This is a genomic window from Solimicrobium silvestre, from assembly GCF_002976435.1.
Lineage (GTDB): Bacteria > Pseudomonadota > Gammaproteobacteria > Burkholderiales > Burkholderiaceae_D > Solimicrobium > Solimicrobium silvestre.
On sequence record NZ_PUGF01000011.1, the window covers coordinates 1 to 168,120 of the forward strand.

Genomic DNA, 168,120 nt, shown 5'->3' on the forward strand with positions numbered 1-168,120 from the left:
CCTTTAATCGGATCTGTATCATTTGATTTGTTATTAACTTTTGTTTTTGTGATGGTTAAAAATTTTAATCAACAAATTAAAATGAATATTTTGGTTTAAGGCTAATACTGACATCAGTATTATTTGTTAATTTTATAAGTAAAGAAGTTATTTATGCCGATTCTATCTATTGTGGTGGCAACACATAATCGCAGTAATTATGCGATTTTTGCCGCCAAAAGCGTGTTGAGCATTGAGTCAGAGTTAATAGAATTAATTATTCACGATACGAGCACTGATGGAAGACTAGTAATTGACATTGAAGAGATTACAAAAGATAGTCGCCTTCACTATCATTATTGCAATGTTCGTTTATCAATGACAGAAAACCATAATCGTGCATTGTCCTTGGCGACAGGAGAATATGTTTGCCTTATAGGAGATGACGATACTGTGACCTCTGAAATTCTTGATGCTGTTCAATGGGCAATTGAAAATAATGTTGATGCTATTTCACCTAGAGTTGTTGCGAATTACGCATGGCCTGATTTTTTATCTAAAACGTTTGGATCTGGTCATTCTAGTCGAATTTATATAGATAGTTTTTCCTCGGATATATCACAAATGCAAAGTGCATCAGGTTTGAATAATTCGCTGAGAGCCGCATGTCAGGGTACCGATGGTTTGCCGAAAATTTATCACGGTATTGTTAAGCGATCCGTAATGGAAAAAGTGAAAGAAAAAACCGGAAATTATTTTCATGGTGTTAGTCCTGACGTTTCTGGTGCACTTGGAATCGCATCAATGATCGACTCTTTTGTATTGATTGATTATCCATTGACTATTCCTGGGGCTGCGGGGAATAGCAATACTGGGCGCAGTGCTATGAATGCACATCGAGGGAGATTGGAAGATGATCCACATATTAAGCCTTATAAAGATTTAATATGGCCACCGTTGATTCCAAGGTTCTTTAGCGTAGAGACGGTATGGAGCCAAGCTGCATATGAAACACTGAGCAGGTTATATGATGGAAAATTGAATGAATTTAATTATATTCACCTTTATTCAATTTGTTTGGTAAATCATCCAGATTATTTTAATGAAATTTTTAATGCGATAGTTGTTTATAAGAATCAATTTAAATTAAATATTATCATAGTGCTTTTGAAAATATTTTTTAATGCGATGAGTATCAGCATTCGGAAAATTATTAGGCTCTCTAAGCGAGCACTGAAGCCGACAGCCGCAGGCGGTAGATTTTTTATACCGGATGTGAAAAATATTTTTGAGGCCAGTCAAATCCTGAAGAATTATTTGAATAGCAAATCAATGTCATTTAAAAATCGAGGTAAGAATGTTTAGGGATGAGTTGGTTGATTTAATAGTTACGCGTTTGCAGGAAGATAAAACTACTGCACGTGAATTTTTTATGCAAAGCAAGAAGGATGTTGGTGTTAGATATTGTTATATTGAAAATCTCCTTCCGGAAGATATTGCAAAGAAAATATATAGTGTATTTCCAAGCCTGGGACAGATGCGATTAATGTCTAGCTTTAGGGAAAGAAAATATACCTCAAAACATTTTGATCAATTTAATTCAATACTTAAAGATATAACTTTTGCTATGCAAGATGTAGCAGTGGTAAAGGTGATTGAGGAAATTACCGGAATAACTCAACAAATTCCGGACCCTACATTGTATGCAGGTGGGCTCAGCATGATGGGAGAAGGACATTTTCTAAATCCCCACATTGATAATTCCCACGAGGTTTCACGTCGATACTATCGCACATTGAATTTGCTGTATTACGTCACTCCGGACTGGGAAATACAAAATGGGGGTAATCTTGAATTGTGGGAAAAGTCTGTTCGTGAAAACGTAGTGATTCATAGCAAATTTAATCGCTTGGTTCTTATGGAAACAACGCCAACCTCTTGGCATTCAGTAAGCCCAATTATTGTTCCTAAATTACGTTGTTGTGTTTCAAATTATTACTTTTCACCAGTTTCTCCAATTAAACAAGATTATTTCAATGTGACATCGTTTAGTGCGCGCCCAGAGCAAACTTTCCGCAGAACTGCTGCGTGGATAGACAATGGATTAAGGCAAGCGGTACGCGCCATATTTCCGGATGGAGTTGGTGCAAAAGATTTATATAAAGGAGACAAGTAGTGGGGCGTTTGTTACTACATGCACCTAATGTACATGTAGGAGGTGGGCTTGTTTTATTAAAAGAATTACTTCTTGCCCTAACCTTCGAGGAAGGGTGGGCCAATCTAGATAAACGTGCATTTGAGCTTCTCTGTTTGCCACCCAAAATGGATTGTAATTTTGTTAGCCCGTCATTGATGGGGCGTCTTCAGGCAGAATTTAGATTGAGGCATGTTGCTAGGCATGATGACTTGATTTTGTGCTTTCACGGTATGCCCCCATTATTGCGAGTAGCCGGTAGGGTTGTCGTTTTTCAACAAAACAGAAACTATTTGGGGCTGAGTCCTTTGTCGTCTTTTTTAGGTAGAACCAAAGTACGTGTAGCTTTAGAGCGGTTTATATGCCGTTCGTTTAAAAATCATGTGAATGAATATATTGTACAAACGTCCTCTATGCAATCGGCCGTAAAAGCGTGGCATGGGGGAAATCCTATCGTGCGGGTTATTCCATTTATGGATATCTTAGTCGTGGAGTCAGTTTCTTGTGCTGACGCTCGAAAGTACGATTTCATTTATGTGGCGGATGGTGAGGCGCATAAGAATCATCGAAATCTTTTGGCTGCTTGGATATTGTTGGCTAAAGAAGGAATTTTCCCTTCATTGGCACTAACGTTAGGGGATAGTTATAATTCGCTCCGACGTGAAATAGATAATGCAAATTCTACTCATAATTTGAATATTACAAATTTAGGCTTGTTGCCACATAAGAAGGTTCTTGATTTATATCATTCAGGAAAAGCATTAATATTTCCTTCAACAGCAGAATCCTTTGGTTTGCCATTATTAGAGGCATCTCATACAGGAATGCCTATTGTTGCATCGGAGTTGGATTTTGTTCGCGATGTGTGTCAACCGACTCAAACTTTCGATCCTAATTCACCGGTGTCGATTGCTAGAGCTGTTAAGCGATTATGGAATATTCCAACAGAGCCTATTGAGATTGGTTCTGCGCATGATTTTCTTGAGGTGCTTCTGAAGTGAATGTACTGAGCTAACTGAGACAATTATGAACGTTGTTGGGGTTCTGAAGACTAGTTAAGTTTCGTTCTTTTGATAGAAGGTGGCTGTCAAACTGATTAAGCCTAAGAGCAGATTGATAGGATAGCTACGGTGGAAAATATCAGATTGAGACTTTATTGTAGAGTTGAAAATTGGATATGTCTTTTACTAAGCTGTACGAGGCAGAACTACTACGTAAAATGTTTAAAATCAATTACTTACAAAGTATGATAGTAAACAATGGGGGGATGCGGTTTGCTTTCTTCTTTTTATTGCGTTGAAAAATAGTGTCAACATCAGAAAGGAATTGTTTTGAATAAAGTTTTAGTCTTAGGTATTTCCGGGATGCTGGGAAATGCAGTATTTCGTCTGCTTTCCAGTAATTCTGATTTGATGGTCCATGGAACGTCTCGCACTTCGGCAGTGGTGAAATATTTTTCTGACGGCGTGAAAGAAAAAATTATTTGTGGAGTCGATGTCGAAAGTAGTGATGGATTAGTGAAGTTGTTTGCCTCAGTTAAGCCCGATGTCGTTATTAACTGTATCGGTCTAGTGAAGCAGTTAGCTGAAGCCAAGGACGTGTTGTCCGCAATTCCGATCAATACATTGTTGCCACATCGCTTGGCGCATCTGTGTGCAGTAGCGCAAGCGCGATTAGTTCACATTAGCACTGATTGTGTATTTGACGGACAACGCGGTAATTATGTTGAGCAGGATAAGTCAGATGCTGAGGATTTGTACGGGAAAAGTAAATTTCTCGGTGAAGTCGATTACCCGCACGCGATTACGTTAAGAACTTCCATTATCGGGCATGAACTGAATGGAGCGCATAGCCTGGTAAATTGGTTTTTAAAGCAAGAGGGTGGCATAAAGGGATACACGCGTGCCATATTTTCAGGTTTGCCAACCGTTGAGTTAGCCAGAGTAATTAATGATTTTGTTTTACCAAACCCGCAATTATCGGGTTTGTATCACGTATCGGCGGAGCCGATTTCCAAATACGATTTGTTAAAATTAATTTCTGCTGAATACGGTAAGCAGATTGATATTGCGGCAGACGATCAACTGGTTTTAGATCGCTCGCTGGATTCCTCCCGATTCAAAACTGCAACAGGCTATGTTCCTCCAACATGGAGTGAGTTGGTTGCGCGTATGCGCGAATTTAATTAGTTGTAGTTAAATATATTTTTTAGGAAGTTATTATGTTTAAAGATAAGATTTTACTTATCACCGGTGGTACCGGTTCATTTGGCAATGCCGTTCTGCAGCGGTTTTTGGATTCAGATTTAGCTGAAATTCGTATTTTTAGCCGAGATGAAAAGAAGCAAGAAGATATGCGTATAGCCTTGAAGAGTGACAAGGTCAAATTTTATATCGGTGACGTACGTGAGCGTAGCAGTATTAATGATGCCATGCGTGGTGTTAATTATGTGTTTCATGCTGCAGCATTAAAACAGGTCCCATCCTGCGAATTTTATCCGATGGAAGCGGTGCGAACCAACGTACTCGGTGCGGAAAATGTCATGCAATCGGCGATTGAGCATGGGGTAGAACGTTGTGTTGTGCTAAGTACCGATAAAGCTGTTTATCCGATTAATGCGATGGGCATTTCAAAAGCCATGATGGAAAAAGTCATGGTTGCAAAATCACGCTTATGTGATCCTGCCAAAACTGTTTTGTCTGCAACCCGTTATGGCAACGTGATGGCATCCCGCGGTTCAGTTATTCCGTTATTCCTGAGTCAGTTAATGGCCGGTAAGTCGTTGACGATTACCGATCCGAACATGACGCGGTTTTTAATGTCGTTGGAGGAATCAGTTGATCTGGTTATGTACGCATTTGAACATGCTCGTCCTGGCGATATTTTTGTTCAGAAAGCACCGGCTTCAACCGTCGGTGATTTGGCGCAAGCGTTGAATGAGCTGTTGAAACGTGAAAATTTAACCAAAGTAATTGGTACGCGCCACGGTGAAAAATTATATGAGTCGTTAGTGTCACGGGAAGAAATGGCGCGTTCTGAGGATCTGGGCGAGTACTACCGGATACCGGCAGATACGCGTGACCTGAATTACGATAAATATTTTATTGAAGGTCAGACGGAAATCGCCGATATTGATGATTACACTTCGCACAATACAAAACGTTTAACTGTTGAAGGAGTTAAAGAAGTTTTGATGCAACTGGACATCGTGCGCGAGTCTATCAATGCTTAAGGTAATGACTATTGTTGGAACTCGTCCCGAGATTATCCGACTTTCACGAGTTATTGCTCTTCTGGATCAATATTGTGAACATACGCTAGTTCACACTGGTCAAAATTATGACTATGAACTGAACCAGGTTTTTTTTGACGATCTGGGCATTCGTAAGCCGGATTGCTTTATGGAAGCCGCGGGTGAAACTGCTGCTGAAACAATTGGCAAAGTCATCGCTGCAACCGATAAAGTGATCGACGCTTATCAGCCGGAAGCTATATTGATTTTGGGTGATACGAACAGTGCGCTGGCAGCTATTACTGCCAAGCGCAAAAAAGTACCGATTTTTCATATGGAAGCTGGAAATCGTTCTTTTGATTTTAGGGTTCCTGAAGAAATTAATCGCCGTATTGTTGATCACACGTCGGATATTAATCTTCCGTATAGTGCTATTGCGCGTGATTATCTGTTGCGTGAAGGTTTGGCACCAGACCGTATTATTAAAACCGGTAGCCCGATGTATGAAGTATTGACGCATTATCGCACCGGCATTGATGCTTCCGATGTGGTGCAGCGCTTGAACTTGGAGCAGGGTAAATTTTTCGTTGTTAGTGCACACCGCGAAGAAAATGTCGATTCGCCACAGAACTTGGTAAAACTGGCTGGTATCTTGAATCAGTTAGCGGAAACTTATCAAGAGCCGGTGATTGTTTCTACCCATCCACGTACGCAAAAGCGTATCGATGCAGCTGGTTTGATCTTTCATCCACTGGTACGGTTAATGAAACCGTTAGGTTTTAATGATTACGTCAAGCTGCAAATGTGCTCACACGCGGTGTTGTCTGATAGCGGGACGATCACCGAAGAATCTTCGATTTTGAATTTTCCGGCGTTGAATATTCGTGAAGCACATGAACGGCCGGAGGGTTTTGAAGAGGCCGCAGTGATGATGACCGGCTTGGAGCTGAAACGCGTATTTCAGGCCCTGAAAATATTGGAGTCACAACCAAAGGGTGAGCAGCGTGCCTTGCGTCTGGTTGAAGATTATTCCATGCCGAATGTATCGGAAAAAGTGCTGCGTATCATTCTGAGCTACACGGATTATGTTAATCGTGTGGTATGGAAGAAGACAGTTTGATGAGGAAATATACCGAGTTGGTGAGTGCTAGATAATGAGGATATTAATTGTTACTCAGTATTTTTGGCCCGAAAATTTTCGTATCAATGATTTGGCAAGTGATTTCGCCAATAAGGGGCATGAGGTTACAGTATTGACAGGTTCGCCGAATTATCCTGAAGGTGATTTGTATCCTGAGTTTGCAGCTGATCCCGGTCGCTTTTCTAAATATCAGTCGGTTAAAATACTGCGTATTGCCCACGTGTTACGTGGGCAAAGTAAAGTGCGGCTGATGTTGAATTACCTCACTTTTTTTATAAATGCCTCATTAACAGGAGCTTGGAAATTACGCCGCTCTGAGTTTGATGTTATTTTCGTTTTTGCTGTTTCGCCGATCACCATGGCGATTCCGGCGATTGTGCTGGGTCGTTTAAAGCACATTCCAATTTTCTTATGGGTGCAGGATTTATGGCCTGAAACATTATCGGCGGTCGGCGTTGTTCGTTCGCCGTTTTTGTTGAAAATGGTCGGAAAGATGGTCAGTTGGATTTATGCTAAATGCGATCATATTCTGATTCAGTCGCGTGCGTTTACCGCGTCTGTTCAGCAATATTGCGACCAGGCGCATCTTCCTGGCAAAGTTTTGTATTTTCCTAATTGGGCAGAGCAGGTATTTAGTCAAACCAGCTATCATAAGCAGGATGTACTCAAGCGCGACGACGAATTGTTCACCATTTTATTTGCTGGAAATATTGGCGATGCGCAGGATTTTCCGGCTATTCTGAATGCGGCAGAGTTGCTCAAATCAAATGAGCGGATTAGATGGGTTATTGTTGGTGATGGCCGTGCACGGGATTGGGTTGCCGATGAAGTAGTTCGTCGTGGCCTGCAAAGCTGTGTTCATTTGGTTGGGCGGTTTTCGCTTGAAACAATGCCTAGCTTTTTTCAAGTTGCAGATGCTTTACTTGTCGCATTAAAGTCCGATGATATTTTTTCACATACTGTGCCAGGCAAGGTGCAATCTTATTTAGCTGCTGGCAAAGCAATTCTTGGTATGATCGATGGCGAGGCTCGGTTAGTCATTGATGAATCGGGAGGTGGACGCTCATGTGCTTCGGGTGCATCTGCTGAGTTGGCTCAACTTGTAATGGAAATGTCCGCGACGTCTAAAGAAGATCTGGCTCAAATGGGTGAACGCGGCAGACAATATTATCAACGACATTTTGATCGCGAGACCTTGTTGAAAAAATTGGAAATGTATTTTCAAGCTGCCAAGGCGGGACAAATTCCTTTAGATAACACAGTGCTTTATCCTCATGAATAAACATATTTTATTAACTGGTGCTAGCGGCTTTGTGGGCGGCCCTTTGGCGCAACATTTAATTGCGCAAGGTGCGCAGATGACTTGTGTCGTCAGAACGCCGTTTCAATTGAGCGGTGCTCAAATGGTAACAGTGGATGGTATTGATGACAGCACGGACTGGACGGCTAGTTTAAAAGGGATTGATACGGTCATTCATTGTGCCGCACGTGTGCATATCATGAATGATACGTCGCCCGATCCGTTAGCTGATTTTCGTCGTATCAATGTAGCCGGAACCTTGAATTTGGCTAGGCAAGCGCTTGCTGCCGGTGTGAATCGTTTCATTTATTTGAGTTCAATTAAGGTAAATGGCGAACATACCGATTTAGGCAAGGCATTTAATGAGCTTGACAAGCCTGACCCACAAGATTCCTATGGCGTCTCTAAATTTGAAGCCGAACAAGCACTGCTTGAGTTGTCATCCATAACTGGTTTGGAAGTCGTGATCATACGGCCCCCCTTAGTTTATGGTCCGGGCGTAAAGGCTAATTTCCTTAATATGCTCAAATTGGTACGCAGTGGTATTCCCTTGCCATTTGGTGCGATTAATAATAAGCGCAGTTTTGTTTATGTTGAAAATTTGATCAGCTTGATTACCCTGTGCATAGATCATCCTAACGCCGCAAATCAAGTATTTTTAGTCTCGGATGGATGTGATTTATCTACCACTGAATTGTTACGACAATTTGCTGGGGGATTGGGTGTAAAGCAATGGTTGCTTCCTGTGCCGGAAAGCTGGTTGACGATTGCAGCAATGTTGCTGGGAAAAAAAGCCGTTGCTCAGCGCCTTTGCGGTTCTTTACAGGTGGATACCAGTAAAGCAAGGCAGCTGTTGGGTTGGGAGCCGCCTATGTCGGTTGAACAGGGTATGAAGCTTACCGCTAAGAGTTTGAATTAACCGGAATGTGTACATGAAGCGTATTTTTGATTTATTTTTGACTGTAATTGCCGGCTTGATTTTGTTGATTCCGATTGTGTTGGTTTCTTTATTTGTGAAGCTCACTTCCACTGGCCCGATTGTGTATTGGTCGGATCGGGTTGGCCGTAATAATAAAATTTTCCGCATGCCGAAGTTCAGAACCATGCAGATTAATACTCCTGCTGTGGCGACCCATTTACTCAGTGACCCAAAACAATACCTGACACCGATCGGTTCATTTTTGCGTAAATCCAGCTTGGACGAATTGCCGCAGTTGTGGAGTATTTTGTGTGGTGATATGAGTTTTGTCGGGCCGCGTCCGGCTTTGTTTAATCAGGATGATTTGATCAGTTTGCGTACGAGTCAGCAAGTACATACCTTGTTGCCGGGCTTAACAGGCTGGGCGCAAATTAATGGCCGTGATGAATTGCCGATTCCACAAAAGGTAACGTTGGATGTGTATTACCTGGAGCACCGTAGTTTTTTTTTGGATTTTAAAATTTTGTTTTTAACTTTTTTAAAAGTAGTTAAGCGCGATGGTGTTTCACATTAACTAGTCGTAAGAAATCGGGCTAATTTGAGTTTCAATCATGGAGCAATCAGATGGAAAAGCGTCAATTTTTATCAAGCGGGCTAGTTCTTGGTACTCTCTTAATACCAACATTGAAGGAAGCTAGCGCGACAATTCAGAATGCTTCTGCTCAAATTATCTTAACCATTACTGGCGATATTAAACACGTTAACCGTGATAAATCCGATGTAGTGAAAGATCAGCTTATGCATAAGCAAGGCGTTCATTTTGAACGTGCTTATACATTTGCATTGAGTGATCTTGAAAATCTGCGAGCTAAAACAATTAGCCCAACCTTGGAATACGATGCCCGCATACACCAATTAAGCGGCCCACGTTTGATGGATGTGCTTGAACTTGTTGGTGTCAACAAAACCAAGCACAGCAGCATTATATTTCACGGAATTGATGGCTACTCACCAGAAATCAGCCTCGCTTTAGCAGAAAAATACGATTACATTTTAGCGACCAAATTGGATGGGCAACTGCTTTCAGTCGGAGGATTTGGGCCGCTGTTTGCGATCTATGATGCTGATCGACTCACCGAGATTGCGCAAAAACCACTCAATCAACGGTTTGATAAATGCCCTTGGGGTTTGTATTGCATTGAGGTGGTTGCTTAAGCACTGATCTGGCTAATTTAATTCACTGCGCATTAATTCTGCATCTCCAATTGCCGACGAACCCGATCTTCTTCCTCTAAACGTGCCGATTCGATTTCATTAATAACAGACTCTACATCCACCGGTTCCGTTGGCGCAGGTACTTTGCCGGTTAGCGCAAAATCAGGGGTTAATAATCCCGCTTCGTACAAATTCCAGATTTCTTTGCCATATTGGCTGCCAATTAATTCCGGTGCAAACGTGCCGAAAAAATTGGCCAGATTGGTCACATCACGCTCAAGCATGCTAGATGCAACACTGCTGCCAGCAGCATCAATGGCTTGTGGCAAGTCAATGATGACCGGTCCTTGCTCATCAACCAGAATATTGTATTCAGATAAGTCGCCGTGAATCACGCCGGCGCAAAGCATTAGTACTACTTCGCGCAAAAGCATTGTGTGGAATTTCAATGCTTTGTCATGATCGAATTCCACGTCATTTAAACGCGGAGCCACGTTGCCATTGGCATCCGTTACCAAATCCATTAACAACACGCCCTCAAAACATATATACGGCGTTGGCACACGAACGCCAGCGGCGGCTAAGCGATATAAAGCATCCACTTCGGCGTTTTGCCAAACTTCTTCCGCCATTTTTCGACCGTATTTGCTGCCTTTTTCCATGGCGCGTGCTTGACGGCTATTTTTTACGCGCCGACCTTCCTGATACGCCACAGCTTGATGAAAGCTGCGTTGGTTAGCTTCTTTGTAGACCTTGGCACATCGAATTTCATCGCCACAGCGCACCACAAAAACAGTGGCTTCCTTGCCGCTCATTAGTTGTCGCACGACTTCGTCGATTAATCCTTCTTCAACTAAAGGGAGGATTCTTTTGGGAGTTTTCATTGTGATGAATAAAGTGGGATTTATTTTTGAATTTTTAAAGTAGTGAGTATAGCTGCGTTACACTTGGAGCTTAAATTTTAATCTTGCAGAATGTTTCATGCCGATAACTTATCTTGCACATTTAACCTCCCCGCAACGCACCGCAAAATCAAATTTACACCTTGGCGTTACCTTGGCTTTTGTGGCGGGGGCTTTAAATGCAGGCGGTTTTTTAGCGATTGGACAATATACATCGCATATGTCGGGGATAGTTTCTTCTGCGGCAGATAACTTGGCTTTGGGAAATATTGTATTGACGCTGTCGGCTTTATTTTCTTTATTTGCTTTTATTTGTGGTTCGGCAAGCACAGCATTGTTGGTGAATTACGCTAAGCGGCATTCGGTGATTTATATTTATACCCCGACATTAATTTTAGAGGCACTGTTGTTATTGGTATTTGGCTTGATAGGTAAAAAGCTACAGCAACATGAATTGGTGCAAGTTTCATTAACGGCCATTTTGTTGTGCTATGTGATGGGTTTGCAAAACGCCTTGATTACTAAAATATCCAATGCTGAAATACGCACCACCCACATTACTGGTTTAGTCACCGATATCGGGATTGAACTTGGAAAATTAATCTACTGGAACCGTGATCAACAACAACCTGTTCATGGTGAAGTTTTGGCAAATAGAGACAAGCTGAAAATATACTGCTCATTGGTGCTTTTTTTCTTTTGCGGTGGCGTATTTGGAGCTTTGGGATTTAAAAATCTGGGATTCATTTCTACAGTTCCTTTGGCAATTGTCTTGATTGCTTTGTCGGTTGCTCCTGCTTTTACCCACAAGGAATGAGTGGATAAGGATTAGTTCCTGCACGGGAATGACGTTAATGGCGGCATAGGGTTATATAAGCATTTGAACATCTCTAACTTTACCTGCCAAATTCCTTAAGCCTTTCTTCAATCGTCTTCCCTGAAATTCCCGGCAGAGTATCGAACTGCTGCCCCATCAACTGATCAAGTTGCGTGAGCCGGTCGGCGGGCAGTGGGTGGGTTTTGAATAGCAGTGTGAAATTATTATCCTGCGAACTTTGTTTTTGCAAGGTTTGTAATACTGACGGTAAGCCGTAGGCATCGTACCCCGCACGAGCTGCAATAACGACGCCAATACGGTCGGCTTCGTATTCGTCATCTTTGTCTAATCCTTTGACCAGCATGTTACGGATCGCACCCGATACGGCGGATTTAACTTGCGCGTTGCCACCGGTGCTAGAGGTGAAATAATCTCCTGCGGCTGAAAAGGCCGAGTTTTTTTGCACGGCATGTAAGTGGTGCTTGCGTAATACGTGTCCGATTTCGTGAGATAACACGCCCGCCAGCTCTGCTTCGTTATGCATGCGCTCAAGCAGGCCGCGTGTAACGAAGATGTAGCCGCCAGGTGTTGCGAAGGCGTTGAAGCTGGGATCGTCCAGCACCGCAAAAGTCCACGGCAGATCGGGGCGTTCAGTTTGTAGTGCGAGCCAGCGGCCGAGGGCGTTGACGTAACGTTGCTTACGTTGGTCTGGTTCTAGTGGTTTTGCACCAAGCAGAATGGACGCGAATTCCTGACCAATGCGAATTTCCTCAGGCTCATCAACCTCTTTGAAAGTCTTGGTTGTGGTATCGAGCAGTTTCCCGATGTTGCCGAGGCCGGGAATTTGTAAATTGAATTGTGCGCTGGCGCTACTGTAAAAAATGCTTAACAGGGCTGCCGCGCTGATGTATTTACTTAGGCGATAAAGAGTGTTCATCTTAATTCCCTCCCGAGCGTGAATTGTCGGCGTGCTTGGTATCGGTTGACAGATACGCGACATGGTTCGGAGTTAGTTTTGAGCGTTGGGCGAAATCTTTGGCGGTTTTTTTGTCTACAGCTAACTTCTGCATTTTGTGCATTTCCCCAGGATTTTCTTGGGCATTTTTTAAATCCTCTTCACCCAGTCCTTTCACCCCGGTCGTTACTGTGCCGGTATTCGATGTTCTTCCGGTACTAAACAGGCTAGTCAACGCGCTGAGTGGATTGCTGGACGATCCTGTATCTGCTGCCGACCCGCTGGTATCGAAGCGCAAACTCAACATTCGTACCCAGCCGGTTTGGCCCGCGTTGGTTTTGACCTGGCTCCAGGCACCGCGCCGCAGCAACACGTCCAGACGTGTATTGATGGGCAGAGCGGCGAGTACCTGCGCGTCGGATTGCGACTGAGCTTGTAAGTCTGTGTTACGCACGGTTTGGGCTGGCTCCGCGTGCAGCAAACTGGCGACTAATAAGCATAGAAGAGCACAGCTAAGCGAACCGAACATGTTCGGGTAATTTTTTGATGATATGTTCATTTAATCTTCCTCGACGGTGCATAGAGTTCAACTTGAGCGTAACGACCTTTTACTGCATACGTGCCACAGAGCGTAAATTCATGTACAGCGGCGCAGGCATCTTTGACCTCGCGTGTTACGAGGATGCGTGAGACGCCTTTGGTCAATCCTTCGACGCGGCTGGCGAGGTTGACTGTGTCGCCGATTGCCGTGTAGTCCAGCTTACGTTGCGCGCCGATAAAACCGATAACTGCTGGTCCGAAATGGAGGCCGATGCCGATATCGAAATTGGCTGCGTTCGGGTTTTCAGCCTTAAGTTCCTGATTAAATTCGAGTAAGGCATCTTGCATGTCTAGCGCCGCCGCAACCGCGTTCTGCGCCTGTTGCGGGTCGTCAAAAGGCGCACCCCAAAATGCCATAATGCAATCGCCAATAAATTTATCCAGCGTGCCACGATGCTTGAAAATGATTTCTACCTGACGTTCAAAATAGCGGTTCAGCAGAGCCACCACTTGTTGCGGCGGAGACGATTCCGATAGCGTGGTGAAATCGCGGATGTCGGAAAACAGCACAGTCACATTACGCATCTGGCCAGAGAGACTTTCCACGGTTTCGCCTTGCTCAACAATCTTGCGTACCACACCCGGATTAAGGAAACGGCGAAACAAGGCCACCGCCTGATCGCGCGTGCGTCGTTCACGTAAATAGCCCACCAGCGCAGCGCCCAGATACCAGATCCAGACAAATATGAACGGGGTGATTATTGGCATGATCAGATCGCGGTGCAGTGCCATATCGGCCAGCCACACGCCACCTAAGGTGGTAACAACTAACGCCGCGCCGATTATCAGTGGATGCACGCGCTGCTGAAACGCCAACACTTGTGCCAGTAACAAACCAAGACCGCATAGAAATATCCAGTGCGGTGCCGACTGGCGCATGACTCGGCCATTTTTCAGATTATCGAGAGCCACCGCTAAAACGTCGACGCCAACATAACCGGAGCCGAGTGGCGATAAATGATGATCGAACGAAGAGGATGCCGATGCGCCGATAAAGATTATCTTGTCGCGAAATTCGTGAGCCAGACGCAACACTTCGGCTGGTTTTAAATCCGGTCTGTGCTCGGTGAGTAGTTTGTACAACTCGCTATAGCGATAACGTTTGTGACCTAAATCGGGCCAGCGCAGTGTGAAGTCACTGCCTACCGGAACCGCGAAGCCCAAGTCGGATGCCACGCGCGCGGGAAGCGATGGAATGCGCCAGCCTGCCACGTCGTTGTAGAGGCGGTAACGTCGTAATACGCCGTCTGCATCGTCGAGATTATTGATTAAACCTAAGCGCCAGGCGGCCGGTTGTACGGCCTGCGGCAGTTGTAGAGTGGCTGCCGTAGTGGATACGTGGCTTCCGTGCATGGCGAATGCTTGCGCCACGCTTTGCAGCGCAACGGGCGGCGCATCTCCGCGCTCGTTGAGCAGGGTTGCTGGAAGATAGATCGAGTGAGTGGGCGAGGCTGCGACTTGTTCCGATAGGCGCGCATCGCTTTTGGGACGTTTCATATCGCGCTCAGAAAAGGCGATGTCGAACACGATCGCGCGCGGTGCGAATTCGGACAAGCCTTCCAACAAGTCCGCATGAATTTCACGCGGCCAAGCCCACAGTCCGGCAATTGCCTCCATCTCAGTCATGCTGGCATTATCGATATCAACTACCACGATGTCAGGGTCAGGAATGTATTCGGCAGCGTGACGGCGCATGAACGCGTCGGTCAAGCGCGCTTCAGTGGTTTGTAGGCGGTGTAACCAAAATAGTTCGAGCGCAAACGCCGAGGCAAACAACAAGCACGCCAGAACCTGCCATTGGAGCAGCATGCCTAGTCCAAATTTCGCGGTTGAATTCGACATGCTTAGAGCCCCTTCGAATCGTAGGATGGGCACGAATTGTGCCCGCTCTACAAAACCATATACCCCGGAATTTTATTTTCATCTACCTCATCTAATTGCTCTGGATCCATAAAACGTTTAGCGTAATCCAGATACACTTTACGACGCACGAACACGTCAAAAATCGCCGGATCAATATGTCCGTTCAAACAAAATCTACCTAAAATATCCAGTGATTCGGTGAGCATTTTGCCAGTTTTATACGGGCGGTCTTTGGCTGTGAGCGCTTCAAAAATATCGGCAATCGCCATCAAGCGTGCCTGCACTGACATTTGCTCGCCACGTAGTCCGCGTGGATAGCCTTTGCCGTCCATGCGCTCATGATGTCCGCCTGCATATTCCGGTACGTTTTGTAAATGACGCGGCCACGGCAAGGCTTCCAGCATTTTGATTGTGAGCACAATATGGTTGTTGATGATGCTGCGTTCCTGTGGATTCAGCGTGCCAGCGCGGATGGTCAGGTTGTCGACTTCTTCCTGATCCAAAAAATTACCCATGACATTATCGGCTCCACACCACTGGTAATTAGCAATCTGTTTCACGCGCTCCTGGTCTTCCATGCTCATGCGCTCGCCACCGATATTGGCGTGCCGTAAAAAGTCACGATCTTGCTCAAGTTGAATCAATTCCTGTTGTAAGGCTTGATCCAGCTGTTGCTGAACAGTGAGGTCAGCGTTAGCCAGTTTTTGTTTGAGGATGCAAATTTCAGCATCGCGTTTGAGCACTTCAAAACGGCAGTCTATGGCATGAATACGGTCGTAAATCATTTCCAGTTTGGTGGATTTTTCAACCACATGAGTCGGTGTCGTAATTTTTCCGCAATCGTGCAACAAGCCGGCCATCCACAGTTCTTTCCGGTCGCGTACACTCATTTTGAAATCAGCTAACGGCCCGCTATCTGTAAGGTGTACCGCGTCCGCAAGCATCATCGTCAGCTCCGGTACATGCATGCAATGCTTGCCGGTATGCGGCGATTTTTCATCAATGCCAATGTTGATCAGTTTAATTAACGACTCAAACAAATTTTCCAATTGCGAGATTAATAATTGGTTGGTCAACGCAATGGCCGCTTGCGAAGCCAGTGCTTCAATAAAGCGCTGATCGGTATCGCTGAAGGTGGAAATTATTTTGGTTTGTGGATTAATGGCGTTGATCAGTTGCAGTACACCGATCAATTCATTTTCATGATCCAGCATCGGCACAGTGAGCAGTGAAACAGTGCGGTACTTCTGTTGCTGGTCAAACTGAAGCATGCCGGTAAAACTAAAACCGTCCGCCTGATAAATGTCGGGAATATTGACAGAGCAACGCATATTCGCCGCGTAAGCTGCGACCGTGTTCAGATTGGCTTGACCATTTATATCCAATAACGGCAGGTCCGCCATTTCAATGGCTTGTCCGCGCACGCCGCCTTGATACATGCCCAGACTGTCATTAATTGAAATATTAAAGTGTAGATTTTTACCGTCTTTACTAACTCGGTACAAGGTGCCACCATCCGCGTTACTCATGCGTTGGGCGACCCGCAAAATATGCTCGGTTAGTAACGGCGTATCGTGGTTGCTGCTTAACTCAACGCATAGTTCCGTGAGCTGCTCTAAGCGCTGCTCAATGCTGGGCGTTTGATAGTCGTTAGATTCGTGCGTCATATAAATTGAACTAATAAGTAAACTGCGCACCACTGTAAAGCGCATTGAATTGACGTTCGGAATTGCTGCGTAATTCGGACAAAATCAAATTTTCCTGACCCGGTTTTAAATGCGTAACTGAAAACTCAATTGACTTGGGCATCGCCCTTATATCGCTCTGTAAACTTTTTGGGCAATAGTGTTTAGATTCGTGCGCCAGTTCTGCTGCGCTATTTGGGAAGGAGCAATCAACAATCACATGCCGCAGTTTTTCTTCGTTGGCAAAACACGCCCATAAATCGGGCGAGTGCGACAAATCACCGGTAAACAAAAATCCATTCATGCGGTTATGGACCCAATAAGCCACCGCATCCACTGTATGGTTTACTGGCTTTGATTGAATGTGTTTATCATTAATTTGAAGCGTGCTACCGGGCTCCATTACCTCCCAGCGCAAAATGCCATTGGTCGGGCTGGGAATCACCGTAAAATCCGGCCAGAGTTGCCAGTTAAATAAATGGGTTTTAAGTGTGTGTATGACTGTGGCACTAGCATGTACTGTAATTGGCGTATGGCGCTTGCCTAAAACACTATCCAGTAAAAAGGCCAGACCAGCCACGTGGTCAAGATGGCTATGCGTTAAAAATACATGGTCAATAGTACATAGTTGATGCAGTGATAATGTGGACAAGCCAGTGCCCGCATCTAGCAGCACATCATGGTCCAGCCACAGGCAGGTGGTGAGCTGCTCGCGTCCGCCAATACCACCAGCACAGCCCAATACTTGTAGTTTCATACTCAGCTCACTTGAGAGTTTTAGTCAAGAGTCTGAATCATTATAGGCAGGAAAAATTGGGTATATAAGGTGAATTTGGGCAAGTTTTATCGATAAGATAGCCATTAAACAGGTTAAATTTAATGAAAAATATCGTTAGTATATTTATTCCGTGATTTTTGGTAAAAATGGCATTAATGTTTTTGATTTAATGGTCAAATTTTGTTACGCAAGGCTATTGTTCACCCTTGTTCGATTCGCCAAAAAGCGTCGCATAATTCCACACGAATAATGACTCGCTACACCGACTAAAAACTGATTGAAATCAATATGCGCTTCTGAGTCAGCGCGATCTGAGATGGTACGTAAAATAGCGCAAGGCACAGCATGTTCATGACATATTTGCGCGACCGCCGCACCTTCCATTTCGACTGCGAGTGCAGTCGGTAAAGTTTTACGCAAGCGCGCTACTTCAGTTTCTGAACCAATAAATTGGTCACCACTGGCAATCATGCCAACGTGTAAATCTGGTTTAGTTAATCCAAACTGCGCCAACTTTTCAGCAGAAATTTTTTTGGCAAGATCATGTTTAAAAAAGCCACGCGTAGCGGTTTGTAATTCTTCACGCAGTGATTGGCTCACTACAAATTCAGTGACACCTAATAGCGGTATTTCGTGCTGTGGAAAAAACGGGCGTGCATCCATGTCATGCTGAATTAAACGATCTGCCACAACGACATCACCGACTTGAACATGCTCTGCCAAGCCACCCGCCAAGCCGGAAAATAAAATTTCGCTTACGCCAAACTCTCGGATCAGGCTAACTGCGGTAGCCGACGCGGCAACTTTACCCATACGCGCCAGCACCAACACACAAGCTTGGCCTTCAAGTTCGCCAACATAATAGTCGCGCATGCCGATGTGATGGGTTTGCGATTTATCTTGTTGAGTGATTGCCTCAATTAATTCAGCGATCTCGTCGTGTATCGCGGCCATTATTCCGATTGTCATAGCTTGTTTATTCGTATATTAAAAAATAGTTTATTTAATTTAATAATGTTATCTGTATAGACGTCGATTCAATAAGCCTATATGGTTTGTGCCAGTAATTAAATATTGATGAGTTTAACAATAAAGGAGTTGGTATGGATCAAGTGACGACTGGAATTGCGGCGATAGTTATTTTTCTTGTGATAACGATAGGTATTTTCGTGATTTGCAGAGAACTTGTCTGTTGGTATTGGAAGATAAATAAATCAATCGAGCTTCAGCAGGAAATAGCACAATCATTAAAGGAAATCGCTGCAACGTTAAAAGCACAGCGTCAAACTTGAGTTAATGCAGGGAATAACTCGACGAATGGAAAGGTCCTAGGTATTCAGAGCTTTAGTGAGTCGGTTTTTTCCTTAACTATTTTTGGGATTTTTGAGTCTATTCTGTTTTTGTTATTGGTCAACTAGATTAAATAATGGACTATTAAACCATGGCTGTTAACGGACATACCCAGACGGTACGGGCGTAAAAAAGCCCCTAAGCTTTTGATTTCTTAGGGGCTTCTTGGCAAACTTGGAATAGTTCGCAGCATCTTTGGCGGAGAAACGGGGATTCGAACCCCGGGTAGGCTATGAACCTACACACGCTTTCCAGGCATGTAAATGTTGATGATATAACTTATTGATTGACAACGGTTTATGTGGATTTTAAGATGGTGAGAATTAATTATCGCCACATTTTTGCCACAATGACTGAGGATTAATCGAATGCCTACCATCAGAAAGCGCGGAGAGTACCAGTGGGAAGTGCAGGTTCGTAGAAAGGGCTACCCACCTCAATCCAAAACCTTTACGTCACGGGCAGATGCCGAGCTTTGGGGAGCCACGGTTGAGTCCGAAATTGGCCGGGGTGTTTTTATCGATAGAAGTGACGCTGAACGACACACGGTTGGAGATGCCATCGATCGTTTCAAATCTGAATTCGCCCCTTTTCACTACAAGGCGAGGGACGACAAGAAAGAGGCATGGCGTTTCCAATGTGAACATTTAAAGCGGGACTTGGGTAAATATTCCTTGGCGGCGCTTGATCCTAAAATGGTCGCTCACTATAGGGACAAAAGACTTGCAACGGTTGGCGAAAGCACGGTCAGAAAAGAGCTGTTCATGCTTTCCAAGATTTTGAAATTTGTAGAGATGGAGTGTGGTATCACCCTTCCAAGAGGTAACCCTGTTGGAAAAATTCGAAAACCTTCGGAGCGAAAGCATCGAGACAGGCGATTGACAGATGATGAATGGCTTCGACTGAATTTGGAATGCAAGCGTAGTCAGAATAAGTTTCTATGTCCCGCCATGGAATTTGCATTGGAAACAGGTATGCGCCAGGGCGAACTGCTGGCGCTGAGCTGGCAGGATTTGGATCGAAAAAGATCAATCGTGCTATTGAAGGATACAAAGAATGGAGAAGAGCGAGCGGTGCCATTGTCGCCTGATGCGCTGAAGGTTTTGGATAATTTGATAGTCTCAATTCGGGGGAAGATTTTCCCGTTGCAGAGGGTGACGCTTTTCGGGGCATTCAAAGCTGCATGCGTTCGTGCGGAGGTCAAAGATTTCAAATGGCATGATCTACGACATGAAGGACTGTCGAGGCTTGCAGAGCGGGGTGACTTGAATGTGCTTGAAATAGCGGCTGTGTCCGGCCATAAGACCCTTTCGATGCTAAAGAGGTATACACATCTTCAGGCAGAGAAGCTGGCCGTAAAGTTGGCTGCTACAGCTAGCAGATCGCATTGAATAAAAATAGTTGTGACTTAATAGAGCGAATGTTGTCAGATTGAATTACAACTGTTGACTTGTAGACAAGAATTAATGTTTAATCCATGAGGAGGTTCGAACAGACCCGTTGGAAGCTCTGGCAGAAGGCTGTGTCAACGACTTGCCGCATAAAAAATAATATAAATTTGCATTAAGTAGAAAATGAAAACTCCTTCATACACATGGATTTGCCATAAATGTAGTGCTGCCAATCCGCCGAACTCTGCGACATGTGAATGCTGCGGATTTCCAGCGATGGCTACGGGAAAGCAAATCCAAGCAGAAAAGCCAAATCTAGGTAACGATCGTCCGGCAGTGCATATGTTTACAAGTTCCGATATTTTTTTGTTTTTTCCTGAAATCATTCCAGCAGCTATTCTTGCTGTGTGGAGTCCTTTTTGGGCAATTCAGTTATTGTTGGAAAGTCATTTTCTGGCAGCACTTACTTTGCTTTGTGGCGTAGGGGCAAGTGGCTATGCTTTCTATTCAGGTGTTCGCAGTAAACAAAAGTATTTAGCTTATATCGGCGTGCTAGGCATGCTTTTGTCTGCTGGCCTAGCGCTTCAATTAAGCCAGCATGTTGTTGCAACTTAATTGTCAATGCGTATCGATTGGCATAAAACAGTTTTTGAGGATTTGAATGATAAGTCGAAAAACATTTATCTTGCTTTTTTTATCTACTTTGCTTTTGCAGGGCTGTTCACCCAACAGTTTTTTTATTAATTTGTTTTCAGATGGATCGAAATTAGAACTCGTTTCGATTGATCACGATTCCGATTCTTCTTTAACCCAGGACTCGGTTGTTACGGCTAATCTAAAATACGAAATACCGCACTTCGAAAGCAATAAATATTTTGTTATAGCCCAGTTTTCAACAACCAATTCGTCGTCCACTACTGACGGAAACTTTCCTGCGAATCGCTATCCAATTATTGTTACTCCCAGCGGCAGTATTCAAATCAATTTTCCACTAATGTACGTTTTGAATTCGCCAAACATTAAGCGACCTTTAACCATGTATTTTTTTCTAAACGAGAAAGTTGGGCAAAATTCTGGACACGTTGTGGCAATGGTGGGTCCAATTGAACTGAAATGACGATCAAAATATAAGGACAGAATGGGATATTTAAAATTAAGGCTTGAGGACGAGGGAGACGGCTCTGGTGAATTGTTTGTTCAATTCGAGCAGAATGGGTTTTCAGGACATGGGAGCGCTTGGTTTAATCTCAAATTATTGGGCGAAAAGGCAATGGAGTTTAAGAAATACCCTTTACAAAATGACCGAAGCGCGTACATAAGTGGCGGTTTTTGGGAAGAAAGTTATCCTGCAAAACTTAAGGAGGAGCTTTTGCATATCTCCGCTTACCCGATTAATCAACGCGGCGGCGTAGCAATTTATGTGAAGGTTGCAAATAGGCCTTTCGGCTCTGAACGTGAGAGCGAACCGTTGTCAATAGCGGCAGCTGAAATAGTGACTTCTTATCCACGTCTCGAAGTCTTTTCTAATGATTTGAAAAACCTGTTAGATGGGATCTTGGATGAAGTCGTACTTTCAACAGGGCGAGAGTAGAATTTTTAGATGCAACTTAAATTACATGGCGTGGATTAATCTCGGAGCATCGCAAAATCAATGATCATACTTTTCTATTTGGTTCTCAAATTTGCAGTGTATTCGGTTTTGTGTGGGTATTTTTATCGTTTCTATGGGGCAAGCGGGCCGGTCAAAAATGCTTATGATTTTGGTTTAATGTGGGGAGGCATCAGATTTTTAATTGGTCTGATTTTTGCGGTTCCTTTTGGCCTGGCGCTTGGATACTTGAATCTGTTGATAAGGAGAGAAATTGTCGAATCCTTGCTGCCATTTACTTTGGCCTATTTAGTTTGCTTTTTTATTTTTCGCTTTATTGAATGGCGACTACTCTTTTTCGCTATGCATAAAAAATACCCAAAAAAGTCGATTCAACCAGTTTTTAAAATGGTTGCAATGGGAATGGTAGCAACGCTTTTTACAGACTTGGTCGTAATGGTAACCGTGAATTATATTCCGAAATTTTTTTGTTAATGGAAATTATTAATGTATTGGGGACATAGTTGATCGATGGTTTTGTCAATAGGCGAAGGAGGCATGGTGATCGACGAATCAGAAAATATTCTTGACGATTTTTCGCAAGCATTTGCGGACCGCTTGTTCTCATTATTTCCGGAATGGAGAATGCTACAGAAAATTGAACGTGCTAGCGACGGTTCCAATTATCTGTCTCTAGAAATAGCTGCGCCAGCTGAGGCAAATGCCGTTTGTGGATTAACTGTCACAACCGAAAATAATGAGGTGACTATCGGATTTGACTACTATCACGGTCATTTTTTTGACCAAGTCGGAAATGGAACTTATTTGGGTGCTGATTACGCACTTTATTTTTTGTCCCAGATTTTGAATGAAGAAATTTTCTTTACCTCGTGGTGGATTGGAGATCAGTTGCTCGCCTTCAGCACGATTGAGAACGGTAAGGTATTGATGGACGATGCCCTAGTCGGGGAATATGGCAGAGTGCGCATACGATCGTGGAACGGTTCGCGCAATTCAGACATTAACGCCACCGTCTAATTGGTTATTGATCTTTGTGGGTCCGTATTTTTTCAATTGGTATTGAACGGGACTTTTCTGACAGATTACTTATTACTTAAATTAAAGAAGGGTAATCATTGAAATCGTTGGCCTTATCCAAAATATTATCAAAAGTTAATCCAGTTCACTGGACTAGAAAAATTCTCTTAACGCTTCTAACGAGCGTGGCGCTTTGGGTTATAGGAATCTCAATTTCAGCAATTCCAAACTGGGAACCAACTCGTTTCGCCATTGATTCAAATTCAAATGTTTTTCGATCCCCTGAATTTAGTGTGGATCTGAACGATCTCTACAAAATTGGCATTGAATTTAATCTATCAAACGGTGACAAAGTTGACTGTTTTCTTGAAGACGGCATTGAATCTGAAAACTGCCACTTGAATCATCATCTTAATGCTGAATGGATTTTATATTCAGACGGATACGAAATAAACCATGGATTCTCGCGGGACAAGGTAAAACTAGGCGGAAATACGATGGGTCAAGGAGGATGGTCTGGTCGTAATCTTGAATTTCGGAATATCGGCGAGTTTCGCGGAGCTCGAAACAATAAGTACATTTTAGAGGTTCGATTCTTGGACAACATTGCCGAGATAATGCCAACAAAGCCAAAGGTCGTTGTGGCAATGAACTACTGGTCCAGAATTGGGTATATGGATTTGGCTGGCATATTTGAGTTATTAAGTTTTATCATGTTCGCGGTGACCATTTTCTTAATAATAAATCGAGTTTGGCACAACCGAGGCGAACTTAAAAAGGTAGACTCAATAGCGGGAAAGCAAGCCCATTAACTGTCCGCTTGATAAAAGCCTATCCATCTCTTGATGGCGCGAATTCTATAACTTTTAGTGATTTCGTTTTTTGAATTAGTGACTATTTTAGTGAGGTCCAATGAGCTGTATCTTTCGAGTATCTGGTGATGGTTTGGATGTGGACGCGTTGATTTTACGGAACAAGCTAGCCGCAAATCGAATATGGCGAAGAGGCGAGCCTCGTTTACTGAAAGGAAGAATTCATTCGAATGCTGGCGCAAACTATATTGCAAGCCAGGCGGACTTAGATCAGTTTGAAATTCAAATTCAAGAAACCATCGTCTTCTTGGAGAAAAACCTTTCTGAAATATTGGCGATAGCTTGCTTTCCTGGTGTCGATGACGCCCGGCTAGACTTCGGAGTTGTGTATCAAGAGAATTTTGTTGAAAGTACATATTTGTCGCCAAAATTATTAAAACTTATTGCCCAAGCCGGGATTGGAGTGGAAATTTCTCGATACGCAAGCAGGACCGACGATCAGAGTTGATATTTGTTTTTGGTCGGCAGACAGAACAAAGTAGGCATTAATTAAACTGAATAGGCGCGATCGCCTTTTGCATGAAAATAACAAGGGCCAATCGGGAATAACGGATGCCAGAATTTAAAAAAACACTTACGGCGAAATGGCTGAAATTGAGCAAAATTACCGCGATGCTGGTAATTATGCTTTTGCCGTTTTCTGCGCATGCAGATTCCCCGACTATCACAAGCATAAAATCATTTGGAGAGTCCACAAGAATCATCGACGGAACCGCAAGAGACAACCTGATTGACTGGGGAGATACACAATTAAAATCCTCTTCGGAAATTCAGATTAAGTCGATCGGCTTTTCAGTCTATCCACATTTTAATTTTGTCGGAGGCACGTTAAGGTGGCAGCTTGCAGGTACATTCAGACCCGACACCAAGATTTCAAAGGTGTCGATTGATTTGGTTAGCGCGGATCAAATGGTTTACCACCTGGTGGCTGACATTTCACCTGAAGTGAATCCAACAGGGTGGTTTTTATCTACGCCGGATAGTTTGATAGGACCAAAATCCCTTCCCTGGCTTTTCAAGACAGGTGCCGCAAAGTTGCATTTTGTTTTTACATTTAAAGTCGCAGGAAAATCAGACTTGAAGTTCGACGAACCGGCAATTTTGCCCAATCGCACACGACTGTGGATTTTGGAACAAGGGGATATTGAGTTCTCTAGTGCCCAAAAAACCGATTCGGCCAAACCTTTTTCTGTTCCAGCGTGTGACGGAAAGAAACTGGCAGCTTATCGCCCATCTGACGAAGAGGTGGCACTACATCGAAATGGCATGGCTCCATTTTCTGAATATACCTTTGACACTCGCCCGCCTGGTAGCTGGAATTTTCATCTAGCAACAATGGTAGACGAGAAAGGAAATGTTGTTTGTTATGTGAGTACGATCGCGGCTGGCGAAGATACTGTGTTAGATGACAATCGCAAACAATTGATTACTTCAATCGCACGAAACGGCTACAAACCATTTTTGATGGGCGGAAAGCCAGTACCCGCGATGGTGGCTGAGCAGGTCCTAGAGCAAGAACGGCCTGAGCGACACATTCCCTTGCCAGATGTGCCTTTGAATAGAATTCAGATCACTTTGGATCGTGCGGGATGCATGAATTCCTGTCCCTCTTATAGGGTCGAAATATTTGGAACGGGACTGGTAATCTTTCGGAATCGTGCAGGTTCCAATGCCTCAAAGATTCATCGGTACCACATTCCCCTCTCCGAGGTAAAAAAATTGGTCTCGGAAATGAAAGCTACCGAGATCTGGTCATTGCGATCAAAATTCCGTGATCAAAGCTTCGATGGTCCTACCTATCGTTTGAAAATCGATTTCGGGGGTGAAATTCATACGATAGAGAGTTACGAGGGGGAACGGGATGGTATGCCGGGCTATGTTACTGATTTTGAAAATATGATCGATCGCATTGGCTTGTCATTTAAGCGGTTATAATTTTTTATTTAATACAGCAAATATCGATATTGCCTTGAAATCCAACGTATTCGGATTAAATGGCAATTCGTGCATTGGTCAAGCAATCTTGCGATTTCCGAGATTGGCGGAACTTCATGTTTTTTTAAGGGACATTATCAAATGGAACTCGCGATAAATGAAATGCTTTGAATTGAATTGGCACTAGCCATTAAACTGTATTTGATTGATACGGAGATCGATAAATGAGTCATCTTCTTTTATTAGGTGCAGGTTTCAGCAGAAACTGGGGAGGGTGGTTGGCTGGCGAAGCTTTTGAATATTTGCTTGGCTGTCCCGAAGTTGCCTGCAATTCTCATTTACAGCAACTATTATGGCGCAATCAGCCCGCTGGTGGCTTTGAAAATGCTCTCGCCGAGGTTCAAGCTAATTTCATCAAATCTCCACAAGAACACACAAAAAATTTGCAAGACATTCAGAATGCAGTCACCAGGATGTTTGAAGATATGAATCGTGGTTTCCTTGAACACCCTGACTTTGAATTCCAGCAGGCTCGCGAACGCATGGTTGGGACTTTTCTAACGCGATTCAATGCCATCTTTACGTTGAATCAGGATTTGCTCCTTGAGCATTACTACATCGACCAAAACATAACATTGTTGTCGAATGGAAGATGGACCGGATCTGATTTGCCAGGTATGCGGCCTGCTCCAAGTGGTGGCACTGCGATTCCAAATTCGTGGGCGGAAAGATCCTGGACGCCGTCGAGCGAAGATTTCAATCTCGCCGAGAGAATGCAACCCTACTTCAAGCTTCACGGCTCATCAAATTGGAAAGAAAAACATGGGGCACCTATGCTTATCATGGGTGGTAACAAGATTCGCGAAATAGGATTATCGCCCGTTCTTCTCTGGTATCACCAAAAATTCGAAGAGTGTTTGAATAAGCCGAACGCAAAATTATTTGTAATTGGCTACGGTTTTCGCGACAAACATATTAACGAAGTAATCATTCGCGCGATTAACGAAAATGGATTGAAGATGTTTGTCATCGCTCCTGAAGGTGGCGATCTTGCGCGCATCGCCAATCCAACTCATACCGCTTCGATTCGTGTTGAGACCAGCCTTGAGGTTGCCTTTGAACATGGGCTCATTGGCGCATCGAGGCGGCAATTAAGTGACATTTTTGGAGGCGACACAATCGAATTTAATAAAGTGATGCGATTTTTCGGAACTTGACTGCCGCTAGTTATCCTGAGCTTATCAATGAAATAGGAAATGAGCCGCGAAATTCAATCGCGACGCTAAAAAGATACACATTTCTAAAATTAAATAAAATGCCAACATGGCAGAGAAAACCAAACCTAGTTATTTCCTGTTATCTCCAGTTACCTTGAATAGTCGCCTGATATCGTTAACGGGGCAGATAAATTTCGCTGACATGATAATTCAGAAATGAAAAAAATAAATAAGCGTTGACAAACCTAATCTACTGCAGAAAAATGGTCACAACTTGAAGCACAAATTGACAGCCAAATTTTAAACCGACATTTATGCTGGATTACTTAAAGCGGACATATGAAAGTTGCCTTCGCATTGACTCTGAAGGGCGTCAAGGCGGGTGGGCAACTCTGTTCCGTTTCTCCAAGTACTTTGCGGCTTTAAGACGTACCATGTTTCGCTCAGCAATCGTGCTGTTATCAGTAATGTTTGCCTACTGGGGCTTGTTGAAAATTGATTTGATTCCACAACATTATTCTGCAATCCTTTGCCAATCGGCGCTTCTTGCTGGATTCATGTGGGTGGCATTTGCTGGCATGACGCAATCATTCCATGATGAATGCTCCAGATACACTAAGCGTGTTGAAAAAGATGTTTGCGAACAAGTTGAACGTCTGTTCGGTTCGTTCATTTTCTGTTACGTAGTTAAGCTCCCAAGCGACGACGAGTCTTTCAAAAGTCGTTGCCTTCCTGCCCCTTTTATACCTCCTCGCGTAGCATCCGCCTGAGTTTTTTCCAAATAATTGGATTTTGAATTCGGGCTGGGTGCGCGCGCCATCTTGCTCTGTTTAGTCGTCGCACCTTGCCTTAACCCGCAAGGAGTATCAGATGCAAATTTTAGAATACATTGACGCGATTATTCGCGATCGTCTCTCCTGTTGTCCGGCAGTACTTAAGATCAGTGATCTCGAACCAATTTTCGGGGATGAGGTGCCAACAATCCGCGCTCGTATTAGACGTGGAAGTTTTCCAGTCACTGTACGTCAGGAAGACGGAGGTCGACAATATGTTTTGCTTGCCGATGTGATTCGGTTTTTGGCTACCGGGGAGCGACAGCCGCAGGTCATCCCTGGCATGAGAACCACGGCGACCTCAGCGCCGAAAGCTGGACGCCGTGGCCGACCAACGAAGGCCGAACAGGTTGCAGGTGTAAGGAGGGCCAAATCATGAATAAAGCCCTTCTTTCTATGATTTTGGTTCTTCGATTGAACCATGCCGCCAAATTTGTTTTATTGGCGCTCGCGATGTTGGCTGATGAGGCTGGCAAAAACATCTGGATTTCGATCGATAAATTATCCTTTTTCGTATCGATGCATCGTCGAACTGTCGTGCGTACTTTGCGCGTGCTGGAACAGTCACTAATTTTACAAACCGTTAAAAACGAGCATGGTGGGGCACCAGGTGCAAGTTGCCATCGTCAAATTGACATTGCGCGCATCGAAGAAATTCTGTGCAAACAGCGTTTGGCGGAATGTGAAAATGGAGGGGGCATCGATTTTTCGGTGATGAAGGAAATCGCTCTTTGCACCGGAGGCGCTCTGCCATCCAAAGTAGTGGTTGTTGATTTTAAAGATACCACTACTACGCTTAATTCTGAGGCCCCCGCTCAAGACCTCAGTACATATGATTGGCCAGAGTCATTGCGACCCGATGACCGTGCTGCGATTTTGGATATTTTCAATGCGTCTTCACAAGAGACGAAGGCAAATCAATACATACTCGATGAATTGCGGGCAGCAATGGCCCATCGCGAGATTCGCCTGAAGGTCGCTTGGGTCAAGGGAGTTCTGCTAAGAGGGATCGAGCGAACTGACACTGGTCGGGCATATGAGAAAGCGCGTTTGCACCGGAAAGTCGTTGGGCCAGTTTCAAGTAAAGCAGACCTGGTTCCAAAGACTAGCCTGGAAAAACAGGTAATTCATGAACGCATCAAGAAGTTAAAGGAGGCGTTCAAAAATGGGCCCAAGTAAAACTAAATTCACTCCTCCACCCAGAATGAGCTTTTTGGAAAAGCAGGCCATAGCAGATGCGAAGGTTTCTTTGATACTTGAATTTCTCTCAGACGGGGAGATTTACACCGACGTCGCCGTCACATCATGTCTGCTTGGATCTTCACTTAGCTCTGCCCGGCGGACATTAAAGCGGATGGTGAAAGAGTATTCACTCAAAACAGAAACTCACCTGGTCAGATCAAGGGCTTGCCAAATTTACGGTATATCGACCCAGGGCGTGGCACTAAGTGGAAACTTTGATTGCAGGCCATTTGAGCTGGGAAAAACCAACCCTTCATTTATAACGCACCATCTGAAAACTCAAAAGGCTAGATTGGCCGCAATAGATCATGGTTGGACGGACTGGGTGCCGGAAAGATCGATTCACGGCAAAGGGTATCTCAAAGTTCCCGACGCATTGGTGACGAACTCTGAAGGATTCAGAGTCGCCGTTGAGATCGAATTGAATATCAAAACCACGAAGCGATATTCAGAAATCTGTTCTGCTCACCTGCAATCGATAGCTAAAGGGCATTGGCATGAAGTTCATTATCTTTGCCCTGAAAAACTCCTAGCTGGTGTTGAGCGAATCTTTGCTGGAATTGAATTTGTTTCGGTCAAAGGGGACCGGGTTTCAATTCAACAAAAACATCGCCAGAGGTTCAAATTTTTCTGCCTCGATGCATGGCCGATTGCACTTCAAAAGGACACTCTATGAAAAGCACACTGGACAAACTTCAAGAAAAGCGGTCCAAACTTGAAAGCCAAATTCTCGCTGCGAAAGAGGCAGAAAGGCGGAAGGCAAAAGCAATCAATTTCCTCAGTTTGCTAATCGACAGATTCCCAGAATCTGTTCAGAAAAATGAGAAATTGTTCCACGAAAAATTGGAGCATCTAATGACCGATCTCGCTTCTGATGTTCAACGAGGCGGCCAATGATTACGCTAATTTTCGAAGGTATAGCGAACCTGAGTAGCGTTCGTAGTAGCGAATCGATCGTTTCGCTTCTTCGCATCGCTTCTGGTTTTCGCTCGAATGCAAGAGCAGTTCAAAAGCAATCGCCACACTGGATGACGCATTCCTCACGCTACGCGTGCCGACTAGGGTCGTACGGAAGCTTTCCGCTAGTGCGGAACTTTTCCAGTGCGTCTCATGGCGTCCCCGGCGCGCTCCGCGCTTGGGCACCCCCTTTGGAGGGCTCGCGAGCTGTGCTCACTCGTCGTGCCTTACGGACACGATTGGTGCTGGACGCACCACCTCCACAACCCGGAAATCGCTCCGCGATTTTCGGGTTGTTGACCGCGTCCTTCGGCGCGGCTCAAAGGGGGTGCCCAAGCGCGAAACGCGCTGGGACGCGGGGCTGTGCCCCCCGCACGAAAACCGCGGCCTGGGGGCCGCTAATTTGGCTGGGGCCAAATTTTTTCGGCGGCTCCCCCCGTGCCCGGTCTGCATCGCTTGGGCGATCTTGTCCGGCCTTCCTTCGGCAAGACGGTTGGCATAAGCAGCCAACCTTTGCCTTGTCCCTCTCCGAAATTTTTCGGTTTTGGTGCGACGCACCCCTGAAAAATTTGGGCGGCTTTTAAAGCATATCAATCAATCCTAAACGAGGCTAACTATGTTTGAAACACTACAATCAGATCTTACCCGGATCGCATTAGACCGATATATCCAGCACTTCGAAGTCTTGCAATACCTTGGCATCTTGTCCTTTTCATTGGTTTTGATGTTCTATACCAAAATTGGAAGCATTTCATTTAAAGCACTATTTTTTATTCTATTTTTGTCCGTTTTAGATCCGATATATTGGGGGATACTGAATGCACTATTGGAACAGTCTGGGCGTCGGCAAATGCCGTATGGGGTGCTTTTCGGTTGGGGCGGATTCTGGGTACTTGGGATCGCGTTACTAATACTATTTTCGCGCTATGTCATACCGATGCTTTCAATTGGGCTGTCGAGGATTAGTCGATCTTCGTCGATGGAACGGAACAAACGAACTGACGTACGCAACATTCAAGAATTTTTGCCGAAATCAATCGATTTCGATCCAGCTCGTTACATCAATCTTAAAAAAGGAATTTTTCTGGGATTGAATGAAAATCGCAAACCACATTTTCTCAATATACCGATGGAAACGAACGCTCCCCATTTGCAAGTGATCGGCACAACCGGTGCATACAAAGGCGTTGCACTTGGTTTGATGGGAGCGCAATTTCTTGAGCGCGGCGAGGCAGTCTTTTTCTTTGATCCGAAAAACGATGAATGGGCACCGCATGTTCTCTCATCCGCGGCGAAACGTTGCGGAAAGCAGTTTTATTTTATCAATCTGAACGCCCCGAATGGTGCGTAATTTAATCCATTTTTTGGTGCAAACGAAGAGGAAATATTCGAATCCTTGCAGGTAGGATTTTCACTAACGGAAAAGGGGGAGGCTGCTGATTTCTTCGGCATCGCTGACCGACGAGAAGCTCGACAAACGGCGCGGATGATGGCGAAAGATGACCTGAATTTGGCGGATGTATTTGAAAGACGCCAGGGCACAATGACTGACGCCGAAAAATTCGAAGGCAAGTTACGTGAGTTGGCGGAACTGCCTAGCATCAACGCACAAAATGGTCATGGAATCTCTCTTCAAAAAATCATTGAAGAAGGCGGTTGCCTTTATATAGTTGGTTCAATGCGGAATGATATAGTCAAAACGGTCCAACGTATTTTGTTGATCCGATTGATTCAGATCGCCGAGCGTAGAGACAGAATCTCCGGGGCCCCAAGACCGGTCTGCATTATTTTGGATGAGGTTAAATACCATCTATCACGCCCCGCCCTAGAAGCGTTAGGAACTGCCCGTGATAAAGGCGTACATATGGTACTAGCGCATCAGTCGATTGGTGATCTGCGGGACTGCACTAAAGATTTGAATCCTGACGCTGTTGTCGATGCCATTGTAGAGAACTGTCGCGTAAAAATCTGTTATAGAGTTCAAAACCCTGAAACTGCGCAATGGTTGTCTGATATGACCGGCAATATTTTGGTCGATGACGAGACACGATACATTGAACGTAATCTTGGGCAGGCTGACATCGTAAGAGGCGAACGTAGCATTCGCCAAGCCGAACGGAACTTGGTGGACGTAAACATGTTTCTTAATTTGCCCAAAGGGTCCGCTGTTGTTCTGGGTGATGGTTCAACAAAGTTTGTGTCAGTTAGGCCAATAAAAACTCAGAAAGATGCCTCCTCAATTAGATTTCGAGAAGTGCAGGGAACTAAATTGCATTGCGCAGAAGCTAAAATCGATCTATGAAAAATAGCTATTGACGAGATGCACAAATGGATACAACTATGGGCTCGTTCGAGGCGTACTTCATTGATGCAGTTCGCGCACTGGAATACGAGCCCTATAACAATCGAAGCGCGTAAATTTCTGTTTTATTTCCCTCTCTCAAATAGTCCCGCTTATCCAAAATTGTTAGATTGGCGACCATGTAACTTGAGCCATCCAAGTCCTGTGTAAGCTGATCAAAAACCTTCCTCGGAGTTTCAAGATAAGTTCCCAAAGCTGGGCCTATATCTTTAGGAAAGACGGGGTACCAACTATCAGCCCAATATTTCCATTTGGCGCAGCACTTGTCGTCTGAAATATAACTAAGCGAATCATTTTCGCTAATAATTGTACGAGAACCGTTTCCAATCGAAAACTCAGGCTGAAAAAGTCCTCTTAGTAGAAAATCAATTTCAAATCGGCCTAGGTAATTGGGAAATGCGTTTGTTGCCAATGGATATACGCTGATTTCATCAGATTTGATCGCCCCACTTGCTGATAAATACAAACGTTTGGGGTCGTCGAAGTATTCATTTTCGACAAACACGGTGTAAATTGATAAATCACAATTTACGCCAGAAATCTCCCGTGACACCGGTCCATTTGCACAAAGGATAACCATATCTGTAGAAGACAATCTGTATAACATATCATCTAAATCTTCCTTCGAAGGTAATGCTTCATTTTTTTCGAAAGTGTCGAATTTAGGCCAATTCTTAGGCTTTGAGGCCGGAAGAAGCTTGCCAAGCAAATTGCTGAACGGGAGTAAATTCGCGGCATACAGAGCAATCTGTTCGGTTGAAAGTTCATACGCATCCGACGCAAACGCTAGTGTTCTGAGACTGGCCGAAGTTAATAGTGTTTCTGCATTTGTTGAAAAACTACAGGCAATTGGATCTTGGCGATAGAAGTAATCGCCAGAAAAATCGTATGGGCTAAAAAACAAAAATGGCTGCCTGGCCGAAATCAAATTCCATTCGGCGGTCAGATGCTTTTCGAGCGGATAATTTAGCTTTCGTCCAAGTCCATTAATTGTAGAAAAATAGACTGGTGCAATTCCGTCTCGTGATCGCGTGATTAGACTTGAATCCGAGTAATCGGCAGCCGTAAGTGCAGAAAAATATTTGCTCGTGCTTTCATTTTGGCTCTTGTATCCAAGTTCTCGCAAAATTTGACGAGAAAGAATAGATGGAAATTTTATCGCAGTCGATAGTTCCTCCCCGGAAAATAGGTTCTGATCCGTTAGCGTCAATATAGATAAAAGATCAGAAATATCAGTTTCATACTTTTGAGCCGATAAATGTTCCAAATATAGAGGTCTGAAATCCATATCATTATTCAATAGCTCCGCGATCTGCATTGATGTCCTCCGGCGAACGTAGCGATCCGGCCATTTGTAGTAGAGCAGCAGAAGTCTCGCACTGATTTGCTCTATTGGGACGGGTACTTTTTGCCAATGAAGAGGAGATATTGGAAGATGACTGATCTCATCTTCCAAGCTCGAAACCATGATCTCCGTAATTTGACATGCCAAGTCTGATTGTTCTGCTTCGAGTAAATAGGAAATTAACTGACAAGAAGGTACGATGATCCATCCATTTTCCCTTACTCCAATTTGCTCGCCAACGGTAGTGTCTGTCAGCAGCGTTTGCCATTCCGCAGAGTAAATTCGCCCATATTTGTTAAGACTTTCTTCAGCAAGTCTTCCCGACCATCGAGCCCAATGGTTGTTTGCCCGAATATCTCTGACTGCCCATTTGTAAGCTTTTCTTGCGCCCTGTAGTTTATGGCTTAGAGAAAAAATCCTTCCTAGTGCTCGGCGCATTAAATATGGAAATTCCGTGTGACGGTCCCAGAAACGCTCAAATGCCGAAACTAATTCAACGCCGCAGCCAGCATCGTTCCAGTATGAAATCCATGAGTTTATGAACTCATCTGCATCATAGACTTTAAGCTCGTCTTTGAGCTCAATATAAAGTTCATTTAAATTATCTGGTTGAAATTTTGAGTATTCAATTTCAATTGGTTTTCGTTCAGTTGGCGTAGACGATTCATCTCTGGGGGCCATCGGTTCGCCACCAAAATACATTTTTTGCTCTTCAAGCAGTCGAGTAAAGCGAGTATCGGTTTCTGAACGTTTTGCAATAGCTTCGATACATTCATGTGATGCCAGACATTTTAGAAAAAAGGTATCGGCCACAGAATTAAGATCAGATTGCACTACAAAGTTTTCAAGTATATTGGGCAATATCCCCCAATTTTGCTGCTTCATATGATATTCAAATTCATCGACAATTCGTTCGGGAACATGTTTTGCAAGCAGTTTCACGTACCAACCGGGTATATGTCGTATTTCCCTCTCGCTAAAATCAAATACGTCGTCCACAAAAGGCGCGACACGTCTTAACCAATCTGCAATATTTCCTACACCATGACCCGAACAAAATTGAATAGCATCAAACAGTTCGCTGAATGTAGTATCTTTCCGCCAGCCATATCCAAGAGTGTGTCTTGCGGCCAGGACAAGACATTCACGACCGATTGCCTCGCGTTTCAATGCGAGGGCCAGGCGCGCCAACTCCAGGCTGTTGTTTGCAAGCGTCGACGTGTTGCTGCGTTCAACCCTCAGTGTTTTAATACAGCTTGCAATGATTTGGTCGGACATGGTGGCCGGTATTATGTTTGGAGTCCAGGCGGAGACAAATTTAAGCCAACTCTGCGGATTCCACCATGGATTGATAGATAGATTTTCTAGCGAACTTGAATTGATTGGTTCAATCCGGGATTCGCCAAGCAGTATGTGAAGGTGTACGAATATTCTGCCGAGGGCGTGTTCAAAGGCAAACTCGGTCGTTTTTAGTTCATGATCATAGCTCCGAGTTCTAGGAATTTCAGATTGCAACGCAATTTTGTAAATTTCAAATGAATCTAATCTTATTCCTGCTTTAAGGTCGGACGCAATTTGGAATGCCGCGTACTCCAGAACTTTCACTGAACTAGAAAAAAATTCATCTGCATTATTTATCTGATTTCCGGTGGATAAAATTACAGTACTTATTTTTTGCAATTGTTGCGCGAGTAATGCGAAAAATATGTCGTGGAATGTTTCATCTCCGACGGATTTAGCCGAACTAGGAATGACAGGCAACGGGGGGGGGATTTGGCGGACCGTCAGGTTCTATAAGCGCAAGGACAATATTTCCAAACACGCTTGACGCTATTGAGGAACGCTCCGGCCTTTCGATAATAGATACGTTTTCGATTTTGCACGCAAGGACAAAATAATTCCAAAACAAATCAACAACTTCACTTGGCAACTTTGAAACAGAGAAGTCCAATATAACGTGCCAATTTCCTGTCTCAATGAGGCGATCGAATACGCGCGGATAAAGTGGTATTTTTTCGGTTATGCGACCTAGAAAAGCTAATATTTCGTCAGCGCTAGGATTTTTGCGATCGCATAGTACGTCAATCGCTGCATTGATTAGCAGGTCGATTTTTTGATTTTCGGATCCACCACCTATTTTTGCGTAGAACTCCAGTCTACGGATGATTTCTTTAAAACAGTCAATACAAACGGCATCATCGACTTCTCTAAACAGGGAGCTTATGACGGATATCTCTTTATCATCTAGGGTTCTCAGATTGTCCGCACCCCACAACATCCCATATTTTTCTTCGTTCCAGCTTAGCGCGCAATTCATAAATTGCGGATATTCTTGAATTTGGAATTCGGGCCCATTAATAAGTCGAATTTTTAACAGCCGCAAACGTACCAATTCAGGATAATTTTTGTTCTCCGACGAAATCTGTTCCGCCACGGAAAAAATGTGTTCAATATGTTGTAGCGGGTATCCGTTGCAAAATGAATCCACTAACCATTCGCGATTGATACCCGTTGTCAGGAATTCTGTATTGCCAAGATGTGCCTCTACTATCCATTTCCAACCCCATTGCCAATATTTCGGGGCATCTTTTTCCAACCATGTTTTGGCTTTTCGAAGCAATTCAGTATATAGATCTTTGAAACCCTGTTGCTCTCTCAAGAAAACCATAATACTGCTGTGGAATGGAAATACTCCTGAACGACGTTTTTCAACTAAATGCTGAATTTTGGAATAGCTTTCTAAAAATTCCAGGCTATTTTCAAAGCATGACCCAATGCTTTTTTTGTCTGGCCATGGGAAATCGACACAGGCAATCAGCAATAGAATGGTTCTGGCGGCCTCGGATAAGTTGGACCATAGAGCATCGTAATAAAGGCGAATATCGCCTGCTGGGCATGGTGGTAGTTTCCCTATTTCATATTTATTAATGGTTTTACCAAGAAGAGTTAGACTCTGTAAAGAGTAAGTCATATGCAATGGATATCCGCCAGATGCCATAAGCAGAGCTTCTGAAGCTTCAACAAGCCCTCCAGACTTATCCCCGCCGTAGTTGTTCAAAGCGATTCGATTACTATCGGATAGGGCCTCTAGCCAGCATTTTATGGAACTCAAGTCCATGGCAGGAAGATTAAGCCAGCGATCGTTTTTGGGTATTTCAGCAATCAGGCGGGACGGTAAATCTGTGTCCCGAATCGGTTGCGTTCCAAAAATCAAACACAGCCTGTCCTTAAATGGTAACAGTCGATTTATGAGGTGTTCAAGCTGACTGATTTCCTTTCTCTCTCGTGAAACATGATCCAACCCGTCAATTATTAATACAAGGTTTATACCGATTGAATGTGAGTAGTCTGCCGCCGTTCGTAACCAGTCTTCCAGTTTGTTGCCATCAAGTTCTCGCGCGAAAAAAAGTTTTGGGTAGTGCAACTGCAGTTGGTGTTGGAGTGATCTTGCAACGTTGAAGTAGTTCGTTCTATCAACGAAATCTTGTGTGGAAATGGAATAGTGATGCCGAATTACTGGAATTTTCTGAATCGTTAGCTGAGTAGTTAAATAGGATAGGTAGGTGCTTTTTCCCATTCCAGGCAATCCTGAGATTACCCAGCCTCCTGTCAACTTAGTCCGTTGAAGCATCCCGGCGTGAAATTGTCCGGTCGGAGGAGAATATCCTGGAGGAACTTCAAAAAATTGGGGAAGTGACTCTCTGATACCTGAATTCAAAATTTCATAAATATGGCTTAACGTGATTTGTCCATCCGGCGAAGGCTCGTTTTTATGAGTTGCCCAGCATTCAACTGCTTCTAATAATCTATACCAACCCTCTGGCGTAGCATGATCTGGAACGATTTGGTTGTACAGATGGTTGTGGAGATCACGTATTTCCTGTTGGCTGTGATCGAACGTGAATTCCAAAAAGAAACTCTTCGCATTTTCGTAACTGCCAATTTGCTCGATGATTTTTTCCAACCATTCGGCTGGGATTTTGTCAATGTTGATCTTTCCATATTCAAGGCACTTTTCAAATTCGTCGCCAGGAATTCTGTTTGTCTTTAGAGCAGCAAACGCGATGCGTCCTGCGTCACTGTATTTCTTTACGTCACGTGACCATTTCTGCAGCAACGAGGTACCAGCAGGCCGATGATTCAGCAACCAATCAAAATCAAGCTTTAGATCATTCCGCTCCGAATCAATTGTGAACTTCACTTGAAGGAGCGTATATTTCCCGTTTTTATCAAGAGCGACGACATCATCAATGGCCCATAAACCATCCTCGGTACTCGCTCCCTCAATAGAGACCCAATGGTATTTTTCAGGATTGTGAAACCACTCAATCAGTAGTTTTAAACATACGTAATCTTGGTAAGTGTACCCAACTCGGGTTAACTGCGTGGGTTTGATAGTGGGGGTCATAATTCAATTTCACGCCTAAATGTTTAACTTCGGTTGCCAACATGGTCAGCGGCTAGGCTTACTGCCGAGCATAAGATATGAAATATTATTCATCAGAGAATTTATCAATGAGCTATGTTGCCCTATTTATGTGGGTTTAAGATCGCAAGGAAATTGGCTTGCTTTTTCGAATTCAACTTGATTTGCTGTATCAAGCTCGGTTTTGTGTTGATACCACGCCCGATTCAAGTGGGAATAAATATGTCCCAGGTCAACACGAAGAGCCGATTCGTCATATTCTGGATCGTTGTTTATATCTGAAATCAAATTGCTCAAGTGTTCTTTGGCGTCTTCCAGTTCATACATGAACATTGCCCATTGAACTGGAGTGGTTTCTTTTGTAATCATTTTAAAAGTTAGCTTTAGTTTAAATTCAGGTTTTAGAAATTGGACATTCGATTTAAGGTACGCCGAGGCGCAAAATGCGAATCGATGCCCCAACTAGTCACGATCTTTTGTAATATGCCATGCTATGCATTTGGCCAACTTTGTGGGAATGCCTTTGCTATCCCCATTTATTAAATGATCGTAGACGGATTGTTCCTCATTCGCAGCATATGCACCTGCCAAGCTATCCAGATATTTCCCTTTGAGTGGTGAATCATGGTAGATCAGGAATACCTCATCTGAAACCTGTGTATTTACATAAACGACGCTCCAGTCTTTGTATGCAAAGTACTGGAGAATCTGAACCGATGCAACGTCCGGTATTTGAGCTTTTAATTGTTTAGTGATTGTCTCAGCGAAAAACCGTTTGTTCTGTAAGTTAATGCTCCGATTGATGCCGTCACAGGGGCTGGCAATTGCGGAAGCGGTAGCAAGCGTGCTGAGAAAAATGCCAGTTATCTTTTGAAGAATCATGTTTTTCATGTTGTTGATTTCGTTTTGTCGGTTCAAATCTGAATTCGGTTATTTGCTAAAGAGAGTAACTCAATACAAATGTTCAACATCAACAATAAACGGCAACGCTTCCAACTTTAAATGTTCAATTCTCGAAATGGAATCTATCCATTTGCCAAGCTTGTCATCGATTAGAATTTCTCGAATGACGCTTTTAAACGCTGAACTATTCATATTCGAAATAAATGGTTTAAGCGGGATCGATCCATCATAGATCCCGGTGAAATTTCCCTTTAAGCACCACGACCAATTCCAACCGATGCTTGGCACATGTTCATGAAGATCGAATGGTTGCTTTAGCTCGTCCTTTAGAATGTCAGCGCTTCCAACTAGCCAAATTAGAATTTGCGCTCTCCAATGTGGATCATCAATTTCAAGGATTGAGGTTGTCCATTCATGAATCTCCGAAGTTTCCAAGTATTTTAAGCACAAAAACAAAGTTGAAGATAAGTCGCCGCTTGCGTTCCACCATCCCCATCCTTTGCACATGTCATACGGTTTCTGGATTAGCATTCGCTCCAACGCAATTTCATTGCCTTTCCACTTTGACTTGCTCATTAGGACCTGTCCTAATGTTTGCAGTACGTCTTCCCGGTATCCTGGATACGGCCTAGCAGAGATTCCTTCTGGATGCTGGGTCATTAGCGCTGTAATCAATAACTCGTGTAGGCTTGTGTCATTGAGATTGGCTGCTACTGGAATCAAATTCGGCAAGAGATATTCAAACCAATTTTCCCATTCAGCCATTGGTCCAAAACTCGATGTGCCAGATGCTATATCTTCCAATGGCCTTTCTATTTCAAAGACACTCATCGATCCTAATGGTTTGTTGATCAATGCATCATGCATTTCGCGCTCATCGCCCATAAACCAAGATTCACCCATAGGCTCTTTAGGTTTTTTGACACTTGATAACATTCGTTTCAAAGAGTCTTGGTTTACGCCGACGCCCGGCGTCCATTTAAAGTTGAGTGGCATATTTCAAATTAGGTCTATTTTCCGTTATTAATTTGCGTTTTGAATTTCTGTCAGAAAACTTCGAATTTCGTTCGCGGCTACTATTGGGTTTGCCTGAAGTAAAAAATGTGGGCCTTCAATGTCGGCAATGCGAACTTTCGAATTTCGTCTTGTTAAATCAATCGAAATTCGATTTGGGACAAACCAATCGTGTGTCGCTCTAAGATACAAAATTGGAACGGTGACCTTTTCGAATTCGTCTGAGACATTTACTGACATAACTGCTGATATTCTTGATCTGATGATATTTACAGGTATTGATTGGATTGCGTTCTGGATTGATTTGCAAAGAGTGAGGTTCGAAAATTTTCCCAATACTGCGCTAATCATTATTTTTGTTGACGCCAACTTAATTGGAACAATAGGCAGGAATGGTTCAAATGGGTTCATTTCCGACCTCGGATTGGAAATAAATGAACAGCAAAGTATCAGTCCCTTAAGCTTAGGATTATTTTCTGCCGCCAATCTAACTGAAATTGGACCAGCAAATGATTCACCGAGAAGCACGTAGTCATTTTCAAATGGAAGATCCATCCTGACAAAGTCTGTTAACTTTGCATATCCGGCCAAGGTTGCCGGATAGCGAATAACTTGAACGTCGACTTGCTCACGAAGTTCCTTTAGCAATGGGTCAAATAATTCTCCTGTTCCATCCATGCCAGGAAGTAGCACCAATGTAAGCATAAATAGTGTTCGCAATCTGTAATGAATTCGTGTCGAGTCAAACCTATAAATAATTTAAATTACCGCTTAACTAATATCCAAGGCAACTTTGCCGTCCCTGCTCCATGTAAATTGCCTTTGATGAGAGTTGTTCCGTATAGCGGCTTCTTTCAGGAACTGGAGTACGCGTGTAAACAAATGCTCTGCGATCTTTCCCTGATACCATCGGTATGTGATTATCCCAACACCATTCCAGTACTTCCTGTGACTGAGTAACTGCTATCTCAGTCGCTGGATTGTCGATCAGAATATCCGCACTCCATGTATTGTCCCCGGAGCAGGTTCTGCTACACGCTGCGATTCTATTCATTGGGACCACGATTTTCTTATTGCTAATTGAACTTGGAAAGGTCGGATCTAGTTCCATTGCGTCCGCAGATAATCGAATGTCCATGGTTCCTTTATATTTGGAATACTTCCTATCTGGGCTAGTGAAGCCGACCGACGTAGGCGAGATGGCCTTAGTTTGAAGATAATTGGTCGATTTAAAGGCTGTTTCAAGATCACCGTATGGGTCCTGTTTAGCACCGATGAAATGGATCGCAAGAACAAATGATGCAATTCCAATTCCAACGACAGCTCCGGCGGGAATATTTGCAAGACGAAATGATCTGGATTGAACATGATCCGATGCATTTAGGTTGAAATTTGCATTTGATTGATCCTGATTTTGAGAGGAAGATTCGCGCCAGATTATTGCTGCGGTGTTTGCGATTTGGGAATAGCGAATCGCCTGAATCAAATAAATAACCGAAAGTATCAGTAACGCCATAAATCCAAAGCTTAGATCAACATGATCGGATAAATTAAAAAATGCAAATACTATGAATGCCAATGTAGTCCAATTTAAGCGGCCGGTTACGACCACATATCCCGATTCGGTATCCAGTCTTAGTACGCCGTGCATTATCGGCGTATATGTCATCATGCTTTTGAAAACTCGTTCACGAAACGCAAATTGAATCGGGTCAATCTCTTTTAATAAAAAATCGGGCCATATAGAACTCGGAATCCGTACCTCTATTTGTGCAATGGACGGAATAGGGGTTTCACGTTGATCGCACTTAATTTTTCTACGAAATACAACTATTCCATGCTGGAAATAGAAGGGCACAAGCATAAAGTTCAGTGCTAAATCGGTGAGTACAACGCAAATCAGAAGAAGAGTAGTTGGTGTCATGTATGTCTATTTTTGAATTTCAATTGCGTTAAATGATAGGTCGCGCCTCGCTTGAGTACGAGTTTTGGGCCGACACGGCTCTTTATGTACAAAACAGTAAGTTAGAAATTGAAAAATAGCAACTAAATCGCCTGATAATAGCGATAGGTACGTCGGGTTACCACTGTTTAAATATGGGGAATTTTTGCCACAGCCTTGCCACAATGAGTTGTGGCAAATGTGTTATTTGGAAGAGCTTACGGTAGCCTCTGGCTACCGTAAGTTATTGTTCTGGCGGAGAAACGGGGATTCGAACCCCGGGTAGGCTATGAACCTACACACGCTTTCCAGGCGTGCGACTTAAACCACTCATCCATCTCTCCTATCTCGCTACAGGCACCAAATTCTGTACCACTCGCGAAGCCAGCGATTATAGCAAAAAAACTTCGGTTGTTCACGATTTATTTCATTATGTTTTATGTCTCTAGCGCTGCTGGTTAAAGTTTTGGCGCAATTTGCCGATATATAGGAACGACGTAATGGAGAATTATCATGGACTTAGCTGCAGTTGCGAATGGGACATCAAACAATATTTCGGATGCTGGGGTTAGTCAGACTGTGGCACTTGATGTCCTAAAACAAGCGCTTAATATAGATCAGGAAAGTGCTACGGCATTAATTCAAGCAATCCCTCAAAGCCCGACAGTGCCGAATTTGCCTGCAAATTTGGGTAATCATGTCAACACGACGGCTTGACGGTGGATTGGAATCTTTAGTCCTCTATTGTTTAATCGCGTAACAATAAACCCGCACCAAAAAAGCGCAGCGTTGCACTATAACAGCGCTGCTTTGTTTTTATCCGTTAATTTGGACAAGCTGCAAGCTGGCGATTGTCCTGCTGTCTGGTAAGTATTTCCTCCCTCAGTTCTGCGTTTAATCGTATCTGCTCTGGCATGTGTTTTGCTCATGTACTTTAACGTGGCGCAATTATTATGTTATCTGTGCGGGGGGGTGTTTCTATGGCTATTATTCGTCAAGTTAATCAAGGATCAGTGCAATTATTAAGCGGATTGGTAGGCTTATTGCAAGACGTTGTGCATCATGGCGCATCGGTGGGTTTTCTTGCTCCGCTTGAGCAGGCCGAGGCGAATCGATATTGGCAAGGAGTCTTGGCTGATCTGGGTAGGGGTTTGGTGCTTTGGGTGGCTGAGCAAGATGGGATTGTGGTGGGCGCTATCCAGCTGGCGTTGTGCGGGCGCGCGAATGGCATGCATCGGGCCGATGTGCAAAAGTTATTTGTACATTCATTAAGCCGTGGCATAGGTATTTCATCGCAACTTTTGTATGCGTTGGAAGCTTTTGCTAAACAACAACGGCGTTCGTTGCTAGTGCTGGATACCGAGGCCGGTTCGCTGGCTGAAAAAATATATCAACATTGGAATTGGCAACGTGTTGGTGAAATTCCTGGTTATGCTGCTAGCCCTGACGGGAAGCTTATTTCAACCTGTTATTACTATAAGCAAGTGGCATTGGAGGATGATTAATGTACCTGTTTTTGAGTTGCTAGATTTGAAAATAATGCTTAGGCGTGTTGAATTGAAAAAACCGACTTTATTTAGCGCGATGTGTTGCGCTACTTCAGTCGGTTTTTCTAATGATTTAATTAAGCAGTGTTACTCGCGCACTTCTAAAGCCCGGTTTAAGCTCAGCGCAGCCAATGTGCAAACAGCGCCTGATAATAAATACAGGCTGACATAAGCTAGACCAAAATGCGCTGCCAGCCCAAGTGCTACTAAAGGTGCAAAGCCAGCACCCACTAACCACGAAATGTCGGAAGTTAATGCCGCACCGGTGTAGCGATATTTCAATGCAAAGTTAGCGGTTACTGCGCCGGCTGCCTGTCCGTAGGACAAACCAAGTAAGCCGAAGCCCAGCAAAATAAAGGCGTTTTGTTGAAATTCGCTGCCATCCATCAGCGTTGGGACAAAGCCACTTAATATCGCAATCAGCATTGCAAACGCGGCCAATGTGGTACGTCTTCCGAAGCGGTCAGAAATAATGCCGGACGCAACGATGCCGATTACCATGAAGCCTGCGCCGATGACTTGAACTTCCAGCACGTCGCTAATTGAGCGTGTCGAATATAAAGAAATCCAAGACAAAGGAAATACCGTAACCAAGTGGAATAATGCGTAGCTTGCGAGCGCAGCGAGTGCGCCGATCAGAATATTGCGACGTTGTGAGCGGCCCATTTCAATGACATTGGCTGGTTCTAGCTCGCGCTGTTCTAGCAAACGCGTGAATGCATCGGAAGAGACTAACTGGATGCGGGCAAAAACCGCGACTACGTTAATCGCAAACGCGACATAAAAAGGATAGCGCCAGCCCCATTCTAAAAAGTCTTGATTGGATAAGGTGGAGACTAAATAGGCAAATAAACTACCCGCCAACATAAACCCGACCGGCGCACCTAGTTGTCCCAGCATCGCGTACCAGCCGCGGCGGTGCGCTGGTGCATTTAAGGCTAGCAATGACGGTAATCCATCCCAAGAGCCGCCGATTGCAATACCCTGCCCGATGCGGAACAGGGCGAGCAACACAATAGCGTGGGCGCCGAGATCGGCGTAAGTGGGAAGAAATGCGATGCCGGCGGTTGATATGCCGAGTAAAAACAGGGCGATGGTGAGCTTGGCGACGCGACCAAAGCGTTGCTGGATCGCCATAAAAATGATGGTACCGAAAGGTCGTGCGATAAAGGCGAATGAAAAAATCACAAACGCATATAGCGCGCCTTCCAGTTTTGCTTCAAAGGGGAAGAAAACCGAGGGGAAAACTAAGACAGAGGCGAGGGCGTAGACAAAAAAATCAAAGTATTCAGAGGCACGACCAATAATAACGCCGATGGCGATCTCGCTTGGGGTGATGTCTGAATGGGCTTCGTGCTGCGATTTGTTATTAATTGCTGCGTTATTGCTGATAATTCCGGACATTTGTCATCTCCCATATTTTTTTAATCAATGGTTGCGTTGGCCCTTTCTTATCCAGCTAGCAAGGGTAGGACAATATGTCCAATCGCCAGCGCACCTTCGTCGTTGTACATTAGCACGTTTTGAATTGTTGGGATGGATTTTCCTGCATGAAACTCTTAAATGCTCGTCGCGGATTGTTGCTAGCCGCTGCCCTGTTATCTGGATGTAATACTGTTGTATTAAATCCTTCAGGTGACATGGCTGCACAACAAGGCCATTTGCTCATCGTAGCAACGCTATTAATGCTGTTAATTATCGTTCCGGTAATTGCATTAACTATTTTCTACGCATGGCATTATCGTAAAAATAATACTGCCGCCAAATATGAACCCGATTGGGATCACTCAACCAGGCTTGAGTTGATTATTTGGGGTGCGCCATTGCTGATCATTATCGCGCTCGGCACGATAACCTGGATTGGAACCCACACGCTCGATCCTTACCGAAAATTGTCGCGTCTGGATGCGCAGCGCCCAATTCCGGCTAACACTGAAACACTCACAGTAGAAGTGGTGGCTCTGGATTGGAAGTGGTTATTTATTTATCCGCAATTAGGTATTGCCACGGTTAATGAAATAGCTGCACCGGTGGATGTGCCAATCGAATTCAAAATTACGGCTTCTTCCATCATGAATTCGTTCTTTATTCCAGCTCTGGCCGGGCAGATTTATGCGATGCCGGGTATGCAAACGAGGCTGAATGCTGTGATTAATCAGCCAGGCGAATTTGACGGATTTTCAGCCAACTATAGCGGCGCTGGCTTTTCCGATATGAAGTTCAAATTTCATGGCATGACACACGCGGATTTTGATCTGTGGGTGCAAAAAATTAAGGCTGGTACTGAGACAGCTGGTGTGAAGGTCGATAGTAAATTAGATCGCAGCGTTTATGCGCAACTTGAACAGCCGAGCACACGCGATCCGATACGTCATTTTTCCTCTGTTGATGCAGATTTGTACCACGGTATTTTGAATCGTTGCCTTGCCGAAGGTTCGATTTGCATGGATGAAATGATGACAATGCATCACAAAATGAGCAGCACCAAAGGCCCTGATGCCATGAAGTTAGCACTGCTTCGTAAGAACGGTTTTGTTAATGAGATTTGCACTACCGCACCAATTGCTTCGGAAGGTAATAATGTTAGATCAAACTAATTGGCTGAAGCTGATCTTCGGTCGGCTCACATGGGATGCGATTCCCTTTCATGAACCCATTCTGGTTGTAACCTTTGCGATGATTGCGCTTGGTGGCTTGGCTGTTTTGGCTGCGATGACGTATTTCCGTTTATGGACACCATTATGGCGCGACTGGATTACCAGTATTGACCATAAACGGATCGGTATTATGTATATCGTCTTGGGTATCGTCATGCTGTTCCGCGGTTTTGCCGATGCATTGATGATGCGACTGCAACAGGCGCTTGCTTTTGGTGATGCGGCGGGTTACTTGCCACCGCACCACTACGATCAAATCTTTACTGCGCACGGCGTTATTATGATTTTCTTCGTCGCCATGCCATTAGTTACTGGCTTGATGAACTATGTCGTACCACTGCAAATTGGTGCACGCGATGTGGCATTCCCCTTCTTGAATAACTTCAGCTTCTGGATGACGACGTTCGGTAGCATGTTAGTCATGGTTTCCATGTTCGTTGGTGAGTTTGCCCGCACTGGCTGGCTCGCTTATCCGCCGTTGTCAGGCATATTAGCTAGTCCGGATGTGGGGGTTGATTACTATATCTGGTCATTGCAAATTGCCGGGGTCGGGACGTTGTTGTCAGGGGTTAACTTAATCGCGACCATCGTTAAAATGCGCGCACCTGGCATGACATTAATGAAAATGCCGGTATTCGTTTGGACTTCTTTGTGTACCAACGTGTTAATCGTGGCTGCTTTCCCAGTGTTGACTGCCGTGTTAGCAATGTTGTCGTTAGACCGTATGGTTGGAACTAACTTCTTCACTAACGACATGGGCGGCAACGCCATGATGTACGTGAACTTGATCTGGATCTGGGGGCACCCTGAAGTTTATATTCTGATTCTGCCGGCCTTTGGTGTGTTCTCCGAAGTGGTTCCTACTTTCTGTAGCAAAAAGCTGTTTGGTTACACTTCCATGGTTTACGCCAGCGTGGTGATTACTATTTTGTCTTACCTGGTTTGGTTGCATCACTTCTTTACCATGGGCTCCGGCGCTAGCGTGAACTCGTTCTTTGGTATCACCACCATGATTATTTCGATTCCAACCGGCGCAAAAATATTCAACTGGTTATTTACCATGTATCGCGGCCGGATTCGTTTTGAATTACCGATGATGTGGACAATTTCTTTCATGATTACCTTCGTCATTGGCGGTATGACTGGCGTATTGTTGGCAGTTCCACCAGCTGACTTTATGGTGCATAACAGCCTGTTCCTGATCGCGCATTTCCATAACGTGATTATCGGTGGCGTTGTGTTCGGTATGTTTGCCGGTATTAACTACTGGTTCCCGAAAGCGTTCGGCTACAAGCTCGATACGTACTGGGGTAAATGGTCATTCTGGTTGTGGACGATTGGTTTCTACGTTGCCTTTATGCCGTTGTATGTACTCGGTTTAATGGGTGTGACACGTCGTTTGAGTCACTTTGATGATCCGTCATTCCAGATATGGTTCCAGATCGCCGCAGTCGGCGCCGTAATGATCTTGTTCGGTATTCTGTGTTTTGTTGTGCAATTAGTGGTCAGTTATATCCGTCGTGAATCACTGCGTGATGTGACAGGTGACCCGTGGGGCGGCCGCAGCCTTGAATGGTCTACTTCGTCACCACCACCATCGTACAACTTTGCATTCACGCCTTTTGTGCATGCAAAAGATGCGTGGCACGATATGAAAAGCGCAGATTATGTGCGCCCATTAACTGGCTTCACATCCATTCATATGCCGAAAAATACTGCTGCCGGTTTTATTATTGCTGGACTCAGTGCAGTGGTTGGTTTTGGTTTGATCTGGCAAATGTGGCTGGTGGCGGGCTTCGGCTTTGCTGCGATGCTGGCAGCTATCATCATCCATACCTTTAATTACAAACGCGATTACTACATCTCGGCCGACGAAGTTATTCGTGTCGAAGGTGAACGCACTCAACTATTGAATAGCCATGTCTGAGATAACTCCTTCATTTGCTGGCGCGAGTTCTGGCGCCAACCCAAGTTCGCGCTTCTATGTGCTAGAGCATCATCCTGAAAACGGTACGCTGCTCGGCTTCTGGCTCTATTTAATGAGCGATTGCCTGGTGTTTGCCTGCCTGTTTGCAACCTATGCGGTATTAGGCCGCAACTATGCGGGCGGCCCAACCGGCGCGGAATTATTTGATTTGCCGCTTGTGGCATTAAATACGGCGTTCTTGTTAGTGTCGTCTATTACTTACGGTTTTGCGATGCTGGAAATGCAGCGTAAAAAAATGCGTACTACTTTAATCTGGTTGGCCATTACCGGAATTCTCGGTGCTTGCTTCCTCAGCTTGGAATTATATGAATTCGTGCACTTAATTCATGAAGGTGCCGGACCACAGCGCAGCGGATTTTTGACTTCATTTTTCGCCTTGGTAGCAACCCACGGTTTGCACGTTACTTTCGGTATTATCTGGTTAATTACCTTGATGTTTCAGGTTGGACGTCATGGTTTTACGACAGAAAATAACCGTCGTTTGATGTGCTTGTCCATGTTCTGGCACTTTTTGGATGTCGTCTGGATTGGCGTCTTTACCTTTGTCTACCTGATGGGAGTATTGCCATGAGCGCACACAGCCACGACCAACATCATCAGCATCACGATAGCCACGAACTTCACGCCGACCACGGCAGCCTTAAAAGCTATGCAACCGGCTTTATTTTGGCGGTGATATTAACCGCTATTCCATTCTGGTTAGTGATGGGTAACGTATTTGAAAAATCAAGCACAACCGGGTTCGTCATTTTGGGTTTTGCCGCAGTACAAATTGTGGTTCATATGATTTATTTCCTTCATATGAATACCAAATCCGAAGGCGGTTGGTCTATGCTGGCGCTGATTTTTACTGGTATTTTGGTGATTATTATGATGAGTGGTTCGCTGTGGGTGATGTACCACCTTAACCATAATATGATGCCGGGCATGATGACAGAAACAAGAACTGAAACTGTGCCGGAGTCGATTGCAAAGCCGGCGGGGTTACCAATCACCTTGCCAACCGCATTACCAACTGCAGCGCCAACCCCGGCAGAGCCGGCTAGTACCGCGCAGTAGTGCCATGACATTGCAAAAAAACGGCACGCCAGGAGCAGCTACTTTGCCTGAACCTGGCGTGACCGGGCAAGACGATATTACGCGCTCACGCTCTATGCTACGGATAGTTTCCGTAACCGTGTGCGCAACACTCATTTTTGCCTGTTTTACATCGCTGGGAATCTGGCAAATCCAACGTCTATTTTGGAAGCGCGCTTTAATTGAGCGAGTTGAACAACGGGTGCACGCGCCAGCTGTTGCTGCACCAACTCCAGATAACTGGTCTGAAATTAAAGCAACAAAAGATGAATACCGGCATGTGAGTTTGAGTGGTATTTTTCTGCATAAATTCACTACACCGGTTAAAGCTGTAACCGGTTTGGGTGATGGCTTTTGGCTATTAACGCCACTACTCTGCGCTGATGGCAGCGTCGTCATTATCAATCGTGGCTTTATTCCGACCAAGGAATTTAACTCGACAGCCACAAACTCCCTTCCCAATTCTGATCCACTTCTGGTATCCGGTTTATTGCGTATGAACGAACCTGGCGGTGCATTTTTGCGCCACAACAATCCGGCTGAAAATCGCTGGTTTTCCCGCGATGTTGTGGCGATCGCGGCCGTACATCATTTATCGCCAGTTGCACCTTATTTTGTTGATGAAGGTGCGCTAGCTGGTCATGCTCAGCAATCAAGCCCTGCTGCATATCCAATCGGCGGCTTAACGATGATTTCCTTTAGTAATAATCACTTGGTTTATACTCTTACCTGGTTTGCGCTGGCATGTATGGTTGCTGGCGCTGGCTTTTGGGTCGTGTGCGGAGAATTGCGCCTGCGGTAGGCTGCCCCAAAGTCATCTCAACTTCTACAACCCGAATGATTGAACGTGACCAACAGAGTGAAAATAAACCGGCTGATTGATATTTTTGCAAGCGCAGAAAAGCGCTGGAAAATTGCCATCAACTACGTCAACAATGTTGGTCACAACAACATGTTGCGGCTGATTCAATTGCGCTGGCTAGCGGTGATTGGGCAAATCAGCACCATCATCATCGCCAAATTCGTCCTGCATATCCACCTCCCAACACCGGACATGTTGACAATCATTGCCTGCCTGATTGCCTTTAATATCGGCAGCACACTACGTTGGCAAGAATCGGTTACGGTGACGAATGGTGAGTTATTTTTTGCGCTATTCGTGGACGTAATTATGTTGACGGGGCAGCTGTATCTGAGCGGCGGAACTAATAACCCCTTTATATTTTTATATTTATTGCAGGTGATTATTAGCGCCATGTTGCTGGAGTCATGGTCAACCTGGTTCATCATCGCAATTACCAGTGTGTGCATAGCCGGTTTGTCGGAGTTTTACGTTCCCGTCGAATTCCCGTACGGGGATGAGGGTATATACAATTTGTACGTGCAGGGTTTGATCATTTGTTTTGTACTGGATGCCGCCTTACTGACATTTTTCATTAATCGCATTAGCGCGAATCTGCGCGCAGGTGAAGCACAGCTAGCCGATCTTCGGCAACGGGCCGCCGAGGAAGATCATATTGTGAGGATGGGTTTGTTGGCATCTGGCGCGGCGCATGAACTCGGGACTCCATTAGCGACACTTTCGGTGATTTTGGGTGATTGGCAGCACATGCCGCAATTTACTTCGAACGAGGAATTGCGGCAAGAAATCGACGTGATGCAAGCGCAGTTGTTTCGCTGTAAAAATATCATTAGTGACATTCTTCTTTCAACCGGCGAAGTGCGCGGCGATTCTTCTGCAAAGACGACACTTAACACCTTTCTAAATACTCTGGCTGAAGAATGGGGCAATACACGGCCAGCTAATTCGTTTGTATTTGAAAATCATATTGGTGAAGATATTCCCGTGGTCTTTGATTCGTCCTTGAAGCAAATGATTTATAACGTGCTCGATAACGCTGCAGAAGCTTCGCCTGCTTGGGTGAAACTGCAAGCGAGCTATGAAGTGGATATCTTGACGTTGGTGGTAACCGATATCGGCCCCGGTTTTTTACCGGAGATGTTGACGCAATTCGGCAAGCCTTATCAGTCCAGCAAAGATCGTCCTGGCCGAGGATTAGGTTTGTTCTTTGCTGTGAATGTGGCGCGAAAATTAGGCGGCAAGGTGGATGTGAGTAATTATAAAAATAAAGATGGAAACGTGGGTGGCGCTTCTGTGCAGATGACTTTACCGCTTTCTGCAATCCATCTGAAAACTAGTGTGAATGAAGGAAATAAGCAATATGACGTCTAATCGCTTATTGCTGATTATTGAAGATGACGCGGCATTCTCGCGCACTTTGGCTCGCTCATTTGAGCGACGTGGCTACACAGTTATTTGCGCGGCTAATTTAGAACAGGCCAAGGCTTTGCTGCAAGAACATACACCCAACTACGCGGTGGTTGACTTGCAGTTGCATGGACATACTTCGGGTTTATCCTGCGTTCAAATGTTGCATAACCATGATGCAGCGATGCTAATCGTGGTGCTGACCGGCTTTGCCAGTATCGGCACTGCGGTTGAAGCCATTAAGCTGGGTGCTTGTCAGTATTTGGCTAAACCGTCCAATACCGATGACATTGAAGCGGCCTTCGGACATGTGGCTGGCAGCGCCGAAATTGAACTGACAAATCGGGTCAGCTCAATTAAAACGCTGGAGTGGGAGCGGATTCACGAAGTACTTACCGAAACTAACTTCAATATTTCTGAAGCGGCGCGCCGTTTGGGAATGCATCGTCGCACCTTGGCACGTAAACTGGAAAAACAGCGGGTTAAATAAGTTGGCGTGAGCTGTAGATCTAGCGAGTGAAATTCATGATTTAAGGTTGGTCGGGTCGAGTAAGTCGGCCATGTGCCATATGTTATACTGCGTGCCCGAATGTGAGCATATTTCCGCGTAAAAACCTCTTGGAAAGCGCTTTTCAATACAAACTTCCATTATTCAATCAGCTGCTCATGCCATCTCAGTCCGTTGTGTACCATCCATCTGTCGTTATTTTAGAATACCAAGGCGTGCGTTCGCTTTGCTTTGAGCGGGATGGCGATGGTGTTATGGCATTGCAAGGCGCAATGCGGATGGCGATGCCGGATCAAATTGAGCTGGAATATGTACAGCAAATGATGATGTGGATGCTATTCAACGATGCTCCAAAACATATCGTGCAGCTTGGATTGGGCTCGGCCGCGTTGACTAAATTTTGTTATCGGCGTTTTCCTGCGGCGCAGATTAGTGCCGTTGAGCTGAACCCTAAAGTGATTGCTGCTTGCCATGAGCATTTTAAATTGCCACCGAATGATGCGCGTTTAAATGTAATGGCAATGAACGCGCTGGAGTTTGTTTTGAATCCAGCTAATCACGCCAGCCGGGATATTTTGCAGGTCGATTTATATGACGCCCAAGCGCTAGAGCCGGCACTGGGAAGTGTGGAGTTTTATCAGTCCTGCGCTAATTGCCTGTCTGAAAACGGCATGATAACGGTGAATTTATTTTGTGATGGCGATACAGAAAACAGTGCCTACGCAGACAATTTGCAAGCGATTCAAGCGGCCTTTGATGCAGTAGTCTGGTTGCCCGAAGTGCATGATGCCAACGTGGTAGCACTAGCCTTTAAGCGCGCTCCGGCAATTGATTTTTCAGTGCTCTATGAACGTGCGGTAGATATTCGATCTAACATGAAACTACCTGCACCAGTTTGGGTGAATGGCTTGAAAGAATGGATGGGTGCGGAGGAGTAACTGGAAGTTGCTTGCGTCATTGCGACTAGAATCAATCGCAATGACGCCATATAGAATTAGTTAGTGATCGCGTGACGATAAGTTACCATTGTCAACCCGCACCAAATCACCACTACGCCAGCGCTGTGTGCTCAATATGAAACGCTGTTTAGTGCCATCTTCCATACGCACGATAACTTCATAAGTCGTGGTTGTATGGGTATTTTTTTCAACCGCATTGCCAGCCAAACCGCCGCCAATAGCGCCCGCAACAGTTGCCAAAGTACGGCCGTTACCGCCACCAACTTGATGTCCAAGTACGCCACCTAGCAATGCGCCAACTCCAGCACCTATGCCGCTAGCGGGGGCTTGTTGTTGAATGGTGCGAGTTGTTTCCACCACGCCACAATTAGGGCAAGGCGGTGGTGCTGGCGGTGCGATCGGTTCAGGGTTTGCATTAGCCTGACTGACTTGATTGTCGGCGTATATTGGAGCATTGGAACCGGATGTATAGGTAGGTTTTGCTGTTGGTTTTTTAGCCGCAGTTTTAGTTGTTGATGCAGGTGTTTCTGCAGCCGTTGAAGCACTGGCGGAATCCGTTACAGGAGCAGAAGTTGCAGTTTCAGCAGCCGCAGTTGTAGTAGCTTCCGGCGTTGCACTTTTGCTGAAGTTAGGAAGTACCCCCGTCATTGCAGCAACCCCGGTTAAGCTGACCAAAATTACAGCCGCCGCCGCAGCGATTGCTAGTGGGTGAAGTTTTGAGGCTTTGTTATCGACGTCCATGCTGCATCCTAATAAAAATGATGATTAAAGTATCGGCATTATCGCCGTAAAACGAAATTGGAATAATGTTTCAGCTGTAAGATAGTGTAATTAGAATGAACTTAAATGCTGTTCCAATAATATTTTGCTTATAAATCACCCGATGAGCCTTATTCAACACTCTTTTTTGTAGAGTTTCAATCAATGACAACACTCTTCCCAACTGCACATTTCATCAAGGAAATAGGTCGCGGCGTCAAAGGCGCGCGTAGCCTGTCGCAAGCGGATGCAGGTGAATTATTTAATGCTATGTTGCATGGGCAAGTCAGTGATTTGGAGCTTGGTGCAATTTTATTGGCGATGCGGATTAAGGGTGAATCCGTTGCCGAAATTGCCGGTTTTTTAGAGTCGGCAGAAAAATCTTTTCAACTGCTTCAGGCGCCAAATTCTGCAGATTGTGAATACGCGCCGATTGTTATTCCCAGTTATAACGGAGCACGCCGCGTGGCGAATTTAACGCCATTACTAGCCATGTTATTGGCACGCGCTGGCGCACCCGTATTGGTGCATGGCGTGCAAAAAGACGCTGGACGAGTAACTAGTGCGGAAATTTTTCAGGAGCTGGGCATAGCAGCAAGTTCCAGTCTTGAGCAAGCAGAGCAGCAATTAAATCAACCCCAGCCTGTATTCATGCCGATTGAAATTTTAGCGCCACGCTTAGCCCAGATGCTGGCATTGCGACGTATTTTAGGTGTGCGAAATTCAACACATACGCTGGTTAAGATCATGCAGCCATTTGTGCAGCCGGCATTGCGCTTAACGTCGTATACGCACCCTGAATATCTGAGTATGTTGAGCGACTATTTTGCCAATGCCGCTGATCCAGCTCGCGGCGATGTGTTTTTAATGCGTGGCACAGAAGGTGAAACGGTCGCGAATACGAAAAAAGTGCAACAAATTGCATGGTTTCATGCGGGACAAAAAAACACCTTAATCGAAGCAGAGCATGGCACGGATTTGGCGTTGACGGTTCCTGTTGACGCAACAGTAACAGCGCTCTGGATAAAAGAGGTATTGGCAGGAAGAGAGTCGGTGCCGGAAAACATTGCTGAGCAAGTCCGGCATTGCTTAAGTGTTGCAAAACGCCTGAAGGCCTTAGTTTAAGTAGTAAAATCGCGCAATAATTTTTGAATTAAAGGTAATAGTTAGTGGTTAAGCAAATAGATGTAGTAGTAATTGGCGCTGGTGCAGCCGGTTTAATGTGTGCGGCAGTAGCAGGGCAGCGCGGTCGTCGTGTTGTGCTAATCGACCATGCGAGCGTACTCGCGGAAAAAATTCGCATCTCAGGTGGTGGGCGCTGCAATTTCACTAACTTGTATGCCGGCCCGCAAAATTTCTTATCTGAAAATCCGCATTTCTGTAAAAGTGCCTTGGCGCGTTACACCCCGCAAGATTTTATAAGTTTGATGAAACGCTATGGCATTGCTTACCATGAGAAGCATAAAGGCCAATTGTTTTGCGACGGTTCTGCTGAGCAAATTATTAGTATGTTAAAAGCGGAATGTCTGGCTGGCGGCGTTGAAATGTTGATGCCGTGCAAAGTGCAGCAGTTATCCCATGACGGGGCGCAATTTAAACTCCAAACCGATCACGGCGAAATGCAGGCTGCCAGCGTAGTGATTGCTACTGGCGGTTTATCGATCCCGAAAATCGGCGCAACCGACTTTGCTTACCGCATTGCCAAGCAATTTGATTTGCCAATCATTGCACCTGTTCCGGCTTTAGTGCCGCTGACCTTTGATGCGGAAAGTTGGCAGGCATTTGTGCCGCTGGCTGGAATTGCCCTGGAAGTCGAGATTGAAACCGGGGTTAAAAAGCAGCGCGGTCACTTCCGTGAAGATCTGTTGTTTACGCACCGCGGTTTATCGGGACCAGCAGTGCTGCAAATTTCGAGCTACTGGAAAGAGAATACTGAAATACGTATTAATTTATTGCCGGAAGTTGAACTAGCCGATCAGTTAATCCATGAAAAATCAACCAGCCGTAAAAATCTGGGTAATGTATTAGCGCAATACTTACCAAGCAGATTGGCGGAAGGCTGGTTGCAAGTGGGTGCTTACCAATCCGACCAACGCGTAGCTGATATGCAAGATAAAACCTTACGCGCCTTGGGTGACTCCATTAATAACTGGAAAATTACCCCTAACGGTTCTGAGGGCTATAGAAAAGCCGAAGTAACGCGTGGCGGAATAGATACCCGCGCCTTGGCTCAGCAAACCATGATGGTAAATAAAGTACCCGGCTTATATTTTATTGGCGAAGCTGTTGATGTGACGGGCTGGTTGGGCGGTTATAACTTCCAATGGGCGTGGGCTTCAGGGGTGGCAGCGGGGCAGGCTGCATAGTGCTTGCTTATATTTCTTGCATGCATTGTTATTTGGGTTGTGGGGTTTCTGCACAATATTCATGCAAAGTTCTTCCATTGTTGAAGTTAGTCTGATAGAATCTCGTTCTTCCTATAAATTCTTGGCTTGAGCTTACATGACCACCATTCGCCTTAAAGAAAACGAACCGTTTGAAGTCGCAATGCGTCGCTTCAAGCGCACTATTGAAAAAACAGGTCTTTTGACTGAATTGCGCGCTCGCGAATTTTACGAAAAGCCAACGGCTGAACGTAAACGCAAATTAGCCGCCGCGGTTAAGCGTCATTACAAACGTATTCGTAGTCAGCAATTGCCTAAAAAAATGTACTAAGAGATGTCTGCAATACATGTCGATTTTTCGGCATGGCATCATCAGTATAAATTAGTAGTAAATTGTAGCTAACATGCCCGCTCCGGTTTTTCCGCGGCGGGTTTTGTCATTTATTTTATTGTCGTTCAATTGGAGTAGCTCATGAGTTTAAAAGAACAAATCACCGAAGACATGAAGAATGCAATGCGCGCCAAAGAAACTGCAAAGTTAGGCACGATTCGTTTGATCACTGCCGCAATGAAGCAAAAAGAAGTGGATGAGCGGATTGAATTGAATGACACGATGGTGCTGGCGATTATTGAAAAAATGATCAAACAGCGCAAAGATTCTATTTCCCAGTTTGAAGCCGGTGCGCGTCAAGATTTGGCTGATATTGAAAAAGCCGAATTGGTAATTTTGTCCGCTTATATGCCTGCTGCAATGTCTGATGCTGAAATCGCACTAGAAGTTGCTGCTGCCGTTGCAGAAGTTAATCCAACTGGCCCGCAAGACATGGGTAAAGTGATGGCAATAGTTAAAGCCAAATTGGCTGGTCGTGCTGACATGACTGTGGTTTCTGGTTTGGTCAAAGCGGCGCTAACCAAATAATCCCCTGTAATTTGTGAATAAGCCGTAAATACACTGTGATACCACAATCCTTTATTGCCGATTTAATCGCCCGCGTCGACATTGTCGAGGTGGTGGGTCGCTACGTGCAACTCAAAAAAGGTGGTGCGAATTTCATGGGCTTATGCCCTTTCCATAACGAAAAATCCCCTAGTTTTACGGTGAGCCCAACCAAACAGTTTTATCACTGTTTTGGTTGCGGCGCGCATGGTACGGCGATTGGTTTTTTGATGGAGTATTCCGGTCAGGGCTTCGTCGAAGCAATTAAAGATTTAGCGCAAAGCCACGGCATGGTGGTACCTGAAAATGATCAGATGCCACCGTTGCAACGCGCCGAAATACAGGCTAAAAGCCTTGCTTTAAGCGAAGCAATGACGCGCGCAAGTGATTATTATCGTCGTCAATTAAAAGTAGCCCCAACCGCCATTGCTTATTTGCAGGGACGCGGTTTAAGTGGCGAAATCGCAGCCAAATTCAGCCTGGGCTATGCGCCTGAAGGTTGGGATAATTTGCGCCAGGAATTCAATGATTATGACGAGCCAGCATTGGCGGAATCCGGCATGGTCATCGATAAAGAAGGTGAAGATGGCGGCAGACATAAGCGCTACGATCGCTTCCGTGACCGGGTCATGTTCCCAATCAAAAACACCAAAGGCCAAGTGATTGGATTCGGTGGTCGCGTGATGGGTAGTGGCGAGCCTAAATACTTGAATTCACCGGAAACGCCCTTATTTCAAAAGGGCTACGAATTGTACGGTTTGTTTGAAGCCCGACAAGCGATTCGTGATGCTGGTTATGTATTGGTAACAGAAGGTTATATGGACGTGGTTGCTCTTGCGCAAATGGGTTTCCCGCAAGCGGTGGCAACGTTAGGAACTGCTTGCACTCCTATGCATGTGCAAAAATTATTACGCCAGACCGACCAGGTGATTTTTAGTTTTGACGGTGATTCGGCCGGGAGGCGCGCAGCGCGACGCGCCTTGGATGCCTGTATGCCGCTGGTGAATGACAGTAAGACGATTAAGTTTTTATTCTTGCCAACTGAGCATGATCCGGATAGTTATATTCGTGAGTATGGTGCTGAAGTATTTCACCAAATAGTGCAAGATGCGATGCCGCTTTCCCAATTTTTGTTGAATCTGGTCAGTCAGGACAATGATTTAACTACTTTGGAAGGAAGGGCTCATACCCAGTTTGAAGCCAAACCGGCTTTGCAGGCAATGGTGCCTTCCAGTTTGCGTTTGCAAATTGTGCGTGGTTTAGCGCAGCTAACGCAAACGACGCCGATGGAAATTGAAACCATGTTTGAGCTGGAGCAGCCGGTAGCAAGAGTTAGAGTCGCGCCGCCGAGAGTTAAGCGCAATGCGCCGATGGGCTTAGAGCGGCAGATGATGCGCATTATTTTGGCGCACCCGCCATTGGCAGCGTTAATGGATGCAAATGCACTCCTGGCTGCGGCTGAATTGGCGCCGGACGGTGCGCAAATGTTGAATCAATTGGTGAGTGCTGCTCAAGCTATGGGCAAGCAAGCCCAATTTGCCGCTTTATCTGATCATTTGCGAAATATTAATGCAGACTTTGATGAGTTGATTATGGAAATTGCCAAGCAAAGCGAAACCGATGCAGAGCTGTGTGGTCTTGAGCTGACTTGGGCAATCCGGAATATGAAAATGCAGCAAATCAAGGCCGAGCAAGTTCAATTGACTAATCGCGGCTTGCAGGGCGAATCAGACAAGCTGCGTTTTTACGAATTAAAAAGGCAGTTAGATGAGATAAATCGTCAAAATAGTGACGAAATAGCTTTACGTTAATGGTGGAATCTGTTCCTAGAGAAAAACCACTTTTAGTGCTATAATAATAGGCTTACGTTTTTAGGCGTAGGTGTTACTTTTGCGGATTGGTAGTGGGAAATTGCATGTAAATTAAGTGGTTGATAGTGATTTTGGTGTTGATTCGTTGTTTTGTTATTCAGTAGTTGAAGGTAGTTGAAGGTAATTGAGTAGGTTGTTAAATTCAGTGAGCGTTATGCTCTTTCGAGTAACCCTTGATTTTGATTCAATGGCTAAAGCATGAAGAAACCCGCAAAACCCCAAGTAGATTTCAAAGCAAAAAAATCCAGTGCAACAGAAAAAAAAGCTGCTAATCTGAATTTAGGATCTGCCTTAAAAAAGACTGCAAATAAGGCTCCAACTAAGCCAATAAGTAAGGCTGTAAATAGGTCTGTAATTCAGCCTGCAAGCAAGGCTGCAACTAAGGTAGTTGCACCTCAGAAAACTGCAAAAGCGATTACAGCTACCAAGGTTGTAACTAAAGCAGTAACTAAAGCAGTAACTAAGAAAGTAACTCCGGCAGTTACTGCTAAACCGGAAGTAAAAAAAGCCGTTAATAAAGCAACTGCGAAACCAACTGCTCCAGCGGTTAAAAAGACTAATCCTGTTGGTCAGCATGCGACAAAAATAACAGTTAATAAGGCGTCATTAAATAAATTAAGCACCGCGGTTGTCGTTAAAAAGCCCGGTAATGTAGTAAAAAAAGCGGAACCAGCAGTGGTAACGGCGACCGCCAAAAAAACCACTTCAAGTTCTAAGCAGAACGCACCGGCAGTTTCTAGCGTGCAAGTTAAAGCATCAGCGTTAAAAAGTGATTTAAAGACAGTGATTAAGCCTATCAAGACTTCAGCAAAAGCTGAAAAAGCGCAAGAGACTCCGGAAACGCGTATTACTTCTAACGCGCCGGTCGTCAACCAAACTACAGACGCTGCCCTGTTAGCGGCAATTGATACGTCTGGTTATATTCTGCCTGGCGTAAAAGTGCCTGGGCGTCGTGGCCGCAAGCCAAAAGAATATCAGCCCGAAAATGAAGAGATGGCAGCCTTAAATGCTGTTGAACGTGCTGAGTTAAAAGCCGTCGACAAAGCTAAGGCAAAAGATCGCAAAGCAAAAGAAAAAGCATTATTAAAAGATGCATTTTCTGCTGACACAGAAGCGACTGAAGAAGAGTTGGAACGTCGCCGTCAGAAGCTTAAAGCCCTGATTAAAATGGGTAAAGATCGCGGCTATTTAACGTATGCCGAGATCAACGATCACCTTCCTGAAAACATTGTCGATCCTGAAGCGATCGAAGGTATTATCGGTACCTTCAATGACATGGGTATTGCCGTTTACGAGCAAGCTCCCGATGCTGAAACGTTGCTCTTATCGGATAACGTTGTACAGGTAACGAGTGACGATGATGACGCTGAAGCAGCGGCTGAAGCAGCGCTTTCAACTGTTGATTCCGATTTTGGTCGCACCACTGATCCAGTCCGTATGTATATGCGTGAAATGGGTTCGGTTGAGCTGTTGACGCGCGAAGGCGAAATCGTCATCGCGAAAAAAATCGAAGAAGGTTTGAAAGACATGATTCAAGCCATTTCTGCATGTCCTACGACCATTGCAGAAATCTTGTTGTCCGCTGATCGTATTGCTAATGATGAAATCAAAATTGACGAAATCGTAGATGGTTTAGTCGATATGAATGCGGAAGACATTTCGGTCGTCGTGGTCGCAGCTAGTGTTGCTGAGGAAGAAGACGAGGAAGACGAAGAAGACGAAGAAGAGGAAGAGGAAGAGGAGGGTGCTAGTGCTGCTGGTGCTGCTGGATATTCAGCCGAGCAATTAGAGCAATTAAAGCGCGATGCTTTAGCTAAATTTGCTACCATCGCAACCCAATTTGAAAAAATGCGTAAAGCATTTGAAAAAGAAGGTTATAACTCTAAGCCTTACACTAAAGCGCAAGAAATCATTTCTCACGAATTATTGGGCATGCGGTTTACTGCCAAAGTCGTTGAAAAATTATGCGACACTTTACGCGGTCAAGTAGATGAAGTGCGTCATGTGGAAAAACAGATTTTAGATGTTGTTGTGAATCGTTGCGGTATGTCGCGCGCGCACTTCATCAAAGTTTTTCCTGGCAATGAAGTTAATTTGAACTGGGTTGAAGGCGAAGTAAATGCTGGACACGCTTATAGCGCGATTTTGGGACGAAATGTCCCAGCAGTTCAGCAGTTGCAGCAAAAATTAATTGATCTGCAAATGCGCGTAGTGTTGCCTTTGATTGATCTGCGCGGCATCAATAAAAAGATGTCTGCCGGTGAAATGAAAGCACGTCGCGCCAAGCGTGAAATGACAGAAGCTAACTTGCGTCTGGTTATTTCTATCGCTAAAAAATACACTAACCGTGGTTTGCAATTCTTGGACTTGATCCAAGAAGGTAATATCGGTTTGATGAAGGCCGTAGATAAGTTTGAATATCGTCGCGGTTATAAGTTTTCAACGTACGCAACATGGTGGATTCGTCAGGCGATTACGCGTTCAATCGCTGATCAGGCCCGCACGATTCGTATTCCTGTACACATGATTGAAACCATCAACAAAATGAATCGTATTTCACGACAAATTTTGCAAGAAACTGGGGCAGAACCTGATCCAGCGACCTTGGCAATTAAAATGGAAATGCCGGAAGATAAAATCCGCAAAATCATGAAAATTGCCAAAGAGCCGATCTCAATGGAAACCCCAATTGGTGATGACGATGATTCCCATCTCGGCGATTTCATCGAAGACAATAATACCTTAGCTCCAGCGGATGCGGCATTGCATGCTTCCATGCGCAACGTGGTGAAAGACGTTTTGGATTCACTCACACCACGTGAAGCAAAAGTTTTGCGTATGCGTTTTGGCGTAGAAATGTCAACCGACCATACCCTAGAAGAAGTGGGTAAACAGTTTGACGTGACACGCGAACGGATCCGCCAAATAGAAGCAAAAGCGCTCCGTAAGTTGCGTCACCCATCGCGTTCTGACAAGCTAAAGAGCTTCCTAGAAGGTAATTAATCGGTTACAATAACTGCCGTTTTACGGTGGTTATTGTCTCTTCCGATAAGCTTTTGGGTTTTAGTTTTTAAGCTGAGCCGGATTGAAATCATCGGATCAAAAAACTAGTAAGAAATTGGGCCTCTAGCTCATGTTGGTTAGAGCAGCGGACTCATAATCCGTTGGTACCGTGTTCGACTCACGGGAGGCCCACCAGAATTGAGTAGTAAAAAAGGGGTTACGTTTATTCGTAACCCTTTTTTTTATTTGAAACTTATGGAAGGCTCAACGAAGGTGCATCAGAGATTTAACTGTGCAAACGGTTAATGCATTGAATAAGATCGCGATAGGACAAATGCGATCAGTGATCGGTTTTAGCTTAGTCAAAAAGTTAGAAATCCAAATTCACAAATCCAAGAATAATCGACCCGGCAATCGGCCATTGCAAAATACAACAGAGTTGCAATTAATTGTGATGTCTGCGGTCGTTCAAAATGCCTTAAATAGGGCATATCCAAAATTGCCAAGCTTCTATAAGCTTGCACCTCAGAATTATCATCAATTCAACTCGTTGTAGTTCAATTATAATTGTTAATGTTTTGCAACTTTCCGAAAAAATCGACTTTGCAAGTGAACAAGAACAGTTAGTTCGATATGAACTTCATTTGTTTCTCTTATATTGGCTTAAAAGTGAATTACATTAAAATAATAGCAATAGCTCTGATCTCAATCTTAATCGCAGTTGGAGGTACGCTTTTTTATCGCTCCAAGTCATCGAATAACGCGATCATTCCGATGAATTCCTCGGCAAACGATGCTGCGCTTGAGAATAAATTCAAAGAAATATTGTCCAATTACCGAAAAATAATAGTTCTTGTCGCTGACGAAGACAAACTGTCAAAACCAGAACTGGATGCGAGCATAAGAATCGGCCAGGAAGTGTTTCATGAAAATCAGGAAAAAATCGCTGAAGTGGAAAGAACTTTAGATTCGTTCGTGACCTCCACCCAGACTACCCGTTTTGAAACTACTAATCGCTTGCTTGATTATGTTGAGTCGGACAATACGCTGTTTGATGCTGATCGCCTTGCATTCAAAGATGTGCTTGCTTCATTGCAGACATCGGTGACAAAAGATACCTCGCTAACAGCAATTAAGATGCATAAGCGCATCTCAGAGGATCTGGAAGCGTTAAACGAAATTGAGCACAATTATGAAAAGGAAATGGGGCAAATATTTAGTCACTTTGAACAACGCGGAATCGTTCTGAAAAGAGAAAAATGGGATACCTATGTGGCTCATTTAAAGCAGTTGTATTCGCGGGAAAAGATACTCAAGGACTATGGAACAGTACTGCCAGCAGCCATAAAAACCGAACCTGTCGTTGGGGTGCCTGAAAACAGTAAACCGGAAGGAGAGATCTTCGGTAATAAGCTTCCGCCAAAAACGATCGTGTTAACATTCGATGACGGGCCACATAAGCAATACACGGAAGAAATAGCCGCCATCCTGAAGCAGTATGATGCGCCGGCAGTTTTTTTTAACGTCGGTCAAAATTTAGGTTCAGTTGATGCCAATGGCACCGCAAAATTATCACCTGCTGCCAAGATTAGTCAAAAATTGCGTGACTCAGGCTACGTGATCGGTAATCACAGCTTTACTCATGCGCAGCTATCCAAATTAAGCGGCGATAACTTGCATGCCGAGATATTTAATACGGATGCGTTATTAAAGGCGATGGATGCTAACCGGTCTACTTTATTCCGCTTCCCATACGGTGCGCACAATCAGGAAGGCCTGCAAGCTCTTGAAAAAGCACATTTGAAATCGGTGATGTGGAACATCGATTCGCTGGACTGGGCTGATCCCGTCCCTAGTTCCATCGCAGACCGCGTGTTGAGAACTGTGGAAAAAGAAGGCCGTGGAATTATTCTATTCCATGACATTCACGACCGCGCAGTGAAGGCATTGCCTATCGTGCTGGATCGTCTGGTGGCCGAAGGTTATCAGTTTGCCGGTTGGGATGGCAATGCATTTACTGTTGCAAAGAGCGATAAAGCACCGCAAGAAAAAGTTTCTGTCAGTTCGGGATATAGCAATTCCTGGGCAATTGTGATCGGTATAAATGATTATGCCAAATGGCCCAAGCTGCAATATGCAGTACAAGATTCACAAGGGGTGCGTCAAATTTTGATTGAGAAACTGGGATTCCCTTCTGATCATGTGTTCTCGCTCCAAAACGGTGAAGCCACACGTAACGGAATACTTGCGATGTTCCATGATAGATTGGCTAATTCCAGTGTGCAAAAAGATGACAGGATTTTTGTTTTTTTTGCTGGACATGGAGCAACACGCAAGTTGAGTTCAGGACGCGATCTGGGGTATATCGTTCCAGTCGATTCTGATCCGAATGAATTTGCCGCAGACGCCATCCCCATGACGGAAATTCAAAATATTTCTGAAAGCTTAAATTCAAAACATGTGTTTTTTGTGATGGATGCCTGCTACAGCGGCCTGGGTTTAACGCGAGGCGGAGGTTCCTCCAACTATTTACGGGATAACGCCAAACGGATCGGCAGACAAATGCTGACAGCTGGCGGAACTGATCAAATGGTTGCCGATGGAGGACCGAATGGGCATTCCGTATTCACATGGACATTGTTGCAGGGCCTGTCGGGTAAAGCAGATTTGAACGGTGATGGAATCATCACGGCAACCGAACTTGCTGCCTATGTTGCACCGGCAGTCTCGGCAGTTTCGCAACAAACTCCGGCCTTCGGCAGCTTACCCGGATCCGAGGGAGGTGATTTTGTATTTGAACTGCCAGCGGAAACAGAATATATCAATACAGCTACCACACAACTTTCTAGTGATGCTATTGCACTTAACAGCAAGCTGGATTCAACCAGATCTGAACCAGTAATCGATGAGAAATCGATCAAAACCAAGTCCAATCCAGTAATCAAGGTAAAGGATTTACAGGGTACCGTTCAAACAATTGTGACACCGACAGCCGTGCCAGTTTCTGCTCGCCAGATGGCTCAGCATGCGAATGATCGTGGATTGCAGCTATACAAGGAAAAACAGTATGCGGAAGCAGAGTCTCAATTTACTGAAGCGTTGAAATTGCGTCCAGATTTTGCACTCGCTGCCAATAACCTCGGCTTTGTTTACTATAAGCAGGAAAAATATGTTGAGGCGGCACGTTGGTTTGAAAATACAATCAAAATCGATCCCTCCCGTGCCATTGCGTATCTCAATTTTGGTGATGCGCAATTCCATGGCGGCGATAAGGACAAAGCTAGAAAAGGCTATCAGACATTTTTAGAGCTCAGTCCGAATTCACCGTCGGCTGGTTACGCAAAACAACAGCTGGAAAAACTGTAATAGGATAATTAATCATGCCTATGCAGATTTTAATCGTTGAAGATGAGCCTGCCATTGCCGATACTTTGCTCTATGCGCTCACGACCGACGGTTTTGTTGTCGAGTGGGTAATCACCGGTTTTAATGCTGCTGCGAAAAAATAATTGCAAAATTGCGCCAATTAAAATTTTCGATTGCCCGCTGTATTGCGAATTGCTGCCGGACACTTTTGAAGTGCAACAGGCGAGACCGTACAAGTCTGTTGCATCGGTACCTCATCGCCTCAAGGGTTGCCAATCCAAAAATCTTCTCTACCTAAGAGTGAAGCCTTCTTTGCGGGCTTCCCATCGATTATCGTGTCCTCCTCGGCAAGCAGCTCATCGAGTAGAATCCAAGTAAATCGGTCCCCGTTGAGCTCCTGCGGGTAGAGCATCAGAATAATATCCCGTTCACCGTCATCCTGCAGTTCGTTGAGAGCCCATTTTTTGAACGCTTCGTACTTCTTAAGCTCTTCAACTGTGAGGCCGAACTCGGTGATGTTGTTCGTCGCATGAAATTTGGCATCGACATAAACGAGGGACTCATTCTCATTTAATGAGAACGCAAAGTCGGGCCGCTTCCCGCCACATTTCGAAAGGCTGATCGGCATGGTACCGGGGGTCTGAGGAAAATCAAAGTGGTCATATCCCTTATGGTCAAACCATTCCCGTGCCCATCGCTCGCTCTCCCAGAATGCGAGTACCTGCTCGCGCAATATCGTCTGCCGTGGCACGTGAACGCGCCTGGCACTGCTCCTTCCGCATTGGCGACCCTGACTTTGCAATGCGAGTAGACAAGTTGACCTCTCTCCGTGAAAATATAAACATCACATTCACATTTTTTCTCACTTCGAAAGGACACTCCGATTATGAGCACCTTGACATTACTTCACACGCTTTTTGAGTATCAAGCTTGGGCGAATGGCGAGTTTTTAGAAAAAATGAAGAGCTTTGATGCGGAGCTGCACAATGATCGTCGGCACACTGCCATGCGTTTGATCAACCACACGTGCATAGTGAGTCAAATATTCGCGGCGCATCTCACCGGCGCAAACCACAATCTAACTACCGACAATCCCATAGATACGCCATCGCTAGAAGATTTACGTGAAGCAGTGGCAGCATCAGATCGCTGGTACCTTACGTATTTGGAAAATCTGACGCCGGATCAACTATCCGAATCTATCCCGTTCGTATTTACCGATGGGGATAAAGGGTATATGTCGAGAGAAGAAATGCTGACCCATGTCGTCGTCCATCACGGTTACCACCGGGGCGAAGTCGGGCGCATCATGGGGCAAATTTCGCTCCCGATCCCTTGGGATACTTATGCCGTATATCTCCACCAGACCGAGCCTTTGCGCCGACTGAAAACATAGAGAACTACAAATAACTCGCCGCCACTCCTTAGAATAATTTCTTGGTCATTTTGCGAAAAGCCAACTACGTATCCTGCCGCATTATCTCTGATTACATCCGTTCATCCACTTCCTGCAAGCCAAACATAGGTGCGCCATGCTGCATTAATCAGCTGGCCTATGTGTTCTAGCATTAATTCACGCTAAAACAGTGTTAAACAAGCCATTTAATTAAGTCCACCAACAAGTGATCTAGAAATTATACATCTAGTCATCTAGATGTCATTGCTACGTCATATTCAAATCTTATGATGCACTCCGTCGTAGATGATGTCATCAGTCGCGTCCGACACCCAATAACCGATACCACTTTGTAATTCATCTCTCAGGAGTTTTTCATGCAGATTCGCCATTCGTTTATGACCATCGCACTACTGCTGGCTACGTTTAGCCGTGTTGCAAGCGCCGAAAGCAATTTAACCGTCTACACCGCGTTAGAAGCCGATCAGTTAAAGGCGTATCAAAGCCAGTTTGAAACGGAATATCCAGACATCAAAATCCGCTGGGTGCGTGATTCGACAGGTGTGATCACGGCTAAATTATTAGCAGAAAAAGCAGCGCCACAAGCCGATGTGGTGATGGGCGTTGCGGCGACTTCCTTATTAGTGCTGCAAAAAGAAGGCATGTTGCAAGCCTATGCGCCTAAAGGTGTCGAAAAACTGAGCAAGCAATATGTTGATAATCGTAATCCGCCAAGCTGGGTTGGGATGGACGTTTGGGGTGCCGCGATTTGCTTTAATACCGTCGAAGCTAACAAGCTTGGTTTAAAAAAACCGGAAAGCTGGAAAGACCTGTTGAAACCGGAATACAAGGGCAAAATCGTTATGCCTAATCCCGCATCAAGCGGAACAGGCTACTTTGATGTCAGCGCCTGGTTGCTGCAATTCGGTGACAAAGGCGGCTGGGATTACATGGATAAATTGCATGAAAATATCGCGCAATACACTCACTCAGGTTCAAAGCCATGCAAGCAAGCCGCTTCTGGCGAATTCCCGATCGGTATTGCCTTTGAATATCGTGGCGCTAAGTTGAAAGAAAGTGGCGCACCGATTGAGTTGGTATTTCCAAAAGAAGGACTGGGCTGGGATGTCGAAGCAACGGCAATTATGGCCGGTACAAAAAATCTGGATGCGGCACGCAAATTGGCTGACTGGTCTGCATCTAAATCCGGTAACGAACAGTTCGCTAAAAACTTTGCGATTGTTGCTTATCCAGGTGTAGCTAAAGCGAATCCACTTATCCCGGCAAATTATGAAGATATGTTGATCAAGCAGGATTTGAACTGGTCTGCATTAAATCGTGACCGTATTTTGGCGGAATGGACTAAACGTTACGATGGTAAATCCGAACCAAAACCGAAGCAATAATTTGATGAAAAAAGTAGTAAGTAAATCGCAGGCTGGGAAGCCGAATACCCGGCTTGCGACCAAATTTAAGATTAACTAATACGACCATTTGTGATGACTCTTTCCGTGCAACATATTACCGAACTGTTCAGTAACGCCGATACGCATTTGTATGGTGGTGAAGCAATCACGCACCAGCAACATGCGTTGCAAACAGCGTGGATGGCGGAGCAGGCGAATGAGGATGATGCCCTGATTATTGCCTGTCTGTTGCACGATCTTGGTCATATGTTGTTTGGTCAGGGTGATGAATATTTGGCGTGTGGAATTGATGACCGGCACGAACAAAAAATAGTCCCATTTTTGTCTTTACTATTTCCCGCAGAAGTCCTTGAACCAATCCGTTGGCATGTGGATGCTAAACGCTATCTTTGTTATGCCGACCCGTATTATCAGGCGGCTTTATCGGAGGCATCAAAGATGAGTATGGAATTGCAAGGCGGTGTGATGAATGAAGCTGATGCGCTGTGTTTTTTTAATCGTCGCTATGCACAAGCAGCGCTGGCTTTGCGTCGTTACGACGATGCAGCCAAAGTGCCCAATTTGGTGGTTCCAGAATTTACACATTATTTTCCGCGTCTGTTGGCATTGACAGAAAAGAAGTCGGCGCTATGAAATTTGAAAACCATAACGTGTTTAAGAAGGCACAAGAAAACATGAACTTGAATGAAGCAATGGCCGATGAAAATAGGTGGCTCCGTATTCATTCCATCAACAAAAAATTTGATTCTTTTACAGCGTTGAATGACATCAATTTGCAGATTAAAAAAGGTGAATTCCTTTGTTTGTTAGGCCCTTCCGGCTGTGGGAAAACGACCTTGTTACGCATTATTGCGGGCTTGGAAGCGCAGGACAGCGGTGGCGTGATAATGAGCGGGCGCGAGATCGGCAATTTGCCGCCGGCCAAACGCAATTACGGCATCGTATTTCAATCGTATGCACTATTTCCCAATTTAACGGTGAGTGCCAATGTGGGTTATGCGCTGAAATCAAACCGGGTAGAAAAAGCCAAGAGGGTAAGCGAGCTGCTGGATATGGTCGACTTAAATGGAACAGAACATCGTTATCCGGCGCAGTTATCCGGTGGCCAGCAACAACGCGTTGCCCTGGCGCGTGCGCTGGCAACATCGCCAAGTTTGTTATTGCTGGATGAGCCATTGTCGGCACTGGACGCCAAAGTGCGTGAAAAAGTGCGGCAGGAATTACGGCATTTACAGAAAAAATTAGGTGTGACCACCATCATGGTGACGCACGATCAAGACGAGGCAATGGAAATTGCCGACACGATAGCGGTCATGAGTAATGGCCGGGTGGAGCAAGTCGGCACGCCGGAGCAAATCTATCGCGAACCGGCTTCGCGGTTTGTGGCTGAATTTGTAGGAAGCGCGAACTGGTTATCTGCGCAGTTAAGTTCAGACGGAAAAATAAGCCTGGCTGGTTTGCCACAAAAGGTGATGAATGAAAAGGCGCTCTCTAGCATGGTTAATGTGGAGAGTACAACTGAGGTGACGCTGTTTTGCCGACCAGAAAATGTACAGATTGAGGCGCATTGGCAGGCTAATTCGCAAGCGATGATGGCGGAGGTGGAGCGCGTTGAATTCCATAGTGGTCAGCGCCGCGCCTGTTTATCGTTATGCGCTAATCGGGCGATTCGCATCTTGGCGGATGTTGGGCCAAATGATGCAGGTTATCCCTTGCTTGAAGTTGGTCGCCGCGTTCCTGTGACCTTACCTGCTCATTCCGTTCGTGTGTTCCACGGAGCGGAAAAATGAAGCCAGCAGTAAAGCACCACTATTCTCCTTTGTTTTTTCTGCGCTCGACTAATGTATTGCGTAGCACCGATGAACTGGCGGCGAGTTGGATAGCTGCTGCGCTAGCGCTAGCCTTGCTAATTTTCATTGGCTGGCCGCTGATGACGATGTTGATGATGACGGTGAAGTCCGCAGACCATCACTATATTGGATTAGCTAACTGGTCGGCGATGGTGGCAGAGCCACGTCTGCGCGATGCAACCTGGAATAGCGTGCTATTGGCCGTAGTGACCGTTTGCACTGTGCTGCCAATCGCTCTGGCGTTTGCGTTTGCCATTACGCGCACAACGATGGTGTGGCGAAATTTTTTCCGCGTGATTGCCTTGGCACCGATGCTGGCTCCATCACTGATGCCGGCGATTTCACTGGTGTACTTATTCGGCAACCAGGGTTTGCTCAAAGGTTGGATGGGCGGTAGTTCTATTTATGGCTCTATCGGTATTGTGATGGGCGAGATTTTTTACACCTTTCCGCACGCATTATTGATTCTAATTGCTGCACTGAGCATGGCCGATGCTCGTTTGTATGAAGCTGCCGAATCGTTGGGTGCCAGCAAATTACGCCGTTTCTGGACGATTACTTTACCTAATGCACGGTACGGCATTGTTTCTGCCGGCATGGTGGTTTTTACTTTAGTAGTAACGGATTTTGGTGTTCCTAAGGTTATTGGCGGTCAAATTAACGTGCTGGCATTGGAGGCCTATAAGCAAGTAATTGGTCAGCAAAATTTTAGTAAAGGTGCCGTTGTCGGTGGCATGTTGCTATTGCCTGCTGTGCTTAGCTTTGCGGTGGAACAATGGTTATCGCGCCACAAGTCGGCAAATATGACAGGTCGTTCTGTTGTGTATAAACCCAGTAGAAATTGGTTGCGTGATGTGGTTTTGTTTGTGTTATGTGCTGCTGTTTCTATCTTCGTATTGGCTTTGCTCGGTGTGGCTGGGGCGGCTTCCTTTATTAAATTATGGCCTTATGACATGAGCTTAACCTGGTCTCATTTTGATTTTGACCAACTCGATGGCAGCGGCTGGCAAGCGTTTCGCAATAGCATGCAGCTGGCTTTCTGGACGACCTTATTTGGAACCAGTTTTATTTTTATAACTGCCTATTTGCTGATCAAAATGCCCGTTCCCCGCGCCGTGGCTACCACCATTCGTAGTTTGGCCATTTTGCCGATGGCGGTCCCGGGGATGGTGTTAGGCCTTGGTTATATTTTTCTCTTTAATGATCCGGTCAATCCTTTGCATCGGCTCTACGGAACCATGGCGATATTAGTCATTGCCACCATCGCACATTTTTATACGACGGCACATCTGACCATGGTGACAACGTTGCGTCAGATTGATGCGGAGATTGAAGCTGTAGCGCGTAGTTTGCGTCGCCCTTGGTGGTTCACGATGGTGCGGGTAACCATACCGATGAGTTTGCCTGCGTTGCTGGATGTAGCCCGGTATTTGTTTGTCTCCAGCATGACGACAGTCAGCTGCGTAATTTTTTTGTACACGCCGGATACGGTGTTGGCAGGAGTTGCCGTCTTGAATATGGACGATGCAGGCGATACCGCATCGGCTGCGGCAATGGCGAGTTTGATTGTAGTGAGTTCACTGCTTGTGACGCTGTTGATGAACAGTGCGGGGCGCTGGCTTAACCGGCACGGACAGGCTTGGCGGCTGACTTAGCATTTATAAATAATTTATTGAGCTGTAATTTTTTAAACGACTAACTAAAACTGAAGAAAAACAATGCGCGATCCTTTACTTTTAACACCAGGCCCATTAACCACATCACTTGCCACCAAAACTGCCATGTTGCATGACTGGGGTTCATGGGATAAAGACTTCAATCACTTGACGGCTCAAGTACGCCAAAAATTAGTTGAGTTAATTGATGGACAGGGCACGCATACCTGTGTCCCATTGCAAGGATCAGGCACGTTCGCCGTTGAGGCGGCAATCGGTACATTAATGCCGCGTGGCGGCAAATTACTTTGTCTGGTTAATGGTGCTTACGGCAAACGTATTGCACAACTTACTGAAGTGATGGGGCGGCGCGTAACAGTCAAGGATTTTGGTGAGTCTAAAGCGGTTGATGCAGAAGCGGTTGCTGTATGTTTGGCGCAGGACGATGAAATTACCCATGTCGCCGTGGTGTATTGCGAAACCAGTACCGGCATATTGAATCCGATGGAAGCAATTTCCGCCGCAGTGGCAGCAGCAGGTAAAAAACTGATTATTGATGCGATGAGTGCGTTTGGTGCGTTATCGATTTCAACCGCTAAATTGACCTTTGATGCGGTGATTGCGTCTAGTAATAAATGTTTGGAAGGCGTACCCGGAATGGGCTTTGTATTGGCAAATATCCAGTCGCTGGAACAGGCTAAAGGGAATTCGCATTCTTTATCCCTCGATTTGCATGATCAATGGCAGTACATGGAGCGCACCGGCCAATGGCGCTATACCCCGCCCACCCATGTATTGGCAGCGTTGGCGTCCGCACTGCATCAGTACGATCAAGAGGGTGGACAAGCGGCCAGATTGGCACGCTATACCGAAAATTGCCAACAACTGATTTCTGGCATTAACGGACTTGGCCTGCGTTCATTTTTAGCGCCTGAGATTCAAGCGCCGATCATCGTGACGGTGCACGCTCCTGTACATCCAAATTGGCAATTTAATGAATTTTACCAATTGACCAAAGACGAAGGTGTTGTGCTTTACCCGGGCAAATTAACGGATGCAGAAACGTTCCGGGTCGGCTGTATCGGTGCTATAGGCAAAGCCGAAATTGCCATGGCGATTGATGCCATGGCGCGTGCTTTTAAGCAAATGGGAATAGAAACGGCTGCGCTTTAACTCATCGCCTTTTTACTGCAACCTTATTATTTATTTAGCGAGAATTATTATGACCCAACATCATCAGGACTATCGTTACACCCGCCATTATCAAGGTCAGGTTCAAGCCGTCATTTTTGACTGGGCTGGCACCTTGGTTGATTTCGGTTCATTTGCTCCAACCCGAATTTTGATCGATGCCTTTGCCGGCTTCGGCATCACCATTACGCTCAGCGAAGCACGTATTCCGATGGGTTTAGGTAAGTGGGATCACATCAAGGCGTTGGGTCAACAACCAGCTGTTGCGCAACGTTGGGTAGCACATCACGGTCGCGACATGACGGACAGTGATGTGGATGCTATTTATGCTGCTTTTTTACCTCTGCAAATTGCGCGTGTTGGAGAGTATTCCGATGTTATTCCCGGTGCGCTGGAGGTATTGGCCGATTTGGCAGAACGCGGTATTCGACGCGGCTCATGTTCTGGATATCCACGCGTTGTGATGGATAAATTATTGGAACACGCTGCCCAAAAAGGTGTGATTGTCGAACATGCCGTGGCAACGGATGACTTACCGCACGGCGGCCGTCCCGGTCCTTGGATGGCGTTGGCGAATGTGATTGCTTTAGGCGCAGGCGATGTCAGTGCCTGCGTTAAAGTGGACGACACAACGCCCGGTATTGAAGAAGGCCTTGCTGCCGGTATGTGGACGGTTGGTTTAGCCTTGTCAGGTAATGAAGTCGGGTTGACTTTACAAGAACTCAAAACCTTGCCGCCTGCTGAAGTAGAGCGCAAACGCGCCTTTGCATACCAAAAATTAATGCGCGCAGGTGCGCATTTTGTAATTGATACTATTGCCGATTTGCCCGCCATCCTTGATCTTATCGAAAGCCGCATGGTTAAGGGGGAGCGTCCATGAGTGTTGTATCGGCGCATCGAGTAGCAATTATTGGTTCCGGTATTGTTGGTCTGGCACACGCGTGGGCGGCAAGTTTGCGCGGTGATGCTGTCACTGTTTATGAGCGCGATACTCAGGCAGTTGGTGCCTCGGTGCGTAATTTTGGCTTGGGTTTGGTTTTGGGGCAGCCACAAGGCGAGTTGTACGATATGGCATTGCGTAGTCGTGCCATGTGGCTGGAATTTTTTCGCGATACCGATTGCTGGCACAAGGCACAAGGTAGTTTAACCGTGGCGAGAACACCGGCTGAGTTGGCTGTCATTGAAGCGTTTCAGCAGGAATGTGGTGCAGCTTACGGCACTAAATTAATGAACGCCGCAGAGGTAGCTACGCATCACGCAACGGGTTTGGGAGGTTTATATAGTGGCACTGAAATCGCTCTCGAATCACGTTATGCAATGGGCATATTAGCGAAGTGGTTAGCTGTTCGTCATGGCGTTAAGTTTGAATACGGTGTGCAGGTTAATGCGATTGAGCTGCCTAAACTGCATTCAAGCACCGGCATCCACTACGCAGATCAGGTGGTGATCTGTTCCGGGCACGATTTTCAAACGCTTTATCCGCAGCACTATGCCAACCTTGGCGCAGGTGTTGGAATTAAGCGTTGTGCTTTGCAGATGTTGCGAGTTGCTAATCCCGGCATACAACTGGCTCCGGCTTTGATGACGGGCTTATCTACGTTACGTTATGAGGCATATACCGAATGCAAAGCACTGGCTGAACCATTGGCTGCTTTACGGGCCGAGGTAGAGAGAACCGCGCCAGCGTTACTGGAGCATGATATTCATTTGATCGTTCAGCAAGTCGGTGCCAGAGGAGATTTGCTGATTGGTGATTCACACGTGCATAGTGAAACAGTTAGCCCGTTTAGCCGGACCGATATTGATGCTCTTATCCTTGGATTGGCAGAAAATTTGCTTGGTCGCTCTTTGTCTGTTTTAGAACATTGGCAAGGTGTGTATGCTAGCGGGCCAAATGCTTATGAATTGATAACGCCGGCAGAACATGTTTTAGGCGTTGTTATTACTGGTGGAACCGGTATGAGCATTTCGTTTGCCCTGGCTCAAAAAAATCTTACTTAACGTTTTATTTAACCAATTATGACTAACAAAAAAATCGACCGTAGTGCAGGCAATAGTATTTGGCGTCAAATTGAAGATGCATTAAGTGCCGATATTCTTTCCGGCAGCCTAACGCATCGCTTACCCAACGAGGCAACGTTGGCGGAGCGATTTAATGTCAACCGGCATACGGTGCGACAAGCTGTTAAAGCCCTGGTAGAGCGCGGCATGGTGGATGTGGTGCATGGCAGCGGCACTTTTGTGCGAGATAACATTATCGATTATCAACTTGGTCGCCGCACTCGTTTGGCGCATAGCCTCGCCAAGAGCGATCGGGTTGGAAAAAGTCAGGTGTTTAATTGGGCCGTCATTAAGGGGGGCGAAGGTAGCGAAAATGTGGAGATAGCGGAAGTATTAACGCTGCTGGATTTACCCTTTGACGCCAGCGTACTTGCAGTGGAGTCGCTTGATATCGTCGATGGCAATGTGATCAGCGTTTGTAAGCAGTATTTCCCCTTGCCGCGCTTTGCTGGGTTGGGTGAGATTTATACAAAAACCGGCATCACGCATTTAGCTTTATCTCAGTTTGGGGTGCATAGTTTTCAGCGTCGTATGAGCCGGGTTTCTGCCAGGTTGCCCGACAGGGAAGTCGCGCAACAATTAGCGCAGCCCAGCACATTTCCTATCCTGTATGTTGAAACGGTCTACGTTGATGAAAATCAGCAGGCGATTGAATACGGTATTTCGCAATTCAATAGTGCAGCAATACAAATTGTGATCGAGCCGGATTAATGGAGCGATCAATCATCCAAGGGCGCTTGCTGAATCTCGTTTTCAGCAAACCCTGCCATAGGGAAAAAGGGGAGGTGCTCATTGCACATCTTCTCCTCTAAATAATCCCAACGTAAGTCTGATTGTAAATACGAATCTGCAGCCAATCTGTTTATCCAGATGGCCGCTAGGGAGGGCTTTTTTTAAAATTTTGCTTTCAATGTGAAATTTGGAAGAAAGAGCAGTAGTAGTTGGACGTTGCAAGTAATTCAAAAAATTAAATTAATTTAAATTAAACCAAATCAGGGAAGTATTATGAAAAAAAATGTTTTATTCACGTTAATCGCCATGCTGGCAGCCAGCAGTGCTTTTGCTCAACAGTCACCGGTTACTGTCTATGGTTTGATCGATGCGGCTTTCCGCAGCGGTAATAACTATGAAACTGGCGTAGGCAATGCGGTTGGTACGCAAACCGGTTTAAATCAAGGTGCTTTGCACGGCTCACGCCTTGGTTTTAAAGGCGATGAAGACTTGGGCGGCGGAACTTCGGTCGTATTCGACGTGGAAATGGGTCTGGTCATTTATAACGGTACCAGCGATCAACAAGGTCAATTGTTTGGTCGCCAAGCCTACGTTGGCTTGAAAAACAAAGAGTGGGGTGAGTTGTATGCCGGCCGTCAAAACGGCTTGGCCTTTGATATTTACAAAAATTACGATCCGATAGGCGTAGGCAACTCAAATGAAGACTCATGGGAAGATACCCTGTGGGGCTTGCGTTTTGATAATACGCTCAAATACAAAAACAGCTGGGGTCCGGTTAAGGCAGAAGTTCAATACACGGCTGGCGGTGCAGCTGGTTCAACAACAATCGGCACAACAGACGCGCTGGCATTGACCTACGCTACAGGTCCATTTAGTGCGTCCGTTCTTGATCAACATTCAACGGATGCTAATTCTAAAGTGCTCAATGTTGTTGGTTTTGGCAGCTCCTTTGTCGTTGGCCCAACTACCTTGCTGTTGGATTACTTCACAGCCAAACGTGACGCTGGTTTCGCAAAAGCAGCAAGCTTAAGTGGTGGGTCATTGGCCAACACCAGCCTGATGGGTAATGCGGGAAATACCTTACAACGCACCGACAGCGTATGGACAGCCGGTTTGATGTTTAAGCCTACTCCGGTAATGGTTTATACCGTTGGTTACATGACAGATAACGTCACGAATGATTCCTCAACTGGCAATAGCGGCAAGGTCTCAACGGGCTATGGTTTAGTTGAATACTACGTGACTAAACGTACCGAATTTTATGGCATGGTTGATTACACTAAAGTCAGTGGCGGTGAAATTGATAACGGCACGCAAACCAATACAGTATTGCAATTCTCTGATATCGCCCTCGGTGGTAATACTAGTCGTACCGGTTTTACGGTCGGTATCTGTACGAAGTTTTAATGATGGCGATTGCTAAATAGGGGCGAGTAAATTTTATAAAATTCGCTAAATTTATCATTGGCGTTAATTTACTTTTTCCTGTTTATTTTGCTCATCATTCTCTGTGCACTTTCAACGACGGATTCGTCGTTGAAAGTGCTATGGCGTGATTTTTTGAGTGTTTGTAGAGTGAACCGATGTTGACACTAAAGTAGCTCAATGCCGAAACGTCGCAAGATAAATGCAAACGCAATAAAGCAAAGACCGGAAAGCAGAATGCACACCAATAGCGTTGACCAAAATCCGATTTTTGGCAATAACCATGGGAAGACTAAAAACATGGGAAGTGTGGGTACGACATACCAGAATGTGTACCAGGCATGATTCGCTATTTTTTCGGTAGATTGACGTTCGAAGTGCAACCAGATCAAAGTCAGGATCGTCACCAGCGGTAACGCCGCAAGCAGCCCACCTAGGCGATCACTGCGTTTTGCTACTTCTGACACCAGCATGACGACACCTGCTGTGACAAAATATTTTGTAAAAATCCAAAGCATTTATTAGTTCCCTTTTTTAAATTTTATTTCAATTTTTATTGCAGGATTGTTCGTGCTACTTCCCATTGCAGCTCGCTTCGGTAATTTACATAGGGCTGTGCAGCAACCTATTTGCGCTGGATATTTTACCGTGATCAGCTTTTAAATGACTGTTGTAAATTCGGTTGAAGTCATTGACAAAAACATTGCTAATAGTCAATATAAATGTTGTTGTTTAATTCAAATTCGAATTTAAATTCGAGCTCAAATCGAATTCATTTACTACAAGGTCGTGGAAAAAATATGCAAATTAAGCTGATTAAAGAAGATCAAAAGGGGACTTCATTTACACCGGCACAGATGAGCGCCCGGCATCCATGGCGCGTTTTGTCATCCATGTTGTTGCTGTGCGCGTGCATTAGCGCGCCACTAACATACGCGCATCCGTTGACCGCGCAAGAAAATGCACAGTGGTTTAAATTGCCGACGGAAGTTTATAAGGGCAAGCAAGACGACATCTTTTTTATTGATCCACAAACCGGATTTTACGGAAACGGCGCGGGTAAAATTTTTAAAACAACCGACGGTGGGCAACACTGGGCGTTGGTGTTGAACAAGCCCGGCACTTATGTTCGCGCCCTCGGTTTTGTTGATGCGCAACTGGGATTTGCAGGCAATATCGGTACCGAATATTTTCCCGGAGTGACGGATACGACACCGTTGTACCGGACTGTTGATGGCGGGGCGAATTGGGCGCCGGTTACCGGAATGAGTGGGCCTGAAGTCAAAGGTCTGTGCGCAATCGACATTCTCAAAACTAGCTTTATTAATGCGGGCGTTCTGGAACATCGCACGATGGTTCACGCTGGCGGCCGCGTCGGCGGACCGGCTTACCTGATGCGCTCGCTTGATGGAGGCAGCACCTGGAAGAGCATCGATATGAATGCGCATCTGGCGTCGATCACCGATGTGAAATTTTTCGACGAGATGAACGGCATGGTCGTCGGCGGCGACGATGCCGACATCGAGCGCTCGCATGCTGTCGTGGTCAGTACTCGCGACGGCGGCGAAACATGGCAACGTGCTTTTACATCTTCGCGCATGTTTGAGTTGGCGTGGAAGGTTGCGTTCCCAAGCCGTAATGTCGGCTATGTGACAGTCCAGGACTACAATCCCGACAAAACTGTGACTCAGCGCGTGGTCGGCAAGTCGGTTGATGGTGGTAAAAGCTGGCAAGAAATTCCGCTGGCTGATGATTTCGCTGTCAACGAGTTCGGAGTTGGCTTCGCCGATGAATTGACCGGCTGGGTAGGCACTTCGACGAGTGGTTTTGCAACCACCGACGGTGGGAAAAGCTGGCAGCGTGTGAACATGGGGCGAGCTATCAACAAGATTCGCATTGTGCCCGATGGTGAGCATTATGTCGGTTATGCGATCGGTGTGGAGGTGTTCAAATTTGGCACGCCGCCTGAAGGTACGCATCCTTAAATCACTGAGTTTTGCGGAGCGGCGCACCTTGGTTTGTATGCTTTGTAGTTAATAATTTTTCGATTAAATTTTTACAAATTTAGGACTTAAAACTTAGTTCGTAACGACTACAAAAGGAGAATCAAGTTGGCGCTTATTCTGTACACCGGCACAAAAAATGCCTCTAGTTGGGCACTGCGTGCGTGGCTACCCCTGCGTGAGCTTAACATTCCGTTTCAAGAGCATGTCGTTGATATCCGCAGGCCGCAACGATATGCCAACCTTGCAAAGATTGCGGAGTTCTCCGTGCCTGGCGCTGTTCCGGTTCTTGTTGATGACGGAGTTGTGATCTTTGATTCCCTCGCCGTCATGGAATACGCGAATGAACTCGGTGGTGGAACTCTGCTGCCGAAAGAGATACGTCTGCGTGCACATGCACGTTCATTGGTTGCGTGGGTACATTCCGGCATGTCTGAGCTTTGTTCGAGTATCTCATTTGAGAGTTCGTTTTATAAAGAGCATACTCCGTTGAGTGCAACTGAAACAGCTGAAGTGGAGAGCGTCTTTGCGATTTGGGAGCAAGAGCTTGCACGTAGTGGCGGTCCATTTCTGGTCGGAGAACTGTCGCTTGCCGACCTGACTTTTGTGCCGACAATCCGACGACTGCTTTCGCGTGATGTCAGCATTGCTGAGTGGCCGCTTGCTCAGGCATGGACAGAACGCATGATATCCCGGCAGTCGGTTGTGGAATGGATGCGAGAAGCTGAATCCTTGCCGCCAGTCATCTCTGATGAATAATTCTTAATTGAGCTCTTAGGAAAGCTTTTCCATTTTAAATTAAGCGCCTGCTGAAGTTAGCAGGCGCTTATATTTTATGCCGGCGTTATTTAGAGCTTCGCCGACTTCACGATCTCATCGGAAGCTACCCCGATTTCCTGGTGAAACATTAGCACGGTGCTGTGTGTGCTAGCGAACAGATGTCCGTTTATGAGCGTTATAAACTTCATCGAAGCGTCGCGGCTTTAATGTCGCGCGCTTAATCTGTACAAAATTTCTTTTCCAATTTTTAAATGGACATAAACATTTCGCTTAAAAAGTATTGAGATCTGTTACAGCATGAAATCGTGTGCATGACTTGAGAGGTGGCAATGAATAATCTGATACTGCCTGCGTGGCCGCTACAGCTTAATGACACAATGTACCTCGCGCTCGCTCTGGTGTTTTCCGGGCTTGCTGGTGAGGTAATGAAGCGCGTGGTTCGTTTGCCGCGCGTTTGTGGTTATGCACTGGCCGGTTTGCTGCTTGGCCCTTTAATGTTCGGTTGGTTCGGCGCTCACAATATCGGTTCTTTACGTATCTTCATCGACCTGGCATTGGCTTTGCTGCTATTCGAACTTGGTAATCGCGTCGATCTGTGCTGGTTTCGCCTCAATCCATGGATAATTCCTTCCAGCATCGCCGAAGCTGGCCTGACTTTTATCGGCACATATACTGTCTTGCGTCTGTTTGATGCCACGCCAGGCTTTGCCGCTACGGTGGCTGCAATTGCCATCAGTACCTCTCCCGCAGTAGTGATGCGTGTTGCTGCGGAACTGCGCGCCGAAGGGCAAGTCACGCAAAGGCTCTACGTCTTAACCGCACTCAACGTTTTGTATTCTGTCGTGCTGTCGAAATTGATCATGGGTTATCTACACGGAGCTTTCCATCATGACTGGAGCTCAGCTATATTCCATCCCGTATATTTGTTGCTGGGCTCGTTGTTTATGGGGGGCTTGATTGCTCTGGCATTTCGATTGCTGCGGCGCTGGTCTGATCTGTCAAATGAGCAGGCCGTTGTTATTCTGTTTGGGTTACTGCTGCTGTCGTTGTCCCTGCTGCAAGCGCTCATGTTGCCGACTATGCTGGCACCGTTACTAGCTGGCGTGATGGTGAAAAATTCTGATCGTCGACCTCTCAATTGGCCTCACCATTTCGGTACTGCCGGTGGTGTATTAGTGATTCTTTTATTTATCCTGACCGGCGCAACGCTTACTGCCAATGCAATGATTACCGGAGGGGTTGCAGCTCTTGCTGTGATTGCCGTGCGTCTGTTCGGAAAGGGTATCGGGGTTGCCGTATTCGGACCAGTTAGCGGCCTCAGTCTGCGGCAGTCGTTTGCGCTAGGAGTGGCCTTAATGCCGATGTCTGCGCTGGCATTCTTGCTGGTTGATGACATCAGCACCCTTTACCCAGAATTTGGTGCCCAGGTCGGTGGAATAGTCCTGAGTATGGTCGCCATACTGCAACTCGTCGGCCCGATTGGCGTGCAATGGGCACTGCGATTTTGTAACGAATCAATTGAGAGGGGAAAATAATGGCACTAGGACCATTCTCCGAGTCGCGATCGCTCACCATGGGCATCGAACTCGAACTGCAATTAGTTAACCTGCATGACTACGATCTGGTCGGTTCAGCCGAAGACTTGCTGCGTGATGTGGCGCGGCAAAAGCTGGACATGGATGTAAAGCCGGAAATGACGCTGAGCATGATCGAAATGGCGACCGGTATTTGCGAAAATTATACGGACGCATTGCATCAACTGACGGATATTCGCGATGTACTGGTAGCCAGCGCCGACCGGCTAAATATCGGTATTTGCGGTGGCGGGACGCACAGCTTTCAGCATTGGGGCGACCGGAAGATTTTTGATAAGCCGCGCTTCCAGTATCTGTCGGAACTGTATGGTTATTTGGCTAAGCAGTTCACCATTTTTGGACAGCATGTGCATATCGGTTGCCCTGGGCCGGACGTGGCGCTTTACTTACTGCACGGCCTGTCACGCTTCATTCCGCATTTCATCGCCATGAGTGCTTCGTCGCCTTTTGTACAAAGTGACGATACCGGCTTCCAGTCGGCGCGGCTTAATTCGGTGTTCGCTTTTCCCTTGAGTGGGCGGGCACCTTTTGTTGAAACCTGGGCTGAATTTGAAGTGTATTTTGAAAAAATGACAGCGACCGGTGTTGTTAAGGGTATGAAAGACTTCTACTGGGATATTCGCCCAAAACCCGAGTACGGCACGATTGAAGTGCGCGTTATGGACACGCCTTTGACCGTGTTACGGGCGGCGCAAATTGCTGCTTATATTCAGAGTGTGGCGCGATACCTGATGATCGAACGTCCGTTCCGGTTAGCCGAAGACGATTATTTGGTGTACACCTTCAACCGATTTCAAGCATGCCGCTTCGGCTATGCAGGAACCTATGTTGATCCCTGTACGCACGAACATCGCACCATCGCTGAAGATATACTGGAAACCTTTAAACATATCGAGCAACACGCCATTGAGCTTCGCGCCGACGAAGCCTGCAGGGCGTTAATGGCGGATGTCGTTGCCGGGCAAAATGACGCTGCCGTGCTTCGTGCAGCTTGGCAAACAACGCACTCGTTGCCGGAAGTCGTGCAAGCGCAATGTGAACGCTGGAGAACGTAAGGCCATGAATGAACTTCCACTTCGCATAGGCCTTTCTGCGCGGCTGATGCATTCACCGCCGAAGGAGCTGGGCTTTACCGGAAAAACCTTGCAATACCTTGAACAATCCTTGGCGCATTGGATCATGGCCAACGGCGCTCTTGCGTTCATGATCCCGACCCTTAGTCAAGATGGTGGTGTACACCGCAGTGCTGTTTCCGTGCGTGACTACGTATCTGCTCTGGACGGTTTGGTGCTGCAAGGCGGCGCAGATGTCAGTCCGGAGAGCTATGGTGAGCAGCCGTTGCGTCCGGAGTGGGCCGGCGATCGCATCCGCGATTTGTTTGAAATGGAACTGGTCTGGGAATTCATTATTCAGGGAAAACCGGTGCTTGGTATTTGCAGAGGCGCACAATTAATCAATGTGGCTTGTGGCGGTTCGCTGTATCAGGATATAGCCGAGCAATTTCCCAGCGCAGGTATTCATCGTGATCATGCGCTCTACGACGGCTTCCATCATGAGATCGAGATCGTCGCCGGCTCACGACTGGCTACCTTGTTTTCAGGAGCAAGCATCGGCAGCGTCAACAGCATTCATCATCAGGCCATCAAGACTCTCGGTAATGACTTGATTATTGAAGCACGCGCATGCGGCGATGGTGTGATCGAAGCTATTCGCTGGACGGGTAGCGGTTATATGTTTGGTTGCCAATGGCATCCTGAATTTCAGATTACTTTTCCGAATCTAATCGACAGTAGTCCAATTATGAGCGATTTTCTTGATGCCTCAAAAGCAGCTCGTTTGAAATCGAGTGTAAGCAAGCAAATTAGCGAGCCTGAGCTAAAACGGTAGTTGAACTAATTTCATTCCCTTAAGCAGAGTAAGCAGCGGTCAATTAGCTCTTCTAAGAGCCCCGTGCAATTCTGCTTTGTCTCAATCCCGCACGTTGTTCTCTCTGTATTGAATGATCAGCAACATAGTTGATCTGGCGTGCTTGTTTCCAATTCGCGACACATTTGGCTAAGTTCTAAATAGGGGATAGCCAAATTCGGCGTTGCTCGGTATCTTATTTATCATTTTTATGTTGTACTACGGCTAATAATTTCAACCGTGCAACTGATTTTTGTTTTCTCAGGTAAATCCTTTTCGGCGTGACTAGTTTCGGGTATTTTTTTAACAAAATATAAGAACAGGGATCATCAATGGCATTACTTCAGCTTGATTTTAAAAACGAAAGAGACCGCACACTTTTTTTGCCAGCACAGCCAGTCCGTAGCAGCACAGATTTTGCCTGGAAATCACTGTATTTTGAACATCGTACAGGGGGTGACTTTGAAACGGAAGAGCATGAAATGAGCGGGCATTATCTGATGGTCAAACTTAACCCGTTCTCCAAAGCAGAACGTAAGGTTGATGGTCGGACGCAAATTGAAAATCAGCGACGCGGTACCTTGGTGTATATACCTGACGGCTGCCCTCATCGAGTACGTTATTTGACTAAATTAGGCGGCTTGCACCTAATGAGTTTAAGTAAAGATATTTTGGCCGAAGTGGCCGGTGAATTGGGCGTATCCAATTTCTCAGGCGTTCCCAGCTTGGGTGAGAATGAAGATCGGTTTGTGCTGGAAATAGCCGAATCGCTGAATCGTGAAGTTGAGGCGGGGAATCCGCATGGCACTTTATTTGCAGAGACGTATGCGCGTGTTCTGGCGACACATATCATCACTCGGTATCGTGTTGTGGAAGTGACGAATAAAAAATTACCTAACCTGAACCAAAAACAAATACGCTGGCTGGATCAGTATATCGAAGCGATGCTACCGCATTCAATTAGTTTGCCGGAACTGGCTAAACAGGTAGGGTTAAGTCAATATTATTTTTGCAGGGTGTTTAAAGATGCTACCGGACTTCCACCGTATCAATATGTACTGCACAAGCGGCTTGAATTTGTTTGTGAATGCCTTAAAAAAGATACGATGTCGATTCAGGATATTGCCTTTTCTGCCGGGTTTGGCGACCCCATTCAAATGGCGAAGCAATTTAAACAGGCACACGGCGTTAGCCCTTCACAATACCGTGCGGCTCTACGTTCTTCCATGCGCTAATTCAATCAGCTAACGCTCGTCATTTTTAGGGAAGCGCGCGCTTCCTGAACCCATATTCACTGAACCACATTTCTGGTGTGTTGCATCAAAGCGACGCGCCCGTTTCCGTCGAATCTACCGCAGGTTTTTCTTTGTTTTTTCAAAAAATATAGTCGATTAAAGTAACAAAATTATGTAGCAAGAATTCACTGTAAAGGCAATTTTCCACTACTGCTAATAATTTCCCCAGTGCTACGCTAAGGCCATGTTTTCAATTGAACCGGCAATACTTTGGGAAATAAATTTATGGAAATGGCGATAGAGCGAGTGACGTCAGTTATTGACGAGCACGCGGTAAAAACACCGGAAGATTTCCGTCAAATGCCGGACGAATATCAGCAATTGGCAACACGTTTGATGTTGATTCATACGGAAGGTGAATTAACCGGAGCCGACGATTATATACAAATTTTTTATAATCTGGCGCCCAATGCATTTGAAAAAATGATTTGCTGTGAACGAGCTGCCGAAGAAATTCAACATTACATGTTGAGTGCCGAGGTATTAGAAGGAATCGGAGTAGATACTTCTTTTATGCTGCAACAAAATTTTCTTGAGCGGACGAATTACTCAAACGAATTTGTGCGCGGTGTAAAGACCTGGATGGAACGGGGGATTTTTTCTTTTATTGGTGAAGCAGTCGTGTTAGAGCATCTGCTTGAGTTTCAACAGTCCAGTTACAAACCGTTTGCCGATATTTTTGCTAAACAAATTATCAAGGACGAGCATGTTCATGTCGCGCATGGATATCGCATTATTAAAGATGCTTGCGAAACAGGCAGCGGTTTGCGTGATGCGCAGGCAGCTTTAGATCGATTTTGGCCGCATTTGATGGAGTTGTTCGGACACCCGCTGTCGGAACGTTCGCGTCTATATGTGAAATGGGGTTTGCGTAAAACCACCAACGGCGAATTACGCGAGCGCTTCATCACCAAGACCCGGCCACGTCTTGAATCATTAAATTTGGTCATGCCAGAAAATTATTAATTGATCTCCCCTGTTAATTTCTGAAATTTCATCTTGAAGGGACAGAACGTGAACGCACAGATTGAGTCGCATCAACAGCGCAAATTGGCCATCGCCGAACGGCTGCCGGTTTTATTGGCAGGTGCGCCGGATCTGGCGCAGCGTTTTAAGGCAGTGCGTGAATTTTCATCTCAGATACGTGCGTCAGAATATCATCTGACTAATGCCTGCAATATCCGCTGTAAAGGGTGTTGGTTTTTTGAGTTTGGTCACGATAAAACGTCAACAGAAGCTAAAGATTTAGCTGACTGGGAACAGTTCACTATTGATCAGTCCTATCAGGGCATTAATTGCGCATTGTTGATTGGCGGTGAGCCAACCTTATTTGCTGATCGTATTGGCGCCTTTGCCGAAACCATGCAATATGTGTCGATATCAACTAACGGTTTGAAACCGTTTCCAAATCGTGATCCATTTCGTAACGTGACCGTGTTTATTTCCCTGTTTGGTGGCGGGCCGCTGGATGATCAGTTGCGGGCCATTAAACCAAGTGGGACTGCATTTACTGGCTTGTTCGAAACAACCCTGAAAAATTATCACAATGATCCGCGTGCCACTTTTGTGTTTGCAGCGACTGAAGATGGGATTGAATACATTGAACCAACAGTAAAACGTATTCGTGATAACGGTAATGTCGTTACCTTTAATTTTTACAGTAAATACAATACCGGTCATCCGCTGCGGATGAAAAACGAACGTCGTTTGCTCGAAGAAATGCAGCGCGTCAGGAATGAATATCCAGAGACTGTATTAAATCATCCCAGCCATATTGAAGCCATTGTTACCGGTAAAACCTGGTGCGGGACTTTTGGTCATGATGTCTGCCCGAGTATTAGTCAGGATCATCCGGGTAACGCAGCACGTCAGGCAAATGGGAATCCCACTTTGCCGCTATTTAATGCCTATAAAGCTGATCTGAAAACGCTGGAGATCTGCTGTACTTCGGGTCGTTGCTCTGATTGCCGTGATAGTCAGGCAGTATATAGTTGGCTGATGGTGAGCCTGTCGAAATCGTTAGATAGCATCGAAACGCTGACGACCTGGGTAGAAGTGGCGGAAAGCTATTGGCGTCAGTTTATCTGGTCGCCTTATCATCACAGTGCCAAAAACAAGCCTGATCAACGTGAATTAAACCTGGCAGGTATTCATATTGAACGGAATTCACGCCCGCTATCTCATTTTCCAGCTTGAGGAAATAAGATGATTTCTATCATTGCACATAAAACTAACCAGGACAAAATCCCGCAAGACCGTACGGTTTTATGGTTGCGAATTGGCGCGCTTCTGGTGGGAATTATTGCTTCGGTTCTTTTTTTGATTTCATTTTTAAATTACTCCAATTACCGAAAAACATTTTTGGAATTGAATTTGAATCGCTATCTGGTGATGGCCAAAGATGTTCGGCAAACCATTGTGCTGGGTTTGAATGTTGGTTTAAAACCCGCTGAAAATACGCATTTACCGCCAATCATGAAAGATATGATTCAGCGGCAAAGCGGCATCCGCTATATCGGTATTGTTGATGAATCGGGCGAGGCAATAACACAAGGGCAGGTGGCCGCAAAAACTGTCGCAGAGTGGAAAACCTGGATCAACAAAACAGCGGCCGAAGACAGCTGGCATACCAGCGATGCCGATACATTTCAAATCGGCGTACCGTTCTTGAATAATTTTAATGTAAAGGTCGGCGCGGTTGTGATTGGGTACGACAAGCATGTCATTGAAGGCGCGATCAATGATATGGGGCGAACCTTGCTGCTTGATGTGTTGGCGACGTTATCCTTTTTTACCGTAATCACTTTCGCTGGCGTTTATTTGTTGACCCGAAAATTTGTAGGGAAAATCGCCGCCATTGGTCAGGCGATTGACAGCACCCTGATTGCGATTGAGCCTACTGAAGTAGGTGACGACATGCTGGATTCCGGTGTGGCAAAAGATATCAACGATTTTACGGCCAGCAGTCAGCAGTTGGTGTCGACTATCGCCAAGTTAGAGCGCGCCATCTTGCCTTCTCATCATAAAAATGTGGAGGCCACATGAAAAAATTGCAGATCCGTTTGGTGTCGTTCGTGGCGTTGATATTTGTGTTGTCCGCATTACTGATGTCTTGGCTATCGTTGCGTCATTTTGAACAAGGCTTACCGCCCGAAATGGCCAGAACAGTCACTACCATCAGTTATTCCGCCTCGGCAGTATTGGAGCGCGCTTATGAAAATGGAGTGCCGCTGGAAAAGATGATCGGTGTGGAAGAATTTTTGTCGGAAATACGTAAAGAAAACCCCAGCATTAGTTATCTTCTGCTGAATGACAATAAAGGTCAGGTGCTGTATCAAAGCGGTGTAAATAACAAAGCGCCCGAATTGCGTAGTGTTATTGCCACCTCAAACTCGGATGTCACGACCAATCTGGTCGGCGCGTATTTTAATACCAGTGTTCCGCTGATATTTAATCATTATCGCGTCGGCACTTTACAATTGGGACAGCAGTCGGCGCTCGTAGAACAACAGCTAAAAGAAATAGCTTACGATGTATTGACGGTATTGGTGGTAGCGAGCTTGATTGCGATTGAGTTATTACGATTCACGCTGAGCTTTGTTATTGCCACACCGGTGGAAGTCATGCGTGATTTTTTAGCCAGGGTCCGTGCTGGTGATTTTACCTACTACCTGCCATTTGATCGGCTTGGCGGCATTGGTCAATTGAGTGCCAATTTCAATCATATCGTTGCCAACATCAATGAACGATTTCATGCACTGCAACAGTATATTTCCAATAATGGTGATGCCGGCTCTGTGCAAGTAAAGCAGGCATTGTCCGGGTTCCAGTTTCATGCTCCGGGTGAGCGTCGTACCTTATTTGCGGCGGCACTTGATCACATCCGCTGGCCCTTCTTTTTACTCATTTTTGCCGATTCATTATCGCTGTCATTTTTCCCTGTATTTGTCGGCCAGTTTTATTCACCTGCGCTTGGATTGTCGAAAAATATCGTGATTGGTTTGCCGATATCAATCTTTATGTTTACCTGGGCGTTATCGATGCCCTTGGCAGGGATGTGGAGTGACCGGGTCGGTTATCGTAAAGCATTTTTGGTTGGAGCAAGTGTGACGACGGTAGGTTTGATATTGACCGCCGGAGCGCAAACTCTTTACGATTTATTGTTATGGCGCTCGATAACTGCGTTGGGTTACGGCTTGGTATTTATAACGGCCCAAAGCTATGTAACAAACAATACGCCGCCCAAACAGCGTACTCGGGGAATGGCGGTGTTTTTATCCAGCTTCTTTGCCGGCTCATTATCCGGTTCGGCGATTGGTGGGATTTTGTCTGACCGTTTGGGTTATAGCCCTACCATTTTATTATCAGCGGTACTTAGTATTGCATCGGGTTTGTTTGTCATGCGCTTCATCCATTCTGCGCCAAGTACGGCACCAAAGAAAAAATTAGGCTTTAATGATTTTAAGCGCTTGCTTGGTAATAAAAAATTTTCCGCCATTACTTTTTTAGCGGCTATCCCGGCCAAAATTGCGTTGACTGGATTTTTGTATTACTCCGTTCCGCTGTATCTAAAATTGCAAGGAAATAATCAATCGACGACCGGACGCGTCATGATGGCCTATGGTTTGGCGATCATCATTTTGTCGCCATCGATTGCCAAGCTGGCCGACAGAATTGGTAATTTACGCTGGTTCGTCACCATCGGTGGGTACTCTGCCGCGTTGGCTATGTTCGTCATCTACTACTTTGACAATATGGCTGGGGTGTTAGTCAGCATAACGCTTCTGGGAATTGCTCATGCAATTGGCGTGTCGCCACAATTAGCACTGATCAATGATTTTTGCAAAGAAGTGGTGCAAGAAGTGGGGGCCGGTACGGCCAGTGGAATCTTCCGGCTGACTGAGCGCTTGGGCAATGTATTTGGCCCGATCATCGCTGCTCTATTTATTTCCCAATTCGGATTTAAGGGTGCCTTTTTAGGGATCGGAATCATTTCATTAATTTGTATTACCAGCTTTACGGTCTTGTTGTTCTTTTTTGATCGCCATCAAACTCGCGCAGTTGCCATTCCCGGGTAAAAATAAAAGGATCATATGATGTATTTTCGTTATGTGTTTTTGTTGTGCTTGTTTGCGACATCCCTCTCTTCTCAGGGGGCGGAGCCGATTACTAAACCTTACAAAATTATGATGATGCTGTATCGGGGTGAAACCGATGCAGAAAAAGGTTTTATGGAGTACTTTAAACGGCACCATATACCTGCCGAATTTATTATTCGGGATGCGCAAGCCGACAACGCAAAAATTGCAGGATTTATTCGCGAAGCACGCGACATTAAACCTGATTTAATTTACACCTTTGGCACTACGGTGACGAGCAAAGTGGTGGGCGTAATCGGCGATGATGATCCCGAAACGCATATTACCGATATCCCGGTGGTATTTGATATTGTGGCCGACCCGGTTGGCGCAAGACTGACCAGTAGCCTGAAATCATCAGGCCGCAACGTGACCGGTGTTTCGCATCTGGTTCCGATTGCTGCGCAGATTCAGGCGTTGCAATCCATGCGCACCATTCAACGGCTTGGCGTGATTTATAACCCGCAAGAAAAAAATGCCATGCTGGCGGTGCAAGAGCTGCAAACACTTGCACAAAAGTTGGCACTGACGCTGCAATTAGTTCCTGTTGTTCTGGATGCTAACCAACATCCCAGCACTGAAGGTGTCGTTGCTGCCATGCGTGATTTGCTGGCTCAAAAACCGCAGTTTATTTATATCCCCTCCGATTCGTTCATGATCAAAAATGCCAACCTTGTCGTGCAAGAGGCACAGGCCGCGCATGTGCCGGTATTTGCCGCGACGGAGGCGCCGATTCGCAATGACGGCGCGTTACTCGGATTGGTCAGTAATTATTTTAATGTCGGCGAATTAGCGGCTTATAAGGCCGAGCAGATATTGTCGAAAAAAATGGTGGTGTCTCAAGTGCCAATTGAATCGCTAAATCGGTTCACCTACCTGATCAATATGGGCGCGGCGAAAAAGCTCGGGATTTACCCGCCAGTATCGCTATTTAAAGTAGCTGAATTGGTCAATGGGACTGATAACTTGGATGCGCGAGAGTAACTTTGAGTTGTACCCGGCCACTGTTGGCCATAACCCAGGCTGAAAAGCCTTAATTGGAGAAAAGCATGAGTGATGTTAAAAAAAATGATGTTGAAAACAAAGATGAAAAAGATGCTGGTCTTGATGTAACGAAAGTTACTTTTGACAAAAATGGAGAAGTCACTGGTTTATCTGATGAGGTATTAGATTCCGTATCTGGTGGACTGAAATCAGTTAACAATAGCTGCACTAATTCTGGTTGCTAATTGCTAATTGCTAAATGCGGATAATTTGATCTGAATTTAGCTTAGCCATAATGTATATGGTGCTGGCAATTCTCGATTTATTGGAATTGCCAGCAGCTTATTCAATCGCTATTGTTCATAGTGATGTCAGTTTTAATAATTTCTGCAGATTTCTCACAAATGACTTTTAGGAGCGGTAATGGAAATAGATAAATATGCTGGTTTTCTGAGTCGACGCCAGCTGGAATTGATTATTATGCCGACCGAACAGTGCAATTTTCGCTGCACCTATTGTTATGAGGATTTTGAAATTGGAAAAATGAAAGATGAAACCGTGCAGGCAATAAAGAAATTAATTACTGCCAGGTTGAGTAATCCGTCATTAAGCGAGTTGGTGTTTTCCTGGTTTGGTGGTGAGCCATTGATGGCAAAAGATATCGTCTATGAACTGAGTGAGTTTGCGCAAAAAGCATGCGCTACTTCCGGTATTCAATTTAGTTCAGGTATGACTACCAATGCGTATGGTCTTGATAGTGCCACCTTTGATAATTTACTGAAATTGAATGTGCGCAGTTATCAGATATCCATTGATGGTGATGAAGATGAGCATAACAAAACCAGAAAATTAATTTCCGGTCGCGGCACTTTCGCCAAGATATGGAGCAATCTGCTTGATCTGAAAAAGAGTAAAGAGCAATTTGACGTAATGCTGAGAATTCATATTCACCAAGAAAATGTCGACAGCCTTAAACAACTTTTGCCAAAAATTTGTTCTGAATTTGCCGATGACATACGTTTTTCTATCTTCCTTAAAGCCGTTGGGAATTGGGGTGGTGATGGTGTCAAGCAGATGTCCTTGACTAAAAATGCCGACGCAGTAAAAGACGATATGAATGCTTGCCTGATCGAACACGGCTGGTTCAATTTACGCAATTCAGCAGAGACCAGCGATGTAGTTACTCCATGTTATGCAGCAAGATCTAATTCATTTGTCATCAGGGCTAATGGGATGCTGAATAAATGCACAGTTGCGTTTAGCGATCCGAGAAATAGCGTAGGGCACATTAATTCAGATGGCACTTTATTTATTCAAAGTGAAAAAATTCAACCCTTTATGCGTGGATTCCAGTCATTGGACAAAGCTGCTCTGCGTTGTCCTATGCACGGTATGCCGAAAATAGAAGAAGTAAAAACCATTCAATTTGCGAAGAGTATAAATGAAGTATTGAGTGAAATTAGCGTTGCTTGAAAATGACCGGATACCTGTATTGATACAGGTATTTAATTTTATTTTTTATGTGATTTTGGCCAATTTTATGTGAGTTGAATATGAACGCTAATGCATTTTATCGACCAATTATTAGTGCCCCAGATAGATTGATTCGTGCCCCTTTGCTTGAATGGAAGCGGACTTGTTCTGGGTCTTTAGCAAATATCATTCGAAAAAATGACATGGATGTAGAAAAAATTGCCGTGGATTTAAATTGTTTGGCATTACTGGAAACATATCAAGGTCATTATGATTTTTCACTAAGGTTATGTACAGCTCAAATTCGATTTTGGAAAAAATTTGCTAATCAGCCAGGCCATTCTCAAGATTTAAGTAAAGTAATTCAACCATGGATTAACATTATTCGTCTCGAAAGATGGCAAAACAAATGGGAAAATGCGAGCGCACTTTATCGCGAACTGAAACAGGAAAATCATACAGTGCCTGGAACTCTGAATCAGCGCTACGATATTGAATGCAATCTGAAGCAACTTTGCGAGCTAGACCAGAAGTTTGATTACGTTAATCTTCTTAATGTCGTTTACTGGCGTGAATATGCAAATTTGCTGTTGCAATCGAATGCCTTGGATGAGTTGCAGCAATTTTTGGGTGCAGGATTTGCGGCGAATATTAATGGTAGTTTGAAAGTTTCTTTACTAGAAATTCTCCTTTCTTATCTGACTAAAATTGGTAGTTATGAGAATGCACTTTCCATATTAAAAAAAATAAAGGCAGGTCAATCGGGGGAGTTTTGGCTACATTTTAAAATATTGGAAATGTTTTTAAGTGAGCGAACCAATCAGGCTAACGCCTCATTACTCATCATGCAGACATATCAAGCGGCAATTTCTGAAAAATATATTCAGCGTAATAGTTATGGTTTGAATCTTCTTCATAGTATTTCACACGTATTTAAAGAGTTGGACATAGTTGATTTAGAAATTGATCTCCTCAATAAAACAGCAAAAATTGCTGAAGAACTAGGCGATGAAGTGACGTTATTTGAAGTGATGAGTCGCTTAGCTGATTTGCATGAAATTCCACAAAAAATAGTATTCGATAAATTTGCACATTCGTCGTATGCCTTGATTAGGGGCCGCTTAGGCTTACCACTATCCAGTACCGCTGAATTGGAAGAGTCGCGTCAACTTGTTCTGGCCGTAGAAGCATTTGCACAGTTGGATTATGTATCTTGCTTAGACTTATTGCAGGCAGAATCTGGTGCTGAGTTATTTGGATAATTTTTGTATTGCATGGATACGCAGGAGTAATTTTTTTTAGTTGGTGATTGTGCCATCAACCCGGCTGACAAGCCTTTTGGGAGAAAAACATGAATGATATTAAAAAAAATGATGTTGATAACAAAGATGATAAAAAAGTTGGCCTCGATGTATCGGATATTACTTTTGATAAAAATGGAGAAATCATTGGTTTATCTGATGATGTATTAGATTCAATTACTGGTGGATTAAGTGTTACCAATAGTTGTGGTGGAAATATGCAATGTTGAGATGAGTGTTCTGTAGATTTATTATAGAGGGCACTGGCAACGTCCATTTTTATTGGAGTTACTAGTAACTCAATGAATCTCTACCTCTCGATTTATCTGCGCTCAATTGCCAGTTATATTTATTGATGTAAAAGTTAACCTCCAAATTTTTAGTAGATTCCTCGTAAAAAAATTTATATGACAGCTAATGTCATGGTCTTGAGTAACACAAGCATCAGCGCAATTGGGTTATATATTTTGTTGAAACTTGATACAGGCTGAGACTTGAACTGAGTCAGTTAATTTTTGTATTCAATATTATTCTGGGTGGAGACAATTGCAGGTGCATAAAATAAAGACGATATCGGTGAACTATGGCGATCAATCGATAAGTAATAATGGCCTGGTACGGTTATTGATGATGGCCTTTTTTGTCTTCTTGTTTCCCCGATTAGTGTGCGCCGGCGAATTACGGCTGGACGAAGCCATACGCTTGGCACTAGCGCATAACCCTGACGTAAAAGTGCAGGAGCGCCAAGTGGATGTCGCGGTCGGTCAGCGCATGGAGGCGACCGGGCAATTTGACCTGACCTTAGTTTCCGGTGCTAACTACAGTAAAGCCATTACCCCGTTTATCGACAATCTCAACACGCTGAATCAAACGTTGGCGATATCGACCGGCTATCAGATTGGTCTTAACAAGGAATTACGTGACGGCATCAGCCTCACGACTGCAATGCAAGCGGCAGCGATTCAAAGCAGTGGCTATGGAGTATCACCTCAATTGCAACAAAATGCCATGGCGCTGAACATTACGCTGAATGTACCTTTATTAAAAGGAGGTGGTTCGGACGAGGTTACTGAAGCGGAAGACGTGGGGAAAATTAATGTCGTTGCCAGTCAATATGGTTTGCGTAACCAGGTGGTGCAAACGGTGTACAACACATTGCAATCGTATTGGAATTATCTGGCTAGTCTGGAGCTGTTAAAGGTGGCGCAAAGTAGTGAGGAGCGCAGCAAAAATTTACTGGATTCGAATCAAAAACTGGTTGATGCCGCCGAGAAGCCGCGTGCCGATCTGGTGTTGCTCAAGGCTGATTATGCGGACAAAATTGTGGCGCGACAAATGGCTGCGCTGACAGCAACCAATGCCAAACTCGCGCTAGGCCGTGTGCTAGGCATTGATGCCGTTGCGATCCGCGCTATGGCTGACCCCATCGATGGCTTTCCGGCTGATATGAATGCAGTGTCTCTGGTTCCCAGATTGGAAGCGATGAGTTCCGAGGCCTTGTTAATTCGTCCCGATGTCAAGGTACTGGCATTGCAATTGGAAGCGGCACAGCGACATTTGCTCGCCGCGCAGAAAAAGCTGCGTCCGCAATTGAATTTGAGTTTAGGCGTGAACTATACCAACGTATCGGCAGGCGGATCACCTTATGGATTTATTGCCGACCCGAGCCGGCCAGTGTCAACACCCTCGGTGAATGTGCAATTAAATTATCAATTCCCGATCGATAACACCCAAGCCAAAGGATCGTTTCTTGAAAATTCGGCACTGGTTGATCAATTGTCGGTGAAGCAAAGAGACCTGGAAATTGATGTCACCACCAGTGTTGACAATGCCTTGCAGTCGGCAATTCAAACGGCCGCACAACTAAAAATATCGCAAGAGAGTCTGGCTTTATATGAGCAGGCAGTGAGTCAGGAAATTATCAAGCAAAAAAATGGTATTTCCACGTTGATTGATGTGATCAATGTAGAGGCTCGGTTTGTGAGTGCGCGAGTGAATTATATTCAACAGCAGCAGGCCTATGCTAATGCGCTGGCGACATTACGATTGGTAACGGGAACGTTCTTACCGAATACGGCTCCGTTTGAGTCAGGTGGGAATAGTTTTTCATTGGATATTGGTAGCTTGGTTGGATTGGGTCCGTTGAATCATTACCGTTCATTTCCCGAATAATTTCACATTAATAAATTTATGATAAAAAAAGAATTATTCAGAGAAGTCGCTGTAAATCGTCTGTCTTCACCAGAGCAATTAGACAGTTTATTGCAGGTGACGACTGTCAAAGGTTGGGCTGCGCTGGCTGGCATTATCCTGTTTCTGGTTACGATTGGAGGTTGGTCGGTGTTTGGTAAATTGCCGACTAAACTGGTAGGGGATCAATGCATTCTTGTGAACAGTGGCGGAGTCAATATTTTGACGACATCGGTGAGCGGTCGTTTATCCGATCTGGCCGTTGAAGCGGGCGATGTGGTCACACGCGGGCAAATTATCGGGCGACTTGAACAGTACGATATGCTGCAAAAAATCAATGCGAATGAGGCGCACTTGAGTGAAGCCGCTCTGCAATATAAGCAGACCCTGATGCTGGCACAACAGGGCGCCAAATTACGTGAAGTCACCATGGCAGCACAAAGTAATAACCTCAATGATCAGTTAGCAGCAAACAGCCAAAAAATGAAACTGTTAAACGAGCGCATTGAGACGCAAAAATCCTTATATGACCAAGGGCTAATCACCAAGAAAACCTTGATCGATTCCCAATTGGAATTGACTTCAACTGAATTGGAAGCCGAAACCATCCGCACCCAGATTAAGCAATTGGAAGTTACCCGGTTGGACAATAAAAAACAAAGTGACAATGAGATATTGCAGGTAAAAAATCAGTTGGAGGAATTGCAGCGCAATGTCGCGGCCATGGTCAGGGAAAATAAAGGTTCTACATCCATTGTTAGCCCTTATGCGGGCAAAGTTGTCGAGGTAAAAGCAGTGGAAGGGCAATTGGTTGAACGTGGTACACCGCTGCTTAGCGTTGAGTCTGATGGTGCGGACACCAATGAACTTGAAGCCTATATTTATTTGCCTGCTTCAGATGGGAAAAAAATCAATAGAGGCATGAAGGTTGAAATTAGCCCTAGCACCGCCAGACGTGAAGAATTTGGATTTTTACCCGCTAATATTTCTTCGGTGGCGAATTTTCCATCCAGCGACCTGGGTTTGATGCGGGTGTTTGGGAATGAAAAGATTGTGCAGCAGTTATCTGGAACGCATGCGCCAATTCAAATTCGGGTTTCCCTAAAACCATCGGGGAGTAATTTCAGTCATTATGAATGGTCAACACGCAGAGGGCCGCAATTCTTGATTCAAAGCGGCACCATGTGTTCAGCCAACATTACATTGTCTGAACAAAGGCCGATTGAGATATTAATTCCTATCCTGAAAAAAACCATCGGGTTTGACTGAAGACTATGATCAATTTCCGACAGTTAGCAATGACATTGCGCACCAAATTTAGCAAGCAACGCAGCAAAACGCCGCTTATCTTTCAATTAGAAGCGGTTGAGTGCGGTGCCGCATCGTTGGCAATGATTTTGGCGCATTACAAAAAATATTTATCGCTGGAAGAATTGCGTGTGTCTTGTGGCGTTTCACGCAACGGTAGTCGAGCCAGTCATATAGTCAATGCGGCGCGCAAATACGGTTTGCTGGCTACCGGCTTTCGAAAAGAGCCTGCCGAGTTGCGCACTATGTCGCTGCCCATGATTATTTTTTGGAACTTTAACCATTTCGTCGTGGTGGATGGATTTGAAGGCGATACGGTTCTGGTTAATGACCCTGGTTTAGGTCGCCGACGAATTGATGCGGAAGAATTTGATCAGTCGTTTACCGGTATTGTGCTGGCGTTTGAGAAGGGGCCGGCATTTGTCCCATCGGGTCGACCTCCTAATTTGTTTCGCTCATTGAGACAACGTTTGGGGGGAACGCGGCAAGGGTTGATCTATTTGATACTGATTGGTTTGTCGTTGGTCATTCCGGGTTTGGTGATCCCGATTTTTAGTTCCGTGTTCATTGATCGGGTGTTGATCGGAGGCTTGCAGAGTTGGTTGTTTCCTTTACTAAGCGGTATGTTGCTGACTTCGGTTTTGTTGGCGTTGCTGACCTGGTTGCAAAAATATTACCTGATTAAGCTGGATGCCAAGATTGCACTGAGTACGTCGGCTCGTTTTTTTTGGCATGTATTGCGCTTGCCTGTCGGCTTTTATCAGCAACGCTCGGCAGGGGATATCGGATCCAGGTTGGCGATTAGTGAGCGGATAGCGAATATTTTGTCGGAAGATCTGGTCGGTGCAGTATTGAGTTTGATGACAGCCACTTTTTTTGCTTCGATGATGCTGTTTTATGACGTGAGCATGACGCTGGTTACGGTGGCTGTTGTTCTGTTGAATGTTGTCGTCATGCGTTTTGTCGCGGTGCGTCAAATCGAATTAAATCAGCGTATGGCGATTGATCGCGGCAAGGTTATCGGTACGTCGATGAATGGGTTGAGACTAATAGAAACGCTCAAAGCTTCCGGCTCTGAATCGGATTTTTTTACACGCTGGGCTGGTTATCAGGCGCGGTTAACGAATTCGATGCAGCAGATGAATCGTACCTCTATTATTTTGAACCTGATTCCCAAGTTCTTGACGGGGGTGAGCTCGATATTCATTCTGGGTATCGGTGGGATGCGTGTCATGCAAGGCGGGATGAGTATCGGGATGTTGGTTGCATTTCAGGCGCTGGCGCAAAGTTTTGTTAATCCGGTGAATGCCTTGGTTGCGTTGTCGGGGAAAATGCAGGGCTTTCAGGGCGATATGGACCGGCTCGATGATGTGATGCGGAGCCCGGTTGAAAATATCACTGCGGTTGAGGAAAATGCCGAAAATCTGCTTTGCGCCAAATTGGAAGGGCACCTGGAATTACGCAATGTAACTTTTGGGTATAGCCGTCTTGAACCACCGCTTTTAAAAAATTTCAGTTTAACGCTGCAACCGGGGCAACGGATCGCTTTGGTGGGTGCTTCCGGCTGTGGGAAATCCACCGTGTCAAAATTAGTGATTGGTTTATGTGAGCCGTGGGAGGGCAGTATTTTATTTGATGGCAAACCCCGTAACGCATGGCCGCGTCAACAATTATTAAATTCAGTGGCGGCGGTTGATCAGGATATTTGCATTTTTTCCGGTACGGTTCGAGAAAATCTGAATATGTGGGATACGACGATTCCGCACAAGGTGGTGGTAGATGCTGCCCGGGATGCTTGTGTTCATGATGTCATCTCAAGCCGACCCGGCGGCTACGACAGCGTGGTGGCAGAAGGTGGCGGTAATTTTAGCGGCGGACAACGTCAGCGTTTGGAAATTGCACGCGCATTAAGTTCTAATCCACGGCTACTGATTTTAGATGAAGCAACCAGCGCCTTGGATCCACTTACCGAAAAAATCGTTGAAAATAATTTGAGGCGGCGCGGTTGCAGTTGTCTGGTTGTGGCGCATCGTTTAAGTGCAATTCGTGATTGTGATGAAATTATTCTTCTCGACAAAGGCGTGGTAATGGAGCGTGGGTCTCACCAGGATTTAATCGAATTAAACGGCCATTATGCAAGGTTAATTTCAAATGAGTAATGAGCAAACAGATACCCTGGAAACGCCTTTAACGGCTATTTCTGAGTTAGGTAGTCTCGGTTCAGCCGGCGCTCGCCTGGTGCATGCTGATCGTTCAGTCTGGTTAGTTGAGCACGGTAGCATCGACCTGTTTATGGTGCCGCTTAATGCTGAATTAGAACCTGGTGCCAGGATCTATTTGTTTACGACTGGTGTCGGGCAATTAGTGGCTTTTCCCAGACTCGCTTCTGATCTTGGTTATGGTTTGCTGGCGGTTCCGATGGCCGATTGCCGCTATCGGGTTATAGAGCGTGATGATTTAACTCGGATGTTTGAGCAAACTGTGCAGGGATGTAATCAGTTAGCGTTGCTGGATGCTTTCGCGCATAACTTGTCATTGATTCCGCATGAAAAGCTTAGCAGCGAATGCCTATCTGTCTATCCAAATGATGAATACGTGGCAGCGGATACGGCACTAACAGTCTGCGCCGGCGCATCAGGATTATGGTTAAGTTCTGTCAGTGGGCCAATGGTTTACGCGATTCACGACGCGAGTGAACACGAACTGATGCACCTTCACGCATGCTTACCTGCGCCGATGAGTATTGCAATTCATCTTCCCACCGCGACGCAGGTACATTGTTATAGTTTGGAAGAGGCAAGGGAGCAAGGTGTTAGCCTCGATATGTTGTTGGATGGCTTGGATTCGTTATTTTTAAGCCTGATACATGCCACCATCGAGAACAAGAAAAAAAATGAAGCGGATGAGCTGTTACGTTTGCAAACCAAAACCAGCATTGATAGTCAGGCCATGTCCGATGCACTGGGTGGCTTTGCCTCTTTATTTCAAAAACAGTATCAAGAGAGTTTTTCCAGCAGCAGTAAGGATCGCTTGCTGAATGCCTGCCAGATTATTGGCAAATCCCTGAATATTACGTTTGTAGCGCCGCCGGTCGGTGGAGTGCACCGTAATTTGGTTCAGAATATCGCTAATGCGTCGCATGTACGTACCAGAGTGGTGGCGTTGAAAGGCGCATGGTGGAAAGTCGATAGTGGAGCTTTGCTGGGTTTTTTAGAGTCTGATAAAGAGCCGCTCGCTTTGATGCCGGTTCGCGGTGGTGGGTATGAAGCAGTCAATCCGGTCAGTGGTCAGCGGACTAAAGTTGATGCTCAATTTTCAGCTCAACTGGTGATTTTTGCGCATATGTTTTATACCAGTTTGCCGCATAAATCATTAATCTTAAAAGATGTCATACAGTTTATTACGCGCGGTTTTGGACGCGAATTTATAATTATTGCCGCAATTAGTTTGGTGAGCGCGGCACTTGGTATGGGCATACCGATCGCCAGTGGCGTGTTATTTGATCAGGCTTTTCCTGCGGCTGATTTTGGTCAGATGATGCAAATTCTGATGATTTTGTTTGCGACGATTTTAGTCACATTGCTCTTTGAAGTGACTCAGGCCATGGTGCTATTGCGGATTGAGGGTAAAGCCAGTTGTGATCTTCAGGCAGCTGTTTGGGATCGGGTACTAAAACTGCCCGTGCCTTTTTTTCGGGATTACTCCGCCGGTGATCTGGCCACCAGAATTAACGGTATTAACGAAATCAGGCAAGCGTTATCGGGAACGGTGATTTCGTCCATTTTGAGTAGTTTGTTTTCGGCCTTGAATGTTTGCCTGCTGTTTTATTACGATATAAAACTGGGCGTTGTTGCAATTATTTTGGTACTCGCAGCCATTGGATTTAATCTGTTAGTGGGGCGTGTTACGGCGCGCCTGACCCGCGAAGCGGCTGATAAAAACGGCAAGATTTCCGGGATGGTGCTGGAGTATTTGAACGGCATCGCTAAACTGCGTATTACTGGTGCCGAATCAAGGGCGTTCAGTAACTGGTCCACCAGTTTTGTGATGCAGCGCCGTCTGCTTATGCGTGCCTCTGGCTGGGGCAATATTGGCGGCACATTCAGTGCTGTTTTCCCTTTGCTGGCGATGATCGTTATTTTTGTCTGGATTGCGCCTGTGGCTGGAGCAGATAATCACCAACATTTAAGTACGGGCGAATTCATCGCTTTTAGTTCTACCTTCGCTATTTTTCTCGGTGCGACGATGAACCTGGTGCGTATTAGTACCGATCTACTGAATATCATGTCAACCTATGAGCGTACCCGCCCTATTATGGAAACAGTCCCGGAAGTGGATCAAAATAAAGCGTATCCGGGTGAATTGCGTGGAGCTATTGAGTTAAGTAATGTGAGTTTTTCCTACTCCCCTGATTTACCACCGGTGCTTGATGATGTGTCGTTTAGTGTTAAACCGGGTGAATTTGTAGCATTGGTTGGCGCATCAGGATCAGGTAAATCAACGCTGTTGCGACTTATGCTCGGATTTGAAACTCCCTCACAAGGTGCGATTTATTATGACGGGAAAAATCTGGGTGATATCAACATCGGCGCAGTAAGACGTCAGCTGGGCGTCGTTTTGCAAGGCGGGCAACTGATGGATGGCGATATTTTTTCGAATATCGTGGGCTCCACCACTTTGGGGAGTGATGCCGCCTGGGAAGCAGCCAAAGCCTGCGGCCTGGACCGGGATATTGAAGCAATGGCAATGGGGATGCAGACGCTGGTCAGTGATGGTGGCGGAACTTTATCGGGTGGGCAGCGCCAGCGCCTGATGATTGCAAGAGCTATCGTCAATAAACCAAAAATTATTTATTTTGATGAAGCCACCAGTGCCTTAGATAACCAGACTCAGGCCACAGTCAGCGCCAGCATGGAACAGTTAAGGGCTACCCGTATCGTTATCGCTCATCGACTAAGTACTATTATTAATGCTGACCAGATTTATGTTCTGGAAAAGGGCAGGATTGTGCAAAGCGGTTCATATGCTGTGTTGATGCAGCAAGAAGGTTTGTTTGCTGAATTGGCCAAACGCCAGACACTATAATTTTATTGGTTTCAACGAACCACATATTGGATACAACATGCGTAAGTTTTTTTTAGTATTACTGCTCATTTTGTTGTCCCTGGTTGGATGTGACAAACTCAATCTGGCGCAACAACGCGCTGAGCATCTGGCTCAACCGGGTAAGGATATTACCATTGCCGTTGCGTGGCCCATGAATTCCGCGAAAACATCGCTACTCAACGGTATTGAATTAGCTCGCACTGAAATCAATAGTAGCGGTGGTGTTTTGGGTGGGAAAAATATTACTCTTCTTGTAAAAGATGATGAAGCTTCCTTATCAAAAGGCCGGTTGGTCGCGCAAGAGATTGCCAATAACATTGATGTCGCGGCAGTCATTGGGCATCTTAATTCTTACATTACCGAGCCTGCATCACAAATATATGAACAGGCTGGATTATTGATGATTACACCAGGAGCAAGTGGACAGAAAATGTTTGAAGATGGTGGGAAATTAATCTTCAGAAGCCTACCGGGTAACCGCGAACAGGCACGCCAGATTGGCGACTATGCAGTATCGCAAGGGTATAAGCGAATTGCTATCTATTACATTAAAAATGAATACGGTATTGACCTCGCCAATTTTTTTGAGCAACGCGCCAATGAGCTCGGCATCAATGTGGTAGATCGTCGTTCCTATAATATGAATGCCGATAATCATGCCGCTATTTTTAAGGATTGGGCTTTATTTTTAAAAATGGACGCCATATTTTTAATTGGCTCATTACCGGAAAGCGGGCAAATATTGCGTGAAGCACGTGCGGCAGGAATTACGGTACCCATTTTTGGCGGGCATGGAATGGATTCGGCAGACTTAATTAAACTAGGTGGAAAAAGTGCCGAAGGAACTGTGGTGTTTTCCCTTTTTAACATTGTAGATCCGCGCCCCGAGGTTCAAAGTTTTGTCGAGCGCTATCAGAAACGATTTGGTGTGGAGCCAGACAGCAGTGCTGCGGCAGGTTACGACACGCTTAAATTGGTGGCGCATGCCATTGATGTCGCACATAGTGAAGTACCTGCCAAAACGGCTGAAGCCATGCGCGCTACTAAAAACTGGTCCGGTGTAACCGGCATGTATACCTTCAACGAAAAGGGCGATTTGGTCGGGAAGCGTTTGGCCAAGGCTGAAGTAAATCAGGGTAAATTCGTTTATTTTGAAATAACGCCACCGCGTACTGTTACTACCTGGCCTACTGCTGATTGAAAAAATAAAAATTTCAGAAAGTCTGGGAAGCAGATAACATCACTCTCATGCCAGCTCAAGCATTGCCTCGAATTGCTCAAGCGGGACAGGTTTTCCAAACAAATAACCTTGGTATGCGTAACAACCTCTTAAATTAAGAAACTCACGCTGCTCTTCAGTTTCGACTCCTTCCGCGATGACGTTTAATCCCAATGTTTTAGCCATCGCGATGATGGTTTGCACGATGGCGGCGTCGTTGGGATCGGTGGCGATATCGCGCACAAAGGATCGGTCAATTTTGATCTGATCAAAAGGGAGCCGCTTGAGATATTGCAGTGACGAATAGCCGGTGCCAAAGTCATCCAGGGACAACTGAACGCCAATTTCTTTCAATGAATTCATGGTAACGATGGTGTCATCAACGTCTTTAAGCATCAGGCTTTCCGTCAGTTCCAATTTGAGTAGCATCGGATTAATAGCATGGAGTTGAACACAGGTTTGTACCTGACTGACAAAATCAGCCTGGCGGAATTGGTTGGCACTGACGTTTACCGCCAGAACCAGAGCCTGTGTTGACGCATCGTTTTGCCATGCTTTGATCTGGGCGCAAGCCGTGTCCAATACCCATTTTCCGATTGGTAATATCAAGCCGGTTTCTTCGGCAAGCGCAATGAATTCTCCAGGGAATACCACGCCACGCGTAGGATGCTGCCAGCGGATTAATGCTTCGGCACCGATTGGGCGGCGCGCGTTGTCCACTTGAATTTGGTAATACAACTGGAATTGCTGGCTCTCCAATGCCTTATGTAATTCGGTATCAAGCTTTGTTCGGATAGTGATCGCGTCCTGCATCTGATTGTCGAAAAAGCGCAGGGTATTGCGCCCAGCTTTTTTTGCCTGATACATGGCAATGTCGGCCTGTTTCATCAACTCGTCTTTCATCTGATCGTTACCGTCAAATAAAGTGATGCCTATGCTCGCGGTGCAAGTTAATTCATATTTATCCAACTGGTAAGGTTGACTGAGAATAGCCAGGGTTTTCTCGCCGATTAGTTCAGTTTGCGTTGCAGCTTCCATGTGGTGTTCGCTCAGATCTAGCAGCATCACCACAAACTCATCGCCGCCCATGCGGGAAACCGTATCATTTTCGCGGAAGCTGGCTTCCAGTCGCTGTGCGACTTGTTGCAGCAACAAATCGCCGGTGTCATGGCCTAGCGTATCGTTGAGATCCTTGAAATTATCTAGGTCAATAAACAGCAAAGCACCTTTTCTGCCACTACGCGCATTGGAGGTTAATGCTTGCTGAAGCCGATCAAGTAGCAAACGTCTGTTTGGTAAATTGGTCAGGTGATCGTGGAATGCAATGTACTTGATTTTTTCTTCAGCTTCCTTGCGCTCGGTGATGTCGATATACGATCCAATATAGTGCGTGATATGTCCACCGGCCCCTTTGACCGCCGAGATGGAGAGCCATTTAGGATAGATTTGCCCATTCTTGCGACGCCCCCAGATTTCTCCCTGCCATGCTCCTTTCAGTTGTATCGTTTCCCACATCTCTTTATAGAACTCGGGCGGGTGGCGTCCTGATTTAAGTAAGCGCGGTGTTTGCCCGATTATTTCCTCAGCTGAATAACCGGTATTTTCCGTAAATGCTTTGTTGACGCGCAAGATCACTTCATTGGCATCTGTGATGATCAAATTTTCTTGCGATTCAAAGGCTGTGGCGGCAATGCGCAGGTAAGCTTCGCTGTTATGCAGTACGGTATCGATAGCGCGAATGCGGGCGATGATGGTCCACGAGATGCCCACGCCAAGCAAGGTAAACAGCAGTGCAATGGTGTAGCTGAAATTACGCGAAGCATGACTGGCGGAGCGCGATATCGTCGCCAGAGTGGACGAGAACAAATTTTCTTGCTCAGTTAAATGCTGGTTAATGATGTTCGTCCTGATCATGAAGGTATGAACAGTGTCAGAGTTAATTGAGTGCGAGCTTATGTCTTGATGTAATTTTTCGGCCTCCTCATTTAATTCGGCAATCAATTTATCGCCGGTAGTCCAGGATTTGATCACCTCGGTCATGAATGAAAAATTCTGGAATCTGAGGAATAAATCACTCATGGATTCGATATCTTCAGGATGATTGCCCCCAATGAGAAAACCTTCACGCGCCATAGCCAGATCTGGATTGGGTTTTTGCAGTGCAATACGAGCCTGCAAGTCGCCGATTGGTATCTGGATTGAACGCTGGTAGTTTTGGTAATCGTTTTCGTCATGCGTTAACGCGTAATGTTCAAGACTAAGAATTGCCTCTTTTTGCGCTTTGGCCCAAACCCCCGCTCCACCGATATAGGCGCGAACAGCCATTAAGGCATTCATCTGAATTTGCATCAGGAAGGTAAGGGTAATGATCATTGCAACAAACATGGCAATGATCAGATAGACATGGCTAATCGTGGTGTTGCGCATAGCCAATTTTTTAGGCATAGGAAAAATTTGTTTTAGTGCAACTAGCGAATAGTGGTATTTTATGCCGCAGTCCGTTTGAGTCTGTTGTTAAGCCTACTTAATGGCAACGACCATATTCATGGTCATTTTGATTTGTTTTTGGCAATACTGCGTAAAATGGCTTATCTTTGTATTGTTACACTGGCACTCGCAGGTAACTGTGCTAAAAGCAGTCTAGGATATTCAAATCTGTTAAGCAAGAAGGCAAGAAAAACCTCCCGCTGAGTTTAGCGGGCGGTTTCATTTTTTCGGTCTGACTATTGCTGTGATGTCACTTCTTTTATTGACGAACTTCAATCACCACCTTGCCAAAGTGTGCCGCTTTTTCTAGATGTGTGAAGGCTTCGCGTGCCTGTAGAAAAGGAAAGATCCGATCAACGACGGGATGTATTTCGACCACGCTTAAAAATTTATTGAGGTCTTCAAACATGCTGCGGCTACCGACGAAAATGCCGGCTAATCGTTTTACTGACCCAATTAATGCCGCAGGATTAACTTCACCGCCGAAACCGCTGACACCTCCGATAATGGCAACCTTGCCACCCATTCGGGCGCTGGTAATTGAGCGTGGCAGCGTGCCTTGGCCGCCCACTTCTAATACCAGATCAACCCCTTTTCCGTCGGTTAGCCTCAAGACTTCATCTTGCCACTCAGGCGTAGTTTTATAGTTGATGGTTGCCGATGCACCCAAGCTGCGGGCGCGTTCCAGTTTTTCATCGCTGGATGACGTAATAATAGTGCGCAGACCAGCCGCTTTGGCTAGCTGTAGCGCCCAGATGGATACGCCGCCAGTGCCGAGTAGCAGTACGCTATCGCCTGCTCTTAGCCCACCTTCGACGAATAATGAATTCCATGCTGTGACGCCAGCGCAGGGTATTGTGGCGGCTTCCACGTAGGTAAGATGTTTCGGTATGGCGACTAAGGCATCTTCACTTAAGATCACTTCTTCCGCCAACATGCCATTAACAGCAGCGCCGAGTGCTCCGGCTGTATTTTGCGTCGTTGGATTACCGTTGATCCACTCTGGGAAAAACGACGCGGCAACCCGATCACCGACTTTAAAGCGCGTCACTTGCGCACCAACCGCGATAACTTCACCAGCGCCGTCGGAGCAAGGAATGACGGGGTTCTCACTGGTAACGCGGTAACTACCGTTGACGATCATTAAGTCGCGATAGTTGAGCGAAACGGCATGTATCCGCACTTGCACTTCGTGCCCAGTTGGCGCGGAAAGAGTGCGTTGAACCACTTCAAGTCCGGCGATCTGTTGACCTGCTTTAATTTGGTAAGCTTGCATTGACATCTCCTGTAAGCCGATAGGTGGATCAACATGATTGTTGCACTCACTTCGACATTGACTGCTATCATATCGTATCCAATAAATCCACAGTGGCGATATTATTTAACAAGTTTGTAGCGTAATTGGAATCAATGATGAGTGATCGTTTAAACGGTATTAGTGCTTTCGTCGAAGCGGCGGAGGCTGGCAGCTTTGCCTTGGCAGCGGAACGCATGCGACTTACCCGTTCGTCGGTGGGTAAGAGTATTGCACGATTGGAGCAACGATTGGGCGTACGGCTATTCCAGCGGACTACCCGCAGCCAGAGTCTGACGGAAGAAGGGCAAGCGTATTACGAGCGCTGTGTGCGTGCCTTGGCCGAGTTAAGTGCAGGTGCATTGGCACTCGACAGCGGTAAAGGTGAGCCGATTGGCCGTTTGCGAGTTAGCGTGCCGGTGCTGTTTGGCCGTCATTGCGCGGCGCCCGTTTTGCGGGCATTGGCACATCAGTTTCCACGGCTGGATATAGAAATATCCTTTAATGACCAGACTGTTGATCTGGTCGATGAGGGCTACGATCTGGCGATACGCATTGGCAGTTTGCCCGATAGCAGTACTCTGGTTGCACGGCGTTTGTCTAGCCAGCGCATGGTCATTTGCGCCGCACCGTCTTATCTAGCCAAATATGGAAAACCCGGCAGCGCGGACGAGCTGTCGCAGCATGTCGGCATCGCTTATGGACGCTCCGGTCGCGTCAAACCATGGTTAATGCGTGATAGTGCGGGTCAAATCCAGAAACCCCAGATTGATATCCGTTTAATGTTTGACGACTTACAGGCCATTACTGATGCCGCTATAGCCGGTGCTGGACTAGCCTGGTTGCCATGCTGGCTGATGGCAAAACATTCGCGTGCAGGTGAGCTGGAACTGGTCATGAATGACAATATGCTGGAAGTTGAAATATACGCTGTGTGGCCGAAATCGCACTATTTGCCGACTAAAACCCGGGTAGCAATTGATGCGCTGGTGGCGGAGATACCCGGAATGATTGGGCATCTTGAGCATGTTTGCGAATGAGTTATTTATTATTTTTATTTGCAGATACCCAAAAGCATAAAAATAGAGCCAAACTGGCGCTAAAACCGGGGAATATGTAAGCAGGGCAATTGTGTAAGTAACTGTGTAAAATGGCGCATCTACAGCTAAGCATGGCCTTATTGGATCTCAATGATCATCGCGAACCAACCTCTTCCAGTACTTCTTCTCATCGCTCTGGCAGGTCTATATGCCGGAATGCAAAACGCGCTGGCGGGTGGTGGTTCTTTCATCACTTTTCCAGCGTTGCTACTGGCCGGACTGAATCCGCTGGCGGCGAATATGAGTTCGACGATTGCCCTGTTCCCAAGTCAAATAACCACTGCCATAGCTGGCCGTAAAATGGTCAGTGGCGTTGGCCATCTCTCGTTTCGTAGTTTGTTTATCGTTAGCTTGATTGGTGGCGTGCTCGGAGCGTTATTGCTGCTATCTACACCGGTCAGCATTTTTACTAACTTAGTCCCTTGGCTGGTGTTATTTGCCACTGCCGCATTTGCCTGGGGCAGTTTTGGCTACCAGCCGCATTCCACAGCAACCGCGCGCCAGTTGCCGAATTCAGTGCTGTTGTTAATACAAGGCGTCATTGCAATTTATGGCGGTTACTTCGGTGGCGGAATTGGATTCTTAATGTTGGCCGCGCTGACTGTCGCCGGACAGCAAGTCCGCGCTGCCAGCGCAACTAAAAACGCATTGGCGATGACGATGAATGCGTCAGCAGTTGCTATTTTTGCATTTTCGCCAATGATTAATTGGGCGGCGGTAGTGGCGCTTGGCTTGGGAGGCGTGCTGGGCGGATTGATCGGTTCATGGTTAATCCATCGCCTGCCGGAGCGCTTGCTGCGCGGCTTTGTGGTACTGGTTGGCGTTGTGTTAACGGTGTGGTTGTTCTTGCGCTAATATTTCGAGCTGTTTGTGTCTTGTAACTAGGGTGGCTTAGCAAGCACTTGTAACAAGCAATCTGCCTTGGTTGCTATAACTCATTGATTTGTAATATAATCCATGCTTTCCGCCTTCCATTACTTTCCGTTGATTGTCTTAAAAATGCGGTGTTACCAACGCGTTGTTGGCGCTGTATTTAACTCACGGAAGGCCTGCCAAATACCATGACTGAAATTAAGTCCGAATTGAATTCTGAATTGAGCACCGAATTAAGCTCTATAACTATATCTACATCGTCTAGTGCAGAGGTCGCGGCTGATGTGCGCTTTGCCGATTTTGGTTTGTCCGATGATATTTTGCGGGCACTTTCCGATCAAGGATATGTGCATCCAACGCCGATTCAAGCCGCTGCAATTCCGGTTGTTTTAGAAGGGCGCGATGTCATGGGGGCGGCCCAAACCGGCACAGGTAAAACGGCCGGTTTCTCTTTACCGATTATTCAGTTATTGCTAGCGCACGCCAACGCAAGTGCTTCGCCTGCACGGCATCCGGTGCGCGCCCTGATTTTGACGCCGACGCGCGAGCTGGCTGATCAGGTAGCAGAAAACGTCAAAGCCTATTGCAAACATACGCCGTTGCGTAGCCTTGTTGTGTTTGGCGGTGTTGATATTGCACCGCAAACTGCTGCGTTACGAGCTGGTGTTGAAATTGTGATCGCAACGCCAGGGCGCTTGCTTGATCACGTTCAGCAAAAAACCATCAACCTGAGCCAAGTGCAAATTTTGGTGATGGATGAAGCGGATCGTATGCTGGACATGGGCTTTTTACCTGACTTGCAACGCATCATTAATTTGCTGCCTAAAGCGCGTCAAAGCTTGATGTTTTCGGCGACTTTTTCGCAAGAAATTAAAAAACTGGCAGCGACTTTTTTACGTAATCCGCTCACCATTGAAGTGGCGCGCAGTAATGCAACCGCTGAAAATGTGACCCAGATTTTGTATCAGGTTCAAGAAGAAGAAAAACGCGATGCCGTGAGTTTTATTATTCGTGAGCGTAATTTAAAGCAGGTGATCGTATTTTCAAATACCAAAATCGGCACTTCACGTTTGGCCGTGCATTTGGTTAAAACCGGCGTGAAAGCTGCGGCGATTCATGGTGATAAAACGCAACAAGAACGGATGGCTGCGTTAGAGTCATTTAAGCGTGGTGAAATTGAAGTGTTGGTCGCAACCGATGTGGCTGCACGTGGTTTGGATATTGCTGAATTACCTTGCGTAATTAACTTTGATTTACCGTACAACGCGGAAGATTATGTGCACCGGATTGGACGTACCGGTCGTGCTGGTGCTACGGGTGATGCAATTTCTTTGTTCACTGAAAAAGATGAGCGGTTATTGGCGGATATTGAAAAGCTGATTAAGCAAAAAATTGTGCGTTTGCATTTGGCTGGTTTTGTTGCTACTAAGCTTGAACCGCATGGTTTGCGTGAGCCGCGTAGTTCTGGGGCTCGTAGTTCGTCTTCTGGTAGTGCTGAGGTTAAAAATGACCGCAGAGTTGCACCGCGTTCTTATGCTTCTACACCTAAAATTGATCCTTGGTTTTTGCAACCTTATCAACCGACTGCATCGACACTTCCAGTGGCTGAAAAGCCGTCTGTTACTTCTTCATCTGGCAAGCCAGCTAAGCGGGCTGCTTTGTTGGGTGGGTTTTCTAAGAGTTAGTTTGTATGATTGCTCAGGCTTAAATTAATCAGTTATTGCGATTAAATTGAGGGCTGTTGGTCGGGGGTAGCCCGACAGCCAGTTACCTTTTTTGTGTCGCCAAAAAAGGTAACCCAAAAAAGGCGACCACGCTATTTCGGAAACCCCGATTATTTTACGAATAAATGGGAAAAGTTCGAAACTCGCTGCGCTCAAACAGCGAACCTTTCTTATCCATTTATCCGTAAAATAACCGGCCGAACTAGAAGTGGGGGTAGGTCAAAAGCAACGTCAACGGCAAAATCAACTTCAACTTCAAAAGCAACTGCAGCACAATCAAATTTCAACCAATTTAAGCTAATTTAGCTTCAATTTCTACTGTTGGCGTAATCTCTTCACGGCATTGTTTTTTACAATGCGGACATGATTTTCCTGGAATGTAATAAGGCGATAATTGTTCACGCGGCGTGACAACCGCGCGGCAGGCGTAGCATTGTTCTGTGTCGGTAGCTTCTAGTTGTGGATTGAGCGCGGTGCGGTAGTCGAAGACAAAACAATCGCCGTGATAATGATCGCCGCCGACTTCTTCAAAATACTTCAAAATCCCGCCTTCAAGCTGATACACATGTTCATAGCCGACATTTTGCATGTGGATGGCCGCTTTTTCGCAGCGTATCCCGCCGGTGCAAAACGTCACTACGGTTTTGTCGTTTAATTCATCTTTATTTGCCGCGATAACTTCGGGAAATTCGGTGAATTTTTTAATGCGGAAATCTACCGTATTGTTAAAACTGCCAACATCCACTTCAAAGTCATTACGCGTATCAACCATTACAACCGGGCGACCAGTATCGTCATGCCCTTGATCCAGCCAGCGTTTTAACGTGGTCGGTGCTACAAAAGGGGCGCGACCATCTTCCGGGCGTATTAACGGCATCCGCATGGTGATGGTTTCGGCTTTTAATTTGATCAGTAATTTGGTGAAAGGCTGGCTGTCGGAAATGCTTTCTTTGGCAACTACGTCACTAAAGCGCGGGTCAGTGTGCAACCAATCCATAAAGCCATCAATCTCATGGCGCAAACCAGCCAAGAATAAATTAATACCTTCAGGCGTAAGGAGAATGGTGCCTTTTAAATTCAGCTGTTGGCAAATGGCTAAAAATTCAGGACGTTTTTCTGCCGTATCGTTAAAAGTAATGAACTTGTACGCGGAGATGTTGATGTATTGCGGAGTGCTTGACTGCATAGTGTTCTGTAATAAAAATGGTGCCAGATTAAGAAGATAAGTCCTTGATTAGGCAGCATTATAAACGCAAAACAGTGCTTTCTAATTGAGCTAAATCAATTTACGGCTTGAACATGTATAGATTTCTATTATTCCCCATTCTAGGCAGGCGTTCCCTACTGTAAAATAGCGCGCTATGACGACACCGCAATTTATACATCTCCGCCTGCATTCCGAGTACTCCATTGTTGATGGATTAGTACGCATCGATGATGCCATTCAGGCCGCAGTAAAAGACCAACAACCCGCCCTGGCGATCACCGACCTGAGTAATTTATTTGGGATGGTGAAGTTTTACAAAGACGCTCGCGGTAAAGGATTAAAACCCATTGCCGGTTGTGATATTTGGATCACTAATGATGGGCAGCGCGACAAGCCGAGCCGCTTGCTATTGCTGGTTAAAAATCACACCGGTTATTTGCAGCTATGCGAATTACTCAGTCAGGCATGGATATCTAACCAGCACTTGGGGCGCGCCGAAATCCGCGCCGAATGGCTGGCAGCTTTGCCGCCCGGCGGATTGATTGTTTTATCCGGCGCGCATTTTGGCGACATCGGCATTGCGCTGGAAAACGGCAATCTGGATGCGGCACGCCGCTGCGCACAGCATTGGGCGAGCGTTTTCCCTGATCATTTTTATATTGAAATTCAGCGAGCAAATCAACCGAATATGGCGGCGCAAGTGCGTCAGTCGGTGGCGTTAGCGGCTGAGTTGGGTTTGCCTGTGGCGGCCACCCATCCGGTGCAATTTATTGATGCCAGTGAATTTACCGCGCATGAAGCGCGTACCTGTATTGCCGAAGGCGAAATCTTAGCCAATGGGCGTCGGGTAAGACGCTTCAATGAAGATCAGTATTTTAAAACTCAGGCAGAAATGCAGGAGCTGTTTGCTGATTTGCCGGGTGCCCTGGCAAACTCGGTTGAAATCGCCAAACGCTGTAATTTAGTGCTGGAATTAGGCAAGCCCAAATTACCGTTATTCCCAACACCGGAAGGCGTTACGCTCGATGAGTTTTTAGTCTCTGAAGCGCAAACAGGTTTGCAGCAACGCATGCTGCTGCTCTATCCCGATCCGGTCGAGCGTGAAAAGCAGCAAGAAAAATATGCATCCCGTTTAAAGTTTGAAACCGACACCATTATTAAAATGGGCTTCCCGGGTTACTTTTTGATCGTGGCAGAATTTATTTTATGGGCCAAAAATAATGGCGTACCAGTTGGCCCCGGCCGTGGTTCTGGTGCGGGTTCGCTGGTCGCGTATTCCTTAAAAATTACCGATCTTGATCCGCTTGCTTACAATTTACTTTTTGAGCGTTTCTTAAATCCTGACCGGGTTTCCATGCCCGATTTCGATATTGATTTCTGTCAGGAAGGGCGCGACCGGGTTATTCAGCACGTCAAAGATTTATACGGCAAAGAAGCCGTTTCGCAGATTGCGACGTTCGGTACCATGGCCGCCAAAGGCGCGATTCGTGACGTAGGCCGGGTGCTTGATTTTGGCTATAACTTTTGCGACGGAATTTCTAAATTAATCCCGTTCAGGCCAGGTAAACAGGTCACGATTGCCGAGGCGATTAAAGAAGAACCACAGTTGGCCGAGCGGCAGGAAAACGAAGACGATGTAAGACGACTCCTCGATTTAGCGCAACAAGTAGAAGGCATTACCCGCAACATCGGTATGCATGCCGGTGGTGTGTTGATTGCACCAGGCAAGCTCACCGATTTTTGCCCGCTGTACACCCAGGGTGGCGACGCGGGCGTAGTTTCCCAATACGATAAAGACGACGTGGAAGCCGTTGGCTTGGTGAAATTCGATTTCTTGGGTTTGACCACGCTCACCATTCTTGATTGGGCAGTACGTTACATCAAGATGCTTGATCCGGCGCTGGCTGGCTTTAATTTAGAGACCTTACCGCTCAACGACAAAGCTTCTTACACCTTACTCAGTAAAGCTAAAACCGTAGCCGTATTTCAGCTGGAAAGCCGCGGCATGCAAGGCATGCTGAAAGATGCACGGCCAGATCGTTTTGAAGACATTATTGCGCTGGTAGCGTTGTATCGTCCGGGTCCGATGGATTTGATTCCTGACTTCTGCAAACGTAAGCACGGTGAACGGTTTGATTATCCGGATCCGCGTACCGAAGGCATTTTGTCTGAAACTTACGGCATCATGGTGTATCAAGAGCAGGTTATGCAAATGGCGCAGGTGGTCGGTGGCTACTCACTAGGCGGCGCGGATTTGCTACGCCGTGCTATGGGTAAGAAAAAAGCCGAAGAGATGGCCGAGCATCGCCAAATTTTCCGTAACGGTGCTGCTAAAGATGGTTTGACCGAGCAAAAAGCCGACGAAATTTTTGATTTGATGGAAAAATTCGCCGGCTACGGTTTTAATAAATCGCACGCCGCCGCTTACGCTTTACTGGCTTATCACACCGCGTATTTAAAGGCGCATCATCCCGCCGCGTTTATGGCAGCCAACTTGTCATTGGCAATGGATGACACCGACAAAATTAAAATTTTGGTAGAAGATGCGATCGACGTGTGTGGCTTAACTTTGCTGCCGCCGGATGTGAATTATTCTGACTACCGGTTTACTCCGGTAGGGCATCCAGCTGGTCCATCTAAACCCGCCACGCAAATCCGTTATGGATTAGGTGCGGTAAAAGGTTCGGGACAAAATGCGATTGAAAACATTGTAGCGGCACGTAAAGATGGGCCGTTTGTTGATTTGTTTGACTTTACCAAGCGCGTTGATAAACGTCAGGTTAACCGCCGCACGATTGAATCGTTAATTCGCGCTGGTGCCTTTGATGGCTTTAGCGTAGATCGTGGCGTGTTATTAGCCAGTGTCGGCTTGGCGATAGAGTGCGCCGAGCAAGCGGAAGCCGCACGGCATCAGGTTAGTTTGTTTGATGACGATGCTGCCATGTCAGGTTCACCCGATTATGTAAAAGCTGCCGTTTGGAGCGAAAAGAGAAAACTCTCGGAAGAAAAACTGGCGCTAGGTTTTTATTTATCAGGCCATTTGTTTTCTATCTACGCTCCGGAAGTGCGTAAATTTATTCGTACTCCTTTATCTAAATTAGAAACCTCGCGTGACAACCGTTTAATGGCCGGTATCATTTCTGCCATGCGCACCCAAATGACGCAACGCGGCAAGATTTTAATCGTGACCCTGGATGACAGCACCGGCACACAAGATGTCACGATTTATTCCGAGCTGTATGACGAATTCAAACACTTCTTTAAAGAAGATGAATTTTTAGCGGTGAGTGGGCGTGTATCGGAAGACCGGTTTTCTGGCGGTTTGCGGGTAACGGCTGAAAAGGTGTTGGATATTGCGCAGGCACGGATTCAGTTTGCACAAGGCTTGCGCATTGAAATTAATAACACCATGGATGTAAAACAATTACAAAGTACCTTGGATCCGCATTTAAATGCGCAAGGTTGTCCGATATTGGTTCAGTACCAAGGCGAAAAGGCTTCAGTTGAATTACGTTTTTCTGACGACTGGCGTGTTAATCCTGACGATGAGTTGCAACAAAAATTAGTCGGTTTGTTATCGCCAGAAAAAGTGGCGATTGTGTACGGCTAGTTTGGCCCCTTCCGCTTGAATTTCCGTGTTGCATCACAATTATAAGAACCAGAATAATACGAAAGAACATAAATGCTATGAACATAAATCCTTACTACACCCGACTTGCGAATGCCGTTAAGCCGTATAAAAAACGGATCGGTTTGGCGTTGCTGGGAATGATAGGTGCTGCATGTACCGAGCCAATTTTTCCGTATATTTTAAAAGTATTAACCGACAATGGTTTTTCTGAGGAGAGATCAATGCCAATCTGGCAGGTGCCTATCGCGCTAGTCGGGATTTTCTTATTTCGCGGCATGTTTACTTTTTGCACTCAATATTACATGGCTTGGGTCGCCAATAAACTGTTGAGCGATCTACGTGACGCCATGTTCAAGCGTACCTTGAATGTCTCCATCGCCTATTATTTAAATGAATCCAGCGGTCGCTTAATCAACACCATCATGAGCGAAGTACAGCAAGTGGTCGAGATGGTGAAAGTATCGATTAATACCTTAATCCGTGATTCGATTACTGTGATTGTGCTGATGGTGTTCTTGATATACCAAAACTGGCAATTGACGCTGGTGGCTTTGTTGATTATTCCATCGATGGCCTATGTGGTACGCATCACCAGTAAGCGGTTACGGCACTTGAATCAACATCAACAGAATTTAAATAGCGAACTGACTCAAGTGGTGGAAGAAGCTACCCGTGCCAGTCAGGTGATTCGAATTTTTGGCGGACAAAAATATGAACACAGGCGCTTTCGTTTTAAGAGTGAAAAATTACGCGGCTATGCCCAGCGCGTCACTGTAGTCTCGGGCTCTACTACACCACTTACTCAAATGGTGGCGGCGTTGGCGGTGTCGATTGTGATCGTGGTCGCCATGCGTCCATCGTTATTGCCGTTTCATAGCCACCAATTTACCTCCGGTGATTTTGTTCAGTATATTACCGCCATGCTGTTGTTATTGGCACCGCTAAAACGTCTGTCTGATTTAAATGGCCCACTGCAGCGCGGTTTGATTGCATCTGAATCGGTATTCAATTTAATTGATACGCCAATTGAGCCCGAGGGTGGTATTGATCTTGATGGTCGTGCTAAAGGCAATTTGGAATTCGTTAATACTGAATTTAGTTATGCAGGTCAGGAACAACGCGCCCTGAAGGGGATTAACCTTCGCGTGAATGCCGGTGAAACTGTGGCGCTGGTTGGAATGTCGGGCGGTGGAAAAACTTCGCTGGTGAATTTAGTGCCGCGTTTTTACACCCCAACTGCCGGCTCAATTAAATTGGACGGTCATGATCTGGCCGATATTTCCCTCACCAGTCTGCGCAGCCAGATTGCCATGGTTGGTCAAAATGTGGTGTTGTTTGACGACACGATTGCCGCGAATATTGCCTATGGCGATGAGAATCCGGACCAAGCGCGGATTGAAGCCGCTGTAAAGGCTGCACATTTGACAGACGTTATTGAGAACCTGCCGCTAGGTTTGCAAACTGAAATTGGTGACAACGGTACACGTTTATCCGGCGGCCAGCGGCAACGTTTAGCGATTGCCCGCGCCATCTATAAAAACGCTCCGATTTTGATTTTAGATGAAGCAACTTCAGCGCTCGATTCTGAATCGGAACGTGCTGTGCAAGCAGCATTAGACAGCTTGATCCAAGGCCGCACGACTTTGGTCATTGCGCATCGACTTTCCACTATTGAACGTGCTGATCGGATCGTCGTGTTGACCGGCGGTGAAATTACCGAAATTGGTACGCACACTGAGTTGCTACAAAAAAATGGCACATATGCGCATTTGCATCAGCTGCAATTTACTAAAGAATTGGAAGTTGAATAGGCGCATGCAATGAATTTTTTATCCTGCAGAAAACATATTATTTCGGATAGGTTGGTTTTATTTCGGCCCACTGAGGATGATCTTTCTGCAATTTATGAAATTCATGCCGATCCCGCGACGAATCTCTTTAATCCTAAAGGCCCAATGCAAAGTATTAGCACAGCGGTTGAGTTGTTAGCCCATTGGCAGTCGGAATGGGATGATAAAGGCTGGGGTTATTGGTCAATTGCTTTGCGTAGTGAACCTGAACGTATTATTGGATTTGGGGGCGTTTCCAATCGACCGAGGTTTGGCGGTAGCGCCTTGGTTCAACGGTTGAATAGTCAGAATGCGGCGAATCTTTATTTCCGTTTTCGACCAGATACTTGGGGGTTAGGTTACGCTAATGAAATGGCGCAACAAGCACTCAGGTTGGCATTTGATGAAGCTGGTCTTGACTGTGTGTTTGGGATTGCGCGCGAATCAAATGTGGCTTCACGGCGTGTACTTGAGCGACTTGGACTTAACTTTGTTGAGCTGTCCGAGGATGAGTCTGGAGTTGATTCAAACGCCGTTTATTCTATCGATGCGCGGACCTTCTCGACGCGGCTCGGTAGATTGGGTTGATCAAACATCAACCCAATCTCGGTCTGCTTAAGGCAATGCCGCCACTACTTGATCAACCGTAATTTCATCTATCCACGCTTTGCGGTGCGACACTTTGACGATGGTGGTGATTTCGGCGTTAATCGGCGTCCATTCTGGGCTGGTTTGCCGCATTAATGCAATCACCGGAACATGTACCGCGTTAGCCAAATGCATGACGGCGGTTTCTACTGAAATAATCAAATTACACAAACTCAAAATAGCCGGTAACTGGAAAAAATTCTGTTCCGCGCTAAACAAATGAACCTGTCCAAGTTGGCAGTTGGCATATAACAGTTTTGCTTCTGCCATACGCTCTGGCACCACGTTGATGATGAAATTGGTATTGCTCCACGCGGCGTGCTTTTTCATTTCTGTTGCAAGTTCAAACACGCGTTCCAGAGGCCAGCTTCTGTCTAATGATTTGGAAAAGCCATTCAGAAAAACGACTTTTGCGCCATTGTTAAAACCCCAGTCGCTGAATTGCTGCTGAGCGTAGTCATGCCATTTTGCTGGAATGTCGACAAACGGAAATCGCTGGGCTTCAGTGGTAGTAAGGTTAAATAATTGATTAAACCATCCTGCGTAAATGCTGCTGATATGTGCAATGTTGAGGTCGCCAGCTTGATGTTGTTTGGTGATCTGATAAGCCGGGATGTGTGCATTCAGCTTGCGATAAATTAAGTGTTTGCGAATATCAAAAAACCGCACGCGTTTTTTTTGCCCAACGATAAAGCCTCGTGGACTTAGTTTGCGCGCCAAGTTGACATAGCGATGCCGATGATGAACGGCAAAGGAAACGACGATAGGGTAGTTTTCTGTTCGCGCTTCTTGGATCGATTTTTTGAATAATGTCGGACTATACGTTTCGCTATAAATCTTGTCGAACATCGGGCAAGAATTGACCCAGTCGTAGAGTGAATATTTTTTTAAATGATCCCATTGCGTTGCGTCGGGAGTGCGGCGTAATTCATCCACCCAAAGATGCATTTTAATATGCGGATAAGCTTCAGAAAACGCCCGGAAACAATTCTGCATATAGGTAAAATCACCCAGCGCAAGATGGGCAACGAATAATATTTTGTCGGTTTTTTGAAGTAACTCAGCTGGTACTAATTGTGTAGTCATAATTTTTAAAATGAAGCAGTTAGCGTGGGCGTGCCAGTAGGTATTTCCAAAACCATTTAATGCTTGCGCCGAGTTGTTTGCGCTTCAGTAAAAAACGTGAATGCATGCGCATTTCTTTGTAGTTTTGCGGCTGTTGGTCCATCGGCATATCGGCCCAAGGCGACATGCCGTGGTACTTGGCAAAGATCGCTCGGGAGTCGTGCAAACACCAGTCGGCCCATGGTTTTACCGCGCCGGCAAAATGGATAAATACCGCATCGCCGACATCGTACATTGCGCGCCTGTCGTTTTCTAAGTCACCGATCAAGCCATATAAATAATTCCAGCGTTTGGCGATGTAAGTTGCTTTACCATCCAAGGCAATATTTAATGCATCCTGGTCGGGGAAGCGGAAATCATTGCCGCCTTTTAGCATGGCTTCTATTGTTGCTTCAGTGATGCGATGTGCGCGCCACTGCTTGATATTCATGTACAGCACGCCGGAATTGAAGTACTTTACTTGCGATAATTTTAATGCGGCGGCGCGGCGCACGGTAGTGGCTTCGGCATCCGGCACTACGTAGGCAATCTGCTCATCCATCGGCAATGCCATTAACTCATCGAGTTTACCTACACATAGAATATCCGCATCAAGGTACAGTACTTTGTCGGTATATTCTTGCAGCACATCCGGAATTGCCAGGCGGGTGAAGATGGCTGGCGAATAATAGGTGGATGCTATGAAATGTGAAAACTGGCTGAAAAGGTCGGGGGATACGATATGAATATGGGTTTTAACCGGATACTCAGCTTCGAGCTTTAACAACCGCGCACGGTGCGCATCTGCTACAGCAAACGCCAGCACATGAAAAGTAAAATGCACGCCGGGATTGTTGACGATGATCGACAAAATGGTGGCACCCATGGCGCGAAAATAATGGTTATCAACGCAAAAGGCGATATGGAATGACGACTGCTCGGCTTGAGTAACGGTATTCGTGGGGGGCATGGGATTCATTGTGTGATGGCCTTTATTATTTCTTCAACCGGAATCGCATTCACCCATTCCCGACGTCGGCGGGTGGTGATAACGGTGCTGTTGTTACTATCAAGCGGAACCCACTCCGGATTTTTTTGACGCATCAAGGCAATTACTGGGACATGCACGGCATTCGCCAAATGCATCACAGCTGTTTCAACCGAGATGATTAAGTCACAGCGCTGCAAAATAGCCGGCAACTGAAAGAAATTTTGTTCGGCGCTAAATAAATGCGTGTCGGTTAAGTGATAGCTGGCTAGCACAGTTCTCGCGTTGTCGATTTCTTGAGGAACGGCATTCACGATAAAAACGCTGTCACGCCATGCCGGTAAGGCGCGCATGCTGACGATGAGTTCAGCCACGCTAGCCAGCGGCCAGCAACGTTTTTTAGTCTTGGCGTAGGAATTGATAAACACCACTTGTTGGCCAGTGTTGGTTGCCTCTTCTGTTACGCCCCATTCTTGTAACTGCTGCTTTGCATAGTCTGTCCACTGAGTTGGAATGGAGACAAAAGGGAAGCGTTGTTGCGTAGTTACCTGCAAGCCGCAAAGTTGCTTAAACCAGTCGGCATATACCTCGGTGATGTGGTGCCCGCTGCTTGGCCTGACGAACGGCGCAAAGCTGGCATCTAGTTTGGCATAGGCTGAGTTATCCCAAGGTGCAAACCAACGCGCTTTACCCTTCATGCCGATGATCAATGCATTTGGCCCCCCAACTTCACGTGCTAGCTTGGCGTATTTATGTGGACGCAAAGTCGCTAACGAAACAACGAGTGGGTAATTTTCTTGCTGTGCTTCGTGAATCGATTCTTGTAATAATGCCGGGCTATATGTACGGCGATAAACTTTATGAAAAAAAGAACAATTTTCAGTCCAGTCATACAGTGAGTAATTTTTAAGAAAGCCCCACTGACTTGAATCAGAAGTGCATCGCACTTCATCTATCCAGAGGTCTACCTTAAGTTGTGGATGTGCCTCGGCAAATGCTTTAAAAAAGTTTTGCAAATAAGTAAAATCACCGATCGCAAGATGCGCAATAAAAAGGATTTTCTTCGCTTTTGCCAGTGTTTCTGAGGGGATTAAATGCATAGATGTCACGATTCAAGTCCAGATTTAAGACTAAGTTCGGCTTTTCTTTTTACAATATGCGCTAAAAATATGGCCGCAGCAAAACTATAAAAAACATCGGTGGCTTTATACATGAACATCACGTCCACCAAACCAAAAATCATAAAGCCAAAACATAAGCTCAGTCCCATTGCTGCGGAGGCTCTAATCTGGCGATCAGAATGGCGTAACTCTCTTGCAAAGTAGTAGGCGGGAACCAAGTAGATGAGCAGTATTCCAGCTAAGCCAAAAATTCCCAGCGTCATCATGTTGTACAAAATTTCATTGTGGCAGTGAAAGAAAGTAGCTGCAGTAGGCGTGATAATTTTACGTTCTTCTAAGCCGTGCATGGCATCGGAATAATGTGCTCTTCCTACGCCGAAAATGGGGTGTTCTTTAAATATAATCCAAGCGCCTTGCCATATTTGAAAACGAACCCCTATCGAAGTATCAGGGTTTTCTTGTTTTGAATAAAGACTGATATCTTGCTTGGCATCTTCAATACGTTTGCTAGCAATATCGGTGGTGCAAAATGCGACTCCGATTACTAAGATAATTGCGCCGAAAAACAAGAAATTTCGCTTGCTACACCAATTTTTAATAAGAGTCGCAAACATGAGCAGTGTAAAAACGGGAATGGCTAACCAAATACCGCGTGTCTGTGAGATGTAGGCCGAATACAAACCACATGCCCCAGCGATAATTTGTATGCCGATTGTCAGTTTATTTTTTGGTTCATTCCAGCCGATTGAAAGCGCAGAAAATATACCTAGCAACATCACGAGTTCTATGTACCAAACCAGCATGGTAGGGCGACCAGTAACGTCTTTACCCATGCAAAAAAGTTGAATCGTGCAAAGAACAACTCCGGCAATCCAGCTCCATTTAATCAGTTTTAGTTTTTGTAGTGGTACTTGCAATAAAGTCCAAAAAATCACCACGAATAATGCTAAGCGAGATGGTAAATCATAGAGGTAGATGTCAAAACTGCCGGTTGACAGTTGATTGATTAAAAGCGCGCATAAGGTGCCAAACATGGCTAGGTTGATAGCCCAATATGTCTTGCATATCGACCAAAAATTAGCTCTGGCGTCGCGTTGCACTAGAAACGTAATAATGGAAATTAATATTAGCAAATGAAAACAGAGGTAAACCAGTTTACTAACAAGTAAACTTACGGTAAAAAATGTGATTACCGTCAATAAGGTCGGCCAATACAAATAGCTTGGCTTATTTGTCATTCTTTCAAACTTTCCGTGGTGAGATCAAAGCTGCACGCTTGTGCATTTCAATAAGTGCAATGGGTAAAAATACCGACGTGGAATTATACATAGGAGTTACCCCAACGTCACACTATGGCGTATGTAATAGTTGTTAATGTGAGGTAAATAGCGAGCTCGATTCCAATGCCATGCATTGGTAATTACATTGAGTTTGTATAAATAATAACAATGACTCTCAGGCTAGTGTATTAATGCTATTCCCTAAAGTGGCCGTTGTTGAGTTTGTGGTGCTGGTGTTATTTTGAATGGCTGTTGTTGTACTTGGAATAGAGGTGTTTGGCGCAGTACTAGTGTTTTGTAGTAGGGTAATTTGTGCCTGAACGTTAGTAATTTGTTGTGTCAACGTTTTTTGTGTTTGTACACATTGTGTTATTACTAATTGCTGGCGTAAAACGATAAGTTGACTCTGCAACGCGGAAATCTGAGGGTTGCTAGTGGAGCTAGCGGGTGTGTTAAAGCTCCCGGTTACTGAGCTATAGGCACTGCTTCCAATTGATGCAACCATCATTCTCCCCTTACTCCTTATGTTATCGGCAGTTTGGGTAGGGAGTTTATGGTTGTGTTGTAGAAATCAACTTGCAATAGTGCTATCGATTTATTTTATCTACATCAAAATAACATCGTAATGTTCCTGATGATAAGTGCTCTCGACCTGCAAAGAAATCGGCTTGCCAATGAAGTCACCTAACATGGCAAGATGCTGCGACTCTTCTTCTAAAAATAAATCCACCACCATTTGCGAAGCTAAAATTCGGAATTCACGCGGATTGAATTGTTTGGCTTCACGTAATAACTCACGCAAAATTTCATAGCAGATGGTGCGGGCAGTTTTGACCTGGCCTTTGCCGCTACAGGCCGGACATGTTTCGCACAAAATATGTGCCAACGATTCGCGGGTGCGCTTGCGGGTGACTTCGACCAAGCCTAATGCTGAAAAACCGGAGGCGGAAAGTTTGGTGCGGTCGCGTGCAAAAGCTTTGTTTAATTCAGTAAGGACCGCCGTTTTATGCTCCTGATTATCCATGTCGATTAAATCGAGGATGATCATGCCACCCAAATTCCGTAATCTCAACTGCCGCGCAATGGCGTGCGCTGCTTCTAAATTGGTTTTGAAAATGGTGTCGGCAAAATTACGTCCGGCGACAAAGCTGCCGGTATTGACGTCGATCGTGGTCATGGCTTCGGTTTGATCCACGATTAAATAGCCGCCTGACTTTAGGTCAACGCGTCGGCCTAAAGCGCGTTGAATTTCTTCTTCGACGCCATACAAATCAAATAACGGGCGTTCGCCGGTGTAGTGAGTCAGTTTGGGGATAACGGAGGGCGTGTAATTTTCAGCGAATTCAAATAATTTTTGATAATTTTCACGCGAATCAATTTGAATACTATCGGTTTCAATATTCACAAAGTCGCGTAGCACGCGTTGCGCCAAATTTAAGTCTTGATGCAACAGGCTGGTAGGCGGTTTGCTTTTTGCCAGCATACAAATACTGGCCCAAGTTTTACGCAGATATTCGACGTCCATTTGAAGCTCTGCTTCAGTCGCATCTTCTGCCATGGTACGAACAATAAAACCACCTTTTTCATTTGGTCCAAGTAAATTCTGCACCATCGTGCGCAGCATTTCGCGGCCGGCTTCATTGCCGATTTTTTGCGAAATACCGATATGCGAATCTTGCGGTAAAAAAACCAGCATGCGCCCGGCAATGGAAATCTGAGTGGAAAGGCGAGCGCCTTTTGTGCCTATCGGGTCTTTAATGACTTGTACGGTAATGGCTTGACCGTCAAACAGTAATTTTTCGATAGGTGTTGGCGTGGCGTTTTCATTGGCGCGGGAATCCCAGATGTCGGCCACATGTAAGAAGGCGGCGCGTTCTAATCCAATATCAATAAATGCAGACTGCATGCCTGGCAATACCCGAACTACTTTGCCTAAATAAATATTGCCGACTAAGCCGAGCGACATAGTGCGTTCGATGTGTAATTCTTGTACTGCACCTTGGAAAATTAACGCGACCCGAGTTTCTTGTGGGGTGATATTGATTAGAATGTTTTCGCTCATGAGAAAGTAAGTCCAACCTCAGTTAGTAGTTTTGCAGTTTCAAATAACGGCAAACCCATGATGCCAGAATAACTCCCATCGATGTGCGAAATAAATTTGGCAGCACTTCCCTGAATTCCGTAACCGCCCGCTTTGTCATATGGCTCTAGCGAGTCACAATATTGATCAAGCTGGTTTTTATTGAGTGTGCAAAACGTGACTGCAGAAGTTTGAGTGAATTCTAAATGCTGTTTTTTATAATGCACTGCAATGCTGGTGAGTACCTGATGTGTTTGGCCAGACAGGCTTGTGAGCATGGCGTGTGCCTCACTGCGATTCGCAGGTTTGCCATAGATGACGCCATTCAGTACTACGGTAGTATCCGCTGCCAATACCGGGCGGATGGGGAGTTTGCGTAACTCCATCATGTCCCAGGCCGCCTCCGCTTTGGCATTGGTTACGCGGGTAACGTATGCCGCAGGTAGTTCGTCAGGTAGCACCGTTTCAGAAACGTCCACAGGGCGCGTTGCGGAATCACGCAGTAACAAAATCTCAAAATTGACGCCAATTTGACGTAACAATTCACGCCGACGCGGGCTTTTGGAGGCTAAATATATTTTATTGTCGAGCAATTTCATCATGATTTAAATTTGAAGAATTACATTGAACAGCGCATATAAATACACCTGACAAGATACGCGCCTGTGTTTAGTTACGCTTCCCCTATTTACGCATAGTTTATGCCGCATATGGATAAGCAGGCAATATCCTAACCGAAATTAAGATTGCCCATGGGAAATTATTGAAAATCTGTTACCGAATTGCACTATTCGGTACTTAGACGCGGTGATATGGGTGATTTTGGGTAATTGACCAAGCGCGATACAGCTGCTCGGCTAGTATGACGCGCACCATGCCATGTGGCAGGGTTAAGCTGGAAATGCGGATTTTTAGCGTGGCACGTACTTTAAACTCAGCATCCAGCCCATCGGCGCCACCAATCACAAAGCAAGTGTCGCCACCTTCTTGTTGCCACTCAGTGAGCAGCTGCGAAAGTTGCATGGTAGTGAGGTCTTTGCCATGCTCATCTAAGGCAACAATCCGTGTTTGTTTTGGAATTACCGCTTCAATCTTGGCACGTTCCAACGCCATCACGGTTTGAGCAGTCTTGCTGCCGGAGCGTTCGACGGGTTTGATTTCTTTAAGAACAATCCGGCATTCAGCAGGCATACGTTTGCTGTATTCCCTGAAGCCGGATTCTATCCAGGTCGGCATTTTGTGGCCGACCGCGGCGATAATTAACTGCATTAGCTAATTCGTCGATTAAACAGCAGCTTTACGCTTGGCAGTAGTGCGTTTAACTGCTGCTTGTTTAGCTGAAGCCACGGCTGTTTTGCTAGCGGCGACTTTAATGGTCGTGCCGATCGCTTTTTTAACACGTGGTTTCTTCGGTGCTGCCGCGGCATCTGCATCAGCTACTTTAGCGCGTGACGCACGCTTTGGTTTGGTTTCATCTGTTGCGACAGCTGCCGCGCGAGGTTTTCTGGCTGGTTTCTTAGTTTCGTCATCCAGCGTAGTTTGCGTAGCTTGATTAATATTGCTGCGTACTCGTTTGACTGGCTCGGCATCTTCTTCTACTACTTCGGCTGTGCGTTTGCTGATGCGTTTGGCCGCGCCCATCTTAATTTCTTTGTCGCCCCAAAGTTCTTCCAGGCGATAGTAGCCACGAATCACTGGTTGCATAATATGCACGACCATGTCGCCTAAATCGACCAGTACCCATTCACCGACGTCTTCACCTTCGATACCGACAATATCGCCACCGTTTTCTTTTACTTTATCGCGTACCGATGAAGCAAGTGATTTGGTTTGACGGTTTGATGTACCGGAGGCGATACAGATACGATCAAACAGGCTGGTTAAATGTGTTGTGTCATAAACTTTGATGTCTTGGGCTTTAACATCTTCAAGAGCGTCAACGACCAATGTTTGTAATTTTTTAATATCCATGATTTCTAATAAAGATGATGTTGTTGTATATAGTCTAGTACCTTGGGCGGTAATAAAGACAGGTTTTTTCCGTCCCGGACTTGGGTCGATGAGATGTCGATTGCCAAATCAGCACACAAATAAGTGTGTCCACACGGACGATTTCGTAGTTGTTCAACGCTGCCAGCACGTTGTTTAAATTCATTTGCCACTAAATTATCGATGGCATCCAGTTTAAAGCCCGGACGCGCGACTACCGCAATATGCGCTAGCTCAAATAAACGTTGCCAGTTTTGCCAGCTTTGAAGTTGTTGCAGCTGGTCGGCTCCCATTAAGAATATCAGTGAAGCAGAAGCGCCAAATTCATTACGTAAAATGGACAGCGTATCGATGCTGTAGCTGGGAATGCCAAGTTCGGCACGCTTTATTTCTTGTACGTCAATTATTAACGAGGTTTGCTTAGATAATTCAGCAAAAGCTAATGACAACATGGCAATGCGTTGTTGTGGGCTGGTTTTAAAAGCCGTTTTTTGCCAAGACCAACCAGTCGGTATGATACGCAACTGAGTGGGTTTGAGCAAATTGTTAAACAATTCAGTGAGCGCTACATGGGCAGAATGTACCGGATCAAAGCTGCCACCGAAGATGGCGATGCATTGATTGTTGGTTGTTTTTGCTTCGCCAGTCTCTTCTGACATGCTCACGCCAGCCAATCTTTATGGATTAAAAAGTCACTGTAAAGCTGCGCTTCAGGTGATCCGGCTTCAGGCTGCCAGTTGTAGCGCCAAGTCACCGATGGTGGCATCGACATCAAAATGGACTCGGTACGCCCACCCGATTGCAAACCAAACAGTGTGCCACGATCAAAGACTAAATTAAACTCAACATAACGTCCGCGTCGATATGCTTGAAAGTCACGCTCACGTTCGCCATAAGCCAGGTTTTTGGTACGCTCGGCGATCGGTAAATAAGCGGGAATAAAGGCATTGGCTACTTGTTGCACCATCGCGTAACTGTCTTCAAAAGGCAGGCGATTAAAGTCATCAAAGAAAATACCGCCTATGCCGCGAGGTTCCTGGCGGTGTTTTAAATAAAAATAGTTATCGCACCAAGCTTTAAATTCCGGATAAAGCTCACTGCCAAACGGCGTCAGCGCATTTTTACAGGTTTGGTGAAAATGTTGAGCGTCTTCAGCAAAGCCGTAGTACGGCGTTAAATCCATGCCGCCGCCAAACCACCAGACTGGTTCCTGACCTTCTGCATGGGTACTGAAAAAACGTACATTCATGTGCACGGTCGGTGAGTATGGATTGCGTGGATGTAGCACTAAAGATACGCCCATCGCTTCCCAGCTACGTCCGGCTAATTCAGGGCGGCTAGCTGCTGCGGACGGTGGGAGGTTAGTTCCCATGACATGCGAAAAATTCACTCCGCCACGTTCAAAAAAACCACCTTGTTCAATCACTCGTGAAATGCCGCCGCCACCTTCTGGCCGTTCCCAGCTATCGGTTAAAAAAGCGAGACCATCCAACTGTTCCAGAGCCGTAACTATATTGTTTTGTAAGCTTAGAAAAAAATTTTTAACGGCGGTATTGGTCATGGATGGCAAAGTTGGTCTGGATGAGGGGAGCTAAAGTTAACAACTAAGCTCCCCGTTTTTAATGGCGCTGTTTAATGTTTCTTATTTAGAGCGCGCCAGCCAATATCGCGCCGTGCTTGTGCACCCTCAAATTGAATCGCATCAATCGCATCGTAAGCATGTTTTTGGGCGACTTTGACGTTGTCGCCCAAGCCAACTGCACATAAAACCCGACCACCGCTTACGGTTAAATTCCCATGGTCTAAATGCGTACCTGCATGGAAGGTAATGCAGTCAATGGTCTCGGCTGGCACACCGGTAATGTGCGCGCCTTTAACTGGTGCATCAGGATAACCAGCGGCAGCCATGACCACACCTAAAGCGGTGCGGCGATCCCATTCCAGTTCTACGGTGTCTAAATGACCGTTGACTGCATGTTCTAAAATACTCACAAAATCTGTTTTTAAGCGCGCCATAATCGGCTGGGTTTCAGGGTCGCCCATACGGCAATTGAATTCCAGGTTTTTTGGATTACCATGCTCATCAATCATTAAACCTGCATACAAAAAGCCGGTAAATACGATGCCGTCTTTGGCCATGCCCTGTACGGTAGGGTCGATGATTTCACGCATGACGCGTGCGTGAACTTGTGGCGTGATAATAGGCGCAGGTGAGTAAGCGCCCATGCCGCCCGTATTTGGGCCTTGGTCGTCATCGCATAAGCGTTTGTGATCTTGACTGGTCGCGAGCGGCAGAATATTTTTTCCATCGACCATCACAATAAAACTAGCTTCTTCACCAGTTAAAAATTCTTCAATTACAACGCGTGCACCGGCATCACCTAATTTATTATCAGATAACATCATGTCCACTGCATCATGCGCTTCTTGCAACGTCATCGCGACCACGACACCTTTGCCGGCCGCTAAACCGTCGGCTTTAATCACAATTGGCGCGCCATTCGCATCGATGTATGCATGCGCTGCAGCTAGTTCAGTAAACGTTTGGTGTTTTGCGGTTGGAATGCCATGACGCTGCATAAACGATTTGGCAAAATCTTTAGAGCTCTCTAATTGCGCAGCTTCTTTGGTCGGACCAAAAATTTTTAAACCTTGGTCACGGAAAATATTCACAATACCAGCAGCCAATGGAGTTTCAGGACCCACTAAGGTTAGTCCGATGTGCTCATTTTTAGCAAATTCAGCCAACGCATGTGGGTCGCTAATATCAATATTTTTTAAGCGGCTATCCAACGCTGTGCCACCATTACCTGGTGCGACAAAGACTGTTTGGATACGCTCAGATTGAGCTAGTTTCCATGCCAGAGCGTGTTCGCGGCCGCCTGATCCGACTACCAATATTTTCATGATTTTATTTAAAGAGATTGGAAAGGTGAGGCAAAGTTAGTCATTTAAGCCTGACCTCGTGTTATTTCGTTGTGCTGCTGGTTTAAGTAATAAGTTACGAAAATAAGTTACGCAATTAAGTTGCGTAATCAGTTTTCAAGAATGGCGTTGGTATACACGTCTTGCACATCGTCCAGATTTTCTAAGGCATCCAGCAATTTTTGCATTTTGATGGCATTTTCGCCTTCAAATAAAGTCTCGGTGTCTGGTTTCATGATGATTTCAGCCATATCCGCTTTAAAACCGGCCGCTTCCAGCGATTGTTTAATGGCCGCGAAATCATACGGTGGGCACACCACTTCAAAGCCACCTTCATCGTCGCTAATAATATCTTCGGCGCCCGCGTTTAAAGCAGCTTCCATTAACGCATCTTCATTGGTACCTGGTGCAAAGAAAAATTGACCGCAGTGTTTAAACATAAACGCGACCGATCCTTCGGTGCCCATATTGCCGCCATATTTAGAAAAGGCGTGACGCACTTCAGCTACTGTGCGTACCTTATTGTCGGTTAAGCAGTCAACAATAATTGCCGCGCCGTTAATGCCATAACCTTCGTAGCGAATTTCTTCGTAGTTAGCACCTTCCAAATTACCGCTGCCGCGCTGCGTTGCGCGTACTACGGTTTCTTTAGGCATATTTGAGTCGGCGGCTTTTTCAATCGCCAAACGTAAGCGCGGGTTTGTACCAACGTCGCCGCCGCCCATACGTGCGGCTACGGTGATCTCTTTAATAATGCGGGTCCAGACTTTGCCGCGTTTTGCGTCAGTGGCCGCTTTTTTATGTTTAATATTGGCCCATTTACTGTGTCCAGCCATGATTATTTTTCCCCTGATTTTATAGGTTGTAGTGAATACACTGGTGCTCTGGTTGTCTTTTGATGCGAAAAATCAATGCGAATTACGGACTTTAAGGGCGCTATTCTAACATAGTGAATTTATTCAAATTCCCCAAAATTGATGGGCGGTTCGCTTGTTGTGCAATCAAACGACGGATTCATGCTGAAATAATTCGTTGCTACTACGCATGTTTTTAAATTAAGATAATTTCTTTTCAACTAAACTGAGAAACTAGGATGATTACACTGCACACATTTGGTTCATCGTTTGGCTTGCCGGATGCGAGTCCGTTTGTGATGAAGGCTGAGTTGCTCTTGAAAATGTCTGGGCTAGCCTATCAAACGGATTCGACGACCGGTTTTAAAAACGCACCGAAAGGCAAGTTACCCTCAATACGCGATGGCGACGCGCTGATCGCAGATTCAACGCTGATTCGCTGGCATCTTGAGCATAAATATCAAATTGATTTTGATAAGAATTTATCTGCACAGGAAAAAGGCATTGCGTGGGCAGTTGAAAAACTCTTGGAAGACAATTTATATTGGGCCTTGCTGGACGCCAGATGGGTGAACGACGCCAACTTTAAGCGTGGTCCAGCCCAATTTTTTAAAGCAGTGCCGTTGCCGATGCGTGGTTTGGTTAAAGCGATGGTTCGGCGCCAAATTGCAAAAAATCTCAAAGCGCATGGCCTGGGGCGACATACGCAACAAGAAATTTTGGCGATAGCCAGCAAAAATATTGAGGCGGTAGCTAGTATCTTAGGAGATAAGCCGTATTTGATGGGCGAACACCCTAGCGGCGCTGACGCCACATGTGCGGCCTTTATCTGGGGCGCGCTTTGCCCGTATTTTGAAACCCCGATCCGGGCTGCAGCAGAAAAACATCCTAATTTAGTGGCTTATGTTGAGAGGATGCGCGCTCAGTATTATCCGTAGTAGAAGTACGAGTATCAACTATGTACTAAAGTGGTCAATAAACAGCGCAAGGTATGCATTGTTTATTGACCAAATAAGAAAATAAAAGATGAAATGATTCAGACTCTCATTTTTTGTTAGCTGGCAGCTCCAGCATATATTTTGTCAGAAAGCCTGCTATTTATAATGCCTCATCACATCTTGAGCAGTTTTACAGATGCCACTCCAACAAGCAGTAATTGTTGAAGGAGCTGCTACTTTACTGGCCAGGCATGCTGTATAGCCATAGAATCTACCATTGCTAGGCCCCTTTGCCTCAGATTGCCTCCATGTGCATGGGCTCATTTCATACACGGTTGCCACAGCTGATGAAGCCTGCCTTGATGGCATGTTAAAAAAATCAGCGTAGGCGTGCGTGTAATAGATCTAATTAAGTGGCGTTGATCCTGTAGTCGGATAGGGGATTATTTGCGTGGGTGCTCGGGGTGAGTACTGCATAGTTGGCTGTGGTTTTGATTGAGTCAAATCATTTTCTGGAATCGGTATAAATATACGCCCACCAACTTTGCCAGGAACAGGTTGTGCTCTGGTGGATAGTTTTCGGCTTACATCTGTGCCGGAACATGCACCTCCAAATAATGCTCCCGACCCCAATGTGAAATCACTCTCATTGGTAACATCTTTCATGCCCATACTTTCACATATTTTTCGGTTTAGTTCATTGGCTTCCGGCACCTGCTTACCTGCTTTAATCGTTTTGGAGCCGTCGCGATTTTTGATGGCGTTTTTCAACATATCGACACCAGGCGGGCTGGAAAAAAAACCGGGGATTTCGCCGGTTTCAATTGAGATATCTTTCGATAAATCTAGCAATGCGTCTGGGCTGGTTTGAGCCTGAGTGTTGTGGTAGTTAATGCCTAAGGTTGTAACAATTAATAGAAGGCTCATCTTATTCATAACAACTCCTTATTAAATTAATAGGAACTTATGTAAGAGTGCTCCAACAAGAGGTGCTGACTTAGATTGATTGCTACTGGTGTGTGATTCGTGCTGAAGCGGCATTGATAATAATGCATATTAATTTTTATTTCAATTATATTAATTATTCATTAATGAGTAGCAATAACGCTCAATATGGCAACGATTGGGGAGCTCGGTATGAAGCAATTGATAAGTTATTGAATAAAAAAAGCGCAATCTATAAATAGATTGCGCTTTTTATGCCTTATGCGTCAGCTATTACCAAGCAATGTAGAATTAAACTAACGACCCCATCGCAACACCTAAACACACCTTAGCGGCTGGTTGCCATGCTTTATTAAAACTAAGGGTGTTTGTTGGAAATAACATTACAACAGTTGAGCCGAGCAAAAACTGGCCCATTTCTTCGCCCTTTTTGAGGGTGATGTTTTGTGCATCGTAAGTCCATTCACGGACCTCTTTAGTGCGCGGCGGATTAACTACGCCGTGCCAAACCGTTGCCATGCTGCCGACGATAGTAGCACCCACCAGCGTGAGTACAAACGGGCCATTTTCCGACTCAAACACACAGACCACGCGTTCATTGCGGGCAAATAAATTCGGTACACCTTGTGCGGTGACCGGGTTGACTGAAAACAAGTCGCCGGGAATGTATATCATGCGCGTTAAACGGCCATCGCACGGCATGTGGATGCGGTGGTAATCCTTGGGGCTTAAATAGATATTGGCGAAGCTGCCATTGTGAAATTGAGCGGCCAATTGCGCGTCGCCGCCGACTAAGGCGGTGGTGCTGAACTGATGTCCTTTGGCTTGAAAAATCTGATCTTGTGCGATTGCACCGAATTGACTGATTGCCCCATCGACAGGGCAAATAAAATCCGCGCTGGCTAGTGGCCGTGCGCCGGGTTTTAACGGGCGGGTAAAAAATTCGTTGAAGCTGGCGTAGCTGCTAATGTCGGAATTCAACGCCTCAGCCATATTCACGCCGTATTTTTTGACGAACCAGCGAATAATTCCAGTGGTAATGCGACCCGCTTTGGCATTGGCGATATGCGCGCCAAATTCAGTTAAAGCCTGCTTAGGGAGTAAATGTTGCAGCAAAATAGAGAGAGAGTCTGGCACGATTCGGATAAGAGTCAGAATAAAAGAATGGCAGATTGTACCGAGGTATTCGCTATTTTTGTTAAGTACGCAACTTGGTAGGTCGTAATTTATAGAAGTGTGTGGGAGTAATGATGTTTTAAATCATTACAAATTTCGTTTAAGCATACTCTAGTATTTTATTTAAATATCGACATATTGAAAACTAAATCTATCGGCCTATTTAGATACTGTCAAACAACGTAATTTTTATCGACCTGATAAGCATTGAATACGTTAAATTTTTTTAAAAAATATAGGGGTATATTGAAAAATATATTCGGCGGCCTTTTTCGTCAAATTCCGAATAATTATCGGTATTGAAATTTCATGTTGATGCTGTTGCTAATTTGGTTTATGTTTTCAAACGGATCAGTTCCACGCCAAGAATATTTACTTATAAATTAGGAGACTTCATGCGATACAGTTCAGTTTCAGCACATGCCATGCGTTCCATCGTGTTGGCATCCATGGCACTTTGCAGCCCGATGCTAAGCCTTGCAGCGAGTTCTGCAAATTCAGCAAGCGTACCAAATACATCAGCGGGGGCCGTTCAGTCCGCCAAATTAAATCATGCATTTGATCAATTAAGCCAACAATTCTTAACTTCGCTATGGCGTATCTCTCCTGAAATGGCAATTGGTTTTGGGAAATTTGATAACGCTAGCCAATTGACTATCCCAGATCAACATTCAAGGGATCAATGGAATGCTTTTGCGAAACAATGGCTGGCAAAGTTTTCTGCAGTGGATGCGAGCAAATTGCCGGTGCAACAGAGCTCAGATTTGGCGTTAATTCAAAATTTTTTAAATGGCTCGGTTTGGCAATTAACGACATTTCGTGAATTTGAATGGAATCCATCGGAATACAACATTGCCGGTGAAATTGACAGCATCCTCAACACAGACTACGCGAGCAAAGCTGAGCGGATACACACACTGATTAAGCGCTTGAAAAATGTGCCAGCCTATTATGCGGCGGCGCGCGCCAGCATAGTCCGCCCTACGATGGAACATACCCAACTCGCTATCCAGCAAGCGCCTGGGGCGTTGGTCATGTTAGATCAAGTGGAGCAGGAAGCCAAAGCAGTCAAGCTGAACAAGCTTGAACAAAGCGAACTTAAAGAGCGTATCGCCGAAGCACGCACAGCGATTAATGGCTATAAAGAATGGCTGGTTGAATTAGCCAAAAATCAGAACCCATCTAACACCAGATCATTCCGGATTGGTGCCGATTTGTATGAAGCTAAATTTGGCTTTGATATTCAATCGAGTTTTACCGCTAAAGAAATGTTTCAACGCGCCGTTGCCGCCAAACAGGCCATGCATCAAAATATGGATAAATTGGCCGATGAGCTGTGGCCTAAATACATGGGTGAGCAAGTCAAGCCGGAAAATTCGCTAGAAAAAATTGGCATGGTGATCGACAAATTATCGGCAAATCATACGACGCCAGATAAATTAATGTCCGATGTGCGTGCCCATATTCCAGCGCTGGAAAGCTGGATCACGTCGCATGATTTACTGGATTTAGACCCATCGAAGCCATTGGTTATACGTGAAACGCCAGAGTATCAGCGCGGCGTAACGATGGCGTCACTCGATTCAGCGCAACCGTTTACACCGACTCGCGACACTTATTACAACGTCACGCCGATCACGGATAAAACGCCAGAGCAAACGGAAAGTCTTTTGCGTGAATACAACCACTGGGTTTTGCAAATTTTGAGTATTCATGAAGCGGTTCCAGGTCACTATGTGCAACTGCTGCACGCGAATAGGTCACCATCGATCATCAAGAGTTTGTTTGGCAATGGCGCGATGATAGAAGGTTGGGCTGTGTATGGCGAACGTATGATGCTGGAATCAGGCTACGGCGATAATGCTCCGGAAATGTGGCTGATGTATTCAAAATGGAATTTACGTTCTATCTGCAATACGATTCTGGATTACAGCGTACATGTGTTAGGAATGAGCCAGGAAGATGCCATGCATTTGCTGACCAAAGAAGCGTTCCAGAGCGAAGCTGAAGCGGCCGGAAAATGGAGACGCGTGCAATTGACTTCAGTACAGTTAGACAGTTATTTCAGCGGCTTTAGTGAAATTATGGCTTTACGTGAAGAGCGCAAACAAGCCTTGGGCGATAAGTTTGACTTGAAGCAGTTCCATGAGCAGTTCCTGAGTTATGGCAGTGCGCCAGTGCGGATGATTCGGGGATTTATGGAGAAGAATTAATCGGATATTTTGGTGAAACTAGGCTCCCGCTTGTGTAGGAGGGAGTTTAGTTAGTTAATATTAGTCGTGCTTTGCACGAGGGACGGGAGCTGAATCCCCGACTAAAGCGCTCGGGGATGACGGTGTTTGAAAAAGATGTAGGTAAGGATTAGCGCCTGCGCGGGATGCCGGTAGATGATTAGCCTTGCCCTCCAAATTCGTCACTCCCGCGTAGGCGGGAGTCTAGGAGTTAACACGGAAAATCGTTAAATCACCCAGTTTATTTAGGTTGCGTAAAACATTAAATTTTATTAAGAGAGACTGTTGCGCGCGGCAAAAGCCTCGCCAATCATCACCAACACCGGCCCGTGGCAATGCTCCAATCCCTGCTGTAAGTCAGCAAGTTTCAAGCGCTGAATTCGTTGATTAGGCAAGCTGCAATTCTCAATAATAACCACAGGTAGATTTGGCGATCGGCCTTGTGCCAATAAAATTTCAGCGGTTTGTAAGGCTTTTTGACCGCCCATGTATTGGACTAAGGTGTCGCAATCGGGGAGTTGGGTGGTTTCGGGTAATTCGGGTGCGCTGCTGGATGTGAAAAACGCCACGCTACGGGCGCAGCCACGTTTGGTTAGTGGCTGTAATGTGGCTGCAGCCGCTGCAAAAGCAGTGCTGATGCCAGGCACGACTTCCACTTCTATATTGGCTTGCTCCAGCGCCGCTAACTCTTCATCAGCGCGACCAAATAACATTGGGTCACCGCCTTTTAAACGGACTACCAATGCATGTTTCAGGCCGTATTCAACTAACTGCTGGTTAATTGCAGCTTGGGCGGTGGAGCGTTTTCCGAAGCGTTTTCCTACGGGGACTTTGATCGCCTGCGGACATAAATCCAGCATGTCCTGGCTAACCAATGCGTCGTGTAGCACCACCTCGGCAAGAGCTAACAAGCGTGCTCCGCGGACAGTGATTAAATCTGCCGCCCCCGGTCCCGCGCCGATTAAAACTACTTTTCCCATTTTTTATTTATAAATTTAATTATAAGTTTAATTATTTGTTGAGTAGTTTAACCCAAACGTATCATGCCAGCCGCAACTGTTTGGTGGGTAACCTGATCAATCAAAATAAATGCGCCGGTGCTACGAATCTCATTGTAATTATCTGCCGCTAAGGGTTGTTGTACAGTGATTTTTACGCGTGCAATATCGTTCAGCTGCAAGTTGGTCGCAGTATGAGTTTGTTGGGTATTAATATCCAACAGCGACTCAATCGCTGTCACCCGCGCTGCAACCTGTTTCGTGGTGTGTTTGAGTAAATACTTGCGCTTAAAATCGAGCGGTTCTTCGGAGAGCCAGCAAACATCAGCCTCAAGGTTACTCACCAAGGTAGCAGGACGAGTTGCCTGGGCTAACATATCACCGCGTGAAATATCCAAATGCTCATTCAGCAGCAGCGTAATCGATTGACCAACTACCGCAGTCTGTAAGGAACCATCCAACGTCACAATATCTTTAACCGTGCCAGTTTGACCGCTAGGTTGAATGATTAGTTTGTCACCAATGCTGACTTTTCCGGCTTCAATCCGTCCCATGTAACCACGGAAATCATTCGCTTCATGGCCGTTGTGACGCGCTACTAACTGCACGGGGAAGCGTAATGGTTCGTCGTGCGAAGCATCGTATACGCTGAGTGACTCTAATAAGGTAATTAAGGTTGGGCCCGTGTACCAGTTTAATTTATCGCCTTTATCTACGACGTTATCACCGGTTAAGGCTGACAGCGGGATAGGTGTTACATCGCGCAAACCTAATTGATTCGCAAACTCTTGATAAGCGGCGACAATTTTGTCGTACTTAGTTTGGTTAAAGTCGATTAAATCCATCTTGTTCACCGCTACAATCACATGCTCGATTTGCAGTAAATGGGCGATAGTGGAATGGCGTTTGGTCTGGATTAATAGCTCAACGGAGCCGTCGTCATTAAATTTAACTTTGGATACGTCGATCAAAATAATCACTGCATCTGCAGTGGACGCGCCGGTAACCATATTGCGCGTGTATTGTTCATGGCCTGGCGTATCGGCGATGATGAATTTACGCTTAGGCGTCGCAAAATAGCGGTAGGCCACGTCGATAGTAATACCTTGTTCGCGTTCGGCTTCCAAGCCGTCAGTTAACAGCGACAAATCAATGCTGTCGCCGACCGTACGCTTGTGTTTAGCGCGCGACATGGCGTCTAACTGGTCGGCAAAAATACCTTTGCTATCGAACAGCAAACGGCCGATTAAGGTGCTCTTTCCATCATCGACCGAACCTGCCGTTATAAAGCGTAATAGACCGCGCTCTTTTGTTATTTCTTGTAGTTTAATTGCGGCATTCATCAGAAATATCCTTCTTTTTTACGTTTTTCCATCGAGGCTTCGGACGTTTGATCATCCATGCGGGTTGCTCCGCGCTCGGTAATTTGTGTAATCGCCGTTTCAGCAATAATTTCAGCCACAGTTGCCGCGTCGGACGCGACAGGGCAGGTGCAGGAAATATCGCCAACCGTGCGGAAGCGCACCACTTGCGTCACCACTTGTTCACCTTCTTTGGCTGGTGTTAAATCAGTGAGCGGAACTAACAAGCCGTTGCGCGGAATTACTTGGCGTTCATGTGCGAAATAGATAGGCGGCAGGGCTAATTTTTCACGTTCAATATATTGCCAAACGTCGAGTTCGGTCCAATTGGAAATAGGGAACACGCGGATGTTTTGTCCGGAATGTACGCAGGTGTTGTACAAGTCCCACAGTTCCGGGCGCTGCGCTTTCGGGTTCCATTGGCCGAATTCATCGCGGAATGAAAAAATCCGTTCTTTGGCACGGGCTTTTTCTTCATCTCGACGTGCGCCACCGATACATGCATCAAATTTAAATTCTTCAATCGCTTCTAGTAACGTTACTGCTTGCGCTGCATTGCGAGAGTCAGTTGCCGGATTACGCAAACGTACGGTGCCGCGCTTTATTGAATCTTCCACCGAGCGTACGATCAAGCGTTCGCCCAATTCAGCAGCACGTTGATCGCGGAATGTAATCACTTCATCGAAATTATGGCCAGTATCGATGTGCATTAATGGGAATGGAAACGAGCCGGGGCGGAAGGCTTTTTCAGCCAAGCGTAACATGACGACGGAGTCTTTTCCACCAGAAAATAACAGCACAGGGTTACTGCATTCAGCGGCAACTTCGCGCATAATGTGGATCGCTTCAGATTCCAGCCAGTCTAAATGGCGGTTGCTGGCTGCATCGATAAATTGCTGGGGTGCGTTCATAATTTAAACCTTGAGAATTACTTAATTTCTGAGTAGTGAATTACAGCTATATTCAGCTTAATTATTTTTGTATTCGAACCAGTTTGCCATCTACTACATGCAAACCACATTCTTTACTTTCCGGCGTTTCCCACCACCAGCGTCCAGCACGAATATCTTCGCCTGGCTGTATCGCACGTGTGCAAGGCGCACAACCGATGGATGGGTAACCTTGGTCGTGCAAAGCATTGTAAGGCACTTTATGTTGCTGGAGATAGTACCAAACGTCGTCTTCAGACCAGTCCGCCAAGGGATTAAATTTGGCCAAACCATGCGCCTCGTCCTGCTCTTGCACGTCAAGACTGGCGCGGGTGCTGGATTGGCTGCGGCGTTGCCCGGTAACCCAGGCTTTGTTGCCGGCTAGCGCGCGCCCTAAAGGCTCTACTTTGCGGATTTGGCAACATTCCTTGCGTAACTCCACGCTTTCATAAAAACCATTTAAGCCTTTGTTTTCCACATAGGCAGCCACGGCTGCCGGGTTTGGATAAAAAAGTTTAATTTGATAACCATAGGTTTGCTTAACCTGTTCCAGCACATTCAGTGTTTCGACAGGAAGGCGGCCAGTTTCAAGTGAAAAAATGCCGATATTGGTTTTATTTTTTAAAATCAGATCCGTCAACACCATATCTTCGGCGGCTAAACTTGAAGCAAAAACGGCAGGCGAAAATGCATTGGCGATACGCGCCAGAGTTATTTGAGTTTCGTTTAAGCGCTGTGCAAAACCGGCAGGTTCATTCAGTGTATTACGAGTAGTGGCTTGGGTCATATTGCGGCAGGTCGTTCTATGCGACGAAATAGTGGTGACTTTTGATCTATCGAAGTCTGATAGCTTTCGCTAAAATCGGTCAAGCCTTTTAGCGCATCATGAATGTTACGGTCTGGGCGTGTCGCGAACGCATTAAACCCCACTCGCTGCATGTAAAACAATTGATCACGCAATACATCGCCAATGGCGCGTAACTCACCTTGGTAGCCAAGTCGCGAACGTAAATTATACGCAATCGAATAACCGCGTCCATCAGAAAATTTAGGGAAATCAACAGCGATGACTGGCAGCGCATTTACCTCATTTTTTAATTCTTCAGCACGCTCAGAACTTGCCAGCCAAACGCCGACATTGCTACGAGCAGCAAGAGTTTCGTGTTGCGCTTGCCACACTGCTAACGGCACAATTACTGGACCTTCAGGTACGGTTACCGTTTCCGCAGTTTGGTCTTCGGCCAAGCGCACGACCTGCCAGCTATCGGATACAACCTGGCGGTCTTTAATGATTTCGTAATTAATTTTAAGTTCAGACATATTCATCCTCCCCATGCAATACCGTGCTGTGAATCGGTGTTGCATAGACAAATTCTTTAAATGGGGTAATACCTAAACGTTGCACTGTGTCGATAAATTTTTCATCTTCAAAGCGTTCACGTAAATAGACTTTAATTAAGCGTTCTATTACTTCCGGCATTTGGGCCGCAGCAAAAGATGGCCCGATAATTTTTCCAATGGCAGCGTTAATACCTTGCGTGCCACCAATCGATACTTGATACCATTCGCTTCCGTCTTTATCGACACCTAACACGCCAATATTGCCGACATGATGATGTCCGCAAGCGTTGATGCAACCGGAAATATTCAGGTCTAATTCACCAATGTCATGCAGGTAATCAAGCTGGCTGAAACGGTCGGTAATATCCAAAGCAATCGGTATCGATTTAGCATTCGCTAATGAGCAAAAATCACCACCCGGGCAGCAGATTAAATCGGTCAATAATCCAATATTCGGTGTAGCTAAACCATGCGCCTTAGCCGCTTCCCATAACGAGAACAACTCAGACAATTGCACGTCGGCTAACACCAGGTTTTGTTCATGCGTAATACGCAGTTCGCCAAAGCTGTATTGATCTGCTAAATCAGCGATAAAGTCCATTTGTTCGGTAGTCGCATCACCGGGTGGCACACCTGGCTTTTTAAGCGACAATACGACGTTACGGTAGCCGGCCACTTTGTGTGGTTTCACATTGCGCCGCACCCAATTTGAAAATGCTTTGTTTTCAGCCAAGTGGGCAGAAAACTCTGCGTTCTGCTCAGGTAACGTCACATAAGCAGGGTGAGTAAAGTAACTTGCTATGCGTTTGAATTCTGTTTCAGTAATGGTTGCCGGACCATCTTTAGGGTCAGCCCATTGCTCTTCAACCTGACGTGCAAATTCTTCTGCACCTAAGGCTTTTACTAAGATTTTAATCCGTGCTTTGTACTTGTTATCGCGTCGGCCATATTCGTTATAAATACGTAGAATCGCTTCCAAATAAGTAATCACGTGCTGCCAAGGCAGGAATTCGCGGATGATGCTACCCAAAATCGGCGTGCGACCCATGCCGCCGCCAACCATCACCTGGAAGCCAACTTCGCCAGCTTCGTTATAAACCACCGTTAAGCCGATGTCGTGCACCGCAATGGCGGCGCGGTCTTCTTTGGATCCATTAATAGCAATTTTGAATTTACGTGGTAAATATGCAAACTCAGGGTGGAAAGTGGTCCATTGACGCAAAATTTCAGCATAAGGGCGTGTGTCGATAATTTCATCCGCCGCAACACCGGCAAATTCATCCGACGTGATATTGCGCATGCAATTGCCGGAAGTTTGAATCGCGTGCATTTCTACGCTGGCCAAATGCTCCAGAATTTCAGGCGTTTGTTCTAACTCAATCCAGTTAAATTGAATGTTTTGACGGGTCGTAAAATGTCCGTAACCACGATCATATGTTTTGGCAATGTAGGCAAATTTACGTAATTGCGCGCTGGACAACATGCCATACGGAACGGCTATACGCAGCATATAAGCATGACGCTGCATGTACAAACCGTTTTGCAAACGCAACGGCAGGAATTCTTCTTCAGTCAGTTCATCCGCCAAACGGCGACGTACCTGGTCACGGTACTGAGCAATGCGTTCTTTAATGATCTGGTGATCGTGCTGGTCGTAGCGATACATCGACTTTCCTTGCAAAGATATAGCGTAAAGTAATTATTTTTTAGAATTTAATACGATTCAGTGGATTAATTTAGTAGATGAGTTTTGCAGCAACCAAAGTCAAAGTGGATGCCAGTACCACACGCAAAACTCGCTCTGGAACAGCACGTGCTGCCATTGAGCCTAAAATAATTCCAGGTATTGAACCAATTAATAAAGTGAACAGTAATGCCCAGTTAATCGAGCCTAACCACCAGTGCCCAATTGCCGCGATGGCAGTCAAAGGAACTGCGTAGGCAATGTCGGTTCCGGCAACTTCAGCAGCTGTTAAACGTGGATACAGCATTACTAATAGCGTTGCGCCAATTGCGCCTGCGCCTATTGAAGAAACGGTGACTAATGCACCCAACACAGCGCCAGCGATAATGGTGGCGGCATCTAACGAGCGACCTTGTAACTGTTTTTCAGGATGGCTGTTAAGCCACGCTAACATCCTGCCTTTAAATAACAGTGCTACAACGGTCAGTAAAACCGAACCGGCAATGGTATAGCGTATAATTTGGCCGATTTCTTTATCTAAAGCGCCAAAATGCTTTAAGCAAATGGCCGCCAATACTGCAGACGGTAATGCGCCGAAGCAGAGCAGACGGACGATGCGCCAGTTCACGGTGCCGCGTAATTTGTGGGTAAATGTGCCAGCCGTTTTGGTAATGGAGGCAAAGGCTAAGTCAGTGCCAACGGCAACGGTAGGGGAAACGCCAAACAGCAACGTGAGTAAGGGGGTCATGAGCGAGCCGCCGCCTACTCCGGTTAAACCAACCAGAATACCGACTACAAACCCAGAAATTACATAAGATAAAGTCATAAAGCCTCTCACAAAGAACTGCAATCGTAATAAACTATGCCTTTATTCCAAACTACTTAGTATTTATTTGCTTATATGTGATTTAGCTATATATAAGAATGACTATTCATGTTTCAAACTAAGTTTTGGTATTCTGGCAACTGAATGTTAGTTGAATGCATCTATTCAATAAAGAATTAGATGCTTAAATTGCTTTAAGAGTAAGTAAGGACAGCATGAACCTACATCAACTCCGTTTTGTGCGTGAAGCAGTACGGCAAAATTTCAACCTGACCGAAGCGGCAAAAGCTTTATTCACCTCGCAACCAGGTGTTTCTAAGGCAATTATTGAGTTGGAAGAAGAATTAGGTGTGGATATTTTCACGCGCCACGGCAAACGTATTCGCGGCCTGACCGAGCCGGGTCGTTCAGTATTGAAGTCAGTTGAATTGATTATGCAAGAAATTGAAGGTTTAAAACAAATTGGCCGTGAATTCGCAGCGCAAGACAGCGGCAGTTTAACCATCGCCACGACGCACACTCAGGCGCGTTATGCCTTGCCCCCGGTGGTGCAGGCTTTTATGCAAAAATATCCTAAGGTGCGCTTATCATTGCTGCAAGGCAACCCTAAACAAGTTGCTGAAATGGTACAGCGTGATCAGGCGGATTTGGCGATTGCCACCGAATCGATTGCCGGTATTGACGGTTTAATCACCATGCCCTGTTATCAATGGGAACACGTAGTTGTGGTGCCGTTAGACCATCCCTTGTTGAAGTTGAAAGTAATTAGCCTGGAAGAAATCGCCAACTATCCTTTAATTACTTACGACAGCGCATTTGCAGGAAGAAATAAAATTGATCACGCATTTGCCTTGCGCCAGATTAAGCCCGATATTTTATTGGAAGCAATCGACGCCGACGTGATTAAAACCTATGTGGAGCTTGGCATGGGTGTAGGGATTATTGCTGGCATGGCGTTTGATGCGGAACGAGATAAAAATTTACGCTCGATTCCGGTAGGGAATTTATTTGGTATGAATATTTCACGCATCGCCTTAAAGCAAGGCGCTTATTTACGGAGTTATGTTTATACCTTTATTGAATTGCTCGCCCCTACTTTAAATCGCAAATTGATTGATCAGGTATTACAAGGTACCAAAGATAATTACGAACTATAAGGCAGTTTTTTGTAAGCCCTTAGAATAAAACTAATGAATATGAATACAAATTTACATAACTACTACGCCCAACGTGCAGCGCACTACGAAGAAATATATCAATTCCCGGAACGTCAAACTGAATTGATCGGCATTGCGACGCAACTACAACATTTGTTGAAAGACAAAAAAGTGCTGGAAGTAGCCTGCGGTACCGGCTATTGGACTGAGTTGTATGCGGCAATTGCCAGTCAAGTAGTGGCAACTGACGTTAATGCAGAAATGTTAGCGATAGCGCGAGCAAAGCAAATGCCAGCAGAGCGCGTTAGCTTTCAAGAAGCGGATGCGTTTGCCTTACCAGACGGCGACTTTAATGCTTGCGTAGCGGGTTTTTGGTGGTCGCATGTAAAACGCTCGGAGCAATCGGCGTTTTTGGAAGGTCTGCAAAAAACGTGCGGTAGCGGTAGCGTATTTGTGATGTTTGATAACTGCTATGTAGAAGGAAGTAGCACGCCGATTGCACGTACTGATATGGAAGGTAACACCTACCAAATTCGTCGCTTGCCGGATGATAGTCGTCATGAAGTGATAAAAAACTTCCCCACCGATAGTACTCTGCGTAAAAAATTAACCCAGCATGCACGTGACATTCGCGTTGTGCGCGGCACCTATTACTGGATGCTGACTGGCGTGCTGCGCTAAGCGTAAATTAAGGACCCTGCTTTGACTTCGCGATTACTTTTACTGTTGATCAGCTTTTTATTACCCTGCACGCTGGTGCGGGCAGATGTGATCGATCATGATAATTCGGGAAAAACTACGATTGTCGGCAATTCAAGTTCAGAAGTAGCGCTGCCTAATATTCCCGAACCAGCTCCAATTGACGCCAGTTTAATGCCGACGCAAAGCGGTAGTTTGCAATTTAAAGGCGCATTGGATGGCGCTCGATTTTCGGTGATGCAGGACTTTAAGGGCGAAAAAGGCGCATCGCTTGACGTTGATTTCACCACTCAAAAAATCCCTGAAACAACGCTAGGCTGGTTGGTGTCTGCCAAACCGGATCAAGCTGAAACGGTGATGAATATGGGGTGGCGTTTTGGCGCAAACCAACAACTGATCTTTAGCTTGGCGCAATTACATGGCACGGTGAATGTTGATAGTGATGGCAATCATAATTTGAATTTAAATCAATTTAGTAGCGGTTTGAATTACCGCTATTTTATTGATAAAAGATGGTTTACTGGTCTTGAATTTAGTGGTTACACCAGTGCCAGTCAGAGCCAATTTTTACCCACCGCGACGGTGTCTGGTGACAATCAGCAGCATATTGCTGGAAGTAGTTTATATGGAATGCGAGTGGGTCTGGAAACTTCACCATTGCCGGATGCAAAACTAAAAATTGGCATTGGTAGTGAGCGTTTATCTTACGACAGTTTAAGTGGCACAGATCCGATTCTAAGCGTCAATACCAGCATTAAATGGAGTCAGGTTTTATTCCCGACGGTGAAGTATAATGCCAGCCTGGAAGGCAATGCGCAAGAGCGTAATCTCTCTACCGGATTTGATTTTAATCTGCGTGACGGGCATCAGCTCGGCGTTAAATTGGCGCATACCCAGTGGAATGACGGGCAGATTTCAGACAACGCTATTCGCTTTGCTTACACCTACCAGTTCGGGAAAAAGTTTAAGCCGTTTCTGTCGCAAGCAAGCAAAGCGCCGTGGAATTCAAGCTTGGTTCCTGAAGTGTTGGAACGCCCTGGTTACTTACCTAATTCGGTGTTGTCCAAGCCGGATTCGAGCCTTAATTAAATTAAAACTTCTACTCAATATGAAATTAGCCACCTTAAAAGATGGAAGCCGTGACGGGCAATTAATGGTCGTTTCACGCGATTTGAAAACCGCTGTCATCGCAACGAATATCGCACCAAGCATGCAAGATTTGCTGGATAGCTGGGCATTTATGGCACCACAGTGCGATGATTTATATGTGCAGTTAAATCAGGGACGCGCTGCGAACAGTTTTGACTTTGATCCTAAAAATTGCATGGCACCGTTACCTCGCGCTTACCAGTTTGCGGACGCTTCTGCTTATGTCGCTTATGTTGAGTTGCTGAGCCGCGCACGTAAGTTGGAAATGCCAGCAGCGTTTTGGTCTGAACCGCTAATGCATCAAGCGGCGTCAGATGATTTTATCGGCGCATGCGACGATATTTTGTTGGACAATGAAGCTTGGGGTATTGATTTTGAAAGTGAAATCGCCGTCATTACCGGCGATGTGAAAATGGGATCAAAGCCAGCCCAGGCCGCAGAGCAAATCCGCTTGTTGATGTTGGTGAATGATGTGTCATTGCGTGAGTTGATTCCGGCTGAAATGGAAAAAGGTTTTGGATTCTTTCAATCAAAACCGACTACCAGCTTTTCACCAGTTGCCATTACCCCCGATGAATTAGGCGAAGCATGGAATGCAGGAAAAGTGCATTTACCGCTGCGCACCAGTTTGAATGGCAAATTAGTCGGGCAACCGAATGCCGGCGTAGATATGACTTTCAACTTCCCGCAGCTTATCGCACATCTGGTTAAAACCCGTAATGCCAGAGCGGGCACCATCGTCGCATCTGGCGCGGTGTTTAATAAAGAGGGAAATAAAGGACATAGCAGTATTTATGCGACTCGCGCTTTGGAAATAATTGCCAGCGATGTGGCCACAACGCCATTTATGCAATTTGGCGACACCATTAAAATTGATATGCTTGATAAAAACGGAAAATCACTTTTTGGCGCGATTGAGCAGAAGCTTGAACAGCGTGATTAGGTTTTAGCACTCTAAATCGTCACCCCCGTGCGGGAGTGACGACTTCACATTAAATCAAGCGCGCCCTGCTGGAAATGCAGGAGGTGCTTGCATCATTTTGTTCCAGCGCCAGATTAATAACATTACGCTGATTACGAGCAAGCCACTGTCCCATTGCCAGATGGGGATCTCAAAAAATGAAACGCAGGTGAAACTGATAGTGGCAATAATTGAAAATGGCAATATCAGTTTAAGCATAATGTCGTTGGTGCTATAGGTGAACTTGCTGTAGTCAACCAACAGCATGGAAAATAAAGGTAAGCTGCTAAATAAAAGAATGGAATCCCAGCTGAAAAATGGTAAATTGAAAATGTTTTTCACAATTAATAAAGTGCAAAAATAGGTGATTAATGAAATTAAATTGTTTCGCACGACGTAATGAAAATAAATGCGATTACATTTTTCCTGTGAGGGCGAACCTGGTAACAAGCTCATCAATAACTGTTCTTTTTTTGTTTTGTGAATGGCTTGCCAAGTGGCTGTGATAAAGGAAAGCGGCACTCCAGAATTTATCGACATGAATGCTATTACTGTCCACTCCGATAAATGATTTTTTGAAGTGATATTGGTGCCTATAAGCAATTGCGAAAAGATGTAGGCGACACTGATTAATATGACGATATTTAAGACACGAGACCAATGCGCGCTAGGGCTTAATCCATAACAAAATAATGATTTTTTCGCGCTAATTCGGTTTTGTACGCAAAATTGATAAACCGATGTTCCATTTTTTTCGAACAGTAATTCGTATTTATTTTTTTCAGCTTTATCGCCATTGCCCCAATTCCGAAGTGTTTTAAATTTTTTCTGTAATCGTTCAGCTTGAATTTGGCTGGGGTGCGTTAATTGAATGAGAAGCAGGCAGCAAAATAGCAAGTTGGCTGCACAAATTTCGAACGTGTAATTGCTGCTCAATAATAAAAAAACCGGCCAAATTTGTTTGCTGAAACATATGAAAACACCATACAAAGCCAATGCGATGAAGTTGCCGTTCATAAGGAATGTCAGATAACACATCAAAAAACTTATCGCTATCCAAAATTGCATGGCCCGATTAAAAAATAAGCCAAAAATAAGCGCTGCGCTAATTGAAATTAGTAACCACAAAATAAGCGTTGCGTAAAATAGCCGCGATTTTAATTTCGGTAGTAAATGAGTGTTGATAGGACTAAGTTGCTGGCGTAAATTGACGATGTAAGAAGCCCAATAGGCAATGATTAAAAAACCGAAAGGAATTGCACATCCTAGAGAGAGCGATCTGATTAGATTGTGCGTAGCAGGCCAGATACTAGGAATTAAAATCAAAGGGCTAAATAAAATTACACTTAAAAGCAGCATTGATCCTTGATTCTTCCTTACTTGAAACGGCATCAACCAAAAGGGGAAATAATTTCTCATTTTTTTCTCCTAAGCAGTCAGATCAATAAACAAATCTTCTAATCCAATCGCTTCCATATTCACGAAATTTTTCTGTGACCAGAGCAATTCTTGTGGAGTAAGTTGCACTAGTAAACTACTTTGGTTTGCGTCAATTTCAGTGCGGCTTAATATTTTGGAAAACGATGCAATCTTGCTGTTGTCGGTCACGATGCGCACGGTGTTTTCTAACAGGTTATCCAGCGGTTCTTGCAGCTTGATTACGCCATCATTTAAAAAGGCGACCGTCATGGCGATGCGTTCCAGGTCAGACAAAATATGGGTAGAAAAAACTACCGTGGTTTCGCGTTGAATTACGTCATTAATCAGCTCGCGTAAAAAATCACGCCGTCCGGCTGGGTCAAGGCTGGCTACCGGTTCATCTAATATCAGTAAGTCAGGATCATGCGCCAGAGCGCGAATAATCGACAACCGTTGTTTTTCACCGCCGGAAAGCTTGCTGATTAAACGGTCTTGTGGAATTGCCCAGCGACTCATTAATCCATCGACTTTTTCCTGATTCCAGCGTGGGTAAAACGACTTGAAATACGCTAGCATTTGTCGCGGAGTGAACCATTCAAATAAATCCGATTGTTGTGGCACATAACCAATTTTTTCTTTAGTCGTTTCACTTAAGTGTTTAACGGATTCACCAAATAATAAATTGCTGCCGCTATCAATGTCGCGCAAGCCTAACGCAGATTCTAATAAGGTAGATTTACCTGCACCGTTCCGCCCCAATAAACCAATTACCGAACCTGGAGCGACTTCCCAGTTCAGGCCGCGCAGTACGGAGTGTTGATCGAAAGATTTGACGATATTACTTAGCTGAATAATTGGGTGATTCATTTTGACCCTTTCAATAATATGGTGAGCTGAGTGATGACGGTGTCCGCGTCGAGTTCAAGTTGGTTTGCTTCAAAAATCAGTTTTTCCATAGTCGGATTTAATAATTCAACGCGATGCTGGATTTTTTGGATATTATTTTTATGATGCGCAATCACCATACCTATTCCGCGTTGACGTTCTAAAACGCCATTAGCTTCAAGCATGCTATAGGCCTTGGAGATCGTCATCGGATTCACTGCCAACGCGTTCGCCATGTCACGTACCGATGGCAGGGTTTGCCCCGATTGCAAATTGCCGCTGGCAACCAGACGCGTTACTTGTTCAATTAATTGCCGATAAATCGGTTCGGATGAACCGACTGCTACTGAAAAAAGTTGGGTCGATGGATCTGGCATGGTTCCTCCATATGCTGTATTGATATACTAATACACTTATTTTGGAGTTTCAATATTTATTTTTTTTGTGGGTTTTTTGTAAAAAAGAAGTGGTAATGATGTATGCGCTTTATCTTGCCTCAAAAGCAGCGGTCAAGCCGAGCTGCCGTCGTCAGTTGCGATTCGTATTTACACTGAATTTGGCACTTTCAAGGCAACTGAGCAGGCGATGGAACAAGCGAGGGAGCATTTGCCGATGCCATTACTTTTATGCAAACCCAGCCAGGGCAACTGTTAAATGCCTTAGGTAATACGCTCAACTGGCATGGCGACGGCTACACGGTTTCCGGTCAAGCACGTCGGCCAACCGAGTTGGCGTTGTTGCAAGGTATTCGGCATTCAGCCATGCTGGCCTTCGTTGATGAAGAGCCTGAATTAATCAGCCGCTGGATATGGCTGGAGCGCGCTCAACCTCAACTCAATACCGATTTAGAATGGCGCCTGCTGGACAGCCTGTTTCAGATTGATCCAGCGGCTGGCCTGCTTAGGGTAGGGGAAGATGGACAATTTTTTCAAGCCAATAAACTGTCATTCTGAAGCTGAATTCAGCGTAGTTTGAGCAAAATCGGATGGGTTTCCCATTGGTAATGTAATTTATATACAGATGTATGCTGAAATTAAAGTTGCGATGCCATTACCCGCCTTGTATGCGAATAATTTGCGAGGAATTTACAAATTATTTGCAGCTCAAATGCAACTAATTTGAAAATAAGTGATCGGCTATTTTGCACAAATTCTACGTCAATCAAATGTTGCACCGAGAATATTTCCGTGGCAACATTCATCATTCTTTTTAAACCACGTATTTCCCTAAATGCTTTTGGTTTGTTGGGGGCAGGTGGTTTCTATTACTACCCTTATTTACCCTCCTGACTAAAGGCTATTCATGCGACCCCATTCATTCGGAAGTCGGTTTATTGCAGCCGCACTTGCCGGCCTACTCTCCTGCTCACTTGTTTCTGCTGCTGAATCGATACAAGCTGCCGCTCCTGCTTCTGCCACAAATAAAACCGAGCACGTGATGATACGTGTGCAAACTGCTGCAACAGTGGGTGAGCCTTTGAGCGGGCGATTACTGATTTTCCTCAAGCCGGGAACCGGCGCCAAAGAAGTAGATTCAGATATATTTAATATCAGTGCCACTCAGATTGCGGCTAAGGATGTCAGCGACGTGGCTCCCGGTGCTAGCGTGTTGCTGGATGCGGATGACATCGCTTTTCCTGCTGGATTTTCTCATTTGCCGGCCGGTAAATATCAAGCGCAGGCGGTGCTGGATGTGGACCGTAGTTATAACTACGGCGGTCGTAACAAAAAGCATTGGATCAGCGATGTGGTGACAATAAACTGGACCCCCGGCGGTGCGTTTCCAGCAATGACGCTGGTTCGGCATCCAGAGGAAGATCCACGCCGGATTGCGGAACGTAAGGCAATTTTGGCTAAGGTGAAGCCCGATGTGGTGCGTGAAGAGCACTTTACCAGCCCGTTATTAAGCCGTTTTTGGGGTAGCCCTAAACAACTCAACGCCTGGGTAATTTTGCCGCCTGGTTATGATAATAAAGTCAACAAATCCTATCCAACTGTTTATTGGACACACGGTTTTGGCGGTAATTTTGATTACTCGCTCAATAGTGGGTTAAAAATTCGTGAGCGAATGGATAGCGGCCAAATTCCTCCGATGATCTGGGTCATGCTCGATGAATCAATACCGCAAGGCACGCATGAATTTGCCGACTCCGTGAACAACGGCCCGTGGGGCGCGGCGCTGACCACCGAATTTATCCCATATTTAGAGCAGCATTACCGCATGGATGCGGTAGCGAACAGCCGTTTCCTGAATGGACATTCCAGCGGCGGTTGGGCTACTCTGCAACTGCAAGTGAATTATCCAAAAACATTCGGTGGCACCTGGTCTACATCGCCAGACCCAAGTGATTTCCACGACTTTACCGGGCCTAATCTGTACGCGCCGAATGCCAATATATATCACCGGGCAGATGGCAGCGACTATCCGATTATGCGCATGGACGGCAAGGTAATCGCCACGCTGAGCCAATTTTCACGCATGGAAGAAGTCATCGGCCCGTATGGTGGGCAAATCGCCTCGTTTGATTGGGTGTTTTCACCGAAAGGTGAAGACGGTAAACCACTGCCGATGTTTAATCGCCAAACCGGCGTAGTTGATCCGAAAGTAGTCGCCTATTGGCATGATCACTATGATTTGGCCAACATCGTACAAAAAAATTGGGCGACGAGCGGTGCCGATTTGCAAGGCCGGATTCATTTGTACGTCGGCACGGCCGATACGTTCTATTTAGACGGTGCAGCACATCGCATGCAAGCTGTGTTAGACGGTTTAAATGCCGGAGCGCAGTTCACTTTTTTACCTGGCCGCAGCCACTTTGACGTGTATGCGGTGGGTGATGATAAATCAGGCTTAACGAATCAAATCGCCAAGGAAATGTATGCCGTTGCACGACCTGGTGTTAGTTGGGGAAAACCGTAGTCAGAGATTGAGCAGAACCTTCTATTGCAACAATAACGAAAGGAAGAAAATGAAATCAAAAGTAATGGCAATTGCCATGCTCAGTGTCATGAGCGCCTATGCAGCTAATGCAGCAGAAACCACGCGTTATACCATTATCCTGGATAACGGCACCGTTGCCGGAAAACAGATAGTAGATAGTAATGACAAAGGCGATGTGAAGGTTCATTTCACCTTTAAGGATAATGGTCGCGGCCCCGATTTAGACGAAAATATTCACCTGGCTCCTGATGGCACGATGAGCAAGTATGAAGTTAAAGGCGCATCGACCTTCGGTGCCGTCGTTGACGATCATTTTACTCAAACCGGGTCGCAAGCCGAGTGGCATTCCACATCGGAACATGGCAGTAAAAAAGTGGACGGGCCTGCCACATCTTCGGCTTTCTACCTGCCGATGAATTCATCCTATGAAGTTGCTTCATTAGGTATTACCGCTTTGTCCAAGCGTAAAGATAATAATCTCCCGCTACTTCCTTCTGGTAATTTAAGTCAGCATAAGGTGGATGACATGGTGGTAAAGCTGGGCGGTAAAAGTCAGCATGTGCAGTTATTGGCGCAAACCGGCATAGGATTTAACCCTCAGTTTTATTGGGCAACAACGGGTAAGTCACCGCGTTTGTTTGCCGCCATTGCGCCCGGTTATGCGACCCTGATTGAAGACGGGTGGCAGTCGAATACCGCTGAATTAACTAAGCACCAAAGTCTGGCGTCGGACAAATTACTTAAAGAATTAGCGACCCGTACTCAACATGCGATGACCGGGCTCACCGTCATACGCAATGCCCGCGTATTCGATAGTGAAACCGCTCAACTTGGCGCAGCATCTGACGTATATGTATTACGCGGCAAAATCACCCAGGTGTTAGCTGCTGGTTCACCAGTAGCCGGCGCAGACAATGAGATTGATGCGGCTGGCCGAGTGCTATTGCCGGGCTTGTTTGATATGCATGGTCACGTAGATCGTTGGTCAGGCGGACTGAACCTGGCTGCCGGTGTTACCAGCGTGCGTGACATGGGTAATTCCAACGCTGAAATGCAGAAAATGATTGATGAAATCGCTGCCGATCAACTGCTTTCACCACAACTGGTACCTTCTGGATTTTTAGAGGGAAATAGCCCGTATGCCGCGCAAATGGGCTTTGTGATTAAAGATTTGAAGGAAGCCAAACATGCAGTTGATTGGTATTCAGAGCACGGTTATCCGCAACTTAAAATTTACAATTCTTTCCCACATGAAGATGTAAAAGAAATCGTAGCCTACGCTCATAGTCACGGTATGCGTGTCAGCGGCCATGTGCCGGTATTTATGCGCGCTCAGGAAGTGGTAGAGCAGGGGTTTGATGAGATCCAGCATATCAATCAAGTTTTGTTGAATTTTTTAGTTACCCCAACCACAGATACCCGCACACTGGATCGTTTTTATCTTCCAGCTGAAAAAGTGGCAGATTTAGATTTTGATTCCAAAGAAGTGCAAGATTTTATCGCCTTGTTGCAGGCACACCATACGGTGATTGATTCGACCTTATCTACCTTTGATTTCATTAAACAGCGCGACGGCGACATGGCCGAACCGTACGCAGCGATTGCCGACCATATGCCGCCTGACGTGAAGCGTAGTTTTAGCGTTGGACAGATGAAGATCCCTGACGACGCAACAGCTAAACGTTATCTGGCTTCCTACAACAAAATGGTGGAATTCGTCGGTCGCATGTATCGTGCCGGTATCCCGTTAGTTGCCGGTACCGATGCCTTGTCTGGATTTACTTTGCAAAGTGAATTGGAACTGTACGTAAAAGCTGGTTTGACTCCAGCTCAAGCGTTACAAGTTGCAACCCGCAATGGCGCCAGATACACACGTACAACAAATGAGCGTGGATCAATCACGGCAGGTAAACTTGCTGACTTAGTGTTGGTTGATGGCGATCCGACAATGAATATCGGCGATATCCGTAAAGTGGCTTTAGTCATCACACGCGGCAAGCTGATTTATCCGCATGAGATTGATAAGGAATTAGGTATTCAACCGTTTGTGCAAAACCCGCCAATGATGAAAGCGTTAGCGCCTACATCGTCATCAATTGCTACTAGTGGTGTTGGTGGTGTTGCTCCGCAAATGGGGCGGTTTGGAATGGATGCTAAGGATTAATAGCTAGAGTTTGTAGGGTGGGCACGCTTTTGTGCCCACGCGTAACCGTTAATAAACAATGGATTTTATTGAAGATATTATTCATCGAAAGTAACTTGGCTCAGGGCAAAAAATTGCGTACTGATTGCAGTTTTGTTGATAGCGCTGTTGGCCGTTTCGGGCTGCTTGTAAAGAAATCAGATTTAGCAGAAACATCTACCTGCGTAGGTAAGATTACTAAAATTTTTCCCTTAAGTGTTTCAGCATTCCTTGTTTCCCACATTGCCATAAATTGACTGCGGCTGTAATAGCGATTGCCGGTGGAAGAATCTGCTAGCCAAACCGTATCATTATCTATGCCACGTAAAACAGAAAAGTGGTCATTCTTACGATATTTTAAATAGACGATGACAGGCACTTTAAGTTTTGTGAGTTGTTCAAAAGAAGCCGAGTAGCCGACTCCGCGAAAACCAAATTGTGGCAATATCCGCGCCATATCTTCAAACGAGGCACGTAAATCGCCCTTGTCTATAGTATTCAACACCAACTCTTCGGTAACCTGTTGCCCATAAAATTCATTGAGTATTGTGGCAATGGCAGAGGAGCCGCAGGAGTAATCAAAATTCTGTTTGACTATGCGTGCATCGCGTAACGTTTTCCAGCTTTGAATAGGAAGTTTGCCGTTGGTGCTAAAACTTTGAATGTGAGCAACTTCTGATGCTCAAATCAGGTTGCTTGCAAATAGTAGTAGGAACACGGCTGATATAATTTTCTCGGTGTTTCCCATTGATCTAAACGAGTAAGTTAATAAGATAAGTTGAAAATATTATTTTCTGATGTAATAACCGTTACTCTGATTTCTTTTTTTGTTTGTAATATTTACGCTCGTACCAAACAGCTGCTGTCGTTAGTGCGGTAAGAGCTAACACTATACAAATCATTGCCACAATTTCTGCGCTAGATTTGAGTGGAACATTTTCATTAAACACAGCAACAATGCAGATTGATCCAAAAAATACAAAGAAAAAAATGGTAAATATTTTTAGTATTGAAGTTTTGGTTTATTGAAAATATCCAGATAACATCCCCGCGATAAATTCCAATAAAAAGGCTAACATACGCACCCCGCTTTCATTTGAACTGATGTTTTGTTGTTTGCACGTCATCTTATTTTTTAATAGGCTTTATCACGATATTTATCTATGTGGCGCAGCTAAGTCCAACTCCCCCTTTTATCCTTTTTTATTTCTTTGCTTAGCGACATATATCCCGAAAATAACGATCATCAAGCCATATCCAAATCCCAGCATGAGGCGATAAATTAAGTCGATTTCTTTCGGACTTAAAGATATGGCTAAAGTAAATACGATAATTATAGCCAGCAACATAATACGAAAATATTTGCTATTTCTATATTTTGGTATGGCAGTAAACATGCAATAAAAAGCAAAGGCAGTAACAAACATCCCAAGTGTCATAGTGATCTCGTAATGAAGTAAATATCAATCGCCCATGAAATAATGAGCGATTGATTTAAATTTGAATATATTGCTTTTAAATTTAATTTTCATCTTTTAGGAAGCGATAATTTAAACCTAGCCATGCATCGGAAAATTGTTGGCTATTACTATTGGATAGATCGGAAAAGTTAGATGAGCGTGTGTTGTTCCATAAATAGCTACCGCGTCCATATAACTCAGTGTCTTTGCTTAAGCCGTAACGCAGCCCTAATGTGACTGCGCTGGTGTCAATGTCGGTACGAGTTTCACCGATGCGGGTTGGTATGGTAATAAAGGATGTCGGGCCTGTCTGCACGATGATAGGTTCGCCAACAGCAATACCTTGTTGATTGTTGTTCGCGTAGGAATAGGTCGCATCGAATGTCACTTTCCCTTTGTCGGTTAGCAAGTCTTCGATAGTTAAAGGTAGCTCTGCTGATGCAGGTGAAGCAATGCATGCGAGTAAAGCAATGGGGTGAATGTAATGAGATTGGGTAGCCATTCCCAGATACTAGGTTTATTTTTTTGAAATTCCAAATAATTAATAGTTATTAAATTGAATGCATTAATGCTATTTGTTTTTGAAAAAATGGCCTATTATATAGGCCATTTTTTAGTGGAGATTTTTGGGGGAACGTTAAAAGCAGATGAAATTTTTGCTTTGGCGGGTATGACGGATTTAAGATTTTTGATATCTTGAATGCAAAGTTAAAACCACCAACTTAAACCTCTAAATTATCAATCAATCGGGTAGTTCCCAATTTAGCTGCAGCCACGACGACCAACGGTTCTTTGGTTGCCAAATCGCCGGCGGAAGGCGGTTGTAAATCACAGCGCTTGCGGATTGAAATGTAATCGGGTTTCCAATGCCGTTGCGCCAGTTGTGCCATGGCGGCTTTTTCTAGTTGGAACATATCTAAATGACCTGAACGTACTTCTTCGGCGACTTGGTTCAAGGCTTTATATAATTCCGGTGCTTCGGCGCGTTCAGTTTCAGACAAATACATATTGCGTGAAGACAGTGCTAAACCGTCCTCGGCGCGATAGGTTTCTGCCGCGATGATTTCTGTCGGCAAGGCAAATTGCTTGGACATATTGCGTACGATCATGAGCTGCTGATAATCTTTTTTCCCAAACACCGCAACACGCGGTTGAACACAAGAAAACAGCTTTAACACGATAGTGGAAACGCCGGTAAAAAAGCCTGGACGGAATTCTCCTTCCAAGATATTTCCCAAACCTTCTGGCGGTTGTACCCGGTATTCTTGCGGCTCCGGGTACAAGTCTTTTTCAGTCGGCGCAAACAATACATAGACGCCTTCTTTTTCTAATTTTTCTACGTCGGCCTGAAAAGTGCGTGGATATTTATCAAAATCTTCGTTCGGGCCAAATTGCAGGCGGTTGACAAAAATCGAGGCAACTACCGGGTCGCCGTGGCGTTTGGCCAGGCGCATTAAGGACAAATGCCCTTCATGTAAATTGCCCATGGTGGGAACAAAGGCGGTGCGCAGTTGGCCTCTTAATTGGTCGCGCAACTCTTCAATGGAGGTAACAATTTTCATGGTTGGGGTAAGGAGATAAAGTAAGGTTAGACAGGCGAGTAAGCCAGGCGCACGTAAATTGGCGCAAAGGCTTCTGCTTGAGTGATTTCGATCAGCGTTTCTTTGGCTAATTCCAGCAGTGCCACAAAGTTGACAACTAACACCGGTGCACCGCGGGACACATCGAATAGCTCTGAAAATTCCACAAATTTGGCCGATTGCAAACGTCGTAAAATGCCGGACATATGTTCACGTACCGATAATTCTTCGCGGCTGATTTTATGGTGTTCAACTAATTTGGAGCGTTTTAAAATATCCGCCCAGGCCGATTGCAAATCGACTATTTCGACATCAGGCCAATGCAGAACGGTATTTTGCTCTACTAATACTTGCGCGCATAAAAAGTCGCGACCTAATTGCGGCATGGCGTTGACATCCATAGCCGCTAATTTGATTTGCTCATATTCCAGCAAGCGACGCACCAGTTCAGCACGCGGATCATCGGCTTCATTGCCGGTGTCGCCGGTTTTTACCGGCAACAACATGCGTGATTTGATCTCAATCAGCATCGCCGCCATTAGCAAATATTCAGCCGCTAATTCCAGATTGTTCTTACGGATCAATTCGACGTAGTCAAGATATTGGCGCGTTACCTGCGCCATTGGAATATCTAAAATATTAAAATTTTGTTTGCGGATCAGGTAGAGCAATAAGTCCAGCGGTCCTTCAAATGCTTCCAAAAATACTTCCAGCGCATCGGGCGGAATGTATAAGTCGGTCGGCATTTTGAACAGCGGTTCGCCATACAGTTTTGCATAGGCGATACCGTCCACCACGTCGGGCGTGCTGTTTGGGGTTTGATGGAGTTCTTTTTCCAGATCAAGCATTAGCGGCTAGATAAAAAGGATGCTAATTAAGAAAGGGTGCTAATGCTAGCTTAGTGCGAGTCGCGGGTGATTGTGGAATCGAGCGAGCGTTGTTGCTCGTCTAAACTAAGCGGGGCTTTGTCCCACAGTAAGGCGCGGCCAGTTAGTTGATTTTGTTCTAATTGTGGGTTCGCTTTTTTGAGACCATCAATAAACAGTGTGGCTTCAGACTGATAGCGAGTTTTTTGTTTCGAAAATAACATGGTGAGCGCCTTGGCAAGAAAAACGGAACGAACGCTATTTTACCCTAATCTGTCCTCTGATTTTGCGTGTTCTTGCTGGCACTGGTTCCGCAAAGCACATGCGCTCGCTGGATGGCATGATTAAGATCAAACAGGCAATTTTCTGCGCCGATTTTGTCAATAAAACCACCGCGCCTCATTAAATCTAATGGTTGTGAGTTGGTTCCACACAAAAGTAACTGGCTTTGGTATTTTTCCAGTGTGTGTTGCAGTGTTTGTAAGCCATCTAAGCCAGTGGTGTCCATATTGATCAGTTGATGCAGTTCTAAAATTACAATTTCTGGCGGGATTTGATGTGGTTTTAATAGTGCTTCTAATTTATCGACAGCACCAAAAAATAAGGAGCCAAAGATGGAAAAGGCGGCTACATGCTCTGGTAGTTGTTGGGAATCTATGGCAGTAACTGTAGTCACGCTGGAAATACGATAAATAAAGAAAATACAGGCTAGCATCAGGCCAACTTCTACGGCCACACTTAAATCTAAGATAACGGTCAGTAAAAATGTGCCCAGCAAAATAATCCGGTAGTTCATGCTGAAGTGCCCAAGCTTGCGGAATTCGTGCCATTCACCCATGTTAAAAGCGACAAATAACAAGATGGCGGCCAAGGTTGCCAGAGGAATGCTGGCAGCCAATGGCGCAGCTGCCAGCACAATCAGTAATAAAGTCAGCGCATGCACAATGCCAGCAATGGGCGAACTTGCGCCGCTACGAACATTGGTGACAGTGCGGGCAATGGTTCCGGTAGATGGGATGCCGCCAAAAAATGGCACCACAATATTGGCGACACCAAGCGCCATTAATTCTTGATTCGGGTCGTGCTTGTGGTGATCTAAATCATCTGCCATTAAATTGTCGGCTACGCGTGCGCAAAGTAATGATTCTATGGACCCTAACAGCGCAATAGTTAGCGAAGGTGCAAATAACTGTTTGACTAAAACCCAACTAAAGGTAGGTAAGCTAAAGCCAGGTAATTGCTGGGGAATGCCACCAAATTTACTGCCGATAGTAGCGACATTTAAGCCGAATAAGTACACAGCTAACGTGCCGAGTACTAAGGCAATTACGGTGCTAGGTATTTTTTTGAGAGGTGCTAGTAAGTGTTTTTGATGCTGAGCGTGCTGACCAATAAAAGTAAGGAAGAGCGGCCAGCCAAAAATAACTAGCAACGAAGCTGATGCCAATCCTAACGCAGTCCAATTAACGGTGTGTGCCTGTTCTGCCATGACGGTGATTTGTGCAAAAAAATCGCCCGGCATTTTGGCGATATTTAAGCCAAAAAAATCCTTCATTTGCGACAAGGCGATTAACACCGCAATCCCATTGGTAAAGCCGATCACAATTGAAACAGGAATAAAGCGTATTAGCGAGCCTAATTTAAATACGCCCATTGCCATCATGATGATGCCGGAAAAAATGGTGGCGATGAGTAAATTCGCTAAACCGTATTTTTCAATAATCCCATACACGACAATAATAAATGCACCAGCGGGGCCACCAATTTGTACTCTGGAGCCACCTAAAGCGGAAATAAGAAACCCCGCAATAATAGCGGTGAAAATCCCGGCCTCCGGCGCAACGCCAGAGGCAATGCCAAATGCCATCGCCAAAGGTAAGGCAACGATGCCAACGGTGAGTCCGGCAATTAAATCTTGGGTAAAGCGGTTGCGGTTGTAACTGAGTAACTCATCCCACAGACGGGGACGGAAGTGGAGATTGATGCGCGACATATGGATATCTTTTAAAAATATCGATTCGGCTATTGTAAGCGGTGCTTGAGTTGAGAGTGTTGTTATTGGTGAAGTTTAATAGGGTGAGCGTGTTTTGTGCTCACCCTTTGAGGTGATGTTAGCTAACCCGCATTCCAGGAACAGCACCCGGCCACGGTTCTAGAATATATAAGCCTGGATTGGCTTTTTCATCCGAGGCAGAAGCAGCTAAAACCATGCCTTCGGAAACGCCAAACTTCATTTTACGTGGCGCTAAATTGGCGACCATTACCGTCAATTTACCGATTAACTGTTCTGGCTGATATGCGGATTTAATGCCGGAAAACACATTACGAGTGCGGCCATCGCCGATATCCAGCGTTAATTGCAAGAGCTTGGTAGAGCCTTCAACAGCGACGCAATCAATGATTTTGGCGATGCGCAAATCTATTTTGGTGAAATCATCGATGCTGATTTCTGCACTTAATTCTTCGATATTGGCGCTAGCTGCTTTTTCTGCGCTGTCTTCAGCCACAGGTGCAGTCGGCGCATCAAACAATGCTTCAAAAATACTCGGTTCAACGCGTGTCAATAAATGTTGATACGGCTTAATCGTGTGACCATTTGGCAGTGTCGTCGCAACATCCGACCATTGCATCGGCGCGATATTGAGCCAGCTTTCGACTTGCGCAGCCACTTCTGGTAACACCGGTTTTAAATACAGCGTGAGAATGCGGAATGCTTCCAATAAGCGGCTGCAGACTTCTTGCAATGCGGCGTCGTTGGCGGGATCTTTAGCCAAAATCCACGGTTTGTTCGCGTCGACATAAGCGTTGATGATGTCGGCCTGCTCCATGATTGCGCGCAGTGCTTTACCATATTCACGACCTTCATATAACGCTTGAATTTCCGGTGCAATGCTACGGATGCTAGTTAAGAAACTGTCTGTGTCGGTGGCCCACAATGTATTTACCTGTCCATTAAAACGCTTGCTGATAAAACCTGCGGCGCGACTGGCGATATTGACAAATTTACCGATTAAATCGGAGTTGATACGCGCAGTAAAATCTTCCGCGCTAAAGTCGATATCTTCTACTTTAGCGTTCAGTTTGGCGGCTAAATAATAGCGCAGCCATTCTGGATTCATACCGATATCTAAATACTTTAATGGTGAAATTCCCGTGCCGCGTGATTTGGACATTTTTTCGCCAGATACGGTCACAAAGCCATGTGCGTAGACGCGATCCGGTGTTTTGTAGCCGGAGAATTTAAGCATGGCTGGCCAAAACAGCGTGTGGAAATAAGTAATGTCTTTACCGATGAAGTGAATTTGTTCGGTGGCTGGGTCAGCCATAAATGCATCAAAATCACGGCCGATTTTGTTGAAGTAGTTTTTCAGCGAAGCCAAATAACCGACTGGCGCATCTAGCCAGACATAAAAATATTTACCAGGCTGGTCTGGGATTTCAATGCCAAAATAAGGCGCATCGCGGCTGATGTCCCAATCGCCCAAACCATCTTCGCCATCCAGCCATTCACGAGCTTTGTTGGCGACTTCGGATTGCAAGCGGTTGCCATCAATTGCCCATTCGCGCAAAAATGCAACGCATTTTGGATCTGATAATTTAAAGAAAAAATGCTCGGACGATTTCATCACTGGCACAGCGCCAGTTAGTACGGAGTACGGGTTAATTAATTCGGTCGGTGAATAGACCGCGCTACAGACTTCGCATGAATCGCCGTATTGATCTTTGGCGTGACATTTAGGGCATTCGCCTTTGATGTAACGATCTGCCAAAAACATGTTTTTTACCGGATCGTAAAATTGTTCAATCACTTTACTAGCGATGAAGCCGGCGGCTTTTAGTTTGCGGTAAATATCTTGGGATAATTCATGATTTTCTGCGCCATCGGTGGAATGCCAGTTATCAAATGAGATGTGAAAACCATCTAAATATTGTTTGCGTCCCGATGCAATTTGCGCCACAAATTGTTGCGGTGTTAAGTTAGCTTTTTCCGCCGCGATCATGATCGGCGCGCCATGTGCATCATCTGCACAGACAAAATGCACTGCATTGCCCATCATTCGTTGATGGCGCACCCAAATATCAGCCTGGATATATTCCATAATGTGGCCCAGATGAAAGGCGGCGTTGGCGTAGGGTAGGGCAGTGGTGACGAACAGCTGGCGGGTCATAGTTGTCGATGCGAAAAAGTAAAAACGCTATTCTAACAGGTGAAAACGTGGCTGTTAAATCCATGTAGTTGACAAGAGAGCCTTGGTTTTGTAGAAAAGATAATGCGATGCATAGTTGAAATGCGTTGTCCTTGATATTTATTTCGCGCAAAATTCACCCAGACCTTCCAAATCATCCAAACATTAACTGGAACAAGCCTGCTAGACTGCTGCCATTATTTACGGAGAAAACCATGAGCGTGACAGAAAACCATATTAAATCCGCTTTAAGTCTAGTGATTGATCCCAACACCAACAAAGACTTAATATCGTCAAAATCAGTTAAAAACATTCAACTGCATGGTTCTGATGTTAGTTTGGATGTGGAGCTGGGTTACCCCGCCAGCAGCCAGTTCGACTTGATACGTGCCAATGTCGCTGAGGCGATTTTGGCCTTGGACGGCGTGGCGGCGGTGAATGTGAATGTGTCCAGCAAAATTGTGGCGCATTCGGTACAGCGCGGCATTAAATTGATGTCGAATGTTAAAAATATTATCGCGGTGGCGTCAGGTAAAGGCGGCGTAGGTAAATCAACCACGGCGGTTAATCTGGCGCTGGCGCTGAGCGCTGAAGGTGCGCGGGTAGGGATTTTGGATGCCGATATTTATGGCCCATCGCTACCGATGATGATGGGTATTGAAGGCCGGCCTGAAAGCTTGGACGGCAAAACCATGGAGCCTCTAGAAAATCACGGCATACAAGTATCGTCGATTGGTTTCATGATTGATCCGGCTGAACCAATGGTGTGGCGCGGCCCGATGGTGACGCAGGCGTTAGTGCAACTGCTGGAGCAAACTAACTGGCGTGAACTGGATTATTTGATTATTGATATGCCTCCAGGTACCGGCGATGTGCAATTAACCTTGTCGCAAAAAGTGCCGGTAACCGGCGCGGTGATTGTGACTACGCCGCAAGATATTGCCTTGCTCGATGCACGTAAAGGCTTAAAAATGTTTGAAAAAGTCGGGATTCCGATTTTGGGCATTGTCGAAAATATGAGCACGCATATCTGTTCCAATTGCGGTCATCAAGAAGCGATTTTTGGTGCCGGTGGCGGTGAAAAAATGTGCGCCGAATATGGAGTTGAGTTACTGGCGTCGATGCCGCTGACCATGACTATTCGTGAGCAGGCCGATTCAGGGCGGCCGACGGTGGTGGCTGATCCAACTGGTGTAGTAACTGCGTTATATAAAGAAATTGCCCGCAAAGTAGCGATTAAGGTGGCTGAAAAAGCTAAGGACATGAGTAGTAAATTCCCTACTATTACTGTGCAAAATACGTAATTTAGTTTTGAGTTGAGTATATGTAGGTATATGTATTGAAATGCAATGTTTTTAATATTAAATTACCTTGGTGATTAAATTTTGTGGCGTGGTCTTGCGTGTGGGTAATTAAGCACCATATGTGCCTGAGCGCAAAAAACGAGTATCAAAACGAATACAAAAAACTCGGCGGCATCCTGATTCGACGGCTTTATGTCGAATTTAGAGTTGTACATGGTAGAATCGCGGGTTGAGTTGGTGGTGGTTTTTGTGCCAACTCGCTCCGGTTATTTTTTAAATCTCACTCATTCATTAATCGCATGTCCATACTGACCCAGATTTTCGGTAGCCGTAACCAACGTCTATTGAAGCAATACCAAAGCACTGTGCGTGTGATCAATGCGCTGGAACCAGTTTTAGAAGCCTTGTCGGATACCGAATTAAAGGCTAAAACTGCCGAATTCAAAGCTCGCATCGAGCAAGGTTCAACCTTAGATCAGCTGTTGCCTGAAGCATTTGCCGTGTGCCGTGAAGCGAGCAAGCGTGCCCTGAAGATGCGCCATTTTGACGTGCAGCTGATTGGCGGCATGGTTCTGCATTACGGGAAAATCGCCGAAATGGGCACCGGCGAAGGTAAAACGTTGATGGCAACTTTGCCTGCCTATTTAAATGCCTTGTCCGGCAAAGGCGTGCACGTAGTGACGGTGAATGATTATTTGGCACAGCGTGACGCCGAATGGATGGATCAGTTATATAGCTGGTTGGGTTTAACCACCGGCGTTAACTTGTCGCAAATGGATCACGACACCAAACAAGCTGCGTATGCTGCCGATATTACTTACGGTACCAATAATGAATTCGGCTTTGATTACCTGCGCGACAATATGGTGTACGAAGCCAGCGAACGGGTGCAGCGCCCCCTGAATTTTGCGGTGGTGGATGAAGTGGATTCGATTTTGATCGATGAAGCGCGTACCCCGCTGATTATTTCTGGTCAGGCTGAAAATCACACCGACCTGTATTACAAAATCAATGAAGTCCCTAAATTATTAACCTTGCAAATCGGCGATGAAACGCCGGATGGCAAAGGTAAAGTAGATGTACCGGGCGATTACACTAAAGATGAAAAATCGCACCAGGTTTTATTGACCGAAGCCGGTCATGAACGTGCGGAACAAATCTTGACGCAAATGGGATTGTTACCGGAAGGCGCATCGTTATATGACGCAGCCAACATTACCCTGATCCATCATTTATACGCCGCCTTACGTGCCCACGCTTTGTATTTTAAAGACCAGCATTATGTAGTGCAAAATAATGAAGTGGTGATTGTTGATGAATTCACCGGTCGTTTAATGACAGGTCGCCGTTGGTCAGAAGGCTTGCATCAAGCGGTTGAGGCTAAAGAAGGCGTGAAGATTCAAAATGAGAATCAAACCTTAGCGTCGATCACATTCCAGAATTACTTCCGTATGTATACCCGTTTGTCCGGTATGACCGGAACAGCGGACACCGAAGCCTACGAATTCCAGGAAATTTATAAACTTGAAACCGTTGTTGTGCCGCCAAACCGGCCTTCAAAGCGAGTTGATCGTCAAGATCAGGTTTATAAGTCGTCGGAAGAAAAATACAATGCGATGTTAATCGACATTAAAGACTGCTGTGAACGCGGTCAGCCAGTGTTGGTGGGAACAACTTCGATTGAAAATTCGGAATTATTGTCCGGTATTTTGACCAAAGCCAAATTGGCGCATAACGTTCTGAATGCGAAGCAACATGCGCGTGAAGCAGAAATTATTGCCCAGGCTGGTCGTCCTAAAATGATTACCATCGCCACCAATATGGCGGGTCGTGGTACTGACATTGTGTTGGGCGGAAATGTTGAAAAACAAATTCAGTTAATTGAAGCCAATCCAGATTTAAGCGAAGGCCAAAAGCAGCAGCAATCACAAAAATTACGTGACGAATGGCAGTCATTGCATGACCACGTAGTGGCAGCTGGCGGTTTGCATATTGTCGGCACTGAACGTCATGAATCACGCCGTGTAGATAATCAGTTGCGTGGCCGTTCAGGACGCCAGGGCGATCCAGGTTCATCGCGTTTTTATCTATGCCTGGATGACTCTTTGCTGCGCATTTTTGCTGGCGACCGGGTACGTGCAATTATGGACCGGCTAAAAATGCCGGAAGGCGAACCAATTGAAGCCGGTATCGTTTCGCGCTCCATCGAATCAGCACAGCGTAAAGTAGAAGCCCGTAACTTTGACATTCGTAAACAATTGTTGGAGTACGACGATGTTTCTAACGATCAGCGCAAAGTAATCTACCAGCAGCGTAATGAATTATTGGAAACCACTGATATTTCAGAAATGATCGCTTCGTTGCGCGGTGCAGTATTCCATGACATCGTGCGGACTTACGTGCCAGCAGAATCGGTAGAAGAACAGTGGGATGTAAAAGCACTGGAAGCTACGTTGGCGACGGAGTGGCAGTTGGATTTGCCGCTTCAGCAAATGCTGAAAGACGAACCGGATCTGACTGACGAAGATTTGCTTGAAAAAGTGCAAGCTGCAGCGAATCAGGTATATGACGCAAAAATAGCGATTGTTGGACGTGAGTCATTCGGTCGTTTCGAGCGCAGCGTGACCTTGCAAAGCGTGGATACGCATTGGCGTGAACATTTAGCGGCATTAGATCATTTGCGTCAGGGGATACATCTGCGCGGTTACGCACAGAAAAATCCTAAGCAAGAATACAAACGTGAGTCGTTTGAATTGTTTGCCCAGATGTTGGAAATGATTAAAAACGATGTTACCAAAACGGTGATGGTAGTACGTATTCAATCGCGTGAAGAGATCGAAGCTGTCGAACCAGATCAACTCGCTAATGTGCATTATCAGCATGCTGACTTTGACGCTAATGCAGCGCCGGAAGAGTTGTTTTCACCGACTGCCGAACCGGAAGATCATAACCAGCCGCATGTTAATCACGCTTTAAAAGTGGGACGTAACGATCCTTGCCCATGTGGTAGTGGCCGGAAGTTTAAAATGTGTCATGGTCGCTTAGCGTAAGCTGAGTTAGTTGGTGTTAAATAAAAAAGGGACTGTGTGTCCCTTTTTTGTTTTTAAAACTTATTTTTAAAGAGTTATTTCGTGTCTCATTTTGCTTTTTTTCTGGTTATTCTTGCAGGGTTTATTCACGCAATGTGGAACATCGCAGCTAAAAAAGCTGGCGGTGATGCGCGTTTTGCCTGTCTTTCTAACCTAATCCTGATGGTGGTTTGGGCGCCAGTTGGTATTTACTTTGGTTGGGATGTTGTGCCTGATTGGGGCTGGAAAGAATGGAGTTTTATTGTAGCTAGTGGCGTATTGCATGGCTTATATTTTGTTACTTTACTTCGTGGTTATCGGAAGTCAGAGTTAACGGTGGTCTATCCCATGGCGCGCGGGTTTGCGCCTTTAATTTCTTCTTTTGCTGCGCTATTTTTGTTGGGTGAGCAAATTTCGCTATTTGGCGTGTTGGGAATTCTTGCTGTTGTTGGTGGCGTGTTTTTGATTGCCGGTGGGCCTAAGATATTCCGCGCTGTCTTGGCAGGATCGGGAGCAGAGTCGCAGCGCAAACGGATTCATAAGGGGATTTATTATGGCTTGCTAACCGGGATTTTTATCGCCGCGTATACCGTGTTAGATGGCTATGCGGTGAAGGTGTTATTGCTGGCACCTGTGTTGCTTTATTATTTCTGTAATTTTTTTCAGGTGGCATTTTTGTTGCCTGCTTTGTGGCGTAATCAGTACTCTACGATAGTGTCGTGGCGTTCTCAATGGAAGTACGCTTTGATTGTTGCCGTTGTTAGCCCAATTTCTTATGTGTTGGTGTTGTATGCAATGCAAATTGCACCGCTTAGCCATGTTGCGCCTGCGAGGGAAGTTTCTATGTTGTTTGCTGCGTTGATTGGGGGGCGGTTGTTGGGGGAGGGGGATCGGGTTATTCGGATAGTGGGGGCGGTGTTTATTGCAGGTGGGGTGATTGCATTGGGAATTTGAATTTATTGAAGTTTGTAAGTATTTTTTAGTGATGGCTAATACACGGCGCTGATTGAAGTTTGTATGTGTTGTTGTTGCTTTTGACGTTGTAGTTGTTTTTGACCTACCCCCACTTCTAGTTCGGCCGGTTTTTCAGCGGGAAAATGGATAAGAAAGGTTCGTTGTTTGAGCGTAGCGAGTTTCGAACTTTTCCCATTTTTCCGCTGAAAAATCGGGGTTTCCGAAATAGCGTGGTCGCCTTTTTTTGCTTACTTTTTTTGGCGACGTGTATAGACGTGAGACATGGGTAACACCTGTATCAGGACATAGGTAACACTATTGGGCATCAAGAATGATGTCCAATCGGAGCCGCCATTATGACCTGGAATACAGCCAATACTATGGACTTACGTT

147 protein-coding genes and 2 tRNA genes are annotated in these 168,120 nt (G+C 45.5%); 94 read left to right on the forward strand and 55 right to left on the reverse strand.

Annotated features, from left to right (window positions below; genetic code table 11):
• Positions 1 to 153 precede the first annotated feature (153 nt).
• From S2091_RS12105 to S2091_RS12150, 10 genes are all read left to right on the forward strand, one after another.
• Positions 154 to 1,344 carry a glycosyltransferase family 2 protein gene (locus tag S2091_RS12105; protein ID WP_105532185.1) on the forward strand — a complete coding sequence of 397 codons (1,191 nt, stop codon included), beginning with the start codon at positions 154 to 156 and terminating at the stop codon, positions 1,342 to 1,344.
• The gene (locus tag S2091_RS12110) at positions 1,337 to 2,155 is read left to right on the forward strand and encodes a 2OG-Fe(II) oxygenase (RefSeq protein WP_105532187.1); all 819 of its coding nucleotides are present in this window, start codon (positions 1,337 to 1,339) and stop codon (positions 2,153 to 2,155) included. The genes S2091_RS12105 and S2091_RS12110 overlap by 8 nt, the downstream gene beginning before the upstream one ends.
• Complete coding sequence (locus tag S2091_RS12115; protein ID WP_105532188.1) at positions 2,155 to 3,174, forward strand: glycosyltransferase; 1,020 nt, start codon at positions 2,155 to 2,157, stop codon at positions 3,172 to 3,174. The genes S2091_RS12110 and S2091_RS12115 overlap by 1 nt, the downstream gene beginning before the upstream one ends.
• 330 nt (positions 3,175 to 3,504) lie before the next feature.
• Positions 3,505 to 4,362, forward strand: a complete 858-nt coding sequence (locus S2091_RS12120) for a dTDP-4-dehydrorhamnose reductase family protein (protein ID WP_243405406.1) — start codon at positions 3,505 to 3,507, stop codon at positions 4,360 to 4,362.
• A gap of 32 nt (positions 4,363 to 4,394) precedes the next feature.
• Entirely contained in the window at positions 4,395 to 5,405 is a 1,011-nt protein-coding gene (locus tag S2091_RS12125; protein ID WP_105532190.1) for a polysaccharide biosynthesis protein, read from the forward strand.
• The gene (wecB, locus tag S2091_RS12130) at positions 5,398 to 6,525 is read left to right on the forward strand and encodes a non-hydrolyzing UDP-N-acetylglucosamine 2-epimerase (RefSeq protein WP_105532192.1); all 1,128 of its coding nucleotides are present in this window, start codon (positions 5,398 to 5,400) and stop codon (positions 6,523 to 6,525) included. Before S2091_RS12125 ends, wecB begins: the two co-directional genes overlap by 8 nt.
• Before the next feature lie 34 nt (positions 6,526 to 6,559).
• Positions 6,560 to 7,828, forward strand: coding sequence for a glycosyltransferase family 4 protein (locus S2091_RS12135; RefSeq protein ID WP_105532194.1), 1,269 nt, complete (start codon positions 6,560 to 6,562; stop codon positions 7,826 to 7,828).
• Positions 7,821 to 8,765, forward strand: coding sequence for a UDP-glucose 4-epimerase family protein (locus S2091_RS12140; protein ID WP_105532196.1), 945 nt, complete (start codon positions 7,821 to 7,823; stop codon positions 8,763 to 8,765). The genes S2091_RS12135 and S2091_RS12140 overlap by 8 nt, the downstream gene beginning before the upstream one ends.
• 13 nt (positions 8,766 to 8,778) lie before the next feature.
• Positions 8,779 to 9,339: a sugar transferase gene (locus S2091_RS12145; RefSeq protein ID WP_105532198.1), complete on the forward strand. Its 561-nt coding sequence runs from the start codon at positions 8,779 to 8,781 to the stop codon at positions 9,337 to 9,339.
• Positions 9,340 to 9,389: 50 nt separating this feature from the next.
• A complete protein-coding gene (locus S2091_RS12150; protein ID WP_105532200.1) occupies positions 9,390 to 9,980 on the forward strand; it encodes a putative pterin-binding protein in 591 nt (196 codons plus the stop codon).
• 32 nt (positions 9,981 to 10,012) lie between these two features.
• On the opposite strand, the gene S2091_RS12155 is transcribed toward S2091_RS12150, so the two are convergent.
• The gene (locus S2091_RS12155; RefSeq protein WP_105532202.1) at positions 10,013 to 10,864 is read right to left on the reverse strand and encodes a PA4780 family RIO1-like protein kinase; all 852 of its coding nucleotides are present in this window, start codon (positions 10,862 to 10,864) and stop codon (positions 10,013 to 10,015) included.
• Positions 10,865 to 10,961: 97 nt separating this feature from the next.
• On the opposite strand from S2091_RS12155, the gene S2091_RS12160 reads away from it, so the two are divergent.
• Positions 10,962 to 11,699: a YoaK family protein gene (locus S2091_RS12160; protein WP_105532204.1), complete on the forward strand. Its 738-nt coding sequence runs from the start codon at positions 10,962 to 10,964 to the stop codon at positions 11,697 to 11,699.
• Positions 11,700 to 11,778: 79 nt separating this feature from the next.
• Here S2091_RS12160 and S2091_RS12165 read toward each other — a convergent pair whose 3' ends face one another.
• The 6 genes from S2091_RS12165 to S2091_RS12190 form a co-directional block, all read right to left on the reverse strand.
• Positions 11,779 to 12,636 (reverse strand): M48 family metallopeptidase, encoded by an 858-nt coding sequence (locus tag S2091_RS12165; protein WP_165794980.1) that lies wholly within the window; start codon positions 12,634 to 12,636, stop codon positions 11,779 to 11,781.
• A gap of 1 nt (position 12,637) precedes the next feature.
• Positions 12,638 to 13,213, reverse strand: a complete 576-nt coding sequence (locus S2091_RS12170) for an SH3 domain-containing protein (RefSeq protein WP_105532207.1) — start codon at positions 13,211 to 13,213, stop codon at positions 12,638 to 12,640.
• A complete protein-coding gene (locus S2091_RS12175) occupies positions 13,210 to 15,096 on the reverse strand; it encodes a CHASE2 domain-containing protein (protein WP_105532209.1) in 1,887 nt (628 codons plus the stop codon). Before S2091_RS12175 ends, S2091_RS12170 begins: the two co-directional genes overlap by 4 nt.
• Before the next feature lie 47 nt (positions 15,097 to 15,143).
• Positions 15,144 to 16,784 (reverse strand): GAF and HD-GYP domain-containing protein, encoded by a 1,641-nt coding sequence (locus S2091_RS12180; protein WP_105532338.1) that lies wholly within the window; start codon positions 16,782 to 16,784, stop codon positions 15,144 to 15,146.
• Positions 16,785 to 16,794: 10 nt separating this feature from the next.
• Positions 16,795 to 17,559: a 3',5'-cyclic-nucleotide phosphodiesterase gene (locus S2091_RS12185; RefSeq protein ID WP_105532211.1), complete on the reverse strand. Its 765-nt coding sequence runs from the start codon at positions 17,557 to 17,559 to the stop codon at positions 16,795 to 16,797.
• Between the two features lie 204 nt (positions 17,560 to 17,763).
• Positions 17,764 to 18,549 carry a 5'-methylthioadenosine/adenosylhomocysteine nucleosidase gene (locus tag S2091_RS12190; RefSeq protein WP_105532213.1) on the reverse strand — a complete coding sequence of 262 codons (786 nt, stop codon included), beginning with the start codon at positions 18,547 to 18,549 and terminating at the stop codon, positions 17,764 to 17,766.
• Positions 18,550 to 18,683: 134 nt separating this feature from the next.
• On the opposite strand from S2091_RS12190, the gene S2091_RS12195 reads away from it, so the two are divergent.
• The 16 genes from S2091_RS12195 (at position 18,684) to S2091_RS12275 (ending at position 32,305) form a co-directional block, all read left to right on the forward strand.
• Complete coding sequence (locus S2091_RS12195) at positions 18,684 to 18,872, forward strand: hypothetical protein (protein ID WP_105532215.1); 189 nt, start codon at positions 18,684 to 18,686, stop codon at positions 18,870 to 18,872.
• A gap of 426 nt (positions 18,873 to 19,298) precedes the next feature.
• Positions 19,299 to 20,321 carry a site-specific integrase gene (locus S2091_RS12200; protein ID WP_105532217.1) on the forward strand — a complete coding sequence of 341 codons (1,023 nt, stop codon included), beginning with the start codon at positions 19,299 to 19,301 and terminating at the stop codon, positions 20,319 to 20,321.
• Between the two features lie 183 nt (positions 20,322 to 20,504).
• Positions 20,505 to 20,936: a zinc finger Ran-binding domain-containing protein gene (locus tag S2091_RS12205; protein WP_133166899.1), complete on the forward strand. Its 432-nt coding sequence runs from the start codon at positions 20,505 to 20,507 to the stop codon at positions 20,934 to 20,936.
• A 523-nt stretch (positions 20,937 to 21,459) separates the two neighbouring features.
• Positions 21,460 to 21,912, forward strand: coding sequence for a hypothetical protein (locus tag S2091_RS12215; RefSeq protein WP_105532223.1), 453 nt, complete (start codon positions 21,460 to 21,462; stop codon positions 21,910 to 21,912).
• Between the two features lie 60 nt (positions 21,913 to 21,972).
• On the forward strand, positions 21,973 to 22,404 hold the full coding sequence (locus S2091_RS12220) for a hypothetical protein (protein ID WP_105532224.1): 432 nt from the start codon (positions 21,973 to 21,975) through the stop codon (positions 22,402 to 22,404).
• A 36-nt stretch (positions 22,405 to 22,440) separates the two neighbouring features.
• On the forward strand, positions 22,441 to 22,947 hold the full coding sequence (locus S2091_RS12225) for a hypothetical protein (RefSeq protein WP_105532226.1): 507 nt from the start codon (positions 22,441 to 22,443) through the stop codon (positions 22,945 to 22,947).
• A 98-nt stretch (positions 22,948 to 23,045) separates the two neighbouring features.
• A complete protein-coding gene (locus S2091_RS12230) occupies positions 23,046 to 23,759 on the forward strand; it encodes a hypothetical protein (protein ID WP_133166900.1) in 714 nt (237 codons plus the stop codon).
• Positions 23,760 to 23,859: 100 nt separating this feature from the next.
• On the forward strand, positions 23,860 to 24,267 hold the full coding sequence (locus S2091_RS12235; protein WP_105532230.1) for a hypothetical protein: 408 nt from the start codon (positions 23,860 to 23,862) through the stop codon (positions 24,265 to 24,267).
• A gap of 104 nt (positions 24,268 to 24,371) precedes the next feature.
• Positions 24,372 to 25,754, forward strand: coding sequence for a DUF6438 domain-containing protein (locus S2091_RS12240; protein WP_105532231.1), 1,383 nt, complete (start codon positions 24,372 to 24,374; stop codon positions 25,752 to 25,754).
• Positions 25,755 to 25,978: 224 nt separating this feature from the next.
• Positions 25,979 to 26,971 carry an SIR2 family protein gene (locus S2091_RS12245; RefSeq protein ID WP_105532232.1) on the forward strand — a complete coding sequence of 331 codons (993 nt, stop codon included), beginning with the start codon at positions 25,979 to 25,981 and terminating at the stop codon, positions 26,969 to 26,971.
• A 434-nt stretch (positions 26,972 to 27,405) separates the two neighbouring features.
• The gene (locus tag S2091_RS23855; protein ID WP_133166901.1) at positions 27,406 to 27,741 is read left to right on the forward strand and encodes a hypothetical protein; all 336 of its coding nucleotides are present in this window, start codon (positions 27,406 to 27,408) and stop codon (positions 27,739 to 27,741) included.
• 438 nt (positions 27,742 to 28,179) lie between these two features.
• Positions 28,180 to 28,983 (forward strand): helix-turn-helix domain-containing protein, encoded by an 804-nt coding sequence (locus S2091_RS12255; RefSeq protein WP_105532234.1) that lies wholly within the window; start codon positions 28,180 to 28,182, stop codon positions 28,981 to 28,983.
• The gene (locus S2091_RS12260; RefSeq protein WP_105532235.1) at positions 28,970 to 29,722 is read left to right on the forward strand and encodes a hypothetical protein; all 753 of its coding nucleotides are present in this window, start codon (positions 28,970 to 28,972) and stop codon (positions 29,720 to 29,722) included. The genes S2091_RS12255 and S2091_RS12260 overlap by 14 nt, the downstream gene beginning before the upstream one ends.
• Positions 29,719 to 29,943 carry a hypothetical protein gene (locus S2091_RS12265; RefSeq protein ID WP_105532236.1) on the forward strand — a complete coding sequence of 75 codons (225 nt, stop codon included), beginning with the start codon at positions 29,719 to 29,721 and terminating at the stop codon, positions 29,941 to 29,943. Before S2091_RS12260 ends, S2091_RS12265 begins: the two co-directional genes overlap by 4 nt.
• Before the next feature lie 910 nt (positions 29,944 to 30,853).
• Positions 30,854 to 31,354, forward strand: a complete 501-nt coding sequence (locus tag S2091_RS12270; RefSeq protein WP_133166902.1) for a hypothetical protein — start codon at positions 30,854 to 30,856, stop codon at positions 31,352 to 31,354.
• A 45-nt stretch (positions 31,355 to 31,399) separates the two neighbouring features.
• Positions 31,400 to 32,305: a type IV secretory system conjugative DNA transfer family protein gene (locus S2091_RS12275; RefSeq protein WP_105532238.1), complete on the forward strand. Its 906-nt coding sequence runs from the start codon at positions 31,400 to 31,402 to the stop codon at positions 32,303 to 32,305.
• Positions 32,306 to 32,399: 94 nt separating this feature from the next.
• On the opposite strand, the gene S2091_RS12280 is transcribed toward S2091_RS12275, so the two are convergent.
• The 8 genes from S2091_RS12280 to S2091_RS12315 all read right to left on the reverse strand — a co-directional run bounded on the left by S2091_RS12280 (position 32,400) and on the right by S2091_RS12315 (position 42,339).
• Entirely contained in the window at positions 32,400 to 35,390 is a 2,991-nt protein-coding gene (locus tag S2091_RS12280; RefSeq protein WP_133166903.1) for a hypothetical protein, read from the reverse strand.
• Positions 35,391 to 35,454: 64 nt separating this feature from the next.
• Positions 35,455 to 38,118: an ATP-binding protein gene (locus S2091_RS12285; protein WP_105532240.1), complete on the reverse strand. Its 2,664-nt coding sequence runs from the start codon at positions 38,116 to 38,118 to the stop codon at positions 35,455 to 35,457.
• Positions 38,119 to 38,244: 126 nt separating this feature from the next.
• On the reverse strand, positions 38,245 to 38,505 hold the full coding sequence (locus S2091_RS12290) for a hypothetical protein (protein ID WP_105532241.1): 261 nt from the start codon (positions 38,503 to 38,505) through the stop codon (positions 38,245 to 38,247).
• 93 nt (positions 38,506 to 38,598) lie between these two features.
• Positions 38,599 to 39,027, reverse strand: coding sequence for a hypothetical protein (locus S2091_RS12295; protein WP_133166904.1), 429 nt, complete (start codon positions 39,025 to 39,027; stop codon positions 38,599 to 38,601).
• A 60-nt stretch (positions 39,028 to 39,087) separates the two neighbouring features.
• A complete protein-coding gene (locus tag S2091_RS12300; protein WP_105532243.1) occupies positions 39,088 to 40,035 on the reverse strand; it encodes a hypothetical protein in 948 nt (315 codons plus the stop codon).
• Between the two features lie 27 nt (positions 40,036 to 40,062).
• Positions 40,063 to 40,758, reverse strand: a complete 696-nt coding sequence (locus S2091_RS12305) for an alpha/beta fold hydrolase (protein WP_105532244.1) — start codon at positions 40,756 to 40,758, stop codon at positions 40,063 to 40,065.
• Positions 40,759 to 40,828: 70 nt separating this feature from the next.
• Entirely contained in the window at positions 40,829 to 41,977 is a 1,149-nt protein-coding gene (locus tag S2091_RS12310; protein WP_105532245.1) for a hypothetical protein, read from the reverse strand.
• Positions 41,978 to 42,248: 271 nt separating this feature from the next.
• Positions 42,249 to 42,339: transfer RNA gene (locus S2091_RS12315), tRNA-Ser, on the reverse strand.
• A 169-nt stretch (positions 42,340 to 42,508) separates the two neighbouring features.
• Between S2091_RS12315 and S2091_RS12320 the strand changes: the two genes are divergently transcribed.
• On the forward strand, positions 42,509 to 42,712 hold the full coding sequence (locus S2091_RS12320; RefSeq protein ID WP_105532246.1) for a YjfB family protein: 204 nt from the start codon (positions 42,509 to 42,511) through the stop codon (positions 42,710 to 42,712).
• A 77-nt stretch (positions 42,713 to 42,789) separates the two neighbouring features.
• Here the strand turns inward: S2091_RS12320 and S2091_RS24660 are convergent, their stop codons facing one another.
• On the reverse strand, positions 42,790 to 42,924 hold the full coding sequence (locus tag S2091_RS24660; protein WP_279337885.1) for a hypothetical protein: 135 nt from the start codon (positions 42,922 to 42,924) through the stop codon (positions 42,790 to 42,792).
• Between the two features lie 51 nt (positions 42,925 to 42,975).
• On the opposite strand from S2091_RS24660, the gene S2091_RS12325 reads away from it, so the two are divergent.
• Positions 42,976 to 43,500: a GNAT family N-acetyltransferase gene (locus tag S2091_RS12325; protein WP_105532247.1), complete on the forward strand. Its 525-nt coding sequence runs from the start codon at positions 42,976 to 42,978 to the stop codon at positions 43,498 to 43,500.
• A 129-nt stretch (positions 43,501 to 43,629) separates the two neighbouring features.
• Here the strand turns inward: S2091_RS12325 and S2091_RS12330 are convergent, their stop codons facing one another.
• The gene (locus S2091_RS12330; protein WP_105532248.1) at positions 43,630 to 44,946 is read right to left on the reverse strand and encodes an MFS transporter; all 1,317 of its coding nucleotides are present in this window, start codon (positions 44,944 to 44,946) and stop codon (positions 43,630 to 43,632) included.
• A gap of 146 nt (positions 44,947 to 45,092) precedes the next feature.
• On the opposite strand from S2091_RS12330, the gene cyoA reads away from it, so the two are divergent.
• The 8 genes from cyoA (at position 45,093) to S2091_RS12370 (ending at position 52,978) form a co-directional block, all read left to right on the forward strand.
• The gene (gene cyoA / locus S2091_RS12335) at positions 45,093 to 46,139 is read left to right on the forward strand and encodes a ubiquinol oxidase subunit II (protein ID WP_105532249.1); all 1,047 of its coding nucleotides are present in this window, start codon (positions 45,093 to 45,095) and stop codon (positions 46,137 to 46,139) included.
• Complete coding sequence (gene cyoB / locus S2091_RS12340; protein ID WP_105532250.1) at positions 46,123 to 48,126, forward strand: cytochrome o ubiquinol oxidase subunit I; 2,004 nt, start codon at positions 46,123 to 46,125, stop codon at positions 48,124 to 48,126. The genes cyoA and cyoB overlap by 17 nt, the downstream gene beginning before the upstream one ends.
• Entirely contained in the window at positions 48,119 to 48,757 is a 639-nt protein-coding gene (gene cyoC / locus S2091_RS12345; RefSeq protein ID WP_105532251.1) for a cytochrome o ubiquinol oxidase subunit III, read from the forward strand. The genes cyoB and cyoC overlap by 8 nt, the downstream gene beginning before the upstream one ends.
• Complete coding sequence (gene cyoD / locus S2091_RS12350; protein WP_105532252.1) at positions 48,754 to 49,245, forward strand: cytochrome o ubiquinol oxidase subunit IV; 492 nt, start codon at positions 48,754 to 48,756, stop codon at positions 49,243 to 49,245. The genes cyoC and cyoD overlap by 4 nt, the downstream gene beginning before the upstream one ends.
• 4 nt (positions 49,246 to 49,249) lie before the next feature.
• Complete coding sequence (locus S2091_RS12355) at positions 49,250 to 50,065, forward strand: SURF1 family protein (protein ID WP_105532253.1); 816 nt, start codon at positions 49,250 to 49,252, stop codon at positions 50,063 to 50,065.
• An 81-nt stretch (positions 50,066 to 50,146) separates the two neighbouring features.
• Entirely contained in the window at positions 50,147 to 51,496 is a 1,350-nt protein-coding gene (locus tag S2091_RS12360) for an ATP-binding protein (RefSeq protein ID WP_243405411.1), read from the forward strand.
• Positions 51,486 to 52,022, forward strand: a complete 537-nt coding sequence (locus tag S2091_RS12365) for a response regulator transcription factor (RefSeq protein ID WP_105532254.1) — start codon at positions 51,486 to 51,488, stop codon at positions 52,020 to 52,022. The genes S2091_RS12360 and S2091_RS12365 overlap by 11 nt, the downstream gene beginning before the upstream one ends.
• A 176-nt stretch (positions 52,023 to 52,198) precedes the next feature.
• Entirely contained in the window at positions 52,199 to 52,978 is a 780-nt protein-coding gene (locus S2091_RS12370) for a spermine/spermidine synthase domain-containing protein (RefSeq protein WP_105532340.1), read from the forward strand.
• A gap of 60 nt (positions 52,979 to 53,038) precedes the next feature.
• On the opposite strand, the gene S2091_RS12375 is transcribed toward S2091_RS12370, so the two are convergent.
• Positions 53,039 to 53,740 carry a glycine zipper 2TM domain-containing protein gene (locus S2091_RS12375; RefSeq protein WP_105532255.1) on the reverse strand — a complete coding sequence of 234 codons (702 nt, stop codon included), beginning with the start codon at positions 53,738 to 53,740 and terminating at the stop codon, positions 53,039 to 53,041.
• A gap of 183 nt (positions 53,741 to 53,923) precedes the next feature.
• On the opposite strand from S2091_RS12375, the gene ybiB reads away from it, so the two are divergent.
• The 9 genes from ybiB (at position 53,924) to S2091_RS12425 (ending at position 65,462) form a co-directional block, all read left to right on the forward strand.
• Positions 53,924 to 54,883 carry a DNA-binding protein YbiB gene (gene ybiB / locus S2091_RS12380; protein ID WP_105532256.1) on the forward strand — a complete coding sequence of 320 codons (960 nt, stop codon included), beginning with the start codon at positions 53,924 to 53,926 and terminating at the stop codon, positions 54,881 to 54,883.
• Between the two features lie 44 nt (positions 54,884 to 54,927).
• A complete protein-coding gene (locus tag S2091_RS12385; RefSeq protein WP_105532257.1) occupies positions 54,928 to 56,124 on the forward strand; it encodes a BaiN/RdsA family NAD(P)/FAD-dependent oxidoreductase in 1,197 nt (398 codons plus the stop codon).
• Between the two features lie 136 nt (positions 56,125 to 56,260).
• On the forward strand, positions 56,261 to 56,473 hold the full coding sequence (gene rpsU / locus S2091_RS12390; RefSeq protein ID WP_005877634.1) for a 30S ribosomal protein S21: 213 nt from the start codon (positions 56,261 to 56,263) through the stop codon (positions 56,471 to 56,473).
• Positions 56,474 to 56,614: 141 nt separating this feature from the next.
• Positions 56,615 to 57,061: a GatB/YqeY domain-containing protein gene (locus S2091_RS12395; RefSeq protein WP_105532258.1), complete on the forward strand. Its 447-nt coding sequence runs from the start codon at positions 56,615 to 56,617 to the stop codon at positions 57,059 to 57,061.
• A 35-nt stretch (positions 57,062 to 57,096) separates the two neighbouring features.
• On the forward strand, positions 57,097 to 58,890 hold the full coding sequence (gene dnaG / locus S2091_RS12400; RefSeq protein WP_105532259.1) for a DNA primase: 1,794 nt from the start codon (positions 57,097 to 57,099) through the stop codon (positions 58,888 to 58,890).
• 906 nt (positions 58,891 to 59,796) lie between these two features.
• Positions 59,797 to 61,953, forward strand: a complete 2,157-nt coding sequence (rpoD, locus tag S2091_RS12405) for an RNA polymerase sigma factor RpoD (RefSeq protein WP_423828239.1) — start codon at positions 59,797 to 59,799, stop codon at positions 61,951 to 61,953.
• A gap of 117 nt (positions 61,954 to 62,070) precedes the next feature.
• Positions 62,071 to 62,148, forward strand: a tRNA-Ile gene (locus S2091_RS12410).
• Between the two features lie 579 nt (positions 62,149 to 62,727).
• Positions 62,728 to 65,319, forward strand: a complete 2,592-nt coding sequence (locus tag S2091_RS12420; protein WP_105532342.1) for a polysaccharide deacetylase family protein — start codon at positions 62,728 to 62,730, stop codon at positions 65,317 to 65,319.
• Between the two features lie 14 nt (positions 65,320 to 65,333).
• Entirely contained in the window at positions 65,334 to 65,462 is a 129-nt protein-coding gene (locus tag S2091_RS12425; protein ID WP_279337910.1) for a hypothetical protein, read from the forward strand.
• A 119-nt stretch (positions 65,463 to 65,581) separates the two neighbouring features.
• On the opposite strand, the gene S2091_RS12430 is transcribed toward S2091_RS12425, so the two are convergent.
• Positions 65,582 to 66,052: a hypothetical protein gene (locus tag S2091_RS12430; protein WP_133166905.1), complete on the reverse strand. Its 471-nt coding sequence runs from the start codon at positions 66,050 to 66,052 to the stop codon at positions 65,582 to 65,584.
• Between the two features lie 153 nt (positions 66,053 to 66,205).
• Between S2091_RS12430 and S2091_RS12435 the strand changes: the two genes are divergently transcribed.
• From S2091_RS12435 to S2091_RS12480, 10 genes are all read left to right on the forward strand, one after another.
• Positions 66,206 to 66,715: a DinB family protein gene (locus S2091_RS12435; RefSeq protein WP_105532262.1), complete on the forward strand. Its 510-nt coding sequence runs from the start codon at positions 66,206 to 66,208 to the stop codon at positions 66,713 to 66,715.
• A 377-nt stretch (positions 66,716 to 67,092) separates the two neighbouring features.
• Positions 67,093 to 68,121, forward strand: coding sequence for a putative 2-aminoethylphosphonate ABC transporter substrate-binding protein (locus S2091_RS12440; RefSeq protein WP_105532263.1), 1,029 nt, complete (start codon positions 67,093 to 67,095; stop codon positions 68,119 to 68,121).
• A 93-nt stretch (positions 68,122 to 68,214) separates the two neighbouring features.
• Entirely contained in the window at positions 68,215 to 68,775 is a 561-nt protein-coding gene (locus S2091_RS12445; RefSeq protein WP_105532264.1) for an HD domain-containing protein, read from the forward strand.
• Positions 68,772 to 69,932 carry a putative 2-aminoethylphosphonate ABC transporter ATP-binding protein gene (locus S2091_RS12450; protein WP_423828238.1) on the forward strand — a complete coding sequence of 387 codons (1,161 nt, stop codon included), beginning with the start codon at positions 68,772 to 68,774 and terminating at the stop codon, positions 69,930 to 69,932. The genes S2091_RS12445 and S2091_RS12450 overlap by 4 nt, the downstream gene beginning before the upstream one ends.
• Entirely contained in the window at positions 69,929 to 71,647 is a 1,719-nt protein-coding gene (locus tag S2091_RS12455; protein WP_105532265.1) for a putative 2-aminoethylphosphonate ABC transporter permease subunit, read from the forward strand. The genes S2091_RS12450 and S2091_RS12455 overlap by 4 nt, the downstream gene beginning before the upstream one ends.
• A 63-nt stretch (positions 71,648 to 71,710) precedes the next feature.
• A complete protein-coding gene (locus tag S2091_RS12460) occupies positions 71,711 to 72,820 on the forward strand; it encodes a 2-aminoethylphosphonate--pyruvate transaminase (RefSeq protein ID WP_105532266.1) in 1,110 nt (369 codons plus the stop codon).
• A 49-nt stretch (positions 72,821 to 72,869) separates the two neighbouring features.
• Positions 72,870 to 73,718, forward strand: coding sequence for a phosphonoacetaldehyde hydrolase (phnX, locus tag S2091_RS12465; RefSeq protein WP_105532267.1), 849 nt, complete (start codon positions 72,870 to 72,872; stop codon positions 73,716 to 73,718).
• Positions 73,715 to 74,839 (forward strand): TIGR03364 family FAD-dependent oxidoreductase, encoded by a 1,125-nt coding sequence (locus S2091_RS12470; RefSeq protein ID WP_105532268.1) that lies wholly within the window; start codon positions 73,715 to 73,717, stop codon positions 74,837 to 74,839. Before phnX ends, S2091_RS12470 begins: the two co-directional genes overlap by 4 nt.
• An 18-nt stretch (positions 74,840 to 74,857) precedes the next feature.
• Positions 74,858 to 75,610, forward strand: coding sequence for a phosphonate metabolism transcriptional regulator PhnF (gene phnF, locus S2091_RS12475; protein WP_105532269.1), 753 nt, complete (start codon positions 74,858 to 74,860; stop codon positions 75,608 to 75,610).
• A gap of 294 nt (positions 75,611 to 75,904) precedes the next feature.
• Positions 75,905 to 77,038, forward strand: coding sequence for a porin (locus S2091_RS12480; RefSeq protein ID WP_105532270.1), 1,134 nt, complete (start codon positions 75,905 to 75,907; stop codon positions 77,036 to 77,038).
• Positions 77,039 to 77,223: 185 nt separating this feature from the next.
• On the opposite strand, the gene S2091_RS12485 is transcribed toward S2091_RS12480, so the two are convergent.
• Positions 77,224 to 77,574, reverse strand: a complete 351-nt coding sequence (locus S2091_RS12485; protein WP_105532271.1) for a DUF3147 family protein — start codon at positions 77,572 to 77,574, stop codon at positions 77,224 to 77,226.
• A gap of 282 nt (positions 77,575 to 77,856) precedes the next feature.
• On the opposite strand from S2091_RS12485, the gene S2091_RS12490 reads away from it, so the two are divergent.
• The 20 genes from S2091_RS12490 (at position 77,857) to S2091_RS12585 (ending at position 103,335) form a co-directional block, all read left to right on the forward strand.
• On the forward strand, positions 77,857 to 79,041 hold the full coding sequence (locus S2091_RS12490) for a WD40/YVTN/BNR-like repeat-containing protein (RefSeq protein ID WP_133166906.1): 1,185 nt from the start codon (positions 77,857 to 77,859) through the stop codon (positions 79,039 to 79,041).
• A 126-nt stretch (positions 79,042 to 79,167) separates the two neighbouring features.
• The gene (locus S2091_RS12495; protein WP_105532273.1) at positions 79,168 to 79,818 is read left to right on the forward strand and encodes a glutathione S-transferase family protein; all 651 of its coding nucleotides are present in this window, start codon (positions 79,168 to 79,170) and stop codon (positions 79,816 to 79,818) included.
• Positions 79,819 to 80,168: 350 nt separating this feature from the next.
• A complete protein-coding gene (locus S2091_RS12500; RefSeq protein ID WP_105532274.1) occupies positions 80,169 to 81,374 on the forward strand; it encodes a cation:proton antiporter in 1,206 nt (401 codons plus the stop codon).
• Complete coding sequence (locus S2091_RS12505) at positions 81,374 to 82,489, forward strand: YbdK family carboxylate-amine ligase (protein WP_105532275.1); 1,116 nt, start codon at positions 81,374 to 81,376, stop codon at positions 82,487 to 82,489. Before S2091_RS12500 ends, S2091_RS12505 begins: the two co-directional genes overlap by 1 nt.
• 4 nt (positions 82,490 to 82,493) lie before the next feature.
• Positions 82,494 to 83,321: a gamma-glutamyl-gamma-aminobutyrate hydrolase family protein gene (locus S2091_RS12510; RefSeq protein WP_105532276.1), complete on the forward strand. Its 828-nt coding sequence runs from the start codon at positions 82,494 to 82,496 to the stop codon at positions 83,319 to 83,321.
• Positions 83,322 to 83,671: 350 nt separating this feature from the next.
• The gene (locus S2091_RS12515) at positions 83,672 to 84,574 is read left to right on the forward strand and encodes a helix-turn-helix domain-containing protein (RefSeq protein ID WP_105532277.1); all 903 of its coding nucleotides are present in this window, start codon (positions 83,672 to 83,674) and stop codon (positions 84,572 to 84,574) included.
• Between the two features lie 285 nt (positions 84,575 to 84,859).
• Positions 84,860 to 85,600, forward strand: coding sequence for a Phenylacetic acid catabolic protein (locus tag S2091_RS12520; protein ID WP_243405407.1), 741 nt, complete (start codon positions 84,860 to 84,862; stop codon positions 85,598 to 85,600).
• Between the two features lie 48 nt (positions 85,601 to 85,648).
• Positions 85,649 to 86,830: a radical SAM family protein gene (locus S2091_RS12525; RefSeq protein WP_243405408.1), complete on the forward strand. Its 1,182-nt coding sequence runs from the start codon at positions 85,649 to 85,651 to the stop codon at positions 86,828 to 86,830.
• A 9-nt stretch (positions 86,831 to 86,839) separates the two neighbouring features.
• Positions 86,840 to 87,679, forward strand: coding sequence for a hypothetical protein (locus S2091_RS12530; protein WP_105532278.1), 840 nt, complete (start codon positions 86,840 to 86,842; stop codon positions 87,677 to 87,679).
• Positions 87,676 to 89,712, forward strand: coding sequence for an MFS transporter (locus S2091_RS12535; RefSeq protein ID WP_105532279.1), 2,037 nt, complete (start codon positions 87,676 to 87,678; stop codon positions 89,710 to 89,712). The genes S2091_RS12530 and S2091_RS12535 overlap by 4 nt, the downstream gene beginning before the upstream one ends.
• A gap of 15 nt (positions 89,713 to 89,727) precedes the next feature.
• Positions 89,728 to 90,756 (forward strand): ABC transporter substrate-binding protein, encoded by a 1,029-nt coding sequence (locus tag S2091_RS12540; RefSeq protein ID WP_105532280.1) that lies wholly within the window; start codon positions 89,728 to 89,730, stop codon positions 90,754 to 90,756.
• A gap of 65 nt (positions 90,757 to 90,821) precedes the next feature.
• Entirely contained in the window at positions 90,822 to 91,001 is a 180-nt protein-coding gene (locus tag S2091_RS12545; RefSeq protein ID WP_105532281.1) for a hypothetical protein, read from the forward strand.
• Positions 91,002 to 91,179: 178 nt separating this feature from the next.
• The gene (locus tag S2091_RS12550; protein WP_105532282.1) at positions 91,180 to 92,229 is read left to right on the forward strand and encodes a radical SAM protein; all 1,050 of its coding nucleotides are present in this window, start codon (positions 91,180 to 91,182) and stop codon (positions 92,227 to 92,229) included.
• Between the two features lie 80 nt (positions 92,230 to 92,309).
• The gene (locus tag S2091_RS12555) at positions 92,310 to 93,491 is read left to right on the forward strand and encodes a hypothetical protein (protein ID WP_105532283.1); all 1,182 of its coding nucleotides are present in this window, start codon (positions 92,310 to 92,312) and stop codon (positions 93,489 to 93,491) included.
• Positions 93,492 to 93,580: 89 nt separating this feature from the next.
• The gene (locus tag S2091_RS12560) at positions 93,581 to 93,760 is read left to right on the forward strand and encodes a hypothetical protein (RefSeq protein ID WP_105532284.1); all 180 of its coding nucleotides are present in this window, start codon (positions 93,581 to 93,583) and stop codon (positions 93,758 to 93,760) included.
• A gap of 322 nt (positions 93,761 to 94,082) precedes the next feature.
• Positions 94,083 to 95,702: a TolC family protein gene (locus S2091_RS12565; protein ID WP_133166907.1), complete on the forward strand. Its 1,620-nt coding sequence runs from the start codon at positions 94,083 to 94,085 to the stop codon at positions 95,700 to 95,702.
• A gap of 18 nt (positions 95,703 to 95,720) precedes the next feature.
• Positions 95,721 to 96,989 carry an NHLP bacteriocin system secretion protein gene (locus S2091_RS12570; RefSeq protein ID WP_105532286.1) on the forward strand — a complete coding sequence of 423 codons (1,269 nt, stop codon included), beginning with the start codon at positions 95,721 to 95,723 and terminating at the stop codon, positions 96,987 to 96,989.
• Between the two features lie 5 nt (positions 96,990 to 96,994).
• Positions 96,995 to 99,187 carry an NHLP family bacteriocin export ABC transporter peptidase/permease/ATPase subunit gene (locus S2091_RS12575; RefSeq protein ID WP_207769693.1) on the forward strand — a complete coding sequence of 731 codons (2,193 nt, stop codon included), beginning with the start codon at positions 96,995 to 96,997 and terminating at the stop codon, positions 99,185 to 99,187.
• Positions 99,180 to 102,113, forward strand: coding sequence for an NHLP bacteriocin export ABC transporter permease/ATPase subunit (locus tag S2091_RS12580; RefSeq protein ID WP_105532287.1), 2,934 nt, complete (start codon positions 99,180 to 99,182; stop codon positions 102,111 to 102,113). The genes S2091_RS12575 and S2091_RS12580 overlap by 8 nt, the downstream gene beginning before the upstream one ends.
• Positions 102,114 to 102,150: 37 nt before the next feature.
• On the forward strand, positions 102,151 to 103,335 hold the full coding sequence (locus S2091_RS12585) for an ABC transporter substrate-binding protein (protein WP_105532288.1): 1,185 nt from the start codon (positions 102,151 to 102,153) through the stop codon (positions 103,333 to 103,335).
• A gap of 45 nt (positions 103,336 to 103,380) precedes the next feature.
• On the opposite strand, the gene S2091_RS12590 is transcribed toward S2091_RS12585, so the two are convergent.
• Together S2091_RS12590 and S2091_RS12595 are read right to left on the reverse strand one after the other, a co-directional pair.
• Positions 103,381 to 105,798, reverse strand: coding sequence for a putative bifunctional diguanylate cyclase/phosphodiesterase (locus tag S2091_RS12590; protein WP_207769694.1), 2,418 nt, complete (start codon positions 105,796 to 105,798; stop codon positions 103,381 to 103,383).
• 301 nt (positions 105,799 to 106,099) lie between these two features.
• Positions 106,100 to 107,116, reverse strand: a complete 1,017-nt coding sequence (locus tag S2091_RS12595) for a zinc-dependent alcohol dehydrogenase family protein (RefSeq protein ID WP_105532289.1) — start codon at positions 107,114 to 107,116, stop codon at positions 106,100 to 106,102.
• A gap of 137 nt (positions 107,117 to 107,253) precedes the next feature.
• Here S2091_RS12595 and S2091_RS12600 point away from each other — a divergent pair, with 137 nt between their 5' ends.
• From S2091_RS12600 to S2091_RS12610, 3 genes are all read left to right on the forward strand, one after another.
• Positions 107,254 to 108,174: a LysR family transcriptional regulator gene (locus S2091_RS12600; protein WP_105532290.1), complete on the forward strand. Its 921-nt coding sequence runs from the start codon at positions 107,254 to 107,256 to the stop codon at positions 108,172 to 108,174.
• 150 nt (positions 108,175 to 108,324) lie between these two features.
• The gene (locus S2091_RS12605; RefSeq protein ID WP_105532291.1) at positions 108,325 to 109,089 is read left to right on the forward strand and encodes a sulfite exporter TauE/SafE family protein; all 765 of its coding nucleotides are present in this window, start codon (positions 108,325 to 108,327) and stop codon (positions 109,087 to 109,089) included.
• Between the two features lie 206 nt (positions 109,090 to 109,295).
• A complete protein-coding gene (locus S2091_RS12610; protein ID WP_207769695.1) occupies positions 109,296 to 110,792 on the forward strand; it encodes a DEAD/DEAH box helicase in 1,497 nt (498 codons plus the stop codon).
• Positions 110,793 to 111,123: 331 nt separating this feature from the next.
• Here the strand turns inward: S2091_RS12610 and S2091_RS12615 are convergent, their stop codons facing one another.
• Complete coding sequence (locus S2091_RS12615) at positions 111,124 to 112,017, reverse strand: sulfurtransferase (protein ID WP_105532292.1); 894 nt, start codon at positions 112,015 to 112,017, stop codon at positions 111,124 to 111,126.
• A gap of 175 nt (positions 112,018 to 112,192) precedes the next feature.
• On the opposite strand from S2091_RS12615, the gene dnaE reads away from it, so the two are divergent.
• The 3 genes from dnaE to S2091_RS12630 all read left to right on the forward strand — a co-directional run bounded on the left by dnaE (position 112,193) and on the right by S2091_RS12630 (position 118,086).
• A complete protein-coding gene (gene dnaE / locus S2091_RS12620) occupies positions 112,193 to 115,648 on the forward strand; it encodes a DNA polymerase III subunit alpha (protein WP_105532293.1) in 3,456 nt (1,151 codons plus the stop codon).
• Positions 115,649 to 115,725: 77 nt separating this feature from the next.
• The gene (msbA, locus tag S2091_RS12625; RefSeq protein ID WP_105532294.1) at positions 115,726 to 117,480 is read left to right on the forward strand and encodes a lipid A export permease/ATP-binding protein MsbA; all 1,755 of its coding nucleotides are present in this window, start codon (positions 115,726 to 115,728) and stop codon (positions 117,478 to 117,480) included.
• Positions 117,481 to 117,489: 9 nt separating this feature from the next.
• The gene (locus S2091_RS12630; RefSeq protein WP_105532295.1) at positions 117,490 to 118,086 is read left to right on the forward strand and encodes a GNAT family N-acetyltransferase; all 597 of its coding nucleotides are present in this window, start codon (positions 117,490 to 117,492) and stop codon (positions 118,084 to 118,086) included.
• A 27-nt stretch (positions 118,087 to 118,113) separates the two neighbouring features.
• Here the strand turns inward: S2091_RS12630 and S2091_RS12635 are convergent, their stop codons facing one another.
• The 12 genes from S2091_RS12635 to S2091_RS12695 all read right to left on the reverse strand — a co-directional run bounded on the left by S2091_RS12635 (position 118,114) and on the right by S2091_RS12695 (position 130,469).
• Complete coding sequence (locus S2091_RS12635) at positions 118,114 to 119,232, reverse strand: glycosyltransferase family 9 protein (protein WP_105532296.1); 1,119 nt, start codon at positions 119,230 to 119,232, stop codon at positions 118,114 to 118,116.
• Between the two features lie 19 nt (positions 119,233 to 119,251).
• Positions 119,252 to 120,229 (reverse strand): glycosyltransferase family 8 protein, encoded by a 978-nt coding sequence (locus S2091_RS12640; protein WP_105532297.1) that lies wholly within the window; start codon positions 120,227 to 120,229, stop codon positions 119,252 to 119,254.
• A complete protein-coding gene (locus S2091_RS12645; protein ID WP_105532298.1) occupies positions 120,226 to 121,338 on the reverse strand; it encodes a glycosyltransferase family 9 protein in 1,113 nt (370 codons plus the stop codon). Before S2091_RS12645 ends, S2091_RS12640 begins: the two co-directional genes overlap by 4 nt.
• Positions 121,339 to 121,343: 5 nt before the next feature.
• Entirely contained in the window at positions 121,344 to 122,597 is a 1,254-nt protein-coding gene (locus tag S2091_RS12650; protein ID WP_105532299.1) for an O-antigen ligase family protein, read from the reverse strand.
• 646 nt (positions 122,598 to 123,243) lie between these two features.
• Positions 123,244 to 124,701, reverse strand: a complete 1,458-nt coding sequence (gene rng, locus S2091_RS12660) for a ribonuclease G (protein WP_105532301.1) — start codon at positions 124,699 to 124,701, stop codon at positions 123,244 to 123,246.
• A complete protein-coding gene (locus tag S2091_RS12665) occupies positions 124,698 to 125,318 on the reverse strand; it encodes a Maf family protein (protein WP_105532348.1) in 621 nt (206 codons plus the stop codon). The genes rng and S2091_RS12665 overlap by 4 nt, the downstream gene beginning before the upstream one ends.
• 199 nt (positions 125,319 to 125,517) lie before the next feature.
• Positions 125,518 to 125,988: a 23S rRNA (pseudouridine(1915)-N(3))-methyltransferase RlmH gene (gene rlmH, locus S2091_RS12670; protein ID WP_105532302.1), complete on the reverse strand. Its 471-nt coding sequence runs from the start codon at positions 125,986 to 125,988 to the stop codon at positions 125,518 to 125,520.
• A gap of 15 nt (positions 125,989 to 126,003) precedes the next feature.
• Positions 126,004 to 126,690, reverse strand: coding sequence for a ribosome silencing factor (gene rsfS / locus S2091_RS12675; RefSeq protein ID WP_105532303.1), 687 nt, complete (start codon positions 126,688 to 126,690; stop codon positions 126,004 to 126,006).
• A gap of 5 nt (positions 126,691 to 126,695) precedes the next feature.
• Positions 126,696 to 127,367, reverse strand: a complete 672-nt coding sequence (nadD, locus tag S2091_RS12680) for a nicotinate (nicotinamide) nucleotide adenylyltransferase (RefSeq protein ID WP_105532304.1) — start codon at positions 127,365 to 127,367, stop codon at positions 126,696 to 126,698.
• Positions 127,368 to 127,369: 2 nt separating this feature from the next.
• Positions 127,370 to 128,269 carry an oxygen-dependent coproporphyrinogen oxidase gene (hemF, locus tag S2091_RS12685; RefSeq protein WP_105532305.1) on the reverse strand — a complete coding sequence of 300 codons (900 nt, stop codon included), beginning with the start codon at positions 128,267 to 128,269 and terminating at the stop codon, positions 127,370 to 127,372.
• A 71-nt stretch (positions 128,270 to 128,340) separates the two neighbouring features.
• Positions 128,341 to 129,615 carry a phosphoribosylamine--glycine ligase gene (gene purD, locus S2091_RS12690; RefSeq protein WP_105532306.1) on the reverse strand — a complete coding sequence of 425 codons (1,275 nt, stop codon included), beginning with the start codon at positions 129,613 to 129,615 and terminating at the stop codon, positions 128,341 to 128,343.
• Positions 129,616 to 129,743: 128 nt separating this feature from the next.
• Positions 129,744 to 130,469, reverse strand: coding sequence for a YebC/PmpR family DNA-binding transcriptional regulator (locus tag S2091_RS12695; RefSeq protein ID WP_105532307.1), 726 nt, complete (start codon positions 130,467 to 130,469; stop codon positions 129,744 to 129,746).
• Positions 130,470 to 130,726: 257 nt separating this feature from the next.
• On the opposite strand from S2091_RS12695, the gene S2091_RS12700 reads away from it, so the two are divergent.
• On the forward strand, positions 130,727 to 131,425 hold the full coding sequence (locus tag S2091_RS12700) for a glutathione S-transferase family protein (RefSeq protein ID WP_105532308.1): 699 nt from the start codon (positions 130,727 to 130,729) through the stop codon (positions 131,423 to 131,425).
• Between the two features lie 405 nt (positions 131,426 to 131,830).
• Here S2091_RS12700 and S2091_RS12705 read toward each other — a convergent pair whose 3' ends face one another.
• On the reverse strand, positions 131,831 to 132,361 hold the full coding sequence (locus S2091_RS12705) for a hypothetical protein (RefSeq protein WP_105532309.1): 531 nt from the start codon (positions 132,359 to 132,361) through the stop codon (positions 131,831 to 131,833).
• A 300-nt stretch (positions 132,362 to 132,661) separates the two neighbouring features.
• Entirely contained in the window at positions 132,662 to 133,507 is an 846-nt protein-coding gene (gene asd, locus S2091_RS12710) for an archaetidylserine decarboxylase (protein WP_105532310.1), read from the reverse strand.
• Between the two features lie 434 nt (positions 133,508 to 133,941).
• Here asd and S2091_RS12715 point away from each other — a divergent pair, with 434 nt between their 5' ends.
• Complete coding sequence (locus tag S2091_RS12715; RefSeq protein ID WP_207769696.1) at positions 133,942 to 135,759, forward strand: DUF885 domain-containing protein; 1,818 nt, start codon at positions 133,942 to 133,944, stop codon at positions 135,757 to 135,759.
• 290 nt (positions 135,760 to 136,049) lie between these two features.
• On the opposite strand, the gene cobA is transcribed toward S2091_RS12715, so the two are convergent.
• The 7 genes from cobA to S2091_RS12750 all read right to left on the reverse strand — a co-directional run bounded on the left by cobA (position 136,050) and on the right by S2091_RS12750 (position 142,916).
• The gene (gene cobA / locus S2091_RS12720; protein WP_105532311.1) at positions 136,050 to 136,757 is read right to left on the reverse strand and encodes a uroporphyrinogen-III C-methyltransferase; all 708 of its coding nucleotides are present in this window, start codon (positions 136,755 to 136,757) and stop codon (positions 136,050 to 136,052) included.
• A gap of 47 nt (positions 136,758 to 136,804) precedes the next feature.
• On the reverse strand, positions 136,805 to 138,118 hold the full coding sequence (locus S2091_RS12725) for a sulfate adenylyltransferase subunit 1 (RefSeq protein ID WP_105532312.1): 1,314 nt from the start codon (positions 138,116 to 138,118) through the stop codon (positions 136,805 to 136,807).
• A complete protein-coding gene (gene cysD, locus S2091_RS12730; protein ID WP_105532313.1) occupies positions 138,118 to 139,047 on the reverse strand; it encodes a sulfate adenylyltransferase subunit CysD in 930 nt (309 codons plus the stop codon). The genes S2091_RS12725 and cysD overlap by 1 nt, the downstream gene beginning before the upstream one ends.
• Positions 139,048 to 139,108: 61 nt before the next feature.
• On the reverse strand, positions 139,109 to 139,852 hold the full coding sequence (locus tag S2091_RS12735) for a phosphoadenylyl-sulfate reductase (RefSeq protein WP_105532314.1): 744 nt from the start codon (positions 139,850 to 139,852) through the stop codon (positions 139,109 to 139,111).
• Positions 139,849 to 140,385, reverse strand: coding sequence for a DUF934 domain-containing protein (locus S2091_RS12740; protein WP_105532315.1), 537 nt, complete (start codon positions 140,383 to 140,385; stop codon positions 139,849 to 139,851). Before S2091_RS12740 ends, S2091_RS12735 begins: the two co-directional genes overlap by 4 nt.
• Positions 140,378 to 142,072, reverse strand: coding sequence for a nitrite/sulfite reductase (locus tag S2091_RS12745; RefSeq protein ID WP_105532316.1), 1,695 nt, complete (start codon positions 142,070 to 142,072; stop codon positions 140,378 to 140,380). The genes S2091_RS12740 and S2091_RS12745 overlap by 8 nt, the downstream gene beginning before the upstream one ends.
• Before the next feature lie 70 nt (positions 142,073 to 142,142).
• Positions 142,143 to 142,916: a sulfite exporter TauE/SafE family protein gene (locus tag S2091_RS12750; RefSeq protein WP_105532317.1), complete on the reverse strand. Its 774-nt coding sequence runs from the start codon at positions 142,914 to 142,916 to the stop codon at positions 142,143 to 142,145.
• A gap of 215 nt (positions 142,917 to 143,131) precedes the next feature.
• Between S2091_RS12750 and S2091_RS12755 the strand changes: the two genes are divergently transcribed.
• From S2091_RS12755 to S2091_RS12770, 4 genes are read left to right on the forward strand one after another with little or no spacing between them, the layout of a single operon-like run.
• Positions 143,132 to 144,073: a CysB family HTH-type transcriptional regulator gene (locus S2091_RS12755; protein WP_105532318.1), complete on the forward strand. Its 942-nt coding sequence runs from the start codon at positions 143,132 to 143,134 to the stop codon at positions 144,071 to 144,073.
• A gap of 33 nt (positions 144,074 to 144,106) precedes the next feature.
• Positions 144,107 to 144,754, forward strand: a complete 648-nt coding sequence (locus S2091_RS12760; RefSeq protein WP_243405409.1) for a class I SAM-dependent methyltransferase — start codon at positions 144,107 to 144,109, stop codon at positions 144,752 to 144,754.
• Positions 144,755 to 144,775: 21 nt separating this feature from the next.
• Positions 144,776 to 145,861, forward strand: a complete 1,086-nt coding sequence (locus tag S2091_RS12765; protein WP_105532319.1) for a hypothetical protein — start codon at positions 144,776 to 144,778, stop codon at positions 145,859 to 145,861.
• Positions 145,862 to 145,880: 19 nt separating this feature from the next.
• Positions 145,881 to 146,864 carry a fumarylacetoacetate hydrolase family protein gene (locus tag S2091_RS12770; RefSeq protein ID WP_105532320.1) on the forward strand — a complete coding sequence of 328 codons (984 nt, stop codon included), beginning with the start codon at positions 145,881 to 145,883 and terminating at the stop codon, positions 146,862 to 146,864.
• A 54-nt stretch (positions 146,865 to 146,918) separates the two neighbouring features.
• Here S2091_RS12770 and S2091_RS23860 read toward each other — a convergent pair whose 3' ends face one another.
• From S2091_RS23860 to S2091_RS12785, 3 genes are all read right to left on the reverse strand, one after another.
• Complete coding sequence (locus S2091_RS23860; protein ID WP_133166908.1) at positions 146,919 to 147,224, reverse strand: hypothetical protein; 306 nt, start codon at positions 147,222 to 147,224, stop codon at positions 146,919 to 146,921.
• 1,086 nt (positions 147,225 to 148,310) lie between these two features.
• Positions 148,311 to 149,168 carry an ABC transporter ATP-binding protein gene (locus S2091_RS12780; protein ID WP_105532322.1) on the reverse strand — a complete coding sequence of 286 codons (858 nt, stop codon included), beginning with the start codon at positions 149,166 to 149,168 and terminating at the stop codon, positions 148,311 to 148,313.
• The gene (locus tag S2091_RS12785) at positions 149,165 to 149,563 is read right to left on the reverse strand and encodes a GntR family transcriptional regulator (protein WP_105532323.1); all 399 of its coding nucleotides are present in this window, start codon (positions 149,561 to 149,563) and stop codon (positions 149,165 to 149,167) included. Before S2091_RS12785 ends, S2091_RS12780 begins: the two co-directional genes overlap by 4 nt.
• Before the next feature lie 249 nt (positions 149,564 to 149,812).
• Here S2091_RS12785 and S2091_RS12790 point away from each other — a divergent pair, with 249 nt between their 5' ends.
• From S2091_RS12790 to S2091_RS12800, 3 genes are all read left to right on the forward strand, one after another.
• Entirely contained in the window at positions 149,813 to 150,139 is a 327-nt protein-coding gene (locus tag S2091_RS12790; RefSeq protein WP_105532324.1) for a hypothetical protein, read from the forward strand.
• 349 nt (positions 150,140 to 150,488) lie between these two features.
• The gene (locus tag S2091_RS12795) at positions 150,489 to 152,105 is read left to right on the forward strand and encodes an alpha/beta hydrolase (RefSeq protein ID WP_105532325.1); all 1,617 of its coding nucleotides are present in this window, start codon (positions 150,489 to 150,491) and stop codon (positions 152,103 to 152,105) included.
• A gap of 49 nt (positions 152,106 to 152,154) precedes the next feature.
• On the forward strand, positions 152,155 to 154,290 hold the full coding sequence (locus tag S2091_RS12800) for an amidohydrolase family protein (protein WP_243405410.1): 2,136 nt from the start codon (positions 152,155 to 152,157) through the stop codon (positions 154,288 to 154,290).
• A gap of 100 nt (positions 154,291 to 154,390) precedes the next feature.
• On the opposite strand, the gene S2091_RS12805 is transcribed toward S2091_RS12800, so the two are convergent.
• From S2091_RS12805 to metG, 8 genes are all read right to left on the reverse strand, one after another.
• Entirely contained in the window at positions 154,391 to 154,972 is a 582-nt protein-coding gene (locus S2091_RS12805; protein WP_105532326.1) for a cysteine peptidase family C39 domain-containing protein, read from the reverse strand.
• Between the two features lie 529 nt (positions 154,973 to 155,501).
• A complete protein-coding gene (locus S2091_RS12810) occupies positions 155,502 to 155,747 on the reverse strand; it encodes a hypothetical protein (RefSeq protein ID WP_105532327.1) in 246 nt (81 codons plus the stop codon).
• An 82-nt stretch (positions 155,748 to 155,829) separates the two neighbouring features.
• Positions 155,830 to 156,270, reverse strand: a complete 441-nt coding sequence (locus tag S2091_RS12815) for a porin family protein (RefSeq protein WP_105532328.1) — start codon at positions 156,268 to 156,270, stop codon at positions 155,830 to 155,832.
• A 220-nt stretch (positions 156,271 to 156,490) separates the two neighbouring features.
• A complete protein-coding gene (gene panC / locus S2091_RS12820) occupies positions 156,491 to 157,330 on the reverse strand; it encodes a pantoate--beta-alanine ligase (RefSeq protein WP_105532329.1) in 840 nt (279 codons plus the stop codon).
• 26 nt (positions 157,331 to 157,356) lie between these two features.
• The gene (locus tag S2091_RS12825; protein ID WP_105532330.1) at positions 157,357 to 158,196 is read right to left on the reverse strand and encodes a segregation and condensation protein A; all 840 of its coding nucleotides are present in this window, start codon (positions 158,194 to 158,196) and stop codon (positions 157,357 to 157,359) included.
• A 50-nt stretch (positions 158,197 to 158,246) separates the two neighbouring features.
• On the reverse strand, positions 158,247 to 158,438 hold the full coding sequence (locus tag S2091_RS12830; RefSeq protein ID WP_105532331.1) for a DUF3460 family protein: 192 nt from the start codon (positions 158,436 to 158,438) through the stop codon (positions 158,247 to 158,249).
• A gap of 44 nt (positions 158,439 to 158,482) precedes the next feature.
• On the reverse strand, positions 158,483 to 160,207 hold the full coding sequence (locus S2091_RS12835) for a SulP family inorganic anion transporter (protein WP_105532332.1): 1,725 nt from the start codon (positions 160,205 to 160,207) through the stop codon (positions 158,483 to 158,485).
• A 118-nt stretch (positions 160,208 to 160,325) separates the two neighbouring features.
• The gene (metG, locus tag S2091_RS12840) at positions 160,326 to 162,383 is read right to left on the reverse strand and encodes a methionine--tRNA ligase (protein ID WP_105532333.1); all 2,058 of its coding nucleotides are present in this window, start codon (positions 162,381 to 162,383) and stop codon (positions 160,326 to 160,328) included.
• Between the two features lie 233 nt (positions 162,384 to 162,616).
• On the opposite strand from metG, the gene apbC reads away from it, so the two are divergent.
• The 3 genes from apbC (at position 162,617) to S2091_RS12855 (ending at position 167,727) form a co-directional block, all read left to right on the forward strand.
• Positions 162,617 to 163,705, forward strand: coding sequence for an iron-sulfur cluster carrier protein ApbC (apbC, locus tag S2091_RS12845; protein WP_105532334.1), 1,089 nt, complete (start codon positions 162,617 to 162,619; stop codon positions 163,703 to 163,705).
• Positions 163,706 to 164,004: 299 nt separating this feature from the next.
• Positions 164,005 to 166,755: a preprotein translocase subunit SecA gene (secA, locus tag S2091_RS12850; protein ID WP_105532335.1), complete on the forward strand. Its 2,751-nt coding sequence runs from the start codon at positions 164,005 to 164,007 to the stop codon at positions 166,753 to 166,755.
• An 81-nt stretch (positions 166,756 to 166,836) separates the two neighbouring features.
• A complete protein-coding gene (locus S2091_RS12855) occupies positions 166,837 to 167,727 on the forward strand; it encodes a DMT family transporter (RefSeq protein ID WP_105532336.1) in 891 nt (296 codons plus the stop codon).
• The last annotated feature ends 393 nt before the right edge of the window (positions 167,728 to 168,120 follow it).

Coding starts and splice junctions, on each gene's coding strand:
- S2091_RS12105 (WP_105532185.1), top strand. CDS start 154: ATGCCGATTCTATCTATTGTGGTGGCAACACATAATCGCAGTAATTAT.
- S2091_RS12110 (WP_105532187.1), top strand. CDS start 1,337: ATGTTTAGGGATGAGTTGGTTGATTTAATAGTTACGCGTTTGCAGGAA.
- S2091_RS12125 (WP_105532190.1), top strand. CDS start 4,395: ATGTTTAAAGATAAGATTTTACTTATCACCGGTGGTACCGGTTCATTT.
- wecB (WP_105532192.1), top strand. CDS start 5,398: ATGCTTAAGGTAATGACTATTGTTGGAACTCGTCCCGAGATTATCCGA.
- S2091_RS12135 (WP_105532194.1), top strand. CDS start 6,560: ATGAGGATATTAATTGTTACTCAGTATTTTTGGCCCGAAAATTTTCGT.
- S2091_RS12140 (WP_105532196.1), top strand. CDS start 7,821: ATGAATAAACATATTTTATTAACTGGTGCTAGCGGCTTTGTGGGCGGC.
- S2091_RS12145 (WP_105532198.1), top strand. CDS start 8,779: ATGAAGCGTATTTTTGATTTATTTTTGACTGTAATTGCCGGCTTGATT.
- S2091_RS12150 (WP_105532200.1), top strand. CDS start 9,390: ATGGAAAAGCGTCAATTTTTATCAAGCGGGCTAGTTCTTGGTACTCTC.
- S2091_RS12155 (WP_105532202.1), bottom strand. CDS start 10,864: ATGAAAACTCCCAAAAGAATCCTCCCTTTAGTTGAAGAAGGATTAATC.
- S2091_RS12160 (WP_105532204.1), top strand. CDS start 10,962: ATGCCGATAACTTATCTTGCACATTTAACCTCCCCGCAACGCACCGCA.
- S2091_RS12165 (WP_165794980.1), bottom strand. CDS start 12,636: ATGAACACTCTTTATCGCCTAAGTAAATACATCAGCGCGGCAGCCCTG.
- S2091_RS12170 (WP_105532207.1), bottom strand. CDS start 13,213: ATGAACATATCATCAAAAAATTACCCGAACATGTTCGGTTCGCTTAGC.
- S2091_RS12175 (WP_105532209.1), bottom strand. CDS start 15,096: ATGTCGAATTCAACCGCGAAATTTGGACTAGGCATGCTGCTCCAATGG.
- S2091_RS12180 (WP_105532338.1), bottom strand. CDS start 16,784: ATGACGCACGAATCTAACGACTATCAAACGCCCAGCATTGAGCAGCGC.
- S2091_RS12185 (WP_105532211.1), bottom strand. CDS start 17,559: ATGAAACTACAAGTATTGGGCTGTGCTGGTGGTATTGGCGGACGCGAG.
- S2091_RS12190 (WP_105532213.1), bottom strand. CDS start 18,549: ATGACAATCGGAATAATGGCCGCGATACACGACGAGATCGCTGAATTA.
- S2091_RS12195 (WP_105532215.1), top strand. CDS start 18,684: ATGGATCAAGTGACGACTGGAATTGCGGCGATAGTTATTTTTCTTGTG.
- S2091_RS12200 (WP_105532217.1), top strand. CDS start 19,299: ATGCCTACCATCAGAAAGCGCGGAGAGTACCAGTGGGAAGTGCAGGTT.
- S2091_RS12205 (WP_133166899.1), top strand. CDS start 20,505: ATGAAAACTCCTTCATACACATGGATTTGCCATAAATGTAGTGCTGCC.
- S2091_RS12215 (WP_105532223.1), top strand. CDS start 21,460: ATGGGATATTTAAAATTAAGGCTTGAGGACGAGGGAGACGGCTCTGGT.
- S2091_RS12220 (WP_105532224.1), top strand. CDS start 21,973: ATGATCATACTTTTCTATTTGGTTCTCAAATTTGCAGTGTATTCGGTT.
- S2091_RS12225 (WP_105532226.1), top strand. CDS start 22,441: ATGGTTTTGTCAATAGGCGAAGGAGGCATGGTGATCGACGAATCAGAA.
- S2091_RS12235 (WP_105532230.1), top strand. CDS start 23,860: ATGAGCTGTATCTTTCGAGTATCTGGTGATGGTTTGGATGTGGACGCG.
- S2091_RS12240 (WP_105532231.1), top strand. CDS start 24,372: ATGCCAGAATTTAAAAAAACACTTACGGCGAAATGGCTGAAATTGAGC.
- S2091_RS12245 (WP_105532232.1), top strand. CDS start 25,979: ATGAGTCATCTTCTTTTATTAGGTGCAGGTTTCAGCAGAAACTGGGGA.
- S2091_RS23855 (WP_133166901.1), top strand. CDS start 27,406: ATGTTTCGCTCAGCAATCGTGCTGTTATCAGTAATGTTTGCCTACTGG.
- S2091_RS12255 (WP_105532234.1), top strand. CDS start 28,180: ATGAATAAAGCCCTTCTTTCTATGATTTTGGTTCTTCGATTGAACCAT.
- S2091_RS12260 (WP_105532235.1), top strand. CDS start 28,970: ATGGGCCCAAGTAAAACTAAATTCACTCCTCCACCCAGAATGAGCTTT.
- S2091_RS12265 (WP_105532236.1), top strand. CDS start 29,719: ATGAAAAGCACACTGGACAAACTTCAAGAAAAGCGGTCCAAACTTGAA.
- S2091_RS12270 (WP_133166902.1), top strand. CDS start 30,854: ATGCCGTATGGGGTGCTTTTCGGTTGGGGCGGATTCTGGGTACTTGGG.
- S2091_RS12285 (WP_105532240.1), bottom strand. CDS start 38,118: ATGACCCCCACTATCAAACCCACGCAGTTAACCCGAGTTGGGTACACT.
- S2091_RS12290 (WP_105532241.1), bottom strand. CDS start 38,505: ATGATTACAAAAGAAACCACTCCAGTTCAATGGGCAATGTTCATGTAT.
- S2091_RS12295 (WP_133166904.1), bottom strand. CDS start 39,027: ATGAAAAACATGATTCTTCAAAAGATAACTGGCATTTTTCTCAGCACG.
- S2091_RS12300 (WP_105532243.1), bottom strand. CDS start 40,035: ATGCCACTCAACTTTAAATGGACGCCGGGCGTCGGCGTAAACCAAGAC.
- S2091_RS12305 (WP_105532244.1), bottom strand. CDS start 40,758: ATGCTTACATTGGTGCTACTTCCTGGCATGGATGGAACAGGAGAATTA.
- S2091_RS12310 (WP_105532245.1), bottom strand. CDS start 41,977: ATGACACCAACTACTCTTCTTCTGATTTGCGTTGTACTCACCGATTTA.
- S2091_RS12320 (WP_105532246.1), top strand. CDS start 42,509: ATGGACTTAGCTGCAGTTGCGAATGGGACATCAAACAATATTTCGGAT.
- S2091_RS24660 (WP_279337885.1), bottom strand. CDS start 42,924: ATGAGCAAAACACATGCCAGAGCAGATACGATTAAACGCAGAACTGAG.
- S2091_RS12325 (WP_105532247.1), top strand. CDS start 42,976: ATGGCTATTATTCGTCAAGTTAATCAAGGATCAGTGCAATTATTAAGC.
- S2091_RS12330 (WP_105532248.1), bottom strand. CDS start 44,946: ATGTCCGGAATTATCAGCAATAACGCAGCAATTAATAACAAATCGCAG.
- cyoA (WP_105532249.1), top strand. CDS start 45,093: ATGAAACTCTTAAATGCTCGTCGCGGATTGTTGCTAGCCGCTGCCCTG.
- cyoB (WP_105532250.1), top strand. CDS start 46,123: ATGTTAGATCAAACTAATTGGCTGAAGCTGATCTTCGGTCGGCTCACA.
- cyoC (WP_105532251.1), top strand. CDS start 48,119: ATGTCTGAGATAACTCCTTCATTTGCTGGCGCGAGTTCTGGCGCCAAC.
- cyoD (WP_105532252.1), top strand. CDS start 48,754: ATGAGCGCACACAGCCACGACCAACATCATCAGCATCACGATAGCCAC.
- S2091_RS12355 (WP_105532253.1), top strand. CDS start 49,250: ATGACATTGCAAAAAAACGGCACGCCAGGAGCAGCTACTTTGCCTGAA.
- S2091_RS12365 (WP_105532254.1), top strand. CDS start 51,486: ATGACGTCTAATCGCTTATTGCTGATTATTGAAGATGACGCGGCATTC.
- S2091_RS12370 (WP_105532340.1), top strand. CDS start 52,199: ATGCCATCTCAGTCCGTTGTGTACCATCCATCTGTCGTTATTTTAGAA.
- S2091_RS12375 (WP_105532255.1), bottom strand. CDS start 53,740: ATGGACGTCGATAACAAAGCCTCAAAACTTCACCCACTAGCAATCGCT.
- ybiB (WP_105532256.1), top strand. CDS start 53,924: ATGACAACACTCTTCCCAACTGCACATTTCATCAAGGAAATAGGTCGC.
- rpsU (WP_005877634.1), top strand. CDS start 56,261: ATGACCACCATTCGCCTTAAAGAAAACGAACCGTTTGAAGTCGCAATG.
- S2091_RS12395 (WP_105532258.1), top strand. CDS start 56,615: ATGAGTTTAAAAGAACAAATCACCGAAGACATGAAGAATGCAATGCGC.
- S2091_RS12420 (WP_105532342.1), top strand. CDS start 62,728: ATGAATTCCTCGGCAAACGATGCTGCGCTTGAGAATAAATTCAAAGAA.
- S2091_RS12425 (WP_279337910.1), top strand. CDS start 65,334: ATGCCTATGCAGATTTTAATCGTTGAAGATGAGCCTGCCATTGCCGAT.
- S2091_RS12435 (WP_105532262.1), top strand. CDS start 66,206: ATGAGCACCTTGACATTACTTCACACGCTTTTTGAGTATCAAGCTTGG.
- S2091_RS12440 (WP_105532263.1), top strand. CDS start 67,093: ATGCAGATTCGCCATTCGTTTATGACCATCGCACTACTGCTGGCTACG.
- S2091_RS12445 (WP_105532264.1), top strand. CDS start 68,215: ATGACTCTTTCCGTGCAACATATTACCGAACTGTTCAGTAACGCCGAT.
- S2091_RS12450 (WP_423828238.1), top strand. CDS start 68,772: ATGAAATTTGAAAACCATAACGTGTTTAAGAAGGCACAAGAAAACATG.
- S2091_RS12455 (WP_105532265.1), top strand. CDS start 69,929: ATGAAGCCAGCAGTAAAGCACCACTATTCTCCTTTGTTTTTTCTGCGC.
- S2091_RS12460 (WP_105532266.1), top strand. CDS start 71,711: ATGCGCGATCCTTTACTTTTAACACCAGGCCCATTAACCACATCACTT.
- phnX (WP_105532267.1), top strand. CDS start 72,870: ATGACCCAACATCATCAGGACTATCGTTACACCCGCCATTATCAAGGT.
- S2091_RS12470 (WP_105532268.1), top strand. CDS start 73,715: ATGAGTGTTGTATCGGCGCATCGAGTAGCAATTATTGGTTCCGGTATT.
- phnF (WP_105532269.1), top strand. CDS start 74,858: ATGACTAACAAAAAAATCGACCGTAGTGCAGGCAATAGTATTTGGCGT.
- S2091_RS12480 (WP_105532270.1), top strand. CDS start 75,905: ATGAAAAAAAATGTTTTATTCACGTTAATCGCCATGCTGGCAGCCAGC.
- S2091_RS12485 (WP_105532271.1), bottom strand. CDS start 77,574: ATGCTTTGGATTTTTACAAAATATTTTGTCACAGCAGGTGTCGTCATG.
- S2091_RS12490 (WP_133166906.1), top strand. CDS start 77,857: ATGCAAATTAAGCTGATTAAAGAAGATCAAAAGGGGACTTCATTTACA.
- S2091_RS12500 (WP_105532274.1), top strand. CDS start 80,169: ATGAATAATCTGATACTGCCTGCGTGGCCGCTACAGCTTAATGACACA.
- S2091_RS12505 (WP_105532275.1), top strand. CDS start 81,374: ATGGCACTAGGACCATTCTCCGAGTCGCGATCGCTCACCATGGGCATC.
- S2091_RS12510 (WP_105532276.1), top strand. CDS start 82,494: ATGAATGAACTTCCACTTCGCATAGGCCTTTCTGCGCGGCTGATGCAT.
- S2091_RS12515 (WP_105532277.1), top strand. CDS start 83,672: ATGGCATTACTTCAGCTTGATTTTAAAAACGAAAGAGACCGCACACTT.
- S2091_RS12520 (WP_243405407.1), top strand. CDS start 84,860: ATGGAAATGGCGATAGAGCGAGTGACGTCAGTTATTGACGAGCACGCG.
- S2091_RS12530 (WP_105532278.1), top strand. CDS start 86,840: ATGATTTCTATCATTGCACATAAAACTAACCAGGACAAAATCCCGCAA.
- S2091_RS12535 (WP_105532279.1), top strand. CDS start 87,676: ATGAAAAAATTGCAGATCCGTTTGGTGTCGTTCGTGGCGTTGATATTT.
- S2091_RS12540 (WP_105532280.1), top strand. CDS start 89,728: ATGATGTATTTTCGTTATGTGTTTTTGTTGTGCTTGTTTGCGACATCC.
- S2091_RS12545 (WP_105532281.1), top strand. CDS start 90,822: ATGAGTGATGTTAAAAAAAATGATGTTGAAAACAAAGATGAAAAAGAT.
- S2091_RS12550 (WP_105532282.1), top strand. CDS start 91,180: ATGGAAATAGATAAATATGCTGGTTTTCTGAGTCGACGCCAGCTGGAA.
- S2091_RS12555 (WP_105532283.1), top strand. CDS start 92,310: ATGAACGCTAATGCATTTTATCGACCAATTATTAGTGCCCCAGATAGA.
- S2091_RS12560 (WP_105532284.1), top strand. CDS start 93,581: ATGAATGATATTAAAAAAAATGATGTTGATAACAAAGATGATAAAAAA.
- S2091_RS12570 (WP_105532286.1), top strand. CDS start 95,721: ATGATAAAAAAAGAATTATTCAGAGAAGTCGCTGTAAATCGTCTGTCT.
- S2091_RS12575 (WP_207769693.1), top strand. CDS start 96,995: ATGATCAATTTCCGACAGTTAGCAATGACATTGCGCACCAAATTTAGC.
- S2091_RS12580 (WP_105532287.1), top strand. CDS start 99,180: ATGAGTAATGAGCAAACAGATACCCTGGAAACGCCTTTAACGGCTATT.
- S2091_RS12585 (WP_105532288.1), top strand. CDS start 102,151: ATGCGTAAGTTTTTTTTAGTATTACTGCTCATTTTGTTGTCCCTGGTT.
- S2091_RS12590 (WP_207769694.1), bottom strand. CDS start 105,798: ATGCCTAAAAAATTGGCTATGCGCAACACCACGATTAGCCATGTCTAT.
- S2091_RS12595 (WP_105532289.1), bottom strand. CDS start 107,116: ATGCAAGCTTACCAAATTAAAGCAGGTCAACAGATCGCCGGACTTGAA.
- S2091_RS12600 (WP_105532290.1), top strand. CDS start 107,254: ATGAGTGATCGTTTAAACGGTATTAGTGCTTTCGTCGAAGCGGCGGAG.
- S2091_RS12605 (WP_105532291.1), top strand. CDS start 108,325: ATGATCATCGCGAACCAACCTCTTCCAGTACTTCTTCTCATCGCTCTG.
- S2091_RS12610 (WP_207769695.1), top strand. CDS start 109,296: ATGACTGAAATTAAGTCCGAATTGAATTCTGAATTGAGCACCGAATTA.
- S2091_RS12615 (WP_105532292.1), bottom strand. CDS start 112,017: ATGCAGTCAAGCACTCCGCAATACATCAACATCTCCGCGTACAAGTTC.
- dnaE (WP_105532293.1), top strand. CDS start 112,193: ATGACGACACCGCAATTTATACATCTCCGCCTGCATTCCGAGTACTCC.
- msbA (WP_105532294.1), top strand. CDS start 115,726: ATGAACATAAATCCTTACTACACCCGACTTGCGAATGCCGTTAAGCCG.
- S2091_RS12630 (WP_105532295.1), top strand. CDS start 117,490: ATGAATTTTTTATCCTGCAGAAAACATATTATTTCGGATAGGTTGGTT.
- S2091_RS12635 (WP_105532296.1), bottom strand. CDS start 119,232: ATGACTACACAATTAGTACCAGCTGAGTTACTTCAAAAAACCGACAAA.
- S2091_RS12640 (WP_105532297.1), bottom strand. CDS start 120,229: ATGAATCCCATGCCCCCCACGAATACCGTTACTCAAGCCGAGCAGTCG.
- S2091_RS12645 (WP_105532298.1), bottom strand. CDS start 121,338: ATGCATTTAATCCCCTCAGAAACACTGGCAAAAGCGAAGAAAATCCTT.
- S2091_RS12650 (WP_105532299.1), bottom strand. CDS start 122,597: ATGACAAATAAGCCAAGCTATTTGTATTGGCCGACCTTATTGACGGTA.
- rng (WP_105532301.1), bottom strand. CDS start 124,701: ATGAGCGAAAACATTCTAATCAATATCACCCCACAAGAAACTCGGGTC.
- S2091_RS12665 (WP_105532348.1), bottom strand. CDS start 125,318: ATGAAATTGCTCGACAATAAAATATATTTAGCCTCCAAAAGCCCGCGT.
- rlmH (WP_105532302.1), bottom strand. CDS start 125,988: ATGCAGTTAATTATCGCCGCGGTCGGCCACAAAATGCCGACCTGGATA.
- rsfS (WP_105532303.1), bottom strand. CDS start 126,690: ATGGATATTAAAAAATTACAAACATTGGTCGTTGACGCTCTTGAAGAT.
- nadD (WP_105532304.1), bottom strand. CDS start 127,367: ATGTCAGAAGAGACTGGCGAAGCAAAAACAACCAACAATCAATGCATC.
- hemF (WP_105532305.1), bottom strand. CDS start 128,269: ATGACCAATACCGCCGTTAAAAATTTTTTTCTAAGCTTACAAAACAAT.
- purD (WP_105532306.1), bottom strand. CDS start 129,615: ATGAAAATATTGGTAGTCGGATCAGGCGGCCGCGAACACGCTCTGGCA.
- S2091_RS12695 (WP_105532307.1), bottom strand. CDS start 130,469: ATGGCTGGACACAGTAAATGGGCCAATATTAAACATAAAAAAGCGGCC.
- S2091_RS12700 (WP_105532308.1), top strand. CDS start 130,727: ATGATTACACTGCACACATTTGGTTCATCGTTTGGCTTGCCGGATGCG.
- S2091_RS12705 (WP_105532309.1), bottom strand. CDS start 132,361: ATGAATAAGATGAGCCTTCTATTAATTGTTACAACCTTAGGCATTAAC.
- S2091_RS12715 (WP_207769696.1), top strand. CDS start 133,942: ATGCGATACAGTTCAGTTTCAGCACATGCCATGCGTTCCATCGTGTTG.
- cobA (WP_105532311.1), bottom strand. CDS start 136,757: ATGGGAAAAGTAGTTTTAATCGGCGCGGGACCGGGGGCGGCAGATTTA.
- S2091_RS12725 (WP_105532312.1), bottom strand. CDS start 138,118: ATGAATGCCGCAATTAAACTACAAGAAATAACAAAAGAGCGCGGTCTA.
- cysD (WP_105532313.1), bottom strand. CDS start 139,047: ATGAACGCACCCCAGCAATTTATCGATGCAGCCAGCAACCGCCATTTA.
- S2091_RS12735 (WP_105532314.1), bottom strand. CDS start 139,852: ATGACCCAAGCCACTACTCGTAATACACTGAATGAACCTGCCGGTTTT.
- S2091_RS12740 (WP_105532315.1), bottom strand. CDS start 140,385: ATGTCTGAACTTAAAATTAATTACGAAATCATTAAAGACCGCCAGGTT.
- S2091_RS12745 (WP_105532316.1), bottom strand. CDS start 142,072: ATGTATCGCTACGACCAGCACGATCACCAGATCATTAAAGAACGCATT.
- S2091_RS12750 (WP_105532317.1), bottom strand. CDS start 142,916: ATGACTTTATCTTATGTAATTTCTGGGTTTGTAGTCGGTATTCTGGTT.
- S2091_RS12755 (WP_105532318.1), top strand. CDS start 143,132: ATGAACCTACATCAACTCCGTTTTGTGCGTGAAGCAGTACGGCAAAAT.
- S2091_RS12760 (WP_243405409.1), top strand. CDS start 144,107: ATGAATATGAATACAAATTTACATAACTACTACGCCCAACGTGCAGCG.
- S2091_RS12770 (WP_105532320.1), top strand. CDS start 145,881: ATGAAATTAGCCACCTTAAAAGATGGAAGCCGTGACGGGCAATTAATG.
- S2091_RS12780 (WP_105532322.1), bottom strand. CDS start 149,168: ATGAATCACCCAATTATTCAGCTAAGTAATATCGTCAAATCTTTCGAT.
- S2091_RS12785 (WP_105532323.1), bottom strand. CDS start 149,563: ATGCCAGATCCATCGACCCAACTTTTTTCAGTAGCAGTCGGTTCATCC.
- S2091_RS12790 (WP_105532324.1), top strand. CDS start 149,813: ATGCAAACCCAGCCAGGGCAACTGTTAAATGCCTTAGGTAATACGCTC.
- S2091_RS12795 (WP_105532325.1), top strand. CDS start 150,489: ATGCGACCCCATTCATTCGGAAGTCGGTTTATTGCAGCCGCACTTGCC.
- S2091_RS12800 (WP_243405410.1), top strand. CDS start 152,155: ATGAAATCAAAAGTAATGGCAATTGCCATGCTCAGTGTCATGAGCGCC.
- S2091_RS12810 (WP_105532327.1), bottom strand. CDS start 155,747: ATGACACTTGGGATGTTTGTTACTGCCTTTGCTTTTTATTGCATGTTT.
- S2091_RS12815 (WP_105532328.1), bottom strand. CDS start 156,270: ATGGCTACCCAATCTCATTACATTCACCCCATTGCTTTACTCGCATGC.
- panC (WP_105532329.1), bottom strand. CDS start 157,330: ATGAAAATTGTTACCTCCATTGAAGAGTTGCGCGACCAATTAAGAGGC.
- S2091_RS12825 (WP_105532330.1), bottom strand. CDS start 158,196: ATGCTTGATCTGGAAAAAGAACTCCATCAAACCCCAAACAGCACGCCC.
- S2091_RS12830 (WP_105532331.1), bottom strand. CDS start 158,438: ATGTTATTTTCGAAACAAAAAACTCGCTATCAGTCTGAAGCCACACTG.
- S2091_RS12835 (WP_105532332.1), bottom strand. CDS start 160,207: ATGTCGCGCATCAATCTCCACTTCCGTCCCCGTCTGTGGGATGAGTTA.
- metG (WP_105532333.1), bottom strand. CDS start 162,383: ATGACCCGCCAGCTGTTCGTCACCACTGCCCTACCCTACGCCAACGCC.
- apbC (WP_105532334.1), top strand. CDS start 162,617: ATGAGCGTGACAGAAAACCATATTAAATCCGCTTTAAGTCTAGTGATT.
- secA (WP_105532335.1), top strand. CDS start 164,005: ATGTCCATACTGACCCAGATTTTCGGTAGCCGTAACCAACGTCTATTG.